We start from the raw sequence: 230,686 nt of genomic DNA, 5'->3' as shown, positions 1-230,686 counted from the left end.
TTGATGCGGCCGTCTTCCCCGTCGCCGGCTTCCGTAACGCCGAGGTGGAGCGGGTAGCAATGCCCGAGCTCCTGCTGCATGGTGCTCACGAGGAGGCGATAGGCCTGCACCATCACCTGCGGGTTGCTGGATTTCATGCTGAGCACGATGTTGCGGAAATGGAGGTCTTCGGCGATGCGGAGAAATTCCATGGCGCTTTCCACCATCCCGTTCGCGGTGTCGCCGTAACGGCTCATGATCCGGTCGCTGAGAGAACCGTGGTTAGTGCCGATGCGCATGGCGGTGCCGTGTTCCTTGCAGATGTTAACCAGCGGCGTAAACCGGTCGCGGATGCGGTCGATTTCTTCCTGGTATTCCGCGTCCGTATATTCGAGGAGCTCGAATTTCTTTTTATCGATGTAGTTGCCGGGGTTGATGCGGACCTTCTCCACGATACGCGCCGCTACTTCGGCGGCGTTGGGCGTGAAGTGGATGTCGGCCACCAGCGGCGTGGTGTACCCGCGTTTCCGCAGTTCGTTTTTAATGGGGAGCAGGTTATGCGCTTCCTTGATGCTGGGAGCGGTGATCCGCACCAGCTCCGCGCCTGCTTCGATGCAGCGGATCGATTGTTCAACGGTGCCCATGGTGTCCATCGTGTCGGTCGTGGTCATCGTTTGGATCCGGATCGGGTGGTAATTGCCGATGGTGAGGTCGCCCACTTTTACTTCCAAAGTGGCCAGTCTTTCGTATTTCGTCAGAGATGGACAATATAATTGCATGAATGCGGTATGTTGATCGTTTTGAGTTTATTTCAACGGATTGATAATAAACATTTTAATGTGTGAAATGTATATTGTAGGAGGTATCGCGGAAACGGTATCTTACCCAGTACATTTTTTCAAAATTAGCAAATAATTCCCCGTTCGCTGCTATCCTCCTATTTTGTTATATTATATGAACGGTAGGCTTCCCGCCCGATAATTTGCCTAGTTTTAGCAAGTTTTGTGTGCGTAATGTTTGTAACCAGCATCGCCAGTGTCAGCATTTAACCTGAGAATCAATAACCTATCATCGATTTTGAGTAAGATAGAGGATACCATACCCTACCAGCAGATTCCGCTAAACGGACAGTTCAGCGTTTTCGAGATGGAGCATTTCCAGACCGAATACGCTGGTGTTCCCCATCGCCATCATGTTTTCCAGATACTGTGGTTCACCAGGTCCGCCGGCGATCATATCGTCGATTTCGTGACCTACGAACTGGGCGATAACATCCTTTTCCTCCTCCGCCCCGGCCAGGTGCACCAGTTGCCCAAGTCGGGCTTCTACGGATACAGCATCACTTTCACCGAGCAGTTTTACTGGGAAAACAAGCACGAGCGGCAGACCCTGTACGATTTCACCACGCTGTTCGACGATTCGCAGGAATACGCGCCTATCCGCATCGGCGCCACGGCGGCGGAATCCCTGCAGAAGCTCATTGCCCTGATGCGCGAAGAGTTGCGGCAGGAAGGCGGAAGCAGCTTCGTGATCAAACATTACCTGAACGCATTTCTGTTGCTGGCGGAAAGGGAGAAGAAGAACAACCCGGTCAACAGTCCCGACGTCCACAACCACGATACCCGTATCATCCAGCTGCGGCGGCTGGTGGAGAAGCACTTCCGCCAGGAGCACCAGGCCGGCTTTTATGCCGCTCATTTCTCGTTGACGGCCAAGCGGTTGAACGAAATCGCGCGGGAAGCCATCAGCAAGACCGTGACCGATATGGTGCACGACCGCCTCGTCCTGGAAGCCAAAAGGCAGCTGGCGTTCAGCAACCGCAATGTGAAAGAGATTTGTTATGAACTGGGATTCGAGGACCCGGCGTATTTCAGCCGCTTTTTCCGGCATCATACCGGCATTTCTCCCCACGAATTCCGGGAAACGGTGTTCAAATAGTGCAATGGAATTGCCTTTTTGTCCAAACACCGGGGAGGAATTCGAAGCTATTTTTACATCTGTTTAAACGGAAACCATGCTTTATAACGCGTTTCAAGCGCGTTTTTTTACATTTTGGAAAGGAAAGTAAGCAAAAAGCCGTCCTACGACCAGGACGGTTTTTTTATTTCCCGATGGAGAACCCCCGGCCGAGGACTTCATGCACTTCATGGATGACCGTAAATGCTTCGGCATCCACTTCCGCCACTACTCTTTTCAGTTCCATCAGCTCCTGCTTGTTGATGATGACGTACAGCACTTCCTTGGGGTCTTTCGTATAGGCGCCGTGGCCGTGGAGCACGGTGGCGCCGCGGTTCATGCCGCGCGTGATCTTTTCCGCGATGATGGCGGCGAAAGGGGAGATGATGGTGACGGCGCGCTTGCTGTTGAAGCCTTCTACCACATAATCCACTACCCGCGCACCAATGTATACGGCAATAAAAGTGTACATCGTACGCTCGATGCCGATCATGAAAATACCTGCGGAAATGACGACCACATCGAACGTGAGGATGGCGTTGCCGAGGCTCCATCCGAAGTATTTATTCAGTACCCGCGCCACGATGGATGCGCCGCCCGTGGTGCCGCCGGAAAGGAAAACGAGCCCCAGCCCGATGCCTACGAGCAAACCCGCGAAGATGGCCGCCAGCAAGGGATCGTTGGTGGGCGGCTGCCGGTTGGCCTCCGTGATGTAGAGAAAAAAGGAACAAAAGAGAATGGAAAGTAAGGTGTAGATAACGGTCCGCCGGTTCAGCAGGCGCCAGCCCACGATCATGAGCACCGCATTGATGAGGAGGTTCACCAGGCCGGCAGACCATCCCAGCAGATAATGCGATAATATGGAAATGCCGATCACCCCGCCTTCGGAAAGTTGGCTGGGGATGGCGAGGAAATTAATACCGATGGCGAATATGAACGATCCGAGCAGGATCAGGAAAATGTTCCAGGCGTGCACTTTCATGCCGCAAAGGTACGGGAAGGCCTGAAATTACCAGTCCTTTTCCACGCTCACGGGCGAGCCCTTGGTTTTCTTCATCTTATCTTCCTGGAGCTTCTTTTCCTGTTGCGCCAATGCCTGGAGGAGGCGTTTCGCTTCTTCCTGCGAGAGCTTGCTGGGTTTAGGCTTTGGCTGCTGGTCTTGTTGATCTTTCTGATCTTTCTGGTCTTGCTGCTGGTCCTTTTTATCCTGCTGGTCTTTCTTGTCTTTGTTCTGCTGGTCTTGCTGGTCTTTCTGTTGCTTGTCTTTGTCTTTCTGCTCTTTGTTATCTTTCCCGCCGCCCTGGTTCTGCTGTTGCTTTTTCAGCATTTCCTGCGCGTAGGCGAGGTTGTATCGCGCCTGTTCGTCGGCCGGGTTGGCTTTGAGGGCTTTTTTATAAGTGGCGATGCTTTCTTCCCATTTTTTATCTTCCATGAAAGTATTGCCGATGTTGTACATGGCGTCGGCAGCGTTTTCTTTCCGGGTGGGGGCTTTCAGGGCGTTGGCGTATTGCTGGCGCGCGGCGTCGTAGCGTTTCTGTTCGTAGAGCGAATTGCCGAGGTTGAAGTTGCCTTCCATGGATTTTGCGTTCCGCTCCAGCGCCTTTTTGTAGCTGGCTTCCGCGTCGGCGTACTGCTGCTTTTTATACTGTTCGTTACCCTGGCGGATGTATTTGGACGTGCCTTGCTGCGCCGCCGCCGGCAGGGCGAAAGCGAGCAGGGATGCGGTCAGGATGCTGATGGTATGGAGGATGTTCTTTTTCATGCGGCCTCCGCTTTTTGTATCCCGGGCAATGCGTCGGTTTTCTTGCGGGAAGTGCCTTCGGGAATGAAGAATTCCAGCACGATCAGCACGAGGCAGATGCCAAGGAAATATTGGAAATAGCTATTGTAGTCGGTGAACACGTTCTCGCCGAACTCTTTCTGTTCCATTTTGTCGATCCGGTCGGAAAGGGCGTCTACCACTTCGTCCGTATTGTTCAGCAATTGCAGGTACATGCCTTTGCCGGCGGATGCGATCTTTTTGAGCTCTTCTTCGTTGAGTTTGGAGATAACGGTGTTGCCTTCGTTGTCTTTTTTCACGCCGCCGGATTCTGCGTCGGGGAGGGGCGATCCGGTGGGGGAGCCGATGCCCACGGTATAAATGACCACCCCGTTTTCCAGGGCTTTTTTGGCTTCGGCAACGGCGCCTTCCTGGTGGTCTTCACCGTCTGAAATAACGATGAGGGCTTTATGTTTGCGTTCTTTCTTGTTGAAGGCTTCGTCGCTCACGCGGATGGCTTCGCCGATTTCGGTGCCCTGTCGGGGGATGAGATCGGGCGTGATGCTGCCCAGGTACATGCGCGCGGCGGAATAATCGACCGTCAGCGGCATCTGGAGATAGGCGTTCCCCGCGAAAACGACCATCCCTATACGATCGTTGTCCATCTTTTCCATGAGCCGGGTCACGAGCTGCTTGGCCCGGGTAAGCCGGTCGGGCTTGGCGTCTGTGGCGAGCATGCTCTTGCTCACGTCCAGCGCGATGATCACGTCTACGCCTTTACGGGTGATCTTTTCCACGCGGCTCCCTTTCTGCAGGTTGGCCAGGCCGATCACGCCGAAGAAAAAGGCGAGGAAAACGAGGATGAACTTGAGGGTGAAGAGTTTGCGGGAATATCCGCTGAACAGTTTTTCCACCATAGCGGGGTCGCCGATGCGGCGGATAGACCGGCGCTTCCACCAGGAAACCCAGAAGAAAGCGAGCGCCAGTACGACCAGGAGCGCGAACGCCCACAAATACTCTGTATGTTGGAATCTAAGCATGTTGTAAAACGCCACTTCCCGGGCAAAGGCCGGGAAGTGATTCAAAAATAATTTTTTTGTAACGTATTACAAGGGTCAGGGGAAATGTTTTACCAGTTTTTTAACACCCTATCGTTCCCCTTTGTAAAATCCTTCGCTGGAAAGGATGTTGCGCGTCAGCTCCTGGCCCAGTGCTTTCATGTCGGCCGAAGGGTCTTCCGTCTCGAAATTGAGGACGAAGAAGGAGGGATGGAGGTTCTCCTCGATCCAGCCGGTTACCCAGCCGGTCCTTTTGGCGCCGGTGCGGGCTTCGCCGGCTTTCCAGGCGAAAACGTATTTAGGGGTCTTTTCCATGATCATGAGCCCGGCGGTGAGCTCCTGCGCGCGCTTCTGGTAGGGGAGTTGGGAGAAATAGAGTTGCTTGGTGAAGCCGAGCACTTCGTCTGGACTGATCTGCAGCGAGTTATCGAGCCAGAAGGTGTCTACCCGGCTGATTTTGCGGTTGCCGAAGCCGACGGAGTCCATCCACCGCTGGAGGGTGTCTTTCCCGATGGTGCGGGCCACTTCCTGGAAGGCGGGCAGCGATGCGTTGCGGAAGGCCTGGTTGAAAGGCTCCCCGGCAACGGTCACCACGGAGTCGCGGATGGCGCCCGTTTGCAGGCCGGTAAGGGCGAGGAACGGCTCAAAGATGCCGGCCGGTACCATGCGCTCTTTGGCGCGGTCGATATTATAGACCCGGAAGGTGCCCTGCCCGTTGTCGAACAGCATAAAACAGCCTTCCAGCTTGTGCTTCGCAAAGTATTGCTGCCACTCTTTCGCATCTTTCACGTTGTTGGGAGTGCAGGCACCGAGCCCGAGGGCCGCGGCGATCAGTAACAGGCCGAATCTTTTCATCAAGCGGTAAATTTTTTTGATCGAGACTGCAAAAGTAAGGCTTCCCCCGTAAAAGGAGGGATGATGCAGATCAGGTTTCGCCGCCGGGCATGAAAAAAGGCGGCCGGAGCCGCCTTCCCGGTTGATATGTATTTGAATATTATACGGTTTCGGCCGTTTTCAGCACGCCCAGTTCCTTGCCCACCTTCGTGAACGCTGCGATGGCCTTGTCCAGGTGCGCCTGTGTATGCGCCGCGCTCAGCTGCACGCGGATGCGCGCCTGGCCTTTGGGCACCACGGGGTAGAAGAACCCGATCACGTAAATGCCTTCCGCCAGCAGTTTGTCTGCAAAATCCTGGCTCAGCTTGGCATCGTACAGCATGACGGGAACGATGGGGTGATCGCCCGGCTTGATGTCGAACCCGGCGGCGGTCATTTTCTCGCGGAAATATTTCGTGTTGAACTCCAGCTGGTCGCGCAGCTCGGTGGTTTCGCTCAGCATATCGAGCACGGCGATGGACGCGCCTACGATGCTGGGGGCCACGGAGTTGGAGAACAGGTACGGACGGCTCCGCTGGCGGAGGATGTCGATCACTTCCTTCGGGCCGCTGGTGAAACCGCCGGAAGCGCCGCCGAGGGCTTTGCCGAGCGTGCCGGTGATAATGTCTACCCGGCCCATCACGCCACGGTATTCGTGGGTGCCACGGCCGGTTTTGCCGAGGAAGCCGCTGGAGTGGGATTCGTCGGTCATGACGATGGCGTCGTATTTATCGGCCAGGTCGCAGATCTTGTCGAGCTGGGCGATGGTGCCGTCCATGGAGAAGGAGCCGTCGGTCACGATAATGCGGCTGCGGGCGCCTTTGGCTTCCTGGAGCTTGGCTTCCAGGTCGGCCATGTTATTATGTTCGTAGCGGAAGCGCTGTGCTTTGCAGAGGCGGACGCCGTCGATAATGGAGGCATGGTTGAGGGCATCGGAGATGATGGCGTCCTGTTCGCCGAAGAGGGGCTCGAATACCCCGCCGTTGGCGTCGAAGGCGGCAACATAGAGGATGGTGTCTTCCGTGCCGAGGAATTTGGAGATTTTCTCTTCCAGTTCGCGGTGAATGTCCTGGGTGCCGCAGATGAACCTCACACTGCTCATACCGTAGCCATGGGTGTCGATCGCGTCTTTGGCGGCGGCGACAACTTTGGGGTGGGAGGAAAGCCCGAGGTAGTTGTTTGCGCAGAGGTTGATGACGGTTTTGCCGTTCACCGTGATTTCGGCGCCCTGCTCGGAAGTGATGATCCTTTCCCGCTTGTACAAGCCGGCGTTATCGATTTCCTCCAGCTCGGTTTGTAAACGTTTTACGAAGTTCTGATTCATGTTGCACCTTTTTTATAGCTCTTGTCTAACAAAGTTAGGGCAATAAATGTATTACGCTTCCTGCGGGCGGAAATGGGGAATCGGCCGCAAGGGAAAAAAATTGACGGAGGTGTAACATTTAATTCACGGTTTGCGTCATATAATTATCACAGACGGTTGGATTATGACGAGACGAACTGTTTGCTGGTGCATTCGGCAGGCTTGCTGACATTTTATCTTCCAAAAGGGCGTTTTGCGCCAACGGAAGCGTGTGCAGGCTCATCGGGCATCGTGCTTTCCGTACAATTGTCATGGCGCCGTGGCTGGACCGGGAAAACGGCACTATTCAACAATTTGTCGGAACTTAGCACGCTAAAGAACCTATCGCCGGATGACGGAAAAGGAGTATAACAAATGCGTAGATCTGTACAGCGATAATCTCTTCCGTTTCATCGTGAAGAACCTGGGGCACTCGGAAGATGCCCGGGACGTTGTCCAGAATGCGTTCGAGATATTATGGAAGCACGTTAGTGATGTGCCTTTTGAAAAGGCCAAGAGTTATCTCTTTACTGTGGCTTACCATAATATGATCGACCATGTCCGGAAGGTGAAGCGGGTAACGTTGGTGGAAGAGTTCCGGGAAGAAACGAAAATATCGGACCAGAAGATACATAACGCACGGAGTATCATAGAAAAAGCCCTCGACCGGCTGAGCGACGTACAGCGATCGCTCATCTTGCTGAAGGACTATGAAGGGTACAGTTACGATGAGATCGGCGAAATCATGCAGCTCAATGCCTCGCAGGTAAAAGTATATCTCCACCGGGCCAGGGCGCATCTCAAGGAATATCTCGTGAAAATGGAAAACGTGATTTAGTCAAGGTATTCAAAATCAGAATTTTATGTCAGTCGACATTCACATATCGAACTACGAGGAGTATCTCTACAGTTATGTAGACGGCGAGCTGAATCCCGAGGAAGCCGCTGCCCTGGAGGCTTTTGTGGCCGCCAACCCGCGGGTGCGCGCGGAGCTCGACCAGCTGCTGGCCACCAAACTGCCGGCGACCGGCCCCGTGTTCGACGGCAAAGCCGCCCTTTACCGGCAATCTGCCGCTCCCGAAAGGAATTACGAAACCGTTCTGCTCGAATATATCGACGGCGAACTTTCCCCCGCGGAAGTGAGCGCCCTGGAAGCTTTTATGGAAGAGCATCCCGCCCTGCGCGCGGAACTGGCCATTTGGCAAAAGACCCGCCTGCAGCCAGACCCCGCGGTATCCTTCGGCGACAGATCCACCCTCTACCGCCATGCCGAAAAGCAGCGCGTGGTACGGATGGACCGTCGCTACTGGTGGGCCGCCGCCGCCATGCTGGCCGGTTCCCTCTTCCTGCTGCGCAACTCCTTCCGCCAGGACGACGCGGCGCCCGCACCCCAGCCAATCGCCGTAATGCAGCCCGCCGCGCCTTCCGCGCAACCGGATGCGACGCCGGTAGTGCCGCAGGCCGCGGAAACACTTCCGGCTTCGCCGGAGAAAGCCGCTGCGCTGGCAGACGCCGGCATTCAGCCGCGTAACGCAGCGAATGCCACGAAGCAACGCCCGGTAACTACGGTGGTTCCGTCCGAAAAAGACGATTTGGTGCAAGAACCTGCCGACGCGACGCCCGCAGCTTCCAATACCCTGCTCGCGCTCAACACCATTGACCGCCCGGCCCCGCGGCCCGAAGCGGCTTCGGTGAACGCCAGCATTTCCCCTGCGGCAGCGGGAATCAAAGAGCCGGAAACCGCGCCCGTCAAAGCGTCGATCGACGTGCAGCATACCGCATCCCTGGCCACGGCGGCGCCCGAGCCGCCCGGTGAGCTGATCATGTCGGTAACGGGGAACGGGCTCGAAAGCAAGGTGTTGGACAAGGTGACGAACGTGGCCCGCATCTTCGCCAAAAAAAGGAATAACAGATAACATCCAACTAACCGGTTAAACGGTATAGATATATGAAGTGTAAAATTTTACTCAGTTGCTTACTGGTCTTCGTTTCTGCCGCCGCGCTCGCGCAAAGGCAGGCTGCGATCGATACCATTCAGATCAAGGGACTGGTGATCGTCAAAGGCAGGAATGCCGAAGGGAAGAACGTGTTCAGGGCTTACCAGGATACGGGATATGCCCGCCAGAAGCTGAAAAAGAACCTCCACACCCGCTGGCTCGTATTCGACGTGGGTTTCAATAACTATCGCGACGAGAGCGATTACAACGGCGCGGCCATCGTGTCTCTGCACCCGGCCAATAATTCCGGTTTCCTGGGATCGTCTTACGCCAGCCCTGTTTATTACGACAAAAGCTTCGATTATTCCGGCGCGGCGCTGAACAGCTTCGCTCCGCGGATGGCAAGCCAGCCGTTGACGCCTTCCGAGTTCAAACTGATCCCCGGGAAGTCGATGAACGTGAATATCTGGATCATCATGCAAAAGCTGAACCTGTACAAGCACAAGATCAACCTGATCTATGCGGCAGGCCTGGAGATGAACAATTACCGTTTTGCGCGGAACATCAGCTATGTGCCGGGTTACCCCACCACGATCATCCGCGATACGGTGAACTTTTCGAAGAACAAGTTGTTTGTAGAGTATCTGTCCGTTCCATTGATGCTGAACTATACAGCCAATCCCGCGCGCCCGAACCGGTCTTTCAAGATGAGCATGGGCGTACAAGGAGGGTATCTGTTGAAGGCACGCACCAAACAGATCAGTGAGGAGAGAGGCAAGGAAAGATTGACAGACGAATTCAGCCTGAACAAATGGCGTTTTGCGCTGACCGGCGAATTAGGTTACGGACCTGTTAAATTATACAGCAATTTCGCACTCACCCCCCTTCACGAGTATGGGCTCGAGCAGTATCCATTTTCAGTTGGTTTTAGGTTTAACGGATTCTAATTTGTACATTTAAGGCCGAGAAAACTGAAATCACGGAAACTTGGCGTTGTCGGGTAGATGGCAAAGCGACCCGGCAGACGTATCCTATAAAACTGACTAAAACTCCCAAAAAGTAGAGAAGTATGCGTTCTATCCTGATGTTTCTTGTAGTGGTTGGAGGTATCGTGACTATGCACGCAAGCAATCTGAAGTTACCGGATGCCCCAAATGCACCCACAACCGGAGGAAACTCGGACGTTTCTATTCCCGGCAGTGCCAAAACATTGCCCGCTCCCGATGCTTCCGAATCGGTGGTATACATGCCAGACAGCGTTTTTCATGTTTATCGCGATCACAATCTTTTCGTTACCGATCATTATCACGTACTGTACGTGAAGACCGACACGGTATTCCTCACTACCCAAAGCCCGGAAAACCATCGTAAGGTGATGGCCACGAACGTTTTGTTCCGGTAATCCTTTCGAGCGGAAATATTCCGGTTACGCCATGCTTGCTTGGCGCAGGGTTCATTATATTTGGCGGATAAAACACCAACCGCCTTATGAGAAAAATGTTTCTGCTCCTGGTATCGGCCACTATGCTGGTCCAGGCGGCCTTTTCGCAGAGCGCTCCACCGGTATGGAAAGAAGCCCAGTCCGGCGGCTACAAGTACCGCTATATTCCGGGAGACCCGATGCAGGCCCGGTTTTACACCCTCTCCAACGGCCTGACCGTTATTCTCAGCGTTAACAAGAAAGATCCCCGCATTCAGACGCTCATCGGCGTCAGGGCCGGGTCCAACAGCGACCCCGCCACCCACACCGGCCTCGCGCATTACCTGGAACACCTCCTGTTCAAAGGCACCTCCAAATTCGGCAGCCTCGATTGGGCAAAGGAAAAACCCCTGCTCGATAACATCGAAAAACTGTACGATACCTATAACCGCACCACCGACGAAGCCAAACGGAAAGCCATTTACCGGCAGATCGACAGCGTTTCCGGCGTCGCGGCCACCTTCGCCATCGCCAACGAGTACGATAAAATGATGACGAACATGGGCGCCCAGGGCACCAACGCCCACACCTGGGTCGAAGAAACCGTGTACCAGGAAGATATTCCCTCCACCGCCGTCGACAAGTTCCTCGCCGTTCAGGCAGAACGCTTCCGCGATCCCCAGTTCCGCATCTTCCACACCGAGCTCGAAGCCGTGTATGAAGAAAAGAACCGCGGGCTGGACAACGACGGCCGGAAGATGTACGAAACTTCCCTCACCGCCCTGTTCCCCACCCACAACTACGGCCAGCAATCCACCATCGGTACCATCGAGCACCTGAAGAACCCCTCGCTCATCGAGATCCGCAAGTTCTACAACAAGTACTACGTACCGAACAACATGGCCATCATTTTCGCCGGAGATTTTGATCCGGATTACGTGATCCGTAAGGTTGACGCGGCCTTCAGCTACATGAAGCCCAAGCCCGTTACCGAATACACCGGCCCGAAAGAGCAGCCCATCACCCGGCCCATCGTGAAAGAAGTGTTCGGGCCCGATGCCGAGAACATCAGCCTCGCATTCCGCATGCCGGGCGCAACAGACACCCGCAATACCGTGCTCCTCAATGTGGTGGCCTACGTCCTGTCTAACGGCAAAGCCGGTCTGCTCGATCTCAACCTCAACCAGCAACAGAAACTCCTCCGCGCATCCATCAGCCTCTATCCCTGGAAAGACTATGCCGTGTTTTCGCTCAACGGCCGCGCCAAACAGGACCAGTCGCTGGATGACGTGAAAGATCTCCTGCTGTCGCAGCTCACCGCGCTCCGCAACGGCGATTTCGACGAATCCCTCATCAAGGCGATCGTCAATAACATCAAGCTGGACGAAATACAGGGGCTCGAATCCAACGAAACCCGCGCCAACTCCCTCATGGACGCGTTCATCAAACACCGCGGCCAAAACTGGAATTACGACGTGGGCATGATCGATGCCATGAGCAAAGTGACCAAAAAAGACATCACCGACTTTGCCAACAAGTTCCTGAACAACAACTACGTGTTGCTCTACAAACGCAAAGGCGAAGACAAGAATATCGCGAAGGTAGACAAGCCGCCCATCACGCCCGTAGCCGTGAACCGCGATGCACAGTCCGACTTCCTGAAAAAAGTGGCCGCCATGCCCGAAACGCCCGTGCAGCCGCTCTGGCTCGATTTCCAGAAGGATATCCAGAAAGGGAAGGCCGGCCCTGCGGAACTGTTGTACGTGCAGAATAAGGACAACAGCCTTTTCCGCCTTCACTACCGTTTCGACATGGGCAACTTCTCCGACCGCCAGCTCGGCATGGCGCTGGAATACCTGAAGCTCGCCGGTACCGATAAATACACGTCGGAAGACATCAGCAAGCAATTCTACCAGATCGCCTGCAACTTTTCCGTGAACGTGGAAAACGAGGAAACAACCGTAACGCTTTCCGGCCTCCAGGAAAATTTCGACAAAGCCGTGGCCCTGTTCGATCACTTGCTGACGCAGTGCAAGGCAGACGAAAAAGTGCTCACCGGGCTGAAGAACCGCATGCTGAAATCGCGTGCTGACAATAAGCTGAACAAGGCGTCGATCCTCCGCGGGCTGCGCAGCTATGCAACGTATGGCGCAAAAAATCCCTTCAACCTGCAACTCAGCAACGAAGAGCTGAACGCGCTGACGGCCGAAGGGCTCGTACAGCAGCTGCACGACCTTTCCAACATCCGCCACTCCGTGATTTATTACGGTCCGGCTACGATGGCGAGCGTTTCCGGAGACGTGGCGCGCCTGCACAAACAACCGGCTGCCTTTAAGGAAGCGAAGCCGGCCGTGGCGTTTACCCGCACGGTGAATACCGGCAACAAAGTGTTGTTCGCCGATTACGATATGGTGCAGGCCGAAGTGAACTGGGTGCGCAATACCGATGGGTACGACGCTTCCCGCACCGCGGTGGTAGACCTGTACAACAACTATTTCGGTTACGGAATGGGCTCCATCGTCTTCCAGACCATCCGCGAATCGAAGGCGCTGGCGTATTCTACGTATGCGTTTTATGCTTCCCCCGTGAAGAAGGACGACAAATATTCCATGCTCGCGTATGTGGGCAGCCAGGCAGACAAGATCAACGAGGCGATCGTGGGGATGAACGAACTACTGACCACGCTTCCCGAATCCGACAAGGCGTTCGAGACGGCGCGGAGCAGCATGCGCAAAGGCATTGAAACCGAGCGTATCACGCAAGATGGTATCGTGTTCAATTACCTCGGCGCCCTCAAGCTGGGGCTCGATTCCGATATCCGCAAATCCGTTTACGAACGCGCCGGCCAGCTGAAATTCAGCGACCTGCAACAGCTGCATCAAACGGAAGTTTCGGGTAAACCGTACACTTATTGTATCGTGGCGTCGGAGAAAAGACTGGCGGCCGACGATCTGAAAAAATACGGCGACGTACAGAAACTTTCCCTCGAAGAAATTTTCGGTTACTGATCCGCATTGATAATAAATCACTTGAAAGAGCGCCCCCGGGCGCTCTTTTTCGTTTGCACAATATTGGAATCGTTCATGCGTTAAACGGAAAGACATAAACTGAATAACCGACTGTATATCCATGTGGCGAATTTGCTGTCTGATCCTCCTGTTGCCGCTTTTCGCGTTTGAGCACAACTACGCTGACCTTTACACCGTCCGGCTGGACCCTTCCCGCATCGATGCGGACAAAGTTTTCCTCCTGGTCGATAAAAGTGATTACCGCATGTATGTGTACGAAGATGTTACGCTGATCAAAATCTACAAAGTGGTTTTTGGCAGTAATGACCAGTCAGACAAGATGGTGGAGGGCGACAAGCGCACGCCCAACGGCACTTTCCGGATCCAGCAGAAGCGGGTAGACGGGCGCTGGAGCCGGTTTATGTTACTGGATTACCCGAACAGCGAGTCGTACGAAAAGCACGGGCGCCGTGTGAATGCGGGGCAGGTCCGGTCTGACGCGAGCCTTGGCGGCGGCATCGGGATTCATGGGGTGGAGAGCGCCTCGGGCATCCTGGATTATTATGTAGACCGGCGCATCAACTGGACGTTGGGTTGCGTCAGCCTGAAAAACGGGGACATCAACGAGATTTACAACGTCGTGAAGGTGGGAACGCCCGTCGTGATCCGCCCGTAAAATACGTAACCACGTTAACCATATAAAAAAAGAGGGATACGCATCGTATCCCTCTTTTCGTTTGCGTATCTGCGAATGAATTACAGTTTTCCGAGTTTGATTTCCTCCACTACGGCGGGGTCTAGCAGGGTAGACGTGTCGCCGAGATTATCGAGCTCGCCTTCGGCGATTTTGCGGAGGATGCGGCGCATGATTTTGCCCGAGCGCGTTTTCGGCAGGCCGCTCACGAACTGGATTTTGTCCGGTTTCGCGATGGGGCCGATGATGCGGGCAACGGTCTGCATGATATCTTTCTTCGTGAGCTCGGGATCTTTTACGTGCAGTTCGGAAATGACGTAAGCGTAGATGCCCTGGCCTTTGATATCGTGCGGATAGCCTACCACGGCGCTTTCCACTACGCCTGCGTGCATGTTGATGGCGTTTTCCACTTCAGCGGTGCCGATGCGGTGGCCGCTCACGTTGAGTACATCGTCTACACGGCCGGTGATGCGGTAAAATCCGTCTTCGTCGCGAAGGCAGCCGTCGCCGGTGAAATAGAGATTATCGTACGTAGAGAAGTACGTGGTGCGGCAGCGTTCGTGATCGCCGTAGGTGGTGCGGATCATGCCGGGCCAGGGGAACTTGATGCAGAGGTTGCCGTTCACGCCGTTGCCGGTGATTTCCTGGCCGTTTTCATCCACGAGCACGGGCTGGATGCCGGGCAGCGGGAGAGTGGCGTAGCCGGGTTTTTCCGGGGTGATGCCGGCGATGGGGGCGATCATGATGCCGCCCGTTTCGGTTTGCCACCAGGTGTCGGTGATGGGGCATCTGCCTTTGCCGATCTGGTCTTTGTACCAATGCCAGGCCTCCTCGTTGATGGGCTCGCCCACGGTGCCGAGGGTGGTGAGGGAGCTGAGGTCTTTATGGTTGACCGGCCCGAGCCCGAAGCCCATGAGGCTGCGAATGGCGGTGGGCGCGGTGTAGAGCACGTTTACGCGGTATTTGTCGACGATGTCCCAGAAACGGCCGGCGTCCGGGTAAGTGGGAACGCCTTCGAACATAAGCGTGGTGGCGCCTGCGCTGAGGGGGCCGTAGACGATGTAGGAATGACCGGTGATCCAGCCGATGTCTGCCGTGCAGAAAAATACCTGGCCGGGTTTATACTGGAACGAATTGATGAAGGTGTAATTGGCGTAAACCATGTAGCCGGCGCAGGTGTGCACCACGCCTTTGGGCTTGCCGGTGGAGCCGGAAGTGTAGAGGATGAAGAGCATGTCTTCAGCATCCATTTCCTCGGCGGGAACGGGCGGGTTGCCTTGTGTTTCCACGGCTTTGATCTCGTCTTCCCACCACACGTCGCGGCCTTTCAGCATGGAAACCGGGGTGCGGGTCCGGGTGCAGACGATCACTTTCTTAACGGACGGGCAAGCCATGAGGGCATCGTCTATCACGGATTTGAGCGGAATGTCTTTTGCGCCGCGGAAAGCCCCGTCGCAGGTGATCACCAGGGAGGCCTGGGCGTCCTGGATACGGTCGGCGATCGATTGTGCGGAGAAGCCGCCGAAAACCACCGAGTGGATGGCGCCGATGCGGGCGCAGGCCAGTACGGCGATGGCGAGCTCGGGGATCATCCCCATATAAATACAAACGCGGTCGCCTTTCTTCACGCCATTATTCTTCAGCACATTGGCGAACTGGCAAACCTTATTGTACAATTCACGGTAAGTAAGGATGCGATGGCGCTCCTCCGGATCGTTGGGCTCCCAGATGATGGCGGGCTGATTGCCCAGGGTGCCCAGGTGCCTGTCGAGACAGTTTTCGGTAATGTTCAGCTTCGCTCCGGTGAACCATTTTACGTCGGGTTGCTTGAAATCCCATTCCAGCACTTTATCCCATTTGCGGCGCCAGTAAAAATGGTCCGCCACATTGGCCCAGAATCCCTCCGGATCCGTAACACTGTGCTGCCAGGCCTGTTTATATTCGTCAAAACTCTTGAGTTGGTACGGGTACGACATGATACCAGATAGATTAAAATGTTTTTAACAGTTTTTTTAACGGGCCTTAAATTTAAACAATTAAGTTTGAACAATATCAAATAATGATCAAATAACATTGGAATTGGTTCAATAACGACGAACGCCCGGCTCATCGGCCGGGCGTTCTTATTTCGCTGAAACGCTTGTTACTGGAGGGTTTTGACCCGTTCCTTCACATACGTGTGGATGTCCGTTTCGTTTTTGGTTTCGGGCTTGGCGCTCTTCAGGTAAAGCTGGTAGTGCCTTTTGGCTTTCTGCGGGTCTTGCAGTTGCTGGTCGTAAATCCGCGCGATGCCGTATTGGCGCATGGGTTGTTTAAAGAGATAATACGCCGTATCATAATAACTGATCGCCGCGCGGTAGTTCTTCATCTTTTCGTAATTGCCTGCTATGGCCGCATAGTAACTGTCGAGGGATTTGGACTTCGCCATGTTGATGCATTCCAGCAACAGCGAATTACTTTTCTCGTACTGTTTTAATTCACCGTATGACATGGCTGCATAAAACTTCATGGTTTCCGGGGCATCGCCCACCAGCTCCGCGAAAAAGTCGTGCACCCGGATGCAGCTGTCGTATTGCTTCATGTTGTAATAGGTGGCCGACAGGTAAATATAAGCGAGCGGAGCCATGGCGCGCGATTCCATGATTTGTCTGCCGAAGCGCACCGCATCGTCGAAATTGTCCAGATTGAAGGAAGTTTTCACGAGCATGGCGTTGATGTTGACGTTCATGCTGTCTGTCAAATGATATTTTTTCAGCAGGCTGTCTGCCTTGCCAAATTCCTTCTTCCCCATATATTCATCCGCGATGAACGTTACCGTGCCGGGATCGAGCGGGTTGATGGCGTAGGCCCTTTCCATGTAAACAGATGCCGAATCCTGCAGCCCCACAACGTTGGAGGCGGCGCGGGCGAGCTGTTTCCAGCAGGCGGCGCTGTTCGGCCGCAATCCGGTCAGCCGCTGAAAATGGGGGATGGCCTGGGTGTACTGTTGCTGTTGTGCCGCCATGGCGCCCAGTTGCTGGTTAGCGGTGATGTGGTTGGAATCGATGTCAAGGATGCGTTTATAGTAATGCGCGGCTTCGGCGGGCTGTGCATTCTGGAAATACGCATTGGCCAGGATCACCAGGCCGTTGGGGTGCTTCGGCTGCACCGTTTTCTCCATGTACCGGATCACCTGTTCAAATTCCTGGTTCTGCAGGTAGCCCATCAGCAAATCATTGTCAACTTTATCCTGCGCGGAAACACCGCCGCAAATCACAAAGGAAAGGAGCGTAAATAGGAATCGCATAAGCGTGGATTTTTCCTAAAACTAAGAATTTAGTTGATAAGTAAAAGTTAAAATTTTCAGGGGTTGGATGGGGTGGAAGGTTCAGCCGGCGAATCGCCTCCGCTCCTGATATGCACATCCTGCTGCGGGAAGGGGATCTCTATGCCATGACTGTTCAACGATTCGTAAATTTCCCGCAGCAGCTCGGATTTGACCGTCAGTCCCACGGCGATGTCGGTCCAGAAAAGCAGCCTGAAATCCACCGAGCTGTCGTTCAGCAAATGGATCACGACCAGCGGCGCCGGCAATTGCTGGATGTCTTTCTGCGCCTTGATGGCTTCTTCCAGCAAAACCTGCACCTGTTTCAGGTCCGACCCGTACGCCACGCCCACGATCAGTTCGCTGCGCTTCAGCTGGGTGGTGAGCGTCCAGTTGGTGATGTGCTGGGAAAGAAGATCGCCGTTCGGGACGATCACCACCGACCCTTCCACCGTCGCGATTTTACTGGCCCTGATCCCGATTTCCTTTACCGTTCCGGATTGTGTCCCGATATCCACCACGTCCCCGATCTCTACCGGCTTTTCGAAAGCCAGGATCACCCCGGAAACGAGGTTGTTCACGATGTTCTGCAAACCGAAGCCGATGCCCACGCTCAGCGCGCCGATGATGATGGTAAGCTTGTCCATCGGTATCCCCGACGCCGTGAACGCCAGTAAAATGCCCGCGCCCAGGACGCCGAGCCGGATGAGCAGTACGGCGCTGTTCCAGCGGTTCTTCTTCACGGAGCCGGAGCCGTCCTGGTGCCCGAAGATGAACATCATCACTTTACTGATCTGGAACGCGACCCAGATCACCGCGATGAAAATGAAGATGCTGGAAAAGCTGAACGTGGTGTTGCCCAGCTTGCGGTCTGCTTCCAGGAAGGCGAGCACCGTGTCGCGGATGATACCGTAGATATTGAGGTTGCGCAGCAGGATGGCGAACCAGGCCACCGCCGCCAGGAGATACAGTGTAGACCGGAGGCTTTCGCGGATGCGGTTGAAATCCAGGAAGGCCGCGAACCGGCTGTTGGATTTGCTGGCTTCCAGGTGCAGGTAAAACGTTTCGAACAGCAGCTGCACGAGTACCACGAGCGCCTGTGCGGAAATGAGGCCGAACACGGCGCTGATGCCGAAGAATTTGGCCAGCATTACCCGCCCGAAAATATTGGCGAACATCGCGGCGATCATCATGGCCATGGCGAGGTATACCACCAGGCGGGTGTATTCCGGCCAGTTGTAGGCGGTTTCCTGTTCCTGCCTTTTCAAAAACCGCCAGCAAACGAACAGCATGGCCGCCTGCAGTCCGAATTGCGCCCACCGTTCCGTGAAAGAGCTTTGGAGCAGGAGGTTGAGCAATGCATAGCCCACGTACACGGCGAGCATCGTGCCCCACAGCCAGCGCATCCACACGGGCATGTCGCGCGTTTGCAGGAGGCCTACGCAAATGGCCAGCACGGTCCACAGCATCACCATGAAAATGATCGGCGGGTTGGTGTAGAGGAAAGGCCCGAGCGTGAGGATGAAGATGAGCGAGGTGAGCAGGGGCTGCCGCGCGGCGAAGCGAGTATTCCCGAAGATGCCTTTTTTATCGTGATGATATTTTTTGATGCGGTAAATACTGGCCAGCAGCCATCCGAAATAGGCGAGGAACAGGGCGAGGTTGATCAGGTGAACGTCCCAGTTGTAGCGGAGGTAAAACGTGAACACGCGGTGGGTGGCGAGGATGGAGCCTTCCATTACCTGCGGGAAACTGTTTTCGTAATCGGCCGGCCGTGCGTTCCAGAGGTCTTTTTCCTCGCGTTTCCAGATGTTGCGCTGGGCGGTTTTGAGCTTGAAATCGACTTCGTCGAGCATATCGGTGATGGCGATATAATTCATGGCCACGCGGTTTTGCAGGAGGCCGAGGCGGAGGAGGCTGTTGCGGTTGGCGGTGTCTGCCTGCAGCCATTTGCGGTTGAGTTGCGACAGCTGGTTGACGTAGAGCGATTGCAGGCCGGGGTCTTTGGGCAGGCGTTCGAGCACCGTGTCGTGGAGGATTTGGTCGATCTCGCCGCTCATATCGGTCACGGCGCGGCTATACGAAGAAAGCGATTGTTGCCAGCGGTTGTGGGTTTGTTCCATTTCGAGGAGGATGACCTGGAGGGCGTTGAGGCTCCTGATATTGAGGGCGCGGGGATTGGTGAGGATCCCGGAGTGGAGGATTTTGACGAGGCGTTCCGATTCCGGGAGCTGGGCGGAAATCTCGGTGGTGTCGAACCCGCGGCGAAGGGTGTTGTTGACGCGGTTGAGCATTTTGGTGATGTTTTCCACGCGCTGGACCGCGTCGGTCACCACCGTATCGGAGGTTTTCTGCTTTGCGTCGGGGGTGATGGGGACCTGTACCGACTGTGCGCCGGCAGCGGTGGAAAACAGGATAAGGCAAAGGAGCGCGTAAACTCGGATAATCATGCCAATGGGTTGTATTGGAAAGTTAACTGAAATGTTGACGCTTCGGTTCATTTCCGGGCATAAAAAAAGGGCCCGAAGGCCCGGTTAAGTTGTGTAAAAGTTAATAACGTGCGATCAGCGGGGCGCATCGGGCGCCATGGCGATCATCATCACCGTATTGTCTACCGGTGCTTCCAGGGTCATTTCCTGGTAGGTGAGGGTAGCGTACCCTTTCATACGGGTAACGTCCAGCCGGTGCACATCGTGCCCCGGGAGGAAATACGATTCCTGGCCGTGAACGGTGACGGTGACATGCGAGATGTTCCGCCCTTCCTGACGGTGGAGATCGTTCAGGAAGCGGGAGATCGTGGTGTAGATGGGCTGATCTTCAGGGCCGGATGGCGGCATGTGTAATGGCATGGCTCTCGGTTTTTGGGTGTTTGACAATGGTTCCGCCGGGCGGGCGGAGGGTTATTGCAATGACGGTTCAAATGGCCCAAAACGGCCTGCCGGGCATTAACGTTTCCGGAAGCGGTTGCTCACGCTGGCAACGTTTTTCAGGAGTTTGTCGCCCACGGAAATGATCTTGTCCCGCTCGGCGTTGCTGATCGGGTAGGCCCCTTTGGCTTTCCGGTAAAAAGTGGCATTGCTCCATCCGCATTCAGTGCAGACGTGGTCCCGGAACGATTTTGGCAGCTGTACGAGCTCACTGTGCAGGTATACCAAAAGGTTGTGGGATGAAATCGGCGTCGTTTCCATGCAAAAAATTTTATCATTTTGATTTATTCTGGCACAAAATGTCAATAAAAATGTTATATTGATATTGTCTGTATCACATTTTATATTGACAACGATTACAAGTATACCAAAATATCTTTACATTGGAGTCGGTTTCAAAAAATATAATTCACGAAGGTGCGCGGCTCAAGCAGATCGTGCGGGACCGGGGTATGAAGATCCTGGACTTCGCCAGGCAGGCCGGTTTCAGCAACCAGATCGCGCATTATTATTTCCGCAAGGAGGCCATCAAGCGGTCTACCCTGCTGGAGTTCTGCACAATGTTGGGCATCAGCCTGGATGAATTTTACGGGTGGACGCATCCGCGCCGCGCGCTTCCCCAGCCTTTGCAGGACCTTCACCATGGCCACCGGCTGGACGCCCTTATCGAAGAGAAAGGGTTGAACAAGACGCGCCTCGCCAACCGCATGGCACTCAGCAGGCGGGCGCTGTATAACCTGCTGGACAAGCCCGCTTTCACGGGCGATCAGCTCAAAAAAGTCTGCCAGGTCCTGGAAATCAGTCAGAAAGAATTCCTCGGCGGAGCGGTAGACGATGACGGGGCGGAACTGGCGGAAACGGAAACCTGGAAAGATAAATATTATAAACTCCTGGAAGACTATAACCAGGCACTGCTCGAAATTGCCCGGCTCCGGGAAGGCGCATCGGCCGCATCCTGATAAAAAAGATGCTGCCACCTCATGGGCAGCAGCATCTCCAGGGTTTCACAGGTCAGGAACTTGAGGGCTTGATGTTAACAAATCACAGACGATATTTATAGCTGATTACCCCACAAAAGTATTGGCGCAGTGTTACTTGAATATTGCGGATCGGGAAAATTTTCTCCGCGATGAGGAAAAAAAGAACAGATTTACATATATTAGCAATCCTATATCTGTAAAACGAATCTATCCCTCGAACTATGAAACACTGCCTATTCGCCATGGCCATGTGCCTCATCCTGCTGGTGGGGAAAGCTCAGCAGGCATCCGCTCCCGAAGTAAAGGAATTTGAAACGTTCTGGAGGAAGGTGCACGCCGCCATCATGAAAAAAGACTTCCCAGCCGTATCCGGTTACATCGAATTCCCCCTCGTTGTCCGCAAAAGCATCTCCGATACGGCCGTTTCCACCGTTTCCGCCAAAGATTTCGCGACTTTTTTCAACGGCTACCTCGAAATGCCCGCCCGCGATCAGTTCATCAACAAGTATGGGCTCCTCAAATCCCGCCGCGATCTGAACGAAGACGACAAGTCCATGATCTCCGAAGATTCCGCCACCATGGAAGATTTCGAGTTCCAGAAAGTAGACGGACAGTGGAAACTGGTATACGTTTACGCCACCGCCGGGGAATGATCTGATCGTATTTTCACATATAAATTAAATCGCTACCGAGAAATTTTACACGGCATCTTCTAATTTTTTGAAGGGAAAAACAATTATTCCCTTAATTTTGCACGATTTTTTATGCGCTGAATTCGCACGGGAAATCGGATGGTTTTTCATTAAAAAACAGCTAATAACGAAGATGCCCAAAGACACATCAATCAAATCGGTTCTCATTATAGGTTCCGGTCCCATTATTATCGGTCAGGCTTGCGAATTTGACTATTCCGGCTCCCAGGCGGCCCGCTCCCTGCGGGAAGAAGGGATCAAGGTAATACTCATCAACTCCAATCCGGCCACGATCATGACCGACCCCATGATGGCCGACAAGGTTTATCTGTTGCCGCTCACCGTCGAAAGTATCGAGCAGATCCTGGAAGAGAATGAAATCGACGCCGTGCTCCCCACCATGGGTGGCCAGACGGCGCTGAACCTTTGTAAGGAAGTGGACGAACTGGGCATCTGGGAAAAATTCAACGTCCGCCTCATCGGGGTGGATATCAAGGCGATCGATAAAGCAGAAGACCGCGAACAGTTCCGCCAATGGATGATCCAGATCGGGATCCCCGTTGCGGAAGCACGCACGGCCAATTCCCTCCTCGAAGGCAAGGAATTTGCCCAGGAAATCGGGTTCCCCCTCGTAATCCGCCCCAGCTTCACCCTCGGTGGTACCGGCGGCGGCTTCGTGCACGACAAGGACGAGCTCGACGAAAAGCTCGACCGCGGCCTCAAAGCTTCCCCCGTTCACGAAGTGCTCGTGGAAAAAGCAGTGCTCGGCTGGAAGGAATACGAACTGGAACTGCTGCGCGACAGCAACGACAACGTGGTGATCATCTGTACCGTGGAGAACCTCGACCCCATGGGCGTGCACACCGGAGACTCCATCACCGTGGCACCGGCCATGACGCTCTCCGACACCGCGTTCCAGGACATGCGCAACAAAGCCATCATGATGATGCGCGACCTCGGCAACTTCGCCGGCGGCTGTAACGTTCAGTTCGCCATGAACCCCGAGAACGAAGAACTCATCGCCATCGAGATCAACCCCCGCGTATCCCGCTCCTCCGCACTCGCGTCCAAAGCAACCGGGTACCCCATCGCCAAGATCGCTTCCAAACTCGCTATCGGCTACACGCTCGACGAACTGGAAAACCAGATCACCCGCACTACCTCCGCCTACTTCGAGCCCGCGCTCGACTACGTAATAGTAAAAATGCCGCGCTGGAACTTCGACAAGTTCAAAGGCGCAGACGATACCCTCGGCCTCCAGATGAAATCCGTGGGCGAGGTAATGTCTATCGGCAGAACTTTCACCGAAGCCATCCAGAAAGCCTGCCAGTCGCTCGAAAACGACGCCGTAGGCCTCGGGTACTACGGTAAGTCCCTCATGAAAAGCGACGCACTGCTGGAAAAACTGAAGCGCCCCACCTGGGACCGCATCTTCCGCATCAAAGACGCGCTCATGGAAGGCGTTTCCGTGAAATCCATCCACCAGGCCACACAGATCGACCGCTGGTTCCTGCACCAGATCAACGATATCGTGACCCTGGAGAAACAGCTCATGGAGCACGATCTCGATTCCGTGCCCCTGCACCTGCTTAAGGAAGCCAAGCAAATGGGCTTCTCCGACAAACAGCTCGCCATCATCTTCACCAACTGTGAAGAAGACGAAGTATACGAGAAACGCAAGGCCGCCGGCATCGTGCGCACCTACAAAATGGTAGACACCTGCGCCGCCGAGTTCGAAGCGAAAACACCTTATTTCTACTCCACTTTCGATACCGAAAACGAATCCATCCCTTCCAACAAGAAGAAAGTGATCGTGCTCGGCTCCGGCCCCAACCGCATCGGCCAGGGCATCGAATTCGACTATTGCTGCACCCACGGCCTCCAGGCCATCCAGGAATCCGGTTACGAAGCCATCATGGTGAACTGTAACCCGGAAACCGTTTCCACCGACTTCGACATGGCCGACAAGCTGTACTTCGAACCGGTATACTGGGAGCACCTCTGGGAGATCATCGAACTGGAAAAGCCCGAAGGCGTGATCGTTCAGCTGGGTGGCCAGACCGCCCTGAAACTGGCGAAACGCCTCACCGAAAAAGGCGTCCGCATCATCGGTACCTCTTTCGATAACATGGACATCGCCGAAGACCGCGGCCGGTTCTCCGACCTGCTGAAAGACCTCGGCATCCCGTACCCCAAGTATGGCACCGCTTACAATACGGACGATGCCATCGAAGTGGCGAAGGAAGTAGGATACCCCGTACTGGTGCGCCCCTCCTACGTTTTGGGCGGCCAGCGCATGCGGATCGTCATCAACGAAGAAGAACTGGAACATTCGGTACTCAGCCTGCTGAAACACCTGCCCGGCAATAAAATCCTCATCGACCACTTCCTCGACCGTTGCCAGGAAGCCGAGATCGACGCGATCTTCGACGGTGAGAATTTCCACGTGATGGGCGTGATGGAGCATATCGAGCCGGCAGGTATCCACTCTGGCGACTCTAACGCCGTGCTGCCTGCATTCAACCTCACCGGCCTCGTGGTGACCACCATGGAATATTACGCGGAAAAGATCGCCCGTGCGCTCGATATCCGCGGATTGATCAATATCCAGTTCGCCATCAAAGACGGTAACGTGTTCGTGATCGAAGCCAATCCGCGCGCTTCCCGTACCACGCCGTTCATCGCCAAGGCGTACCAGGTGCCTTACCTGAACATCGCCACCAAAGTGATGCTGGGCGCCAACAAGCTCACCGATTTCACCATCAAAAAGAACCTCAAGGGTTATGCGATCAAGGAACCGGTGTTCTCCTTCAACAAGTTCCCGGGCGTGAACAAGGAGCTCGGCCCCGAGATGAAATCTACCGGCGAAGCCATCCGTTTCATCAAAGACCTCCGCGATCCTTACTTCCGGACTTTGTACAAAGAAAGAAGCATGCACCTCAGTAAATAAGAGGTTACAAATCATACGAAGGACCGCACCAGGCAACTGGTGCGGTTTTTTTGTGCGCAAAATCTCCGAAAATCGGAGAAACCCGGTTTGGCCATTTGATGCCGCCATCCTACATTGCAGCCAACATTGTTTGTGACCGATGAAGAACCACTCTTGGAAAGTTGCGCCTTTCCTGCGCCTGTTGCCGTTTTTGGCGGCAGGAGCCATTACCGGGACGTTCGTCCCCTCCATTCCCTGGATGATCATGACGTGCTGCTTGCTTTGCTGGGCCCTGCCGCCGTTGCTGGGGCTTCGTGCCCGGTTTGCCCTGCGTTGGCTGCAGGGGGCGGGCGTGACGGGAATGGTATTTTGTGTCGGCATGATGTTGCCCGCCGTCACCGACATCCGCCGGAACCCGCAATGGATCGGGCATTTTGGGAAAGATACCTTGCAGATGGCGCTGACGCTGACCGAAGTGCCGCAGCAGAAAGCCCGCTCCTGGAAAGCGGAATGCAGGCTGGAAAGTGTATGGGAAAACGGGCGGGCGATACCGGCGGAAGGGGCCATCATCCTGTATTTCGCCGATGATCCGAAAGCTGCTCCCGGCGACCGGCTTTTTACCTGCGCGCGCGCTGAGCCCGTCCGGAATGCCGGGAACCCGGGTGGGTACGATTATGCGGCGTATTGCACACGCCGCGGGATTTTTCACCGGGCGTTCGTAACAAAGGCGCAGTGGTGGCGGCTTCCGGGGAACGGGTTTTCGGTGCCGGAGCGATGGCTCTATAACGCACATGCGTATACGCTACGGACGTTGCAGCGTTACGTGCCGGGGAAGGAGCGCGCCGGTATCGCAGAGGCCTTGCTGGTGGGGTATCGCGCCAACCTCGACGCAGATGTGGTGCGGGATTATACGAATACGGGCGTTGTGCATATCATTGCCATATCCGGACTGCACCTGGGGCTTATTTACCTGGGCGGTGTCGCACTGCTGCGATGGCTGCCGAAACGCAGATGGGGCAATGTTTTGCGGGCTTTATTGCTGATCGCGGTGTTGTGGTTTTTCTCGCTGCTCACGGGAGCTTCGGCATCGGTGTTGCGGTCTGCCGTTATGTTTACGGCCATCGCGGCGGGAAGTTTTCTCATCAGCAGGCATGTTTCGCCTTACAACAACCTGGCGGCGGCTGCTTTCCTGCTCATCGCGGCGAAGCCCTCGTTTTTGGGGGACGCCGGTTTTCAACTGTCTTTCCTCGCAGTGGCGGGTATACAAATTTGTTACCGTCCGCTGTACGGGGTTTGGCTTCCCCGGTGGTCGTGGCTCGACAAAATCTGGCAGCTGGCCGCGGTTTCGCTGGCGGCGCAGGTGTTCACTTTGCCGGTGTGCCTGTATTATTTCCGGCAGTTCCCGGTATATTTTCTGCCGGCCAACCTGGTGGCGGTGCCGTGGAGCACGATGTTGCTGTACGGAGAACTGCTGCTGATGGCCGTTTCGGGATGGGAATGGGCGGCGGAATGGGTAGGGTGGGCCGTGGGATGGGGGATCGAAGGGATGAACGTCATCATCGGCCGGCTCGGCGATCTTCCGGGCGCGGTGTGGAGCCAGATACGGATCACCCTGGCGGAAACGATGATTTTATATGCGGCGATCGCACTGTTTGTGGTGGCGGGAGCGGTGGGAAGGAAGCGCTGGATGTGGGGGGCGGGAATTCTGATGGTGGCCTGGTCTGCGATGCACGGATGGGAGAAAATCAGCGCCTCCGCGCAGCGGCGCCTTGTGGTGATGAACATCCCCAAATTGACGCTGGTGGCGTATGTGGAAGGGCATGAAGGTTGGTATATCGGGGATAGCTCGCTGCAGAGCGCGAACGCTTTGGGGGGAGCGGAGTGGTATTGGAATGTGCACGGATTTTCGTTTGTGCCGGGACGTAAGTGGGTGAGCTGTGGCGGGAAGCGCCTCCTGGTGCTCGACGGAAAACTGCCGGCTCGCCCACCTGCCGTAAAAATTAAGATCGATTATATTTTATTATCACATAAAGCAGATGTCAATATCAGTCGCTTGCACCAATATTTCATATATGAACTCCTGATTTTTGACGCTTCCGTGCCTTCATTCCGGCTGGGGGAATGGAAAAATGCGTGTAAGGAACTAACTTTGCGCTGCTTTTCGGTTCCGGACGAAGGAGCCTTAGTTGTAAATCTCTAATTATTACTGTGCATGCAGAAGCAAATCAAATCCGCTTTGATCTCCGTGTTCTATAAAGACAACCTGGAGAACATCGTCAAAGCATTGGGCCAGCAGGGCGTAACCATTTATTCCACTGGCGGAACGCAGAAATTCATCGAGGATCTCGGTGTGAAATGCGTGGCTGTGGAAGACCTGACCGCGTATCCGTCGATCCTCGGCGGCCGCGTGAAAACCCTCCACCCGAAAGTATTTGGTGGCATCCTCGCCCGCCGGGAAAACCCCCAGGACCTGGAGCAGCTCGCCCAGTACGAGATTCCCGAGATCGACCTTGTGATCGTGGACCTCTATCCCTTCGAAGAAACCGTTAAAAGCACGACCGAAGAACAAGCCATCATCGAGAAGATCGACATCGGCGGTGTTTCCCTCATCCGTGCAGCCGGCAAGAACTATAAAGACGTGGTGATCGTTGCTTCCAAAGACCAGTACGGTTCCCTGGAGCAGGTGCTGGCAGAAGGCAAAGGCGCCACCACCCTGGAGCAGCGCCGTTTCTTCGCCGCTAAAGCATTCGAAGTTTGCGCACATTACGATGTAGCCATCGCTTCCTGGTGGATGCGTAACGAAGAAGTGAAAGATTATTTCCAGCTTTCCGTTCCCCAGGGCCAGGTTTGCCGCTACGGCGAAAACCCCCACCAGAAAGGCGTTTTCTATGGCAACCTCACAGAAATGTTCGACAAGCTCCACGGCAAGGAGCTTTCCTATAACAACCTGGTAGACGTAGACGCGGCCGTTCAGCTGATCGCCGAATTCAGCGAAACCACTTTCGCCGTGATCAAACACACCAACGTATGCGGCATCGCCAGCCGTGCAACGCTTTCCGAAGCCTGGGAAGCCGCCCTCGCCGGCGATAAGGAATCCGCCTTCGGCGGCGTGCTCGCCTGCAATAAGGTGGTAGACGCGGCTACGGCGCAATCCATCAACGAGATTTTCTTCGAAATCCTCATCGCCCCCGGCTTTGAGCCCGCAGCACTGGAAATCCTCCAGGCCAAGAAGAACCGCATCCTTCTGCTGCAAAAACAGCCCCTGAAATCCCCCAGCATGTTCAAAAACGTGCTGAACGGCGTGCTGGTGCAGGATAACGACGAAGGCAGCTTCAAAGAGTGGAACGATACCGGTGCCCAACCCGCCACAGCTGCACAGCGTGCCGACCTGGAATTTGCCAACATCGTTTGCAAACACCTCAAATCCAACGCCATCGCGCTGGTGAAAGATCGCCAGCTCGTAGGTAAAGGCTGCGGCCAAACCTCCCGCATCGACGCGCTCCGCCATGCGATCGAGAAAGCCAAACAATTCAACTTCAGCCTGGAAGGCGCTGCCATGGCGTCTGACGCGTTTTTCCCCTTCGACGATTGCGTGCGCATCGCACATGCAGAAGGCATCAACGCCGTGATCCAGCCCGGCGGCTCCATCCGCGACGCCGATTCCATCAACTTCGCCAAAGAAAACGGCATGGTGATGATCGTAACGGGCATGCGTCACTTCCGTCACTAATTGTGCATTTTAAGTAGTCCAATAACGAAAAGGCCGCCAGTATTGGCGGCCTTTTCGTTATTGGACTATTCCGGGGCTTTTTTTCATGCGTCAGAATAACTAATTCAACAAAAACAATTGCAATTATTATTTGTTAATAGGGAGATAACAAAGTATTAGCGTGAGAATCAATTGTATGGCGTGTTTCATTAACAAAGCCGCAACGATTGAAAAAGTTGCACAACTTTACCTTTGTTTGCGTTAGCAAAGATGCGTTTTTTTAGTTGTCGTAAAAAAGGAACTGCCCCGGAGATAAAATAGTTGAGTACTTTGGAAGATATATATTTAAGTGGCCTTGCAATTATTGGAATCTGAATCTTTACGATTGTTATAACTGGAATGTTTCGTGCACAAGTGATGCTTGTGCAATAATTTCCCGCAATGCACATATTTACGATAAAAGCCCCCGATCGCAGTAACGATGGGGGCTGGAATCAGGTGAGGTGTTCGATAATTTTTATCGCAATCACCAGCCGGAAAAGCCAAAGCATTAATTGGTCATTTCCATCTGATTCTGACTTTGTGGGTGTGAATGTCACCCGCTCTTTTGTATTACCCATACAAAGAAAAAAGGGTCGCTTTTTGTAGCGGCCCTTCTTTATTTGAATGGGCAACGGCGAATTTGAGTAAATACGGCTGCGAACTAGGTTAGCAATTTGTTAATCGGCGTCTCACTGCCAATATTTTACCTTTTTACGATAGTATATTCGTATTGCGAACGATTGCATAGTGGCCTGATGTTATCTATTGGTCAAACTGGTCGTGACATTTGCTAAATGTCTTCACAGTTTTAGCAATAATGTCTTATCCAGATTTTAACATCACACGCGTTACCCAGCCCAATAATTTTGTACTATTGCCACACAGCAAATGCCCTTTATACAGCAACATACGAGGAAGGAAGCCGATGACGCCGCGCTGGTCCGGGAATACAAGGAATCCGGTCAGCTGGAGACTTTGGCTGCGCTCTACGAGCGGTATATGGACCTCGTATACGGTGTTTGCCTCAAATACCTGGACGAAGACAGCGCCAAAGATGCCGTCATGCAGATTTTCGAAGAGTTGATAGGAAAAGTAAAACAGCATGAAATTCAATCGTTTAGAGGATGGCTGCACGTCCTGTCCAGGAACCACTGCCTCATGAAAATCCGTGCCGCCGGCACCCGCGGCAGGATCGTGGAAATGGATGACGAGGGATTTGTGGAATCCGGGCCTTTTTTTCATCCGGATAGTGGAAATGGGCTGGAAGATAACCTCCAGGCCATGGAACGCTGTATGGAACACCTGCCCGAAGAACAGAAAAAGAGCGTAGACCTGTTTTACCTGCAGGAAAAAAGCTACCGCGAAGTAGCCGAAATCACCGGCTACGACATGAACAAAGTGAAAAGCTACATCCAGAACGGAAAGAGAAATCTGAAGATCTGCATGGAGAAAAAATAAATGGCAACGCCGAAAAAACATATCGAGCCCACTGCGGACGTTATCCGCCGGTACCTGGCAGGCGAGCTGGACGATAAAACCATGCACGCCCTGGAGCACCAGGCCCTGGAAGACCCCTTCCTGGCCGAAGCGATCCAGGGATATGGCAAAAAACCCCATGCCCAGGAGCCCGCGCTGAACGATCTCCGCGCCCGCCTGCAGCAACGCGTGGCCCAACCGCCCATCGTACCCACAGGTACGGTACGCCGCATCGACCGCCGCTGGCTGGCCGCCGCAAGCGTATTGCTCCTTATCGCCATTTCGGCCGTATTCCTCATCAACCGCGGCCCCTCCGTGAAAGATGTAGCCCAGGAACTCCCCGCGGCCCCGCAAGCCCAGGACTCCGCCACGCCGCAAACCTTGCCTGCCCCCGCCGCAGCACAACCGGAATCCGCCAAAACCATCATCGCCAATTCCGCGGAAGATCAGCGCCAACCGCAAGAGGAAAAGAAAGCCGTGACAGCGTCCCGAAAAGCAAAACCGGCCCGCCAACACGCTGCGGAAGAAAAAGATCGGGCTTTCCAAAAAGCACAACAGTCCCGCGTTGCCGAAGATAAAGCCGCGGAAGCAGCACCCGCACTGGCGGCAGCACCTGCCCCAGCGCTCGCGCCCCCGCCTCCGCCGCCCGTTTCCACTTATGGATCCGGATTTGCCAACAAGGCAAAAGTCACCGACACGATTTACATCGGCCGGAAACCGTCTGAGTTGATGCGGAAAAACCCGCAGTCAGACGATATCGCCAGCAAAATGCAAGGCAAAGTGGCGGGCGTGGAATCCAATTATTCGTCCTATCACGAAGCGCACGACCTCCGCCTCATCAGCGGCAAGGTGCTCGACGCGTCTACCGGTGAGCTCATGCGCGGTGCCATCGTGCACGAACGGTCTACCAATAAACGCGTGATGACAGACAGTGCCGGCCAGTTTGCCTTCACGGTAAAGTCAGCGGCCCGTACCAGCCTCGACGTATCGCTGCTCGGATATAAAAACACGGTCGTAAACGTCCCGGAAAACAATAATTCGCTCGATATCTATCTCCCGACAGACGAAAAGGCCCTGTCTGAATCGGTCATCACCGGAGGGACCAGAGGCCGCGCCACACCCCAGCCAGGATTGGGCCAGGCCGCTTACCGCCAATATCTTGCCCTTTTGCCGCCGGTGCCCGTAGCGGCCCTGCCCGACTCGCTTTCCGGCGAAGTACGTGTAACGTTCACCGTACATCCCGACGGTTCCCTGCACAATGTAAAAGCCGATCGTCCTTTCCATCCCGCCGCAGGCGAAGCCGCCGTGAAACGGGTGGAAGAAGGTCCCAAATGGGTGCCGGTAAGCGGGCGCAAGCGCAAAGCGGAAATCAATGTGCCGGTGAAGCTCATCCCCATGAAATAAAAAAGACCGGCAAAACGCCGGCCTTTCCACTAATATTCAAGCATTCGAATCAATTATTTCTTCCGTTCCTTCCAAAGCTGGTTGAAAGACTTCGCCGCGAAAATGGGGAGCCCGCGTTCATCGTCGCCCCAGGCGCTGCCGAACAGTTTGCCTATCACGAAATTCTTCGTCTTTCCACCCACCAGGTTCATCATCCTGCGGCTGAGGCAAGCCTGTTTCCAGCCGAACCATCCCAGTTTTTCGCCGCCCCCGGTATGATGCTCTTCCACCGCTTTATGACGGTTGTGGAGCAGCAGTTCGTGCAGGTTGATGCGCACGGGGCACACTTCCGTGCAGTTGCCACACAGCGACGATGCATAGCTGAGGTGCATATATTCGCCCACGCCTTTCAGATGCGGCGTGATCACGGAGCCGATGGGGCCGCTGTAAGTTGTTTTGTAAGTATGGCCGCCGATGTTTTTATATACCGGGCAGGCGTTGAGGCAGGAGCCGCAGCGGATGCAATACAGGGCTTCGCGGGCTTCCACGTCTTTGAGCAGGTTGGTGCGGCCGTTGTCGAGGAAGATGACGTACATCTCTTCGGGGCCGTCCGTTTCGCCCTCCTGGCGCGGGCCGGAGAAGACGGAGTTGTAGGAAGTGATCTGCTGGCCCGTGCCGTAGGTGGCGAGCAGTGGCCAGAAAAGCGCGAGATCGTTGATGGAAGGCAGTACTTTTTCGATCCCGATCAGCGCGATGTGCGTTTTGGGGAAGGAAGTCGTCAGCCTGGCGTTGCCTTCGTTCTCCGTAACGGCGATACCGCCGATGTCGGCGATAACGAAGTTGGCGCCGGTGATGCCCACTTCCGCTTCCAGGTACTTCTGGCGGAGCTTGTCGCGGGCAACGAGCGTGAGTTGTTCGGGCGTGAGTGTAGACGGGGTCCCCAGTTTATCGTGGAAGAGGTCGGCCACTTGCTGCGCGCTTTTGTGCATGGCCGGCGTTACGATGTGGTAGGGAGGCTCTTCGTCCAGCTGCTGGATGTATTCGCCCAGGTCCGTTTCTACGCTTTCGATATTATGTTCTTGCAGGAAGTCGTTGAGATGGATTTCTTCCGTGGCCATGGATTTACTTTTCACCACGGATTTGCAGTTCTTGGCCTTGCAGATGGCGAGAATTTCTTCCCGCGCCTGTTCCGCCGTTTCGGCCCAGATCACCTTTCCGCCCCTTTTGATGAAATTCATTTCGAATTCCTCCAGGTGCTTGTCGAGGTTCTCGATGGCGCGCCATTTCACGTTTTTCGCCCGTTCGCGGGCGGTGGTAAGGTCAGCAAACTGCATCTTGCCGTTCTTGACCGCGGCGTTGTATTTGCCGATGTTGAAGTTGATCGTATTGCGGTGGCCGAGGTCCGCCGCTTTTACTTCACTTTCATTGAGAAATGTGCTGGCCGTTTTATTCATGGCTGTAAATATAGTCAAAATGTCTACTGCTGGACCCGTTACGCAAAGATTGAGCCTATTGTACAGGTCCTTGCAAAGATGCTATCAAAGTTTCATTCTTCTGTGCTGTACTGTCCTGTTGCGATCTGGTCGAGGACGTTGTAAAAATCTTCACCGTACTTTCTGACGAGGGCTTCTTTCAGGAACTTGTAAACCGGTACCTGCAGCTGGTTTCCGAGTTTGCAGGCGGGTTTGCAGATGCTCCATTTGTCGTAATTGACGGCCTCGAAGGATTCGTATTTGGTGATGCGGATGGGGTAGAGGTGGCAGGAAATGGGTTTCCGGTAATCGGTGGCGCCGGCTTTCCAGGCTTTCTCGATACCGCATCCCACGTGGCCGTTTTCGTCGATATCGGCGTAGGCGCAGATGGCGCCGTTGACGATGGGCGTAACGTGGCCATGCTCATCGTCCCAGGTATGGAGGCCTGTGGCTTCGATTTCGCGTATGCCTTCTTCGCGAAGGTACGGTTTGATGGAAGGGTATATGCGGCGGAGGGTTTCGAGTTCCGCTTCCTCCAGCGGCGCACCGCAATCGCCCGCTACGCAGCAGGCGCCTTTGCATGCGTTCAGGTTGCATACAAAATTTTTCTCGACCACATCATCGCTGATGTATTTGTCATCGATCACTATCATCTTGCTCTCAGTTTGGTCTCCATTTCAAGGTGTTCACGAGGTGCCGCATATCTTCTTCCACGAACCGGGTTACCGGTGCCAGGGAGTCCGCATTCGGCTGGGCGTAAAAATACAACGCTCCGCGCAGAAAATGGTTGCTGGAATCCGTCACGAAAAACTGTTTCGCCGAAGCCGCGTTTCCCGCCACTTCGTAAAACAGGCCCGAAACGCCGTTTGGCGTTGTAATGGCTTCTTCTTCAATGGATTCCGCTTTGTAGGTATGCTTGTAGGTGAGTTTGAACGCGTCGTTCACCAGCTTGTCCAGCGAATTTTTTTGGCCTACCTGCTTGTAGCTGAGGTAGATTTTACCGTCGAATTGGGGGATTTCGATGTTGATCCACCATGGATTTTCCGCTTTTTCATCGAAAAACAGGGTGTCTTTCACGATCCGGGCATATGTCGGATATTCGAAAGTATATGGGTATCCGGGCTCGTTGAACAGCTGGTAGTGCTTTTCGGGAAGGTCGATCTGGAAATAGCCCCTCGGTTTGGGCGTATGGCCGCGTTGCTGGCAGGCTGCGAAAATAAAAGCGAAAGTCAGGAGCGGGAGGAGGCGTTTCATTCCGTTTCGATGTCTGATTTGATGCTGACCTGTACCTTCTGGATGCGCATTTTGGTGACTTCCAGGATGGTGAAATCGAAGTTGCCGTAGCTGATGACGCTGTTTTCTTCCGGGAATTTACCGGAAAGCTCCAGGATGAGGCCCCCGATGGAATCGCTTTCGCCTTTCACCTGTTCAAAGGTGTCGGGCGCGATGTTCAGGATGCGGCACACGTCGTTCAGCATGGTCTTGCCTTCGAACACATAGGTATGGTCGTTGACTTTATTGTAGTTGAATTCTTCTTCGTCGAACTCGTCTTTGATATCCCCGATCACTTCCTCCATAATATCTTCCAGGGTCACGATGCCGGAAGTGCCGCCGAATTCGTCTACCACCACGGCAAAATGCATGTGGCGGGTCTGGAATTCGTTGAGCAGGTCTTCGATCAGTTTATGCTCATGGACGAAAAACGGCTGGCGCATCACTTCGTGCCAGTCGAACGAGTCCCCTTTCCCCAGGTGCTGCAGCAGATCTTTGGTGTGGATCACGCCCACGATGGTGTCGAGGTTGTTTTTATACACGGGAAGCCGGGAATAATGGAGGTCTGCCACATGTTTGGTGACTTCGCTGAAGGGGAGGTCGAATTCGAGGCCGTTGACATCGAGCCGCGTGCGCATGATCTGTTTCACGGCGATGTTGCCGAATTTGAGGATGCCGCGCACGATGTTTTTCTCTTCCTGCGACGCGCCCGGTTCCACGCTCATCTCGATCACTTCGTCGATCTCGCGGTAGTTGATGGGTTTGGTGTTGCGGTGGAAGAGGCGCGCCTCGATGCTTTCGCTGAGGTTCACGAAGAAATTGCTCACCGGTTCGAGCGTGGCGTGGATGAGATGGACCAGCCAGGCGAAATAGGTGGCGAAGCGCATGTTGTTCTGGGTGGCCCACACGCGCGGGAGGATCTGTCCGAAGAAGAGGAGCACCAGGGTGATGATGGCGATGCGGACCACGAAGGAAACCACGGCCAGCTCCTGGAGCGACTCTACCTGGTAAATAAGGTAATTGGTGATGAAGATGAAGGCGATGTTGAAAAGGATGTTGGCGATCTGGAGGGATGCCAGCAGCGATTTCGGCTTTTCGAGCAGGCGCGTGATGGTGCGGCCGGCGTTGTTCTGCCTGGTTTTGAGGACGTTAAGGTCTTTGTAGTTCAGTGAAAAGAAGGCAACTTCTGCGCCAGACACGATGAAGGTGAGCAGGAGCAGAATGAAAATGACCAGCAGGAACACCAGGACATTCACATCGGGGGCGGCGGCCGGCGCCGGGTTTTGCAGGAAAACATTCAGTAACGGTAGCATGCTAGCCGAAAAATAAGCCAAGATGATGAGCTTTGGTCAAAAATAAGGGGAAAGTAATTCAGGTCTTGGAGAGGTGAATCGCTTTCCCGCGTGCAAATATAAAGAATGTCCCGATACGGCAAGGAAAAGGAGCGGGCCTTGCCCCGGGGTGGTTTTTCAAAACGGTAGATCGTCGGCAGCCTCGCCCATGGGCGGGATCTCGATGCCGGGGAAACCTTCTCCATGATGGCCGGGGCCGCTTTGCTGCCCGGAGGAGGAGCCGGAACCGTGGGAAATGGCATGGTCGCCATTGCCGACGTCCATCCGCTTGTCGAGCATCACGAGGTTATCGCCCACCACTTCGGTGGCGAATTTCTTGTTGCCCTCCTTGTCTTCCCAGCTGCGGGTGCGGAGGCGCCCCTCGATATAGACGAGGCTTCCTTTGTGGAGGTATTTCTGGGCCAGCTCTGCCAGGCCCCTCCAGAGCACGACTGTGTGCCATTCTGTCTGGGAAATCAGCTTGCCGGCGCGGTCTTTGAAAGTTTCCGTAGTGGCCAGTGAGAATTTTGCCACTGCTATGTTGCCTTCCAGGAACTGAACATCGGGGTCTCTGCCAAGATTGCCAATCAGGATTACTTTATTAACACCTCTCATAATTGTAGGTTTTAATTCTGTCCTATGTTTAAAAAATCATCTCACGGTCAACCTTACTAAAGTTAATGTTTTTTCTAATCGGGTACACAAAAAATTATCGGCCGAGGGCACGAATATTTTTTATAAGTCGTTATAAATGAATGGTACCGGAGTGCGGCCCGATCGTCATCCTTTCAGGAAATCGACGATGATCTTCGGAAAAGCGAGCAGTTCCAGTTCGGCTGCGCTCACGGCGCGGAAGCCTTCGGGCGGCAAAATGGCCTTTTCCGGCCCGATCCGCAGGAAGCGGGCGTGGATGGTTTGATGGGTGAGCTGCTGTTTCCTTTCCGGGAAAACCTGCTCCACTGTTACGGCGCCGGGGCCTACCAGGGCGCGGAAGGCCGGGGAGGCGAGCAGTTCGGCTTCGGAGACGGGCGCCGGGGTCTCGATCATGGGGAATTCGTGGAGGTTTTCCCAGATGTCTTTGCCGGTCCGCTTGCGGACGTACCGCAGCGAGCCTTTGCCTAGCAACAAATAATAGAAATATCTTTTTTTTATGCGTAATTTTTTGGATTTTACAGGAACGAGATCTGTTAATCCTTTTTGAAAAGCTACGCATTGGGAGGATAACCGGCAAGATTTGCAGTGTGGAGTCTGCGGTTTGCAGACTACGGCCCCGAAGTCCATGATCGCCTGATTATAAGTGCCGGCCTGTTGCACGGGAAGTACGTCCTGGGCAAGTTGAGTGAAAAGTTTTTTGCCCGCGGTGGTATCCGTGGGCGTGTCGATACCGAAGAACCGCGCCAGTACGCGGTATACGTTGCCGTCCAGCACGGCGTGGGGGAGGTTGTACGCGAAAGAAGCGATGGCGGCGGCGGTGTAAGGGCCAACGCCTTTCAGTGCGGAGATGCCTTCGTAGGTGCGGGGGAAGCGGCCGTTCCAATCGCGGGCCACGGTGCGGGCGGCGGCGAGCATGTTTTTGCAGCGGGCGTAGTAGCCGAGGCCCTGCCAGAGGCGGAAAACTTCTTCGTCGGGCGCGTCGGCGAGCTCGGTGATGGTGGGATAGGCGGAAATGAAGCGTTCGTAATAGGGGCGGCCCTGTTCCACGCGGGTTTGCTGGAGGATGATCTCGGAGAGCCAGATGCGGTAGGGGTCTTTTTCCTGCTTCCAGGGCATGGACCGGTCGTTCTGCAGCTCATTCCAGGCCAGGATACCCGCGGTAAAAAATTGCTTCATATCGGTCATTTGCACAAAATAATTTATATATGTCGATTGATTTCTATATATTCGCTGTCCCGAAACCTTTGATGGTATTGTGTTGCAATGATTTACGGGTTGGTTGAGAACGCAAATAAACGTATTTTTATAACCTGCTATCTATAACAAAAAATAATAAATTTTATTTGCTTGAAAATAGAGCGATTAAATTTTTTTATTTAACTTTGAAAACAAGTAATCCTCCGATTCATTATGAGAAAAGCTGATGTGATTAACAACATTGCTGAAAAAACCGGCATCCCGAAAGTAGACGTGTTAGTAACACTCGAAGCCCTGTTCAAGGAAGTGAAGGAGGCGTTGGCTAATGGCGAGCATATCTACATCCGCGGATTTGGCAGCTTTATTACGAAAAAAAGGGCCGCCAAGATCGGGCGCAACATCAAAAAGAATGTGGCCGTGGAAATCCCCGAGCACTACATTCCGGCGTTTAAACCGTCGAAAGAATTTGTTGCAGAGGTAAAGAAGCTTAAAAGTTCATAGATTTGCATCCTAATATTGGAATAGGGTGCAAAGAAATCAACTATTGCTGATTGGCCTCGGTGTTGCCGCAGTTATCGCTTTGTTCGCGTTCGGCCGAATTTCGCCGAAGGTGCATGATCACGACCATGCCGCCCCCGGCATGGCTATGCCACAAGGGAATACCGCTACTGCAGCGGATTTCAAGGACTTATTGCAGAAGGCCAAGGAACGAGTTCCTGCCGAAAGGCTGGGAGAGATCTCCCGGCTGGATAATGCTGTAGTGCGCGGAGACGTGCAGACGCAGCAAATCAATGCCTACCGCCAGCTTTACCTCCTCTGGGACGGCCTCAACGAGGCGCCCATCGCCGCACATTATGCCGGAGAAGCAGCCAAGTTGGAAAATTCCGGAAAAAACCTCACCTTTGCAGCCAATTTATTTTTGGAGCACCTTTCACACACCCAGGACCCTGCGGTGAAATTGTGGGAAGTTTCATCCGCGCTTGAATTGCTCGACCGGGCCATCGCCCTGGAACCCGGCAACGATACGCTGAAACTGAGAAAAGGAGCCCTCATCGTGGATTATACCGGCGAGCCCATGAAAGGCATCGGCATCCTCCGCGAAGTGGCAGAAAAGAACCCGGATTTCCTGGACGCCCAGCTCACCCTGGCAAATTTCTCCATTAAATCCGGCCAGTTCGACAAGGCGATCGAAAGAATGGACAAAGTCCTCGAACGCACGCCCAACGAGCCCAAAGCGCTTTTCCTCCAGGCTGTGGCCTACCAGAGCAAAGGGGAAAACGAAAAAGCGGTAGACCTGCTCCGGCAGTGCCGCAAAATGATCAAAGACCCCGCCTTGGCGGCCGAGATCGACGAATACATAAAAAGTATTAAATAGTATTTTATAAAACATTAAAAAAATTACAAGCGTATGCCCTGCGGAAAGAAAAGAAAGAGACATAAAATCGCAACCCACAAGCGTAAGAAAAGACTGAGAAAGAACCGCCACAAGAAAGGCAAGAAATAATTCTCCTGTTTCCCCGCCATTTATACTAAGCATATAGATAGCCGGAGGGGCTGCGCGATAAATTTTTTAATGCAATCCTGCATGATGTTAGCATTAATCATTAAATTGCTAGTGTCATGCAGGTTGTTTTCGTAGTCAGCCCCGCAGACACCACGGATACCTGTATATCACTGAACCCTTTGCAATCCCCTCTCGACGACGTGTAAGCCGCCAGACCACCGGCTACAACCGGGAATGCTGTACCCCCTTGTCAACCCACAGAGCACCGAGAGGGTCGCATAAAGTGAAAGTATTTATGGATAAAATTTTGACGCTTGAATAAGGAATTGATTATAAATGCAGCACCGTCCGGTGTTGAAATTGCATTGCTGGAAGATAAGAAGTTGGTAGAGCTGCATCACGAAAGCGGCAATCCTAATTTTGCAGTGGGGGACCTTTATTTAGGCAAAGTAAAAAAACTCATCCCAGGCCTGAACGCGGCTTTCGTGGACGTAGGGTTCGAAAAAGACGCCTTCCTCCATTACACCGACCTCAGCCCGTACATCCGCTCCATCCTGAAGTTCACCAACCAGGCTATCTCCGACAAATCCGGCGCTTTCGACTTCGGCAAATTCAAAAATGAGCCCGAAATCATCAAAACCGGTAAAATAACGGAAGTCCTCGGCGGAAAACCCAACATCCTCGTCCAGATCCTCAAGGAGCCCATTTCTTCGAAAGGCCCGCGCCTCAGCTGCGAAATCTCCCTCCCGGGAAGGTTCATCGTCATCACCCCGTTCAACAACATCGTGGCCGTCTCCAAAAAGATCCACTCCTCCGAAGAACGGAAAAGGCTCCAGAAGATCGTCGAAGCCATCAAACCGCCCAATTTCGGCGTCATCGTCCGCACCGCCGCCGAAGGAAAGAAAACCGCCGAGCTCCACGAAGACCTCACCACCCTGGTAAGCACCTGGCACACCATCCAGGAAAACCTCCGGAACGGCCAGGCCCCGCAGAAAATCCTCAGCGAACAAACCAAAACCACCAGCATCCTCCGCGATCTGCTGAACGAATCCTTCAACAGGATCGTCATCAACGATAAAAATATTTACACCGATACTAAAACGTATATCCAGAAGATAGCGCCCGAAAAGCAGGACATCGTCACCTACTACCACAACGGCGCCCCCATCTTCGACCACTTCGGCGTCACCCGGCAGGTAAAAGCCTCCTTCGGCAAAACCGTCAACCTCGACTCCGGCGTGTATCTCATCATCGAAGCCACGGAAGCCCTCCACGTCATCGACGTCAACTCGGGCTACAAAAGCTCCAGCAACAACCAGGAACAAAACGCCCTCGCGTCCAACCTGGAAGCCGCAGCGGAAATCGCCCGGCAGCTGCGCCTCCGCGACCTCGGCGGCATCATCATCATCGATTTCATCGATATGAAACTGCCGGAGAACAAAAAGAACGTATACGAAGCCATGGAGAAATTCATGGCGACAGACAGGGCCAAACACACCATTTTGCCCATCTCCAAGTTCGGGCTCATGCAAATCACCCGCCAGCGGGTAAAACCGGAAATCACCATTTCCGTTGCCGAAGATTGCCCCACCTGCAAAGGCACCGGCAAAATCGGCGCTTCCATGCTCATCGTGGAAGATATCGAGAAGAACCTCCAGTATCTCCTCAACCACCAGCACAAAGGGCTCACCATCCGCGTGCACCCCATCCTCTACGCCTACCTCACCAAAGGCTGGCTCCGCAGCCGCCAGTGGAAATGGTACTTCGCGTACAAGAAATGGATCAAGCTCCGTGCTGATTCCAACTACCATCTCACGGAATACCACTTCTTCGATAACAACGACGAAGAAATCAAGCTCTGATATTAGAAAAAGGGCGCACCCGGCCGGTTGCGCCCTTTTTTTCCTCCGCCCGCATTCCGGCCCCCGCTTTGCAACATACCCGGCGGAAGATTGTTATACCTCCTAAATGCTACTTCGATATGCTGAAAAAAACCGTACTGCCCATTTTGCTCGTGGCCCTCGCCGTGGCCTGCCAACAAGGCCAGAAAAGACCCAAAGGCGAAGGCATTAACCGCGACACCACGCACTACACCAAAGAAGAATACATCGCCGAAGCGATGGACAGCAACCTCGTTGTGGCGTTCCTTGACCATCATGCGGAATTTGCGCCCTATCGCGAATCCATCCTCGACTTCTATCGCAAACGCGATTTCCACTTCGCATGGATCGATAGCGCAGGCCTCACCGAACAAGCCGGCGGGTTCATGAACATGATGCGGCAAGACGAAGCCACCGGCATCCGCGATTCCTCGCTCGACAAATCCGCCGCCCTCCGCCTTTACGATTCGCTCAGCGCCGAAGGCAGCGAATTCAACCGTAAAGACTCACTGTACCGCATCACCGAAATTTCCCTCACTGGGCAATTCTTCGACTACGCCCAGAAAACGTGGGGCGGCATGACCAGCGACAATTCCAAAGACCTGGAGTGGTTCATCCCCCGCAAAAAAATAAATGTATCAAGCCTCCTCGATTCCGTTATCCGCTACCCCAAAACGGCCATCGCTACCAACGAGCCCGTCAACCGGCAATACAAACTGCTGCGCGATGAACTGCAACGCCTGGCCAAGCTCGCGAAAGACAATCCCGTGCTGGACTCTATCCGGATCGAGAAAAAGAAAACCTACAAATCGGGCGATTCTTCCAACGTCATCGCCGCCGTGAAAAAAAGGCTGCGGATGTATGGCGATTTCAAGGACAGCGATACCTCATCCCGCTTCACGCCGCAGCTCGACAGCGCCCTGCGCAACTTCCAGGCACGTTTCGGGCAGAAGGAAGACGGCATCATCCGCGAAAGCACCGTGGCGGCGCTGAACCGGCCGCTGGAGCACTACATGCAGCAGATCCTCCTCAACATGGAACGCATCCGCTGGGTGCCGGTGGAAGTGAATACCGATTACCTCCTCGTGAACATCCCCGAATTCCGGCTGCATGCCTATGAAGACGGCAAGCTGGCCTGGAGCTGCAACGTGGTGGTGGGCACTCAGGGCAACAGCACCGTGATCTTCAGCAAGGATTTGAAATACGTCGTGTTCAGCCCTTACTGGAACGTACCCCCTGGCATCCTGCGGAAAGAAGTGCTGCCGGGCATCCGGAAGAGTGGAAAAGCTTACCTGGCGCGGCATAATATGGAGATGTCGGGCAGCGGGAACAGTATTTCGGTAAGGCAGAAACCCGGGCCCAGCAACTCGCTCGGTAAAGTGAAATTCCTTTTCCCCAACGAATACAATATTTACCTGCACGACACGCCGTCGAAAGGATTGTTCAACGAAACGAAGCGCTCCTTCTCGCACGGCTGCATCCGCGTTTCCGAACCGAAGAAACTGGCGGAATGGGTGCTGCGGAAAGATTCCAGCTGGACGACCGCCAAGATCGACGCGGCCATGAACGCCAACAAGGAAAAATATGTAACGGTGAAAGAGAAGATCCCCGTGTTCATCGGGTATTTCACGGCGTGGGTCGACAGCCAGGGGCGTCTCAATTTCCGGGACGACGTGTATGGCCACGACAAGAAACTGGCGGCCTTGCTGTTCGGAAAATAATTCAGACGGAACGTTCCGTATGCAGAAGCGGTTTCCCGGGAAGGGGGGCCGCTTTTGCCGTTGATTTGGGAAGGGAAATGCGTTGCAGGAGGAAGTACCCGGCAATGAGGGCGCCTGTGCAGCCGGCTACCATCACATAATACATCACGGGCGAATGCTGCGTGAAATGATGGCTGCCCACGTTGAGCAGGAGCGCCGAAGCGCCGTTGTAAGCCACGTGTATGAGCATCGCCGGACAAAGATCGCGGAAGCGGAGGTAGAACGCGCCGGTTACCAGCCCCATCATGAACGCGCCGGGCATCTGCGAGGGGTCTGGATGCGCGAGCATGTACAGCAGCGCGCTCTGCACGAGCGCAACGCCGGAGGAATAGCGGTGGAGAAGGGCTTCCATGATGATGCCCCGGAACAGTATTTCTTCCATCATCGCCATGAGCATGACCGTGCAGATGATGGAATACGGCGAGCCGATGCGGATCGAAGTAAAACTCATGTCTGACCAAACCGGCAGCGGAAGAATATTGCCCAGCCCGTCTTTCACCATCACCAACGCAATGGCCATGGAAACGCAAAGCAGGAACAACTCGCCGGTCATGTACAACCGCGGCATGAACTGGAAATTATCGCGCTTGCGGACGAGCGCGCAAACGATGACGCTCACACCGCCCAGGGTGTATAACCAGGAAAGGAACTCGGGAAATTGCAGGAGGTTGATGCCAGATACCAGGAACACGATCGCGCAGGGAATGATCCATCCCGCAAACAGTGCGATCTGCATTTGCCATGCGCCATTCAATGACAGACCATGCCTTGTTTTGACATACATATTGGTGCAGCTAAATTTTCTTCGGGTAGATGACTAGTCTCGGCTGATACGTTCAGCTAATATAAGCATTTTTGCAGGCGCAAAACCTTATTTTTGCGGCATATGGAAAAACAAATCATCAACTCCACCAATGCGCCGGCACCGATCGGTCCGTACAACCAGGCCGTGCAGGCGGGCAATATGTTGTTCATCTCCGGCCAGATCGCGCTGAACCCGGAAAGCGGGCAGATGGAGCAGGACGATATCATCGCCGAAACCCATCGCGTGATGCAGAACCTCCGCAACATCCTTTCCGAGGCAGGCATGGATTTTTCCGATGTCGTGAAAAGTACCATTTTCATTATGAACATGGGCGATTTCGGGCAGATCAACGAAGTGTACGGGAAATACTTCACCGGTTATTTCCCCGCCCGCGAAACCGTGCAGGTGGCCGCATTGCCCAAAGGCGCCAATGTGGAGATTTCCATGATCGCCGTTAAATAACCGCTGATGGATATTCTCGTAACCGGCGACCGGCAGCGGTGGGAAGCGTTTCGCCAGTACAGAAACACCGGTGCGCACCACGTTTTGTACGAACCGGAATTGCAGCCGCTGAAAGGCGGGGCAGACCTGGTGATCGACCTTTCGCTCGACGAGCGGCCGGAAAACCTCCTGATCTACGCGCTGCGCCCCGAATTGCCCGTGCTGGGCTGCCTCGTGAAAACGCCGGCAGCGGCCTGGGAGGAGTACCGGCGCGTATATGCCGTGAACTGGCTGCCCGGTTTTTACGGGATGCCGCGGCTGGAAGTGGGCATCCCGGCAGAGGGGGACGCCGAAGCACTGCGATCGGTCATGGAGGAACTGGGATGGGAATACGACACCGTGAAAGCGGCAGCAGGCCTCGTTACGCCGCGCACCATCGCCATGATCGTCAACGAAGCCTATTTCACGGCGGAAGAGGGGACCGCTTCGCGGGACGACATAGACATATCCATGAAACTGGGCACCAATTATCCTTTCGGTCCGTTCGAATGGTGCCGGCGCATCGGCATCCGCAACGTTTACGAAGTGCTGCGCGCCGTGCACGCCGAAACGGGCAATGAGCGGTACCGTGTCTGCGATACGCTCGAACAGGAATACAATAAATTTATCCAACAACCCGACTAATTCCGGACATTGGCACAGATACTCCATATCGACACTGCAACATCCATCGGCTCCGTGTGCCTCGCGCGCAACGGTCAGGTGGTGGAAACGATCCATAATACCGACCAGCGCGAACATGCCGCTACCATTACCCGGAACATCGGGGAGCTGATGAAGCGCCATGGGGTAACCCCGCAAGACATCGACGCCATCGCGGTGAGCGCGGGGCCGGGGTCGTATACGGGGCTTCGTGTGGGGACGGCCACCGCGAAAGGATTGTGCTACACCTGGAAAAAGCCCCTCATCGCCATTTCGACGCTGCAGATGATGGCGGCGGGGATGCAGGCGCAGCGGCCTTCCGAAGATGTGTTGTATGCCCCGATGATCGATGCGCGGAGGATGGAGGTATTCACCGCCGTGTTCGATCAAAACCTCGAAGCGCTGTTGCCGCCCCAGGCGATGGTGCTGGAACCTCACTCGCTCGACAACTTTATTGCACAGAAAACCGTCATTTTCTTTGGCGACGGGGCCCCAAAATGGCAGCAATTGTTAGGTGAGCCAACCAATACGGTTTTTCCATCCTATGTGATATCAGCCGAACATATGGTCAGCCTTGCCGCGAAAGCTTTTACAGACAAGGATTTCCAGGATGTGGCTTACTTCGCTCCGCACTACCTCAAAGCCTTCTTCCATCCCGGCAAAAAATAACATCCGTTGATTTTTTAGCAGATTTTTAGCATTTCCCGGCATCATATTACGCATAGAATTACGTTTATATCTGAAAGGATGTCGACGGACGGCAAATAGCGCCCGGAAGTGTCATGAAAACGTCAAATTGTGGAAAAAACAGGGATATTCCGGGCTATATATTAAAAAAGAAGGTATAGAAATTTTTTTTATTGTGACAGATATTATAATTTTGTATAATCAATATCCGCGATTATTGTCTAATAGTCCCGTTTTACTGTCCGTTGATCCCTGTCATTTCATTATTTTTTAAAACTATTTTGCGATGGAAAAACAATTATTAACTACCTCTTCTAATACTCTTATTATTTCTAGAGGTAACAATGAAAAAGATCAGATCAAATTGGATTACATTGCCGTTAAGAAAGCCGCGATGGTGTTGAGAGCGATCAACCACAAGCTTCGCCAGCAGATGATCAAGCTGCTGGAGGACCATAAGCGCATGACTGTAACGGAGATTTATGTGAAACTGCGCCTGGAACAGTCGGTAGCCTCCCAGCATCTCGCCATCCTGCGCCGCGCCGGGATCGTGATTACCGAAAGAGACGGCAAGTTTATCCATTATACCATCAACAAGCAGCGTATTGCCGAAGTGGCAAAATTCGTGGAAGAACTGGTGGGATAAGCCACACATCTTTCTTTTTCATAACCGTGCCCTGCCCTGGGCCACCTACGATACTCAAAAGACCGCCCCTGAAGGCGGTCTTTTGTTTTTTCGTATTTTTGCTCAAATCAAAAACCACTATGTACATTAAGCAGTTGTATACCGGGTGCTTATCGGAAGCCGCCTATTATATCGAGTCGGAGGGTGAGGCAGCCATCATCGACCCCCTGCGCGACATTGAGCCCTATCTTGAACTGGCCCACGAAAGAAATGCCGCCATTAAATATATTTTCGAGACACACTTTCATGCCGATTTCGTTTCCGGTCACCTCGACCTGGCCGCTGCCACCCATGCGCCGATCGTTTATGGTCCTGAAACCAAAACCGGGTTCCCGGTGCATATCGCCAAAGACGGCGAAGAATTCCGCATCGGCAAATTGACCGTTCGCGCCCTTCACACCCCCGGCCACACGCTGGAAAGCACCTGCTATCTCTTGCTCGACGAAGCCGGCGAACCGAACGCTATTTTTACGGGAGACACCCTCTTTGTAGGGGACGTTGGCCGTCCGGACCTCTTCAGCGGCAACCTCACCAAGGAACAACTGGCCGGCATGCTGTTCGAGTCCCTCAACTCGAAAATCAAAACCCTGCCAGACGGCGTGATCGTGTATCCCGCGCATGGCCCGGGCTCGTCTTGCGGAAAGAACCTCGGTCCCAATACTTCCTCCACCATCGGCGAGCAAAAACGCGACAACTACGCGCTCCTCGCAGAAAACAAGGACGAATTCATCCGCCAGGTGACGGACGGCCTCAGCACCCCGCCGCAATATTTCCCCATCAACGCACAAATCAACAAGGAAGGTTACGACGCCATGAACAAAGTCATGGAGCGCAGCCTGCAACCTTTATCCATAGCCGCTTTCAAGGAGAAGTCGGAGCACGGCGCCGTTATCCTCGACACGCGCCACGCCACCACTTTCACCGAAGGTTTCGTGCCCGGCTCCATCAGCATCGGGCTGGAAGGCCGCTTCGCCGAATGGGCGGGCAGCCTCCTGCCGTTCGATAAAGCCATGGTACTTGTTACCGCGCCCGGCCAGGAAGAAGAAACGATCGTCCGCCTCGCGCGCGTAGGTTTCGACAAAGTGGAAGGTTACCTCGAAGGCGGGTTCGACGCCTGGAAGAATGCCGGCGAAAAGATCGATATGATCATTTCCGTAGACCCCGACGAGCTGGCGATGGACATCCCGCACGACGAAAACCTCCAGGTGATCGACGTCCGCAAACCGGCAGAATTCGCCGACGGCCATGTGAAAGACGCGGTGAACCTTACGCTCAGCGAGCTCACAGACCCTGGTACCATGGCCCATCTCGACGAGCACCTCAACCTTTACGTACATTGCCAGGGCGGCTACCGCAGCGTGATCGCCTGCTCGCTCATGAAGCGCGAAGGCATCCATAACCTGCGCAATGTAAACGGCGGATTTGCGAAAATGAAAGACGAGAAAGGGATCGAGATCGAGAAAGAAAAGAACGTTCTCAACTAAGTTTAACAGACTTTTGATAGGAGCCGGGGCCATATGGTCCCGGCTTTTTCATATCTGGCAGGAGTTTTGCGCTCCAGGCGTACAACGTCCCGTATGCCCGAAACATTCCAGATCCCCCGGGAAATCGTTTCCCTGTTTGACCATACGTACAGTCGCCCCGCCCGGCAACTGCTGGAAGATTTTTTTCAGAGTGGCGGACTTTCCCTTCAGCAGATCCTTGACCGGCAAGCGGTTTTGAAGACGTTTATCCGGCACTGGAAGCACCTCCAGCATTTTGCGTATTCCCGCTATGATTTCGAGGAAGTGCTGACATTCACCACCCAGGCCGATTATTTCGCTTACGAATTCCCGGGCGTGTGGGCGAGGATGTTCCCTTCCACCAACCGAAAGCTCGTGCGCGGCAAAAGCGTGCAGGTGATGTTCTTTTTCGAGCGGCTGGATGCGTTTTACTTCCCTTTGCCGGAAGGCATCGGATTCCCGGAGGCATTCCAGGAAAAGGTAGACCGGATCCAGCGGGTGCTGGCGCGTCTGAAGATCAAAAGGGGAGTGGAGGCGGTGCATAAAGACCGGTTTGGTGATTTTCATGCGTCCATGCTGTTGAAAGAGTTGCAGGACATGAAACAGCGCAAGTACCTCGATCCCTTCTGGGAGGCGTTGCACGAATTCGAGATGTATTGGTCGCTGGCGAAAGGGATCGTTGCCCATGGGCTGATTTTTCCGGAGTTCTATGAAGGGCCCCTACGGCTGGAGGGGTTTTATCATCCGCTGGTGAAGCATGCGGTGCGGAACGATTTTACGGGCGGCTCGAATATCGTATTGCTGACGGGCCCGAACATGGGCGGGAAGTCGACCGCCATGAAGGGGATCGGGCTCTGTGTGATGTTGGGGCACCTGGGCCTGGGTGTGCCCGCGGAGAAATGTGCCCTGCCGAAGTTCGACGCTTTCATGGCTGCCCTCAACGTTACCGACGATATTTCAACCGGCCTGAGCCACTACATGCAGGAAGTCATCTACCTCAAAAGCGTCGCTGAAGCCGCCGTAGCGGGGCAGCGCTGCTTCGCCATGTTCGATGAATTGTTCAGCGGCACCAACACGGAAGAGGCCGTGGCATTGCTGGTGCAAACGGTACGGGGTTTGCAGCGCTTTACATCCGGATTGTTCATCATTTCCACCCATTTGGTTGAAATCCGTCCCGCGCTGGAAAGTGTGCATTACGACGCCATGCAGATGGAAGCGCGGATCGATGACGGCGTTCCGGTGCAAACATACCGGTTGAAACCCGGTTGGTCGGAGCTGAAATTGGGCAACCTGCTTTTTGGCCTGGCAGGTTTGCATGAGCTGCTGGGTAAAAACCCATCAAATTAATTTCCCCAATCTAAACATCTCCGCTACGGCGTTGTTGTACTAAATACCCTGTTTATCCCCGTCGTCAGAGAGGAAAGCAGCAGTAGGGAAAATTCCGCCGGCCACAGGCGGTTTAAGAAGCGGCGAGATGCCTAACGAATTGAATTTTAAATTTTTAATCGGAGGATGGCTTGCAATCCGGCAAGTATTCCTCTCTATTTCTTTAAATTTTAATCGTATGAAAAAATCCAAATCCTGGTTACTCGCCTGCCTGCTTGGGTTCGGCGTATTCCTGTACGCTTGCAAACCGAGCGATGCCAAACTTCAGAAAGAAGTCAACGACAAGCTGGCCGCCACCACTCCCGGCGTGATCGCGGAAGTGAAAGGCGGTGTGGCCACATTAAGTGGCGAAGTCATGGACGATGCCACCAAATCCGCCGCCGAAGCTTCGGCCAAAGAAGTGAAAGGGATCAAGTCGGTCACCAACAACGTGATGATCACGCCGCCCCCGCCTCCTCCTCCGCCGGTAGTGATCAGCCCCGACGATCTGCTGAAAACGAGCGTAGATTCCGTTTTGAGCGCCAAAGGCATTTCGGGCGTTACGGCCACCATCGCCAACGGGGAAGTTACGTTGACGGGCACCATCAAGAAATCAGATCTGAAAACGGTAATGCAGGCCGCAGCCGAAGCGAAACCGAAAAAGATCAACAACAAGCTGACCCTTCAGTAAGCCCTGATCATCCATTCCATCACTCAAAAAAATTCGCATTATGGCATTACAGGAAAAATATGCGGAACTGATCCAGGCCGCCAATGGCGGCGGCGTTTCCGGACTGCAGGTGGCCGAACAGAACGGCGTGTTGTACGTGACCGGCACCGCACCTTCGGGCGCCGTGAAAGATCAGCTCTGGGGCATTTATGAAAAAATCGATCCCGAAATGCGCGCGGGCGACCTCGTGCTCAACATCTCCCTGGCCGAAGGCGCCGAACAGGAATACGAAGTGAAATCGGGCGATAACCTCAGCAAGATCGCGAAGAAATATCCGGGCCTTACCTGGCAGAAAATCTACGAAGCCAACAAAGACAAGATCAAGGACCCCGACGTCATACAACCGGGCTGGAAGCTGAAGATCCCTTCGGCATAACGACCCGCAACATAACGAAAGGGCGCCCCCGGCCGGGGGCGCCCTTTTTTAATTCGTTCTTTTCGGCTGCTCGTCTGCGTATTCCGGCTTCCACTCGTGCTTCCAGCGGCGGTGGCTCCAAACCCAGACTTCGGGCTGCTCGTAGATATTTTTTTCGAGGTAGCGGACGAACGCTTCCGTGATCTCGCCTTCTTTCGTTTGCATAGGATGTTCGAACGCGAGGGTGAGCCGGGCTTCGTAATGTCCGCGTTTCGTTTTGCGGATGTCTGCAAACACCACGGGGATATCGTTGCGGCGGGCGCTCATTTCCGGTCCTTTGTAAAACGCCGTCATCTTGTTGAGGAACGGGTACCAGTAGCAGCGGCGCGGATTGCCGGGGTTCTGGTCGGCCACCAGGGCCAGCAGGTACTGCTTTCCCATCCAGGGCGCCATGCCGTTGCGCATGTCGTTGGCGGGAATGAGCACCGTCCCGAACTTTTCACGGAAATGGCGGAACATCCGGTTGACGGCTTTCGTGGTAATGGGCATGAACACGACGAGGAAAGGAAACTGAACGCCCTGCATGCAAAACAGGTTGGCCCATTCCCAGTTGAAGTTATGACCCAGGTGCAACTGGCAGCTGCGCCCTTCGCTGTATAGTTTGTGCAGCGGGCTGAGGTCGCAAATGAAACGCTTTTGCAGGGAGGCTTTGCTCATGGTGAGCAGCTTGATGGTTTCCACCATCATATCCGTGAGGTTGCGGTAATACTTCCGCGCCATCCGCCGGATATCCGCCTCCGGTTTGTCCGGGAACGCCTGGCGGAGGTTGCCCAGCACCACTTTCCTGCGGTACCCGAGAATATGGTACACGAACACATACAACAGGTCGCTGATGCGGTACAAAACCCACAGGGGCAGGATGGAAACGCTGTAACAAAATGCCAGTAAAATATAATACATAACCTCGCTCTCTTTTCTCTACAGTATGATATTCTGAACCAGATCGCTTTTTGACGGGTAATCGGTGTTGTAATGTAATCCGCGGCTTTCTTTCCGGAAGGCGGCGCCTTTCACGATGAGGTAACCGGCGGTGATCAGGTTGCGCAGCTCGCAAAGCTGGGGCGAAACGGCGGTTTCCCGGTAAAGGGCTTCCGTTTCGAGATGCAGCATGTCTAACCGGCGCATGGCCCTTTCCAGGCGGACGTTAGTGCGGACGATGCCCACATAATCGCTCATGATCTGCTTCAGTTCCTTGAGGCTTTGCGTGATGAGGATCATTTCCTTCGGCGCGGTGGTGCCCAGGGTGTTCCAGTCCGGAACGTCGGACCGTATGGCGGTACGCTCCAGGGCCGTGATGGCGTCGAGGTAGCAGCGGTGGGCAAACACCATCGCTTCCAGCAGGGAGTTGGACGCGAGGCGGTTGGCGCCGTGAAGCCCCGTGCTGGCGCATTCTCCGCAGGCATAAAGGTTCCGGATCGACGTACGGCCGTGCTCGTCGGTTTTAATACCGCCGCAGCTGTAATGGGCCGCCGGGGCAACGGGGATCATGTCTTTCGACACGTCGATCCCGATCGACTTGCATTTCTGGTAGATATTCGGGAAGTGATGGATGAATTTCTCGATATCCATGTGCCGGCAATCGAGATAGACATGCTCGGTACCGGTGATCTTCATCTCACTGTCGATGGCGCGGGCCACAATGTCGCGCGGGGCGAGGGAAAGCCGCTGATCGTACTTATGCATGAAATCCTCGCCGGCCGCGTTCCGCAGAATACCGCCGTCGCCGCGCACGGCTTCGGTGATGAGGAACGATTGCCCGCTCACGCCCACCTGGTACAATGCCGTAGGATGGAATTGGATGAACTCCATGTTCTCGATCCTTCCCTTGGCGCGGTAAACCATCGCTACTCCGTCGCCCGTGGCGATGGCGGGATTGGTGGTGGTACGGTATACCTGTCCGTTACCGCCGGTAGCGAGGAGCGTGAGGCGCGACAGGATTTTTTCGATCCGGTTGGTTTTCTGGTTGAGGACGTAAATCCCGAAGCACTCGATGTCTTGTGTGGATTTGGTGACGAGGTAGCCGAGGTGGTGCTGGGTGATGAGGTCCAGTACGAAGCAATGCGTCACGACTTCGATGTTTTTCCGGCTGCGGACGGCGTCCAGCAGCGCGCGTTCGATTTCGCGGCCGGTCACGTCTTTGTGGTGGATGACGCGGAATTCGGAGTGCCCGCCTTCCTTGCCGAGCGCCAGGTCGCCATCGGGCGATTTGTCGAACTGCGCGCCCCAGGCGATCAGTTCGTTCACCCTGTCCGGCCCTTCCTTCACCACGATTTCGACGATCTTCTCGTTACAAAGCCCATCGCCGGCGATCAGCGTGTCTTCAATATGTTTCTCGAAGCTGTCGTTCTCCAGGTCGTTGACCACTGCTACGCCGCCCTGGGCGTACTTGGTATTGGTCTCGTCTTCCCGTGTCTTGGTAATGATGGTCACCTTTTTGTCCGGGAACTGGCCGGCCACTTTCAGCGCATATGTGAGCCCCGCGATGCCGGAACCCACCACCAGAAAATCTGTTTGATGCATAGGCACCAAAATTAGTCAATAATCGGATTACTTGGCCTTTGTAAATGGCACCTTCCGCGCCCGGCCAGACGTTACCTCGAGCCCGGTTACACGGTTATGCCCGTTGCGCAGGAAGCGCACCAGCCCGAATTCCGTCCCGAAAGCGTCTTTATACAGTGGTTTCATGGGAGAATGGTATCCAGGCCGGTCTGCCTGCCAGGTTTTTGACGCCCAGCCCGATCGTTCCGCTTCGTCGGAAAGGGATTCGCCGGGAAATTGGGAGCCGGTGCCGCGGTTTTCCGTCCGATTGAACACGAAGCAGGCGTTCTCTTTCGTCACGAGCGTCAGGTCCCCATTCCCGAAAACGTACTTCAGCCCGTCGCTGTTCCGGAACTGGTTAGCCCCGCAATTAAATCCTGTTTCTCAAATAGTATAAACTCCCCGACACAATGAGCCACTGCGCCAGTCCGTACGTCGCCATTACGATGACCCCGCTGAACGGGAAATCCGCATAAAAAAGCTGGAACGCCAGCACCGTGTCAGACACCACGAAAAAGAAAGCGCCCAGGATACAGCGCACCCCGTACCAGGGCGCTCCGAACCCGAACGCGCGGACCGACAATATCAGCATCGAGGTGATGACGATGGTATAAAACACAACGGGGATTTTCATTTCGCCCGCTTTCGGGTACAGCACGGAAAGTACGATGGCCGCATATCCCAGCACCGCTACCATGGCCATTTTTTCCACGATCCCCATTTTCGGCCGGGGTTTCGACCAGCCGAAGAACCCGATGTACATCAAATGCGCCGTGAGAAAGCTGACCAGCCCTGGCAGGAAATATTGCGGGAACAGTAAAAACACATCGCCCGACCAGGAAAAGATCACCGCGGCGAAAATGAAATTCCGGGAAGAAAATTGCAGCTTCCCCGCCAGCGTCCATCCGTACACCCCCAGCAGGATCATCAGCAGGGGCTTGGTGATAAAGCGGGCCTGCGGAACGTCGAAAACGATCATCCCGATATCGGCGAGCAACGCGAGGAAATATACTGTTATCCAATAGGCAGGTTTCATGTTGTGGAATTGTACCCTCAACTTACACCCTTTTTAATTGGTGAGCAATACATAAAAAGTGGTACCCTTTTCGGGGATGCTGCTCAGTTTTAATTGTCCGCCGTGCATCTGGATGATCTGCTGGCTGAGGCTCAGCCCGATCCCGGAGCCGGTTTTTTTAGTGGTGAAGAAGGGGATGAAGATCTTTTCCTGCGCGTCCGGGTCGATGCCGGGGCCGTTGTCGGTGATCTCGATGATCACCTGTTGCCCGTTGAACGAGCCTTTTACGGTAATCAGCGGCTCCTCGGTCTGGTCGAGCGCGTCCATGGCGTTTTTGATGAGGTTGATAAGCACCATCTGCAGCTGCGTTTCATCGGCGTGTATCTCGATATTGTCGGGCGACACATGCGCCCGGTACCGGATGCCCTTGGCCTTCATATCGGCCAGCAGGAGGTTGCTGACGGAGTTGATGAGCTGTTTCAGGTTGAGGGTGGTGAACTGCGGCTTGGGCAGCGTCGTGTAATCGCGGTAAGCGTTCACGAAGTTCATGATGCCTTTGCTGCGGCTTTCGATGGTTTCGAGGGCTTCGCGGAGGTCGCCCACGGCGTCGTTCTGCTCGTCGGTGGCCGCCAGGTCGTACTGCACGATGTCTTGCATGGTGCCGATGAGGCTCACGATGGGCGTTACGGAGTTCATGATCTCGTGGCGCAGGATCTTCGTGAGGTTTTGCCAGGCTTCCAGTTCTTTCTGCTGCAGCTCGGCATGGATGTTCTGGAGGGAGATCAGCTTCACGAGGCGCCCCTGCAGCCGCACGCTCGCCGCGTGGATCGAAAGCTGCTGGCCGTTTTGCGTGGCGTACAGCGTTTTCTGGCCGGCGGGCAATGCCAGCAGCAATTGTGCGAGATCGGGGTGGACGTTCTTCAGTTCATCGATATACCGCAGCCGGTAAATGCCCAGCAGCCGGAAAGCCGCGGGGTTGATCAGTTCTATCTTTCCATCTGCATCGAAAGAAAAAATGCCGATGCTGATGTGCTGGATGATGGTATCGATATACTTGAGATTGGCTTCCCTTTCCGCGCGCGTTTGCCGGAAGGCTTCGAGTACTTCGTTGAACTGGTGGTTCAGGGCGCTGAAGCTCTTGCCCAGCTTATTGTCTGCGCTGAAGCGGATGGAAAAGTCCTCGTACCGGATAGCTTCCAGGAACAGGGTGAGCTTCCGGTTCACGCGGTTCAGATAATGGTAAAGCGATACCACCTGCGCGATGAGGAACGGCACCACGAGCCAGATCAGCAGCGGGTAACCGGCCTGCCAAACCGCAAAACCCGCCGCCACGGTGAGGATCAGCACCACGAGGCGCAGCAGGATATTGACGCTGAAACGGTTCATGTCAGAGATTGTATTTTTCCATCCGGCGATACAGTGCTGCACGGCTCAAACCCAGTTCCCGCGCGGCATCGGTAATATTTCCGTTACATTGTTTCAACGCCTGTGCGATCATGTTCCGCTCCATATCTTCCAGGTTGAAACCGGTATCCAGTTTCTCGGAAGACGCGGCCGATTTCACGAACACATCTTTGGGCATGAGGGTTTTGCCCTGGCACAAAATCACCGCCCGCTCGATGGCATGCTGCAATTCGCGGATGTTGCCCGGCCACTCGTAATTTTCGAGCTGGGTGATGAGGGTTTCGTGAAGGAACGCCACCGGCCGGTTGTATTTCTTGCGGTACATGCCGAGGAAATATTCGGCCAGGGGCACGATGTCTTCCCGCCGCTCGCGCAGGGGCGGCAGGTGCACTTCGATGGTATTGATGCGGTATAGCAAATCCTGCCGGAACTGCCCGGAAGCGGCCAGCTGCTGGATGTTTTTGTTGGTAGCGGAAATCAACCTAACGTCGATGGGTATCTGTTTGTTGGAACCTACGCGGGTCACCAGCCGGTTTTGCAGCACGGTCAGCAGTTTCGCCTGGAAGGGAACGGAAATGTTGCCGATCTCGTCGAGGAAAATGGTGCCGCCGGCGGCTTCTTCGAACCGGCCGGCGCGGTCGTCGCGCGCGTCGGTGAAGGCGCCTTTTACATGGCCGAACAGTTCGCTTTCGAAGAGGGTTTCGCTGATGGCGCCGAGGTCTACGGGCACGATGGGCTTTTCTTTCCGCATGCTGAGGGCGTGGATGTGCCGGGCCAGCAAGTCTTTCCCCGTCCCGTTCTCACCGAGGATGAGGATGTTGGCGTCCGTTCCGGCCACGCGGCCCACGGTTTCGAGGACTTCCTGCATGGCAGGACTGTCGCCGATGAGCACATTCCCGGTATGCAGGGTGGCCCCGCCGGCCTTCTTTTCCTGTTTGGCCTGGTTGGTGGCCACGGCGGTTTGCATGGCGGCGAGGAGCTTATCGTTTTCCCAGGGCTTCAGCACGAAGTCGGCCGCGCCGGCCTTGATGGCGCGAACGGCCATTTCCACGTCGCCATAGGCGGTGAAGAGGACCACGGTGGCTTTGGGATTGATATCGAGGATTTTATCGAGCCATTCGAACCCTTCCTTTCCGCTGGAAAGGTCGCGGGTAAAGTTCATGTCCAGCAGGATGACGTCGTATTCGAAATTGGAAACGAGATAGGGGATCTTTTGCGGGTTTTTTTCGAAATCGACCTGTGCGAAATGTCTTTTAAGGAGAAGCCTGGCGGCGCGGAGCACGTCCACGTCGTCGTCCACGATCAAAATTTTACCTTGCTGGATGCTCATGAATATAGGATTAATGCGTTTGGGATGAAGACAGCAAAACGTATTCCGGGATGGCGGCCCCACCTGCGGCGGCGCCTTCTTTTTTCGCTGAAATAGCCCTGCCGTGGCAATATTAACAAACATTCGGGACGTGCGAAGGATATTTTAAGACAGCCGGAATGCGCGTCCGGATGTCCGGAATCGGACACTCCTTGTCCGCTTTGGAACAGCCCCCGCGGGGAGGGGTAGTTCGCCGTCCGCCATGGTAGCGGGTTTCGGGGTTTGGCATGGCTTGGCATGTGGATTGACTTCTCCTGTCCAGCAATTTTAGTCATGGACAGACAGATCAAAAAGAAATATTGGACCAAACAGCGTCTATTTCTGTACGGCGGCGGCGGAGCGGTGGTGCTCCTGTTGCTTTGGGGCTTCATCTTCGCCGATAAGCGCAGCAAGCTCAACGTCGAAAAGGAAAAAATCACCATTTCCAAGGTTACCCAGGGTACCTTCGACGAGTACATTTCCGTAACGGCGGTGGTGCACCCCCTCAAGACCATCCGGCTGGATGCCATTGAAGGCGGATACGTTGCCCGCAAGTTCCTCGAAGGCGGCAGCCTCGTGAAAGCCGGCGATTCCATCCTCCGGCTGGAGAACCAGCGGCTCATGATGGAATTCGTGAACCGGGAAACGGAAATGTACCGCCTTATCAACGAGCTCCAGAACACAAGGCTCCGCCTCAAACAGGACCGCTTCGCCCTGGAAAAGACCCTCAGCGATCTCGATTACCAGGTAGACCAGGCCAAAGACCTGTTCGAAAGGAATCATAAACTCTTCAAAGACAAAGTGGTAGCCGAGCAGGAATACCTCAAGACCAAACGGGAGTACGAACGCCTGAGCCGCCAGCGCCAGATCGAAGTACAGTCGCAGGAATACCAGCTCGATAACGCCAAAACCCAGATCGTTCAGCTCGAAGGCACCATCGCCCGCACCCAGCGCAACCTTTCGCTGATGAAAGACAACCTGGCCAACCTGGTGGTGCGCGCGCCGGTAGACGGGCAGCTGTCTTCCATTAACGTGGAAGTGGGCACCAGCATCCAGGCGGGCCAGAACATCGGGCAGATCGACGATATGGACGGTTTCAAGATGCGCGCGGAAGTAGACGAGCATTACATCAACCGCATCATGACCGGCCTGAAAGCCAATTTCGATTTCAACGGGAAAGCCAATGAAATGGTGATCTCCAAAATATATCCCGAAGTACGGAACGGCAGGTTTGAAGTAGACATGAACTTCGTACAGGCCGCTCCGGAAGGAATCCGCCGCGGGCAATCCTCTCCTATCCGCCTAGAACTGGGGAAATCCTCCGAAGCCTTACTTTTGCCTGCGGGCGGATTCTTCTCGGACACCGGCGGTTCCTGGGTGTATGTCGTGGAAAACGGCGGCAAGCGCGCCGTGAAGCGCAAAATCTCCCTGGGCCGCAAAAACCCGGTGTATTTCGAAGTGCTCGACGGCCTGCGGCCCGGAGAACAAGTCATAACATCCTCTTACGAAAACTTCGGGAACAAGGAAGTCCTGGAATTCTGACCTGACCCAAAACCATTATCATCAACTTCAATCCGAAACAATGATCAGAACAGTCAACCTGCAGAAATTATTCACCACCGAAGAAGTGGAAACCACCGCGCTCAACGGCATCAATATGGAAATCCAGGACGGAGAGTTCGTGGCCATCATGGGCCCTTCCGGCTGCGGGAAATCCACCCTCCTCAATATCATCGGCCTGCTCGACAACCCTTCCCACGGCGAATATCATTTCTGGGGGCAGGAGGTTGCGCGCATGAGCGAACGCCAGCGCGCTCAACTCCGCAAAGGCGCCATCGGGTTCGTGTTCCAGAGCTTTAACCTCATCGACGAACTGACTGTTTTCGAAAACGTGGAACTGCCGCTGCTGTACCTCAAAGTGCCCGCCAGCGAAAGAAAGGCAAGGGTAGAAGAAGTGCTCGAGCGCATGAACATCATGCATCGCCGCAACCACTTCCCGCAACAGCTTTCCGGCGGCCAGCAACAACGCGTGGCCATCGCCCGCGCGGTTGTGGCAAAACCGAAGCTCATCCTCGCGGATGAACCGACCGGTAACCTCGATTCCACCAACGGCGAAGAAGTAATGAAACTCCTCCAGGAGCTCAACGACGCGGGCACCACGCTCATCATGGTGACGCACTCGCCGTACGACGCCGGTTTCGCGCATCGCATCGTGAACCTGTTCGACGGTAAGGTAGTGACCGAAAACATCAAGGAACAATTCCACGTATAAACCCATCAATCCGCCACTATGATCCGCCGTATTCAAATCGCCTGCAGAACTTTGTTCAACCGCCCGCTGTACGCGCTGCTGAACATCGGCGGCCTCGCCATCGGGCTGGCCGTGAGCGCACTGCTGTTCCTTTGGGTGCAGGACGAATACGGCTATGATGGGTTCCATCAGCATGCAGACCAGATTTACAAAGTAAACACCTGGTTCGAGTCTGGCGGGAAGAAGGAATATTGGGAATCGACGCAGGGCTCCGTGGCCCCGCATGCCCTGGAATCCGTTCCGGGCGTGGAGGAAGCGGTGCGTGTGCTGAACGGCGAAAGGGAATTCAGGTACGACGTCGGCGGAAAAACGATTTTCGAACGGGAGAATTTCTACGTGGATCCCTCGTTCTTCAATATGTTCGATTTCCCCGTCGTGAAAGGAAGCGTTTTCCGCGACCTGCAATCCGTTGTCATCACGGAATCCGTCGCCGAAGCGTTTTTCGGGAAGGAAGAAGCCGTCGGGAAAACGGTTTTGGTCGATAAAAGCAAACAATTTACCGTAGCCGGCGTGATCCGCGATCTGCCGGCCAACAGCAATATCAGGGGCCGCATCTTTTACCCGATGGGCATCCGCAAAGCGGAATATTCTTCGAAATATTGGAAAGGGTTCGACGACGACTGGGGCAATTTTTACCTATTCACTTACCTGCGCCTGAAACCGGGAATGGACGTGAAGCAGGTGAACGCGGGCATAGACCGCAACTGGAAAACGGCCAACCCCGGGGCGGAGGGCTTCAAATTCGGATATCTCCTCATGCCCCTGCAACAGCAGCATCTTTACCGGCCCGACGGGCAGCCGGGGCAGGTGAAGATCGTGAAGAGCGTGGCGATGGTAGGGATCGTGATTTTGCTGATCGCCTGCATCAATTATGTGAACCTCGCCACGGCAAGGGCCCATCAGCGCACGGCTGAAATCAGCGTCCGCAAAATGATCGGGGCCAGCAAAGCGCAACTCTTCCGACAGGTGTTCGGCGAATCTGCCATCGTGTTCGGGACCGCACTGTTGGTAGCATTGCTCCTGATCTGGGTCATGACGCCGTTTTACGGACAGGTGACGGGAAAAGAATTGTCGCTGTCGTTGCAGGGCGCGGCACTGGCAAAGAGCCTGGGCGTTTCGATGCTGGCCATGATCGCCTTGTCTGCCATTTACCCCGCGCTGAAGCTCGCTGCGCTGGAGCCTTTGCGTAATCTGCGCAGCAAATCGGGCAAGGGCGGGGGATGGTTGCGGAAAGGATTGGTGGTGACGCAGTTTGCCGTGTCGATCGTATTGATCGGCAGCACCTTCGTCATCAGCAAACAACTGCAATACATGCAGACCGAATGGCCGGGATATGACCGGGAAAACGTGTTCGTGGCCGAAGCCGGCAAAATGAGCGAGCACAAGGAAGCCGTAACGCAGCAACTGCTGAACAGCCCCGGCGTCAAAGCCGTCGCGTTCGCCGGAACGAATATCACTTACATCGACAATTCTACCGGTGACCTGGATTGGGAAGGCAAATCCGCCGGACAAAACACCAATGTCAGATATCTGTTCGTCAATGAACAATTCATTCCCGCATTGCGGCTGGAAATGAAGGAAGGACGGAACTTCCGCGCCGGTAAGGCAGACAGCGCCGGGTTTGTCCTCAACGAAGAAGCGGTGCGCGTGCTCGGGCTGAAAAACCCCGTGGGCATGCGGTTTAAGATGTGGGAAACCCAGGGGCAGGTAATTGGCGTGGTGAAGGATTTCCATTTCGGTTCGTTCCGGGAAAAGATCATGCCGCTGGCGATGTATTACAGTTCCGCCGGCAGCAACCTCTTCGTCCGCACAGACGGGCGGAATGCCGAAGCGCTGGCCGCAGTGGAAGGGATCTGGAAGCAATACAATCCTGATTACGCGTTTCATTCGTCGTTCCTGACAGACACCAACGGGAATCTGTACCTCAACGAAAAACGGACTTCCGCACTGTTCAGTTCGTTTGCCGTGGTGGCGATATTCCTGTCGTGCCTCGGGCTGTTCGGCCTGGCCACGTTCGCCATCGGCCAGCGGACGAAGGAGATCGGGATCCGCAAGGTGCTGGGCGCCTCCATCCCCGGGATCCTCCGCCTGCTCACGAAAGATTTTCTCAAGCCCGTGCTGGTGGCCATTGCCGTGGCAACGCCCATCGGCCTGTACGCCATGAACGAATGGCTGGGCAACTTCGCCTACGGGATCGGGTTGCCCTGGTGGATATTCCTCGCCGCAGGCGGCATGGCAGTGGCCATCGCCCTTATCACCATCGGCGCACAATCGCTGAAAGCCGCGCTGGCGAACCCTGTTCAAACTTTAAAAACGGATTGACCATGATACCGCATTGCCTGGACCCGAACATCCTCCTGCCGCAACTGGGATTTGTGCTCCCCGGGAGCGCTTCCTGCGAAGCAGCTGCAGGAGACGGTTTCCAGGCGATGCTCCTGTTGCCGTCTATGCTGCTGCCGCTTTTGCTGGTACTGCTGGCCGGACTTTTCCTCCTGAACCGGTACCGCCGCCATCGGGGCGGCGAGCCCCAAACGCCAACGAACCTTTAACCGCTTAACGACATTCAACATGCACATGCTTAGCAACCATCTCAAGATCGCCTGGAGAAACCTTTGGAACAACAAGGTTTTCGGCGTCATCAACATTACCGGTCTCACCATCGGGATGACGGCCTGCATGTTCATTTTACTCTGGGTGGCTAACGAATACAGCTTTAACCGCTATCACGAAAAGCTGCCCAATATTTACCAGGTGTACGAGCATCAGTATTATTCGCATGGCGATATGCTCACCACCACGGCAACGCCCGGTCCGCTGCTGAACAAGCTCAAGACCGAAGTGCCGGGCGTCCGCACCGCGGCTTCCGTGAGCTGGAACGTCGAGAAACTGATTTCGGTAGGGGAGAGAAACCTCAAGTTTGCCGGCCACAACGTAGACAACGAATTTTTCTCGATATTTTCCTTCCCCTTCCAGGAAGGTAATCCCGCCCGCGCGCTCACGCAGCCGGGCAGCGTGGTGCTGACCGATAAAACGGCCGAAACCCTTTTCGGTGGCGAAAAGGCGCTTGGTAAAATCGTCCGGATTGATAACGCTAAAGACTATACGGTGACTGGCGTGGTGAAAGCTCCACCTGAGAACAGTTCCCTCAAGTTCGCGTTCCTGCTGCCCATGCAGGAGCTGAAGGCAGAAAATCCCTGGCTCGAAAGCTGGGGCAACAACGCGCCGCGGACGTACGTGCTGCTCGACGACAAGGCCGACATCAACAAAGTGAACGCCAGCGCGAAAGACATCATCAAACGCAATGCGGAAGGATCTTCCACTGAGGTTTTCCTCTATCCCTATTCCGATATTTACCTGAAAGGTTCGTTCAAAGACGGGAAACTGTTGCCGGGCCGGATGGAATATGTGCGGTTGTTCATCATCGTAGCGGTGTTCGTACTGCTGATCGCATGCATCAACTTCATGAATCTGTCTACGGCGCGGGCGGTACAGCGCAGTAAGGAAGTGGGCGTTCGCAAAAGCATCGGGGCAGGGCGGTTCTCGCTCGTGTCGCAATTTTTGGGCGAATCGTTCGCTCTGGTGATGATCGCTTCGGTATTGTCTGTTTTGTTGGTGTGGCTGTTGATGCCCGCATTCGAATCGATGGTGAATACCACGATCGGCGTGCCGCTGTTCACCTGGTACAATATGCTGGCGATCTTTGTACTGGGGCTTTTCACCGGGTTCGCGGCGGGCAGTTACCCTGCATTTTACCTGTCTTCCCTCAACCCCGTTTCCACGCTCAAGGGCGGGATGCTGCGGTTGAAATCATCTGCGGTTTGGCTGCGGAAGGGCCTGGTCGTTTTCCAGTTCGCGATTTCCACCGTGCTCATCGTGGCGGCGGCGCTCGTGTTCCTGCAGATCCAATTTATCAAAAACCGGAACCTGGGACTGAACAAAGACCAGGTGGTATACTTCACCCGCGAAGGCGGATTGTCCGAAAACCTGGAAACGTTCCGCCGTGCGCTGGAAGGCAAGCCTGGTATCATGGGGTCCACGGTCGCCAACCAGTTGCCCATCGATGTGGGGAACAGCGGGCATGGCGTGTCGTGGCCCGGGAAATCGGCTACGGAATCGGTGTTGTTCGATAAAATTACGGTGGGAGACAGCTTCGGGGAAACCATGCAGCTCGAAATGCTGGAGGGGCGCACCTTCTCGGCAGATCATCCTACGGACAAAGACGCCGTCGTGATCAACGAAACCGCCGCCAGGCTCATGAAGCTGCAAAAGCCCTGGGTAGGCCGCGTTATCACCGTCGGCGACCGGCAAACGCCCATCATCGGCGTGGTGCGCGATTTTGCGAGCTCGCACCTTTCCAAGAAATCGGCACCCATGATCCTGGAATCCTTCAATGAGCCGGGCGGCAAAGTGATGGTGCGCATCAAGCCCGGCCAGGCAGACGAAGCATTGGCCAGCATCGAATCCGTTTACAAGGAATTCAACCCGGAATACCCGCTGGAACTGAAGTTCATGGACGTTTTCTTCGAGAAAATGTACAAAAGCGAAGCGGTGATCGGCCGGCTGTCGACCGTATTCACCATCCTCGCCATCATGATCGCATGCCTCGGCCTCTTCGGGCTGGCGGCCTTCACGGCGCAGCAGCGGACCAAAGAGATCGGGATCCGGAAAGTGCTCGGCGCCACCGTGGGCCAGATCCTCGTGCTGCTCAGCAAAGACTTCCTGCGGCTGGTGCTCGTGGCCGTTGCCATCGCATTGCCGCTGGCCGCTTATTTCATGCAGGGCTGGCTGGAACAGTTCTCCATGCACATCGAGCTGAGCTGGTGGATTTTCGCGGGAACGGCGCTGTTATCGCTCGCCCTGGCCATGATGACCGTGAGCTACCAGTCGGTACGCACCGCAAGGATGAACCCGGTCAAATCGCTCCGGGCAGAATAACAACGAACCTTTAAACCACGATTTTTATGTGGAGAAATTATATCAAGATCGCTTTCCGCAACATCTGGAAAGCCAAACAGGTAACCTTCGTGAACATCGTCGGCCTCTCCGTGGCCATCGCCACCGCGCTGCTGCTGTGCATGACCGTGTACAAGGAGTTTTCATTCGACAGGTTCCATGAAAAAGGCGACAGGATATTCGGTATTTATAAGGACGTGCGCACCGCCGAAAAGGTAACGCCCATGAACAATACGCCGCATCCCCTGGCGCCCGCCATCAAGGCGGAAATCCCGGGAGTGAAGGAGGTAGTGCGCCTCGTGAAGAACGGGGTGGCCGTGCGCACCACCGGCGAACAACAGGCCATCAACGCCACTTATACCGATCCGTCTTTCTTCTCGATATTCACCTTCCCTCTCCTGAAAGGCGAAACCCGGCTGGGGCTCACCGATATCGTATTGTCCGAAACCACGGCCAAAAACCTTTTCGGGACGGCCGATGTGGTGGGGAAACAGCTGGAACTCAAGCTGGGAGACATCTGGAAACCCTTTACCGTTACGGGTGTGCTGGCCGACGCGCCGGAGAATTCCAGCGTAACGTTTTCTTCCATCGTGCGGCTGGAAAATCAACCCAGTTACGCGGGGAACAAAGACAACTGGTTCAGCTTCAGCCTGGAAACCTTTGTGGAATTGCAGCCCGGCGCTTCGCCCGAAGCGGTGGCGCGCTCGAGCAAGGCTTTGCTGGAAAAATATTATGCGGAAGACATTGCCCGGCAGAAAAATGCCGGCGCCGCCCCCGGTCCTTACGGAGAATACCAGCTGCTGGGGCTCATTCCCATGCAGGAAGTGCATTTTTCGCCGAATTCCAATCTTGGCGGCGAGAAGAAAGGGTTGGTGCTGATGTTGCTCTTCATCGCGGGGTTCCTGCTGTTCATAGCCAGCATCAACTTCGTCAACCTGACCCTCGCCCGCTCGTTCACCCGCGCGCGGGAAGTGGGCATGCGCAAGGTGATGGGCGCAGAGAAATGGCAGTTGAGCCTCCAGCTCTGGGGCGAAGCTTTCCTGCTGTTCGTTTTTGCGCTGCTGATCGGCGGGCTGGCCGCCTTTTTGCTCCTGCCGGCTTATAATTCGCTCTTCCGTTCGGGCGTGAGCTTTTCGCTGCTGCTGGAACCGAAGTTCATCGGCGGCATCATATTGACGCTACTGGTGGTGACGGCCTTCGCCGGCGGATATCCGGCTGCGCTCATGGCCCGCGCTAGCACGTTGCTCGTGTTGAAAGGGAAGATGACGACGGGACGGAAGAATTATTTCCGCAATTCGCTCATCGTTACCCAGTTCGTTTTTTCCTGCCTGCTGATCATCGCTACGCTGATCGCCTGGCGGCAGATGAATTACCTGCGGAATAAACCCCTCGGCTACAATACCTCCGAAGTCATCAGCGTGCCCGTAGGCGCCAAGGAAAACGGGACCGCCCTGCTGGAGCGCCTCCGGTCCGACCTGAAAGGCCAGCCTGGCATCCTGTCCGTAACTGGCGCCAACACGAACTTCGGCCGCGGGCTCGACGGCAGCATGAGCACTTCCATTATTTCCTGGGAAGACGGCGGGAAAGACATGCAGGCCCATTGGCAGGGCATTTCCACGGATTACGTCCAAACCATGAGCCTGCAGCTGACCGGCGGGCGCGATTTTTCCGCGGCCCTCGCGTCGGACTCCAACAGCCTGATCATCAACGAACAGATGGCACGGCAGTTCGGCCCGGGGAAAGGCCATGTGGGATACCGTTTCAGGATGGACGACCAGGATGCGGCCGCCACGGAATATACCATTATCGGCATCGTAAAAGATTACCATTACAAATCGCTGCATAACCCCATCGAACCGCTCATTCTGCATTTGCTGGGGCCAGACCAGCGGCCGGCTTATATTTTCGTACGGGTGACGCCGGAGGCGCTGTCTGTATCGATGGACAAGCTGGCGGCTTCCTGGAAGCGCGTGGCGCCGGAAACCCCTTTCATCGGTTCGTTCGTGAGCGAGAACACAGAAAGGCAATACCGTGCGGAAGCAACGCTGATGCGGGTTTTCATCAGCGGCGGGGTGTTGACCATCATCATTTCCTGCATGGGGCTGTTCGCCATGGCGATGCTCATCATCGGGCAGCGTACCCGCGAGATCGGGATACGGAAAGTACTGGGCGCTTCGGCGGCGGGCGTGGCCACGCTCATCTCGCGCGACTTCCTCGTGCTGGTGGGCATCGCGATCCTCATTGCATCTCCGCTGGCATGGGTGCTGATGCGGCAATGGCTGAAGGAGTTCGCTTACCGGACAGACATTCATTGGAGCATCTTCTTGCTGGCAGGCGGATTGGCCATGCTGGTGGCGGCGCTCACGGTGAGCTTCCAGAGCGTAAGGGCGGCGTTGATTAACCCCGTCAAATCATTGAGAACGGAATAGCATATTTCCAGAACATAATTTTTTTTACATTCAGATCATGATACAACTGCGTAACATTACAAAGCACTATCCGGTAGGTTTCGGGAAGCACGAGATTTTGAAAGACGTGAACCTGGACATCCAGCAGGGGGAATTTGTGTCGATCATGGGCCCGTCGGGCTCTGGAAAATCGACTTTGCTGCACATCCTGGGGATGTTGGAAGATGCTTCGGAAGGGGAGTACCTGTTCCAGGACGAGCCGGTGCACAAGATGAACGACAAGAAAAGAACGCAGCTGCACCGGGGATCGATCGGGTTCGTGTTCCAGGCCTATCATCTTATCGACGAGCTGACGGTGTACGAAAACATAGAAACGCCGCTGTTATACAAAAACGTGCCTTCCGGCGAACGGAAGAGCCGCGTGGCGGATATACTCGACAGGTTTAACATGGTGGCGAAGAAAGACCTTTTCCCCACGCAGCTTTCGGGCGGCCAGCAGCAGCTGGTAGGCATCGCGAGGGCCATTGTGGCGGAACCGGCGGTGATTTTCGCCGACGAGCCCACGGGCAACCTGCATTCCGACCAGGCCCGGCAGATCATGGAACTGTTCTCGGAGCTGAATAAGAAGGACGGCATCACGATCGTCCAGGTAACCCATTCCGACGTCAATGCCGGTTACGGCAACCGGGTCATTCAAATCATGGACGGAAGGATCCAATGACCGGTTGGATATTTTTCCGGAAGCTAAAAACTCATCATATGATGTTTTGCCTTAAATTCGTGGGGCCCCTTGCCGCACGCAGGAAGTTTGTGCCTATAAATCAGGAAACCGGCATGGTATCACAACATTTCAAATTTTTACGACCGGCTATGAAATTTTCGCCCGCTTTTACCGCCCTCATCGTGGCTTTGGTATTGTCTGTCCGCCCGGCAATGGCGCAGGAAGGGGAGTGGACGTACCAGCGTTGTTACGAGTATGCTCTCAGCCATAACCTGACGTTGCAGCAAAGCGTGCTGAACAAGCGGCTGGCGGAACTGACGCTGAAAGTTGACAGGATGTCCATGCTGCCGACGCTGTCGGGCAACGGGAGCGCGGGCTATATCTTCGGCCGGTCCATCAACATTACCACCAACCAGTTCGATAACAAGGCCACGTTCAACGCCAGCCTGGGCCTTTCGGCCGGGGCCGACCTGTTCGGCTGGTTCCAGAAACGGAATACGGTGGCTTCTTCCAAATACGAAGTGTATGCGCAGAATTACCTGCTGGAAAAAGCGCGGAACGATATGGGTGTGAACGTGGCGAACGCGTTCCTGCAGATACTCCTGGCCGGGGAACAAGTGAAGATCAGCCGTGCGCAGGTAGACCTGAGCAAGGCACAGCTGGAAAACACGAAGAAGCTCGTGCTGGCAGGGTCGGTGCCCGAAAGCAACCAGGCAGACCTGGAGGCGCAGCTGGCGCGGGACAGCTCCACGCTGGTAACCGCCGAGAATGCCGTCATTTTACGGACGCTCCAGATGAAAGCCTTGCTGAACCTGGGCTTTGAGGTGCCTTTCGATACCAAGATCCCCGACAACATCGCCGCCGTGCCCGTGATCAACCTCACGGAAACTTCGCCGGAAATGGTGTTCAGCTCCGCACTTTCGATCCAGCCGCAATACCGGTCAGACGAAATGCGCGTGAAATCGGCAAGCAAAACCCTTTCCGCCGCCAAAGGCGCCATGTATCCCCGTCTCCGGGCCAATGCCGGTGCAGATACGCGGCTCGCCGGCGGTATCCGCTACGAACAGTATGGTCCTGATAACTTCGTGACCTACGTTTCCAGCATCGGTTTCCCGAAATCGAACCCCCTCGATACCGTTTTCACTTACGATAAATTCAACAACCGCGCTACCCGGAAATATACCGTAGGCCGCCAGCTGTCGGACAACTTCGGTCAGAATATCGGTATTTCCCTCAGCTTCCCTATCTTCAACGGATGGCAGCTGCGCGGACAGGTGGAGCGCGCGAAGATCGACCTGGAAAACCGGAAACTGACGCAAGACATCAATCGCCTCCAGCTCCGCCAGGATGTTTATACCGCCCATGCAGACGCTGTTGGCGCCTATCAGAAATACCAGGCGGCCATCACCACGGAACGGGCTTCCCAGAAAGCGTTCGACTTCGCGACGAAGCGCTTCGAAGTGGGGCTCATGAACACGGTGGAATACGTCACCACGCAAACGAATCTTTTCAAGGCGCAGATCGAACGCGTCTCCGCCTTGTACGACTATATTTTCAAAGTTAAACTACTGGAATTCTATCGCGATCAGAAAATTACGCTGTAGGTGTTCCGGGACACAGTAATACAAAGCGTATATGAAGAAAAGAAAAAAGATTTTTTGGTGGATAGGGGCCCTGGTGGCCCTTATCGTCATTGTGGCCATCGTCCGCGGATCAGGGAAGGACGATGGGCTGAAAGTAGCTGTAGACAAGGCTTCCGATAAGGATATCATCGAAATCGTTTCCGCCTCCGGCAAAATTTATCCGGAAGTGGAAGTGAAAGTAAGCTCCGACGTTTCCGGTGAAATTACCAAGCTGCTCGTGAAGGAAGGGGATTCCGTGATGAAAGGACAGACGCTGGCGCACATATACGCAGACATCTACGCCTCCAACCGCGACCGCCAGGTGGCCGCCGTTTCCCAGACACAGGCGGAACTTGCCAACGCCACCGCGGCGCTCGCGGCTTTCAAAGCCCGGCTCGACCAGGCCAAGGCGTCTTACGACCGTAACAACCAGTTGTATAAGGAAAAAGTGATCAGCCGCCAGGAATTCGAAACGGCAGACGCTACCTACAAAGCCGCCCTGTCTGACTACAATGCAGCCAGCCAGCGCATCAACGCCAACAAATTCGCCGTGGCCAGTGCCGAAGCGAACCTGGCCGAAGCGAACAAAAACCTCAGCCGTACCACCATCGCCGCGCCCACAGGCGGCACCGTGAGCCTCCTTTCGGTGGAAGAAGGTGAGCGCGTGGTAGGAACGGGGCAGATGTCGGGTACAGAAATGCTGCGCATCGCCGATATGTCTACCATGGAAGTGCAGGTAGACGTTGGCGAAAACGATATCCCGAAAGTAAAGGTCGGCGATTCCGCGCTGATCGAAGTGGATGCTTATACCGGCCGCAAATTCAAAGGCCTGGTGACCCAGATCGCCAGCTCCTCCAAAGGCGCGGCAACGGCTTCCAACACCAGCACCTCCTCTGCCGAGCAGGTAACGAATTACGTGGTGCGCATCCGCATCCTGGTGTCGTCTTACAAAGACCTGCTCGATCCCAACAACCCGCGCCGGTTCCCGTTCCGCCCCGGCATGTCGGCCAACGTAGACATCCAGACGCGCACCGAGAAAAACGTGCTTTCCATCCCCATCAACGCCGTAACCACCCGCGATCTTTCCGATACTGCGAAGAAGGATAAGTCCGCGAAAAAGGCGCCGAAGGAAAACAACGGCAACACCGCCAATGCCGCCAACGCGGAAGGCGGCGGCACCCAGCGGCAAGACTTCCAGGAAGTGGTATTCGTGCTGCAGCCCGACAATACCGTGCTGCTCCGCAAAGTAACCACCGGCATCCAGGACGATAACAATATCCAGATCACCTCCGGCCTCAAAGCCGGCGAAAGCGTGGTGAGCGGTCCGTACACCGCCGTATCCCGCGAGCTGGAAAACGGGAAGAAAGTGAAAGTGGTTCCCCGTTCGGAACTGTTCGAAGCGAAGAAGTAATTATACCTGAAATATAATGCAGGGGCGGCTTTCACGAGCCGCCCCTTTTATTTTTACATACATCGCAATACAAGGCACCAGCCAGCCGTAACTTTATATTTTCGTACCTTTGCGCCCAACCAAACGGAACAGAAGCGCATGGCAAACCATATCGGGATCATTGGAAGCGGCAGCTGGTCGACCGCACTCGCCAAAATACTGACAGACAACAATAATCATATTCACTGGTGGATACGCAACGAAGAAACCATCAAACACATGCAGTTGCGCCATCATAACAAACATTATCTCACCTCCGTTTACTTCGACACGAGCCTGCTTTCACTGAACAGCCGCGCTGCGGAAGTGGTGGCTGCCAGCGATATCGTTATCCTGTCCGTACCGTCCGCATTTCTCCCCGCCGTGCTCGAACCGCTTCCGGCCGATGCGTTCGAAGGCAAGAAAGTGATCTCGGCCATCAAAGGCCTCGTGCCCGTCACCAATCAACTCATCAACGATTACCTCGCCGAGCGGTTCAACGTTCCGGCGGAAAAATACTTCACTATCACCGGGCCCTGCCATGCAGAGGAAGTGGCCAACGAAAAGCTGTCGTACCTGACGTTCTCCGGTACCGATCTCGAAGCGGCGGAATCGATCGCCGCACTTTTCACGAACAGTTATCTCCAGACCATCGCCAATACCGACCTCAACGGCGTGCAGTTCGCCGCCGTGCTGAAAAATATTTACGCGATGGGCGCCGGCATTGCGCATGGCCTCGAGTACGGCGATAATTTCCTCAGCGTGTTCATCACGAACTGCTTCCGCGAAATGCAGGAATTCCTGGAGAAATACGGACAGTACGAAGCCGGCAGCGGCCGCGAAGCCGTGACGCACAACTACAACGCCAGCGCCTATCTCGGCGATCTGCTGGTAACCTGCTACTCGCTCCACAGCCGCAACCGCACCTTCGGCAACATGATCGGCAAAGGCTACAGCGTTAAGGCCGTGCAGCTGGAACTGAACATGATCGCGGAGGGGTATTATGCGAGCCGTTGCATCGCGGAGATCAACGGGCGCATCGGCGCATACATGCCCATCGCACAGAAAATCTACGCGATCCTTTGGGAGCAGCTGCATCCCGAAGAAGCTTTCCTCGAGCTCGAAAAAGGGCTGATTTAAAAGAAAAGCGCGGCGGCAATACCGTCGGCAAAGAATTTTCCTTCGCGCGTGAGCGTGAGGCGGTCATCGTCTTGCCGCATCCAGCCTTTGCGGATGAACTCGCGGCTGGCGGCCAGGAGCGCCGATCTCTTGTCGGCCCCGAATCGCGCTGCCACGGTTTCCAGCTGGCATCCGGCTTCCGTGCGCAGGGAGATCATGATATGCTCATTGAGTGCCATACTGGGACTGAGCATTTCGATCTCGAACGGGACCGTTTCTTTTTTGATGCTCTGGATGTACAGCGGGTTGTTGGCGATGTTCCACTGCCGCGAAATGCCGTTGAACGAATGGGCGGAAGGGCCGAGGCCGAGGTAATGCTTCCCCTGCCAGTAACTGCTGTTGTGCTTCGAGCGCTTGCCGGGCAGGGCGAAATTGGAAATCTCGTAATGTTCGTACCCCGCAGTTTCCAGGGCTTCCATGAGGATGCCGAAATGTTTGGCGGCACGGTCGGGGTCGATGGGCGGGATTTTGTGGTGCTGGATGAAGTGATCGAGCGCGGTGCCGGGCTCCACGGTGAGGGCGTAGCAGGAGAGGTGGGGGATGTCCAGCGCCACGGCCTGGCGGATATTGGCCTGCCAGCGCTCGTCGGTAAGGGTGGGGCCGCCGTAAATGAGATCGATGCTGAAGTTATCGAACCCCGCTGCGCGGGCTTCTTTCAAACAGTCGATGGACTGTTCCGCATGGTGGGCGCGGTTCATCCATTTCAGGTCTTCTTCGAAAAACGACTGCACCCCGATGCTGAGGCGGTTGACGCCCGTGGCCCGGAAAGCGCGGAGGCTTTCGGGAGAAAGATCGTCCGGATTGGCTTCCAGGGTGATTTCCGCGTCGGGGAGGATGTCGTAATGCTGGCGGAGAACGTCCAGCAAACGTTGAATGGCTTCCGGCCCGATGAGGCTGGGGGTGCCGCCTCCGAAGTAGACGGTGCCCACGGGCTGGCCCTGGAGGTAGCTGCGCTGGAGGACCGCTTCGGCCGCGATGCATTCCACCATCTCGCCCCGCAGCTGCAAGGAAGTAGAGAAGTGAAAGTTGCAGTAATGGCAAGCCTTTTTGCAAAACGGTATGTGGAGATAGATTCCGGCCATGCGCGCTTAGAAAAGTTTTAGGGGATTAATTTGCAAACCTCGAAAATACATGTCAGTTTTGTTGATATTTTTGGAACTGGAAAAGTTAAGTTGCATTATAAAATTTTAGCCGTTGCGAACCTGGATGATGATATGGATGCTGATCGTATGTGCCCTCCAAACGATGGCGCAGGCCGACAGTTCCGCGAAAAAGAAGCCTGCAGCCCCCCGGCAAACCCCTGCTGCCGCCGCCACCAGGCCCGCCGCTGCGCACAAAGGTAAGCCAGATTCCGCTCAAACCGCGGCGCTTCATGCGGCAGACTCGCTGAAGGCCCGGGTAGCAGACTCGCTGCTGGCCGCTGCGCCCAAAGTGCATGCGTATGACACCATCATGCGGTCGCTCCTCGAAAAGAACACCTTTCTTTCCCGCAAAGGCAAGCCCGTACTGCTCGACGTCAATCCCCCCCGCAAAAGTCCCGGGCAAGACTGGCTGGTATACCTCGTGGCCGGCGTGGTACTGCTGTTAGGCATCATCCGCAGTTCCTACCTGAAATATTTCAATGATATGTTCCGCGCCTTCTTCAACCCCACGCTGAGCCAGCGGCAGTTGAAGGACCAGTTGTCGCAATCGCCCTTCCCGAACTTCCTCCTGAATTTCTTCTTCGTCATCAGCCTGGGCCTGTATTTATACCTGCTCATGTACCGGCTCGATTACCCGACGGGCGCCATCGCCTGGATGCTCATACCGGGGCTGATGCTGCTGGTGGGGATCATTTATCTCGTGAAATACGTGGTGCTGCGGTTCTGCGGATGGCTTTTCGGGAGTGAGGAACTGGTGGATGCGTACGTTTTCATCCTCTACCTGATCAACAAGGTGCTGGGGATCCTGCTGGCGCCTTTCCTGGTGGTTTTGGCGTTCTGTTCACCGGAAATTGCCAGTATTTGCCTCTATATATCGATATTTTTTATTGTATTACTGGTTGTGTACAGGTATGTAAGGTCCTATTCACTCGTGCGTCAATATCTCTCCTTCAGCAAATTGCATTTTTTTCTTTACCTTTGCGCATTCGAAGTAGTGCCGGTTTTAATAATCACAAAGGTACTTTTACTTTGGTTAACTGGTAACCCTTAAGGAAGCCACATTGTTAACACAAGAGCAAATTTCGTATGATCAAAGGCGGGCCAAAAAAAGAGGAAAAACAACTGACGATCCTAATTTCCCAACCTAAGCCAGAAACAGAGAAATCACCTTATTTCGACCTCGCTAAGAAATTCAACGTACGGTTGGACTTCTTTCCGTTCATCAGGGTAGAAGGTGTGCCTGGTAAGGAGTTCCGCAAGCAGAAGATTGATATTGTCAACCATTCCGCAGTGATTTTCACCAGCCGGAATGCCGTAGATCACTTCTTTCGTATTTGCGAGGAACTGAAAGTTAAGGTATCGCAGGAATGCAAATATTTTTGCATTACAGAAGCGGTTGCACTCTATCTCCAGAAATTCATCCTTTACCGCAAACGTAAAGTGTTTTACGGGGCAGACGGTTCTACCAAAAGCCTCCTGGAAGTCATGAACAAACACAGGGAAAACGAGAAATTCCTTTTCCCCAGTGCAGACAGCCAGAAAAAAGACATCGAAGAATGGCTGAAGGCAAACAAGTGTGACTATGCTGCAGCCACGCTGTACAAAACCGTTTCGAACGATGTGTCCGAAGTCCTGAAAACGGAATACGACCTCATCGTGTTTTTCAGCCCCTACGGCGTGAAATCCCTCTTCGAAAACGTCCCGAAATTCAAACAGAACGGCACCCGCATCGGCGCATTCGGTCCCACCACCTCCGCCGCCGTGGAAGAAGCCGGCCTGAAACTCGACATCAAAGCCCCCGCACCGCAAGCCCCCTCCATGGTGGCCGCGCTGGAACAATTCCTGCAGGGACTTCAAAAATAATATCGACCTTTACGAAAATTACCGGGGGAGCATCGAATGATGTTCCCCTTTTTTATTTTCGTAAAAAACAAGGCAAGATGGCAAACAGATTAGCGAAAGAAACCAGTCCATACCTCCTGCAACACGCGCACAACCCGGTAGACTGGTACCCCTGGGGCGAAGAAGCCTTCGAAAAAGCCAGGACGGAAAACAAGCCCGTCCTCGTCAGCATCGGTTACGCCGCCTGCCACTGGTGCCACGTCATGGAACGAGAAAGCTTCGAGAACGAAGCCACCGCCGCCATCATGAACGAGCATTTCGTCAACATCAAGATCGACCGCGAAGAGCGCCCCGATATCGACCATATTTACATGGACGCCCTCCAGGCCATGAGCGGCCAGGGCGGATGGCCGCTGAACGTGTTTCTCCTGCCCGACAGGCGCCCGTTTTACGGCGGCACCTACTTTCCGCCGCAGGCCGTCTACAACCGGCCTTCGTGGACGGAAGTGCTGAGGGCCGTTTCGGACGCTTTCAACACCAAGCGCGCCGACATCGAGCAGCAGGCCGCCAACCTCACCCAGCACCTCGAAAACAGCAACCAGTTCGGGATGGACGCCGTCAATGACCTGCTGCCGCGGGAAGAACAGTTCACCGCCGCCCAGTGCGATGCCATGGCGCTGGCCATTCTCGGCCAGGCGGATAAGGAATGGGGCGGGTTCGGCCGCGCGCCGAAATTCCCCGGCACTTTTTCCATCAGCTACCTGCTGCGCTATTACCGGATGAAAAAAGACGAAGCCGCCCTGCAACAGGCGCTCCTTTCGCTCGACAAGATGATCGACGGCGGGATCAACGACCAGCTGGGCGGAGGTTTCGCGAGATATTCGACAGACGAAAAGTGGCTCGCGCCGCATTTCGAAAAGATGCTGTACGACAACGCGCTGCTGACCGACGTGCTCTGCGAAGCCTGGCAACTCACCGGCGAAGCCCGGTACGCGGTGGCCGTGCAGGAAACGCTGGGCTTCCTGGAACGGGAGCTCACTTCGCCTGAAGGCGGCTTCTATTCCGCGCTGGACGCGGATTCGGAAGGCGTGGAAGGGAAATTCTATGTGTGGAGCGAAGAAGAGGTGATGGCGCTCCTCGGGGCCGACGGGCCCGCTTTCTGCGCGTATTTCGACGTGAGCCGGCATGGCAACTGGGAAGACGTGAACATCCTCTGGGTGCCGCGCCCCATCGCCACAGTGGCGGCGGAGCAGCAAATGAGCGTTGCGGAGCTGGACGCGCTCATCCGGCGGTGCAAGCCCAAACTCCTGGAAGCCCGCGCCAGGCGTGTGCGACCGGGGCTGGACGATAAAATCCTCCTGGGCTGGAACGCCCTCATGATCCACGCGCTGTGCAAAGCGGCCGGCGCGCTGGGCGAGGAGAAATACGCGGCGATGGCCGAACGCGCGATGAAGCTGGTGATGGAAAAAATGCGCAGGCCCGGGGAAACGCCGGCGTTCTGGCATACGTATAAGAACGGAGAGGCCCGCTATCCCGCGTTCCTCGACGATTACGCCGCGCTCATCCGCGCACTGATCGCATTGCAGGAAGTAACGGGCAACCTGGACTGGCTCCGCGAAGCAAAAGCGATCACAAACTATGTGACGGCACAATTCGGAGACGAAACCGGACGTTATTTCTATTACACCGAATCCGGGCAGGAAGATGTGATCGTACGTAAAAAGGAGGTGTACGACGGGGCGGTGCCGAGCGGCAATGCGCTGATGGCGCATAACCTTTGGCATCTTTCCATTGTTTATGACGAGAGGGCCTGGGCGGAAAGGGCGCTGGCCATGACGGCGAGCCTGGGGCAGACGGTGATGCGGTACCCCACTTCGTTCGGGGTGTGGGCGGCGATGGTGATGCGCCTGGTGCAGGGGGAACCGGAGCTGGCAGTGGCCGGGCCGGACTACCTGGAGCGGATGAAGGAGCTGAACGCGAGGTACCTGCCTTTCAAGGTGCTGCTGGGGGCGGATAACGATGTGGAAGACATGCCGTTGCTGCAAAACAGGAGGGTGGAAGGGAAGACGTTGATATATGTTTGCCGGGAATACCGCTGCGAGCGGCCGGTAGAATATATATCGGAAATCAATAATTTAATATGAGAATTGTTGTAAATTGCATTCCCTTTGATAAATTAGCATTTCGGAGGAAAATCCTGCGTTGATTATTTTCAAATAAATATTATATTTATTGTAAATGCGTATTTGGACTTGATGGACAGACCTTTATGGAAAGGCGTTATCCCCGGAGCGTGCCGCTAAATTGCCGGCGATCGGTGTTGCGACATAATAAAATGTTAAAACCTTCGTTTTACTATATTGCGTAGCCGGGAAATGCGCGGTTGAAAAAGTTGGAAGAAAACATACTACGGATTAAAAAAAAATAATACATTTGCTATCTTTCTGTGATACAACCAGGTGAAAAGCGTGACTGTAGTGTTGTCTTGTCGTTTGGCAGAAGCATCTGGCAGGTTAAAGAAAAAACGTATTCTAATGAAAGTCACCCTTATGAAGCTTAATTATTGTAGTGGGCTATTGGTCGTGCTGCTGGCGGTATTGCTGGCCAGTTGCGGTGGCGGGGGCAAATCCGCCAAGAACGCGCAGGGTCAGTTGATAGGCGTTAGTCCCAGGCCGAAGTACACTCCCCCCGTACCTTATGGAATGGTTTATGTTCCTTCCGGGACTTTTCACATGGGGCCGAACGACGAGGATGTGAATTATTCCTTCACGGCAAGGAATAAGTCGATCTCGATCTCCGGTTTTTACATGGATGCCACCGAAATCACGAACAACGAGTACCGTCAGTTCGTGAACTGGGTGATCGATTCCATGGCGCACGTGCTCATGGGGCATGTGAAGAATGACAACGGGGTAGACTATGTTGATTGGAAGCAGAAGATCAACTGGAAAGACAAATCGACTTACGAAAAGCTCGACGCGATGATGTATTCACCGGAAGACCGGTTGTACGGCCGCGTGGAGATCGACGTTCGTAAATTGAAATACCACGAGGAGCGTTTCAACTGGGACAAGGCGAAGCTGCGTGAGAACAAAGACAAACCGCGTTCCCAGTTCATCGACCGGAAAGACGTGCCCATTTACCCGGACACCCTTTGCTGGATCCGCGACTTCTCGTACGCCTACAACGAGCCTATGACGCGTATGTATTTCTGGCACCCTGCGTTCGACAACTATCCGGTTGTGGGCGTAAACTGGCACCAGGCCAATACCTTCTGCGAATGGCGCTCCAAGTTCTGGGACGACTACCGTTCTTCCAAGAAGCTTTTCACGGAAGACAAATTCCAGCTGCCGTCCGAAGCGCAGTGGGAATATGCCGCACGCGGCGGTCGTGAACAGGCACCGTACCCCTGGGGCGGTTATTATATCCGTAACAAGAAAGGCTGTCTGCTCGCCAACTTCAAGCCCGGCCGCGGTAACTATCCGGAAGACGGTGGTTTCTATACCGTGCGCGCCGACGCTTACTGGCCCAACGATTACGGCCTGTACAACATGGCCGGCAACGTAGCCGAGTGGACGCAGGACATTTATTATCAGAACGCCTATTCCTTCACCTCCGATATGAACCCTTATCTGCGGATGGACATTGCCGACAATGCGCCGCCGAAGATGAAGCGGAAAACCATCCGCGGAGGCAGCTGGAAGGATATCGGGCACTTCCTGCAAAACGGGACGCGTGCCTACGAGTACCAGGACAGTGCGAAGTCTTACATCGGCTTCCGTTGCACCATCGCGTTCCTGAGCCGGTCCAAAAACGATTTCAACAAAAGGAAATAGGAATAAATAGCTGAAATCTTGGTGATAAAACCTCACGTTTAAAATCTATCATTATGAGCACAGCAAGCATGCATCGAGCTTTTTACCTTTTAATCACCCATAAAATTAAATTTTAACCTATGGCTATGAATCCTAACACAGCGAAATGGCTTAATTTCTTTGTATGTATCGCCGCATCGGTGGTGATCATCGGGGCGCTTTTCAAACTGCAGCACTGGCCTGGCGCAGACATTGCACTGATCCTGGGTCTGAGCGTAGAAGCCCTTATCTTCTTTGTTTATGCATTCGTTCCCGATAGCAGCCCTGCACCCGCAGCTGGTGGCGTGGTAGTTGCCGGCAGCCCCACCCTTGCCAAAATGGACAAGATGCTGGAAGAAGCCGACATCACGCCCGCTAACCTCAGCCGCCTGAGCGACAACTTCTCCAAACTGGGTACCACTGTCGACAAAATGCGCGACATTTCCGATGTAGTAGCCGCCACCGGCGATTACACCGCCAAAACCCGCGAAGCTGCCAACGCTATCGGTTCCGTGACACAGGCTTACACCAATGCAGCCGCAGCCGTATCTACCTTCAACAACGCTTCCGAATCTACCCGCAACTTCCACGAGCAGGTTCAGTCCATGACCAAAAACCTGGCCTCCCTGAACGCTATCTACGAACTGGAACTGCAGGATACCAATAACCACCTGAAAGCGATGAACAGCTTCTACAGCAACCTGCTTACGGCTTCCAAAGCCATGAGCGGCAGCGTAGACGATGCCAAGAAAACGCAGGAACAAATCACGCTGCTGGCCCGCAACCTCAGCAACCTGAACACCGTTTACGGCAACATGCTCACAGCCATGCAAGGCAGATAAGGTAACGCAATAGTGAATTAACAAGAGACATTCAATTCTAAAACTTGTAGACTACTATGGCATTACCAAAAGATCCCAGGCAGAAGATGATCAACTTCATGTACCTGGTACTTACTGCAATGTTAGCGTTGAACGTATCCGCCGAGATCCTGAACGCATTCGATATCGTAAACAATTCCATCACCAACTCCAACAGCTCGATCGCCAACAAAAACGATAAAACGTACAGACAATTCGAAAAATTGATGGCGAACGACGAAGGGAAAGTGAAACCGAGGAAAGAAAAAGCTGACCAGGTCCGCCAACTGTCCAACGACACCTATACCTACCTTGACTCTCTCAAGGAACAAATTATCGCAGCCGCCGGCGGTCGCAACGATGAAGGTGAGATCAAGAGCAAAGACAATCTTGATGCACCGACTCGAATCATGGAAAATCAGAAAAAAGGCCCCGCTCTTGAAAAACAACTGAGTGCCTACCGCAATCAGGTCTTGGCGCTGATCAATCCGAAAGACAGGCCTGCTTTTGATACCACGCTTCCGCTCCACGTAGAGCTGCCGGCCCAGAAAGGCCCGGTAAAAAAAGACTGGACGGCGTACCACTTCAACATGGTACCAACCATCGCAGCGGTAACGCTGCTCAGCAAATTCCAGAACGATATCAGGAATTCCGAGGCCATGATCATCGACAAATTGATGAAGGAAGTTTCGGAAGACGACCTTTCGTTCGACAAGATGGCGGCTTTCGTGTCGCTCAACTCCAAATCCTTTACCCCTGGCCAGAAGCTGAAAGCAACCGTAGTAATGGGCGCGTACAGCAGCACCGTAAATCCTACGATCGTGATCAACGGCCAGCCGGTAGTTGCCAGCGAAGGTAAAGGCGTATACGAACTGGAAGTAAAATCTGTCGGCGAATTCAAAATCGCTGGTATCATCGAACTGATGAAACCCAATGGACAACTGATTAAAGAGCCATTTGAAGAAACTTATAAAGTGAGCTCCGCAGCCACTTCCATTTCGGCCGATAAAATGAACGTGATGTATGTGGCCCTCCAGAACCCGATCTCCATCACCGCCGCAGGCGTACCGTCTGACAAGGTGAATGCTTCGATCAGCGGTTGCGGTGGCCAGATCACCAAAAAAGGCCCGGGCGAATTCGTGGTGACCGTCAGCTCAACCGGTAAAGCCGTAATTACGGTTACCGCAGAAATTGATGGAAAAATGACCACACTTGATTCTAAAGAATTCCGCGTGAAGAACGTACCCGACCCGTCTATCAAGGTAGGCCTCACCAAAGGCCCCACCATGAAAGCCGCCGAATTCAAAGTGCAGCAAGGCCTCCGTGCCGACCTGGAAGACTTCGTGTTCGATGGTGTCCGCTACGCTGTAGTAGGCTACCGTATGGGTATCGAATCGCGCAACCGCCCGTATGCCGAAGGCGACGCCACGTCCGAATTGTGGCCCGCCAACCCCGAGTTGCAGGGTGCCATCCGCGGCATCAAACCCGGCGACCAGGTGTATTTCGACAACATCAAGGTGAAAGGTCCGGACGGAAGGGTTCGTTCCATGCCCAACGTAAACTTCAAGATCAATTAACGTAAAAAAACCGTTACTGGCTATGCAAGCAGTAATATTGAAAAGGATCAGCCTGAGCGCATTGTTGCTGGTGTTTATCGCTTCTTCCGCCGACGCACAGTCGCGCCGCAGAAGAGGTAATACCGATCCGCAACCCGAGCCGCAGCAGCAGCAACCCGCACCCGTGACCAACCCGGCCACCGGCAACCCGGTAAACGTGCCCGCCGCTCCGGCAGGCACCGCACCTGCATCGCTCCGGCAAGACGGGGTCGGCACTCCGGTGGATACGCCGCGTAAATCGCTGCGGGTAGACGGGGTTTCCGAAAAGAGCCCTATCCGCGACCGCGTGCCCATCGCTTACGATCACATCCGTGAAGACGACAAGTTCTGGGAAAAACAGATCTGGCAGATCATCGATGTGCGCGAAAAGATGAACCTCCCCTTCCAGTACAACGTGGAAGATGAGACCGGCGTCAACCAGCTCCTCATCAATATCCTGCTTGCAGCGATCAAAAACAAGGAAGTTGAAGCTTTCAGCCCGATCGACGACCGTTTCAGCACCCTCATGAACTACGACGAGATCATGACCAAGCTCTCGGGCGAGGAAAGGACCGTTCGCAGCATCGACCCGGTTACCGGCGAGGAAAAGAACGTCACGATCCGCGACGAGTTCAACCCCGAAACGATCAAACAGTACAAGATCAAGGAAGTTTGGGTGTTTGACCAGGAAGCCTCCGCGCTGAAGGTCCGCATCCTCGGCATCGCCCCCATGGTATCCCGTATCAACGACGACGGTACCGTGCGCGCCACCATCCCCCTGTTCTGGCTCTATTATCCCGATCTGCGCCCCGTTCTGGCCAAATACGACGTATATAACCAGAATAACGACGCGTCTACCATGACCTGGGAAGACCTCTTCGAAATGCGCTTCTTCTCCAGCTTCGTTGTGAAGGAAAAGAACGCGTTCAACCGCGAGATCAGCAACTACATCAAAGACGGTGTAATGCGCCTCCTGGAAGGCCAGGCCATCAAAGACAAGATCTTTAACAAAGAGCAGGACCTGTGGGAATACTAATCTCCCATTCGCTCAAATCCTGCGAACAATAATGAGAAGCCGCTCCGGGTAATCCGGGGCGGTTTTTTTTATATCTTACAGCCATGCAGCAACTCCGTTCCGCCATAGATGCCGTTGTCCCGCTTCCGGAAGATGCCTGGGAAGACCTTTCCGGCTGCTTCCACCCGCTGGCCTGCAAACGGAAAACGGTGCTTACCGCCGCGGGAGACACCGAGCGGTATTGCTATTACGTGACCGAAGGGCTCCAGCGGGCGTTCGCCCTCGCGGAAGGACAAAAGGAAGCCACGCTGATGTTCTCCTATCCCGGTTCCTTTTCCGGCATCATCGATTCGTTTTTCCTGCAGCAACCCTCGCGATATTACCTGGAAACCCTTACCCAGAGCGCCTTTTTACGGATTTCGTACAACGATATCCAGCGGCTCATGCAGCAACATCCCACGATTGCCCGGTGGGTGCACATCGGCACCATGGCCGCCATGGCGGGTGTGATGGAACGGCTGATCGAAATACAGACGCTAGGCGCGGAGCAGAAATTCAGGCGCCTCCTGGCCAGGAGCCCGCATGTCCTCCAGCTCATCCCCCACAAATACCTCGCCTCCTACCTCGGCATCGATCCTGCTACGTTCAGCAAGCTATTAGGCGGCGTCCGGTTGTAAATCTTGGCGCAGACAAAGATTTCATGTAAATAGCCGGATTACCTTTGCATCGGATCATTAAATCTCTTCACATGCCTACCTTCCACGCAGTAACCCTGCTCAGCGAGCTGCAGCAAGACGTGAACAACCTTCGCGCAGCGGCAGAGCGTTACCTCGCCTCCCAACCCCACGACCTTCTCCTGCAACCGCCGGCGCCCGGCAAATGGTCTGCCATCCAGTGCCTGGAGCATCTCAACGGCTACGGCCGTTTCTACCTGCCGGCTTTCGACGAGGCATTCCGCAAATTCCTTTCCCAGAAACGCCCCGTGCCGGAGCAATTCCGCAGCGGGTGGCTGGGCAATTATTTTACGCAAACGATGTTGCCGAAAGACGACGGCAGCCTGAAAATGAAAATGTCCGCCCCCAAAAATCATAATCCCACTCCCCGGTTAGACGCGGCGCAAACGCTCGACGAATTCCAGGCGCAACAGGAATGGATGTTGTCGCTCCTGCAAGCCGCGAAGAAGATCGACATCGGCGGCATCCGGCTGCCGACCACGCTGTCGAAACTCGTGGCGCTGAAGGCCGGAGATACGTTCCGCTTCCTCATCGCCCACGCGCAAAGGCACATGCTGCAGGCTATCCGCAGTGTGGAAAAGGCACGTGGCGCAGACGTGGCTGCGGTCAATTTGCAGTACCTCTCCGAGACCGCCCGCTAACAATTTCCCGATCCCGCAAAATCGTTTGAAACTCAATGCTGTTGCAGGTTACAGCTAACGGCTATTTCGTGCTGATAACAAATACTTAACAACGGCACAGCCTCATACGCATTACTTTAGTAATGTGATAAAACACGCTTGCATGAACGTGTAATTGTCATGTTTCAACAACGAAGATCCACCGGCTGTCTGCCGGTCATCAAAAATAAATCTGTGTCTTTTAATGGTTAACTTGGGGAATAGAGCCTGGTTCTCAAACCGGGCTCTCTCTTTTGTAGGAAAGCGTGATTTTTTTGATGAGGTTTCGCTGCACCTTTTTTCCTGATCACAATCTTGTAGTATGATTTTTATGCTGATTTGATCGGTATTGTAGATGGCATTCCTGTTTCCAATAAGCATTGGTACGGACCAACGTGTTTGCATGTAGTTTGATGAAAGGAGATGGCGAGCCGGTTCCTTACACTGATCCTTCCTGCTTTTCTTTCCCGTTCGCGCCCTCCTGGCCATGAAAGTGCTCCCAGATCAGCGTCGCTTTTTTCAAGCCCACTTCCTTCACCAGTTCTTCTTTACTTAACGCTTTCACCTTATTGACCGACCGGTAGCTCTGCAACAGCTGCGTTGCCGTGTTTTCGCCAATCCCCTTGATCGATTCCAGCTCGTTCTTGAACGTGCCCTTGCTGCGCTTCTGCCGGTGGAATGTAATGCCGAATCGGTGCACCTCGTCGCGGACGCGCCGGATGAGCTTCAGGCTCTCACTGTCGTACGGGAGCTTGATGGAATCCTTGTCGCCCGGGAAGAAAATTTCCTCCTCGTTCTTCGCCAAACCCACCACCGTCATGCTGCCGATGAGATCGAGCTTGCGGATGCTTTCCATCGCTGCGCCCAACTGGCCTTTACCGCCGTCGATGATAACGAGTTGCGGCAACGGCTGTTCTTCTTCCAGCAGGCGCTTGTAGCGGCGGTACACCACTTCCGTCATAGACGCGAAGTCGTTGATGCCTTCCACCGTTTTGATATTGAAATGGCGGTAATCCTTCTTCGACGCCACACCGTCTTTGAACACGACGCAGGCCGAAACGGGATAGCTCCCCTGGAAGTTGGAGTTATCGAAACACTCGATATGAACGGGCAGTTCCTGCAGCTCCAGGTCGGCCTGCAGCTGGTACAGGACTTTCTTCACTTCCATATCGCTCTTGCCTTCGAGATGCAGGATCTTTTTCTTGCGCAGCTCTTCGCGGAAATAGTCGACGTTTTTGGTGGAAAGGTCGAGCAGTTTCTTTTTGTCGCCGCCTTTCGGGACGGTCACTTCCACATTCTCTTCCGGAAAATCGACGTGGAAAGGCAGCACGATCTCGCGTGCCAGGCTCTGGAACGCTTCGCGGAGGTACCCGATGGCGTATTCCAACACTTCCTCGTCCGTTTCCTCCAGCTTTTTTTCCAGCGTCACGGTTTTTGTATCGGCAATGGTGCCGTTGAGCACGCGCAGGTAGTTCACATAGGCGAAATTGCCTTCAGACAGGATGGTGAACACGTCTACGTTCCCGACGCGGCTGCTCACGATGGTAGACCTGGCCTGGTAATCCTGCAGACTGGCGATTTTCTTCCGTTCGATTTCCGCTTTCTCGAATTCCATGTTCATCGCATGCTCCTGCATTTTCGACTTGAACACGTTGAGCACGGGCGAGAGGTTGCCGCGGAGGATTTCCTTCACGGACTGGAGCCCTTCCCGGTAATCTTCGGCCGATTGCAGCCCTTCGCAGGGGCCTTTGCAGTTGCCGAGATGGTATTCCAGGCACACCTTGAACTTCCCTTTTTTGATGTTTTGTTCGGAAAGGTTGAGGTTGCAGGTGCGCAGGGGGATGTTGTACCGGATCACTTCCAGGAGCTCGCGCACGCGGCCCACGGAGGTGAAGGGGCCGAGGTATTCCGACCCGTCTTTGATCACGCGGCGGGTGAGGAAAACCCGGGGGAAGGGTTCGTGCTTGATGACGATGAACGGATACGTTTTATCGTCTTTCAGATCGATGTTGTATTTCGGGCGGAACTGCTTGATGAGGGCGTTTTCCAGCAGGAACGCGTCTTTTTCGTTGTCTACGATCGTGAACTCGATGTGGTGGATGTTGTCTACCAGCTTCCGGGTTTTGTAGTTGTCGTGGTGCTTGACGAAATAGGAGGAAACGCGCTTGCGGAGGCTTTTGGCTTTGCCGATGTACAGCAGTTCCCCGCCGGCGTCGAAATATTTGTAGATGCCGGCCTGGGTGGGAATGGTATGCGATATCCGGGAAAATTCCGCTGACGTCATTGCTGCGCTGTTAATGGGCGGAACTGGGCGATGGTTTCCATGTTTTCCGCTTTCATGAAGATGATTTTCTGATGGGAGCTGATGGAGAGCTGGCGATCGCGCTCGTAGACGATTTCCTGGCGGTATTCGTACACAGGGTTCTTTGTGTGGGAAGAGGCCTGGACGGATTTGATGCGCCGGCTGCTGTCGATCTCCACGATCAGTTGTGCAGGCCAGGTCTGTTTGCCGCGGGTGCGGTGGATGAAGGTCGTATCTCCCGAAAAATGATTGGGAATGGTATCGATGTCGTACGCATCCGCCAGCGAGGGACGGCTGATATCGGCGTCCATCAGCGGGCGGAAGAGCGCCTCCAGTCCTGCGCTGTCTTTCACCGGCGAAGAGACCGTTTGCCCGTTGAGGCGGATGGTTTTGGTGATCTGGAAGGGCGATTTCCGCATCCTGGCGATCTCGTCCCAGCAATAGTTCCCCAGCGCCCTGTAGCTATGGTCCCTCACGGCAACGGGCGCGCCGCCTTTGGGCTCGGGCAGCCGGCATCCGGTCATCAACAACGCAAAAAGCCCAGCAAATACGATTCTCATACCCACAAATTTAATGGTGTAGCCGTTATCGGCCTATAAAAAAAATGCACCGTGAATACGGCGCATCTGATGCATGAGCAAATCTGTCGAGAGCACTAAAAAACTTATGGTAATAGTAGAATATTCAGTTCCGGGGGAAGCCTTCCGGCTTCATCAGGTGTTAAACGGTAAGCGACACCGGAAAGTTACAGGCGGCGGAAAATAAAAAAGGGGCCGCCGGAGCAGCCCCTTTCGATGTATCCTGTTGAGGATTATACAAGTACGTTGCCGGTCATCTCCTTCGGGATGGGCAGGCCCATGAAGTGAAGGATGGTAGGGGCGAGGTCGCCCAGTTTGCCGTTTTTGATCTCACCCTTGAAATCGTTGCTGATGATGAAGAAAGGCACGGGATTGAGGGTGTGTGCCGTATTGGGCGTACCGTCTTCGTTGATCATGAAGTCCGCGTTGCCGTGGTCTGCCGTGAGGAAGATGGTGTAATCGTTCAGCAATGCGGTAGAAACTACTTTGGACACGCAGGCGTCTACGGTTTCCACGGCTTTGATGGCGGCCGGCCAAACGCCGGTGTGGCCCACCATATCGGCGTTCGCGAAATTGAGGACCACGAAATCGGCCGTGCGCTGCTCCAGCTCGGGGAGGATGGCGTCTGCCAGTTCAGGTGCGCTCATCTCGGGCTGCAGGTCGTAGGTAGCTACCTTGGGCGAGGGCACGAGAATGCGTTTCTCGCCTTCGAAGGGCGTTTCACGACCGCCGGAGAAGAAGAAGCTCACGTGCGGGTATTTCTCCGTTTCCGCGATGCGGATCTGCGTTTTGCCGTTCTTTTCCAGGACTTCGCCGAGGGTCATGGAAAGATTATCGTTTTCGAATATGACATGAACGCCCTTGAAGGCTTTGTCGTATTCGGTCATGGTCGTATAATTCAATGCCAGGGGCTGCATGCCGAAGTCGGGGAACGCTTGCTGGGTGAGCACTTCCGTGATCTCACGGCAACGGTCCGTGCGGAAGTTGAAGCAGATCACCGCGTCGCCCGGCTGGATGTTGCCGATAGGCTGCTGCTGCGCGTCGGTAACGATGATGGGCTTGATGAACTCGTCGGTCACGCCTTCCGCATAAGAGGCTTTCACGGCGGTCAGCACGTCTTGCGTAGGCGTACCGGTGCCGTTCACGAGCGCGTCGTAGGCGAGTTTCACCCTTTCCCAGCGCTTGTCGCGGTCCATGGCGTAATAGCGCCCGGTAACGGAAGCGATGCGGCCGGTGGTGGCGCCCAGGTGCTGCTGGAGATCTTCGAGGTAGCCGAGGCCGCCTTTGGGATCGGTGTCGCGCCCGTCGGTGAAGGCATGCACAAACACGTTTGTGAGGCCGCGTTCTTTCGCGATGGAGGCGAGGGCTTTGAGGTGGGAGATATGGGAATGCACGCCACCGTCGCTCACCAGGCCGATGAAGTGGAGGGCTTTATTGTTATTGCGGGCGTAGTCCATGGAGTCCTGCAAAACCTTGCTGGCGGCGAGCTCGCCATCCCTTACGGCTACGTTGATGCGCTGGAGTTCCTGGTAAACGATCCTTCCGGCCCCGATATTGAGGTGCCCTACTTCGGAATTGCCCATTTGCCCGTCAGGGAGCCCAACGTCTTCGCCGCAGGTGATGAGGGTGCTATGGGGATATTGTTCATAGAGGCCGTCTACGAAGGGGGTGTTTGCGTGTGCGATGGCGTCTGCGGCGGGCACCTGGCCCTGGCCCCAGCCATCCATGATGATCAGGATCGCTCTTTTAGTTTCCATACTTTAAATCCGGTTGTGCGTTGTGAATGAATCGGCCCGTGAAATTAATAATACTATCTTTCCCGGTGTTTAAAATTTTTGGAGAGGGGTTATATTTCAAGGGATTTTTGTATATTAAATTATTGTAATGCGCAATCTTGGGAAGTATAGCACAATAATGGTATATTTATTGAAAGTCAGCAAATTGGCATAGTTTTCGTGTCTTCTACGGTTGATAAATGTATTGCGATCAAAATAACGGATAATGAAAAAGTTAATCGTAGTGTTGGGGGTGTTCCTGCTCGGAGGGATGCTGACGGCTTTTACGCTGCTGGCGGGTCCTTTCGATGATGTGGTCAACGCCCTGAAAAAGGGAGACTCCGGTAACCTGAGCAAACTCCTGGACAACACGGTCGAGATCAACATGGCTGGCAGATCCAACTCCTACAGCAAAGCCCAGGCGGAAATCATCCTGAAAGACTTCTTCGGGAAAAATACCGTCAAAACCTTCGAACTGCTCCACAAAGGCGGCCCCGAAGGCGGCTCCCAGTTCGGTGTGGGCAACCTCAGCACCTCCGGCGGCAATTTCCGCACCTCATTTTTTCTCCAGAAAAAAGGGAACGCATTCGTCCTCAACGAACTGCGCTTCGAAAATAAATAGCACATTAGCAAGACGAACGCATTGAAAGGCTATCCGCTCCTAGGCGGATGGCCTTTTTGTTTGTAACTTGCCCTTTCATTCCCGATTGCGTTATGTTACAGAAAGAAGCATTGGAACAATTCATCAAAGCCGCACTGGCGGAAGATATCGGCTCGGGCGACCATTCCACCCTCGCCTCCATCCCCGCCGAAACCACCGGCACCGCCAGGCTCAAGATCAAGGAAGACGGCGTGCTCGCCGGCATGGAAGTGGCCGAAGCCATCTTCCGGCTGCTCGACGATTCCACCCGTTTCGTCCCCTTCAAAAAGGACGGCGAAACCATGCAGGCCGGAGAAGTCGCCTTTGAGGTCTCCGCCCGCGTGCGCACCCTGCTGAGCGCAGAAAGGCTCGTCCTCAACTGCATGCAGCGCATGAGCGGCATCGCCACGCTCACCCGCAAATACACCGACCGCCTCAAAGGATATCACACCCGCGTGCTCGACACCCGCAAAACCACCCCCAACTTCCGCATGCTCGAAAAAGAAGCCGTGCGCATCGGGGGCGGCGTCAATCACCGGATCGGACTGTACGATATGGTCATGCTCAAAGACAATCACATCGATTTCTCCGGCGGCATCACCCCGGCAGTTGAGCGCGTGGTGGCTTATCTGAAGGAAAAACAGCTCGATCTGAAGATCGAAGTGGAAGCGCGGAATATCGACGATGTGAAGGAGATTTTGCAGGTGGGACAGGTGCATCGCATCATGCTCGACAATTTCCCGCCGGAGCAGATCCCCCCGGCGCTCGACCTCATCAAAGGCCAGTACGAAACCGAAGCATCCGGCGGCATCACGATCGAAAATGTGGAGGCATATGCCAAAACAGGGGTCGATTTCGTGTCTGTCGGCGCCATCATACACCATGCCGTGAGCCTGGACCTCAGTCTCAAGGCCGTTATCCATTCCTGAGTCAATCTTCTTACCATTGCGGAAAATACTGATCATCATCAACCGGAAAGCCGGCACCGACCGCGAGAAATCCCTCGGCGCCGCCATCGCACGGCAGTTGCCGGAAGACCGCTTCCAGGTTGAGACCACTTATCTCCAATACCTCGGCCACGGTACCGACCTGGCCATTTCAGCCGTAGACCGCGGCGTAGATACCGTTGTGGCCGTGGGAGGCGACGGTTCCATCAATGAGATCGCCCAGGGCCTCGTGGGCTCGAAAACGGCGCTGGCCATCGTGCCCCTCGGCAGCGGGAACGGCCTGGCACGGGCGCTCAACATCCCGCTCGACGTGGACCAGGCGCTCGCCATCGTAGCCGGAGGCAATAAAAGGCCCATGGATGCGGGTTACGCCAACGAGCACCTCTTTCTCAGCAACGCGGGCGTGGGTTTCGATGCGGTGATCGCAGACCGTTTCCGGCACAGCAAAAAGCGCGGGCTCATCAATTACGCGCGGCTCGTGGTGGGCGGATTTTCGACTTACAAACCCGCGGTTTACAAGATCCGGATGGACGGGAAAGAGACCGAAGCGCCGGCGTTCCTCATGACCGTCGCCAACGGCAACCAGTTCGGGTACGATTTCAAACTGGCGCCGCAGGCCAGCCTGTTCGACGGGCGGCTGGACGTCTGCATGGTGCGCCCGCTCCGTTTCTGGGACCTGCTGCCGCTGAGCATCAGTTCGCTGCGGGGCAATATCGGCGAGAGCCGCTACATGCAACATTTTACCGGACAAGAAATAACAGTGGCCAGCCCCGATCTGTCCTGCCTGCAGGTGGATGGCGATGCGGTGCCGCTGACGCAGGGAAAAACCGTTCATTTTAACGTGGTGCCGGGCGCGCTCCAGATCCTGGTGCCCAACGGCTACTAAAAAACGCAAGTTATGAGCAAGAAAAAATCCGCCTCCAACGGGATCGTTTATTCTACTGATCCCAACTTTTCGTACCCGCAGGAACCCACTGAAGAAGCCGCTACGCTGGCGCCTGCGGAGCAGCGCCTCCGCGTGAAGCTGGACACGAAGCAGCGCGCCGGTAAAACGGTGACCGTGGTGGAAGGGTTCGTGGGCACGGAAGCCGATCTCGAAAAACTCGGCAAGGAACTGAAAACGAAATGTGGCACCGGCGGCTCGGTAAAAGAAGGGCTGGTGCTCATCCAGGGCGATTACCGCGACAAAGTCCTCCAGTGGCTGAAAGGCTGGGGGTATAATGTGAAATAAATCATGTTCATCGAACGAAAAAGGGAGCGCACCGGCAGGAGCGCTCCCTTTTTATTTGGCGTTACCGTAGCCTTACAGTACTCGTTCAGTACAGATATAGTAGGGATACCGTACTGTAACCGTATTGGCACCGTAGTGGCACGAATTTGAGCAATTGCGTCAGGTTACCGGTTCACCAGTTTCATGGCCCCTTCGCTGTAGCGCTCGCCTTCGATCTGGTAACCTGAAAGCGTGGCTTCAATACGGGCAACATCGTCGGCCGTCAGCGCGATATCGGCCGCTGCGGCGTTTTCCTGCAGGTATTTGCGCCGTTTGGTGCCGGGGATGGGGGTGATGTTGTCGCCTTTGGCGAGCAGCCATGCCAGGGCCAGCTGCGGCAGGGTGATGTGGCGTTCGGCCGCGATGTCTTCCAGGGCGCTCACGATACGGAGGTTCTTTTCGAACGCTTCCTGCTGGAACCGGGGGAGGTTGCGGCGGAAGTCGGTCGGGTCGAGGTCTTTGACGTCGCGCAGGTCGGAAGTGAGGGCCCCGCGGCCGAGGGGGCTGTAAGGCACGATGCCGATGCCCAGTTCGCGGCAGGTGGGAATGATGTCGGATTCGATGTCGCGGACGAAGAGGGAATATTCGCTTTGCAGCGCGGCGATGGGATGCACGGCGGCGGCTTTGCGGATCGATCGCGCGGAGGCTTCCGACAGGCCGAGGTAGCGGACTTTCCCTTCCTTCACCAGTTCGGCCATGGCGCCAACGGTTTCTTCGATGGGCACCTGATCGTCTACGCGGTGGGCGTAATACAGATCGATCACGTCCACGCCGAGCCTTTTGAGCGATGCTTCGCAAGCCTGTTTGAGATACGCGGGCGATCCGTCGAAGTAGGTGGAATTATCTTCGCGGTAGCGGAAGCCGAATTTGGTGGCGAGGAAAACGTCTTTCCTGCGGGTGGCGAGCACTTCGGAGAGTTGTTTTTCGTTGAGGCCCTGGCCGTACATGTCTGCCGTGTCCCAGAAATTAACGCCGAGGTCGAGTGCGAGCTCAAGCGTAGCGCGGGATTCGGCATCGTCGCGCTGGCCGTAGGCGAAAGCCATGCCCATGCAGCCGAGGCCGATCGCTGAAACTTTTTCGCCGGTGTTTCCCAGAGTTCTGTAATGCATGTCTGAATAGGATTTTAAGTGGATAACAAAGCTACGCTGCGGATGCGGGAGCGAAATTGCAATCTTCAAGCGTTTCGTTGCAAATATCCAATAATTTGTTGCAACGGGCAACAGCGGGCGTTTGCAGCGAATTGCAGCAGAGGTTGCAAAATTTTATTTGGATAAGCGAAAAAGAAGTTCCATCTTGTAAACCTCCATTTATCGACCAAAATCATGGGCTCAGACCCGTGGCTGGCATTTTTGGAGAAGCTTCAGATGTTTGTCTTTACAAATTCCACTTCTCCAAAAAGCCAGTTTTTACTGGCTTTTTCCAGTTTTACCGGGCGAAGATGAATTCCACTTCGCCGAATCCCAGTTCCAGTATTTCCTTGTTCTTTTCCAGGCATAACCTTCCGTCGGGCAATACGTCGCGGATAACACCCTGGAAGATTTCGCCGTCGATGCGGTAAAGCGCGGGCTCGTGGAGGCGGTAGAGATGGTCTTTGTACTCGGCGAGCATGGCGGGGTAGGTGTCTACGCTGAGCCTGCTGTAACGGTTTTCGAGATGGGTGCAAAGGTCTTTGGCCAGTTCGAGCGTATCCCATTCCCGGCCGGTGATCTGGCGGAGGGATACGGGGTTCTGGAGATGGTCGGGGAAATGGGGGGTGTTGATATTGATGCCCATCCCCGCTATGGCATATTGCCAGACGCTTCCGCGCAGAACGTTCTCGATAAGAATGCCGCCTGCCTTTCTGTCACGCCAGTAAATATCATTGCTCCATTTGATGCGGGTTTCGTCTCCGGCGTATTTCCGGAAGAAATCGAACGCGCCGAGGGCGACGGCTACGCTGAGCATGAACTGCTGATGCAGGCCCAGTGCGGGTTGGAGAACGGTGGTGAGCATGATGTTCTCTCCTGGCGCGGAGAGCCACTGTTTGCCGCGTTGTCCTTTCCCTGCGGTCTGCTCCATGGCGAACCACGTGTACCCGGGCGCCACGGGGCCTTCTGCGACCCTTGCCATGGCATAGTTATTGGTGCTGTCTACCGTGCTGAGCACGTGAAACGGATGGCCTATCACAAATCCTGATTTAGCTGTAAAATGAGCAAATTTTCATCATTTTAACAATATTTTACCGCCCCATCCGTCTTCCAGCATATAAGCCGGCGTTATATTTTGGCCCCGGTTTAGTAATTTTGGAGATTAAAGACTATTTTTAACAAAAACAGCACTTATTGGCACCCTTAACCATACTGAACAGCAGGAAAAAGGCGGTAACACGCATCAATAGGAACAGCAAGATTTTTACTTCCATCATAAAGGCCATACAGGAGAAAAAAGGGGAGAATATCGTTTCCCTTGATCTGCGCAAGATCCCTGAAGCGGTAGCTGATTTCTTCATCATTTGTGAGGCCAATTCCAGTAACCAAGTTAAGGCTATAGCGGATTTTGTGGAGGAGGAAGTGAAGAACAACACGGACGAATCCGCGTACAAACACGAAGGGTTCACGGCTCAGCAGTGGATCCTGGTGGATTACGTGAACGTAGTAGTGCATATTTTCATTCCCGAAACCCGAAAATTCTATAACCTGGAAGAGATGTGGAGCGATGCGGAACGCATGGAACACCTCGATCACTGAACAAAACCCCGGGTTTTGTATTAATTACTTATAAAAGACAACTCTCATTCGTAAAGGAGCGAACGATCATGGAAAAAGGAGGCAATAACTATAGCAAGGGACCTGATAAATCATCACCGAAGAAAGGACCGAAATTCAATATCTACTGGGTATACGCCTTTATCGGCATTGCCCTGCTGGCTATGAATTTCGTACTGCCGATCTCCAGCCAGCCCAAAGAGCTGTCCGGCTTCAAGGAGTTCCAGCAAAGGCTGCTCCGGACCGGCGACGTAGACAAGCTGGTGGTGGTGAACAAGGCACTTGTAGAAGTTTATATCAAAAAAGAACGGCTGAACCAGCCCCAATACTCGGAAGTGGCCAAAGGCCGCCTCGGCGCCCAGAACTCAGGTCCGCATTACCAGTTCACCATCGGAAGCGTGGAAAGCTTCCAGAAAGAACTGGACCGCGCCCAGGAAGGGATGCCGCTGGCAGACCAGATGAACGTATCCTACGTTCCGCGCCAGAACTGGTTCGAGCCACTCATGCAAATACTGCTGCCCATCCTGCTGCTTATCGGTATGTGGGTACTGCTCATGCGTAAAATGGGCGGCCCCTCCGGCGGAAGCGGCGGCCCCGGCGGCATCTTCAACATCGGCAAATCCAAAGCCACCCTCTTCGATAAAGGCACCCGCGTCAACATCACCTTCAACGATGTTGCGGGCCTCGACGAAGCCAAAGTGGAAGTGATGGAAATCGTGGATTTCCTCAAAAACCCGAAGAAATACACCGCGCTCGGTGGTAAAATCCCGAAAGGAGCCCTCCTCGTAGGCCCTCCCGGTACCGGTAAAACCCTCCTCGCCAAAGCTATGGCAGGCGAAGCGCAGGTCCCCTTCTTCTCCATGTCCGGCTCCGATTTCGTGGAACTGTTCGTAGGCGTAGGCGCTTCCCGCGTTCGTGACCTCTTCAAACAAGCCCGCGAAAAAGCCCCCTGTATCATCTTCATCGACGAAATCGACGCCATCGGCCGCGCCCGTGGCAAAAACGTCATGATGTCCAACGACGAACGGGAGAACACCCTCAACCAGCTCCTCGTGGAAATGGACGGCTTCGGAACCGACAGCGGGATCATCATCCTCGCCGCCACCAACCGGCCAGACGTGCTCGACAGCGCCCTGCTGCGCCCCGGCCGTTTCGACCGCCAGATCTCCATCGACAAGCCCGACCTCGGAGGCCGTGAACATATCTTCAACGTACACCTGAAGCCCATCAAGACGTCGCCCAACCTCGACATCAAGAAACTCGCTTCCATGACGCCCGGTTTCGCCGGTGCGGACATCGCCAACGTATGTAACGAAGCCGCGCTCATCGCCGCCCGTAAAGGCAAGAACGAAGTGGAAATGGAAGACTTCAACGACGCCATCGACCGCGTGATCGGCGGCCTCGAGAAGAAAAACAAGATCATCTCCCCCGAAGAGAAGGAAGTGATCGCCTACCACGAAGCCGGCCACGCCATCTGCGGCTGGTACCTCGAACACGCCAACCCGCTCGTGAAAGTCACCATCGTTCCCCGTGGCGTGGCTGCACTCGGGTACGCACAGTATCTCCCGAAAGAACAATACCTCTACAATACCGAACAACTGGAAGACGACATCTGCATGACCCTCGGCGGCCGCGCAGTGGAAGATATCGTGTTCGGCAAGATCTCCACCGGCGCGCAAAACGACCTGCAGGTGATCACCCGCATGGCCTACGCCATGGTAACCGTGTACGGTATGAACGACAAAGTGGGCAACATCTCCTTCTACGATCCGAACAACGAACAATCGTTCACCAAACCGTATTCCGAAGAAACGGCGAAGATGATCGACGATGAAGTGCGGCTCCTGATCGACAAGGCCTACCAGCGGACGAAGAAACTGCTGACCGACAAACTGCCCCAGGTGAAACTGCTGGCGGAAGAACTGCTGAAAAAAGAAGTGCTGTATAAAGACGACCTCGAACGCCTCATCGGCAAACGCCCGTACGATACGCACAAAGAACATATCCCGACAAAGGCAGGCATCGGTGTGGAAGGCGTTCACCCGTCAGACATCATCAATCCTTCCCCGGCTAACGTAACAACCGAACAGGAATAAGGCACTATGAAAGTATCTCCGGCCAAAGAAAACATCCTTAAAAGGGTCCGCAACGCGCTCAGCCAGCCGGTGCAGCTCCCGTTCCCCCATGCGGAAGGTAACAACTCCGTATTCGTCACCGAAAATGAAGGCCTCGAACTGAAGTTCGCGGAAGAGTTTTCGAAACTGCAGGGCAAATTCATCTTCTGCTCCTCCCGCGAAGAACTGGCGGAAAACCTCCAGACACTCGTGGAGAACAAGGAATGGGCGCACGTGCATTGCAAAACACCGTCGCTGGAGAAAATCCTCCAGCCGTTCAATCCCGCTTACCTCAACGTGGGCGACATGAACCAGATGGATGCCGCGATCACCGATTGCGAAATGCTCGTTGCCCGAACCGGGTCTATCGTCATGAGCGCAGCGCAGCCCTCCGGCCGCGCACTGCCCGTGTTCGCGCCCGTCCACCTCGTTGTGGCGTTCACCCACCAGCTCGTGTTCGACGTGAAAGACGGCATCCAGCGGCTGAAAGAGAAATACCAGGGAAACCTTCCCTCCATGATCTCCTTCGCCACCGGCCCCAGCCGCACCGCCGATATCGAAAAAACGCTCGTGGTCGGCGTTCACGGCCCGAAAGAAGTGTATGTTTTCCTGCTGGATGAATAACTACTTCACATACAATAGATAACGATACGTGTAAAATGCAAAAGGAATTCATCACTTTTGCATTTTACATTTCATAACGAACCATGAACATTCATCTGCCGCCCGGCAAACGTGTATATTTCGCTTCCGACTTTCACCTCGGCGCCCCCGATATGGCCCGCAGCCGCCAGCGCGAAAAACTCATCGTACAGTGGCTCGACGAAGCCTCGAAAGACGCACAGCACATTTTCCTCGTCGGCGACATCTTCGATTTCTGGTTCGAATACAAACACGTCATCCCCAAAGGATACACCCGCCTGCTGGGCAAGCTCGCCGAACTGCGCGACAAAGGCATCGGCATCACCGTTTTCATCGGCAATCACGACATGTGGATGGACGGCTATTTCGAAGAAGAACTCGAAATTCCCGTGTACTTCGAGCCGCAGCAGTACGTGATCGGCGGAAAGAAATTCTATATCGGCCATGGAGACGGGCTCGGCCCGGGGGACCACGGGTATAAATTCCTCAAGAAAATCTTCCGCAATCCTGTTTGCCGCTTCCTGTTTTCGTGCATCCCGCCGAACTGGGGGATTTCCATGGCGAACTTCTGGAGCCGCAAAAGCCGCGCCGCCACCGGCGAAAAGCTGGAAACCTTCCTTGGCGATAATGAGGAATGGCTGGCGATCTACTCCCGCGAAATTCTCCAGAAAGAACATTTCGATTACTTCATCTACGGCCACCGCCACCTTCCGCTCGATCTGAAATTGGGAGACGCATCGCGCTACATCAACCTGGGCGACTGGCTGAACTATCATTCCTACGCCGTGTTCGACGGCCAGACTACCGAACTGAAATATTACAAAACCGGCACCCCGATTTAACCGAGGATCTCGTGTAAGATAGGCGGGCTGTGCAATTCCTTGAAATCGGGGAGGTGCAGCTTGTAGAAATCGAGGTATGCGTACAGGAGGTTGCGCCGGCGCTCCTTGTTCATCAACACCTGCTCCAGGTCGGGGATGTACTGGATATTCTGCAGCTTGTCCGTCAGCTCGCTGTTGGTTTCGTCGAGATAATTGGTGTGGTGCGGCGGGAGGTCGACGTACGTGCCTTCGGCCAGATCGAGGTAGGGCGTGAATTCCGAATAGTGCCCTGCGAAATGGAACCCGAGGTGCGCGGCGAAGCGCAGGGTGAAGAACAGCGGGAGATTGGCCGCCACGGCGGTGTTTTCGGTATCGAGGGCGCGGAAAACCTTTTCTGTGAAATGATACAGTTCGGGATCGGGCTCCGGTTGTTTGAGGGATTTTTGCAGCAGCTCGATGAGGTACAGCGCCACCGTGTTCTTCACGATATTCACGTGCATGGTGGTGTAGATATGCCCCGGTTTGAATTCGGAAATCCGCTGGATATTTTTCTGTTCGTGATGGTATACCACGAGGTCGAGGATGTTCCCGGGCTGGAGGATATTGCCCTTTGCCGCTTTGGGGCGCGACGAGCGCACGCCGTTCACGATGTACGACTGTATCCCGAAAAGCTCCGTGAAGATGCTCAGGATAACGCTGGTGTCCCCGTATTTGACGGTGCGGAGTACGATGCCCGGAGTTTTGTGCAGCATATCACGCAAAAATCGGTTATCAGCGGATAAATACCAGCTTCGACACGATTTTTTCCTTCCCTGCCGCATCGCTGGCCAATACGAGATAAACCCCGCTTTGCGGACGGAACCCCGTGTAATCCCGGCCATTCCAAACCGCCTGGCCGCCCTGGGCGCGGGTTTGAAAGACCAATTTCCCTGAAACGTCCGTGATCTTGACATATGCGTCGCGCACGAGCCCGCGCACGGCGATCGTGCCGGTATAGCCGGATGGTACGGGGTTCGGGAAGACGAGCACTTCGGCCCCCTGCGTTTCGCTGCCTTCGGTGGCTTCTCCGCGCCAGGATACCAATCCGTTCCCCGTTCCGAAAAATACCTCGCCCGTTACGGGATCGATGGCGATGCGCTGGACGGTGTTGTCGGGCAGGGGACTGTTTCCCGTATGGAAATGCTGCAGGATACGGCTTCCGTCGGCACTGGTGAGCCATGCGCCGTTGCGGGTGCCTACCCATTTGCGGTTGGCGCCGTCCACAGCAATGGAAAGCACCTGTTCGTTCTGGAATAAATACCCTGCGAAAGCGTCTGTTCGAACCACCGGGAGCCAGGTTTCACACGCGTTGGCGGCAAAAACGTCCTGCGCGCATTGGTAAACGCCGATGCCCCGCGCCGTGCCGATCCAGATCCAGCCATCGCGGTCTTTGGCGAGGCAATAGACTTGCGACGAAGGGAGATTCCCGCGCCCGGCGCCCGATTGCAGCTGTTTCCAGCGATCGTCGCGCGGGTCGTCGGCGTTGGCGCCATGGTCCATGACGATCACGCCGCCGCCCAGCGGGGCTGCCATCCATTTCCGGTCGTAATCGTCGATAAGGATTTGGGAAACGGCGTTATACGGGAGGAAATACGGAACGGTGAACCCGTTCCAGTTGCCGGATTTGTTTTTGACGAGGAGTTGCTGCTGCGTGGCGCCGAAGGCGGTGGCCCAAAGGTGCCCGTTCTGATCGGCCGCTACGCCGCCGATGCGGTCCCGGCCCAGGGGTTTCTCCTGTAAAACCGGTGCGCCTTCGCGGAAGGTGAAGACTCCTCCGCCGAAGGAGCCCGCATACACCTGCCCGTTCCCCGCCGAAAGGGAAATCACGTCGGGCACAACCTTGCCCTGCTGTACCCATTCGCCTTCCCGGAAAACCGAGACGGGAAAAGTAGCGCCGGATGGCTGCCAGCTGTCGCTGACAAACCCGGAAGCGGCCCACAGCGCGCCGCCGGCCGGAAGCAGCGCTCCCGAAGCCGGGCCAGCCGGGGCATCGGGCGTGAGCGCGGTGAAAGTATTATTATGGTAAAAAATGAGCCCGTTTTGCTGGTCGGCGATCCAGATCCCGCTTGCGGTCGGTACAGCGCCGGAAGGCGAGGGCAGGAGGGCATTGGTCAAAGTGGTTTCTTCATCCGAAATCCGGACCACCTTACCCGGGAGCCCCATGAACAGCGCATTCCCGGACGATTGCAGGAACGTGATCGCGCCGCGGCCGAACACCCACTTTTGCCAGGCGTTGCCGGTGAAGCGGAAAAGGGTGTCTTTTACCCGGGCAACGAGGTAATCCGAAGCTACCAGTTGCTCCGCGGTTGCGGACAGGGGCGGGAGTATTTTCCAGGAGCCGGGGTCGGCCAGGTTGGGGGCCGATATCGATGCACGGTAGATGCCCTGGGGGGTGGAGGCGAAGATTTCCGTGCCGTAAATGGTGGCAGACAGCACGGGGTGCCCCGGCGTCCAGGTGTCGGCGATTTCGCGGCGGCGAAGGTCTGCCACGATGATGCCGGTGGGCAGGGGCAGGAGGGCCCTGTCGCCCGAAATGAGGATGGATGTTGCGGCTTTGTCGGGGTTCCCCGGCCGTTGGAGCACGTCGGGGATGTTGGTGACGCGGCCGTTGGCGACGAGGTCGATATTGCCGTTGCGGTATGCGAGCACGAGGGTTTGAAGCCCTTCGTGCCAGGCCATCGCGGAAATGCCGGCGTCGTGCAGGCCGGTGGATTTACCGTACCGGGTTACCGCGTGCTCGTCGGCCGACAGCGAAAAGAGCCCCTGTGCGGTGGCGCAAAAGATTTCATTCCCGCTGGCCGCCACGGCCACGGCCTGGCGGGTGGGGAAATGCTCGCGCCATTGGCCAATCGGGATGCTTTGCGAGCGTAAGTCGTTGGAAACGAATATCAAAAAGAAAATCAAGCAGGGGCGAAACATACCTCAAAAGTAACAATTATGAATTATCTCTTATGCATTAATCGACATGAATAGTTACCTTTATGGCCTTTAAACAAAATTAGTCTAAATCTATGTGGCAGCGCCTTGCAGCTTTCGTGTTGAAATTCCGTTTGTGGCTATTGGCTTTGTTGTTCCTGGGAACGGGCGTCATGGCTTATTTCGCGAGCAAAGTGGAGCTCTCTTACGAGTTCACCGGCGCTATCCCCCGCGATAACCCCAAATGGCTGGTTTACCAGGATTTCAAGCAGAAATTCGGTGAAGACGGGAACATGATGGTGATCGGGCTGGAATCCGATAAACTCTTCCAGCTGGATTTCTTCCGTGATTACGTGGCCATGAACGACGCGCTGCGCAAGGTGGAAGCCGTGGAAAACACCCTCAGCATCCCCGTTGCCGTAAACCTCGTGAAAGACGCGGAAACGCAGAAACTGAAGGCCGTTCCCCTGTTCCAGCCCCTGCCACAGACCCAGGCCGAGCTCGACAGCCTGAAAAACGTCTTCTATTCCCTGCCTTTCTACAAAGGACTGCTCTATAGCGCCAACGCAAACGCCTATATGATGGCCGTAAGCATCAACAAACAGATCCTCAATTCGAAAAGAAGGATCGAAGTGGTGCAGGCCATCCAGAAAATAGCGGAAGAGTTCGGCGAAAAACATAAGGTGGACGTGAAGCTGAGCGGCCTGCCCATGATCCGGACCATCATGGCCACCAAGGTGGCAGACGAGCTGAAGATGTTCCTCTACATCTCTTTCGTGCTCACGGCCCTTATCCTGCTGCTGTTTTTCCGCTCGTTCAGCGCCGTACTCATGAGCATGATCGTGGTAGCGATCGGGGTGATTTGGAGCGTTGGCACCATCGTTATCTGCGGCTACAAGATCACGCTGCTCACCGGCCTGATACCGCCGCTGATCGTGGTGATCGGCATTCCCAACTGCGTTTACTTCCTCAATAAATACCATACGGAATATGCCGTTCACGGCGATAAGATGAAATCGCTCGTGCGGATGGTACAACGGATGGGCATCGTGACGCTGTTCACCAACCTCACCGCGGCCATCGGTTTCGGGGTGTTCTATTTCACCAATTCCGCGATCCTGAAGCAGTTCGGGGTAGTGGCCGGGGTGAACATCATGCTCATTTTCCTCATCTCGTTCATTTTCCTTCCGTCGGTACTGAGCTACCTGCCGCCGCCGAAAACGAAGCATACGAGCTATCTCGACAACAAAGCCTGCCGCTGGGTGCTGGAGTTCCTGAACCGCCTCGTGTTCAACTACCGGCCATGGGTATACGCATTTACCGTGATCATGGTGGTGCTGGCCGTAATCGGTATGATGCGCCTTCGCCCGGTGGGTTTCATCGTCGACGATATTCCGAAAAACGATAAGCTATACACCGATCTCAAATTCTTCGAGCATCGCTTTAAAGGCGTAATGCCGCTGGAAATTGCGGTGGATACGAAAAAGAAGAACGGCGTGGTGAACCTCCGTACGCTCGAAAAACTCGACGAGCTGGGCAAGATCATCGCCGAACAGCCTGCGTTTGCGCGGCCGTTGAGCGTGGCCGAAGGGATCAAATTCGCGAAACAGGCGTATTACAATGGCGACAGCCTGAACTATACCGTGCCCAACCAGTTCGATATCGGGTTCCTGGCGCCGTACCTGCGTATGAAAGGCGGGGGCGACAAATCCGTGTTTTCGCAGCTGGTGGCCTCTTTCATGGACAGCACGCGCCAGGTGGCGCGCATGAGCGTGAACATGGCGGATGTGGGATCGGTGGAACTGCCGCGGCTGCTGGATTCGCTGCGCCCGCAGGCAGACCGGATCTTCGATACCGCGCAATATAAAGTGACGTTTACCGGTACGAGCATTATCTTCCTGGAAGGGAGCCGGTTCATCATCAACGGCCTGGCGGAAAGCATTCTGCTGGCATTCGTGCTGATCATTTTCTGCATGCTGTACCTGTTCCGCAGCTGGCGGATGCTCATCATTTCGCTGGTGCCGAACATTATTCCGCTGCTGGTGACGGCCGGGGTAATGGGTTGGCTGGACATTGCCATCAAGCCCTCCACGGTGCTCGTTTTCAGCATTGCGCTGGGCATCGCGATAGACGTAACGATCCGTTTTCTCGTGAACTTCAAGCAGGAGTTGCCGCTGAACAATTACGATATTTCCGCGACTGTGCGGCATACGATCAACGACACGGGTTTGAGCATCATTTACACATCGCTGATCCTGTTTGCGGGCTTTATGATCTTCAGTTTTTCGGAGTTCCAGGGCACGAAGGCGCTGGGCTGGCTCACGAGCTTGACGCTGGTGATGGCGATGATCACGAACCTGACGATTTTGCCGGCGATGTTGTTGTGGATGGAGAAGGCGTTGCAGAAGAAGGCGAAGAAGAAGGAATTGTGGAAGGCGCTGGATGAGGAGGCAGACCTGGAAATGGACCAGATCGGGCTGGATGAGCACAAGGACTGATGCGTTCATCCTGTTTTATGACCGTTCAAAAAATTTTACGATCGCCGCACTAGATAATTATCTCATATCTGTAAGGTGTTAAATTTTAAACCCGTGGCCGCTTGCCACGGGTTTTTCAGTGCCTTCCGGTCAAATAATCTAGTAGGGGGCGTTCGACACGGGGAATTCGCCGTTTATAATAAAGCATTATATATAGTAGAGAAAAAGTAAGAGGTTTAGGATGCCATTTCTAATCCTCTTAGTCCATGAAAAATAAGTTCCTAAAGGGCGCTCATTTATCTGAGCGTAAATTTAAGGAGATACTTAAGCTGTTCTCCGAAGATTTAACCGCCACGCAGATAGCCAATATCAGTGGTGTGAGCAGGGTAACGATCAACAGTTACCTGAAGAAAATCAGGATGCAGATTGTGAAGTACTGTGAGTCTTTACAGCCTGAAAAAGCAGCGGGGTCCGTATCTCTGGGGCACCGCGCTCACGCACTCCATCAGCCGCAAGACATAGCCGTTGCCGTTAAAACCGATGTAGACCGGATCGTGAAGCCGGTGATTTTCGGTATTTACAAGAGCGACAACAAGGTGTTTACGGAAATTCTCCCCGATGTAAGCCGTTCTATGATCCAGGCGATCGCCCGCGGGCGGTCTGTACTGGAAACGGTGGGCAGCGCGGAGCGGATCCGCCGGTTCAACGGGGTGGTAGACCTGAGTCAATATCGTTTGTATCACCTGGGCCACGGGCATCACGAGGCGGAGAGCAAGACGGTGCTCGACGATGTGGACGGTTTTTGGGGTTTGACGAAGCACCGGTTGGCGAAGTTCAAGGGCCTGAACCGGAATACGGCTTATTTACATTTGAAAGAATGCGAGTTTCGCTATAACTATAGACATGAGGAATTATACGCAGTACTACTTAATCTTCTCAAGACTTATCCATTAAACTTATCTTGACCATAATTTGTTTCTAGCGACAGTAGGCGTGAATTACGGGAAAACCAGTAATTTTACGTTACCAAAGTCTGTCGCTTATGAAAAAAGTAAACGAAAAACGCTTGCCGTTCGGGTGGCCGGGCGTGCCAGTGCAAACAAGATCTGGTCGGGGTACTGCATATAAACCTTTACCGTACAGCGTTTCAGCAATAAAAAATATTGTGCTCCGCAGCAATGCGGCGCATGCAACTAATTCTAAAGATCTCGATTTAGATTTTGGTTGATGATAAGCGGGTGATAATCTTGTCGCCTGCTTTTTCTTTTTGTACCTGGTTTAACCCGGCTCAAGGCAAAGCAACAGGGCGGCATCCCAATATAACTTCTTTCTATACCACACATTCAACTTATCAAGAAAAAAAAGTATTCACCAAAAAAAAATGTATGTCCCCTCCAAAAAATTTACAAATCAATTGCGTTAAAAAAGAGTTAAGTAATTTATATTTGTCTGTTAAAATTCTGTTAAACAACTAAATTATGCTTATGAGGAAAGGTCTAACCGCACTTTTCCTGATCCTGGTATGTATATCAGGACAGGTATTGGCGCAGAGCCGAACCATTAAAGGAAAGGTTACAGCGGCAGATGACGGTACCCCTATCATTGGTGCCACGGTTATTGCTAAAGGCACGAACGTAGGAACCGTTACAAATGCTGAGGGTGTGTATTCCCTGAACGTTCCGGATGGTGTAGACGTACTGGTGGTTAAATTCATCGGTATGCGTGACCAGGAGGCGAAGATCTCCGGTACAAACGTAAACGTGGTATTGTCTACCGACGTTACGAATCTTACAGAAACAGTTGTAACGGCCCAGGCTATCCGCAGGGAGAAACGTTCGCTGGGTTTTGCTGCGCCTACGGTGAAAGCCGAGGAGCTGACCAAAGGCCAGAGCGTGAGCGCCCTGAACGGCCTGACCGGTAAAGTTCCCGGTCTGAACATCTCCGGTACGGCATCTGCTCCCGGCAGCTCTACCCGTATCGTACTCCGTGGTGGTTCTTCCATCTCCGGTAACAACCAGGCACTGCTGGTAGTAGACGGTGTTCCCATCGATAACAGCGGTCTGATGGGTGGCGGCGACAGCCGTTCTTCCGTAGACTTCGGTAACCGTGGTAACGACATCTCCCCGGACGACATCGAGTCCATCAACATCCTGAAAGGCCCTGCAGCCGCTGCGCTGTACGGTTCCCGCGCATCCAACGGCGCCTTGATCATCACCACCAAATCCGGCAAGAAAGGACAGTCCAAAATGAACGTTTCGTTCAATACGGCCAACACTTTCTCCAACGTCCTGAAAATCCCCGAGTACCAGAACGAATTCGGCCAGGGTTACCCTGACGATCCCGATGTTTATCCCGGTGGTTATCACAATGACCCGAAGGAAAACTTTAGCTGGGGCGCACCCTTCACTGGTAAAATGCAGCCCTGGGGTCAGGAAATTAACGGCGTTCGCCAACAGAAGCCCTACTCCGCAGTTAAAGACAACGTGAAAGACTTCTTTGACTTGGGTAAGGCTACCAACAACAACCTGGCACTTTCCGGTGCTGGCGACAAAACCACTTACTTCCTGTCGCTCAACGCCTTGAATTCAGACGGTGTAATGCCCGGCCATTCCGACACGTACAACAGGTACAACGTGCGTTTCAACGGATCTGCCGAGCTCGCGCACAACCTGACCACGAGCGTAAACTTCAACTACGCCAAAATCAAATCGAACATGGTGCAGGGCGGCCAGGGCGACGGTTCCGTATGGAACTCCGTTATCCAGATGCCGCGCGATATTCCGCTGACCCAGTTGGCAGACATGAACAACCCCTACAACAGCTTCGGTAACATCTCCGATGCTGCTGGCAACCCGCTGTACGGCTACTACGGTGCTTACACCGTGAATCCTTACTGGCAGCTGGCGAACTACCGTAACGAAAACGCGGTAGATCGTATTACCGGTAACTTCCAGGTGGGTTGGAAACCCTTGTCATGGTTGAACGTTGTTGAACGCCTTGGCGTCGACGTTTATGCTGACAGACGTAAATACAAATACCCGAAATTCAGCTTCGCTCCTGCCGATAATACTTCCGGCGAGTACAGCAGAGCTGCGAACACCCAGGTGGGCGCAGGTAAATACCAGGAGGAAATTTACAACCTGGCGGAAATCGTGAACGACTTCATGATCTCGGCTGAGCATCAATTCAGCTCCGACTTCAAAGGCAGCATCCTGCTCGGGCACAACATCCGTCAACGCCAGTTCGACGTTTCCGATGTGGAAACCAACCCTTCCGGCGGTCTCGTAGTACCCGGATGGTATAACTTCGGCAACTCCAATGGTCCGATCGACGCGGTGAATACTTTCTCCCGTCGTCGCCTGATTGGTGTATATGCAGACATTAACATGTCTTACCGCAACCTGATCTTCCTGGGTCTTACCGCGCGTAACGACTGGTCTTCTACCTTGCCGAAGAACAACCGTTCTTTCTTCTATCCCAGTGTGAACGCTTCGTTCGTATTTTCCGAGCTGATGAAAGATGGTGCGATCTCCGATTGGTTTGAATACGGTAAGATCCGTGCCAGCTGGGCGCAAGTGGGTAATGATGCGGACCCCTATCTGCTCAATACCTTCTACGACCGTACCAACATCCTTGGTCCTTTCGGCGGCACACGCTTCCCGCTCAATGGCATTCCCGGTCTGGCACAGTCCAACAGGATCGGAAACCCCGAACTGAAACCGGAAATCACCACTGCATTCGAGGTGGGTACCGAAATGAGCTTCTTCAAGAACAGGCTGAGTGTAGACTTCTCCTATTATCAGAACAAGTCTAAAGACCAGATCCTGAGCATCCCGATCTCTGCCGCCAGCGGATTTACTTCCAAAGTGGTGAATGCGGGCACTATTCAGAATAAAGGTGTGGAACTTTCCCTGCGCGGTACGCCTATTCAGACATCTTATGGCTTGAGCGTTGAACTGTATGGTACCTACACCAAAAACAAGAGCGAAGTGATCTCGCTGCTGCCTGGAGTAGACCAGATCGTTCTGGGCGGATTCGGCGGTATGTCTATCGTTGCAGCTGTTGGTAAACCTTACGGTACATTCTATTCCCAGGATATTCAAAAGACCCCTGACGGAAAAGTTATCGTAAGTCCTACTACAGGTGAACCGCTTTTGACACCTGCATCCGTTTACCTCGGAAACTACAACCCGGATTATATGGCATCTCTGGGTACCAACATCAAGCTTAAAAACTGGAGCCTGGGCGTACTGTTTGATACCAAACAAGGCGGTATGTTTTATTCCAGAACGAAAGATCTGATGGACTTTGTGGGCGTATCGAAAGAATCCGCTGCAAATGGACGCAATCCCCATCCGTTCCCGAATTCTGTAATCAAAGACCCGAACGATGCCAACAAGTACATCGCGAACACGAAACCCTACGATATGTTGAACTACTGGACCAATGCGATCCCTGCTGGCCAGCACGTACTGGATGGTTCTTTCGTTAAACTGCGCGAAGCAAACCTGAGCTACCGCTTCCCGAAAAACATGCTGAATAAAGGTATCTTCAGTGATGTTACCGTAGGGGTGTTTGGCAACAACCTGTTCATGTGGACACCGAAAGAAAACGAATACGTAGATCCTGAAGTGAACTCCGGCGGCTCTTCCAACGAACAGGGCCTGGACTTCTCTGCACAGCCTTCTCTGCGGAACTTTGGCTTTAACGTGAAAGTTACTTTTTAACGGTTACTAAAAATTTGAAGAATGAGAAAATTGAATATAAAGAATGTAGCGTTATCTGTTGCGATCGCCGTGACAGTTGTGGGCTGCGGTAAGTTCCTGGATGTGAACGAAAGTCCCAACCAGCCATTGGTGGCGGATGTGAAACTCCTGCTGCCTTCCGGACAGGCGGCAACGGCACACGTGCTCTCTAACCAATTCGGTATCACAGGTGGTATTTGGGCACAGTATTGGACGCAGAACCCGTTCTCGAGCCAATACCGTAATAACGATCGTTATAACCTCCAGCCATCTACTTCCAACAACTCCTGGGCTATTTTGTATGCAGGCGCCCTGCAGGATTACAAACGGGTGATCGAGAATGCAGGCAGCCTTACCCAGCACGCGGCAATTGCCTACGTGATGAAGGCTTACACCTACCAGATGATCACCGACGCCTGGGGAGACGTACCTGTAAAGGATGCGCTTAACGAAGGCGTTAGCCTGAATATCCCGTATCAGTCGCAGAAAGTTGTTTACGACAGCATTCAATTGTGGCTCGATCGTGGTCTTGCTATGCTGAACCCTGCCAGTCCCAACAAGGTAGGAAGCGAAGACGTAGTCTTCCAGGGTAATATCAACCAGTGGATCCGTTTCGCCAACACCTTGAAGCTGCGTGCTTATCTCCGCATCAGCGCGATAGACGCACAGCGCGCAGAGGCTGGTGTAAGAGCTTTGGCAGGCAAACCCCTGCTGGCCTCTTCCGCTGCGATCCAGTACTCCACCTCCGGTGGTAACGAGAACCCCCTGTTCTCCGAAATCCTCGGTCTTGGCAGAACCCAGAACCTCGTAGCCAGCAATACTTTCCTGGATGCCATGAAGGAGAATAATGACCCCCGCCTGGAACAACTCTATACCAAGGTAACCTGGGACGGGGTTGAGGACACAATCGTGGGTGGCCCTCAGGGCGACTTCGGTAGCTCTCCGGATTTCGATTATTCTTATCCCAGCGCCGCTACCGGTGGCCTCGGTGCCGATAACAATTCCGCGCTTGCTCCGGTAGTCCTGATCTCCGAAGCAGAAAGCTATTTCCTGCAAGCGGAAGCCCGCGCCCGCGGCTGGTTCACTACCGGCAGCGCACAAGCGCTCTTCAATGAAGGTATCACCGCCAGCTTTGAAGCCAATAAAATCGGTTCAGAAGCCGCAGCTTACATCGCAAGCGCGCCAGATGCCCAATGGCCTGCTACACTGGCCGACCAGGTAAAGGCGATCATCACCCAGAAATACTATGCCATGAATGGATGGCAGACGTTCGAAGCCTGGACTGAATGGCGCCGTACTGGTTATCCCGACTTCTTCACGCTGTCGGTTAACCAGCGCCTGGGCGGAAAGTTCCCCGTTCGCTTGCCTTATCCTGAAACGGAAGCCAATACAAACGGTTCTTTCAAAGACGTAAAACACAGACCGAACAGCGAACGCCTCTGGTGGGATATCGCCGACTAAGTCTTGCAGTTTATTCAACTATAAAAAGCCGTTCCGTTCACCCGGAACGGCTTTTTTTATCCCCCGCCCATAAAATATCCCCCCAAATTTCCAATCACATTTAAGTGTACTATCATATCTGTTGAAATTCAGTATCTTGTGGTTCATTCTGTTACACCTTCGGGGCATTAGACAAAAACGCAATCACATGAACAAAACGCTACCGCTATGGCTATTGACCGCCATCAGCATTCCCGGCGTTGCACAGACACCAGGTAGTAGACCAGATTCTGTTATCCCTTCGAAACGGCTTCTGGACGAAGTCGTTATTTCGGGCTATAACACCGCCACCCGCAAGCAATACACGGGAGCGGCCACCATCGTAGCGGGAGACAAATTCCGTATGGCGCCCACCGCATCTTTCGACCAGATGCTGCAGGGCCGTGTACCTGGCCTTTACGTGGCTACGGGAAGCGGCCAGCCCGGCGCCGCCGCGCGCATGGTGATCAGGGGCACCGGTACCAATAACGACATTAACAACTTCCGCGCCTCCGCACCGCTCTATATCGTAGACGGAATTGCGGTAGAAAGTGGTGATTTCATGGGTTTGAACCCCGCCGATTTCGAATCCGTCAGTATACTCAAAGATGCCAACGCAACGGCGCTCTATGGTTCCCGCGGCGCCAACGGCGTGGTGATCGTCACCACCCGGCGCGGGCAGCAGGGCGATGTCCGTTTTACCTTCAACACCCGCCACGGTATTTCCCAGCTATCCCGCCGCCATTTCGATATGATGAATACGAAAGAAAGGCTACAGTTCGAGGAAGAAGTGGGCAAGGAGAACGGCCGCACTATCGGCGCAGGATGGATATTTTCCATGAACAACCCCGCCAACGCCAATCTTCCCGCCGATGTGAAAGCCCGCTACCAGGGCATTCTCGACAGTCTTGGCAACATCCAGGCCGATTGGATGGATTACCTCACGCGCGACGCAGCGCCTTTCCACGAATACGAACTTTCCGCCAGCGGCGGTTCTGATAAAGTGCGGTTCTACTCCTCCGCCAGTTATCTGTCCCAACAAGGCATCGCCTACCGCTCCGGCCTCGACCGGTATACCTTCCGCACCAACGTAGACGCCACCGGCAAAAAGCTGCGCCTCTCCGTGAATACGGCCATCGGCTACACCGGCAGCGACCTGATCGAAGATGAAGCCACGCAAGCCGTCGGCAATCCCTTCGCCTCCATTTACTACGCACTGCCGTACGAGCAGCCCTACATTAACGGCGTGCTCGTGCATAGCGGAAATAAAGCCAGTTTCGGCGGCGTGTACGACACCCGTGAAGGCTCGGACGCCATCGAGCGGATGCAGACCACCACCAACCGCCTGAACCAGCTGAAAGGGCTCCTTAGCTCATCGCTGCGGTACCAGGTGAACGACTGGCTGTACGCTACCTTCAATATGGGGATGGATTTCCGCGAAAACAACGAGATCCGCAGTGCGGCACCTGGCTCCGTGGCCAGTAAATCGGCGCCCGGCGGACAAGGATATCATGAAGAAAAAGTCAATCGTTTCTTCCAGTTCACTTCTTCCGCGGGCGTTACGTACGACAAGCTGCTGGCCGAACGCCACCGGCTCGTAGTAGCAGGGTTTTATGAATTCAACCGGTTGAAGTACCAGAGCTTGCAGGCGAAAGGTTTCGGTTTGACGCCAGGCCTCGGCGGCACGCTTTCCGGTACCACGCCGGGTTCCGCCGTGAACGGGTTCATCCCGCAAGTGGGCGGAGAGCGGACGGGAATGGCGCTGGCATCGTGGGTAGGGCTCGTGCGCTACCTGCTCGACGAGCGCTTCAGCCTCAACTTCAGTTACCGGTACGACGGCTCGTCGACCCTTCCGAAAAAGAACCGCTGGCAGCCGTTTTACTCCATCGGCGCGGGGTACGATCTTCCCTGGCTGGAAAACGTAGCGTGGATCAATACCCTGCGCGTTCGCGCCAGCTACGGCACGTCGGCAGCGCCGCCGAACCAGTATTTCGCCTATGCAGCGGGGTACGGGGCAACGCGGTACGACGGTCAGCCGGCCATCGCGCCGGTCGCCATCGGCAATCCCGATTACGAATGGGAGAAAACGCACATGACCAACCTCGGCCTCGATCTCGCATTCTTCGACCATCGCCTGCGCCTCGTGGCGGATTGGTATAACCGCGAAACGAAAGGGTTTTTCCTGAGCGAACAGCTGTCGATGACGAGCGGTTTCAATTCCCGGAACATCAATGCCGGCAATGTGCGCAACCGCGGCGTGGAGCTGGATTTGAATGGGGACATCATCCGGAAGAAAGACCTGACCTGGTCGGCCGGCGTTAACTTCACGTATAACCGCAACCTGGTGACGAGCCTCGGCAACGCCAACCAATACCAGGTGAGCACGTTCCTCATCAAGGAAGGATTGCCCGTCAATTCCCACTACATCGTAAAATATGCGGGCGTTGATCCCCAAACCGGTGAAGACCTGTATTACGACCGCAACGGCAATATCAATCCGAATTATAGTTTTAACGCCAGCGTGGCCGAATTCGGCGCTAACGACCCTACCATCTACGGTGGCTTCAACACCGGCGTTCGCTGGAAAAACTGGTCGGCCGATGTGCTGTTTTCGTACGTGACGGACATTTCCCGGTACAACGCGATGGACTGGTATACGCTGAACGACAATTCAAATGTGTACAGCAACCAGTCGCGCCGCTGGCTCAACCGCTGGCGCAAGGCCGGCGATGTAGCAGAAGAAGCAGCCTTCGGCAGCGTGCGGACGTTCTCGTCCCGCCACATCCAGGACGCATCGTTCCTGCGTTTGCGCACCGCGCAGATCACTTACAACCTGCCGGAAAGCCTGCTGGCGCGCACGCAGGTGATCAAGGGCGTGACGGTGTACCTGCAGGGCCAGAACCTGCTGACGTTCACTAAATGGAACGGTTTCGATCCGGAAGATTACAATGCCAACGCGTTTTTTGAATATCCCGCTCCGCGCACGATGGTGGCGGGCGTTCGTGTCCAGTTCTAAAATCAATCAGGAATGAAATCAATGTTTAAATATAGTTTGATAGCGGTGTGGATGATGGCGGCTTCCTGCCTGGGAGACCTCGACGTCAAGCCCACCAACATCAAAGACCAGACGGTAGCGTTCAACTCGGTAGACGATGTGAATGCGGGCGTATTGGGAGCGTATGCTTCGCTCAACGGTCAGTCCATCAAAATCAGCTCGCTGATCGCGGATGAAAATATGATGCCGCTGGAAAACACCACGAATGCCGGCGCAATGGTGTTCAGGTGGCAGCACAACGAATCTACGCCCGACGTGCTGCCCGTTTGGCAAAGCAACTATCAGGCCATCGACCGGGCGAACCGGATCCTTGCCGTGATCGACGGCGTGCATGCCGAAGCGCATGAATTGGAGCGGAGAAACCAGTTGAAAGGGGAGCTGCTGGCATTGCGGGCATATTGCCACCTGGAACTGCTGCGCAATTATGCGGTGTCTTACGATGGGAACGATGACGGTGTTCCCGTGATGACGACCTCCCAGGTTTCGCAACCCGGCCGGAGCAAGGTGAGCGCGGTTTTCGCGCAGATCCGCAAAGACCTCGGCGACGCGAAGCTGCTCATCCCCGCCAGCTGGACAAGTGCCACGCGCATTACCCGGCTGGCCGTATTCGCCATTGAAGCGCGTACCGCGCTGTACCAGCAGGATTGGGCGGCCGCCATCGCCGCTGCGGATGAAGTGATCGATGCGGTGCCATTGGCTACGGAGCAGCAATTCCCCGGCATCTGGACCGACCAGGCTACGCATGAAGTGATCTGGAAACTGAAAAGGGAACCTTCGGACGAGCGTTTCGGCGCGTTCTACCGTACGAGCGCAGGCATGGTGCTCTATGCGCCGTCATTCAAACTGCTGGCGGCTTTCGATGCTGCGCACGACGTCCGCTTCCGCAGTTGGATCGCCGATCTCGATGCCGCGCCGGCCAGCACCCGCTGGACGGTCACGAAATATACCGGCAATTCCGCCAACCTGAACCTGACCGACATCAAGCTGTTCCGTGTTTCGGAAATGTATCTCATCCGGGCGGAAGCGCAGGCGCGCAAAACCGGCGCCAACATCGCCGCAGCCAATACCGACCTGGAAACGCTGCGCACCCGCAGGATCGATAACTACGTGCATTCCAGCTACGGGACCGCCGCGCAGGTAATCTCCGCCGTTGAAGCCGAACGTTTCCGCGAGCTGGCTTTCGAAGGGCACCGGTATTATGACCTCCGCCGCTGGAAGAAAGATATCGTAAGGCTGCCGCAGGACATCGTCAGCGTTGGCGGGAATGTGCTGACGTTGCCGGTTACGAAAAAACAGTATTTCATGCCTATCCCGTTCCAGGAGATGCAGGCGAACCGGAATCTCGGGCAGCATCCGCTGTATCAATAGGCATATCGCAACATCTATACCTGCAAAAGCCCGGAAGCCGCCGCTTCCGGGCTTTTTAATGCCGGGCATAAAAAAAGGAGCCTCCGCGCGGAGGCTCCTTTCTGTTTACAGCCGGATGGCAATTATTTCAACACTTCAGCCAGTTTCTTTTCCAGTTGGCTACCGCGCAGGTTGGCAGCGATGATCTTGCCGGTGGGGTCTACAAGGATGTTGGTCGGGATGGCGTTGATGCCGTACAGCGGCACTACGGAAGATTCCCAGAATTTGAGGTCGCTCACGTGCGTCCAGGCGAGCTGGTCGTCGGAGATGGCCTTCATCCAGGCGCCTTTTTCCTTGTCGAGCGATACGCCGAGGATGGTGAAGTTTTTGTTTTTATACTGATTGAAAGCCGCTACCACGTTGGGGTTTTCCTGGCGGCAGGGGCCGCACCAGCTGGCCCAGAAATCGACCAGTACGAATTTCCCTTTGAAGGAGCTGAGTTTGATCTGTTTGCCTGCGGGATCGGGAAGCACGAAGTCGGGCGCTACTTGTCCTACCATGGCAGCCGGGCCTTCTTTGGCTTCTTCGGCGCCGCCTTTTTCGAGGGTTTCGAGGCCGGCGAGGGTGTTTTTCACGAAGCTGTTTTCAGGGAATCGTTTGGCGATGTCCTGGAAATCTTTTTTATGGGCAACGCGGTCGGCGGCGTCTTCAAAACCGGCCAGTTCCATGGCGAAAACCGCGGGAACGGGGTTTTTGGAAGCGCGGGCGGCGGCGAGGAAATGTTCCCGGAAGTTTTTGGTTTCCTGGTCCATGGCGGCGCGGCGCGCGCTGAGGACGCTATCGGGCGTTTTGGCGATGCGCATGCTGTCTACCGCCTGCATTTCCTTGCTCAGCGTCTGCGATTTCTCGCTATAATATTTCAGCAACTGCTGGATCTCGGTGGTGGCTTCGGAGCCTTTTACCTGGATTTTTTCCAGTTCGTTATAATCGCCGGTGATGCTCATATCGCCCGCATCGAGGGCGAGGAAGATGTATTTTCCGCTTTCGAACCGGATGGCGTAGAGGCCTTGTTCGGGCACCATGCCTTCGAGGGTGATCTTTCCGGACGCGTCTTTAACGGCCGCCGTATCCACGATTTTGGTGGAGTTTTCCATCACTTCTTCGAGGTACACCTTTTCCAGGGGGGTGTTCGCCAGTTGCACATCGATCTTGAACGCACCTTTCTCCGGGTGACTGTTACAGCTTGCCAGCAAGGCGGCCGCTCCTGTCAGCCAAATCGCAAATTGTTTCATGGGCTTTTCGTTTAGTTGGATTTTCATTCAAAAATAGTCCTAAATCCCCGGAAGGGTCCTCCGGAAATGTTAAAATTATGTAGTCGGTTAATTAAACAAATCACCTGAAATGGTCATTTCCCTGCGGTATCGGCTCCAGCGGGGGGCGTAAGCGCGGAATGGGCCTGTGGCGGCGCTTTTTCGGGAGATGTGATCCGGGATGAGCGGCAGTTGTTAACCGTTGAGGCGCTTGAGCAGCAACTCGTTAGTTAATTTCGGGTCTGCCTTTCCGCCGCTCATTTTCATCACTTCGCCCACGAACATCCCGATCAGGCCTTTCTTCCCGGAGCGGAATTCCGCCACTTTTGCCGGGAATCTGGCCAGCACTTCATCGATGACCGGGAGGATGCTGCCGGCATCGGTTTCCTGGATAAGATTGAGGGCGGTGGCCACTTCCAGCGGTGTTTTGCCGGGTTGTTCGATCATGGCGGGCAGGATGCGGGAGGAAGCGATGGAGAAGTTCACCTTGCCGTCGTGGATCAGCGCGATGAGCGCGGCGAGGGCGGAAGGGGTGAGGGGGAAGTCGGAAATAGCGGCGTTGCGCTCGTTGAGCCACGATTTCACGGGGCCGAGCATCCAGTTGGAGGCGGCCTGTGCGTGGGGCGTTTCGGCCATGAGGGCTTCGAAATACACGGTGGTTTCGCGGTCGTCGCAGATCACGCGGGCATCGTATTCGCGAAGGCCCAGCTGGCTGGTATAACGGGTCACTTTTTCTTCGGGAAGCTCAGGCAGCGAGCGGCGCACCTGGTCGAGGAAGGCTTCCGTCAGGCGGAAAGGCGCCAGGTCCGGCTCCGGGAAATACCGGTAGTCGTTGGCTTCTTCCTTGGAGCGCAGGGAAAACGAGCTGCCGTTGGAAGCGTCGAAGCTGCGGGTTTCCTGGACAATGGAGCCCCCGGTTTCCACGAGCTCGATCTGCCGTTTGATCTCGTTCTCGATTGCGCGCTTCACGTTGCGGATGGAGTTCATGTTCTTCACTTCCACCTTGGTGCCCAGCGTGGTTTCGCCTTTGAGGCGGATGGAAATGTTGGCGTCGCAGCGCATGGAGCCTTCTTCCATGTTGCCGTCGCACACATCGAGCCAGCGAACGAGCCGGCGGAGCTCGGTGAGGTAAGCGTAGGCCTCGTCTGCCGAGCTGAGGTCGGGCTCCGTAACGATCTCCACGAGGGGAACGCCGGCGCGGTTATAGTCGATGAGCGTGTTATGAGGGTCCTGGTCGTGGATGGATTTCCCGGCGTCTTCTTCGAGATGGATGCGGTTGAGCTGGACGTTCCGGGCAGTCCCGTCCACGAAAATCGGCACATAGCCGCCTACGCAGATGGGGGCGGTGTGTTGGCTGATCTGGTATCCTTTCGGGAGATCGGGGTAGAAATAATTCTTCCTGGCGAAGAAGTTTTCCTGCTCGATGCGGCAATGACAGGCAAAGCCGAGCCTGATGGCCAGTTCTACCGCTTTTTTGTTCATGAAGGGCAGGGTGCCGGGGTGGCCCAGTGTAACGGGACTGATATGCGTGTTGGGCTGCCCGCCGAAAGCGGCGGAGTCGCTGGCGAATAATTTGCTGACAGTCAGCAGTTGGGCATGCACTTCCAGGCCTATTACCGCTTCATATTTGTTATAATCGATGCTCGCACTCATAATATTGATATCACTGCTGATTCGCACAAAGATATTCAAACTGTAAAAAAGCAGGGAATTTTCACGAAATTGTATCATCAACGTTCCATCCTATGGCTGCTATCCAAGATATTCACCAGGCCCAGCGCCGCTTTTTCGACTCCGGGGCCACCCGTTCCCTGCAATTCCGAAAATCCGCTCTCAAGCAACTGAAAAAATCCCTCAAACGGCATGAAGAAGCCATCCTGGCGGCACTCCGGGCCGATCTCCGGAAAGCGCCGGTAGAGGCTTTTGGCAGCGAAGTAGGCCTTTTGTACGACGAAATCGATCATACCCTTACCAATCTCCGCCAGTGGATGCGCCCCCAACCGGTCAGTTCCCCGCTCATGCATTACCCTTCATCCAGCACGGTGTACCGCGAGCCGAAAGGACTGACGCTCCTCATCGGCCCCTGGAATTATCCTTTCCAGCTGGTGGTGAATCCGCTCATCGGGGCGGTGGCGGCGGGCAATTGCGCCATCGTGAAGCCCTCCGAGCTGGCGCCCGCCACGGAAGCCGTGGTGGCTAAAGTGATCGCGGACGCGTTTGCGCCGGAACACGTGACCACTGTTTTGGGAGATGGCGCCAAAGTGGTGCCCGAGATCATGGCCTACCGGTTCGATCACGTCTTTTTTACCGGCAGCATCCCCGTGGGCCGGAAAATCCTGGAAATGGCCGCGCCCCATCTCACACCCGTAACGCTGGAGCTGGGCGGTAAAAGCCCCTGCGTGGTAGACGCCGGCGCCGATATAAAAACCGCTGCAAAAAGGATCGTGTGGGGGAAATGCTGGAACGCCGGACAAACATGCATCGCGCCGGATTATGTGCTGGCCGATAAGAAAATATTGCCGCAATTGCTCGAAGCACTGCGCGACGCCGTCACGAAATTTTATGGCGACGATCCCGCCAAAAGCCCCGATTATCCGCGCATCATCAACGAACGACAGTTCGACAGGCTGGCCGGGTACCTGGGCGAAGGTACCGTGTTTTCCGGCGGACAAACCGACCGGTCCGACAAGTACATTGCCCCTACGATCCTGACCGACATACAGCCCGATGCGAAGGTGATGAAAGAAGAGATCTTCGGGCCCATACTGCCGGTGATCCCATACAGCGGCACCGACGAAGCGGTGAAGATCATCGCTGCCAATCCATATCCGCTGTCGCTGTATATTTTCACCAAAAGTTCGCGAACTGCGAAAACGCTTGTGGAGAAAGTGGCATTCGGCGGTGGTTGCATTAACAATACGCTGGTGCATTTCACGAACCTGGAGATGCCGTTCGGCGGGATCGGCCCAAGCGGGATGGGGCGTTACCACGGGAAGTACAGTTTCGAGGAGTTCACGCATGTGAAGGGCGTGATGAAAACGGGTACCTGGCTGGATGTTCCGGTGAAATATCCGCCGTTCGGGAATAAACTGAAAATGCTGAAGATGCTGCAGAAATAAACAGAAAAAATCGTCCAAAAAAGTTTCGCGTTTCGTGAATCGTTATCATTGAATTGATCGGTTTGCGAAACGTTTTTTTATGGTGTAAGTGAAGAAAAATTTTTCGCTTGAAGTGTAATGAAATGAAGAGAAATCGCAACTAACTATTTATGGGGATTTGAGAGAATTGGTTGCAAAATTTTTTATGGGATGATGCCGAAAAAGTTTTGTGTTTCGCAAGTTATTATTATTGGGATGAACATTTTAAAACCTGAAATCTTATGACACCAAATCAAATCTTAAACACCATTTTCGTATTAATGTTTTTGTCACCGGTACTTATCCCATTGATTAAGTACCTGGTTTTTCGGATTTTTCCTCCGAGGAAGTATACAATCATCAGCAAGAAGACCGGGAAAACTGTATCCTTCAATATGAGAGGTGAAAACGACCCGAAGGAAATGATAGAATTCGGAAAAGTATTTTTTGGGCAGGAATAAAATTATGGAAAACACAAACCGTGCGGCCAATGCCACTGGAAGAATCGTCATCACTGCAGACAGTATTGCCGCCGCGGGAGGCGGAATGTTTCTGGCACAAATGGCGCTGAGTTTACCAGATAGTTTCAGCGAAAAGAGCCTTTTGATAGACCTCGTTCCGGTAGTAACGTTAATAATAAAGCAAAGCTGGAATTTTTTGGAATTGGAGGTCGTGTTTGCATTGAGGAATGGTAAAGCCAACTATGCCAGAAATCGCTATCTGAAATTTTTAGATAGCTTACTGGCAGATTCAAGGATCGACGAGGAAACTAAAGAGGATTTGAAGCAAGTAGTTGTGTATTCTCAATTAGCTGCTTTTTTCGTTCTTTATAAACATTGGAAGGAAAATTACCAGCAGAAAGGGTAACGTTCCAATCAATAAAAACGGCCCGGGAAACCCCGGGCCGCCTCTCTTTGCTTTACACTAAACTATATATCTGCCTTACTGTTTACAAATTTTCCGACCGCAGTTTGCGCGGCACTTTTACCGTCAGCGTTTCGGTTTTACCGTTGCGGCGGATGTTGAAAGTGATGCTGGATTTATCTTTCGCTCCGCGATAACCGGCCACCACTTCGCGGGCGTTTTTTACGGCCTGTCCGTCGATGGAAAGGATGACGTCTCCGGTTTTGAACCCGGCTTTTTCGGCGGCGGATTCTTTATCGATGGATTGAACGGTAGCGCCATCGTTTTCTTCACGGTCCTGGACCTGGAGGCCCAATTTGGGTTGGGCGTTGGGGTTGAACAGGTCGTCGAAGCCACGGGGCATCTGGAACACGCGGGGCTCGTCGTCGAGCATGCGCGGATTACGGAAACGGCGGCCACGCATCGTGTCTTCTGCGCTATCCCGCGGTTGTAATTTGGCTTTCGCTTTTTGTTCTTTCTTATCGCGGAGATAGAGAACGGTCACCTCGTCGCCGGGCTGGAGTTTTCCGATGGTTTCGAAAAGGTCCTGGGGCTCTGAGATCTTAACGTCGTTGACTTTCGTGATCACATCCCCGGCTTTGAGCCCTGCTTTGGCCGCGGCGCTGTTTTCCGCTACTTCGGTAACGGTGGCGCCTGCTGCGGTGGATTTTTCGGTGATCACGCCCAGCACTGCCGGACCCGGCCTGATGGCGTCTTCCAGGAGGTTGTCGGGCATCTCCTGGTCGGGGAAATTGCCGTTGCGTGGTATGATGGCGCGGCGTTTGACGGAAAGTTGGTCGCCTTCGTATTCCCGGATGGGTTTGCCATCCACGAACACTTCGCCGTCTTTGATCTCTACGGTTACTTTGGCGTTTTGCGTTTCGCCTTTGCGTTTGATGATGATCTCATCATATTCTCCCAGTTTATGGCCGCGCCCGTCTTGTGCGGATACCGCGGTCGATGCCAGGGTACAAGCGAGGAGTAAGGTACTGCCGGAAAAAAGGAGTTTGCGCATATCAACTGTTTTTTAGTGACAGGGCAAATTTACAGGCCGGGGAGGGTAAAAAAATGTTAAAAAAGCGATGAAGGCGATAAGGGAATGTTAAAATAAAAAAGGCTCCCGGAGGAGCCTTTCTATCAGAGGATACTTTTCACTTTTTCTATGACCGTCGGGAACTGGCTGACGTCTTGTCCGCCGGCATTCGCCATGGAGGGCTGTCCGCCGCCGCCGCCTTTGATGAGGCCGGCAACCTGTTCTTTGATGATCTTCTGCGCGTTGAGGCCTTTGACTTTCACGAGGTCGTCAGAAAGGAGGACGGCCACCTGCGCTTTGCCGCCGACGTTGGCGCAGAGCACTGCCGCGAAGGGGGCGGTCAGCAGGTCTTTCAGGACGTTGGCGTATAGCCTTACCGCATCCGCGCTGGAAGCGTCTACCACGGTGCCGACGAACTGCACGCCGTTCACGGTTTCCGCTTTTTGCGGGAGGCTGGCTGCGGCCTGCTGCACCTGTTTCAGTTCGAGGGCAGCGAGCTGCTTTTCGAGGGCTGATTTTTCGGCAACGAGCGTTTCCACGGCTTTGGCGGGCTCTTTCGGGTTTTTGACCGCCGCTTTGATTTCCTTCAACTGCGCGATCTGTTCATTCACGTATGCTTCCGCTTTGGCGCCGGTTACGGCTTCCACCCTTCTCACGCCGGCTGCAACGGCGCCTTCGGAAAGGAATTTGAAGAGGCCAAGCTCGCCCGTATGGCCAACGTGCGTGCCGCCGCAAAGTTCGAGGGAATAGGCAGGATCGATGGTCACCACGCGCACGGTGTCTCCGTATTTCTCGCCGAAAAGCGCCATGGCGCCCAGTTTCATGGCTTCGTCGCGGGGCATTTCGCGGATGATCACGGGGATGTTTTCCCGGATTTTTTCGTTCACGATCGCTTCGATGGAGGCCAGCTCTTCGTCGGTCACTTTAGCGAAATGGGAGAAGTCGAAGCGGAGATATTCCGCGTTCACCAGCGACCCTTTCTGGGCCACATGCGTACCGAGCACCTGGCGAAGGGCTGCGTGCAATAAGTGGGTGGCGGAGTGGTGACGGGCGATGTCCCGGCGCTTGAGCGCGTCCACTTCAGCTTTTACCGCTGCTTCCGGATGGGCCGGCAACTGGTCGGTGAAATGAACGATAAGGTCGTTTTCCTTTTTGGTATCGGTAACGGCAATGGCTTCGTCCCCGAAGTACAAGGTGCCGGTATCGCCCACCTGGCCGCCGGATTCGGCGTAGAAGGGGGTTTTGTCGAGCACGATCTGGTACTGTTCTTTGCCTTTCGCCGTGATTTGGCGGTATTTCAGCACTTTGGCGTCCGTCGCCAGTTCGGTATAACCCACGAAAATGCCGGTGGGTTGTTCGTCCAGCACGCTCCAATCGCCCGTATCCAGTTTGGTAGCGGCGCGGGAGCGCTCTTTTTGTTGTTTCAATTCCCTTTCAAATCCTTCTTCATCGACTACCAAGCCTTTTTCAGCAGCCAGCAATTTTATTAAGTCTAATGGAAGTCCGTATGTATCAGATAATTCAAAAGCCGCAACGCCATCAATTTTTTTAGTGGTTGTCGTTGTTGTTGTTGTACTGGTGGTTTCGAACCTTTCAAGGCCGTTTCCTAGTGTACGCAAGAAACTGGTTTCTTCCTCAAAAACGACTTTTTTTACAAAATCGAGTTGATTTATTAACTCAGGGAAGACGGTTCGGAACTCTTCTGCCAGTATGGGCACCAGTTCATGTAAAAGCGGTTGCTTTACGTCGAGGAAGGAGAAGTAATAGCGAACGGCCCTGCGCAGGATGCGGCGGATCACATAACCGGCACCCGTATTGGCAGGCAGCTGCCCGTCGGCGATGGTAAAGGATATGGCGCGGATGTGATCGGCGATCACGCGGAAAGCGATGTCGGTTTTTTCGGTCTGGCCGTATTTTTTGCCGCAAAGTTGCTCTGTGGCGCGGATGAGCGGGGTGAAAACATCGGTATCGTAATTGGACTGTTTGCCCTGGATCACGCGCACCAGCCGCTCGAAGCCCATGCCGGTGTCTACGTGCTGGGCGGGGAGGGGCACGAGGGAACGGTCTTTCATGCGGTTGAACTGCATAAATACGTTATTCCAGATCTCGATCACCTGCGGATGGTCGTTGTTCACGAGGTCTTTCCCGGGTACGGCGGCCCTTTCGGCGTCTGTCCGGCAATCCACATGGATTTCGGTGCAGGGGCCGCAGGGGCCTGTTTCGCCCATCTCCCAGAAATTATCCTTTTTATTACCCAGCAGGATGCGGTCTTCCGCGATGTGGCGCTTCCAGAAATCGAAAGCTTCGGAGTCCATAGGCAGGTTTTCTGCTTCGCTGCCTTCGAAAACGGTAACGTACAGGCGGTCTTTCGGGAGTTTGTACACTTCCGTCAGCAATTCCCAGCTCCAGGCGATGGCTTCTTCCTTGAAATAATCCCCGAAGCTCCAGTTCCCCAGCATCTCGAACATGGTATGGTGATAGGTGTCTATCCCCACTTCTTCCAGGTCGTTATGCTTGCCGCTCACGCGGAGGCACTTCTGGGTGTCGGCCACACGCGTCCACTGCGGCTGCTTGTTTCCAAGAAAAATGTCTTTGAACTGGTTCATCCCCGCGTTGGTGAACATCAGCGTGGGGTCGTTTTTCAGTACGATCGGTGCGGAAGGGACGATGTGGTGCCCCTTGGACACGAAAAAATCCAGGAACTGTTGCCTGATCTGGGCTGCGGTCATAAAATATTAGTCGGTATTAATATCTAATTTTAGTATTATAATTGCATCCGTCCTGAAATTGGCGTTATTTTGTGATTGTCGCAAATAGGCCCGCCGAGAAAATTGAGATGCAAAAGGTTGACGTTTTAGCCTAATTCTCTTAGGTTTGCGGACCCCGGTTACAACCGTTCAATTTTTTAGCGCAAGGTGGAATGCGGTGCAAAAATATCGAAATAATCATAACTAGCTAACCGCCATTTTCCGGGGCCAATCCGCCCGGGAACCGGGTTTATAATAAATTTTAACGGGGGGCGTGCTATCGTACGCTGCTATCAACCGCTAATGGTTCATGAAGAAAGTCAAATATTTTTATAATACTCAAACGCTTAAATACGAAAAGCTCGTAGTCTCCGTCAAGGTAAAAGTCCTCCGGATCCTCGGCTTCCTGTCTGCCGCCATCGTCACCGGCATGCTCTTCCTCACTGTCTCTTACCGGTTCCTCGATTCCCCCAAGGAAACGATGCTCCGCCGCGACCTCGATAATATGCAGGAGGAATATAACACCCTGCAAGACCAGGTAAAGGAACTGAAAGGTCAGCTGGGCGAGCTCCAGCACCGCGACAACGAGATTTACCGCGTCATCTTCGAAGCCGCTCCCATCCCGGATAGCGTTCGGGCGGGGCAAGACGAGAAATCCAAAGAAAACCTCGCCCTGTCCACCAAACCCGAAAGCGAGATCATCGCCGCTACCAAAAAAATGCTCGCGGAAATCGGGAACCGCGTCCAGCTCCAGGAAAAATCCTACCTCCAGATCGAAGATCTTATCAAGAACAAACAAAAGATGCTCGCCTCCATCCCGGCCATCCAGCCCGTGGCCAACAAAGACCTCGACAGGATCGCGTCCGGGTTCGGCTATCGCATCGACCCTATCTATAAAACCGTAAAATTCCACTCCGGCCTCGATTTCACCGCTCCCTCCGGCACACCCATTTACGCCACGGGCGATGGTACCATCGAAGAATCCAGCCTCAGCGACGTTGGCTACGGCAACCACGTGGTGGTGAACCACGGCTATGGCTATAAATCGCTCTACGGCCACATGGTGCGCATCAAGGCCAAGCGCGGCCAGGCCGTGAAACGGGGCGACATCCTCGGGTGGGTGGGCAGCACCGGTAAATCCACCGGTCCGCACTGCCATTACGAAGTGATGAAAAACGGGGTGAAAGTAGACCCTGTGTACTTCTTTTATAATGATCTTACTCCCGAGCAATTCGACCGTATGTTGAAGATCGCCCGGTCCGGCAACCAGTCTTTCGATTAATGGAATGATTATTGAAGGAAATGGCGGTTCAGTTCATGGGATGGATTCCGTAATATTGTATCCGTAATCTTTTTCATTATCAATTAGTTTCGGTTATGATGCAGCAACTGGACTTATTCGGCCTCCCGACGCCGCCCCCGACCGCAAAGCAACCTGTGCCCGGCGTTCCCGGGGAGGAAAACGGCGCCCCTCCGGCCCCGGACGCCCCGCTTGCCGCAGGTGAAACGCCGGTAAAGGGCAAAAAAAGGGGCCGGAAAAGTCTTAAAGAGCTGTCTGGCGATCCGCACGTGATCCAGGAACTGGAAAAATTAACGCTCGACAAACAGTACTATTCCATCAGCGAAGTTGCCGGCATGTTCCGCGTCAATACTTCCCTGATCCGCTACTGGGAAAATGAGTTCGATATCCTCCAACCCAAAAAGAACCGGAAGGGCGACCGCCTTTTCCGCCAGGAAGATATCCAGCACCTCAAACTCATCTATCACCTGCTGCGCGAAAGAAAGTACACCATCGAAGGCGCCAAACAGAAACTCCGGGAAGACAAGCGCATCGCCTCCCGCAATTTCGAAATGGTAAAATCCCTCGAGAAAGTCAGAACGTTCCTGACGGAGTTAAAAGATCAATTATAAAACATAGGACATTATGCGTTTACACACAGTATTACTGGGATGCGGATTGTTGCTGTCTTCCGTGACCATGGGCCAGAGCCAGCCGCTCAAAGGCAAATTCGATATGAAACAGCTCCTTTCCGACTCCTCCTACGCCTGGTTCCATAACGGTGTCAACCGCTATAACGCCAACACGACCATGGTCAACTATATCAAGACCAATAAAGATAAAATTCAGCTGGTGGCTCTGGTAAACCCGGCAGACGAGGCCAGCCGCACGCTCCTCCCCGAATTCTATAAAGTAATGATCCTCTCCAGCGTGCCCGAAGAATCCATCCACATGTATGCCGTGGATAATTCCGGGAACAGCGGAGACACGAAGGCCGACAGCTACAAAGTGAAAAAATATCCCACCATCATCGTGGTGCGCGACGGGAAAGAGGAAGGCCGCATCAGCGGCGCCGCTTCTTCTACCGTGGAAGACGATTTGGCCAAGATCATCATGAAGATGAACGCGAAATAATTATCGTTATATACAGCGAAAAAAAATCCCCTCGGGCATGGCCGGAGGGGATTTTTTTGTTTTGCAGGGAAGCCGCTTTACGCGCTTTCCTTCATGGCCAGGCGCGCGCCATGCTTTTCCAGGATGCGCAACGCTTCCAGGTTCACGCGCTCGCGCAGCTCCAGGTACGGCGTGCCGTCGAGGATATTGGTCATGTAAATGAGTTGCAGGAGGATGGAATCTTTGCCGAAATCGTGTAGGTTCACATTGAAACCAGGCTCCACGTCGGGCTGCGCCTTCAGGAAAGCCTGGAGGTCTTTCACCACGGCCAGCACGGCGGCAGGAGGCGTATCGCCGGCGAGCTCCAGCTTCATGGCCACGCGCTGCTGCGTGCGCAGCGACAGGTTGTCGAGCACGCTGTCTACCATCTTTTTATTCGGAACGGTCACGAAAGTCTTTTCCAGCGTGCGGATACGGGTGCTGCGCAATCCGATCTTTTCCACCGTTCCCTGGAAATTGTCGACCTTAACGCTGTCGCCCACACGGAATGGCTTGTCCGAGAAGATGATGAACGAGCCGATGAGGTTCTCGATACTTTCCTTGGCGGCGAGGGCGAGAGCTGCAGCACCGATGCCAAGGCCCGCCACCAGCTTGTCTACCAGCTCTTTCCCGAAAAGTATGTTGATGAGGATCATCGCCCCGATAATGTAAACGATCGCTTTGAAGAAATCGCGGAAGAAGATGACGAACTGGTCGTCGGTTTTATCGTGCGTAAGTCCGGCTTTCTTTTCTAGGATGAGCGCGAAGAAGTCGATGAGGCGCAGCAGGATCATGATGAACGTCATGCTCAGCACGATTTTCAGCACGAGCGCCAGGAGCATTTTCAGCGTGAAAGGTTCGGCGCGGTTGAACACGACGACGTTCAGCGCTTCGGGGAACACGAGGTGGTTACTGGCCATGATCACGGCCACCATCACCAGGAAATATTCGATCGGCTTGAGCAGCAGCTCCACGAATTCTTTTTGCCCGATCGCGGGAGACCAGTGGCGGATGAGCTTGTACAATCCGGCGGCGAGGCTTTTGGACAAATATCGCCGGATGAGGACAACGAAAAGGATGATGCCCGCAACGATGAGATAGTTGCGGACGGAGTTTTCGAAAAACTGTTGGTTCAGGAATTCATTCATAGCGGTGCAAATCTACGCAAATAGCGATTTCAGGTCGAGGATGCGGGAGGTATTTCCGGTGATCTGGACAACGCCCGGTGTTTTTCCTTTTTCGAAGCTGCCGAGCCGGTCGGCGATCCCCAGGGCCATCGCGCCATTGAGGGTAGCCCATTGCAGCATGGTTTCCAGCGGGATGTGCGGGAATTTTTTGCGGAGGGTTTCGATTTCGCGCCAGATGGAAAGCTGGTGGTTGGATGCGAGACTGTCTGTCCCCAGCGTAATATTGACGCCGGGTGTTTCCAGGAGCATGTCCACATCCGGCAGCATGCCTTCGATGTACAGGTTGGCGTTGGGACAGATGCACCAGTAGGTTTCGCCTTCCCGCGCCAGCGCGGCTTCCACGTCTTGCCGGGTGGTGAAGGTATTATGGACGAGGAGCATCGTTTGCCCCTGGTCGAAATACGGGATATAGGCGGGCAGGCTGTTTGACCCGGTTCCCCCGATGGAGGAAGCGTCCATATTGAAATGACGGTAAAATTGCAGGAATGGGCCGGTTTTGTGACGGAATAATTCGTTTTCGGCGGCGGATTCCTGGTTGTGGATGCTGATGGTGCCGTTGCTTTTGAGCCCGTTGATGAGGCGGAACAGGGTGGGCGACACGGAATAGGGTGCATGGGGGACGAGGGCCGCGGGCAGTTGCGCCTGGCGGAACTGGGCCAGTACGGCCATGGAGTGTTCCAGGCGCTGGGGGGCGAACGCGTCGGCAACGCCCATGCATTCCACGAAAGTATGCCACTCGGTCTGGTGGGCCGTCCGCCGTTTGACGGGCACGGTGGCGGCGGTGTTGGCGATGTCTCCCACGGCTACGGTCCCTTCCTGGCGCATGGCCTCGGCGGCGGCGTCTATGGCGGAATGGAGGACGTCGGCGGCGGGAGGGGTGCGGTTTTCCATGACGGCGGTGAGGAAAGCGGGGAGACCGGTGCCCTCGGGCACGGAACCTTTCATGTGCGACAGTTCAAGATGACAATGGGTGTTAATGAACCCCGGGCAAAGTATCCCATCCACTTTCACGAAATCTTCCCCCACCCAGGAACGCGGAACGAGCGCCGAAACGGTGGCGTGCTCGTCCAGCACCAGCGCCCGGTCGGGGCCATGAAACTTTCTCCCGTCGAATATATCATCTGCTGTAATCTTGATCATAAGGGTGAATTTAGGGAATGTTGGCCGGAAGCATCGCCTTCCGGCGCTTAAAATAACCGGCAAAAACGTAATTTTGCAACCCGAACCGGCAAGGCAGGCAGGGACCAGCGGCGTAATAACGCTGGATCAAGCCCCAAATTGCTGAATTTTAATCCGGATAACCGATTTATGATAGATAAACTGGAAGCCATCAAAGGCCGATACGAACAAGTTTCCATGGCGCTTACCAACCCCGAGGTAGTGAGCGATAACAAACAATTCAGCAAGCTGAGCAAGGAATACCGCCAGCTGGAAAAGATCGTAAAGGCCTACGACGCTTATCGCAAGCTCCTGGAAGCCATCGCCTTCAACCGCGAAGTGCTCGAAAGCGGCGACGAGGAAATGCGCGAGCTGGCCAAGGAAGAAACCGAAGGCCTGGCGGAACAGAAAGACCAGATGGAGGCCGATATCCGGAACCTCCTCATCCCGAAAGACCCGCAAGACGAGAAAAACGCCATCCTCGAGATCCGCGGCGGCACCGGGGGCGACGAAGCCGCCCTTTTCGCCGGCGACCTCCTGCGCATGTACCTCCGTTACTGCGAGAACAAAGGCTGGAAAACGTCTATCATGAACGAAAACGCCGGCGGCGCCGGCGGCTACAAGGAAGTAGTGGTCGAAGTTTCCGGTGATGATGTATACGGGACCCTCAAATTCGAATCCGGCGTCCACCGCGTACAGCGCGTGCCCGCTACCGAGGCCTCCGGCCGGGTGCACACCTCCGCCGCTACCGTAGCAGTGCTCCCAGAAGCGGAAGAAGTGGACGTAGACGTTCGCGAAGCCGATATCAAAATGGACACCTTCCGGTCTTCCGGCGCGGGTGGCCAGCACGTAAACAAAACCGAATCGGCCGTGCGCCTCACCCACATCCCCACCGGCGTGGTGGTGGAATGCCAGGAAGGCCGCAGCCAGCACTCCAACCGCGACATCGCCATGCGCATGCTCCGGACCCGTATTTACGAAGCGGCCGTCCGCAAGCACGAAGACGCCATCGCTTCGCAACGTAAATCACTGGTTTCCACGGGCGACCGCTCCGCGAAAATCCGTACGTACAATTATCCCCAGGGCCGCGTGACCGATCACCGGATCGGTATGACCGTCTATAACCTCGACGCTTTCATGAACGGCGAGGTCGATGAAATGATCCAGGCCCTCCAGTTCGCAGAAAACGCAGAGAAAATGAAGACCGGCGACCAGATGGGTGTATAAGCCCGTCGCGTCGCGCTTCCCCCGATAGACAATTCCCTTTTGCAACAATTTGCGGAAGGGAAATGTTATTAATCCTGCGCGTATGCAGAAATTGTCGAGCTTCATAATTTATCCACCCTAAACTTTCACAAATGTTAGATCAATTAGTGCAACTGGTCCGCGAAAATGCGCAGGAAACAGTGGTAGCCAACCCTGCCATCCCCAACGAACAAAACGATGCCGTGATCGGCGAAGCGTCTCATTCCATCGCAGAAGGCCTGCAGTCTGCCCTTGCCAACGGTAATGTGAACGAAGTGATGGGCCTTTTCAACGGGAACAGCGCGCCCGATAGCGCAAACCCCTTGGTAAACGGCATCCAGGGGAACTTTGTAAAGAACCTCATGGAAAAATTCGGTCTCAACAGCGGCGCTGCCGCCTCCATCGCCGGGTCGCTCATTCCCTCCGTTCTGGGCAGCCTCGTGAAGAAAACCAATGATCCCGGAGACAGCTCCTTTTCGCTGGACAGCATCATCGGTTCCCTTACCGGCGGTTCTACCGGCGGCTTCAACCTCGGCGGCCTGCTGGGCAAGTTCGGCCTGGATAAGGACGGCGATGGCGACGTAGATATGCAAGACCTTTCCGCCATGATCACCAACGGCGCCAAACAACAGCAAAGCAGCGGCGGGCTGGGCGGACTTCTTGGTGGCCTTTTCGGGAAATAAGGCATCGGGGAATAACTCCATATCTTTTAAACCGTTATCCCTTACACATTGATAAACATAAATTTATCTGCCGTAAAAAATTGTTGGCAAAGAATTTGTTTAGGCTAGCGTACTCAAACCAATAAAAATATTTTAAGATGAAAAGATTGAATGCATTTGTGGCGATGGCGATGGCAGGTATTCTTGTTTTTAGCTCCTGCAGCACGTGGCAGAGCATGGACAATACGAAGAAAGGCGCCGTGATCGGCACCGGCGGCGGAGCTGCTGCCGGCGCGGTGATCGGGAAGGCCGCAGGTAACACCGCCCTGGGCGCCATCATCGGTGCAGCGGTAGGCGGAACTGCCGGCGTGCTCATCGGTAAGAAGATGGACAAACAGGCCGAAGAAATCAAGAACGAAGTGCCCAACGCCACCGTAGAACGCGTAGGCGAAGGTATCAACGTTACCTTCAACTCCGGCGTACTGTTCGGTTTCGACAAATCCGATCTTACCGCTACCGCCAAATCCAACATCCAGGAACTGGCGCAAGTGCTGAACAAATACCCGGACACCCACGTGCGTGTGGAAGGCCATACGGACGACACTGGTTCCGATTCCTACAACTACGGCCTGTCCGAACGCCGGGCAAAATCCGTAGCGAATTACCTCGTTGGCCAGGGCGTTTCCGCTGCACGCGTGCAGACTTTCTGGTACGGCGAAACCCAGCCTAAATTCCCCAACGACAGCGAAGCCAATCGCACCAAAAACCGTCGTGTGGAATTCTCCATCTACGCTAACGACAAAATGAAGTCAGATGCGAAGAACGAAGCTGGTCAGAAATAAGCTTTTTAGTTGAATTTTCTCATAAGCAGTTTGAAACGGTCCTCCCGGCTTTCCGGGAGGATTTTTTTTTGCCATGCCGTCCATGGAAAAAGCCGCCAGAGACCTTGTCCATGGCGGCTTTTTGTATTGTAAAACTTAATTTATAAAGTATCGAGCGCTGCGAGCAGGATGGCGCAGGCCTGGCGGATTTCTTCTTCCGAAATGATCAGCGGCGGTACGAACCGTATGGCGTTGGACGCGAAGAGGAACCAGTCTGTAATGACGCCGTTGGCGATGCAATGATCGATGGCTTTCTTGGCGGAAGGGAAATCTTCCACTTCCACGGCCAGCATAAGCCCGCGGCTCCGCACGGCTTTGATCTTCGGATGATGCAGCAGGCTGAGGAACAGTTTTTCCTTTTCGAAAACACCGCCGATCATGTTTTCGGAAAGCAGCGCCTTCATGCCCGCGAGCCCCGCGGCGCAGGCCACGGGGTGGCCGCCGAAGGTGGTGATATGGCCGAGGACGGGCTGGTTCGTCAGGCTCCACATGATATCGCGGCCGGCGATGAATGCGCCCAGGGGCATCCCGCCGCCGAGGGCTTTGCCCAGCAGCAGCACGTCGGGCACGATGCCGTATTGTTCGAAAGCCCACAGTGTTCCGTTCCGGCCGAGCCCGCACTGGATCTCGTCGAGGATGAGCAGCGTGCCGGTTTCGGTGCAGCGGCGGCGGAGGGCTTGCATCCATTCCACGGAAGGCGCCAGCACGCCCGCTTCGGCCTGAACGGTTTCCGCGATCACACAGGCCGTGCGGTGGGTGATCTGGTCGAGCATCCCCATATCGTTATGCTGCAAATGGAGCACATCGGGCAGGAGGGGGCGGTAGGCATTGCGCCAGTATTCGTCGCCGATGATGCTCAGCGAGCCCTGTGTGGAGCCATGGTAGCTGTTTTTAAATGCGATCACGCCGGTGCGGCCGGTGTGGCGCTTGGCCAGTTTCATGGCGCCTTCGGTGGCTTCGCTGCCGGAATTCGTGAAGTATACGGAGTTGAGGGAACCCGGGAGGTGTTGGGTGAGGAAAGTGGCGTACTGCACCTGCGGCGATTGCACGAACTCGCCGTACACGATGAGGTGCATGTAAGCGGCCGCCTGTTCCTGGATGGCTTTCACGACGGCGGGGTGGCAATGGCCGACGTTGCAGACGCTGATGCCCGCGATCATGTCGAGGTATTGCTTGCCCGAAGCGTCCCACATGTGCATTCCCTGCGCTTTTACCATCTCGAGCGCCAGCGGGGCGTCGGAGGTTTGCGCCACGTGTTGTAAAAAAAGCTGCCTGTTATTCATTGGGGCGAAGTTAGTGAAGTTCTATATTTGTATCATGCCAGTAATATTACCAGTAAAGGGTGTACACCCGCAAATGGGCGACAATTGCTTCATTGCGCCGAATGCCACCATCGTGGGCGATGTGGTGATGGGAAAGGATTGCAGCGTTTGGTTCAATGCCGTTGTCAGGGGAGATGTGAACAGCATCCGGATGGGCGATAAAGTCAATATCCAGGACGGCGCCGTGATCCATGCCACCTATCAGAAAACGAAGACCCTTATCGGCAACAACGTTTCCATCGGCCACAATGCGATCGTGCATGGCTGTACGGTGGAAGACAATGTGCTCATCGGGATGGGCGCCATCGTGATGGACAATGCCCATATCGGTTCCAATACCATCATTGCCGCGGGGGCCGTGGTGCTCGAAAATACGCAGGTGGAAGCAGGATGTATTTATGCCGGGGTGCCCGCCAAAAAGGTGAAAACCATCTCCCAGGAACTCATTTCCGGGGAAATCGACCGCATCGCCAATAACTACATCATGTACGCCGACTGGTTCCGCGACCAGGTATAGTCATGTTATGAATAATCATTATATTGCAGGTCTAATCCCGGACCTATGAAATCAAAATGGATGATTGGGCTATGGGCGGCATTCCTGTTGGTGGGATGCGCCTCCCAGAAGCAAGGCTGCCCTGGCAGCACTTTCTACAATTCCGGCAATATGAAACAGAACGCCAAAGCCGGCAAACAAATGAAACTTTTCTAAAACCCCCGTTCATGCGGCATCTTATCATTTGCCTGATCGTGATATCCGCACTGGGAGCGGGCTGCAGGTCTCAAAAAACCGGCTGTCCCACGCCAAAGCGCAACCTCGGTGCCGAAAAAGTGTTCGATGAAATGAACGCCCCGAAGAAGAAGGGGCTTTTCCGAAGAAGGTGATCCTGTCTGCAACGACCCTCATCAGTCGTTTCCGGTTATGCGCAGGCGGTCATGCCAATCACCGCCGGCCCCGGTTTGTCTGGTGATCTGTTCACTGTAATCAATCGTAATCATTCTCATTGATCGTAGCCAGTACGGTAGCGTAGCTGACATACCGGTCGAGATCGATGTCTCCCTTTTCCACGGCGGCTTTCACGGCGCAACCGGGCTCGTCGAGGTGAAGGCAGTTGTTGAACTGGCATTGGGGAATGTATTCCTGCATCTCGAGGTAATAATGCGAAAGCTCCGCTTTCGGGATATCCACGATCCCGAATTCCCGGACGCCTGGCGTATCGATGAGCCGGCCGCCATTGGGCAGGTCGAACATCTCGGCGAAAGTAGTGGTATGTAAACCTTTCCCGCTCCAACCGCTCACCTGCTTCGTTTTCAGTTGCAGGCCGGGCATCAATCCATTGATAATGGTGCTCTTTCCCACGCCGGAATGCCCGGAAATGAGCGTGGTCTTATCTTTCAGCAATTCTCCCAATTCGTTGATCCCGATCCCTTTCGCCGCGCCCGTCAGCAAAACGGTATACCCGATCTGCTCGTACACTTCCTTCCAGTGTTCGAACTGCTCCATTTCCTTTTCGCGGTACACGTCCATTTTGTTGAACACGAGTATAACGGGAATATGGTATGCGGCCGCGGTAACGAGGAAGCGGTCGATGAACCCCTGAGAAGTGCGCGGCTCCCGTACGGTGGCCACGAGCACCGCCTGGTCGAGGTTGGCGGCTACGATATGTTTTTTGTGCTTGCCCTGCGGCGAACTGCGAACGATGTAATTATGCCGTTTTTCGATGCCGGTGATGATGGCCGTACCATCCTCACCATCCGTCTCCAGCTGGATTTCGACATGGTCGCCCACGGCGATGGGGTTGGTAGACGTGATGTCTTCATCGATTTTGAAAATGCCTTTGATACGCGCCTGGTAAATGGCGCCCTCGTCCGTTTTCACGGAATACCAACTGCCGGTGGATTTATAGATCGTTGCTTGCACGGTGTAAAGATAAAGCAAATCCGGACTAGGGCAGCCGCTTGAAAAGCGTATACCGCAGCACGGCTTCCAGCAGCAACGCCGCCAGGGCGATCATGGCCAGGGGGAAGAAATGCTCTTTGAAGCGCCGGTAAGACGTGATTTCCACTTTGGTGCGCTCCATTTTATCGATTTCGTGGTAGATGTCTTGCAGGGAAGCGTTGTTGGTGGCCCTGAAATACCGCCCGCCGGTTTCGGTGGCGATTTTTTTCATGAGGGGCTCGTCGATTTGCACGTCCACCATCTGCATCTGCACGCTGCCGTCGGGCATGGTGGCGGGCGATGGTGCTTTGCCGATGGTGCCTACGCCGATGGTGTAGACTTTCACTTTATACGCTTTGGCGATTTCGAGCGCGGTGAGCGGGTCTACGAGGCCGGTGTTGTTCACCCCGTCCGTCAGTAAAATCACCACTTTGCTTTTGGCTTTGCTTTCGCGGAGGCGGTCGACCGACGTGGCGAGCCCCATCCCGATGGCCGTCCCGTCCTGCAACATCCCGCTGCGGATGGCCATGAGCTGCTGTTTGAGCACGCCGTGGTCGGAGGTGATGGGGCATTGCGTGAAGCTTTCGCCGGAGAAGATCACCAGGCCGATGCGGTCGCTGATGCGGCTGTCCACGAAATCCATCGCTGTTTTCTTGGCGGCTTCCATCCGGTTGGGCCGGAGGTCTTCGGCGAGCATGGAGCCGGAAATGTCGATGCCCAGCACGATGTCGATGCCTTCGCTGTCGATGTTTTCAGAAGTGTTGGACGTTTGCGGCCTGGCCAATGCGGTAACCAGCGCGGCGAACGCGATGATGCGCAGGGCGGGGAGGATGGGCCGGAAACGGATTTTCCAGGAAACGGGGATGCCTTTGAGGCCTTGCAGCGACGAGACTTTCACCGATCCCTGGAACTTGCGGCCGGCGCTCACGCTCCACCAGATAAAGACGGGGATGAGCAGCAGCAGCCAGAAAAAGGCCGGGTGTGCGAATTCAATATTTTTCCAGAGTTCCGCGTTCATGAGTCGTTTTACGAATTTGTGCCGATGGCCGGCTGTTCGGTTTTGGGCTGGGCGGAGGCGCGCGTCCATTCCACCACGGCCCTGGCCTTGCGCAGCGAGTCTTCATGCTCCTGCGGTGTAGGCTGGAGCTTGGCGAACTTGGCGAGATCGGCCAGGCTGAGGATGGCGTAGATCTCGTTGCGCTGCTGATTGAGGATGGTGACCGGCTTGATGTCGTCCATCAGCTCCGCTGTGGTCTGTTCCATGGCCGGTATGTTGAACTGCTGCTCGAAGTAATTGCGCAGCACGTCTGTCAGCGAAGTATAATACCCTTTGACGTCCGTTTGCCAGGGCTGTTCCTTTTCCAGCTTGTCCAACGCTTCCAACGCGCGTTCGAACGGCGATTTGGAAGGCACTACGGGCAAGGGTTTGGGCGCTTTCTTCCGGTTGCGCCACATGGTGAAGTACAGGATGATGGCCGTGATGAGCAGGAACCCGCCCAAAATAAGGAACCAGTAATCCAGCCAGTTGATCGCCACCGCGCGCAAGGGCTTGATGGGCTTGAAGGCTTTGGTGGTGTCTACGGCCACGGTGCCCACGTCGATGAAAATGGGATCGGTGAACACGGAGTCGTAAGACCCGTCGGTCACCGAATACACTTCGAATTTCATGGGCGGCAGTTCCCACCGGCCGGAATCGAAACTGGTGAAAGTGACGGTTTGCCGCCAGATCCGCTGGTTTTCGTTGGAGCCGGTCGTATCCAGCTGTGTGCGTTCCACGAGCTCGATGTGGTTGCTGGAATCGGGGATGTTGGGGAAGATCACTTTGATGTTGGCGCCTTTGAGGGCGTACAGCATCACCTTGGCGGTGAGGTCCACCTTAACGGGTTCGCCGATGCGGATGCGCGTAGTGTCGGCTTTGGCGGTTACCTTGAAGTAGTCTTCGTATTGGACCGGCGCTTCCTTGTCTTGCGCCCGGGCGCCGGCAAAGATGCAACAAAGGAGGACGGTGGTGAATATGTTCTTGATGGATTTCATCCGGTCTTGATCGTGCTTCGTTTATCGGTTATACCCTGTTCAGGAAAAATGTCTGTAATGCTTTTACGTAATCTTCGTCGGTGCGGATACTGATCAGTTCGGCGCCGCTTTTCAGGAAAGCGTTGCGGCAATATTGCGCATGTTGCTGGAACTGGCGGTCGTAATACTCCCGCACTTTCCGGTCGCTGGAGTCCACCCACTGCGAAGTGCCGGTTTCGGCGTCTGTCATGCGGATGAGCCCTGCGTCGGGGAGCTCTTTGTCGCGGCGGTCGTACACCTGTACGCCCACTACATCGTGCCGTTTGGAGGCGATGTTGAGGGCATCCTGGTAATTCCCGGAAAAGAAATCGCTCAGCAGGAACACGATGCTTTTCTTTTTGGTGGCGTTGTTGAAGAACCGGAGGGTTTCGGCGATATTGGTGCCTTTTTTCTTCGGCTCGAACGAGAGCAGTTCGCGGATGATGAAAAGGATGTGCGATTTCCCTTTCTTCGGCGGGATGTATTTTTCCATGCCGTCGCTGAAAAAGATGACGCCTACCTTGTCGTTATTTTTGATGGCGGAAAACGCGAGCACGGCGCACAGCTCGGTAACGAGGCTGCGCTTGGTCTGGCGCGTGGTGCCGAAGGTTTCGCTTTCGCTCACGTCTACCAGCAGCAGCACGGTCAGTTCGCGTTCCTCTTCGAATATCTTGATATAGGGGCTGTTGAAGCGCGCGGTCACGTTCCAGTCGATAGCCCTTACGTCGTCGCCGAAATGGTAATCGCGCACTTCGCTGAAAGACATACCGCGGCCTTTGAAGGCCGAGTGGTATTCTCCGGCGAAGATGTGGTTGGTCAGCCCTTTGGTCTTTATTTCCAGCTGGCGGACCTTTTTGAGTATTTCTGCAGTGTCCATCTGATGGCGGGTTTAAAGGGATCAGGGCACTTCCACGGCGTTGAGTATCTCGCTGAGGATGTTTTCGCTGGTCACGTTTTCGGCTTCGGCTTCGTAGGTGAGGCCAACGCGGTGGCGCATCACGTCGAAGCAAACGCTGCGGACGTCTTCGGGGATCACGTATCCGCGGCGCTTCGTGAAGGCGTACGCTTTGGAAGCGAGGGCCAGGTTGATGGAGGCGCGGGGCGATCCGCCGTAGGCGATGAGCGGTTTCAGTTTGCCGAGTTTATAATCTTCCGGATTGCGGGTGGCGAACACGACGTCGAGGATATATTGTTCGATCTTTTCGTCCATATATACCTGGCGAACGAGTTTGCGGGCTTCGAGAATGTCTTCGGGGCGCACCACGGGGTTGATCTTCGCCTGCCCTTCGGGCGCGAGGTTCTGCCGGATGATGTGGCGTTCTTCTTCCTTGGTGGGGTATCCGATCACGACTTTCAGCATGAAACGGTCTACCTGTGCTTCCGGGAGGGTATAAGTACCTTCCTGCTCGATGGGGTTCTGCGTGGCGAGCACGAGGAACGGTTCTTCGAGTTTGAAGGTGGTGTCTCCGATGGTCACCTGTTTTTCCTGCATGGCTTCGAGGAGGGCGCTCTGCACTTTGGCGGGGGCGCGGTTGATCTCGTCTGCCAGGATGAAATTGGCGAAGATGGGCCCTTTGCGGACCATGAACTCGTTGCGCTGCTGGTTATAGATCATGGTGCCCACCACGTCTGCCGGCAACAGGTCGGGCGTGAACTGGATACGGGAGAATTTGGCGTCGATGGCGGAAGACAGGGATTTGATGGAGAGCGTTTTGGCGAGGCCGGGCACGCCTTCGAGCAACACGTGGCCCTGGGCGAGCAGGCCGATCATGAGGCGCTCCACCATGTATTTCTGGCCTACGATCACTTTGTTGATCTCCAGATTGAGGAGGTCTACGAAGGAGCTGGCCTGGTGGATCTTTTCGTTTATCTGTCGGATGTCGTACGAGGTATTTTCCATGAATTGTTATTTCAAGGTTGCTAAAATAAGGATTCTGCCATTTAAACCTACTCCCATAGCGGGATCCCGCAGTTAAAAACCTGTTAAATCGGGCGCCGGAGGGATTTCCTGTTAAAGCAGATATGGTTTATAAAAAATTCCAATTTAAGAATACGGATCGATATTTACATTGATTTTTTGCGTAAACCGTACATTTGTCGTCCGTTAGCCCTGCAATACAGATGCCAGACAGGGCGGCGCATCATAAACCCATTGAAAATGAACAACGACGATTTCAATATACGCTGGAAAAAAGTAGAAGACTTGCTGACGGCCCGGTTCGGCAAAATGCCCAATTTCGAGGGAATGCTCATGATGATCGGGGTGCAGGAGGTGAACCTCCCGAAGAAGAAATTCACGAAAGAGCAGAAGCAGGACCTCATGCACGTGGCGGTTTGCGTGCTACTTTCCCGCAGTGGCTATTTTGAGCCGGAAGGGCGGGATAAGGACGGATGGCCGCATTTCAAGGAAATCCAGCCGGTGCCCAAAATGGGGCTGGAAGAGCAGGAGCGGTTCCTGAAAGAGCATATTATCGACTATTTCGAAGAAGGGGAGGAATAAGCCCGGCCCTGCATCGGGGCCGAAGTGTGCGACGCAACGGCGGCCCAGCCCTGCAAGAAAGACGAATACACGAACATGCCCATGAATAAAAAGTTACCCTTTTTACTGCTGTTGCTGCTCGCCACCATGGCCGCGCATGCGCAGCGCAACCGGAAAGTGAAGGTGTATACGCCTTACGGAAAAATGGTGGTCAGGCTGTACGACCAGACGCCGAAGCACCGCGACAACTTCATCCGGCTCACGAAGCAGCATTATTTCGACAGCCTTTTGTTCCACCGCGTGATCAAAAATTTCATGATCCAGGGCGGCGATCCGGACAGCCGGCGCGCCAGGCCCGGGGAAACCGTCGGCAACGGCGGGCCGGGATATACGGTGCCGGCGGAGTTCCAGCTGGACCTGTATCACCGGAAAGGCGCACTGGGCGCGGCGCGGGACGATAATCCCACGAAAGCCTCGTCTGGCAGCCAGTTTTACATCGTGCAGGGGAAGAAATGGACGGACGGCGGCCTGGATACGCTGGAGCAGACGCGGCTGGGCGGCCGGAAACTGCCGGTAGACCAGCGCGAGGTGTACAAAACCTGGGGCGGATCGCCCCACCTGGACCAGAGCTATACCGTGTTTGGCCAGGTGGTGAAAGGGTTTCATGTGATCGACAGCATCGCCGCGGTGCAGACGAACAAGGCGGACAACCGGCCTTTGCAGGACGTGCGCATGAAAATCCGCCTGAAAAAGAAGTTCTTTTTCTTCTAGGTCTGTCATTTTAACGTTTTGAAAATGACAAACTTTTTATAATTCTGGACGTAATCTTTATTTTTACCGCTCAAAATCAAACTTGACATGAATTTTCCGTCGAATCTGCGTTACACCAAAGACCACGAGTGGCTTTTATTAGAAGGGAACACTGCGAAAATCGGAATTACCGAATTCGCGCAGCGCGAATTGGGCGATATCGTGTTCGTGGACATTCCCACGACCGGTAAATCGCTGGCCGCTGAAGACGTATTTGGTACCGTTGAAGCGGTGAAGACCGTTTCCGACCTGTTTCTGCCCGTTGCCGGTACGATCGGATCGGTGAACGAAGAGCTGGAAGGCAGCCCCGAACTGGTGAATACCGACCCTTATGGTGATGGCTGGATGGTGACGATCACCGTAAACAACCCTGCCGATGTGGAAGGCCTGCTGACGGCCGACCAATATAAAGCGCTGGTAGGCGAATAATGAATTATGCCCGATACATCGAGTAGAAACCATAAAGACACATTTAGTATGAGGATGATCCGCTATTATCTGCCCGCTATGGGATGGATCATCCTCATTCTTTTTTTGTGCACCCTTCCGGGAAAGGCGATCCCAACGACCGGTTTCCTGGAGATGCTGCATTTCGACAAGGTGGTGCATTTTTTCCTTTTCGGGGGAATGGTGTTGCTGCTGGCGTACGGATATTACCGGCATCATGGGCGCATCGGCGCGGGCATGCTCACGCTGATCGTTACCTGCGTGTCTGCCTACGGCCTGGCGATCGAGTTCATCCAGAAATACCTGGTGGCCAACCGTAGTTTCGACCTGTGGGATTTTGCCGCGGATACGGCGGGCGCCATTGCGGGCGCGCTGATTTTCCGGTTCGTGGGGATGCGGTTTCTGAAATGATCGTTGTTGAAAAGACATACTTTACATGAAAAGCGCCTTCAAAAAGGCGCTTTTTTTATGCCTGCAATCTTCGATTTTCGGAGATATTCTCCGAGTTAGAAGAGAACTTCTTGCATTTTCGGAGATTTTTTGGAACGTGTTGCCGGGCGCGTTAATATTGCGGGCGCGACCGTTAACCCAGGTACGATTTTCAAATACCTTCATTATGAATGTAGGCAACACGATCCGGCGATTGCGGGAGTACCGCAACCTGACGCAGGAGTACATGGCGGACCGGCTCTGCATCGGTTCTACGGCTTATGGGAACATTGAGCGGAATGAGGTGAAGCGGCTGACGGTGGAGCGGCTGATGCAGATCGCCGAAGTGCTCGATGTCCATTTCACGGAACTGTTCAACGATCAGCCGCCGCAACAGCGGCAGCTGAAACCGGTGTTGCAGGAAAAGGACCTGCAGGATCTGCTGGCGTATTTCCGGCAAGACAAATTGCTTATGAAGGAAATGATGACGACGATGCGCGACTCCATGCAGAAGATGGACCAGATGATGCGCGAGCACATTCGGATCATGCAGGCGCTGCTGCATCCCATCCGGGAAATTTCCACGCAGAAAGCGAAGCCGCAGAAGCCCTAGAACTGGAGCCGGAAGCTGCCGAACACGCCGAACTTTTTGTTGTTGACCTCAGCCGGCAGCGGCTTCGGCGCCACTCTCCAAACGAAATCCACCCGAATGAATTTGAGAATGTTTTCAACACCCGTGCCTACTTCCACGTAGGGACTGCCCTGCAGCGTCTTGAACGGAAAGTTAGTTTGCAGGTTGAGGGCGCGGTTCTTGTCGCTGAGGCTGCCGATCACGCCTTTGGCCGTCCAGAACTGGCGGAATTTCAGTTTGCGGACGAGCGGGATGTAATTGAAGATCCCGCTGCCGAGGGTGTGCTCGAGGTTGAAACCGGCGTATTGGTCGCTGATGAACTCGTAGCGGTTCATCATGTTGAACGCGTATTTGTTGTAGTAGTAAATCTCGTTGCCGGGATGGATTTCCAGCAGCGGGTAAGGCAGGGTGGTATTGAAGATCTTACCACCGAAGAAGTTGTAGTACAACTGCCCGAACGGCGCCACTTTCAGGTAGTCAGACACCGTGAACGTCGCTTTGTGGTAGCTGTAATTGCTCTTCCAGATGCCTTTTACGCCCAACGCGTATTTCAGTTCCACGATGGGGTATTTGCTGCCGAGGCTGAAGCGGTAGTAATTGCCTTCGAGGAACTCTTCGCGGAATGCGTACCGCAGTTTCACGGCCACTTCCAGGTTCGTGTAGGGGTCCGTTTTGCCGCCGCTGTGCGGGAATACGGCGCTGCCCGGCAAAGGATCGTAGGGCATGAACTGTTTGTGCACCACCGAGAAGTGATGCGAGAACCCGCTGTAATATTCCTTGTAGAACTCCGCACGCTTCTCTTCGATCTGCATGAATTTCTGCGGAACGCCGGGCTTGCGGATCGCCAGGGTGAAAATGTTGTCTGTGCCCACTTCATCGTAATAGCTCGCGCCATTGTCGAGATCGCGGATGAATGAACCGTATACGTACATGCGCGGATGGCGCTGCAGGAGGTACAGCGCGGAAACTTTCCCCTTGAAGCGGTCGTCCCCGAACCCGTAGGCCAGGTACCCATTGAGGTACAGGTCTTTATGGAACTGCGGCGTAGTCCCCAAATCCAGCCGCACCCGGAAACCTTCCAGGCGGTTCTGGGAAAAGAGGTACCAGTACGGCCCCCATTCCAGCGGCCCGAACGGTTTATATCCCGTTGCCAGGAAGCGGATGGTATTGGAATATTTCTGGAACAGCGGCATCTTTTGCAGCGTGTCCACCATTTTGTAAATCGACTGTTCGTTATGGCTCAGCGATTCGTGGCGGTGGCTGTCCCAGAAGGAATCCGTCCGCGTCCGCGCGCTGTCGGCCACCACGATATTCTGAGGATACCGTTTTTCGGAGAACAGGTTGGTGACGGCGGTATCATTGAGGACGAAACCCTCGTACGTCGTCGTTTTCCGGCCGATGAACTCGATGGTTTTTGTCGGTTTGGGGCTCGGCGTCCAGAAGTCGACCACGAATTTATCTTTCGCGAGGAACCATCCGCTGCTGTCTGCCAGCTGTTTGAACTCCTGGACGAGGGAGATTTTGCGGACGAAGTTGATGTTGGCATCGTTGGGGACAGACATGCTCATCTTCTGGATGGCGAAGGTGGAGTCCATCACCCAAAGGTCGCCGATGAACGCGTTCTCGCCTTTGCGCCGGGGCTCGAAGTTCATCCGGATGAACCGGTTATTGGCGATGTATTGCGTATCGGTAATGCGGTAATTATAGAAAAGCGTGCCGTTGCTGCTGATGGGGCTCACGAAGCTTTTGTCGAACACCGGGATGAAGTTGTCGTACACATTGATGTTCTGGTACATGCCGCCGAGGAACTTGGTGACGCTTTCGTTGTCGAGGCCCGAGGTGCGGGAGGCTTTGATGATCTCTTTCGTTTTCTTCGGGTTGCGCTGGAAGTAGTAATCGGAAATGCTTTCGGTGAGGAACACCGGGAGGAACGGCTGGTTTTCCGTGGTGCTGTCGATATTCTTCAGGATGAACGAAAACGGTTTGGTGAAGCGGTTCTTCGCGAGCTTGACGGTGTTGAGGTTCTTGATGTCGAGCTCCAGTTTGTTATAGATCTCGTATTTATAGCTGTCGAGCCGGTCGTAATTGTTGAACGGTTTGCGGCGGACGATGTTCCGGAGCAGGATGATGGCGAAATTGACGTTGGCTTTGACTTCGTAGGTTTTGAGGGAAACGTCGCCGCGGGAAATCTCGAAAACGAGCGTTTGTTCGGGCAGTTTCCGGTCTACGAACAACACGGTGCGGGCGTATCCCATGACGCGGACGAGGAGGGAATCCGAGGGGATGGACGGCAGCTCGAAAACGAATGCGCCTTCCGCATCGGTGACCATACCGGTGTTGGTGCCCACGAATTGGAGTGTGGCAAATGGGATCAGTTCCTGGGTGTGCGCGTCTTTGACAATGCCTTTTACTTTATGCTGCGCATGTAGGGGTAAGAAGCTGATGAGCGTTATTATTGAAGCTATGGTTCGTTTCCAGCCGTTCATTTCAGGAGGCAAATTAGATATTTTCGGACGAATTACTTTGACTGTTGTTAAATGGGACGGATTTATGGCAATTGCCAGCTGCCAGGGTAAGCTGAACCGCGGAAACCCGGGAAACCCGTGCTGTCAGGCCCGCATCGCGCCCATCATCCATCCATCTCCACTCACGCATCAGCCTACACTTTTCGGGCAACATGGTAATTTTACGGGGACCGGAACCGGCCGTCGTAACCCACCCTAAACGAACACCCCCTTCCCAAGGTTACTCCGCCCCACCCGCAACGCCCTATGACAAAACGCGCGTCCCGGCCCTTCACCCCTATAACAACACAAAAACATGCCGGATTTCTTTCCCGGCGTCTCAATGACCTATTTTCCGGAAATATGCCTAGCTTTGATAGACAAAGTGCTTTCTCTATGAACGAGCAACAACATCTCGATACCCTTAAAGACATCAAGCGGATCATGGAACGCAGCACGCGGTTCATGTCGCTCAGCGGCCTTGGCGGCGTGGGTGCAGGCCTCAGCGGGCTCATCGGCGCATGGTTCGCGTACGGCATCCTGCAAGATTACCGCGCCGGGAACGGTACGCCGGCACTTTACGAAGCCGGTGCTTACAGCTCCGGACCGGAACTTAACACCGTCATACTCAAACTGATGCTCGTGGCAGCGGCGGTGCTCGCGGGCGCCCTCACTACCGGGAGCTACTTCACCTGGCGGAAAGCCCGGCAGCAGGGCCTCCCCATCTGGGACGCCACCGCCCGCAAAGTGGTCATCAACCTCGCCGTGCCGCTCGTGGCCGGAGGGCTCTTCATCCTCGGCATGATCTATAACGGATTTTTCGGTTTCGTGGCCCCGGCCTGCCTCGTGTTTTACGGCCTGGCGCTCATCAACGCCAGCAAATTCACCATGCCGGAGTTGCGCTACGTGGGTTTCACCGAATGCCTCCTCGGCGTTATCGCCACCTTCTGGCTGGGATACGGCCTCTTTTTCTGGGCGCTCGGCTTCGGGCTGGTACATATCCTGTACGGCGTCATCATGTGGTGGAAATACGAACGCGCCCCCCAGGCGGCATAAACCCCGGTTTGCATGAATCCAATCGAGAATCTGAATAAACTGTTCGAAAGCAGAATACGGCTTGGCGTGATGAGCGTGCTCATGGTGAGCGAGGAAGTGAGCTTCAACGATCTCAAGGCGATGCTCGACGTAACCGACGGTAACCTGGCTTCGCATCTCTCCACGCTGGAGGAAAATGCGTACATCAAGGTGCACAAGGGTTTCGTGGGCCGCAAAACCAATACCACCTATTCCATCACCAAAGCCGGCGAAAAAGCATTCAAGGGCCACCTCGCCGCGCTGGAAGCCATGATCAAATTTACGCAGTGATGAGCAGGCTGACCGGCAGTTTCCGCAACGCCTTCCGCGGTATCGGCACCGCGCTCCGCAGCGAGCCCAACGCCCGTATCCACCTCGTGGCTACCGGCGCCGTTATCGCAGCAGGGACCTTCTTCCGCTGCTCCGCCGGCGAATGGGCCGTGCTCGCCGTAGCCACCACCGCCGTATGGACGGCCGAGCTCCTCAATACTTCCATCGAAAAATCGATGGACCTTCTCCATCCGGACCAGCATCCCCTCGTCAAAAACATCAAAGACATGGCAGCCGGCGCCGTGCTCATAGCGGCCATCGGCGCGGTGATCGCAGCGGGGTGCATCTTCCTTCCAAAAATCCTTTAACGGAATGATCCGCACAGCCATCGCGGCTTCCCAATATTTTTCAGCAGATTTTAACAAAAAAAAGCCGGCTGACGTAGCCGGCTTTTTCGTGTATCTGTAATTGCGATTCGTTTAGAAGTCTACCCCCAAACCGAAGGTGAGCTGCGGTTTGCCACGGAAGAACCCGGTCATGGGCCAGCCGGCGTCGAAGCGGGCGAAATAGCCCAGCACGGTGGTGCGGGCACCGAATCCGTAACCGCCGACGAAGGGCCCGAGGAAGCCTTCCTTGATGCGGATCACCACACCTTCTTCGGTCACGTATTCCGTATAATTCGCGTCTTTGAACTTCAGTTTTTCATTCCAGGCCGTACCGATGTCGATAAACGAAATCAGCTGGAAGTTGCGGAGGAACGCGCTGTTGATGGGCTTGTCGATGAAAGTGGTGAACACCGGCAGGCGGAGTTCCGTATTCATCAACATCACGTTGTTACCGTTACGGATATTCTGTTTGTAGCCGCGCATGTTCACCGCCAGCGTCTGGTAAGCGTAGTTCTCATTGGCGTTCGGCGCGCGGTTGGTGTAGATGTCGGGTTTGATCATCCAGTTGTCTACCCCGCCGAGGAAGTAGATCAGCTTGCGCGAGCCCCAGGAAAGGTCGGCGGCGAAGCGGGTTGCCCAGATGAAGTTCCGGGTGATTTCCACGTAGTGGCGCGCATCGATGCCCATGTTGTAGGTGAACTTGCCTTTCGGCGTCACTTGTCCGAACAGGGTGTTGCGGTTCCCGGAAATCTGCGCCACCATGTCGCCATAAATCTTGTAGCGGGTGCCTTTGAAGATATTGATGGCGGGGTTGATCACGTTGTCGTGCACATATTCCAGGCGCGCCAGCACGGCGGTTTCCTTGTAGTTGGGCTCTTTCAGCGATCCCTGGTCGTTGGCGAGCACTACCAGCTCATCCGTCCGCAGGCCTGCCGCGATGCGCATGCTGCGCACCTGGTCGAACGGATAGCGGACTTCTCCCTGGTAGATGTTCGTTTTATTCTTGATGGGATAGTTGGTGAACTGGTTGCTGCCGTCCCCAACGGTCAGCGCGGCTTTTTCCACCTTGCGGTAATACGTCAGTTTGTAATCGAAACGCTTCTTGAGGTAAGCGAACGAAAACATATACTCGGTACCGTCGAGGGCGAGGGGGATACGGAATGCGCCGGAGAATTTATAATCTTCCATGAGGTCGCTGATGCCGAGGCGGATGAGGCCGTTCACAGGATCTGCCAGGCGGATGGGGCCCTGCGGCCAGCCGTAGTAGGGCTGGTAGCGGTTCATGAGCACCGAGTTGTCTATCTGCGTTACCAGGTAGTCGGAGCTGAACTTGAGCCTGTAATTGCTGAGGCGCGCGCTTTTCAGGATGGGCGGCTCTTTCTTTTCGGACAGCGCGGGCTCATTGGCGGTATGCGCGGCGGTATCTGCCGGTTCGTTGCCGAATTCGTTCTGGAAGAAGTTGGGCTGCTTGGGGGCGGTGTCTGGCCGTGCATAATAGCTCGGCAGGCCCATGCGCAGGGAGTCGTCGCGCATTTGCTGGCGCATGTAGTTAGTGGGCCGTGCCGATACGTTGCGTTTTTTCAGCGTATTGGTGTCCACTTTCAATTTATACAACCGTTTCCAGTCGCCGATCTGCACTACTTCCGACACCATGCCCTGGTCTCCCGCGATCCGGGATTCCTTGATGCCGAACTGGTAGTTGGTAACGGGGAAAACGTACGTTGAGTCGTTGGTGATGGTAATGGCCTGCACGGAATCCGGAGCCGTGGCGCCGTAATCCATCAATGCGGAATCCAGTTCTTCCTTATCGGGGTTGTGGAGGATCTCCGCGCCCACGAAGTACAGGGAATCCACCCCGGCCCTTTCCGCGCGGAAGAAACCGGCGTACCGGTTATTGATGCCATTGGCATCGCTCACGAAGGTAAAGTGGGTGGTATTGTACTGAACGGGCAGGCGGGCATTGCCGTAGGGCAGGTCCGTCAACTGTGAGATCTGTTTTTCGGAAGATTTGTTCCAGTTGTCGACCATGAAAATGTTATACCGGTTATGCGGCAGCGAAGTGTCCGAAGTACGGGCTTTCGCATTGGGACGGTTGGAGGAATAGATGATCCCGCTTTTGCCGGGGAACGCCGCGAAGGAAGGATCGAGATCGTCCCACACGTCGTTGGTGATCTGGTCTACCTTGCTGTTGGTCATGCTGTAGGTGAAGATATCGGTATGACCGTTGCGCACGGCAGACAGCAGGAGGGAGTTGTCGAATTCGAAGAAGAACTTCATATCGATGATCCTTTCGAACATGGGCAGGTCTTGCTTGATGGTGATCTTGGAGATCAGGTCGTAGACCATGAGGCGGGTTTTGCCTTCGTGTTCGTATACCACGGCGAGCCGGTTGCCTTTATGGTTCCAGGCCAGCAGTGGATAGTTGGGATCGAGTTTGGACGTGAGCTGTTTGACGCCGCTTTTCAGCAGTACCTTGTTGGTGCTCCATCCCAGGTTGATCTTCACTTTGTAGGTGCCTTTGCTGTATTCCACCACGGCGTACATGGCGTTTTTGGGATTGGGGGCGTAGCGGTAATAGTCTTTTTTGCCGATCTCGTTGGAAATCACGCCGGTACCGCGCGTCACCTGGCGGCGGCGGCGGCCGTCTTCCTGGAAGCGTTTGCGCCACCACATCATGAAATCGGCCTGTGCGGCTTTGGGTTTCATGTGCAATACCTGCTCGAAGCCTTTCTTGAGGCCGCGGTTGATGCGGGTAATGTACATGAGGTAAGGCACGGCGTCTTTACCGTACTTGCTTTCCACGTAATACCAGAACGCCTGGCCGGCCAGCAGGGGCTTGTCGAACGTAAGCTGGTTGAAGGTGTTGTATTTTCCGGAGTTGAGGGCGGCTTTCAGCTGATCGTCGAGCTGGGGGTTCCAGTTTTCGGCGGCGTAAGCGATGAACCCGTCGGTGAACCAGTTGGGGAAATCGATGAGCACGGCGTTGCCGGCGAATTCGCCGATATCTTCACCGAAGAGGAGGGTTTCGAGCATGACCCGGGCGATGCCCTGGCGGATCTGGCGGCGCAGGTTGGCATGGTCGCCGTCGAAGTAAACGAGGAGCTTGTTGCCGACGAGCTTCGTCACCCCGCCTGTATTCTGCCATTCTACCCCGATCCCGACGTTGGATTGCTTGAATTCGGAGAAGTTGTTGTACACAATAATGTTGACTTTCTGCCGGAAGGTGAATTCCATGAACTCCTCCAGCTGGGGCAATTCCCTTTCCGCGCACTGGGCCACGTACTTGCCGAGCTCGAGGCCGTTCTGGGCAAAGTACGTATTGAAGTGCCGGGTCGTATAGAACCGCCACTTGAAGTTCTTGTACTGTACCCGGTTCTGGCCAAATTCCACGGTATTCGTCTGCGCCTGGGCGTTAACAACAAATCCGATCAATAGGCATAAGCATGGAATAATTGACCTGGTAATAAATCGGTTCATACGGAAAGTATTGATAATATTGTGTTGCGAATTAAAATTAGTAAAAAACGTCAACAATGTTCGAAATCAGGTGCTTCACGGTGAATCCTTTTCAGGAGAATACATACGTACTAATTAACGAAAAAAAGCAGTGTATCATTATAGACCCCGGATTTTATTATCAGGAAGAGCGGGACGGGTTCCTCCGGTTTATGTCCGAAAATGAGCTGACAGTGGCCCGGTTACTCAATACCCACTGCCATCTCGATCATATCTTCAGCAACAGGCTGGTCCAGAAAATGTTTGGGAAAGGGCCGGAAATACACCGGTTAGACCAGGTGGTGCTCGACCGTTCCCCCCAATCCGGGATGATGTACAACATCCCTTTCGAGCCCAGTCCCGAGCCGGTGGGTTACCTGGAAGAGGGTGATAAAGTGACGTTGGGAGACGATGAGCTGGAAGTGATCCTCACCCCCGGCCATTCCCCGGGAAGCATTTCGTTCTATTCCGCGAAGCAACATTTCGTGATCGCCGGAGATGTGTTATTTAAACAGAGTGTTGGTCGTTCCGACTTCCCCGGAGGTAATTTTGAAACACTGGCCAGCAGCATCCGGGAAAAACTGTACAAGTTGCCCGACGAAACGGTGGTGTATTCCGGGCACGGTCCCGAAACTACGATCGGCTTCGAGAAGGTGCATAATCCCTTCGTTCCGGAAGACCCCTCAACCCGCCTTGCGTGACAATAGCCGGGCGATGTCTTTCCTTTCCGACCAGGCGATAACGGCCAGGTATACACCCAATTCCACCACGGCGGCGATATGAACGGGCCAGAACCCCAGCCCCTGCGCCTTGATATAATCATGCAGCACATACAGCGCCGCCGCCAGGCCCAGGTACCCCAGCACCTTCGGCACCTCGTACGGCACCGGGTAATATTTCTGCCCGAGCAGGTACGAAGCCGTCATCATCGACGCATAACAAACAAATGTAGCCCAGGCCGAGCCCGTATAGCTGAACTGCGGGATCCACCAGATGTTGAGGACGATCGTCACCAAAGCCCCGCCCATCGTGATCCACACACCCATCAGGTTGCGGTTCGTCAGTTTATACCAGATCGTGAGGTTGTAGTAAATCCCCAGGAATACCGTGGCCATGGCCAGCACCGGCACCACATGGAGCCCTTCCGCATACGATTTGTCGGCCCCCCGGGTAATGAGCCACGACCAGATGTCGAGGAACAGCGCCACCACGAGGAAAGCCGCCCCCATGAACATCGTGAAGTATTTCATGACGCGGGCATAAGTCTGCGGCGCGTCTTTGCGGTCGCTCTGGTTGAAGAAAAACGGCTCCGCGCCCATCCGGAACGCGGTGATGCTGATGGTAATAAGCACCGCCAGCTTGTAGTTGGCCGAAAAAATACCCAGCAGGCTCATGGAAACCTCGCGGCTGGCGGGGTAGACCTGCGGAAAGATAAGCCGGCTCAGCATTTCGTTGATCATGCCGCCGAGCCCGATGGCGATGAGGGGCCAGCTGTACAGGATCACCTCCTTCCAGAGGGTTTTATCGAATTTCCAGCGGAAAGTGCTGAATTCTTTGGACAGGAACAGCAGCGAACAGGCGCTGGCGATCATGTTGGCGATCACGAAATACTCCACGCCACGGTCGGGGTTGTACCACGACAGGTACCCCTGGGCATGGAGCTTCGGCGCGTACTTGAGGATAAAAACGGTCAGCACGATCTGCACCAGGATGGTCGCCAGTTTCACGGCGGCGAACTTGCGCGGCCGGCCTTCCTGGCGCAACCTGGCGAAAGGGATCGTGGTGAGGGTGTCGAAGAACAGCACGCCCGTGGCCAGCATCACGAGGTCTGCCCGGCCGGGGAAGCCCAAACCGTCTGCCAATACCGGCGAGCCGATGAGCAATATCCCCGAAAACAGGATGGTGCTCACGATCATGGAAACGTTCAGGGTGTTGAAAAGCCGGTCTTTCTCCACCGACTGTGTAAACCGGAAATAGCTGGTTTCCAGGCCGTAGGTGAAAATAATATTGCAGAACGGGATGAACGCGTACAATTGCCCCACTTCCCCGAACTTCTCCGCGGGGAACACGCTCGTGAGGAAGAGCTGGAGAATGAACCCTAAAAATCGGTGTACAATGGTAGGAACGCCGTACCAGATCGTTGCGCCGGCCAGTTTCTTGATATTTCCCAAAGCGTCGGTTTTAATCCAAAAATAAGAATCGTATTAATAGTCGCGCCCCGTTCCCGGGCGGCGGTTCTGTTTTTTTTCGCTGAGCCGTTTCTTGAACTGGAGGCGTTTTTCCTTCATGGCTTTCGTCGGCTTCACTTTTTTGCGGGCTTTCGGGACAAAGAGCCCTTTTTCCAGCAGGGCGTTCATTTTGCGGACCACTTCCCCTTTGTTGCCCAGCTGCGAGCGCTCGGTCTGCGATTTTACCTGCAGCAGGCCGTCGGCGTTCAGTTTGCCGCCGAGGTTTTGCAGCAGGAGGGCTTTCTGCTCTTCTGAAAGCAAAGCGGATCCGGCGATGTCGAAGTACCCTTCCACCATCGTTTCCACCTTGTTTACGTTCTGGCCGCCCTTGCCGCCGCTGCGGGCCGTTTTGAATTTTATCTCCGGAGTCACGTCAAGCATAACACATTCCTTATCTTTAACGCAAATGTAAACGCTTCGAAGAATATTTTATGAGAGCTGTGATCCAAAGGGTGTCCCGGGCGGACGTTTCCATCGGCGGCGAAGTGAAATCCGCCATCGGCGGAGGACTCCTCGTGCTGCTGGGTATAGAAGACGCCGACGGGCCGGAAGATATTGCGTGGCTGAGCGCCAAAATCGTCAACCTCCGCGTTTTTAACGACGAAAACGGCGTCATGAACCGCAGTGCCCTCGAAACCGGGGGCGACGTCCTCCTCGTTTCCCAATTCACCCTCCACGCATCCACCAAAAAAGGCAACCGGCCCAGCTACCTCAAAGCCAGCAAGCCAGACACTGCCATCCCGCTCTACGAAAGCATGATCGCCCGCATGGAAGCCGACCTCGGAAAACCCATCGGCACCGGCAGCTTCGGGGCCGATATGCAGGTTTCCCTGGTGAACGACGGGCCCGTCACCATCATCATCGACACTAAAAACCGAGAATAAATGACCATCCAGGAAGCCCAGCAGCGCGTAGACCAATGGATCAACACCACCGGCGTCCGCTACTTTTCCGAACTCACCAACATGGCCATCCTCACCGAAGAGGTCGGCGAAGTGGCCCGGATCATCAGCCGCCAGTACGGCGACCAATCGTTCAAGCCCTCCGACCGCGATAAAAACCTGGCAGACGAGCTGGCGGATGTGTTGTGGGTGGTGATGTGTCTGGCCAACCAGACCGGTGTAGACCTCACCGCCGCGCTGGAACAGAATTTCGAAAAGAAAACCACGCGAGACGCCACCCGGCATCAAGACAATGAAAAGCTGAAAGGCTAACGAATAGTGAATTAATATAATACGTTGTTTCAAAATTGGATTTTATCTTTGCGCGACTATGGCAACAGATCAGAACAAGTTCCAGGCGATCATTTCGCACTGTAAAGAATACGGTTTCATTTTCCCGTCGAGCGAAATTTACGACGGCCTGAGCGCGGTGTACGACTACGGTCAGTACGGCGCGGAGCTCAAGAAAAACGTGCGCGACTATTGGTGGCGTTCCATGACCCAGATGCATGAAAACATCGTGGGCATCGACGCGGCAATCTTCATGCACCCCACAGTTTGGAAAGCTTCCGGGCACGTAGATAACTTCTCCGACCCGATGATCGATAATAAAGACAGCAAGAAGCGCTACCGGGTAGACCACCTGATCGAAGGGTTCGCCGAAACGCTGGACGCGGATGCGGGCAAAGCCCTGATCGCCGAAATGGAGGGCCTCATTTCCAAAGACGATTTCGCCGGCCTGAAAAAGCTGATCGAGGATAACAAGATCAAATGCTCCGTGAGCGGGACCGTTAACTGGACAGACGTTCGCCAGTTCAACCTCATGTTCTCCACCGAGTTCGGCGCTGTTGCGTCCGACAACGAAGACGATAATAAAGTGTATCTCCGCCCGGAAACGGCGCAGGGTATTTTCGTGAACTTCCTGAACGTGCAGAAAACGGGCCGGATGAAAATCCCGTTCGGTATCGCGCAGGTGGGTAAGGCTTTCCGTAACGAGATCGTGGCCCGCCAGTTCGTGTTCCGCATGCGCGAGTTCGAGCAGATGGAGATGCAGTTCTTCATCCGCCCTGGCACCCAGCAGGAATGGTACGCATACTGGAAAGAAGAGCGGTTGAAATGGCACAAGAGCCTGGGCCTGAAACCCGAAAACCTCCAGTTCCACGACCACGCCAAACTGGCCCACTATGCAGACGCTGCGGTGGACATCGAGTATAATTTCCCGATCGGTTTCAAAGAAGTGGAAGGCATTCACAGCCGTACCGATTTCGACCTGTCGCAACACCAGAAATTCTCCGGCAAGAAGCTCCAGTACTTCGATCCGGAGATCAACCAGAACTACGTTCCGTACGTGATCGAAACTTCGATCGGTCTGGACCGCTGCTGCTTCATGGTGCTGTCCGAAGCATACGAAGAGCAGGAAGTGGGTACTCCTGAAAAACCGGATACCCGCGTGGTACTGAAGTTCCCCGCGAAACTGGCGCCCATCAAACTGGCCGTGTTCCCGCTGACCAAAAAAGATGGTCTGCCTGAAATCGCGAAGAGCCTGATCGCAGATTGCAAAAAGAATTTCTACTGCTACTACGAAGAGAAAGACTCCATCGGTAAGCGCTACCGCCGCCAGGACGCGATCGGTACGCCGTTCTGCGTGACCGTAGATCACCAGACGCTCGAAGACGGAACGGTAACCATCCGTCACCGCGACTCCATGGAGCAGGAACGCATCCCGCTCACCGCAGTGAAAGAAATGGTCATGAAAGCGATGATGGATTAAAAGATCCGTCCGAAAATAACGAGGCGCCTCCGACCGGAGGCGCCTTTTTTTATGCGATAAATCAACCGTTCCCTGCGATATGGAAACCGTCTTGCGATAAACGGATGTTGGTGTAGCGAAAATTCAAACCGTCTTGCGATAATCAACCCGCTCGCGATAAAAACTAACTGGTACAAAAATAATCCGAATCCCGGTAAAATCAACCGTACAGTTCCAGGTGGATATCGTGCCGGTCGTACCCCATGGCCTGGATCCGCTGCCGCGCCTCGTCGATCATCGCTTTCCATCCGCAAAGGAAGAAATGCGCCGGTCGGCGGTCGGCCAGCAGCTCCTCGTACACCTGGTGCACATAGCCGCGGTGGCCCGTCCATTCCGGATTGTCTTCCCGCGAAAGGGTAGGGTGGTAGTGGAAACCGGGCATTTCTGCGGCCAGGGCGCGCATCTCGTCTTTGTACAAAATATCCTTCTCGAACCGCGATCCGTAAATAAGATGGATATCCGGATGCGCGATGCCGTTCTTGTGAAGGAATTTCGCCATCGACCGGAACGGCGCAATGCCGGTTCCTGTACAAATGAGGAAAATGTCGCGGTCGAGCGTTTCGGGCAGCACGAAATTGCCCAGCGGCCCGCGGAGCGTCAGCTCGCTGCCTTCCCTGATCTCATTGAAAATGTAAGTGGTGCCGGCGCCGCCTTCCAGTAACACGATGACCAGTTCTATTTCAGCGGAACCGTTGGGGTGGGAGGCGATGGAATAACTCCGCCAGCGCTTGTTTTTCTTTTCGTGGATGGGCAAATCCAGCGTCACGAACTGCCCGGCCTTAAAGTGGAATGCTTCCTTTTCGGGGATGTGGATCCAATATCTACGCGTGTTATACGTCTCGTTCACAATCTTCGTTACCACGCCGGTATACCATTGTTCGAGCATGTATGAAGGTTTTTTGCAAGATGAGTAAAGCCATTTCACATAAATTACGCTTTTTTTCCGGTTTACGGGGGAATGCGGGAATGTTCGCTCCGCGGCCCCGGCCATATCCCTGACCCAAGGGAAGCGGAAAACTTGAAAATGCCTTATCTTTGCATCCTTCATGAATTTGCAGGGAGTATTACAATTATTTGAGCGCGATCCCCGCCTGAAATCACTGGCGGACGGGACCCTCATGCCCGCGCCCCGCTATTTTCACCTCACGGGCCTCACCGGCAGCGCCGCCGCCTTCGTGGCAACGGCCCACCGCAACAGCTCCGACGCCAATCACCTCATCATCCTGAACGACAAGGAAGAAGCCGCCTATTTCCATAACGACCTGGAACATCTTTCCCAGGCGCTGGATATCTTCTACTTCCCCGATTCGTTCAAGAAAACCGGCGTCTTCTCCGACTTCAACAGCAGCCACAGCATGCTGCGCACCGAAGCCCTCATGAAGCTCACCGGGCCCCAGCCCCACAAGAAAGTGCTCGTCACCTACCCCGAAGCCATCTTCGAAAAGGTAGCCGGCAACACGTCGTACAACACCAACATGGTGTCTGTCAAAGTCGGCGAAAACCTCAAGGTAGACGAGCTCCTCGCCAAACTCGTGGAATGGGGCTTCGAAAGCACCGATTTCGTTTACGAGCCCGGGCAATATGCCGTTCGCGGCGGTATCCTGGACATATATTCCTTCGGGAACGACAAGCCCTACCGCATGGAGCTCTTCGGAGACGAGGTAGACTCCATCCGCCTGTTCGACCCCGAATCCCAGCTTTCCGAGCGCAAGCTCATGCAGGTGACCCTCATCGCCAATATGGACACACGGGCCACCACGCACCAGAAAATGTCGCTCACGGAATTCCTCCCGGAAAACACCACCGTCTGGATCAAAGATCCCGCTTACGTACAGGGCGTACTGAACCAGATGGAACAGCGGCTCGACGACTGGCTGCAGTCCGGCCGCGCAACAGACGTGACCGACGACGAAGCCATTCAGCTGTATGAAGCGGATTTTTCGAAGGCGGAGGTGCTCATGAATGGTCTGCTGCAACGCCATTGCGTAGTGTTCGGGGCGCACTTCAATTTCGAAAAGGTACCGGCCGGCGTGCAGGAAATCGCGTTCAGGACGATGGAACAGCCCGTTTTCAACCGCCAGTTCGATCTCCTCATCAAAGACCTTTCCGCCCAGAACGCCGCCAAAACCGCGCTGTTCATCTTCGCGGAAAACCCGCGGCAGCTCGAAAGGCTCCGCAGCATTTTCGAAGACCTCAAAGCCGATTTTCTTTTCTATCCCATCCCGGTGCCCATCAGCGCAGGGTTCGTGGACCCCGGACTGAAAATCGCTTGCTATACCGATCACCAGATCTTCCAGCGCTTCCATAAATACAAAGTGAAGCAGGCCTATAATAAAAACAAGGCCATCACGCTGAAAACTTTACAGGAACTGCAGTCCGGCGATTTCGTGACCCACATCGATCACGGCGTGGGCGTGTATTCCGGCCTGCAGAAAATCGAAGTGGGCGGGAAGATGCAGGAAGCGATCCGCATCATCTACAAAAACAACGATCTGCTGTATGTGAACATCAACTCACTGCACAAGATCAGCAAATACACCGGGAAGGAAGGCGTTACGCCCAAAGTCAATAAACTCGGCAGCGACGCGTGGGAGAAACTGAAGGAAAAAGCGAAAACCGAAGTAAAGGACATCGCCAAAGACCTCATCAAGCTCTACGCCGCCCGCAAAGCGCAGCAAGGGTTCCAGCATACGCCGGATACCTATCTGCAAACCGAACTGGAAGCCTCGTTCATTTACGAAGACACGCCAGACCAGTCCAAAGCCACGGCCGACGTGAAGCGCGACATGGAATCCCCCTCGCCGATGGACCGCCTCGTTTGCGGCGACGTGGGCTTCGGCAAAACAGAAGTAGCCGTGCGCGCCGCGTTCAAAACCGTGGTAGACGGTAAACAGGCCGCCGTGCTCGTGCCCACCACCATCCTCGCGTTCCAGCACTGGAAAACGTTCTCCGAGCGGTTGAAGGATTTCCCCTGCACGGTGGATTACATCAACCGTTTCAAATCCGCCAAAGAGAAGAAGGAAACGCTGAAAAGACTGGAAGAAGGAAAGGTAGACATCATCATCGGTACGCATTCGCTGCTCGGCAAGGAAGTAAAGTTCAAGGACCTCGGCGTCATGATCGTGGACGAAGAACAGAAATTCGGCGTTACGGCGAAAGAAAAGCTGAAAACGATGAAAGTGAACGTGGACACGCTCACGCTAACGGCCACGCCTATACCGAGAACGTTGCAATTCTCGCTCATGGGCGCGCGCGACCTTTCCATCATCAATACCCCGCCGCCCAACCGCCAGTCCATCGAAACGGAAGTGCTCGTGTTCGACAAAGAGCAGATCCGCGATGCCATTTATTATGAAACGGAGCGCGGTGGCCAGGTGTATTTCATCCACAACCGGGTGAACGGCCTGCGCGAAATGGCCGGCCTCATCCAGGAGCTTTGCCCGGACCTGAGCATCGCCACGGCGCACGGGCAGATGGAAGGGCATAAGCTGGAAGAAGTGATCCTCGATTTCATCGACCGTAAATACGACGTGCTGGTTTGTACCAATATCGTGGAAAGCGGGGTGGATATTTCCAATGCCAATACCATTATCATCAACAACGCCCATCATTTCGGCCTGAGCGATCTGCACCAGCTGCGCGGCCGTGTGGGCAGAAGCAATAAGAAAGCGTTCTGTTACCTGATGGCACCGCCGATGAGCACGTTGCCGGCAGACAGCCGCAAACGCCTCCAGACGCTGGAGCAACACAGCGAGCTGGGCTCCGGCTTCCAGATCGCGATGCGCGACCTCGATATCCGCGGCGCCGGGAACCTCCTGGGCGGCGAACAAAGCGGCTTCATCGCGGAGATCGGGTTCGATATGTACCAGAAAATCCTCGACGAAGCCATCCGCGAGCTCAAGCAAACCGATTTCAAAGACCTGTTCAAAGACCAGCTGGAAGAAAAGAAAGACTACGTTTCCGATACGACCATCGATACCGACCTCGAAATCCTCATCCCCGACACGTATGTCGAAAGCATCCAGGAAAGACTGAACCTTTACCAGGAGCTCGACAATATCACGCAGGAGTCCAAACTACAGGAATTCGCCGCCGGGCTGGAAGACCGGTTCGGGCCCGCACCGGAACCCGTTCACGATCTGTATACCACCATCCGCTGCCGCTGGATGGCCATTGCACTGGGCTTCGAGAAAATGATCCTCAAGGAAGAAACCCTCCGCTGTTATTTCATCAATAACCCGGACAGCCCCTACTTCGAATCGCCCACGTTCCAGCATATCCTGCATTACATCCAGACGCGCACCAACAACGCACGCCTGAAACAGGTAGGCAAGAATTTCATGCTCATCGTAGACAGGATAGACTCCATGACCAAGCTGCACGACTTCCTCCGCAAAATGACCGACGCACGGAGTTAAGAACTTTTGTAACATATCTTTGTTTTATACGTTACACCGGCACACAAAAACATTTTACCTGACTAAAACTTAAAGAAAAGTTAAAGCCGGCACAAGCATATGGAAACACATCCATGCCCCGCATCCTGCTGGTGAATTTAAAACTGAAAGCAATGAAAAGATTAACCGTACTTTTAATGGCCCTTGTTATGACAGCAACTTCCTTTGCACAGACTACCGACAACAAGCCCCCGGTAAAAAAGATCGAAGTGAACGGCAGCGCCGAAATCGAGATCACGCCCGACGAGATCTATTTCAACATCACCTTGCGTGAGTACATGAAGAACAAAACGCAGAAGGTATCTATCACCGAACTGGAACAAAAGCTCCAGAAAGCCGTGGAAGCCGCCGGTATCGCGAAAGGTGATTTCACCATCGCCAACGTATTCGGATATAACTACGACCAGTGGTGGAAAAAGAAAAAAGATGCGCCCGATTTCATGGCCCGCAAACAGTATCGCCTGAAACTGACCCGCCTCGACAAAATCAACGGCATCCTCGCCGCTGTGGATGAAGAAGGCATCGAAAGCGCGAACGTAGCTTCTTTCAGCAGCAGCAAAATGGAAGAATACCGCAAACAGGTGAAGATCGAAGCGCTGAAAGCCGCCAAGGCTAAAGCGGAATACCTGGTGGCCGCTATCGGTGAAAACCTCGCCGGTGTGATCGAGATCCAGGAGTTCAATACCGATCAGTACAGCGACGTTCGTCCTGAAATGGCGAATATGATGGTCCGCAAAGCCGCCGCTTACGATGCTGCCGGCAGTGCGCCCGATTCCAACATCGATTTCAAAACCATCAAGATCCGTGCGGAAGTGCGTGCCGTATGGGGGATCAAATAATAACGCGAAACGAAGACAACGCAAAAGAAAAAGGGCTCCTGGTCGTCACCGGGAGCCCTTTTCATGTCTTGATGGTGTGGTCACTGACGCCGGATGACGTATGACGCGGTCTACATTCTACTGTCGTTTTTAACTGTCTTTTCAGTCTATTTTGCTACTAACGGCCTCTTGCCGAAGTCAGGTAAGTTGGGATAAATAGGACACGTATGCTGCGATGGTTTTTCAGAAAATTACTTCGTGTATTTGATGAGCGAAACCTCGAATCTGCCTTCGGAAACCACTTTCTTTTTGGTTTCGTCCACATCGTGGACCAATACGCCGCTGAAAGTGCCTTTCGCTTTGGTTTCGCTGATGGATTCGATCTTGATGGTGGCGCTGGCGCCATACTCCAGGTCCACGGCGGAATAGCCGATGGCGTCGCTGAGGCGCTGCATCCAGCCGATGGTATTGTATCGGAAAGTGTTCAGTTCGTAGGTCCCGGTTTTCAGTTGTTTGTTGGGAAACGCGACGTTAACGGTCAGGAGCTGGTTGTCTTCCGTCATACCGCTCACGATGAGATGGCTCATCACGTCGTTGGCCGTATCGTACAGGCTGCCGGTGAGTTGTTTGGAAACGGTGAGCACCTGCCCGTCGAGCTTCATCGACATGGTGCCCTGGCTGTGGTTGTCCTCGAAAATATCTTTTTTCTTGCAGGCGGTGAGGCAAAGGGCCACCGCTATGCCAAGGGCCGGCAGCGTGCTTGCGATTTTCATAGGTATGCGTTTCTTTGGTACAGGTGATGCTAGCGGCTGCAATATACACCGGAAAAACACATTATCAAAATTAATTATAAATAAAAATTTGCATTGATGGGAAGAATGGGAGAAAAACGAAGCGGCCGTTCCCTTTGAGAGGAACGGCCGCTTTTTGCAAGATATTCTTACCGAGCGGGTTACGCGTCGATTTTTGCGTATTTGGCGTGCGATTCGATGAATTCGCGGCGCGGGGGCACCTCGTCGCCCATCAGCATGGTAAAGATGCGGTCGGCCTCTGGGAGGTTGTCGATCGTTACCTGCTTCAGCGTACGAACGTCCGGGTCCATCGTAGTGTCCCACAGCTGTTCGGCGTTCATCTCACCCAGACCTTTATATCGCTGGATGGTCACGCTGTCTTCCTTGCCGCCGCCGGCCAGCCGCGTAACGGCCGCCTTGCGCTGTTCTTCGTTCCAGGCGTACTGGAATTCCTTGCCTTTTTTCACGAGGTACAGCGGGGGCTGAGCCAGGTATACATACCCTTGCTCCACCATTTCGCGCATGTAACGGAATACGAAGGTGAGGATGAGGGTGGCAATGTGGCTTCCGTCCACATCGGCATCCGTCATGATGATCAGCTTGTGATAACGGAGCTTGCTGAGGTTGAGGGCTTTATCGTCGTCGGGTGTACCGATGGTCACGCCGAGCGCCGTAAAGATATTCTTGATCTCTTCGTTCTCGTAGATTTTGTGCTCGAGGGCTTTTTCCACGTTCAGGATCTTACCGCGCAGCGGCAGGATGGCCTGGAAGTTACGGTTACGGCCCTGTTTGGCCGTACCGCCCGCCGAGTCCCCTTCGACGAGGAAGAGCTCGCATTTATTGGGATCGTTGTCGGAGCAATCGGCCAGTTTGCCGGGGAGGCCGCTTCCGGTCATCACGCTCTTGCGCTGTACCATCTGGCGGGCTTTCCGGGCGGCTTCGCGGGCCTGGGCGGCCAGTACCACCTTATTGATGATCTGCTTGGCTTCCTTGGGATGTTCTTCCAGGTAGGCGTCCAGTACGTTGGCGACCGCGGAGTCCACGATACCCATTACGTCGGAGTTGCCGAGCTTGGTCTTGGTCTGGCCCTCGAACTGCGGTTCGGGAACTTTCACGCTCACGATGCAGGACAGCCCTTCGCGGAAGTCGTCTCCCGTCACCTCCACCTTCGATTTCTCGAACAGCTTGTTCTTATCGCCGTACGACTTGAACACGCGGGTGATGGCCCTGCGGAAACCGGCTACGTGGGTACCGCCTTCGATGGTATTGATATTATTAACGTAGGAGAAAATATGCTCGTTGAACGAATCGTTGTAGAGCATCGCCACTTCCACCGCCACATTGGCGTTGGCGTCGTGGGTTTCGATATAGATCGGGTTGGGCAGCAGCGCGTTGCGGCGGCCGTTCTTGTCGATCAGTTCCACGAATTCGACGATACCGCCTTCGCTGTAGAAGGTTTCGCTGAAATTATTGCCGTTGTCATCTTTCTCCCGCTCGTCGCTGAGGGTGATGCGGATGCCGCGGTTCAGGAACGCCAGTTCGCGCAGGCGGCCGGCGAGGGTTTCGCGGTTGTAAACGGTTTCGGTGAAAATGGTGGCGTCCGGTTTGAAATGTACGATCGTACCGGTGATATCGCTCTGGCCGATCTCGCGCACGGAGAACTGGGGAATGCCCATCCTGTATTCCTGCTCGAAAATCTTGCCTTCGCGGTGAACCGTCACGTGCAGGGGATCGCTCAGTGCGTTCACGCAGGACACGCCCACGCCGTGCAGACCGCCAGACACCTTATAGGTATTTTTATCGAATTTACCACCGGCGTGCAGTACGGTCATCACCACCTCCAGCGCGGAACGCTGTTCTTTCTGGTGCATGCCCGTGGGGATGCCACGGCCGTCGTCCTTTACACGGATGGAATTGTCTTCACAAATGGTTACTTCAATGTTCTTGCAATATCCGGCCAGGGCTTCGTCGATGGAGTTGTCTACCACCTCATAAACAAGATGGTGTAAACCCTTGACACCGATGTCGCCAATATACATGGCGGGGCGTTTGCGCACGGCTTCCAGCCCTTCCAATACCTGGATATTATCGGCGCCGTAATTGCTGGTAGCAGGCGGTGCTTGCACTAATTCTTCACTCATATTTTTAGCTGAAAATCTTTTTTGAACAAATCCGTTGAATATCCAGCAAAAATACGGAAAATCAGGCTAATTTCCATGAAAAACAAGGCTAATTTGAGGGGTGTGGATAGTCGGTGGAAACCGCAGTCTTACAGCCCGGCTGCCATATCGGTCAGTACCGTTTCCTTGATGCCGGTGAAAATGGTCTTCCAGACGAGGTTGAAGAACGACTTCTTCGGGTCCCTCGTGAATTTGGGTTTAGCTGTCCGCAAAGGCTGCCCCGGCGAAGGGTTTTCGTTCTGGATCACCATCAGGTTCGCGATGAGGCTCACCAGCCCTTTTTTCCGTTTTTTCCCTTTCGCCACGATATCTTTCAGGAAATCGATCTTCAGATCGTCGTATTGCAGGGTGAGCGTGCCCGCGGCCGAACGCTCGTTGCCCCGGATCTGCCATTCCAGTTCCCGGATCTTTGCGGACCGGATAGACACTTCGCCCAGCGGCCTGGTAGCCGCGTTCATCTCCCTGCCGTCCATATCGTTCAGCTTCCCGCTTACGGCAAATGCGCCTGCATCGCTGCCCAGCGCGAAATCGAAATGCGCTTTCAGCTTGCCTGTCCGCATCAGGATGGCATGAAGGTCTACCGTGGCGTGGGGATTTTTCTGCACCATGGAATCCACGTTCGTGATATTACGGAAAGTGCCCCCCGCCTGGTGGAACTCTACCACGCCGGTTTGCCCGTTGCCCGGGTTTACCTCCGAATAGCTCACCTGCACGCCCTGCGCCGTGAGCGTATCGATCCGCAGCGGCAGCTCCAGCTTCATGAGCAGCTGGTTGGGAAACTTGCCGTACAGATCGCCCGGCGGCATGGGAAGCCCCCGGTTACGGTACACATGCAGCTCCCCGCCGTCGATGCTCGCTTTCCGGATAACCGCCTCCTGCTGAAGGATGTGGCGGAGCAATACGCCATCTGCTACTATGTTGTTGAAAGTCAATTGAAAACGGTCCTTTTGCGTGCCGATCCGCTTGTCGAACTCGGATTTGCTGTACCGGGGATCCAGCTGGAAACTGGCCACGGTCAGCTGCTTGGCCACGGCATTGAAGGAAATATTGGAAAGCCGCACCCAGTACAGGCTATCGGCCGTCCGGTACTCCCATTTCCGGAGCCCCACGGTAAAATCCTGCGCATACAGCACCCGCGTCAGGTCGTTTTGACTGATGGAGTCGATGGCGAGATTTCGTAATACCACGTCGAGATTGCCGAGTTTCGTGATCTTGCGGCTGCTGTCTTTCCGGATTTGCGTGAATTGCAGGCTGGTATTGGCCAATTCGATCTCCCCGATACGGAAGTTCCGGATGGAGCGCGACACGGATTCATAAAAGCTCCGCCGCGGCGTGGTATCGTTGCTGCGCATGTCGTGTACGATGGTCAGTTCCGGATCGCGGAGCCGGAACGATCTGGCATCCACCTCTTTATGCAGGAAATACCGCCAGATTTTCAGTCCCGTCACCTGTACCCGCCCCAGTTTGGCATTGTACAGCACTTCCGGGGCGCGCTGTTCATGCACGAGCCTGTCGTATACAGCGGAATCGGGAAGGAGCACCACATGGTCGATGGCCACGCTGCCCGTGAGCACATTCAGGTAGATCTTGCCATAGGCGAGGGTGTAGAGGCTGTCCGACCCTTCGGCCACATATCTCCGCAATTCCGCATCGAGCAGTTTCTTCCAATGCGTGCCGAGGTACCATCCGCCGGCGAGCAGTGCTACGGCCAGGGCGCCGGCCACGAATAGAATGATTTTCCAGGATTTTTTCATGCGTAATCTACTGTTGCTAAAGTTATACCAATTCCCCCGGTAAGGTCTTCTGATTGTAAGGACTTTGTCAGCCTGATGCGATAATAACAATCATTCGTTACTTTTGTCCGGCTTAACATGAAAGAAATACAGGAAATATTACAATTGGCGATGGCGCAGCCTGCCATGAGTGACCAGCTGGAGCTGGCGGTGTCCGAATCGGTCGCCGTTCCTGATTGTCTTGATTACACCTTGCAACGGTATGTATACGATCGTCCGCTTCCTGTGGAAGATGTGGCGATGGTGGTGTACCAGCCCGCCAAGCGCGGGAAGAGCGCGGCGATCGAACTGCGGTACTGTGTGGCAGGGAATAAGTATTGCCAGCGGCCGAACTGTAACGACCGGGTTTGTGCCGAAGGGCATAAAGCGGCGGATTGCGCGAGCGATAAACTGCCTTCGATCGATCTGATCACGGTGCGTTTCCATCCCGGGTTCATCCAGTCTTTACAGAAGAGCAATACGAGCAGTACGCTGTTCGAACTGCAATCGCGCAAGCCTTTCATGAAAACCATCCAGCCCTGCACGAAGTCGAAAAACGTGCTGGAGCAGATGGTGCACCATAATTATGAAGGGGTGTTGAAGAACATCTTCCTTCAAAGCAAATCCCTGGAGCTGTTGCTTTTCAGTTCCGACCAGTTCATCCAGAACGATACGGAAGAGCGTTACGGCTGCCGTTTCCTGACGCAGATGGAAGACCGCTCCAAGATCGAAAAGGCGCGCACCATCCTCCTCGAGCAACTGGATGCCCCCATTACCATCCGCGAACTGGCGCGCAAGGTGGCGATGAACGAATGTTACCTCAAAAAAGGCTTCAAAGCCATGTACGGCACCACCATCTACGATTATTTCCAGAAGGAAAGAATGGAAAAGGCCCGCGGTCTCCTGTACGAAAAAGGGATGTCCGTTTCGGAAGTGGCCATGATGATGGGATATTCCTGCATTTCACATTTCTCTACCGCTTTCAAGAAGCATACAGGCCTGAAACCCTGTGAGTTATTGCTTCGTTAACCCGTTTTTCCCGGTACGATCATTTCTTTTCCCGATCCGATAATTCGTTTGACGAAGTTCGATGCATCTTTGTATCACGTTACTGGATATCGATCCGGTTACCTCATAAGCTTCCTTATCAGATTTGACCTAAATCGGGAAGGCTTGCGGTTAGTAAAGCCATTTATGCGGCTCCTTATCAAACACCACTCACGACAAAGAGCGGGGGCCGCCTTCCGTAAGTTTTTCCAACTTAATTTGCATAAAGCCGTTACTTTTCTGTAGCGGCTTTTTTCTTTTTTAGCGCCCACTGTAGAACGGCTGTAGCATTTTGCCTACTACCGTGAAATTTGTCTACAGTTGTTTGCTTCCATGTCATTTTTGCCCGAGGCCGATTTGCTGCATGAAGGCCTGGTTGTCCCAGAAAAGATATTCTTCGGTCATTTTCCCGTCTTTCCATTTGCCGATCGTGGCCATGGACAATTTGAATTTTTTGCCGGTGGGCGGGATGGATTTTCCATTGCCGATGGGCATGGGCGCGGAAAAAGTGCCTTCCATTTCACCGATGACGGCGGTCCATTCGCCGCTGCCGAAGCGGACGGGATGTTGTTTGATTTTGGTGTCGGGCGCGAACACGAACATGGGTTTCAGCATGTCGATATGTTGGGGCGCGAGGCCGGTGGTTTTACTGCCGTCGGGGTAATGCGCCACGATGTCGTGTGCATGGCTGATGGCGAAACCGGGCCATTGCTGGTTGCTGTAGAAGACGAAGTCGAGCGAGTCGAACCGGGTGAGGTGTTGATCGACCAGGGCTTTTTCTGCGCGGTAGGATTGAAGTTCATTCTCGAGGGAGTCGATTTTGGCCTGGAGGTTTGAGGGGGCGTTGCAGGCGGCTGCCAGGATAACCAGGACGCAGGCTGGGAGGAGGTTACGCATATGTTTCGTTTTGGAGGAATAACAGTTGGGGGATGGGAAGGTTGTAGGTTTGGAGGAAAGGAGGGTGGTTGATTTGCTTACTCCGATTTACATCAGCTTCATTTACTTACGTTGCTGCCATATCAGCGTGAAGAAGGATGATGTCATGACAGGGCCAATTCCTTTGCGGGCTTACTTGTTGGAGGGGAAGCATTGCGTTGAAAAGTTAATCCGATTAACAACTGCGTTATTTACTTGCGCTGCTGTCATATCAGCCTGAAAGATTAACATGACAGCGCCAATTCCTTCGGGCTTACTTGCTGGAAGTTTTTGCAAATCAGCTGGAAATTAAATCCTTGCGCTGCGCATTTTTTCTGTGATCGATTTTGTTGGATGGATTATTAACACCGTTAGGAATCTGTATCCGCTGAACGCGAGCATCTTATTATGAGGGCTGTCAAACGGCCTTTGGAGTGAGAGCCCCAATCCCTGTACAGGCTTGGCTGGGGAAGAAAAACAATGTTTCGTTTGCAGGAAAAGAAAAACCCCGCCCAAAAGAGCAGGGTCTGTCCTATTTATCCCTATACCTATGAAATACTTAATTATGTGTTGTAAGTAGTACTAATCAACAATAGTGCCAGCATCGTTCATCAGTACCGTTTTGGCAGCACCATTTTCTTCGATGCTCACTTTGTAATAAGATGCAACATCCGCTCTTTCGATTTTCCACCCTTCTTTAACAACGGCGGACGGATATTTGTTCTTCAAAGTTCCCAAAACTGTTTCGGGCACAGCTCCGTTCAGGTATTCGCTGCGGGTAGCCACCCAGGCTCCTTCTGCGTTATACTCAACTGCGGTTTTAACGCTGTCCCTGCTAAAGGATGCGATCCAGTTGCCGCCCGATGTTTTCACCCAGGCCGCGTCTGTAGTGCCTGCATACTGAGCATTTTGCTCAAATGCCGATTTTACGGCCGCAGGTGCCTCTACTTTCTTAGCTGTGGTCTTGGATTTTTTGGTGGATTTCTGTTGCGAAAACGCTATGCTGGAAGTGAAGATAGCAGCGCAAAGAAGTAACGTTACTCTTTTCATAAAAGATATGGTTTTTCTCTGTTATACGGTCTTCTCTTTCAGTACCAAAACCTTGCCAAAAACGCAAAGTAAGTACAGTTTATTGTAAATTACCCAATTTTGCCGTCATTTTTTTCAAAATTCCATTATTTTTTATGAGCGGCAGGCCCACAGGGAATCCTCCGCCTATTTTCGTAACTTCGCAGAATTTTAAAATCCATTCATTAACAACCAGGTGGGGTATTGAATATGGCCAGCAAATATCAGGAATATAACCAGCTGAATTTACCGCAAATAGAACAGGAAATCCGGAAGGAATGGGAACAGCACCAGATCTTCGAAAAAAGCGTGTCCAACCGCGACGGCGCCATCCCTTTCGTTTTTTATGAAGGCCCCCCGAGCGCCAACGGCCTCCCTGGTATCCATCACGTGATTTCCCGCTCCCTTAAAGACCTCGTTTGCCGCTACAAAACCATGAAGGGCTACCAGGTAAAACGCAAAAGCGGCTGGGACACCCACGGCCTCCCCGTAGAGCTCGGCGTCGAAAAAATGCTGGGCATCACGAAAGTCGACATCGGGAAAAAAATCTCCATCGAAGAATATAACGAAACCTGCCGCAAGGAAGTACTTAAATATAAAGACGTCTGGGAAGAGCTCACCCGCAAAATGGGATATTGGGTTGATCTTCAGCACCCTTACATCACTTTCGAGAACGATTATATCGAAACCCTCTGGTGGTGCCTCCAGCAGCTCTATAAAAAAGGACTGCTCTATAAAAGCGTCTCCATCCAGCCGTATTCCCCCGCCGCCGGCACGGGCCTTAGCTCCGCGGAGCTGAACATGCCCGGCACTTATAAAGACGTAAAAGACACTACGGTAGTGGCCATGTTCAAAGCCCTGCCCTCCGATAAGTCGCAATTCCTCTTCGACGCCGCCGGCGCCGGGGAAGAAGTGTTTTTCCTCGCCTGGACCACCACGCCCTGGACCCTCCCGTCCAACCTCGGGCTCACGGTCGGCGAAAGCATTGACTATCAACTCATCAAATCCTTCAACCCCTACACCCACCTTCCCATCAACGTTGTGGTGGCCAAAGACCTCGCCGGCAAATATTTCAAAGCCGAAGGACTGAACGGCGACTTCAACGCCTGGAAACCGGAAGATAAAATCATCCCCTGGCAGGTAATCGCCGAATTCAAAGGCCGCCAGCTCGAAAACATCCGTTACGAGCAACTGCTGCCGTTCGCTCAGCCCGAAGAAGGCGACCCCTTCCGCGTGCTGCTGGGCGATTTCGTGACCACCGAAGACGGTACCGGCATCGTGCATACCGCGCCCGCGTTCGGTGCAGACGATAATCGCGTCGGTAAAAAATACGGCATCGGCATCCTCACGCTGGTAGACCGCCAGGGCAAATTCACCGATAATGTCGGCGAATTCTCCGGCCGTTACGTGAAAAACTACATCAACGAAGCCGATTATAAGGACGTAGACGTAGATATCGCCGTAAAACTGAAGAAAGAAAACCGCGCTTTCCGCGTAGAAAAATACGAACACACCTATCCCCACTGCTGGAGAACGGACAAACCTGTCCTCTATTACCCCCTGGACGCGTGGTTCATCCGCACCACGGCCATGAAAGACCGGATGGTGGAGCTGAACAAAACCATCAAGTGGAAACCGGCGGCCACCGGCACCGGCCGTTTCGGCCAATGGCTGGAAAATATGGTGGACTGGAACCTCAGCCGTAGCCGCTACTGGGGCACACCATTGCCGATCTGGCGTTCGGAAGACGGTACCGAGGAAATCTGCATCGGATCGATCGCCGAACTGAACGAAGGGATCCGGAAAGCCAATGAAGTGCTAGGCGGAGATGTGAACAAAAAATACCTGCACGACGGTATCCTCGATCTGCATAAGCCTTATGTGGACGACATCGTGCTGGTGAGCCCCACGGGCAAGCCCATGTACCGGGAACCGGACCTGGTAGACGTGTGGTTCGATTCGGGCGCCATGCCGTATGCGCAATGGCATTACCCGTTCGAGAACAAGGATAATATAGATAAAGGGCTCGCCTTCCCGGCGGATTTCATCGCCGAAGGCGTGGACCAGACGCGGGGATGGTTCTATACCCTGCATACGCTGGGTGTGATGCTGTTTGATAGCGTGGCTTATAAGACCGTGGTTTCCAATGGTTTGGTGCTGGATAAAGACGGCAATAAGATGAGCAAGCGCCTCGGCAACGTGGTGGACCCGTTCCAGACGATCGACCAATATGGCGCAGATGCCACCCGTTGGTACATGATTACCAATGCGTCGCCCTGGGATAACATGAAATTCAATGTAGAGGGTATCAAGGAAGTACAGCGCAAACTGTATGGTACCCTGTACAACACCTATAACTTCTTTGCGATGTACGCGAACCTGGACGGTTTCCGTTTCCAGGAGCAGTACATTCCGCTGGCAGACCGCCCCGAGATCGACCGCTGGATCATTTCCGTGCTGAATTCGCTCGTGAATCGGGTGACGGAGAGCCTCGACGATTTCGAGCCCACGCAGGCGGGCCGCGCAGTGCAGGAATTCGTGGACGAGCACCTCAGCAACTGGTACGTAAGGCTTTGCCGCCGCCGGTTCTGGAAAGGGGAATATGAACATGATAAGATCTGTGCGTTCCAGACGCTGTACGAATGCCTGGAGAAGGTGTCGCAGCTGATGGCGCCGGTTTCACCGTTCTTCTCCGACTGGATGTATCGTAACCTGAACAGTGTCAGTGGTTTACGTCCGGAGGCATCGGTGCATCTGTCCAATTTCCCTTCGGTAGACGAATCTGCGGTGGATGCGGAACTGGAGGAAAGGATGCAGTTGGCGCAGGATATTTCTTCGCTGGCGCTCAGCCTTCGGAAGAAGACCAATATTAAGGTAAGGCAGCCTTTGCAGAAGATCCTGATCCCGGTTACGGATGCCCATATGAAAGACCAGATCGCGCTGGTGGAGCACTTGATAAAAAGTGAAGTGAATGTAAAAACTATTGAGTATCTTACAGAAACGGAAGGGTTTATCAAGAAAAAGATTAAGCCGAACTTCAAATCCCTCGGTACCCGGATGGGGGCCAGGATGAAGGCGGTGGCAAATGCGATCGGTGAAATGACGCAGCACGACATTGCCTCGCTGGAGAAGTCCGGTGAATTTGGCTTGAGTATTGATAATGAGCACATTCCGATCGGTTTGACGGATGTTGACATCATTTCCGAAGATATTCCAGGCTGGACAGTAGCGAACAAGGGTATGTTAACCGTGGCCCTGGATATCACCATTTCACCTGAATTAATGGACGAGGGCAATGCGCGAGAGCTGGTGAACCGCATTCAGAAGATACGGAAGGATAGTGGTTTTGAATTAACCGACCGTATCAGTGTCAAAGTACCAGACGTTCCGTCCTTGAAATCGGCGTTAATGAACTTTAATGACTATATTTGCACGGAAATTTTGGCAGATAGCTTGGAAATAGTGCCGCAATTACAGGAAGGTACGGAGGTAGAAGTTAACGAATTTAAATTCAACGTATTAGTTAACAAAAAAAGCTAATCCCATGGCAACAAAGAAGAAGGTTGCTGGTAAGACTATCAAGAAGGCGGCTCCTGCGAAGAAAGCGGTAGCGAAGAAAGCGGCGGCACCTAAGAAGGCTGCAGCCAAAGCGGCGCCTGCCAAAAAGAAGCCGGCTGCTGCGCCGAAGAAGGCGGCAGCGAAGAAACCCGCGGCGAAAGTTGTGAAGCCCGCTCCGAAGAAAGCTGCTGCCAAGAAACCGGCTGTGAAGGTAACTACTTCAAAAGCAACCTCTTCCAAGAAAGCAGTGCCGGCTAAAAAGCCTGCTGCTGTTGCCAAGAAAGCTGCGGCCCCGGTGAAGAAGACGGCAGTTAAGCCTGCTCCTGTTGCCAAAAAGCCCGCTGTTGTGGCGAAAGCTCCCGTTAAAAAATCAGTGAAGGCCGTAACCGTGAAAGCGGTGCCGGTACCTGCACCCAAAACCAAGAAAGCACCGGCGGCCAAGACCCCGGTTGCGCAGACTGGGCCGATTATTGCTAAACCCGTAGAAAAAGTAGATATAATGGCAAAGAGCAAACAGGAAAAATCAGAAAAAGAGCCGGTTAAAAAGGCCAAAGCAGAAGAACCTGCGAAACGGGTTGCTGAGAAACCTGCTGGAAAAACGACTTCCCGCTCCGCCGGAAGCACCCGTTCTTCCTCCGCCAAAGCGGTGACATACGTGCCGGAGTTCACTAAATCCGTGCTCGATCAACCCGAAGCGCCCACAGGTCCGATATATCGTTATAGCGATCCCGAGTTGCAGGAGTTCAAAGAAATCATCCTCAAAAAACTGGAAGCCGCCAAGAAAGAACTGGTGTTCCTCCAGGGCCTGATCACCCGCAAAGACGAAGCAGGCACCGATGATACCGAAAACAAATACATGAGCATGGAAGACGGCTCCGGTTCCCAGGAACGCGAGCAGCTCAACCAGATGGCAAGCCGCCAGATCCAGTTCATCGACCACCTCGAGAAAGCCCTCGTGCGTATCGAAAACAAAACCTACGGCATCTGCCGCGAAACCGGCAAGCTTATCGAAAAAGCACGCCTGAAAGCAGTTCCGCACGCAACGCTCAGCATCGAAGCGAAACTCGCCAAAAGCAAATAACCGTCAAGCAAAAAATAATGGAAGGCCGTCCGTTCAGGACGGCCTTTTTGTTTGCCCCTGCTGAATAGTGACAGTAACTTCTGCAATTTTGAACTATTAAGGAATCTTTAATCGTTCGGATTTCACAAAGAAGTACAACATTGGCCGAACGTAACTTATTTAGTTACAACCATTGATCAGACTAACTACCACCTGGATAAACAAATCCTTATCCTGCGGATCGCTTTCTGCGATCATCAATGTCAGCGCAACCAAAGCATTTTCAGCGATCCGTTTGCTACCATCCGATTTGTACAGGCAGTTGTTTTTATCCATGTACCAGGCAAACATAAACGCAGCAATTCGCTTGTTGCCATCTGTGAATGAGTGGTTTTTGATGATAAAATATAACAGGTGCGCAGCTTTCTCCTCAATACTGGGATATAAATGAATACCATCAAAAGTCGCGTTGATAGCAGCAATCGAGCTTCGGAACGACTCGTCTTTTTCATTGCCGAACATGACGTTCGACTTGTACCTCGTTTTCAAGGTATCGATTACTTTCTTCGCTTCTTCGTAGCTCGGGTGGAATGTCAGGGAAGCAGTCGTATGCTCAGCAGGCATTGCCCTGTGATCATATTTATCCAGGACATCCAGCGCATACGAGTAATCTTTCAGCAGCGCTAAAAGAGAAGTTGCATCTTCCGAAGTCAGCCGATGGGTTTCCATCAGCTTTCCCATCATTTGAATCGTACTTTTTAAAGTGATGAAATCCTGTGTTCGCCGGTTGAGCCGCTGTTCGTTCAGCGCATATCCCTGCAACAAATATTCCTTCAGGATTTTGTTGGCCCAAATGCGGAAATCCGTGCCACGTTTGGATTTTACCCGGTAACCGACCGATATGATCATGTCGAGTGAGTATAAGTCTGTGGCCCTCTGAATCGTCCGTTTGCCTTCATTTTGAACTAACAAGGATTTCTTGTGAGTTGATTTCTTTTCGAGCTCCCTGGTTTTGTAGATGTTGTTAATGTGTTGACTGATGTTTTGCTGTGTACTGTCAAATAATGTTGTCATTTGAAGTTGCGTCAGCCATACGGTATCCTCTTCAACAGTAACGTCGATAGTGAGTTTCCCATCCTCTGTCTGATATAAAATAACTTGATCTTTTTGTTCCACACTGAATAGTTTTAAGTTTATGAAATAGGTTGCCTTACCGACGAATACATCGGTTCAGTTGCTGTACTTCGATTCATTTTGTGTTGGATGGGAATGTCTGCTACATATTGCCCGAAATCACGACGATCGTTGCTGTCAATTCAAAAATCAGAAAGACCTCTGAAAGAATGGCCCCACTTCATGCTGCTGTAACCCCGACTCATTCTATGTCCTGGCCCGGACAGGCAGTTGAATGGAAAAGGATCCGGGGCCGCGAGATCACGGCCCCCACTGATAAAATAATCCCATGTTATGATGATAAGCGTCATCAAAATCAACAACACGAAACTAATGATCAACAAAACCATAACCTGAGAAAAAGGGCGAGGAAATCTCAGTGTGGGAAGAGAATATCTCCGAAAATCGGAGGATAAAAAAAGCTCCTCCGAATGAACGGAGGAGCTCGTGGTTTATATACCTTTTGCTTTTTACTATGCAGGCTTCAACACCTTCTCATCACAATCGTCCGTCCGCCGAAACGCTTTCCCCACCTGCTTTGCAGCCAGGTACACCAATCCCGCCGTAGCCAGCGCCGCCAAACCTCCCAATCCAATGTTCAACGCCTGGCTCTTCGTCGGCCAACGCTTATTCACCTTGTCCGGGCTCGCCTGCGCAATGTCCAGCAACGGCGCCATACAATTGTCTTCGATCACCTTATCGGCCATCGTCGCGGTTTCTACATATTGTGGATGGTACGCCACACCAATACCCGCATCCTGCAACAGATCGCCATCGGTCTCGCCGTTGCCGACGTAAATAATGTTCTGCGACTGGATGTGGTATTTGTCGGAAATGTACCGCAGGATATTGCTCTTGCAATACTGCGCACTGCCGTTCTTCCCGGAGATGAAATAATCCGGCACCGTGATCTCGCCGGTGGCCACGCTATGCACCAGGTGCAGCCTGTTGGCAAATGCGAAATCAGCGCCCAGCTTGTTTTTCATGTGGTTGGCCACACATTCGAACCCGTCCGTGATCAAGCCACAGATATACCCGCGGCGCTTCAGTTCGCGGATGACATGGCGGATGTCCGGCGTTACCGGAATACTGTCCGCCACCTCCAGCAGTTCCGCCAGGTTCCTGCCCTGGAAGAGCGCCGCGCTGCGCGTGAGCACCGATAACGGATCGGTATAATGTTGCAGCACCTGCACGAGCGACTCCTCCTGCTCAAAGGCCACTGCGGCGGAATACAGGTAGTTTTCGCGGAAGATCGTTTCGTCGAGATTGAAGATCACCATCTTCTGCAGCTTGTCGATGGACTCGAGGATCGAATATTCCATCTGCTCGCGGATAATGTTGATGTTGCCCAGCGTTTCGAGGTTCTGCTGGGGAATGCTTTCCGCTTTCTTCAGAATGGTACGGCTCACTTCACGGCTCATTTTACTCAGCTGTTCCCAGGTCTGCATCGCATTCTCGAGCCTGCCGATGTTCACTTCGCGGATGCGCGCGCCCATCAGGTGCATGTCTATCAGCAACCCGATGTCCACGCCATAGTCGTTCTCGAAATGGACCTGCTGCAGCATCTCTTTCCGCGCGGCGATCATCCCGCTCAGCGGCTGGTTGAAATGCGCGAGCTCGGGGAAGAGGATGCTCAACAGTGGCTTGGCCACCAGCTGCGTTACGCGGCCTGCCTGCCGTTCGAAATACGATTTGGTGAAATCTGCTTCGTCGTTCACGATTGCGTCGGTCAACATCTCCACCAGGCCGTCCGGATAGGTGAGAATGTCGCCGTCCACATACATGATGATATCATGTTTCGCGGCCATCATGCCTTCGCGCATGGAAATCCCTTTCCCGCGCTGGCTGCTGGTAATGACGCGCACCCGTTCCTTCAGGGCTTCGTCTACGGTATTATCGGTGGAGTTGTCGTCAACTACGATAATGTCGATAGGTCGGGATGTTTTTTTGATGGTCTTGATGACCTGTCTGATCGTTGCGCCCTCGTTGAGCACAGGAATGACTACGGAGATCATAGGCGTCAATAATGGTTTTTGTGAACAATTACAGTGCCTTTTGGCAGCCTCTTGCCCCAAAAATGATACCACAATGGCGCTACGTATGGCGCGGGAACCGCCAAAAAAGGCTAATTTTACGTTACTTCACGCTTTAGGAGCCTGGATGGTTCAGCTTAAACGGTGTATATATGCAAGAAACTAAAAGACAAAAGCAGGTAGGACAGCTGGTGCAGGAAGAGCTCAGCGATATTTTCAATCGCATGGGCTTCAACGTGACGGAAGGCGGCATGATCTCCATTTCTTCTGTTAAGATGACGCCGGATTTGCTGGAAGCGCGCGTCTACCTGAGCATGTTCCAGATCAAAGCACCGGTTGAAATGCTGGCGCGGATGAACGAGCGCATGGGCGAGATCCGCCGCGACCTTGGCAACCGCGTCGCGAAGCAATTGCGCCGCGTGCCGGAACTGACTTTCTTCCTGGACGATACGCTCGATCATGTTTTCAAAATGGAAGAACTGTTCAAAAAGATCAACGAAGACGATAAAAAGCAGAAACCCTAATCCCGCCCATCTTTTCGCATGATCTGGCAATTCGCTGCACGATATTTCCGCGCCCGAAAATCCACCACGGCGATCAATATCATCGCATGGGTGAGCGTGGGCGCCATCGCCGTCGGCACCGCCGCGCTCATCACCGTCCTCAGCGTGTTCAACGGCTTTACGGGGCTCGTCAAATCATTGTACTCATCTTTTTATCCCGATTTCCGCATTGTCCCTGACAGCGGCAAAACCTTCGTGCTCACCGCAGACCAGCTGAAACAGATCGCCGCCGTGCCCGGTGTGGCAAGCATTTCGTCTACCGTCGAAGAAAAAGCGGTCGTACGCAACGGCACCAAGCAAACCATTGCGGTGGTGAAAGGTGTGGACGATGATTTTACCAAAGTGGCGCATGTGCAAGACAAACTGGTGAGCGGTGAATACAGCCTCAAAGATGAAACGGGGCCGCAGGCCGTATTGGGCCTTGGCGTGGAAATGTCGCTCGGGCTCGATGTGGAGAAAAGCCGTGTGCCCATCACCGTTTACATGCCGCGGCGCGACGATGCCGCGTTCAACCCGCTGATGCCCGACCAGTCGGTCGTTTCCGGTACCGCGTACCCGGCGGGCTCATTCGCGATACAACAGGAATTCGACAGTAAATACGTGTTGGTGGACATCGGGTTCCTCCGCCGGATGCTCGATATGCAACCGGGCGAGGTCTCGGCCATCGAAGTGGCCATGGCGCCGGGTGCGGGAGAGCGAAAGGTCAAGCGGGCGCTGCAGGCGCTCCTGGGCGAAGGGGTGCAGATCCAGACGCGCATGGAGCAGCACGCTACCATATATAATGTAATGATGGTGGAAAAATGGCTGACGTACGTGTTCCTCAGTTTCATCCTCGTTATCGCCGCGTTCAATATGATCGGTTCGCTGTCGATGCTCGTGATAGAAAAGCAGAAAGACATTACGATCCTCAAAGCCATGGGCGCCAGGACCGCCACCATCCGGAGGATATTTCTGGCCGAGGGGCTGATGATCGCGGGCTCGGGTACGGTAGTCGGGTTCGGGCTGGCCATTATCATTTGCCTGGTGCAGCAATACTTCGGCCTGGTGAAGCTCGGCGGCGGTACTTTCCTCATAGACGCCTATCCGGTTGAAATGCACCTGAACGATTTCCTGCTGGTGGCGGTAACGATCGTGGTGATCGGAACCCTGGCGAGCTGGTACCCGGCCCACCGTGCGGCACGGCAGGTGATTTCATTGAAAGCGACCTGATTTGTCACTTTAACATACTTTCATACGATATTGCGCCAACGCAAGCCCATAAAAAAAGCGTACCCGAAGGGTACGCTTTCCTATTTTTCGGATGGTAAAAAACTATTAGTAGTCGCCGAGGGTCTCGGGCAACTGGGCGAGTGCTTTGGCCAGCTGCTCGTCGTTCGGAGCGATGCCATGCCATTCGTGCGAGCCCATCATAAAGTCGACGCCGGCGCCCATAACGGTGGTCATGAGGATGACGATGGGTTGCGCTTTTCCGGTGAGGCTTTTGGCTTTCTGGAGGGTAGCTACCACGTCGTCCATATCGTTGCCGTTCATGGAGAGGACCCTCCAGCCGAAGGCGTGGAATTTGGCTTCGAGGTCGCCGAGGCTCATTACTTTATCGGTGGGGCCGTCGATCTGCTGGCCGTTATAGTCAACGGTGGCGATGAGGTTATCGATTTTGTGGTGGGCGGCGAACATGATGGCTTCCCAGTTCTGGCCTTCCTGGAGCTCGCCGTCGCCATGGAGTGAATAAACGACTTTATGGTCGTTGTTCAGTTTTTTGGTGAGGGCGGCGCCGCAGGCAACGCTGAGGCCCTGGCCGAGGGAACCGGACGCTACGCGGATACCGGGGAGGTGTTCGTGGGTAGTGGGGTGGCCCTGGAGGCGGCTGTCCAGCTTGCGGAAAGTAGCCAGTTCGGGCACCGGGAAGTACCCGGAGCGGGCGAGGGCGCTGTAGAAGACGGGCGAAATGTGACCGTTGGAAAGGAAAAACAGGTCCTGGTTTTTACCGTCCATCTCGAAGGGCACGGGCTGATGTTCCATGACCTTGAAATACAGGGCCGTGAAAAAGTCGGTGCAACCGAGCGAACCGCCGGGGTGGCCGCTTTGTACGGCGTGCACCATCCTTACGATGTCCCGCCTGATCTGTGTGGCTATATCTTTCAGTTCTGGCATGATAATTGGCGTTTTTAGCTTCGCAAAAGTAATAAGAAATTCCCCGCTTTTTCAGTGATTATCTGAATTTTTAAAAAAGGGGGGAAGTCGGGCCTCAAAATTTCTTGATACACATTTCACTGAATTCAATATCTTTGCACCACAACCCCCCGTATGGAGAATGTAATTATCGCAACTATCCTGAGTTTCGTTATAACCTACTTTGCGATCCCGGTGTTGATCCGGGTAGCAGAACTGAAGCATCTATATGACGAACCGGACGAGCGCAAATCGCATAAAGTACGAATCCCCACATTAGGTGGCCTGGGATTCTTTGCCGGGTTCATACTGGCTTCTGCCGTATGTGTACCGGCCAAGGAGAATTTCCCCTTGCAATACTTGCTGGCCGCTTTCTTCGTAATTTTTTTCGTGGGCATGAAGGACGACCTGGTCGGCCTGTCTCCCGTTAAGAAACTGGTAGGCCAGCTTGTGGCGGCTTTTGCCATCATTTACCTGGGCAACCTGCATATTTCCAATATGTACGGCTTCCTGGGGATCGGCGAGCTTCCTTTCCACTTCAGCCTTCTCCTTACGTATTTCACCTTTATAGTAGTCATCAACGCCTTTAACCTGATCGACGGGATCGACGGGCTGGCGGGCAGCATCGGGCTGGTTGTGTCTGCCGTGCTGGGCGCTTACTTCCTTTTCGCGCACGAAATGCTGTATGCCGTGATGGGCTTCTCCCTGGCTGCAGGCCTCGCCGCGTTCCTCATCTACAATGTATCTCCCGCGCGCATCTTCATGGGCGACACCGGCTCCCTGCTGGTCGGCCTCGTGAACGCGACGCTCATCGTTAAATTCATCGACGTGGCCGGCAACCCCGCCAGTGCAGTTCCCCTGCAGGCAGTTCCGGCTATCGCTTTCGCCGTGCTGATCATTCCCCTGTTCGACACGCTCCGGGTATTCACCATCCGTATGGCCCGCGGCCGTAGCCCCTTCACGGCCGACCGCCACCACATCCACCACTACATGCTGGCCCTGGGGCTGAACCATCGCCAGGCTACCGGTATCGCCGTGGTGTCCAACATCGGTTTCATTCTCCTCGCCTATAACCTGCAAAGCCTCGGCACCACGGTGCTGCTGTTCCTCGTCGGGAGCCTGGCACTGGGGGGCACCTCCGTCCTCTTCTACCTGAAACGCCGCAAAGAGATCGCCGCCTCGGAAGCCGCCGCCGCCATCGCCTTCGCCGCCGCCGCAGAAGCCGCGCCCGCAGAGCCGCAGCCCGCTACCACCAAATCCAAAATTTTGCGGGTGCCTACAGAGTCCGTCATGCAAGACAAATAGCCGGCGCACTCCGCTTGCCAACTGCCAACGCATCGTCTTTCCCTTTGACGATTAAAAGATTTCATGTAGGTTTGCAAGCACTTTAAGTAAATATTCTTATGCAAGACGAACTTAATTTAATCCTGGACGACGCGAAAGATTCCATGGTGAAGGCAATTGCCCACCTGGAAGCAGAGCTCACGAGAATACGTGCCGGTAAAGCCAATCCTGTGATCCTCGAAGGTATCACGGTAGACTATTACGGCGCACCCACCCCCCTCAACCAGGTTGCCAACGTATCCGTTGCGGATGCCCGCACCCTCACCGTTCAACCCTGGGAGAAAAACATGCTGCAAGCCATCGAAAGAGCGATCATCGCTTCCAATATCGGTCTCAACCCGCAGAACGACGGATTGATCATCCGCCTCTTCCTGCCCCCGCTGACCGAAGAACGCCGTAAAGAACTGGTGAAAAAAGTGAACGGGGAGGGCGAACACGCCAAAGTTGCCGTGCGCAACATCCGCCGCGACGCCATCGAAGCCATCAAAAAACTGCAGAAAGACGGTCTCAGCGAAGACACCGCCAAAGATGCGGAAGCCAGCGTTCAGGATTTGACGGACAAGCACATCGTGCTGGTAGACAAGCATTGCGCACAGAAAGACAAAGAAATCATGGCCATCTGACCGCCATGCTTCAGATATTTGAAAAGAGACAGGTTCCGGCCTGTCTCTTTTTTTATGCCTGCCGGGAAGGATTTATTTCCGGTTGACGAGGTACACCCCGCCCATGATCACGCCCAGGCAGAGCACCTGCCATCCGCTGATAGCTTCTCCGGCCACGAACCCCCATCCAATGGCCACTACCGGCAACCCATACGTTACCATACTGGCGAAAATGGCACCCGCGGAACGGATCAGCTGGTAAAACAGGAGAGACGCCACGCCCGTACCGATCAAACCCAGGGTACAGCTGGCCGCAAGGCTCATCCATGGCCGCTCTGCCGCCTGGAAAGTGGCGCTGAAATCGCTCAGGAGCAATACCGGCAACGCGAAAAGCCCCATGAAAAACAGGGAAATCGAAACCAGCTGCAGGCTCTGGAACTCTTTCAGATAGTGATGCACCAGTGCGATGTTGAGCCCGTAACACGCCGTGGCCAGGATCACCAGGAAGCCGTAATACCAGTAAGCATTGGCGTCTACACCCTTCACGAGAAAGAGGAGGATCACGCCCACGAACCCGATCATCAGCCCCAGTATCTGCCGCTTCAAAACCGGCGAATGGAAGAGGACGAGCGAGAAGATGAGGGCGAACACAGGCGTGAAGGAATTCAGCATGCCGGCCAGCGAACTGTCTATCCGCGTTTCCGCGATACAGAACAAATACGCCGGAATTCCGTTACCTAATAAACCGGACATAATGATCACGGGTATTTTGGATGCGGGCGTTTGCCGGATGAACCGGAAGAAAAACGGTAACAGGGCCACCCCGGCCGATATCAGCCGGATGCTGGCCACCTGGTAGGGGGAAAACGAGGCCAGTCCCAGTTTCATGAGGATGAACGAGCTGCCCCAGGTCAGCGATAGCAGGAGGAAGATCCCCCAGTTCAATACGCGTTGGTCCATAGTGCAGCAAAGGTACCGATTCCGAATTGTGCCGATGTTAAAGTATATTAAGAAAAAACAGAGATATGCCATCCATCAAACTAGCCGACATCCCAACTACCGCTCCGAAAAAATTTGTCAAGGAGCAAATCAAGGAGGAAATGCCAACCATCCTCAAAGACCTCGACGAATTGCAAAACCTCCTGTACGCCGAGCACAAGCACAGCCTGCTCGTGGTGCTCCAGGGAATGGACGCCAGCGGGAAAGACGGCGTGGTCCGCGACGTTTTCGGCACCATGAACCCCATGGGCGTGGTAGTTACGCCTTTCAAGGCGCCCACGGCGCAGGAGATGGACCACGACTTCCTCTGGCGCATCCACCAGCACGCGCCGGGAAAGGGAACGATCCAAGTGTTCAACAGGTCGCATTATGAAGATGTGCTCGTGCAGCGCGTACATAAATGGGTGGACGATGACGTGATCGCCAAACGATACACCGCCATCAACGATTTCGAAAAACTCCTCCGCGACCATAACAGCACGCACATCCTCAAATTCTACCTCCACGTTTCATCGGAAGCGCAGATGGCCCGGCTCGAAGAGCGGACGCAGGACCCGCGGAAGATGTGGAAGTACAACGAGAAGGACTTCGCCGAAGCGAAACTGTTCAAAAAGTACCAGAAAGCATATGAAGACGTGTTCAGGTATTGCAATAAAATCCCCTGGCACATCGTGCCCGCCGATCATAACTGGTACAAGGAATACTACATCGCCAAAACGGTGAGGGATACACTGAAGTCCCTCAAAATGAAGTTCCCGAAGTTGCCGAAAGTCAAAAATAATGAGGATGTCAAACCATAATTCTGTAAAATTGCACTGGATTTCAACCCTTTCTTAACCTTCAAAAACCTTGTGTATGTCTTTTTTAGGTGAATTCAAAGCCTTCGCCATGAAGGGGAACGTAATCGATCTGGCTGTCGGTGTTGTTATCGGCGCCGCATTTAACAAGATCGTTGGCGCCATTGTGGATTCGATCATTATGCCCATTGTAGGTGTACTTATCGGTGGTTTCGATTTCAAATCGCTCGCGATAGAAGTTGGATCGGCCAAAATCATGTATGGCTTATGTATCCAGGCTATCGTAGAATTCATTGTGGTGGCGTTCGTTCTCTTCCTCGTCATCAAAGCGATCAACCGCATGAAGAAACCCGAAGAAGCCCCCGCTCCCGCAGGCCCTACGCCTACCGAACAGCTCCTCATGGAAATCCGCGACGAGCTCAAAAAACAATAATCTTATTTCAGTAAAATAGACGGTTGACCGGTACTTTCCGGTCAACCGTTCCTGTAATTGTATTCAACCGACAGTAACCATGAAGCATTTTTCCTGTTTCCTCCTGGCCCTGATCCTCTGTGGCGGCGCCCTCCATGCGCAAGACCAATCATTCAAGAAATTGCGGGAAGAATCCGCCAAAGGCATCAAAACCGCCGAAAAAGACACCACCGGCCGGCTTTGGTTCAAGGGCGGATCTTTCGGGCTCACCTTCAACCAGGGCTCGCTTTCCAACTGGGCAGCGGGCGGCGACAAGCTTTCGCTCTCCCTCCTGGGTACTTTCAATGTTTTCGCGAACTATAAAAAAGGCCGCCACTCCTGGGATAACAACCTCGACCTTGCCTACGGCTATGTAAACACCACCAGCCTCGGCAACCGGAAGAGCGACGACCGGTTCGACCTCACCTCCAAATACGGATACGATATCGGCCGGAACTGGTACCTGAGCGGGCTCTTCAACCTCCGCACCCAGCTGACCGACGGTTACATCTACCCGACGGATTCCACCCGGGAATTCACGTCTACCTTCTTCGCGCCGGCTTACATCGTGCTGTCGCCCGGTATAGACTGGATGCCCAACAAGGATTTTTCGCTGTTCATGTCGCCGTTCACCGGCAGATGGATCGTGGTGAGAGACCAGTTTCTGGCAGATAAAGGGGCTTACGGCGTAGATACCGGCAAACACGTGAAAAGCGAGTTCGGCGCCTATGTTACCGCCAATTATAATAAGGAGTTCGCCAAGAACATGACGTATAAGTCGAAACTGGAGCTGTTTTCCAACTACAAACACAATCCCGGTAACATCGACGTGTTCTGGACGAACGTTATCGCATTGAAAGTCAATAAGTTGATTAGCGCCAATATTTCCTGGGACATGATTTACGACGATGATGTGCGGGTTTTCGAGAACAAGGAAACCGGCGTCATGGGCCCCAGGCTGCAGATAAAGCAGACATTGGGGGTGGGGCTGACGGCCAAGTTCTGATCTCCCGGATTTTTGTTATTTTTGATAAACCTGTCGGTACTTCCCGGCAGGTTTTATTGTTTAATTATGAGTGACCAGAATATTTACAAAATCAGTCTCCCCGAGTTCGAAGGCCCCTTCGACCTGTTGCTGTTTTTCATCGAACGCGACGAGCTGGACATATACAATATTCCGATTACGAAGCTGACGAACGACTTCCTGGACTATATCCACCATATGGAGCAGCTCAACATCGAGCTGGCGAGCGAATTCATCCTGTTCATTTCCACGCTGATGCGGATCAAGGCGAAAATGCTGTTGCCGCGCAAGGAGGTGGATGCGGCAGGTAATGAAATTGACCCGCGGCAGGAGCTGGTAGACAAGATCCTCGAATACAAGCGTTACAAAGCCGCGGCGGTGGAGCTGGCCGAGAAGGAGGCAGACCGTATGCTGGCGATGAAGCGCGGCAACATCCAGAAAGAGCTGGCGGAAATCGGGGAACTGACGAGCGAAGGCTCCGAAGTGCAGACGCTCACGCTTTTCAAGCTGACCAAAACCTTCGAGAAGGTGATGCAACGCGTCAAAGAGCGCAGCAACAAGCCGCAGCACGTGGTATACAAATACGACTATACCATGGAAGGCAGCCGCGAATACATGTTGGACCTGGCGCGCGGGGAAAGGACGATGGCTTTCGAAAAGATGTTCGACCATTGCAAAGACCGCGTCCATGCCATCTTCCTGTTCCTCGGCATGCTGGAACTGGTGCAGGCCAAATACCTTTCCATCATGGTGGGCGAAGGCCGTAATAATTTTATCATCGAATACGTAGACCCGGCCGACCGCCCGGAAGAAGAAACCGTGGTTTTTGAAGATTAGCGAATTATGGCAAGCAAGAAAGAACATATCGAAGTGGTGAACCTGGGCGAATACGCCCGCGCGTCCGACGATCCGCAGGAATTCAGCGTATCGCACCTGTGCAGCCTCGGGCCCGTGTTCTTCGAGCACCAGGAAGCCCCGCACCGCCATGATTTCTATACGATCTACTGGATCAAGAAAGGAGAGCTGACCCATACCATCGACACCGTGACCCACACCGTGAAAAAGAACACCCTGTTCTTCCTCGCGCCCGGGCAGGTGCATCAGCTTAAATCTTCGGAAAAGATCGACGGCTACATGATCGCTTTCCATAACTGTATGATGTGCCCGGCCGGCTCTTCGGACATGGATCCCGTTAAGAACGGGCTTTTCGTGAACGATGCGTTCAGTTCCGTGGTGCCCATCACCGATCCCGAAGTGGAAAAGGAAATCGACTGGATGATCCAGCGGATGGAAGAAGAAGTGACTTCCCGCCGTGCCAATTTCCATTCCGCATTCCGCAACCTGCTGCAATACTTTCTCATCATCGCCAGCAGGAACGCGCCCAAACCCGTTTCCCTCACGCCGGAATACCAATCGAAACACAACAGCGCCCTGTTCATGACGTTCAAAGGGCTCATCGAACAACGGTACAAAGAGCTGAAGAACGTGAGCGACTATGCCGCGCAACTCCATATCAAACCCGTGCTGCTCAACGAGATCAGCAAACAACTTTCTGGCATCACCGCCGGCGAGCACATCCGCAACCGCGTCATCCTCGAAGCGCAGCGGTATCTTTATAATACCGATCTGACCGCCAAAGAGATCGCCTACGCCCTGGGGTTCGAAGATCCCCACTATTTCTCCCGCTTTTTCAAGAAATACACCAACCAAACTCCGTCGGAATTCAAGGAACTTGCAAAAGCGTAGTTCTTTTTCGTAAAGCATTGATTTTTAGATAGATATGATTTGGTCGAAAAAAGTCCACCGATTACATCATTCTATCCATTTCAAATAGATGTTGCAACATGTAATTTTGTGTTGTCTTTTAAAGGAGGCAATATGACACACACCACCAAGCAAGTAGCACATGTTTATCAAGGCGCGCAGCCGCACATGGTTGGCGACGGGTTTAGGGTCCAGAACCTTTTCCCCGGCGGCAACAAGATGATCGGCAAGCAGTTGAGCCCGTTTTTCCTGCTGGATTATGCGGCCCCTCACTACTTCGCGCCTTCGGAAACGCCGCGCGGTGTGGAAGAGCACCCGCACAGGGGGTTCGAAACCGTGACCATCGCCTACCAGGGCGCCCTCGAGCACCGGGACTCCGGCGGCAACAGCGGCAAAATCGGCCCCGGCGATGTGCAATGGATGACCGCCGCTTCGGGCGTCGTCCACGAAGAAAAACACGAAAGCGAGTTCACCCGCAACGGCGGCATCCTCGAAATGGCGCAGCTCTGGGTAAACCTGCCCAAAGCCCATAAAATGGACAAACCCGGGTACCAGTCGATCGTAAACGCCGACATCCCCGTGGCAGACCTCGGCAACGGCAGCTACGCCCGCGTTATCGCAGGGAATTTAGACAGCGTTAACGGTCCCGCAAAAACCTTTACGCCCATCAACTTGTTCGATATAAGGCTGACCGCCGGAACGGAAACCACCCTCACACTGCCCGACGGTTTTAATACCGGCATCGTCGTCCTGAAAGGTGCCGTAACCATCAACGGAACGCATGCCGCCAAAGCAGTAGAGATCGCGGTATTCGAACAAGCCGGGGAAACGATCACGTTAAAAGCGGAAGAAGACACAACGTTGCTCGTGTTGAACGGCGAGCCCATCCGCGAATCCATCTTCGCTTACGGTCCGTTCGTCATGAACAACAAAGAAGAGATCATCACTGCGATCGACGATTATAACAACGGTAAAATGGGCCGGCTGAACTAACAACAATTGCTGAACCTGAACTTATCATTCATCAACAACTTAAAAATTTAAACACAATGGCAACCTGGAAAATTGACCCCGCGCACAGCGAAGTTGAATTCAAAGTAAAACACCTCATGATCACCAACGTAACCGGCCACTTCGCACAGTTCGACGGTACGGTGACCGCTACCAAAGACGACTTTACCGATGCTGTCATCAGCTTCGAAGCCGATGTGAACAGCATCAGCACCAAGAACTCGCAGCGCGACGAGCACCTGAAGAGCCCCGACTTCTTCGATGCGCCCAATCACCCGAAACTGACCTTCACGTCTACCGGCGTTGAAAAAATCGATGCGGACTCCTTCGTCCTGAAAGGCGACCTGAGCATCCGTGGCGTTACCAAACCGGTGGCCCTGAACGTAGAATATTCCGGTATCACGATCGACCCGTATGGCCAGACCAAAGCAGGTTTCGAGCTGACCGGCAAAATCAACCGTAAAGATTTCGGTCTGTCCTGGTCGGCTACTACAGAGGCCGGCGGACTGGTGGTGAGCGACGAAGTTCGCCTGATCGCTGCGGTGCAAATCATCAAACAAGCATAATTAAAATATAAAGGAACTGACGATGGATATCCTCGAGAAACTGAACTGGCGTTATGCCGTTAAAAAGTTCGATCCTACGAAGAAATTGAATGCAGCGCAGTTGGAAAGGGTCCTTGAGGCTACCCGGCTGTCTGCATCCAGCTACGGCCTGCAACCTTACAAGGTGATCGTGGTGAAAGACCCCGCGGTGCGGGAAGCGCTGAAAGCCGTATCCTGGAACCAGCCGCAGATAACGGACGCGTCGCATCTTGTGATCTTTGCCAGGTACGACGAATTGAAAGACGATCATGTGAATAATTACATCGATCGCATTGCGGGCGCCCGGAATCTGCAGCGGAACGAACTGGAAGGATTTGAGAATGTCATGAAGGGCACGGTGAGCCGCCTCAGTGAAGATGCCGCCGCGGTGTGGACGTCCAAACAGGCCTACCTGGCCCTGGGCACCCTGCTGACGGCCAGTGCGGTAGAAGGTATAGACGCCTGCCCCATGGAAGGGTTCGATGCGGCTGCATACGATGAGATTTTAGGACTGAAAGGAAAGAACCTGCGCACGGTAGTAGTAGCGGCGATTGGATTCCGCGCGGAAGAAGACGGTATGCAGCATGCGAAGAAAGTGAGAAAGCCCCTGGAAGATTTCGTGGAATTAGTGTAACATACAGGTTGTTTGGGGGTTTAGGTAAACCGGGCGGAGCAATTCGCCCGGTTTTTTTAATCTGGATTCCTTAATTTTAGTCCCTGGCGAAACATTTCACCCTAAATAAACTCATCAAAATGAAAAGATCCGCAACCGCAAACTGGAAAGGCACTGGTAAAGAAGGCAATGGCACCGTAACTACCGACTCCGGCGTGCTGAAAGATACCCAATATTCCTACCTCAGCCGTTTTGAATCCGGTATCGGTACCAACCCCGAAGAGCTGATCGCCGCCGCGCATGCAGGCTGCTTCACCATGAAGCTCAGCTTCGTGATCTCCGGCGCAGGTTTCACTCCCGGCAACATCGACACCAAAGCGGCCGTAACCTTCGAAGGCGGCGCCATCCCCGGCATCCACCTCACCGTAACGGCGAGCGTGCCCGGCCTGGACGAAGCCAAGTTCCAGGAATTCGCGGAAGACGCAAAAGCGAACTGCCCGATTTCCAAACTGCTCAACACCAACATCACGATGGAAGCGAAACTCGTATAAGCGTTTCCGTTACATCTTGCCGAATAGCCGGGCGTGGTTGTGAAAACTGCGCCCGGCTTTCTTTTCCGGGGAAAAATAGTCCACCTTTTGCGCCATCGCGTCCATTGCCGCGGGGCGTGTTTTTTCGGAAATTTGCAGAAAGAAAAAGGAGAATGAAGATATGAAAACGACCATCCACCGTGCAGATTCCCGCGGCTTCGCCAATCACGGCTGGCTGCAATCCAGCCACACTTTCAGTTTCGCCGGGTACTACAATCCCGGGCGCATCCATTTCGGCGCGTTGCGCGTGCTGAACGACGATACCGTGAAAGGCGGCATGGGCTTCGGGGCGCATCCGCACGATAATATGGAGATCGTGAGCATCCCGCTGAGCGGCGCCCTCGAGCACCGCGACACCACGGGCCGCCACGAGATCATCAATCTTAACGACGTCCAGATCATGAGCGCGGGCACCGGCGTGGAGCACTCCGAGTTCAACGCCAGCAAAACCGATCCTGTGAAATTCCTCCAGATCTGGCTTTTCCCGAAAAAACGCGACGTTGCCCCGCGCTACGGCCAGCAAACCTTCGACCCCGCAGACCGGCACAACCGCCTGCAGGTAGTGGTTTCGCCCGAGGGAACGGGAGAAGGCCTCCCCATGAACCAGGATGCCTGGTTCTCGCTGGGGAACTTCGATAAAGGGCAGACTTTCAGCTATTCCCCCAAAAAAGAAGGAAACGGCCTTTACTTGTTCGTCATCAGCGGCACCGTTTCGGCCGGCGGCGAAACCCTGTCCCCGCGCGACGCCATTGCGGTGGAAGACTACGCCCAACTCGATGTTACAACATCCGAAGATGCGCAGCTGCTGCTGATGGACGTGCCCATGCTCGCATGATCCGTATCCACATAAAATACCCGCCCGGTGGAAAAAATCCACCGGGTTTTTCATTCCCCGAACCCAAATTCTCCGTAAATTAGACTTGAGCGTAAGATTGATCTGAATGGGATATTGAACGAAAGCAGGGCTTATGATGCGCACAATCGTCATCCTGTCACTTTAATCAATATATCATGGAAGTACCAGCACAGTCAACAGACATCCAGGCACAGTTCTCGGCCTGGAAAGAAGAAGTAGATAACGTACGTTCCAGCTTACGTACCATGCGCGGCAAACTACAGGAAATCGCCACCTCGCCGCAAGCAAATAACGAAAGGTCCATGGCGATCGAACATTTCCAGAACCAGTTTATCCGTCAGCTCGAAGTAGCCGACGAAATGTACCACGACCTGAAGCAGTCCGCCAAGCACATGGGTTACGGCAACCCCGCCATCGTGCATCACGACAGGCCTGTAGACGACATGAACAGCCTGCAAGACCGCATGCAGGTATTCCATAAACTCCACAATGAATTGGCCGGTGAGTTCCACCGGTTCGAATCGTACGATTAATCCCCGTCATATTACCGGTGATTTGTCTGGCGCAGCTTGTCCTGTATCTTATGCAGCGTTGCGTCCAGCTCCGTGCTGCATTCCCGCAACATGGCCAGCAGCCTGTTGTTCAGGCCCGGCTCATTTTTCTCGAGATCGAACATCGACATGATGCCCAGGATAGACGATACGGGCTTGCGGATTTCGTGTGAATTGATCCGCGCGATTTCGTGCAATGTATCGTTGTTTTCCTGCAGGCGCTGCATGAACGTGCGCCGTTCCGTAATATCCGTCTGGATGAGGATGTATTGCTGTAACTCGCCGTGGGCGTTGAGTATGGGCGTTACATCCGATTTCACCCAGTAATGCGCGCCGTTCTTTTTGTAGTTGAGGATTTCGATGCTGAAGGAGACTGCGCGCGCCATTTGATCTTCGATCTGCAAAACGGTGGCGGGGTCAGTGTCTGGGCCGGAGAGGAGCTCTTTCACCAGTTTGCCGTTCGCTTCGTCTTGCAGGTAACCGGTCATGGTGCGGAAACCTTCATTCACCCATTCTATACGGCCCCGCGCGTCGAGGATGATAACGCTGTTGGCGGTGCGGCTCGCCACGAGGCTCAGCAGCTCGATCTCCTGTTTCTGCCGCGTGCTCTCGTCTACGTCCTGCATCACGCCGATGACGCGGATGGGCTGGCGCTGTTCGTTGTAGATGATATACCCGCGGTCATATACGTATTTGTAATGGCCGTCGGCGCAGCGGAAGCGGTAATTCGCTTCCAGCCTGTCTTTGCAGAGCGTGCAGGTAATATCGAATTGTTGCATGACGGAGGGAAGGTCTTCCGGATGTACCCTTTCCTGCCACCATTCCACCGTGTCGCCGACCTCTGCGTCGCGGTAGCCGAAAAGCGTGACGGGACCGTGGTTCCGGGCGATGCGGTTCTGTTTGATATCGTAGTAATAGACGTAATCCGGCGTTACCTGGGCAAGGAGGTCGTACCGCGAGCTGATATCCCTCGCTTCGATCATTTGCCGCACTTCGGCGTCGATGTCCAGCGCCATAACGATGCGCGCCTGTTTACCCTGGAAAAGCGTGGGGCGGGAGTGGAGCTCCACGTAAAACGTTTCCCCGTTCCTGCGCCGGTGCTGCCAGATGCCGCGGTAGGAAATGGTGGTATCCGTCCGCTTTACATCTTCCATCAATTCCGGGATAGTGGCGGGATCGCGGATGTCGTGCAAGGTCATGGACGCAAATTCCTCCTGCGAATAACCATACTTTTTTACCGCCGCTTCGTTGACCGCGAGGAACCGCAGGCTTCCCCATTCATACACCCACATCGGCACCGGATGCTCGCTGAAAAACTGGCGATAGGGCGCATGCAGGGATGCTTCGGAATGGAACATCCATCGCGCGGCCACGAAAACGATCGAACAGGAAATAACGAGGAAAACGAAGAACAAAATGATACCTGCATCGCTGCCCGGAAACCAATCCGCCAGCAACATGCGGAGCGGCCGGTATGCAATTCCCCAGAGAAGGCCGGCTGCCGCCAGTATGCCCGTGATTTTCAGGGCAGGTAAGCGCATCACATGAATTTAACGGAAGTTAGCCATTTTACAGTTACCGGCCAAGATTCAATCCCGGCGCGGATTGTACGCAAACTTGCTTGTCACCATTCGAGGGTAACTTCGTCGCTTTGGGCGTAGCCGGTGCAGGTGAGGACCATTCCTTTGGAGAGCTCTTTTTCCGTCAGCACTTCGTTGACAGACATCCAGACCTTTCCACTGGTGCAGGTAGCGATGCACGATCCGCAAACGCCGCCTTTGCAGCTGTATGGCAGCGCCACATGCTGGCGGAGCGCCGCATGGAGGATGGTCTCGTTCCCCGGCACGGGCAACGTCTGCTCCACGCCGCTGTGCAGGAGCCGCACCTGTTTGATGGAAGTATCGTCCGGCACGGCCACCCGCGCGATCTTCGCGTCGGTATTCACCACGAAGTTTTCCTTGTGGAGCTGATCGGGCCGGAAGCCCATGAAAGTGAGGGTGAACTGGGCCATGCGCATGTATTCGGCCGGCCCGCAGATATAGAAAAGCGCCGATCCGCGGGGATGCCGCAAATGTTTGGGCGCGATGGATTCGAGAATGAGGTTGTTCATCCGCCGGATGCCGGGCGCCGCGTCTACCGGGTCGCTGAAGATCCAGACAACGGTCAGCCGGTCGGGGAAGCGGCTTTCCAGCGCCAGGATGCGATCGCGGAAGATGGTGCTTTCCTCGTTCCGGTTGCTGTAGATCAGCGTAACGTGCGATGCCTTTTCTTCGTGCAGCGCCTGCTGCAGGAGGGAAAACAGGGGCGTGATGCCGCTGCCGGCCCCCAGCAAAAGGATGTCGCGCGCGGAGCCGGGCTCGCTGTCGAGCACGAACCGGCCGGAAGGCTGGAGCGAAGTCACGACGTCGCCCACCTGCCAGTGGCGGATGATATGGCGGGAAATGGCGCCGTTGGCCACGCGTTTCACCGTTACGGCCAGGTGGTCGTCGATCCCGGGCGTGGTGCTGAGGGAGTAAGACCGCCTGTATTCCGTGCCGTGGAGCTCCACGAGGAAGGTGAGGAATTGTCCGGCGCGGTATTTCACGGGTTTCCCGTCCGCGCTTTCGAAGCGGTAAGTGTACGTGTCCGGCGTTTCGCGGATGATGTGCGTAATGCGAAGTGATATGTAGAGGTCGCGCATGGTGCAATGCGACGCCCGGGGCTCCGGGCGCCAGACGGCCTTTATCAGCTGGTTTGAACGGAAATTTTGCTGCCTACCATGGTGCGGACGGCCGATGCGATGGCGGCTGCATCGTAGCCGCATTCGCGTTGCAGTTCGGCGGGTTTGCCATGCTCCACGAGGCGGTCGGGGATGCCGAGGCGCTTCACGTCTGCCTTGTATTCGTTATCCACCATGAATTCGAGCACTGCGCTGCCGAAGCCGCCTTGCAGGGCGCCGTCTTCCACGGTGATCACCCGGTCGAAGCGTTGGAAGATCTCGTGGAGCATCTCCGTATCGAGGGGTTTCACGAACCGCATATCGTAATGTGCGGGCTGCAGGCCGTCTGTCATCAGTTCCTTCATGGCCTCGGTCACATAGTTACCGGGGTGGCCGAAGGAAAGGATGGCTACGTCGCGGCCGTCCTGTATTTTTCTGCCGGTGCCGATCTTAACGGGAGCGAAAGGCCTCCGCCAGTCGGGCATCACGCCTTCGCCGCGCGGGTAGCGGATCACGAAGGGATTGACGGTGGTCGGCAGCTGGGCGGTGTACATGAGGTTGCGCAGTTCTTCCTCGTTCATGGGCGCGCTCACGATGAGGTTCGGGATGCAGCGCATGTAGGGAATATCGTACGCGCCATGGTGCGTGTAGCCGTCTTCCCCCACGAGCCCTGCCCTGTCGAGGCAGAACACTACGGGCAGGTTCTGGATGGCCACATCGTGGATCACCTGGTCGTACGCGCGTTGCATGAACGACGAGTAGATGTTGCAATACACTTTCATGCCCTGGGTGGCCAGGCCGGCGGAGAGCGTAACGGCGTGCTGTTCGCAGATGCCTACGTCTATGGCGCGGTGTGGCATTTTCTCCATCATCCATTTCAGGGAGGAGCCGGAAGGCATGGCGGGCGTAATGCCCATGATGGTATCGTTCTTTTCGGCCAGTTCGATGATGGTGTGGCCGAATACGTCCTGGTACTTGGGAGGTTGCGGCGTTTCGATCGCTTTTTTGAAGATCTCGCCGGTGATTTTGTCGAACAGTCCGGGCGCATGCCACTTGGTCTGGTCTTTTTCCGCCAGCGCGTAGCCTTTCCCTTTCACGGTGCGCACATGCAGCAGCTTGGGGCCGGGGATGTTGCGCAGGTCTTGCAGGGTGTCGACCAGTTTGGTGATGTTATGTCCGTCGATCGGCCCGAAATACCGGAGATTGAGGCTTTCGAACAGGTTGCTGGATTTGGTCACCATGCCTTTGACGCTGGCTTCGAGCTTGGAGGCCATGTCGCGGGTAAATCTTTTGCCGATGGGCAGTTTCCCGAGGAGGTTCCAGACATCGTCGCGGAGCTTGTTGTAAGTCTGGGAAGTGGTGATGTCGGTCAGGTATTCTTTCAGCGCGCCCACGTTCGGGTCGATGGACATGCAGTTATCGTTGAGGATAATGAGCACATTGGCATTGGATACGCCGGCGTGGTTGAGGGCTTCGAAAGCCATGCCGGCCGTCATGGCGCCGTCGCCGATCACGGCGATGTGCTGGCGGTCGTGCTCGCCTTTATTGGCGGAGGCGATGGCCATGCCGAGCGCGGCGCCGATGGAGGTGGAGGAGTGTCCCACGCCGAAGGTGTCGTATTCGCTTTCTCCGCGGTTCGGGAACCCGGCGATGCCTTTGTATTTGCGGTTGGTATGGAAAACGCTTTTACGGCCGGTGAGGATCTTGTGGCCATAGGCCTGGTGCCCCACGTCCCACACGAGCTGGTCGTACGGCGTATTGTAAGCATAATGGAGCGCAACGGTGAGTTCCACCACGCCCAGGCTGGCACCGAAATGGCCGCCGTGAACGCTCACGACGTCAATGATGAACTGGCGCAGCTCGTCGCACACCTGGTGCAGTTGCTCCTTGTTCAGTTTCCGCAGATCGGACGGGTATTCGATCTGGCTCAGTAATTGACCTGCCGTAATTTCCATATCACCTTTTGGGTTTAATGCCCAAAAATACATGTTCTGCCGCATTTTTCGGCCCATCCGCCGCACAAATCCATTCACCGTCAGCACTTTTTTGATGCCATCCGAAGCTTTTTGGAGCCGGAGAGGGCTTATGATATTGAAAATCAATTTTATATGTAAATTTTTGTCTTGACGGGATTGTCATTTCGGTCAGGAGCGCCGCCGGTGGAGGGGATTGGCGCTTTGGCCCATTTAACCGCTTAAACCGCCATTGGTAATAATTGGGTTTCGCTGCGCGGTGCTGCTTGGTATTTTTGGAAGAAGCAGGTTTTATCGCAGGACTTTGCTAACTTTTGCTGAATGTTAAAACGCTTGTCTAAATATTGGTGGTGCCAGATACTCGGGTGGGGAGCGTGTGCCTTTCTTTACTTTTTCGTGGCCGTTTCGATGGACAAAATGGAGTGGTGGATGCCGCCTTACATGCTCGCCACCGCGCTCCTGGGCATTGCCATCACGCATGGTTTCCGGGCAATTATCGTCAAATACAAATGGATCGAAAAGCCGTTCGAAAGCGTGGCCATTTACTTCTTTTTCGGAAGTGTGGTGTGCGCCACGATCGACTCCTTCATCCTCAGCGGCTTCTATTACGCCATGAACCACTCCCATTTCGAGGTGGATTTCTATGACAACTGGCTGCGGACCTTCCTGCAGCAGACCACCTTTATTACGCTTTGGGCCGTGATCTATTTCCTCTGGCATTATGTGGAGGAAAGCCGTAATTCCCAGCTGAACCAGCTCCGGCTGGAAACTACCGTGCGCACGCTCGAACTGAAGACGATCAAGAGCCAGCTCAATCCGCACTTCATTTTCAATGCGTTGAACAGTATCCGTGCGCTGGTGGACGAGAATCCGCGCCGCGCCAGAACGGCTATAACCGAGCTAAGCAACATCCTCCGCAACTCGATGCAGGCGGACAAGGCCGAAACCGTGAGCCTGGAAAATGAACTGAGCATCGTAAAAGATTATCTTGCATTGGAAAATATCCGGTTCGAGGAGCGGTTGAAGGTGCAGTACGACATTGATCCGGAAACCCTCGAGCTCCCGGTGCCCCCGCTGATGCTGCAAACCCTCGTGGAAAACGCCATCAAGCACGGGATCTCCCGGGAAGTAAACGGCGGCCTGATCCTCATCGGCTCCCATGTCCACGACATGTGCCACGAGATCACCATCCGCAACACCGGGCAAATCGTCGAAAAACAGCAGAACGGCGGAGGCTTCGGCCTCGCTTCCACCCGCCAGCGGCTGGGGATCCTCTTCGGGAAAAGGGCTTCCTTCGACATCAAAAACATCGATCACGCAACGGTAGAAGCCAAAGTGCTCATGCCGCTATTATAAAATCGTCAACCAATTTTGACAGTATGAAAAAAGCTTTGATCATAGACGACGAACGACTGGCCAGGAGCGAACTCAAGAAGCTGCTGGCAGACCATCCCGAGATCGTGGTGGTAGGTGAAGCGGTTAATGCGAAAGACGGGATGGAAAAGATCGAATCGCTGAGGCCCGATCTGCTTTTCCTCGACATCCAGATGCCGGACAAGACCGGCTTTGATCTGCTGGCCGAACTGGAAAGAACGCCCCAGGTGATCTTCACCACCGCGTACGACGAATACGCGCTTAAAGCGTTCGAATACAATGCGCTGGATTACCTACTGAAGCCCATCGAGCCGAAGCGGCTGGCCGATGCCATCCACAAGCTCCACCAGGCGGATGAAAAGGAAAGGATCGCCTCCGCCTCCGGGATCCGCAATATCCTCGGCGAAGCCGACCAGGTGTTCGTGAAAGACGGCGACCGCTGCTGGTTCGTCAAATTGCAGGAAATCCGGCTGTTCGAAAGTGTGGGTAACTATGCCCGCGTGTATTTTGAAACCAATAAACCTTTGATCCTCAAGTCGTTGAATGCACTGGAAGAACGTTTGGACGAGCGCGTGTTCTTTCGCGCCAACCGTAAACATATCGTGAACCTGCGCATGATCGAGCGGATAGACACGTATTTCAACGGCGGACTGTTGCTGGAAATGCGCGGTGGGGAGAAGATCGAAGTGAGCCGCAGGCAGGCGGTGAAATTCAAGGAAATGATGAGCCTGTAGGGCTTTTGGATAAACCTTTCGGGAAGGGCGATGGAAATTTTTTTCCTTCGCCCTTTTTCCGTTAAACCCGGGAACGTTTTGCCGGTCTAAAGCTTTGGACAATTGGACGGAGTATTTAAAGGAAAGGGCTGCCCTGGAGAAGGCAGCCCGCTTTTATTTAAATTATGCTTATGAAAAAAGGCCTTACGGCCGAAAAAACCATAGTAATGCCATAGCCGAACCATGACCTGGACAGATTACGTTACGCGTACTGTAATAAATTCTCTGGATATGCTTGTGTTAGGTATAAATACACACAAACAGGGCGGATGAAAAGCGTCGGCCTTGAATTGATTTAATAAACATTGCTCACGTCCACATCGCCTCTTATTCAGGGCCGAAATAATCTAAAAAAATGGTCTGGTTGGTTTCGGGATGCAAGATATTAAACCTCTGCAAGTTTTTTACACAAATCTTGCGGGGATCAATAAAAATTTTGATAGAGGGATAATTTGAGCGGCTGAAACGTATCGGCTTGATAAGCCTGGGGGTTAACGGGCGGCGTTTACGGGTGCGCTGTGAACGGCATCTGCGATTTCCCGGATGAGGGACGCGTCTTTTTCGATGGCGTTTCCGACAACAATGATATCGGCGCCGGCTTTACAATTCAGATATGCTTTCTCTGCGGTGCGGATGCCTCCGCCCACGATCACCGGAACTTCCACCTGGCTGCTTACCCGCTGGATCATGCTTTCCGTGATAGGCTTGCGGGCGCCGGAACCGGCGTCCATATAAATCACTTTCATGCCGAGCATATCGCCCGCCATGGCCGTGCACATCGCGATATCGTCCTTGTCCGCCGGAATGGGCGTGGCATTGCTGATGTAAGACACCGTTGTGGGGGCGCCGCCGTCGATCACCATATACCCGGTGGAAATAACTTCCAGCCCGCTTTTCTTCACAGCCGCGGCAGATACCACGTGCTGGCCGATCAGCAGTTCCGGATTGCGGCCCGAGATCATGGAAAGGTACAGCAGGGCGTCTGCATAGCGAGACACCTGGGAGGGGCTTCCGGGGAACAGGATCACCGGAATATCGCAGCTGGCCTTGATCTGCTGGACAACATCGTCGAGATGGTCCGTGATCACCAGGCTGCCGCCCAGGAAGATGTAATCTACCTTCGATTCCGTGCATTTGCCCGCCAGATCTGCGATCCCTTCAGGCGTAACCTTATCCGGATCGATCAGAACAGCGAATGACTTTGTACCCTTTGCCTTTCTCTCGATAAAGGAATTGTATATTTTTCTGTACATTAATAATGCATTGTTCCGGTTGTCGCAAATGTATACAATTTTTCGTAATAAGGACAGGGTGAAATAAATATGCATGGTATTGATTTTGCAATTGATTTCGCCCAAAAACCGGTGAAATATCAACACCCTTGCTGCCGTTTTTGTTAATGGAGGCTTTTCCACAAGCTGTGCAAAACAAAAACTCGTTTGTGTACCATAGAAAGGTAACTTAGTTATCCCACACAAAGAGTCGAAAAACCAGTTTTGTTTAATCCTGTTAAAAATTTTCTAGGGCATGAAAAATCAAGTAAAAAAGACCGGCGGTCTTGCGTTTTCACGGCATTTTACCCGCGAAGGCGTGAGCCCCTTCGATCAGTTCGAGTATGATTTGCGCTCTTCCGTGATCCGCAACCCGGGAGGCGATGTAGTTTTTGAAATGAATAATGTGGAAGTTCCGAAGGGCTGGTCGCAGATCGCTACCGACATCCTCGCCCAGAAATACTTCCGGAAAGCCGGTGTTCCCCAGCCCGATGGCTCCACCGGCCGGGAAACCTCCGTTCGCCAGGTGATCCACCGCATGGCCAACTGCTGGCGCGCCTGGGGCGAAAAGTACGATTACTTCGCCTCGCCCGCCGATGCACAGATTTTCTACGAAGAACTGGCGTATTGCATGCTCAACCAGGCCTGCGTGCCCAATTCCCCCCAATGGTTCAACACCGGCCTCTACGAAAGCTACGGCATCAAAGGCAAGCCGCAAGGCCACTATTTCGTGGACCCCAAAACCGAAAAACTCCAGAAATCCACCTCCGCATACGAACGGCCGCAACCGCATGCCTGTTTTATTCTGAGTGTGGACGACGACCTGGTGAACGACGGCGGCATCATGGACCTCTGGGTCCGGGAAGCGCGCATCTTTAAATACGGCTCCGGTGTAGGCACCAACTTCTCCCGCATCCGCGGAGAAGGCGAGAAACTCGGCGGCGGGGGCACCTCCTCCGGCCTCATGAGCTTCCTCAAAATCGGCGACCGCGCCGCCGGCGCCATCAAATCGGGCGGCACCACCCGCCGCGCCGCGAAAATGGTCTGCCTCGACCTCGACCATCCCGAAATCCTCAATTTCATCAACTGGAAAGTGGAAGAGGAAAAGAAAGTCGGCGCCCTCATCAACGCCGGCTATGCCTCCGATTACGAAGGCGAAGCCTACAAAACCGTTTCCGGCCAAAACTCCAATAACTCCGTCCGCATCCCCAACAGCTTCTTCCATGCCCTGGAAGCCGATGGCGACTGGAACCTCACGGCACGGACCAACGGGAAAGTAATGAAAACGGTGAAAGCCAGCGACTTATGGAACCAGATCGCCTACGCGGCCTGGCGCTGCGCCGACCCCGGAACGCAATACGACACCACGATCAACGAATGGCACACCTGTCCGCAGGGCGGCCGCATCAACGCGTCGAACCCCTGTTCGGAATACATGTTCCTCGACAATACCGCCTGCAACCTGGCTTCGGTGAACCTTCGCCGGTTCTTCGATGAAGACACCAGCCGGTTCGATGTGAAAGGTTTTGAATACACGGTGCGGCTGTGGACCGTAGTGCTGGAAGTTTCCGTGCTCATGGCACAATTCCCTTCCAAAGAAGTAGCGGAACTGAGCTACCAGTACCGCACCCTGGGGCTGGGGTACGCCAACCTCGGCAGCATGCTCATGGTAAGTGGCATCGCGTACGACAGCGAGGAGGCCCGCGGGATCGCGGGGGCGATCACGGCGATCATGACCGGCGTATCTTATAAAACGTCCGCCGAAATGGCCGGGCACCTCGGCGCTTTCCCGAAATACGAAGAGAATAAACAGGACATGCTCCGCGTGATGCGCAACCACCGCGCCGCGGCTTACGATGCCATCGAGGCGTACGAAGGGATCGAGATCCGGCCGCAGGGGATCAATGCGCGATTCTGCCCGGATTACCTGCTCACGGCGGCCACCAAAGCGTGGGACGATGCCGTTCAGCTGGGCGAACAATACGGTTACCGCAACGCGCAGGCCACCGTGATCGCGCCCACCGGTACGATCGGCCTGGTGATGGATTGCGATACCACCGGTGTGGAGCCCGATTTCGCGCTGGTGAAATTCAAAAAACTGTCGGGCGGCGGATATTTCAAGATCATCAATCAATCGATCCCCACGGCGCTCAGAAACCTCGGTTACAAAGACAATGAAGTGAAGGCGATCGTGGATTATGCGAAAGGGACGGGCAGCTTCGGCGGCGCGCCTTACATCAATCCGCAAAGCCTCAGCGAAAAGGGTTTCATCGGCGACGAGCTGAAAAAACTCGACACCGCAGTAGCCTCATCCTTCGATATCGCATTCGTTTTCAACGTCTACACACTAGGCGAGGAATGCCTGCAAAGACTGGGCTTCACGCCGGAGCAGTATTTCAATATGGAATTCAGCCTGCTGCACGAGCTCGGGTTTACCGACGAACAGATCGAAGCGGCGAACGATTACGTGTGTGGCACGATGACGGTGGAAGGCGCGCCCTACCTGAAAGAAGCGCATCTGCCGATTTTCGATTGCGCCAATAAGTGCGGTAAGAAAGGCGAACGCTACATCCATCCCCACGGGCATATCCGGATGATGGCCGCGGCGCAGCCGTTCATTTCCGGCGCTATCTCCAAAACCATCAACCTGCCCAACGAGGCCGTGGTGGAGGAAATCGCGGATGCCTACAAACTGAGCTGGGAACTGGGCCTGAAAGCCTGCGCGCTTTACCGCGACGGTTCCAAACTGAGCCAGCCGCTGAGCAACAAGAGCGACAAAAAGAAAAAATCCACCGAAACGGAAGCGCCTGCAGCGGAAACCGCGCAGATCATCGATATGAACCAGCTCACGATCGACGAGCTGCTGGAAGAACTGAACAAGCGCATGACCGCGAGCACGGACACTTCGCTGAAACGCGCGCTGTCGCGGATCGTGGAGCGCAAAACGCTGCCGGCCAAGCGCCGCGGGTTTACGCAGAAAGCGAAAGTGGGCGGCCAGCCGATTTTCGTGCGCACCGGCGAATATAGCGATGGTACGCTGGGCGAGATTTTCGTGGACCTGGCGAAAGAGGGGTCCACATTGCGCAGCCTCATGAACTGCTTCGCCATCGCGGTGAGCGTGGGATTGCAGTACGGCGTGCCGCTGGAAGAGTTTGTCGACAAGTTCGTATTTACACGGTTTGAGCCCGCCGGCATGGTGGACCATCCGAATATCCGTTCGGCCACTTCGCTGATCGATTATATTTTCCGCGTGTTGGGATACGAATACCTCGGCCGTACAGACCTCGTCCACATCCTCGATGCACCGGGCAATACGGGCGAAGACGAGTGGGACGAAGCGCCCGCCGCGCCGGCCGCAAAACCTGCGCTGTCGAACGTACGGATCGTTGGCAACAAGCCGGAAGTAACTGCCCCGAAATCGGCCAAAGCCCAGCCTGTGGCGGCTGCGGGGAGCGAAGGCGGTACCCAGGAATACATGCGCAGCATGCAAAGCGATGCACCGGCATGTAACACCTGCGGGCACATAACGGTTCGTTCCGGCACATGCTACAAATGCCTGAATTGCGGAAATAGCATGGGTTGTAGCTGATTTATTCAGGACTTTTTAACAAGTATCGGCGTTCCGCTGAAATGTGGCCGCATGATGAGAGCAGCCATGGTATTGGGTTTGACAAGTATAAATAATGCGGATGCTTTGTTAATTATTTGTTATTCACCGCTGAAAATTTCAAATAAAGTTAACATCGATATACCTTTGTATACAAATAGGGTTTTCATAGGATAGTAACAAATTGAGGGCGCTTTTCTAAGTGCCCTTTTTCTTTTCAAACCCTTGAAGGCTGCGGGTTTCGCAGTTCAACACTTTCTCTTTTCGTTTTCACATTTCTTTAAGATTTCTAGCGCAAAAATGCGGTTTCGCCGCGTGCCGGATTTTTTCGTCGCGCCTTTTTTCGAAAATAGATGCATTCAATTTACCGTCATTTGCTTTCGCCGGAATTTCTGCTGCAGTCCCGCCGCAGTGATTTGAAAGCAGTGCCCGTTAACCAGGAACATTACAACAACGGATGTTGGGAATGAAAGCTTTGTACTTGATAATTTGAAGTCGGCGGATATGAAGTGCCGAAGGCGGGATGCACGCGTTACATATGTAAGAATTTTCCGGACGAATTGATACTGGTCAATTTACCTTCAGGCACCGTTTCATTAACATTTGACTAGGGGCTGCAAAACCGTTTTTGTCCAGCGGGTTATTTTTTCTTGAATATCGTTTAAAAAAACGACCCCCAATTTCAAAATATTCATTTTTCTGGCCGTTTTTTGCGGAAATCGAATATTAAATGGAAACCGATTGTAGTTATTTAATTTATTTTATATTTGTTAAAGTATTAATTTTTTATATGGTTACTGTCCTATGAAAAACCAAATATTCCTACACCGCGAGAATCTTCTTGCACAGTAAATGACTCTCGAAAGCAATGGATTTTTCCATTGCTTTTGTTTTTTTATGCGGTGGTAAAAGTTAACCCACAGGATGCAGCTCGCGGAAATGAAAGCGGGTATCCCAGGCAGGAGGCGCCTCATCCTTATCCAGGTCCTCTTTTTTATAACAATCGTCGTTATTCCGTGCAGGCGCATATGTCCGCGTCACCGTTTCCCCCATTTGGAAAGGCACGGGCTCATGGAATATGGGGCCGTCGTACACAAAACTGTGGAATTCCCCGTTTTCCCCGCAAGGGTCCACGTTCTCCGGCAAATCTTCCAGGAAAGCCGCATCGAACTCCCGCCCGGCAAACGACGCCGGCAAATACCGGTCGTTCACACAAACGATCACCGCCCTGAACCCCGACGCAATGAAATCCTTCGCCAGCTCCAGGCTGTTGCGCTTCCAAAGCGGGAAAATCCCTTCCATCCCGGCTTTCGCCAGCTGCGATTCCCGGTATGCCCGCAAATCTTCCAGGAAAATATCCCCGAACACCGCCCGGCTGATCCCCGCCAACCGGTAACTTTCCAGCGCTTCGGTCATGATCCCGTTATAATCTTCCATCGATGCGTTTTCGGGCAGATACGCCTTTTTCAGCGGGATGCCCGTCCGCAGCGCCTGCTCGTCCAGCAACCGTTCCTGCACCCCGTGCATCGAAACACGGCGATAGGCGGCGCTGAGGGTGGTGAACAGCCCGCGGACCTGAATATTACCCTGTTTTTGCAGTTGCCAGAGGGCGAAAGACGCGTCTTTCCCCCCGCTCCAGTTGAGATATGCTTCCATTTCACGTAAAATTATTCTAATTCCAAATCATTAACGGGGTGGGAAGATTATATTTGATAACCTAAACCTGCTTCCCATGCGCGCTATCCCCTGCATCCTCTTGGCCCTTTTCCTGTCTTTTCCCGGCATCGCCCAACATAAAGGTCTCGTGGCCGGCCCTATGACCGGTTCCGTGGAACTGCGCGACGCCATCGTTTGGGTAGAAGTGGCGCCTACGGTGAAGCAGGTGGCCGTCCGGTTCTGGCCGAAAGGGCAGGAGGGCCGCGCCCGCACCCAAAACTGGTCGGGCAAATCCGATAAGACGTATCTCCCCGTCAAACTGCAGCTCGTCAACCTCGATCCCGCCACGGAATACGAATACGAGGTCGTAATAGATAAAGTCCCGGCCAAAAGGTCTTCCTTTAAAACCCAAACCCTCTGGCAATACCGCATGCCCGCGCCCGATTTTACGTTCCTCACGGGCTCCTGCGCGTATTTCAACGAAGAGGGGTTCGACCGGCCGGGAAAGCCCTACGGCAAGGATTCCTCCATCTTCCTCACCATGGCCAAAGAGAAAGCCGATTTCATGCTCTGGCTGGGCGATAACTGGTACACCCGCGAAGTGGATTACCGTTCCGCGCCCGGGCTGGCCTACCGCGCGCACCGCGATCGCTCCCTGCCCGTGCTCCAGCCTTTCCTGTCGGCCATGCCGCATTACGCCACCTGGGACGATCACGATTTCGGGCCGAACGATGCCAGCAAGGCCTACATTTTCCGCGATGAAAGCCGCGCCGTGTTCATGGATTACTGGCCCAATCCCACCTTTGGCCGGGATGGGAAAGGCATTTATACCCAGTTCAGTTTCAATGACGTAGACTTTTTCCTGCTGGACGGGCGCTACTTTTCCAGCGGCTCCCGGATGCCCGACAGCATCGGCGGCAAACCGAACGCGGAAAAGAAAATGTACGGCGACGAGCAGATGGAATGGCTCCGCAACGCCCTGCTGCAAAGCAACGCCCGCTTCAAGGTGGTGGCTACGGGGAGCCAGGCGCTGAACGTATATTCCCGTTGGGACAGTTTTCATCATTTTCCGATTGAATACCAGTCTTTTATGGACTGGCTGAACGAGGTGGACATCCCCGGGATCGTGTTCCTCACCGGCGACCGGCACCATTCCGAGGTCGTAAAAATGGATCGCCCGGGCAATTATCCCCTGTACGACATCACGAATTCTCCCCTCACATCCGGCGAAGCCGCCCCTTCGGGCATCGAAGTGAACAGCCCCATCCGCGTGGCGGGAACGCTGGTGGTGACGCAGAACTACAGCAGGATCAAGGTGTTAGGGCCGCAGAACGACCGTAAGATGCAGGTGGAGTTCGTGGACCGGAACGGCCAGGTGCTGGGGAAATTTGAAGTGGCGGCCAAAGACCTGAAAAAATAATTCGGGGAATGCTGCAACTTTTCTTGCAGCGGTTCGTCTTTTTGATGAAAGGCCCAAAAGGATGTTGGTAGCTTGACAAGTGCTGTTTGTACCGTAAAACCCGGGATTCGTCAAAAGGGCTTTTATTTCACCAGTTATTTTGTATTTTTAGGTCATTAAACTATTACCCTTATGAAAAAGCTGTTGTTTATGTTGGCAATCGGAACGGTGGTTTCATCCGCCGCGTTCGCCCACAACGGCGATAAGACTACCAATAACGGCGACAAGTCTGCCAACAATGGCGACAAGACCGAAAAGGGCGCTACCGTAACCGCTGCCACCGCCAAAGCCAAATCGAGCAACAGGCTGGAGGAGATCCTGTGGACCGTTCCGCAGTCGAAAGTGGAGAAAGTAGACGAGCTGGAAATGAACAAGGCCATGGTAGACCTTTATAAGTGGTATTTACAGAACGAGACCCGCATTCAGAACGATCCTTCCCTCAAGCTGGATCCGAAAGACCAGATCGTTGCGCCTTTCAAGGTTGACCCGAAGGTCCTGCAACAATACATGCAATTCATCAAGAAAAACTTCCCCGGTCTCAACGAAGATGACCTGAGCGACAAGCGCACGGCCAGCAAAACCCGCAAAACCGCGCCTGTATCCACTTGCGACGATCTCGACAGTCCGATGCCTTTGACGGCTTCGAAATAATTTCGTAAGTTCGTTTAATGCATCTGCTCCAGTTTACCTACAACAGGGAAGAAGTTATCAATGCATTACGGTTCCATTTTTTACGCAGGGGCGAAATCAAGGTTTTTCGCAATGCCCTGATCATATTGCTGTTGGCAACCGTGATCGGATACGTGTTTCGTTTGGTGAATTTCAACGCCATGCTGGGGATCGTGCTCATGATGTTGGTCCTGGGCTGGGCGTTCTGGTACCTGCTCCCCATTTCCACTTACAATAAAGCCGCCACTTTCAGGGATAACATCCGCCTGCATTATAATGATGAAGGGATGGCCATCCAGACCGGCGTGGGAGAACGCCAGCTGTCGTGGCGCAACTTCAACCAGATCGTGGAAACGGATTCATTTTTCTATCTCTACCGCGACAAGCGGAGTTTCTTCCTCATTCCCACGAGTGCTTTCCAGAGCAGCGAAGCGCACCTGCAATTCCGGGAACTGATGCAGCGCGCGATCCCTGATTATCGCCGGAAAGACAAATCCTGATCAGAGTTTTTTGAACATTTCGATGTGGTCGATGCCGACTTCGGTGAAAATTTCGCCGCGGGTGGAATAGCCGTTTTTTTCGTAGAACGGCCGTGCGACGTCGCGGGCGTGCATCATCAATTCCTCGAACCCTTCTTTCCGCGCCTGTTCTTCGGCGAAGCGGAGCACAAGGCTGCCGGTGCCTTTGCCCTGCTGATCGTCGTCTACCGCCATTTGCCGCAATTGCACGGTGGTTGCGGTGGCCGGCGTGAGGATGCAACAGCCCACGATGCGTTCGCCATCGAAGCAGCCGATGAGGATGTCGTGCATTTCCTGTTGCAGGTATTCCTCCGAAAATGTGAGGCCCAGCGGGCGGCGGAGGATTTTGTCGCGCAGCGCGATCATGCTGTGATGGTCGCAACTGCCGTATTCGATGAGGCGGATATCGGGCATGACGTGAAGGTACGGAGGTTTACCAAATGACGTTTTCGGTGTAGGGCTGATGGGCGTAATCGGGGAATGGGCGGACTTTTTCCAACAAAGCCGTTCGCACATTGAATTCCCAGATGGCGGCGTCTTCCATCCACGGATCTTCGAGGATCAGCAGCGATTCCGGGCCGGATTGGCGCATGTCGTAAACGCCGACGCCATGGTAACGGTTAACGATGCCGTTCCTGCTGACGGCCAGCCCGTCATTTCCACCAACGGCGGCCCAGTGGCCGTTTTCGGCCAGTACGCCACAGGTAGGATTGCCATAAAACGAGTCGATCAATATCGCTTTCCTGGAGTTGAAATCGAGCAGATAAGCTGCTTCGGAAATGCTGACCAGGCCGAATGATTCATTTTCTGCATGAATAACGAGATTCGGTTCCCTGGTTTCCTTCATACTTCGATACAACCGCTCAAACAATTCGGTTTCCGTAATCATGCAATGAATTTATACTGGATTACTGTTAAAATATTCAAGTATCACCGGCGCCACAGATCTCACTTCCAGCATGGGATCGTTGATCTGGAGGGCGTTGGGGTGCGTATCCGTGCAAATGAGCCGCGTGATGATGCCGCTGTCGCGGATACGGTCGAAGCCGTTGCCGGCGAAAATGCCGTGGGTGGTGATCACCGCGATGGAAGAGGCGCCTGCCTGTTGGTACGCCTGTGCGGCGTTGAGGAGCGAACCGCCGGTGCGGATCATATCGTCGTAAATGATGACGGGCGTATCCTGCACATTGGCGCTGATGGCGGTGACATGCGTTTCTTCCCCCGAAACCCGCTTTTTGAACACGAACGCCGCGGGAACGCCGAGGTCGTTGGCAAGGGATTCTACCCATTTGGCGCGGCCGGAATCGGTGCTGGCCAATACGAATGGCTGGCCGCCGGCAATGTCCAATGCCGCTTGTTGCACGATGTGTTTAGCGTACAGGTGTACCGGCCTCACATTGCTTTCAAAGTAATACGATATTCCGTCTACATGTAAATCGATCATGATCACCTTGATACCGTTGGCAGCGGCGGGCAGGGCGGAGAACAGCGTGGCACGGGTTTTGGCTTTTACGATCTCCCCGTACTGCACGGCCCTTTCCATGGTGGAATAGCCGAAATAGGGGATGACGAGGTTGACGCAGAGGGCGCCGTACTGGATACAGCCGTTGGCGATGTCGAACAGTTCGAGGGTTTCCTTATCGTCTATCGTTCCGCCGATCAAAACCACTTCCTTCCCGCTAACGTTGGAGGTTATACGGTGATAGTGTTCGCCGTCGGGGAAATCGCGGATGGAAAGGAGCCCCGGTTCCCAGGTGTCTGGCGCGATGGCGAGCAGCCGCTCCCTGAGATATTGGTACCTTTGCGTGGAAAAGACGATTTTACGGGCCATGGCTTGAATTTCAGGAGTTTCCCGAAATTATGCCAAAAGCGTCAGGCTTATAAATTATTTTTAACGTTTCATTTGAGCCCGGAACGTTAAATTTGAGAGCATAGTATGAAGCAATTTCTGTTAAGATACGCTGTGGCGGCGGGTGTTTTATGCCTGATCGGACTGCAGGAAGCCAGCGCGCAGGCTGTCCGGTTGATGGGTATGATCACCGATGCGGACACGCGCACGGGGCTCCCCGGCGTTACCGTCTGGAACAAACGCAGCAACATGGGCGCGATCTCCGGTGAAACGGGCCGCTATTACATCGAGGCGCTGCCTGGAGACACCATCGAATTTTCCAGTATCAGCTATGTGCGCACCGCCTACGTGGCGCCCGGCATTTCCGCCACCCGTAACGTGGAAATGAAGCGCCATATCATGGGGCTCCAGGGCATCAACATCCGTGGCCGCATCTATAAACAGGACTCCCTCGCCATCCGCGAAGAATACGAACGCTATTTCGGGTACAAGCGCCCCGGCGCGCTGGACGTGCTGAAAACACTGCCGTCCAACCCCATCACCGCGCTCACCTACCTCGTTCCCAGCAAAGCCCGCAAGCGCCGCGAGAAATTCGGCGAACAGCTCAAATACTGGGAAGAGGAAAAACATATCGACTACCGTTACAATCCCGACCTGGTGGCCAAAATCACCAAACTGGAAAGCCCCGAGCTGGATTCGTTCATGCTCGCCTACCGCCCGCCTTACAACTTCCTGCTGAACGCCACGGAATACGATCTGCTGCTGTTCATCAAACAATCGTACGAGCGCTGGCAAAAACAGCGCGGCGAATTGAGGAAGGATTCTTCCAACTAAGATTTTTCAACATAAGCAAACGCCCGTCCAGCCGCAAGCCGACGGGCGTTTGCCGTTAAGAAAAATCCCGTCCGGCGGTAGCTGGACGGGATTTTTCGTTCATATCTGTTTTGGAGATTATTTCAGTAATCCGCCTTTGAGCCGCATGAGCTCCGTTTCGGCCACTTTCGTGTTGTAGCGCGCCTGGATGAGGCGGTAAGCGGCGAGTTCGAGGCTTTGCTGGGCTTCTTTCACTTCCAGCGTGGTGGAAACCCCTTGCCGGAAGCGCTCCAGCGCCACCATGGTGTTTTCGCGGGCGAGGTCTACGCTTTCCTGTTCCAGTTCCAGCGCCATTTTGTAGTACTCGTAATCGCGATAGGCGTTGCGCAGTTGCAATTGCACCAGCGAGGCCTGGTTATCGAGGGCGAGTTGCTGGTATTCGATATCGAGCTTCGCGGCTTTGTATTGGCGATGTGCGTTAAGGCCGTTGAAAATGGGCACCGTGGCGGAAAAGCCGTAGTTGAAGCCGCGGTTCTGGTTGAACACGGGGCTGAACTGGTTGATGGCGGCACTCGCGCGCGACTGGTTGAAATTATACGCGGAGTTGAAAGACAGCACCGGGAAAAAATCCCCTTTTCTTTCCTTCAGCGTCAGCCGTGAAATTTCCAGGTTCTGGCGGGAGATCTGCAGCTGGGGGTTCGTCTGGTTGACGTTTTCCAGGATCTGTCCGTAGGTGTATTGGAGGTTCAGCGGAATGGTGTCGAGCACATCGTAGTTCACGCTTTCGTCGGCGATGGCAAGCAGTTGATTGAGCGCGGCTTTGCTTTGCTCGATGACGGTTTGCTGGCGGAGCCAGTTGGCGCGTTGGGCGTTGTAGTCCACTTTCGCCTGGAGCCAATCCGTTTTCGGCGCAAGCCCGGTCTGGAACTTGGCGTCGGAAAGTTTCACGCGTTCGTCGGAAATGGACATCTGCTCGGCCAGGGCGCGCAATTGCTGTTTTTGCTGCGCGATGTTGTAATAGCTGTTGATAATATTGGCGATCGTATTCTCGACCTGGTTGCGGACAGCCAGTTCGCCCAGGATCTCGATGGCCTGAACGCGCTGGCGCGTAGCGAACATCTTGAGGCCGTCGAACAGCGTCCAGTTGAGGTTGACGGCCGCCTGCAGCTGTTTGTTCTTAATGCCGGAAGTATCGCGTTTGGTGCCGTTGCCGAATTCCTGTTTGGTGGCGGTGTTGGTCCATGTTTGGGCGGCGGTGCCGTTGATGCGCGGCGCGAAGGCGAAGTTGGCGTAGGCGTTGTCGTTGGCCGACACTTCCGCATCGTTGCGCGCCATGCGGATATCGAAGTTGTTTTTCAGCCCCAGGTCGATCGCCTGTTCCAGCGTGAGCACCTGCTGCGCGCGGGTGGCGGTGCAGGCGAAGATCAGGGAGATGAAGAAGAATATCTGTTTCAGTTTCATTGTTAGCATGATTTTAGGCGTGCGCGGCGGATGCTGCCTCTTCGGGTACTTTCGAATCGGTTACCGCGTCTTCGAATTCCGTGTTCTTCTTCCGGCGGCTGAGGAAGGTATACACGGCGGGGATCACGTACAGCGTGAGCACGAGCGAGAACATGATCCCGCCCACGATCACGATCCCCAGCGGGATACGGCTGGTAGACGCAGCCCCGAGGCTCATCGCGATGGGAAGCGCGCCCAGCGCCATGGCGAGCGAAGTCATGAGGATCGGCCGCAGGCGCATCACCGCGCCTTCGATCGCCGCGTCTGATTTCTCCCGGCCGGCGTCGCGCATGTGGTTGGCGAATTCCACGATGAGGATCCCGTTTTTCGTCACCAGGCCGATCAGCATAATTACCCCGATCTGCGAGAAGATGTTCCAGGTCTGGTTGAAGAGCTTCAACGACAGGAACGCGCCCGCAAACGCCATGGGCACCGTCAGCATGATGATCAGCGGATCGATCCAGCTTTCGAACTGTGCGGCTAGCACGAGGTAAATGAGGATGAGTGCCAGCAGCAACGCGAACATCGTGTTGGAGCCGGATTCGGCATAGTCGCGCGAGGAGCCGCTCAGCGCCGTGTCGAACGAATTGTCGATCACTTTTTCCTTTTCCAGCTTGGCGTAAATGGCGTGCATGGCGTCGATACCGTCGCCGATGGTTTTGCCGGGGGCAAGTCCTGCGGAGATGGTGGCCGATTTCATACGGTTGTAGTGATAGATGACCGGCGGGCTCGTTTCCTCTTCGATGGTCACGAGGTTATCGAGCTGGATGGCTTCGCCGCGTGCGTTGCGGACGTAGATGCTTTGCAGGTCTACGGGGTCGTCGCGGTCGGCGCGGAACACCTGGCCCATTACCTGGTATTGTTTACCGTTGCGGATGAAGTAACCGAAGCGGCGGTTGGAAAGGGCGAGTTGGAGGGTGGAGGAGATATCTTCCACCGAAACGCCGAGCTCGCTGGCTTTTGCCCGGTTGATGTGGATGCGGAGCTCGGGTTTGTTGAACTTGAGGTCTACGTCAACGCCCTGGAAAACCGGGTTGGCGGAAGCTTCTTCCACGAACCGGGGGATGACGGCGGAGAGTTTCTCGAAGTTCACGTTCTGCAGCACGAAAGCTACGGGCAAACCGCCGCGGCGGCCTACCTGGATGGTTTGCTGCTCGATGGCGAACACCTTGCCCTGGGGGAACCGGTACATATTCCGGTTCACCATATTCACGATGTCTTTCTGCGAGCGGAGGCGCTCGTTCGGCTCGGGGAGCGTCACGAACGAGAAGGCGGTGTTCACGGAGCCCGCACCGGAGAAGCCCGGCGCCGTCACGGAAAGGATCACTTTCTTTTCGGGGATGGAATCTTTCATGAATTCCACCAGGTCTACCACGTATTGGTCCATGGCATCATAGGCGGTGCCTTCGGGCGTGGTGATGGAAAGGCGGAACGTGCTGCGGTCTTCCACCGGCGCCAGTTCGGACTGGATATTGGAGAACAGCACGTAAATCATCCCGATACAGGCCGCAATGATCACCCAGGCGAACCAGCGGATCTGGATGAAGGAAGCGAGCGTATTCTTGTAGCTTCGCTCCATCCACTGGAAGAACGGCTCCGTTTTTTCGTAGAACCAGGAATGCTTGTGCGTTTTACGGGCGAGCTTTACGTTGAGCACGGGCGTGAGCGTGAGCGATACGAACGCCGAGATCAATACGGCGCCGGCCACCACGATCCCGAATTCCCGGAACAGACTGCCCACGAACCCTTGCAGGAAGATGATGGGGAGGAACACGAACGCCAGCGTTACCGACGTGGCGATCACCGCAAAGAATATCTCTTCGGAACCTTCCTTGGCAGCGCGCATACGCGGCATGCCCAGCTCGATCTTTTTATAAATGTTTTCCGTGACCACGATACCGTCGTCCACCACGAGCCCCGTAGCCAGTACGATGGCCAGCAGCGTGAGGATGTTGATGGTGAACCCGCAGATGTACATGATGAAGAACGCGCCGATGAGCGACACGGGAATGTCCACGATGGGGCGGAGGGCCATGAGCCAGTCGCGGAAGAACAGGTACACGATGAGGATTACCAGTACCAGTGCGATGATGAGCGTTTCCTGCACCTCATGGATACTCTTCTTGATGAAGGCGGTATTGTCCATGGCGATGTTGAGGGAAATGTCTTCCGGCACCTCCTGTTGCAGCTGGTCGTATCTTTTATAGAACTCTTCGGCGATGGCCACGTAGTTGGAGCCAGGCTGCGGAATGAGCGCCAGCGCGATCTGCGGGATGCCCGATTCCTTCAGCTGCGTTTCCTCGTTTTCCGGGCCGAGGACGGCCTGGCCTACATCGCGGAGCCGGATTTCGGCGCCGTTGACGTTCTTGATGATCAGTTCATTGAATTCCTCTTCCGTATCCAGCCGTCCGAAAGTGCGCACGGTCAGCTCGGTGGCGTTGCCCGCGATCTTGCCGGAAGGCAGTTCCACGTTCTCGCGCTGGAGGGCCAGCTGTACGTCGCCCGGCGTGAGGGAGTAGGCGGAAAGGCGCGCGGGGTCCATCCAGATGCGCATGGCGTATTTCTTCTCGCCCCAGATCTGGATGGCGGAAACGCCGGGGATGGTCTGCAGCCGTTCGAGGAGCACGTTGGTGGCGTACTCGGTGACTTCGAGCTGGTTGCGGGTGTTAGACTGGACGGTCATGGAAATGATGGCGTCCGAGTTGGCGTCGGCTTTGGATACCACGGGCGGGGCTTCCAGGTCGTTGGGCAGGTTGCGCTGTGCCTGGGAAACTTTGTCGCGCACGTCGTTGGCCGCGGCTTCGAGGTCTTCACTCAGCTCGAATTCCACCGTGATGTTGGAGGAGCCCTGAGAGCTGAGGGAGGAGATATTTTTGATACCGGCCACACCGTTGATCGCTTTTTCGAGCGGTTCGGTGATCTGGGTTTCGATGATGTCGGAGTTGGCGCCGGGGTAGGATGTGCGGACGTTCACCACCGGCGGGTCGATGGCGGGGAAGTCGCGCACCCCGAGGAAGGTGAACCCGACCAGGCCGAAGATCACGATGATGATGTTCATCACGATGGCGAGTACGGGCCTTTTAAGCGATATGGAGGGTAAGCTCATGCGTTTCGTTGTTAAGTTCTGGGAACCGCTGCTGTTTCGGGCAGCGCACTATTGCACCTTATTATATTGAAAGGGCATTCCGGGTTTCAGCTGGAGGATACCGGTGGTGATGACGGTGTCGCCGATCTGGAGGCCGCTGGTGATCTGCACGTTGTTTTCGTTGCGGATACCGGTTTCCACGTTTACGAACCTGGCTTTGCCGCTATCTGCCACGATCACCTGTTTGAACCGGGTCCCGGGGATCACGGCCTGTGAGGGGATCATAATGGCGTTGGGATTGTCTTTCAGCTGGATGGAAGTGCGGGCGAACGATCCGGGGAACAGGGTACCGTTGGGATTGGGCACGATGGCGCGGATCTTCACGCTGCGGGTGGCCAGGTCGATCTTGGGATCGATGGCGTAGATGGAGCCGCGGTAGCGGACGGTGTCTCCGGCCACGGAAAAGGTAACCGGGTCGCCTTTACGGATGGCGTTGCGGTATTTTTCGGGTGAAGCGAAGTCGATCTTGAGGGGATCGAGCTGCTGGAGGGTGGTCATAATAGTGGTGGGGCCTACGATGGCGCCTTCAGACACGTTGCGGAGGCCGATGGTGCCGCTGAAGGGGGCGCGGATCTCCGTTTTCTGGAGCTGTGCCTTGTTATATTCGATGTCTGCGCCGTAGGCGGCTACCTGGTTGGTGGTCACGTCTACGTCCTGCCGGGAGATACCGTTGATCTTGAGGAGGGATTCCTGGCGGGAGAGGGTGGTTTTGGCGAGCTCGCGCTGGAGCTCGAGCTTGCGGAGCTGGGCGAGGATATCGCCGTCGTACAGCTTGATGAGCAGGGTGCCTTTGGCGACTTTGGCGCCTTCTTTAAAATATATATTAGTGATACGGCCGGTGATCTCGGGTTTGAGCTCTACTTCTTCGTTGCTTTGGAGGGTGCCGGATGCTTCGATGATTTCGTCGAGTTTTACGGGTTTTACTACATAGGCATCGGCCATGATGGGTTTGCCGGCAGGGCGGGCGCCGGCGGAAGGCGCGCCGGGTTTGGCGTCGGTTTTTGCGGTCAGCTTGTAAATAAAGAAGCCGGCTGCAGCCAGAACCAGGAATAGAATAATAATTCGTAAGGTCTTATTTCGCATGTTTCAGTCTATATAAAGTTTAGTAACCGCTATCGGTTTTTCGGTCCGGGGATCGGGACGTGGAATCCATCCCCCGCAAGTTAAGGGATTTCGAAGCCGGACAAATTTAATAATTGGACGTTATCGCGTTCCCGTTCCGGTTTTAATTATGGTTAAGTGGCTGAAATCGGGGGCTGAATGGTCAACTTGTATGTCGTAACAGCTAATTATGGGGGAATTGGGGGATGAGGGAAGCGTTATCGAGGTAAGGGGTGAAATAAAGGGGAGGGGATGGGAAGCGCGGCTTCGGGGAACCGACAAAAGGGCAGTTGGCGGGGTAGGCGGGGTGTGGCGAGGGGAGGATGGGGATGGGAGAAAAAAGGGGAGAAAAGCGGGCGAAAGCGGGGTTTTCAAGGATGAAAAAGGGAAGTCATATGTTTGGCCGCGTGTATGCGGTGAAAGCTGTAATCCAGTGCTGTGGCTTATCTTGGAGTTCATTGTTGTTAAGCAAATGGAAAATCTGGGTTAAAATTCTACCGAATCCTTGGCAATTGAATAAAAATTATATTTTTGCAGTCAAGTTTTAAACCAAAAACACTTAAAATTATGTCAGACATTGCATCAAGAGTTAAAAAGATCATTATTGACAAATTAGGCGTTGACGAAGCCGAGGTAACTCCTGAAGCCTCTTTCACCAACGACCTGGGCGCTGACTCTTTGGATACGGTAGAACTGATCATGGAATTCGAAAAAGAATTCAACATCTCCATTCCTGACGAACAAGCAGAAACTATCACCACTGTTGGCCAGGCAGTAGCTTACCTGGAAGAACACGTAAAATAATCCAACAATCAGAACTGTTTTAATGCAACCAAGACGAGTAGTCGTTACAGGTTTAGGCGCGCTGACACCGCTCGGCAATTCCGTGGAATCTTTCTGGCAGGGATTGGCGAACGGTGTATCGGGCGCTGATTATATCAAGCAGTTTGATGCTTCCAAATTCAAGACCCGTTTTGCCTGTGAGCTGAAAGACTTCGATCCTACCCAATTCATGGATAAGAAGGACGCGCGCAAAATGGACCCGTTCACGCAAACCGCCGTCATAGCAGCCGATCAGGCAGTTGCGGACGCGAAAATCGACCGCAACTCCGTGGATGTTGACAGGGTTGGCGTGATCTGGGGTACGGGTGTAGGCGGGATGATCAACTTCTCGAATGAGTTAAAGGAATTCCATTCCGGGGACGGAACGCCGCGTTTCAGTCCTTTCCTGATCACCCGGCTGATCCTGGATATTGCCGCAGGGCATATATCCATGCGTCATGGTTTCAGGGGGCCTAATTTTTCGGTGGTATCTGCCTGTGCATCCGCCACCAATGCCCTCATCGAAGCTATGTACACCATCCGCTACGGAAAAGCGGACGTTGTCATTTCAGGTGGTTCCGAAAACATCATCAATGAGCCCTGCGTAGGCGGTTTCAACGCCATGAAGGCGCTCAGCGAAAGGAACGACGATCCCAAAACGGCCTCCAGGCCATTCGATCTCGACCGCGACGGTTTTGTAATGGGCGAAGGCGCCGGCGCACTGGTGCTGGAAAGCTACGAACATGCCATGGCCCGCGGGGCGAAAATCTACGTCGAGCTCGCCGGCGGCGGCGCATCTGCAGACGCACACCACATCACCGCTCCCCATCCCGAAGGGCTCGGGGCCATGAATGTGATGACACAGGCGCTCAAAGATGCCGGCCTCAAACCGGAAGAAATCGACTACATCAATGTACACGGTACTTCTACTCCGCTGGGCGACATTGCGGAAGTAAAGGCCATTCAACAGGTATTTGGAGAAGCTGCCTACGATCTCAACATCAGCTCCACCAAATCCATGACCGGGCACCTGCTCGGGGCTGCCGGAGCCGTGGAATCCATTACGATCATCAAGAGCATTCTGGAAGGTCTCGTACCTCCCACCATCAACCACTTCACCGACGATCCCCAGCTCGACGCCAAGCTGAATTTCACCTTTAACGTTGCACAAAAAAGAGAAGTGAGAGCGGCGCTCAGCAATACCTTCGGGTTTGGCGGGCACAACGCCTCCGTTATTTTCAAAAAATTTGTTCCTTGATTGTGTGAGACTACTTCCAGGATTCCTATATAAAATTTTATACGGGAAAAAGAAACTGTACAAAGACCTCTACAACCTCCTCGGGTTCCACCCGGGCAACCTGGCTTTGTACGAAGTTGCTTTGAGCCACCGTTCCAGCAAGGAGAAATTCCTTGAGAGCAACGAGCGCCTGGAATATCTTGGTGACGCCATCCTCGGCGCCATTATCGGCGACTATCTCTTCAAAAAATACCCCTACAAAACCGAAGGCTACCTCACCGAAATGCGGTCAAAAATCGTGAACCGCCAGCAGCTCAACGATATCGCCATTAAAATGGGCCTCCGCAAGCTCACGATCTACGACAAATACAACTCGTTCCTCAAAATCTCCCAGATCTTCGGCAATACGCTCGAAGCCCTCGTAGGCGCCGTTTACCTCGATCGCGGATATAACCAGACCAAACAGTTCGTCCACAAACGCATCCTCGTTCCCTACATCGACCTCGAAGCCCTCGAAATCGTGGAGATGAACCACAAGAACAAACTCTACGGCTGGGCCAATAAAAACGGTAAAACCCTCGAGTTCGAGCTCATCGAAGAACAGATGGACAATGGCCGCCGCATCTTCACCGTTGGCGCCATGCTCGACGGCGAGCTCATCTGCACCGGCAAAGCCTTCAATAAAAAAGATGCCAGCCAGATAGCTGCATCCCAAGCCATCGAGCTACTCGGCATCGGCGGTGACGAAAAATAATCACCCCGCCTTCACATTCAGCCGCAATATCGTTTTCAGTTTATCCGGCGGCGTTTTTCCCGGATCGTTCAGATAGATTTCATGATGCACGCCGTTCACTTCCAGGTGGTGCTGGCGGATGTATTGATGCAACCTGGCCACGGAAGCTTCCTCTTCGAAATAGGAGCCGGTATGCAGCAGCTGCACCGCCAGCGCAGGGGGCATCGCTTCGAAACGTAGCGCGTCGAGGAAAGGGAGCTTCTTGTTGCCCGCCAATGCCGCCGCCTGCCGGCAATCGCCCCGGCTCACGAAGGCCGGCATCTGGATCGCCAGTTTCCAGTTCCATTCGGAAGCCATTACGTTCGGAAAAGGCTCGCCGTTGCTCGCCCACCAATAACCTTCCAGCGCGGGTATCCGGAAATCGTTGCCCTGTAATTTGGAAATCTTGCGGACATTGGCCGCCGTCGCCAAAAGCGTTTTGATCTTGGAACGGAATTCCCCGGCATGGCAATCGCCCGTACCTTCCACGGTCAGGAACTGACCGGGCGCGATGCTGACCAGTTCCGGGGTAGACCGCGCCCGGTAATATTGTCGAAGTTCTTTGTTGAGATCTGTTTTCTGCATGACTGTCGTTTATGCAAAGGAAACAGGCCGGTGTGACAACGGTATGTCAGGAGTAATGTTCGCTTAATTCGGAAATCTGCTGGCGGATGATGATCTTCAGATCGTCCGGTTCCACGATTTCCGCATGTTTCCCCAACATCAGCAGCCACCGCGCAAAGTAGGAAAGACTGCGGTACAGGAAATCCATCTCCACATAATTCTCTTCCATCTTTTCCTGTACAAATCCGTAATGGTATTTCTGTTGCCCCAGCCAGCGCGCCACATCGTGCGAAATACGCACTTTGATCAGGCTCGGTTGGTCGGGATCGGCCTCAAATTCCTTTGTGATGTATTGTTGTAAAGTGATCCGTTTCGATTTGTCGAACCCCTGGTTCGTGAGGTGCAGGGTCTTGATACGATCTGCCCGGAAATCGCGGTAATCGTTGCGGAGTCGGCACCAGCCGATGAGATGCCAGCTGCTGTTCATATGGAAAATGCCGATGGGCTCGATCTCGCGGTGACTGGTGCTGTCGCTGTAAAAGGAGTAATATTCCACGGCCAGCACTTTCTGGTTGGCCAGCCCTGCCTGGATGTCGCTCAGGAAGCGGTTGGGAAACTCTTGTTCGTCGTTGCTCCGCCGGTCGTGCAGCACGGCGATGTTTTCGTCGAGCGATTCGAGGAAATCCTTATCGCTGCCCCGCAGCACGGCCCTGATCTTTTGCATGGCGGAGCTGAACTGCTGGTGGTTGGAGCGGTCGCTATGTTTTTCCATGAGTTTTTCGCCGGTGAGCAGGGCGGCGGCCTCGCTCCGGTCGAACATCACGGGCGGCAGATGGTACCCGTCCACGATATAATATCCCGTTCCCGCCTCGGCCCCGATGGGCACGCCGGCTTCCATGAGGGCTTTAACGTCGCGGTAAACGGTGCGCAGGCTGATGTCAAACCTGTCTGCGATCTCCTGCGCTTTCACGATTTTCTTCCCCTGCAGCTGTACAAGAATAGCAGTTAAACGGTCGATACGGTTCATGCTTCAAATGTAAAGACAAATTTTTCCCGGGAAATAGTCCCCGATTAAACTTTTCACCCTTTTTAGGCATCTTATTGCCATAAAGACTAAGAATCTGGTGTTTCGCAGCTTTTCTAAAAAAAAGATGTTTTAACACGCATGTATTTTTATAGTTCGACGTCTAACTAATAAACGGCGCAAGTTATCCCCTCAAAATATTCAAGGAACTAGTTGCTGTTACAGCATATAGTTAGGTTAAATGGTAAAGCCCTGGCAATTCCTTGCCGGGGCTTCTTTTTGCCCGAAACCCCCGTCAGTAGCTCATTTCATTGAGTTTTACCTTGCCACGGAAGGTCCAGAACACGAAAATGGTGTAGGAGATCACGAGCGGGGTGCCGATCGCGGCCATCAATAACATGATTTTCAATGATTTAGCGGAAGATGCGGCTTCGTAGATGCTGATGCTGTACGCCGGGTTGGTGGTGCTGATGACGATGTTGGGATAGAGCCCGATGGCGAAGAGGATCAATAAAATAGCCGTGATGCAGCTGGAGAAGACGAAGGCGGTGAAATATTTCCGCGCATCGATGTTCCGCTTGATGTTGAGCACGGTGAGCACGGCCAGCAAAGGCAGGGCAAACAGCCAGGGGTTCTTCTTGAACTCGTCGGTCATATGCGGAATGTAGATCAGCGTTACCATCGAGGAAAGGATGAAGCAGAGGATGAAGAATTTACTGCAGTTGTTGACCAGCACCGTCAGCTTGGCGTAGAGCCGGTTTTCGGTTTTCATGACGAGGTAAATGGCGCCGTGGAGCATGAAAAGCGACAGGGTCGTAATGGCGATGAGGAGGGCGTATGGATTGAAGAACGTCAGCAGGTCGCCGGTGAACTCATGTTTTTCGTTGATGGGCAGCCCGTGGATGAGGTTCCCCAGTACCAGGCCCAACAGCAGCGTGATCAGCGTGCTCGACGCCATATAGCTCACATCCCACATCTTCCGCCACCAGGCCATGGGCTCCTTGCTGCGGAACTCGATCGAGATGGCGCGGAAGATCAATGCCACGAGGAACAGCATAAACGGTACGTAGAAGATCGACAGGATGGTGCCGTAAACAAGGGGGAACCCCGCGAACAGGGCGCCTCCCGCAATCACGAGCCACACCTCGTTGCCGTCCCACACCGGGCCGATGGCGTTCAGCGCGATACGCCGGCTTTCTTCCTTATTGAAAAAAAGATGGAGCGCCCCGGCGCCGAGGTCGAACCCGTCGAGCACGCCGTAGCCGGTGATCAGCCCCCCGATCACGAGGAACCAAAGTGTGGGCAGGTCCAGTCCTAAGATCGTTTCCATGTCTTGCGTTTTGAGGTGTTTAGTGTTCGGGATTTTGCAGTTGCTTGATATTGCGCTTCGAGAATTCGTCGCTTTCCTCTTCTTCGTTGTGCGTCATGGCCGGGCCGTGCTGGATTTTCTTATTGAGCAGATAAATGAACAAAATGAACAACAGCGTATACACGAGGGTGAAGAGTACGAGGCTGAACACGACCTGGTTGGCTTTTACGTCTTTGCTCAGCGCGTCCGACGTGCGGAGGAGGCCATATACCACCCAGGGCTGCCTGCCCACTTCGGCCGCGTACCAGCCGGCCTGGTTGGCGATCTGCGGCAGCAGCACGGCCCAGATGAAGAGGGTCATAAGCCATTTTTTGTTGAACAGCCGTTTTCGCCACAGGTAATACACGGCCAGTAACGTCATGGCAATCAATATCATACCGATGGCGATCATGATATGGTAACTCTGGAACACGAAGTTCACCGCCGTGGGCCGTTCCGTTTTCGGGAAGGCGCCCAGCCCGGTTACGGGGGCGCTGAAGGAGCCGTGGGTGAGGAAGGACAGGCCCCCGGGCAGACCGAGCCCCGTCGTTTTCCCCCGTTCATTGTCGACCCAGCCGAAAAGGTACATGGGCGCAACGGCCGAGCTGTCCCAATGCCCTTCCATGGCCGCAAGTTTGGCGGGTTGGTATTCGCTTACGTAATGGGCGGAGCGGTGGCCGGTGAACAACTGTGCCAGCGCGGCGATCACGGCTACGGAAAGGCCTACCTTGAACATGGCCTTCGCCGCTTCCACGAACCGGTTGCGGACGATGTAATAAGCGCCAACGCTCATGACGAGGAACGATCCGGCGAGGAAAGCGCCGATGATCACGTGGGAGAGGCGGTCCATGGAAGAAGGGTTGAATACCATTTCCCAGAAGTCCGTGATCACAGCGCGGGCCATGAGCCCTTCGCCTTCGATGACGTAGCCGGCGGGCGTTTGCTGCCAGGAATTGGCGATCACGATCCATACGGCGGAGAACATGGAGCCGAGAGCGACCATGATGGTGGAAAAGAAGTGGACGCCTTTGGAGACGCGGTTCCAGCCGAAAATAAGGATACCGAGGAAGCCGGATTCCAGGGCGAAGGCGAAAATGCCTTCGGCGGCGAGGGCGCTTCCGAAAATATCGCCGACATACCGCGAATAAGTGGCCCAGTTGGTGCCGAACTCGAACTCCATAACGATACCCGTGGCCACGCCGATCCCGAAAATCAGGGCAAAGATCTTGATCCAGAAACGGGTGATGTCTTCATACATTTTGATCCCCGTGCGCAGGTACATGCCTTCCATGATAACGAGGCAAACGCCCAACCCTATGCTGAGCGGGGGATAGATATAATGGAAAGCGATGGTGAAGGCGAACTGAATGCGGCTGAGTATTTCGACGGACGGCATGCCAAGGGTTGTTTTAGTTGCACAAAATTAGGATGGCGGAACGGGGGCTGTCCTGATGCGGGTCAGGCGCAGTTCCTGATCTTCATCAATTTAATAAAATGCAAACACGTTAGTCTTCCTTACGATATCAATAACAATCATTTAACACCTGTTGGCATTGTCCGATCCTAATTTTGGTGGACCATGGACGGGGTGTTCCGAAAGGGGCATTCTTCCATGTAGTTAAATTGGAGCGTATTTAGCAGGTCTGGGGGTCTCCCCGGACTTGTTATTTTAAGCCCCTTCCGTTAACGATATTTTAACAAAACCTACCGATGTGTGTCCTTAATTTCCCGTTGCATCCATGACCGCCGATACCAGTAAGTTCAATATAAATTTTGGAGAGTTATCAGCCCTGGCCCGATGTTTATCGGGCTAATTTTTTGCCGGACCGCGATTTGTTAATGGCTTGTTGCTGTTTACCGGGGGCAAACAGGGCTGTACCGCAAAAGATTTAACTCGGCCTGTCGGGAAAATTCCGTAAATTATAGTAGAGCGTTTTTTGAATGTTAACGGAGTGGTTCAATAAAATTAAACGTGTTGGCCTTCAACCCGACCATCGGGAGGGAGATGTGAAGCGCTTGATGGTGGTAAACTCATTCAGTTTTATCACCGCCCTGCTTTGCACCTTCTGTGGCGTGAGCCTCGCATGGATCTCCGGCGACTGGTCCATTCTCTACACCGCGCTCGGCTTCGTAGGCGGCTTTTTGTCGGTACTCGCGTTCAACCGCATCGGCCGGTACGCAACGGCCAAGTTCACCCTCATGCTCGTGTTTTGCCTCGTGATGCTGTATTATGGCGCCACGTTCGGCGAAAGTACGCAGGTACATTTCCTGGGGCTTTTCCTCATCGGGGTACCCCTGCTCATCTGCACCCCGCACGAAAAAGAATTGCGCTGGTACTGCCTCTGCCTTATCCTCACCTGCCTCATCCTCCTCGAAACCAATTATTACTTCCAGGTGGTGACGCCCATGGCCATGACGCGGGACGAACTCTATATTTTCCGGTGGATGATCATGTCGGTTGTGCTGGCGCTGAATTATATGGTGATCAGTTTCTACCAGATCAATATCTCCGGCCTCGTAAAACGCCTGCACAAACGCAATGAAACGCTCCTCGAGAAGAATAAACTGGTGAACGACAAGGAAGCCGAACTGAAAGCGGCGAACGTGAAACTATCAGCTTACAACGAACATCTGGAACAGGAGGTGAGCGACCGTACCAAAGATCTCCTGGCCAGCAACATCGCCATGGACGACGCCATCCAGCACCTCAAGCGCAGCAACCGCCAGCTCCGCGAACAGGATAAAATGCTCACCGCGCAATTGAAACTGTTGGAAGAAGCGCGGGAAGAGCTCACCAAAGCCCGCGACGCCGCGGAAAAAGCCAATACCGCCAAATCCGCCTTCCTCCGGGAAATCAGCCACGAAATCCGCAACCCGCTCAACGCGGTCATCGGGATGACGTACCTCCTCCTCAACGAACCCGACAACCGCAACCGCATCCCGCAGAGCGTGCTGGCCTATATCGAAAGCATCAGCACCAGCGGCCACAGCCTGCTCGAAATCGTCAACAACGTACTCGAGCTCGCCCGCATCGAAGCCGGAAAGATCGACCAGGTGCAGCCCGAGCCCTTCGACCTCCGCGAATGGCTCCGCGGCATTTCGACCATCTACCAGAACGCGGCGCAGGTCAAAGGCGTGGCCATCCAGTTGCAGATCGACAATCGCCTGCCCGGCATCGTTTGCGGCGACCGCATCCATCTCACCCAAATCGCCAATAACCTCCTCGGCAACGCCATTAAATTCTCACCCGAGAATAAAAAGGTAACGCTCCACGTTTTCCGCCGCGAACCGGCGCACTGGTGCATCCGCGTGTCCGACGAAGGGATCGGTATCCCGGAAGACAAACAGCGCGTCATCTTCCAGCCGTTCGAGCAGGCCGATGCCACCATCCATGAAACTTACGGCGGCACGGGGCTGGGCCTCACCATCACCCGGCGCATCGTCGAAATGATGGGCGGCACCATCTCCGTTCGCAGCACACCCGGTATGGGCACCGCGTTCACCGTTACCCTTCCGCTCGTGGAAGAAGCCGCCATGGCCGGCATGGAAGTAGCTCCCAACCCGCTGGAAACGCAGGCGGAATACCAATCGTTCCCCTCCGAAACCCGCGTGCTGCTTATGGAAGACAGTGAGATCAACCAGCTCATCATGGAGCGCTTTTTCTCGCACGTGGGCATCAACCTGCATATCGCCGGAAATGGGGAAGACGGGCTTCGCCTCGCCCGCGCCGTGCATCCGGACATCATTATCCTCGACATGCACATGCCGCGCATGAGCGGCCGCGAAGTGATCGTACAGATCCGGAAAGATCCCGACCTGAAGCATATTCCCGTCATCGCCATTTCGGCGGATGCGTTCCGCGAACAGCAGAACGAAGCCAAAGCCGCGGGCGTGAACGAATATCTTATTAAGCCCATCGAATTCGACCGGCTGTATAACGTTATCGATCAATACATCCGCCAGGCGCGGCAGCAGACGCCCTTCCCGTTGCGTATTATCCGGGCGAGCTAGTTTCCCAATGAAAATTATAATGCGGGCAGATCGGCCCAGGAGGTTTCGGCGATCACGGATTCGTCGTCGGGCTTCGCTTTGCGGACGGAGTTGACGGTCCAGTACGCCAGCTCGTCTGAGGGGATGGCGTAAGCGAGGATGGATTTGATGCCTTCGTCTGTCAGGTCGGGGCGCAGCCATTCCTTTTCCAGTTCGCGCGGGAGGATGAGCGGCATGCGGCCGGCGTTGTCGCCGCCGTTGTGGATGCGTTTCATGACATCGTTGGCTTCGCGGGTGATGAGCGTGAACGTGCCGGGGATTTCACCGGTTTCCGGATCGGGGAGGTGCGACCAGGCGTAGAGCCCGGCGATGAAGAAGATATCGCGGTCTTTGACGTGGATGTAATAGGGGACTTTATTTTTCCATCCGGGCACTTCGCGGTGCTCGAAGAATCCGGTGGCAGGAACGAGGCACCGGTTTTTGCGGATGCGGTTCCAGTAGGCTTTGGTGTCGAGCACTTTTTCGGAACGGGCGTTTACCATCCATTTCCTTCCTTTCTTCACTTCTTCCGGTGTTTTCATGTAGTTGGGGATCACGCCCCATTCGAACCTTTTGAGCTTGAATTCCCCATTATCCTGCAGTACTACCGGCCATTTGGGGTACGCTTGCGCCACTTTGTGGAAAGTGGGCTCGAAGTGAAGGTCCAGCTGTCCCATGTCTTTGAGCTCGGGCAGATAGTCGAACACGGAGGCGATGCTGGCGGAGAAGGAAAGGTCGTAACACATGGGATCAGCTTTTTTCGATGTCGGAAAAGGGTATTTTGATTTCTTCCTGTTTCGTTTTCAAATTAAGGAAAAGTTCGCCAAACTGGATGAACAGCGACACGTGGAGGTCTTCCTTGCGGTCGGGCTTCCAGTTGGTATGTGCGCGGACGTACTGTTTGATCGCCGCTCCCGTTGCGGGATCGGGGCTCCATTTCCGTTTGGCGAGCAGGCTCACGTAGATGGCATATCCGTCGGGTTGTGCGGCTGCGGTGAATAGGCGCTCCCGGTCGGCCGCATCGTTCCCGTCGTAGACGCGCCGCTGCGGATCGGCGGCGATGGCTTCCAGGTGCGCGCGCGCTTCCCCGATATTCCGGTATGCCGACATGAGGAATGCCGCCTTCAGCGAAGGGTGCATGCCGCGGGGATATTGCTGCCGGACGAACCAGCGGTGCCCCGCTGCCAGGAGCCCTTCCAGCACGGCGGGCCGTAATATGGCGAGCGGGTTGTGCATCAGGTGGCGCTATGTTGGGTGATTGCTTTCATCATCGGTCGTATGCCGTCATTTATTCCGCTTTCGCTTTGATGATTTCTTCCAGGCGCGTGGTGTAGCACGGCGAAAGCCGTTCCTGCCGCAGCGCCCATTTCTTGTCGCCGCCCTGCACCGCGAAGCGCAGCACGGGTTTGCCGGCAAAGTGCCGCGTGATTCCGTCGAGCGCCTGCATGAGCTTGCGTTCCTTTTCGTGGTCGGTGGATTCGAAGAGGTTTTCCTGCACCTGCGAATCCGGCACCAGGTCCATCGCTACGATACCGGTTTTCTTGTAATTGTACCCTGGTTTGAAGATGCGGTCGAGCGCCAGGAGCGCCTGGCGGATGAGTTCCCGCGTGCTGCTGGCGGGCACGGGCAGCCGGACGTTCACGGAGCGGTGATATTGCGCATCCTGTCCGCGGAAATTATTCGTTTGTACGAACACCTGGATGATGGAGGCCCGCGAGCCCTGTGCCCGCAGCTTCTGCGCGGCCACGGCGGCGTAATTGGCGAGGGCTTCGCGGATATCGTCCTTTTCGGTGAGCAACTGCCCGAACGAGCGCGCCACGCACACCGCTTTTTTCGCCGGCGCCGATTCCTCCATCCCGATGCTCGGAATGCCGCGCAGCTCATGCACCAGCCGCAGACCCTGAACGGTCAGTTCCCGCCGCGCGAAATCATCGGGCACGCGGGATAGGTCGAGCGCCGTGTGGACCCCTTTCTGGTGAAGCATGGCGGCGTATTGCGACCCGATGCCCCAGATGTCTTCCACTTGCGTGGCGGCGAGTACGGCCGTGGTTTTTCCGGGGTAGTCGAGCACGAGGAAGCCTTCGGGCAGCCTGGATTTTTTGACGGCGCGGTTGGCCATCTTGGCGAGGGTTTTGGTGGGCGCCACGCCTACGGAAACGGGCATTCCGACGTTGTGCAGCACGCCTGTGCGGATGGCCGCTGCCAGCGTAGCGGGGGACGCATGGCCCGTGATATCGAGGAAGGCTTCGTCGATACTGTAGACCTCCATTTCCGGCACGAAGCCGGCGAGCACCTGCATCACGCGCTGCGACAGGCTGCCGTATAAGGTGTAATTCGAGGAAAAGACCGCGACCTGGTTCCGCTCCAGCAGGTCTTCCATGAAGAAGGCCGGCGCTCCCATGCGGATGCCGAGGGCTTTCGCTTCTTCGGAGCGGGAGATCACGCAGCCATCGTTATTGCTGAGCACCACCACGGGGCGGTGAAGGACGGCGGGGTGGAAGAGCCTTTCGCAGCTCACGTAAAAATTATTGCAGTCAACCAGGGCGATCATGATGCTAATTTCATTAGCAAATATAGCTAAAAATATTGGCAAATCATCCGAAGTGCGCCACGATCGCATCGGCGATGCGGCCTACCAGTGCGGAATCCGGCGGGGTAGGGCCCTGAGAGATGGCGCGGAGGCTGTCTTCCTCGTCCAGCTCGAAGATCACCAGCCCGTCGCCCGTATCGACATGAAACGCCATGCCATAGCCTTTCACGAAAGGCTTCACTTCGAAGCGGCGCTCGTCCACCGAAATGGTAAAAATATCCATGGGGCAAATATCCGCCTTTCCGGGTATAAATACCTTATGCCAGGTGGTACGGGGTTGATGATACAAATGAATTGGTGTATGAAGATGGAGCGGGGGATTTCCTGACCGGCGCCGGTCACCTGCTGGGGGGAGCCGTGACCGGAGGGCCGGGTGAGGAAAGAAGAGGCGCGTCAGTTCACTAGCGCCTGGATTTTTGTGGTCAACTCGAGTGGACTGAAAGGCCTTATAATGATTTCTTCCGCTTCCATGCCGAACCAGGAAGAAATACTGTCCATAACGAAATAGGCGGGCAGTATCATGATAACAGGCAAACTACGCCGCCCGCGCTGGGCGCGCAATTGCGCTGAAAGTTCTTCTAAATGGGGGAAAGGCAGCTTCAGATCGGCGATCACCAGGTCGTAATCATACGTCCCCAATAACATGGCCGCTTCTTTTCCGTTGTATGCCAGATCTGCATGGTGTCCTTCCTTCTTAATGATCAGCTCTACTACATGGATCATTAATAAATCGTCTTCAATTACCAATATCCTTTTCATATACGAGTCGCTGTTGCCCACTGCAGCACAGGCATACGAAGGCCTGCCGCAAATAAAGCGGTACGTTAGGTACATGCTGCTAAAGTGGAAGTTTCAATAAAAATAGAGGCGAGTATACAGGTATACGTCTGAATCTTTTATATGGCTTTCCGGTAATATTCAATCTACTAGGTATAAGCCGGTCAGACCCAACTTTGCATATACTGTGCCAAAGTTTTTATTGGTTAATGCGCATTAACAAGCCCGGCGGATAGGTTTTGAATGCGGACATTCCTATCTTTGGTCCCGAGTTCTTTACCCAATTCATATTTTCCATAGCGTGGTAGCCGGCGAAAGCCGGATTTAAAAAGGAACCGTGTGCAAATCACGGGCTGTCGCGCAACTGTAAGTAACTGCCAGAGTTACCGCCCCAGGCGTTCATTGTCCTGACCTGAACAGGATGAGAAGAACGGCGGTAATGTTACAAGCCAGGATACTTGCCCGCTATGAAAGATCTTGCTTTCGCGATTTGAAGCAATGGTCGGGACCGTCATGGGCAACGTATGCCCCGCCGTTCCATGCCTACTCACATTTCCTGAAAGCATACGAAAACCGTAAGGAGCATTAATCCACATTAATGTCTTAAAAACGTTTTTGCTATGCTGAAACACACCCTCGGCTACCCGCGCATGGGAGCCCAACGCCAGCTCAAAAAAGCTTGCGAAGCGTACTGGCAAGGCCGCATCGGCCGCCAGGAACTGACCGTTGCCGCACAACGTCTCCAGGAAGAACAATGGCGCCTGCAACAGGCCGCAGGGATGGACCTCATCCCCTGCAACGATTTCAGTTACTACGACCATGTGCTCGACATGTCGCTCCTCGTTGGCGCCATTCCCGACCGGTACGCGCCCGTGGTCACAGACGTGCCGCAGAACACCGAAACCGATCTCGCATTCGCCATGGCACGCGGATGCCAGGAACATGGCCTCGATCTCACCGCCATGGAAATGACCAAGTGGTTCGACACGAACTATCATTACATCGTGCCGGAATTCCGCAAAGACCAGTCTTTCCGGCTCTTCTCCAACAAAGTCTTCAACGCCTTCGACGCAGCGAAGCACCAGCTTGCCGCTACGCCGAAACCCGTGCTGATCGGCCCCGTTTCCTACCTGCTGCTCGGCAAGGAAAAAGAACCCGGGTTCCACCGCCTCAGCCTGCTGCCCCGGCTGCTCCCCGTTTACATCGAAGCCCTCCAACGCCTGCGCGACCGCGGTGCCGCCTGGGTGCAGCTCGATGAGCCCTTCCTCGCCACCGACCTCCCCGAAGGCGCGGCGGAAGCTTACTGTTACGCCTACACGGAGATAGCGAAACATTGCAAAGGCCTCCGCACCATGGTGACGACCTATTTCGAAGGGCTCCGCGACAATGCGGGACTGGCCGCCTCCCTGCCCGTGTGCTGCCTGCATATCGACCTGGTGCGCGACCCCGCGCAGCTGGAACAACTCCTGCCGCTGCTGCCGCCGAAAATGTCGCTGTCGCTGGGCCTGATCGATGGAAGGAACATCTGGAAAAACGATTACCGCCGTTCGCTGCCGTTCATTCAAAAAGCGGTCAGCCAGTTGGGGGAAGACCGGGTGATGATAGCCCCGTCGTGCTCCCTGCTGCACACGCCGGCCGACCTGGAGCTGGAAACGCAGCTCGATGAAGAACTGAAATCCTGGATGGCGTTCGCCCGGCAGAAGCTGCAGGAAGTGGCGGAGCTGGACAGGATATTCCATGGCGAAACATCCTTGCTGGCGGCCAACGAAACGGCCATCGCCGCGAGGGGGGCATCCACCCGCATCCACAAGCCCGCCGTGAAAGCGCGCGTGGCGGCCATTTCGGAGCGCGATGCGCAACGGGCTTCCGGTTTCGTGCACCGGCAAACATTGCAGCAGCGCAGGTTCCGGCTGCCGATGTACCCCACCACCACGATCGGTTCTTTCCCGCAAACGGCGGATATCCGCGCGCTGAGGGCCGCATTCAGAAAAGGCGATCTTACACAGGCGCAATACGACGATTCGCTGGAATCCGCTACGCGGGAAACGGTCCGGCTGCAGGAAGATATCGGGCTGGATGTGCTCGTGCACGGCGAATTCGAGCGGAACGACATGGTGGAATATTTCGGGGAAAAACTCGAAGGGTTCGCATTCACGCAACACGGCTGGGTACAGAGCTACGGCAGCCGCTGCGTAAAGCCGCCGGTTATTTTCGGGGACGTGAGCCGCGAACAGGATATGACCGTTCGCTGGTCGGTGTTCGCACAATCGTGTACGGCGCTGCCGATGAAAGGAATGCTGACCGGGCCCGTCACTATTTTGCAATGGTCTTTCGTCCGCGACGATCAGCCCCGTTCCGAAACCACGGCACAAATCGCCCTGGCAATCCGCGACGAAGTGGTGGCGCTGGAGCGGGCGGGGATCGGCATCATTCAGATCGACGAGCCCGCCATCCGGGAAGGCTTGCCGATCCGCAAGGCTGACCGGGAACGGTATCTCGACTGGGCCGTGCGCGCCTTCCGCGTTTCCGCATCGGGCGTGCAGGACGGGACACAGATCCATACGCACATGTGCTACAGCGATTTCAACGACATCATCCGCCATATCGCGGAGATGGACGCAGACGTGATCACGATCGAGACGTCGCGGTCGCAAATGGAATTGCTGGAGGCTTTCGCGGATTTCAAATACCCGAACGAGATCGGGCCCGGAGTGTACGACATCCATTCGCCGCGGGTGCCGTCTGTAGCCGAAATGGAATCCCTCCTCCGCAAAGCCGCCGAATATCTGCCGGCGCGCAACATCTGGGTGAACCCGGATTGTGGACTGAAAACCCGGAAGTGGCCCGAAACGGAAGCCGCGCTCCGCAATATGGTCGAAGCTGCGAAAGCGGTAAGGGCCGGCGTGAAGGAAACGATTGGACGATGATAAAAAAGAGCCGCGCTGGAAACAGCGCGGCCTTGTTTCGGCTTCATTGATAAGACCGGATCACGTTCCAGCCATACCATCTCTTCATAGAAGCGTCTTTAATAACTTATCGTGCGACGTAAAACAGGTTGCATCATAATCCCCCCACCCCGCGATACTTGTGGAATGGCCGGTACCCCAGCCATTTCGCCAATACGGCCAGCATCCGGAATGCCCATTTCTGCAATGTGACCGGTACGCCAGCCATGTAGCAATGGTCCGGATAGCGGTGCAAAGTGGCCGCCAGCTGCAGGAAGCAGGGAATGCCCCTGCGATTGAACGCGCCTTTCTGCGACAGCGACCATAATGTTTCGAGGATACTTTCCCACTGCATGGCCGGTGCGATCTCGTACGTGAAATGCAGCGGTTCCGTATGGCTGCCGTTGCGCCATGCGTGCGCGGTGCCGGGCGGTATCACTACCTGGTCGCCCGCGTGGTACAACCGTGCCGTGTTGCCGGATTGCATCCACAGGCTGCCGGAATGAACGATGAACTTTTCTTCCTGCAGCGGGTGGCGGTGGCGATGGGCACCGCAGGCCGTTTCGCCGCCGGGGCCTACCACTGCTGCGATCTGGAGGTAAGCGCCGCCGGTACTGGCGTGCGTCTGGAGAAAAGTGAACTGCTCCTGGTTGTAAGGGTTGTAAATAACGGATCCCTGCCGTACCATGATCGCGCGGTTTTGAGGTCTTTGTACGGCAGCAAAAATAAGTGCGGCAAGAACCTTGCCGCACCGGTAGTAGTACTTAATTATATGGGTAATGATGCTTAGGATTTGTCCATCGCGCGCCAAACGAGCGCCGCGGCGATGCCGCCAACGATGGGGGCTACGATGAATAGCCAGAGCTGCGATAAAGCGTTGCCGCCGGCGAAAATGGCGGGGCCGAGGCTGCGGGCGGGGTTAACGGAAGTGCCCGTGATGGGAATGCAGAAAAGATGGATGCAGGTGAGGGTAAGGCCGATGGCTACGCCGGCGGTGGTGCCGTTGCCCCATTTGCCGGTGGCGCCGAAGATCACGAAAAGGAAGAGGAAGGTGAGCACTGCTTCCGCCACGAACGCCGAAGCGGTGTTATATCCTGCGCCGTACCCTTCTCCCCAGCCGTTGGAGCCCAGGCCCCATTCGCCGAGTTGCCAGCCGGGAAGCCCTTTCTGGATGGTCCACAACACCCATGCGGCGATCACTGCGCCGATGCATTGGGCGATGATGTACCCCAGCGCGTCGGCCGCCTTGATCTTGCCGGCGGTCAGCATGGCGATGGTAATGGCGGGATTGATATGGCAGCCCGAAATGCCGCCGATCGCGTAGCACATCACCAGCACCGCCAGCCCGAAAGCGAAAGCGATCCCCAGCAACCCGATGCCCGCAGGCCCGGAGGCGCTTACCCCCGATACCACGGCCGCGCCGCACCCAAAAAATACCAGGGCGAACGTGCCGATCATTTCCGCAAAGTACTTGGTGGAAGACTTGATTTCCATGTGGGTTTGAATTTTGGTTACCATTAATACAAACCAACCCACGAGATTGTTCTGCCCCTAAAACACCGGCTTGCTCCCGCCCGTAGCCTCGATGGCGAACCGCAACAGGCTGTTTTTCCCGGAAAGCGACAACTTCCGCGTAATATTCATCCTGTGGTTGCTCACCGTTTTTTCGCTGATGCCCAGCTCTTCGGCGATCTCCCGGCTCGACTTGTAAGCCGCCACCAGGTGGATGATCCGGTACTCCGATGGCGTGAGCGTGGCCATCATCTCCGCCGCGCCCGTCGGCGATTTGTGCTTTTGCCGCAGCAGGAAAGTAGACATCTCCGGACTGATGTACGCGTTGCCCGCCGTTACCGAATGAATGGCGTGGATCACGTCCACCACCGCGTTTTCTTTCAGCACGTACCCCATGATGCCGATCTCCAGGGCTTTCATGAATGCGTCTTTCACTTTGTGCATGGTGAGCAGCACGATGGGCAGTTCCGGCTGGTGAAGCAGGGCTTCCTCCGCCACCTGGAGCCCGTTCAGCTCCGGCATGTCGATGTCGAGAATGGCGACGTCTGGCCGTTTGGATCGGATGCCTTCTATCGCATCGCGCCCGTTGGCGGCCTGGTAGATGATGCGGAAATCGCCGCCGGATTCGATCACTTCCCGAAGGCCCTTGAGGAAGATCGGATGGTCGTCAGCAATGAGGATATCAAGTGTTTTCATGATACGAGATGGGAATGTTGACGGAGAGCGCCGCGCCTTTGCCCTCGCCGGGATGAATGATGAACTGGCCGCCCATGATCTGCACGCGCTCACGGATGCTCAGCAGGCCGAAGCCGTTTTCGTTCGCGTTCCCGAAACCGACCCCATCGTCGGTCACCACGATTTTTATCAGCCAAACGGCCCGGTGCACGCGCAGGGTGCACCTCGTGGCGCCGGAATGCTTCACCATATTGTTCAGCAATTCCTGGACGATGCGGTAGATATTGATTTCGTTTTCGGGGGAAAAAAGATGGTCGATATTGTCGATCCCCGCGTCCATCAAAACGTTGGCGCCGTCGCCGGTTTCTTCTGCCAGGCTCTGGATGCTTTGGGTAAGGCCCATCATATCCATCTGGTAAGGCCGCAGGGAGTAGGATATATTCCGGATTTCCTGGATGGTATCCGCCACGTTCCCGGCAATGTCCCCGGAAATGGACTGCGCGTCGTTTTCGGTTTTGTTGCGCAGGAGGAGCAGCCGGTTTTTGATGAGGATAAGCTGCTGGCCCACACTGTCGTGCAGCTCCGACGCGATGCGCTTGCGCTCGTGTTCCTGCATGCGGATCATTTCTTTGGAGAACGCGCTGCTTTGTTCCATCGCCTGGAGCTGAAGGGTTTCTTTCGCGCGCTTGTAAAAATTTACCTTGCTGGTGAGCGCCCAGGAAAGGATGATCGCTTCCAGCGCCGTGCCGATTTGCGCCGCATGCCGCGTGAATGCGTTGTCGGGCAGCAATCCGTTGTCCCGCAGGTTATATACCACACCGAATGCGATGAGCAATCCGAATCCCGCCAGGAAATACACGGCCGGCCTGAACCCTTTCACATACACCGAAATGCCCGCCGCCAGCCAATATGCGAAGGTGATATAAATCGCGGCTTCCAATACGATGTACATCACCGGCCAGGATACGAATAAAGCCATTAACGGGATGGCGATGAGGAAAACCATCAGCGGAACGCGCAGTTTGTGCACCAGCGGTGCATGTTCCTTCACCCGTAAAAAAGTATTGGTAAACAGCACGCCGAACAGCATCCCGCCAGGCAGCACGGTCGTCATTTCGTTGAGCCAGCGCGCGCTGGGAAAAAAGACGGCGATGTAGTTGTTGAGGACGAGCGTGGACAACCCGGAAAAAAGGATGTAGAGCACGTATAGCAGGTAGGATACGTCGCGGAGGGTGATGAACGCAAAGAGGTTGTAGATCATCAGCGCCACCAGGATGCCGTAAAAGATGCCGTG

The 230,686-nt window shown here is 54.5% G+C and carries 195 protein-coding genes, 1 pseudogene and 1 riboswitch (2 of these 197 cut by a window edge); of the genes and pseudogenes, 114 read left to right on the top strand and 82 right to left on the bottom strand.

Annotation, left to right across the window (positions count from 1 at the left end; all coding sequences use genetic code 11):
* Positions 1 to 758, bottom strand: the 5' end (the start) of a protein-coding gene (gene ispG / locus ACQKLP_RS24970; protein WP_427325802.1) for a (E)-4-hydroxy-3-methylbut-2-enyl-diphosphate synthase. The gene continues 1,180 nt to the left of window position 1, outside the view; only the first 758 of its 1,938 coding nucleotides appear in the window; its start codon is at positions 756 to 758; its stop codon lies off the left edge, out of view.
* A gap of 298 nt (positions 759 to 1,056) precedes the next feature.
* Here ispG and ACQKLP_RS24965 point away from each other — a divergent pair, with 298 nt between their 5' ends.
* The gene (locus tag ACQKLP_RS24965; protein WP_427325801.1) at positions 1,057 to 1,917 is read left to right on the top strand and encodes a helix-turn-helix domain-containing protein; all 861 of its coding nucleotides are present in this window, start codon (positions 1,057 to 1,059) and stop codon (positions 1,915 to 1,917) included.
* A gap of 163 nt (positions 1,918 to 2,080) precedes the next feature.
* On the opposite strand, the gene ACQKLP_RS24960 is transcribed toward ACQKLP_RS24965, so the two are convergent.
* The 5 genes from ACQKLP_RS24960 to kbl all read right to left on the bottom strand — a co-directional run bounded on the left by ACQKLP_RS24960 (position 2,081) and on the right by kbl (position 6,949).
* Entirely contained in the window at positions 2,081 to 2,917 is an 837-nt protein-coding gene (locus ACQKLP_RS24960; RefSeq protein WP_341841949.1) for a YitT family protein, read from the bottom strand.
* 27 nt (positions 2,918 to 2,944) lie between these two features.
* Positions 2,945 to 3,697, bottom strand: a complete 753-nt coding sequence (locus tag ACQKLP_RS24955; protein ID WP_427325799.1) for a tetratricopeptide repeat protein — start codon at positions 3,695 to 3,697, stop codon at positions 2,945 to 2,947.
* Positions 3,694 to 4,734, bottom strand: coding sequence for a VWA domain-containing protein (locus tag ACQKLP_RS24950; RefSeq protein WP_427325798.1), 1,041 nt, complete (start codon positions 4,732 to 4,734; stop codon positions 3,694 to 3,696). The genes ACQKLP_RS24955 and ACQKLP_RS24950 overlap by 4 nt, the downstream gene beginning before the upstream one ends.
* A 108-nt stretch (positions 4,735 to 4,842) precedes the next feature.
* Positions 4,843 to 5,607: a penicillin-binding transpeptidase domain-containing protein gene (locus tag ACQKLP_RS24945; protein WP_427325797.1), complete on the bottom strand. Its 765-nt coding sequence runs from the start codon at positions 5,605 to 5,607 to the stop codon at positions 4,843 to 4,845.
* A gap of 139 nt (positions 5,608 to 5,746) precedes the next feature.
* On the bottom strand, positions 5,747 to 6,949 hold the full coding sequence (gene kbl, locus ACQKLP_RS24940) for a glycine C-acetyltransferase (RefSeq protein WP_427325796.1): 1,203 nt from the start codon (positions 6,947 to 6,949) through the stop codon (positions 5,747 to 5,749).
* Positions 6,950 to 7,319: 370 nt separating this feature from the next.
* Here kbl and ACQKLP_RS24935 point away from each other — a divergent pair, with 370 nt between their 5' ends.
* From ACQKLP_RS24935 to ACQKLP_RS24910, 6 genes are all read left to right on the top strand, one after another.
* Positions 7,320 to 7,805, top strand: a complete 486-nt coding sequence (locus tag ACQKLP_RS24935; protein WP_341841945.1) for an RNA polymerase sigma factor — start codon at positions 7,320 to 7,322, stop codon at positions 7,803 to 7,805.
* 25 nt (positions 7,806 to 7,830) lie between these two features.
* Positions 7,831 to 8,883: a hypothetical protein gene (locus ACQKLP_RS24930; RefSeq protein ID WP_427325794.1), complete on the top strand. Its 1,053-nt coding sequence runs from the start codon at positions 7,831 to 7,833 to the stop codon at positions 8,881 to 8,883.
* A 32-nt stretch (positions 8,884 to 8,915) separates the two neighbouring features.
* Positions 8,916 to 9,851: an outer membrane beta-barrel protein gene (locus ACQKLP_RS24925; RefSeq protein ID WP_427325792.1), complete on the top strand. Its 936-nt coding sequence runs from the start codon at positions 8,916 to 8,918 to the stop codon at positions 9,849 to 9,851.
* A 122-nt stretch (positions 9,852 to 9,973) separates the two neighbouring features.
* Positions 9,974 to 10,306 (top strand): hypothetical protein, encoded by a 333-nt coding sequence (locus ACQKLP_RS24920; RefSeq protein ID WP_427325791.1) that lies wholly within the window; start codon positions 9,974 to 9,976, stop codon positions 10,304 to 10,306.
* 86 nt (positions 10,307 to 10,392) lie between these two features.
* A complete protein-coding gene (locus ACQKLP_RS24915; protein WP_427325790.1) occupies positions 10,393 to 13,332 on the top strand; it encodes a M16 family metallopeptidase in 2,940 nt (979 codons plus the stop codon).
* A 121-nt stretch (positions 13,333 to 13,453) separates the two neighbouring features.
* A complete protein-coding gene (locus tag ACQKLP_RS24910) occupies positions 13,454 to 14,008 on the top strand; it encodes a L,D-transpeptidase family protein (protein ID WP_427325789.1) in 555 nt (184 codons plus the stop codon).
* Between the two features lie 80 nt (positions 14,009 to 14,088).
* Here ACQKLP_RS24910 and acs read toward each other — a convergent pair whose 3' ends face one another.
* The 5 genes from acs to ACQKLP_RS24885 form a co-directional block, all read right to left on the bottom strand.
* Positions 14,089 to 16,002 (bottom strand): acetate--CoA ligase, encoded by a 1,914-nt coding sequence (gene acs, locus ACQKLP_RS24905; protein WP_427325787.1) that lies wholly within the window; start codon positions 16,000 to 16,002, stop codon positions 14,089 to 14,091.
* 167 nt (positions 16,003 to 16,169) lie between these two features.
* The gene (locus ACQKLP_RS24900) at positions 16,170 to 17,312 is read right to left on the bottom strand and encodes a tetratricopeptide repeat protein (RefSeq protein WP_427325786.1); all 1,143 of its coding nucleotides are present in this window, start codon (positions 17,310 to 17,312) and stop codon (positions 16,170 to 16,172) included.
* Between the two features lie 56 nt (positions 17,313 to 17,368).
* Positions 17,369 to 19,780, bottom strand: a complete 2,412-nt coding sequence (locus ACQKLP_RS24895) for a mechanosensitive ion channel family protein (protein WP_427325785.1) — start codon at positions 19,778 to 19,780, stop codon at positions 17,369 to 17,371.
* Between the two features lie 114 nt (positions 19,781 to 19,894).
* Complete coding sequence (locus ACQKLP_RS24890; protein WP_427325783.1) at positions 19,895 to 20,179, bottom strand: hypothetical protein; 285 nt, start codon at positions 20,177 to 20,179, stop codon at positions 19,895 to 19,897.
* A 96-nt stretch (positions 20,180 to 20,275) separates the two neighbouring features.
* Positions 20,276 to 20,518 carry a hypothetical protein gene (locus ACQKLP_RS24885; protein ID WP_427325782.1) on the bottom strand — a complete coding sequence of 81 codons (243 nt, stop codon included), beginning with the start codon at positions 20,516 to 20,518 and terminating at the stop codon, positions 20,276 to 20,278.
* A gap of 122 nt (positions 20,519 to 20,640) precedes the next feature.
* On the opposite strand from ACQKLP_RS24885, the gene ACQKLP_RS24880 reads away from it, so the two are divergent.
* From ACQKLP_RS24880 to ACQKLP_RS24850, 7 genes are all read left to right on the top strand, one after another.
* Positions 20,641 to 21,216 carry a helix-turn-helix domain-containing protein gene (locus ACQKLP_RS24880; RefSeq protein WP_427325780.1) on the top strand — a complete coding sequence of 192 codons (576 nt, stop codon included), beginning with the start codon at positions 20,641 to 20,643 and terminating at the stop codon, positions 21,214 to 21,216.
* Between the two features lie 242 nt (positions 21,217 to 21,458).
* Positions 21,459 to 21,890 carry a hypothetical protein gene (locus tag ACQKLP_RS24875; protein ID WP_427325779.1) on the top strand — a complete coding sequence of 144 codons (432 nt, stop codon included), beginning with the start codon at positions 21,459 to 21,461 and terminating at the stop codon, positions 21,888 to 21,890.
* 172 nt (positions 21,891 to 22,062) lie between these two features.
* On the top strand, positions 22,063 to 24,879 hold the full coding sequence (gene carB / locus ACQKLP_RS24870) for a carbamoyl-phosphate synthase large subunit (protein WP_427325778.1): 2,817 nt from the start codon (positions 22,063 to 22,065) through the stop codon (positions 24,877 to 24,879).
* Positions 24,880 to 25,018: 139 nt separating this feature from the next.
* Positions 25,019 to 27,058, top strand: a complete 2,040-nt coding sequence (locus ACQKLP_RS24865) for a ComEC/Rec2 family competence protein (RefSeq protein WP_427325777.1) — start codon at positions 25,019 to 25,021, stop codon at positions 27,056 to 27,058.
* A gap of 12 nt (positions 27,059 to 27,070) precedes the next feature.
* Positions 27,071 to 28,588: a bifunctional phosphoribosylaminoimidazolecarboxamide formyltransferase/IMP cyclohydrolase gene (gene purH / locus ACQKLP_RS24860; protein ID WP_427325776.1), complete on the top strand. Its 1,518-nt coding sequence runs from the start codon at positions 27,071 to 27,073 to the stop codon at positions 28,586 to 28,588.
* A 909-nt stretch (positions 28,589 to 29,497) separates the two neighbouring features.
* Positions 29,498 to 30,067, top strand: coding sequence for an RNA polymerase sigma factor (locus ACQKLP_RS24855; protein ID WP_427325775.1), 570 nt, complete (start codon positions 29,498 to 29,500; stop codon positions 30,065 to 30,067).
* Positions 30,068 to 31,489 (top strand): carboxypeptidase-like regulatory domain-containing protein, encoded by a 1,422-nt coding sequence (locus tag ACQKLP_RS24850; RefSeq protein WP_427325774.1) that lies wholly within the window; start codon positions 30,068 to 30,070, stop codon positions 31,487 to 31,489.
* 53 nt (positions 31,490 to 31,542) lie between these two features.
* Here the strand turns inward: ACQKLP_RS24850 and ACQKLP_RS24845 are convergent, their stop codons facing one another.
* From ACQKLP_RS24845 to mutY, 6 genes are all read right to left on the bottom strand, one after another.
* Positions 31,543 to 32,922, bottom strand: coding sequence for a LutB/LldF family L-lactate oxidation iron-sulfur protein (locus tag ACQKLP_RS24845; protein WP_427325773.1), 1,380 nt, complete (start codon positions 32,920 to 32,922; stop codon positions 31,543 to 31,545).
* Between the two features lie 92 nt (positions 32,923 to 33,014).
* Positions 33,015 to 33,593 carry a DUF3109 family protein gene (locus ACQKLP_RS24840; RefSeq protein WP_427325772.1) on the bottom strand — a complete coding sequence of 193 codons (579 nt, stop codon included), beginning with the start codon at positions 33,591 to 33,593 and terminating at the stop codon, positions 33,015 to 33,017.
* Positions 33,594 to 33,600: 7 nt separating this feature from the next.
* Positions 33,601 to 34,194 (bottom strand): gliding motility lipoprotein GldD, encoded by a 594-nt coding sequence (gldD, locus tag ACQKLP_RS24835; protein WP_427325771.1) that lies wholly within the window; start codon positions 34,192 to 34,194, stop codon positions 33,601 to 33,603.
* Positions 34,191 to 35,525, bottom strand: a complete 1,335-nt coding sequence (gene gldE, locus ACQKLP_RS24830; protein WP_341841927.1) for a gliding motility-associated protein GldE — start codon at positions 35,523 to 35,525, stop codon at positions 34,191 to 34,193. The genes gldD and gldE overlap by 4 nt, the downstream gene beginning before the upstream one ends.
* Before the next feature lie 156 nt (positions 35,526 to 35,681).
* Positions 35,682 to 36,158 (bottom strand): single-stranded DNA-binding protein, encoded by a 477-nt coding sequence (locus tag ACQKLP_RS24825; RefSeq protein ID WP_427325769.1) that lies wholly within the window; start codon positions 36,156 to 36,158, stop codon positions 35,682 to 35,684.
* Positions 36,159 to 36,323: 165 nt separating this feature from the next.
* Positions 36,324 to 37,373 carry an A/G-specific adenine glycosylase gene (mutY, locus tag ACQKLP_RS24820; protein WP_427325768.1) on the bottom strand — a complete coding sequence of 350 codons (1,050 nt, stop codon included), beginning with the start codon at positions 37,371 to 37,373 and terminating at the stop codon, positions 36,324 to 36,326.
* A 234-nt stretch (positions 37,374 to 37,607) separates the two neighbouring features.
* Between mutY and ACQKLP_RS24815 the strand changes: the two genes are divergently transcribed.
* The 4 genes from ACQKLP_RS24815 (at position 37,608) to ACQKLP_RS24800 (ending at position 42,499) form a co-directional block, all read left to right on the top strand.
* Positions 37,608 to 37,895: an HU family DNA-binding protein gene (locus ACQKLP_RS24815; RefSeq protein WP_427325767.1), complete on the top strand. Its 288-nt coding sequence runs from the start codon at positions 37,608 to 37,610 to the stop codon at positions 37,893 to 37,895.
* Between the two features lie 25 nt (positions 37,896 to 37,920).
* Positions 37,921 to 38,769: a tetratricopeptide repeat protein gene (locus ACQKLP_RS24810; protein ID WP_427325766.1), complete on the top strand. Its 849-nt coding sequence runs from the start codon at positions 37,921 to 37,923 to the stop codon at positions 38,767 to 38,769.
* A 443-nt stretch (positions 38,770 to 39,212) separates the two neighbouring features.
* Positions 39,213 to 40,760: an Rne/Rng family ribonuclease gene (locus tag ACQKLP_RS24805; RefSeq protein WP_427325765.1), complete on the top strand. Its 1,548-nt coding sequence runs from the start codon at positions 39,213 to 39,215 to the stop codon at positions 40,758 to 40,760.
* Between the two features lie 119 nt (positions 40,761 to 40,879).
* Positions 40,880 to 42,499 carry a L,D-transpeptidase family protein gene (locus ACQKLP_RS24800; protein ID WP_427325764.1) on the top strand — a complete coding sequence of 540 codons (1,620 nt, stop codon included), beginning with the start codon at positions 40,880 to 40,882 and terminating at the stop codon, positions 42,497 to 42,499.
* 1 nt (position 42,500) lies between these two features.
* Here the strand turns inward: ACQKLP_RS24800 and ACQKLP_RS24795 are convergent, their stop codons facing one another.
* Positions 42,501 to 43,274, bottom strand: a complete 774-nt coding sequence (locus ACQKLP_RS24795; protein ID WP_427325763.1) for a CPBP family intramembrane glutamic endopeptidase — start codon at positions 43,272 to 43,274, stop codon at positions 42,501 to 42,503.
* A gap of 150 nt (positions 43,275 to 43,424) precedes the next feature.
* On the opposite strand from ACQKLP_RS24795, the gene ACQKLP_RS24790 reads away from it, so the two are divergent.
* The 8 genes from ACQKLP_RS24790 to ACQKLP_RS24755 all read left to right on the top strand — a co-directional run bounded on the left by ACQKLP_RS24790 (position 43,425) and on the right by ACQKLP_RS24755 (position 49,831).
* Positions 43,425 to 43,805, top strand: a complete 381-nt coding sequence (locus tag ACQKLP_RS24790; protein ID WP_341841919.1) for a RidA family protein — start codon at positions 43,425 to 43,427, stop codon at positions 43,803 to 43,805.
* Positions 43,806 to 43,811: 6 nt separating this feature from the next.
* Positions 43,812 to 44,468 carry a 3-hydroxyacyl-CoA dehydrogenase family protein gene (locus ACQKLP_RS24785; protein ID WP_427325761.1) on the top strand — a complete coding sequence of 219 codons (657 nt, stop codon included), beginning with the start codon at positions 43,812 to 43,814 and terminating at the stop codon, positions 44,466 to 44,468.
* Positions 44,469 to 44,477: 9 nt separating this feature from the next.
* Positions 44,478 to 45,155, top strand: a complete 678-nt coding sequence (gene tsaB / locus ACQKLP_RS24780) for a tRNA (adenosine(37)-N6)-threonylcarbamoyltransferase complex dimerization subunit type 1 TsaB (protein ID WP_427325760.1) — start codon at positions 44,478 to 44,480, stop codon at positions 45,153 to 45,155.
* A 304-nt stretch (positions 45,156 to 45,459) separates the two neighbouring features.
* Positions 45,460 to 45,819 carry an ArsR/SmtB family transcription factor gene (locus tag ACQKLP_RS24775; RefSeq protein ID WP_074241384.1) on the top strand — a complete coding sequence of 120 codons (360 nt, stop codon included), beginning with the start codon at positions 45,460 to 45,462 and terminating at the stop codon, positions 45,817 to 45,819.
* Positions 45,820 to 45,938: 119 nt separating this feature from the next.
* Positions 45,939 to 47,342, top strand: a complete 1,404-nt coding sequence (locus ACQKLP_RS24770; RefSeq protein ID WP_427325759.1) for an MBL fold metallo-hydrolase — start codon at positions 45,939 to 45,941, stop codon at positions 47,340 to 47,342.
* A 93-nt stretch (positions 47,343 to 47,435) separates the two neighbouring features.
* Positions 47,436 to 48,707, top strand: coding sequence for a MutS-related protein (locus ACQKLP_RS24765; protein ID WP_427325758.1), 1,272 nt, complete (start codon positions 47,436 to 47,438; stop codon positions 48,705 to 48,707).
* A 217-nt stretch (positions 48,708 to 48,924) separates the two neighbouring features.
* Positions 48,925 to 49,416 (top strand): BON domain-containing protein, encoded by a 492-nt coding sequence (locus ACQKLP_RS24760; RefSeq protein WP_427325757.1) that lies wholly within the window; start codon positions 48,925 to 48,927, stop codon positions 49,414 to 49,416.
* Between the two features lie 40 nt (positions 49,417 to 49,456).
* Positions 49,457 to 49,831 (top strand): LysM peptidoglycan-binding domain-containing protein, encoded by a 375-nt coding sequence (locus ACQKLP_RS24755; protein ID WP_427325755.1) that lies wholly within the window; start codon positions 49,457 to 49,459, stop codon positions 49,829 to 49,831.
* A gap of 48 nt (positions 49,832 to 49,879) precedes the next feature.
* On the opposite strand, the gene ACQKLP_RS24750 is transcribed toward ACQKLP_RS24755, so the two are convergent.
* The 6 genes from ACQKLP_RS24750 to ACQKLP_RS24725 all read right to left on the bottom strand — a co-directional run bounded on the left by ACQKLP_RS24750 (position 49,880) and on the right by ACQKLP_RS24725 (position 56,157).
* Complete coding sequence (locus ACQKLP_RS24750) at positions 49,880 to 50,770, bottom strand: lysophospholipid acyltransferase family protein (RefSeq protein WP_427325754.1); 891 nt, start codon at positions 50,768 to 50,770, stop codon at positions 49,880 to 49,882.
* 18 nt (positions 50,771 to 50,788) lie between these two features.
* Positions 50,789 to 52,390, bottom strand: coding sequence for an L-aspartate oxidase (gene nadB, locus ACQKLP_RS24745; RefSeq protein ID WP_427325753.1), 1,602 nt, complete (start codon positions 52,388 to 52,390; stop codon positions 50,789 to 50,791).
* A 27-nt stretch (positions 52,391 to 52,417) separates the two neighbouring features.
* Complete coding sequence (locus tag ACQKLP_RS24740) at positions 52,418 to 52,708, bottom strand: hypothetical protein (RefSeq protein WP_427325752.1); 291 nt, start codon at positions 52,706 to 52,708, stop codon at positions 52,418 to 52,420.
* A 70-nt stretch (positions 52,709 to 52,778) separates the two neighbouring features.
* A complete protein-coding gene (locus ACQKLP_RS24735) occupies positions 52,779 to 53,444 on the bottom strand; it encodes a lysoplasmalogenase (protein ID WP_427325751.1) in 666 nt (221 codons plus the stop codon).
* Between the two features lie 33 nt (positions 53,445 to 53,477).
* A complete protein-coding gene (locus tag ACQKLP_RS24730; RefSeq protein WP_341841909.1) occupies positions 53,478 to 54,809 on the bottom strand; it encodes a sensor histidine kinase in 1,332 nt (443 codons plus the stop codon).
* Between the two features lies 1 nt (position 54,810).
* Positions 54,811 to 56,157 (bottom strand): sigma-54-dependent transcriptional regulator, encoded by a 1,347-nt coding sequence (locus ACQKLP_RS24725; RefSeq protein ID WP_427325750.1) that lies wholly within the window; start codon positions 56,155 to 56,157, stop codon positions 54,811 to 54,813.
* Between the two features lie 312 nt (positions 56,158 to 56,469).
* Between ACQKLP_RS24725 and ACQKLP_RS24720 the strand changes: the two genes are divergently transcribed.
* The 10 genes from ACQKLP_RS24720 to ACQKLP_RS24675 all read left to right on the top strand — a co-directional run bounded on the left by ACQKLP_RS24720 (position 56,470) and on the right by ACQKLP_RS24675 (position 70,759).
* On the top strand, positions 56,470 to 57,717 hold the full coding sequence (locus tag ACQKLP_RS24720) for an efflux RND transporter periplasmic adaptor subunit (RefSeq protein WP_427325749.1): 1,248 nt from the start codon (positions 56,470 to 56,472) through the stop codon (positions 57,715 to 57,717).
* 40 nt (positions 57,718 to 57,757) lie between these two features.
* Entirely contained in the window at positions 57,758 to 58,447 is a 690-nt protein-coding gene (locus ACQKLP_RS24715; protein ID WP_126244569.1) for an ABC transporter ATP-binding protein, read from the top strand.
* An 18-nt stretch (positions 58,448 to 58,465) separates the two neighbouring features.
* Entirely contained in the window at positions 58,466 to 60,808 is a 2,343-nt protein-coding gene (locus tag ACQKLP_RS24710) for an ABC transporter permease (RefSeq protein WP_427325748.1), read from the top strand.
* Between the two features lie 2 nt (positions 60,809 to 60,810).
* Complete coding sequence (locus ACQKLP_RS24705; protein ID WP_423737091.1) at positions 60,811 to 61,035, top strand: hypothetical protein; 225 nt, start codon at positions 60,811 to 60,813, stop codon at positions 61,033 to 61,035.
* A gap of 19 nt (positions 61,036 to 61,054) precedes the next feature.
* The gene (locus tag ACQKLP_RS24700) at positions 61,055 to 63,421 is read left to right on the top strand and encodes an ABC transporter permease (protein WP_427325747.1); all 2,367 of its coding nucleotides are present in this window, start codon (positions 61,055 to 61,057) and stop codon (positions 63,419 to 63,421) included.
* Positions 63,422 to 63,447: 26 nt separating this feature from the next.
* On the top strand, positions 63,448 to 65,868 hold the full coding sequence (locus tag ACQKLP_RS24695; protein ID WP_427325746.1) for an ABC transporter permease: 2,421 nt from the start codon (positions 63,448 to 63,450) through the stop codon (positions 65,866 to 65,868).
* A gap of 37 nt (positions 65,869 to 65,905) precedes the next feature.
* A complete protein-coding gene (locus ACQKLP_RS24690) occupies positions 65,906 to 66,568 on the top strand; it encodes an ABC transporter ATP-binding protein (protein ID WP_427325744.1) in 663 nt (220 codons plus the stop codon).
* Positions 66,569 to 66,717: 149 nt separating this feature from the next.
* Positions 66,718 to 68,172 (top strand): TolC family protein, encoded by a 1,455-nt coding sequence (locus ACQKLP_RS24685; protein WP_427325743.1) that lies wholly within the window; start codon positions 66,718 to 66,720, stop codon positions 68,170 to 68,172.
* Between the two features lie 31 nt (positions 68,173 to 68,203).
* Positions 68,204 to 69,601, top strand: coding sequence for an efflux RND transporter periplasmic adaptor subunit (locus ACQKLP_RS24680; RefSeq protein WP_427325742.1), 1,398 nt, complete (start codon positions 68,204 to 68,206; stop codon positions 69,599 to 69,601).
* Between the two features lie 138 nt (positions 69,602 to 69,739).
* Positions 69,740 to 70,759 carry an NAD(P)H-dependent glycerol-3-phosphate dehydrogenase gene (locus ACQKLP_RS24675; protein ID WP_427325741.1) on the top strand — a complete coding sequence of 340 codons (1,020 nt, stop codon included), beginning with the start codon at positions 69,740 to 69,742 and terminating at the stop codon, positions 70,757 to 70,759.
* On the opposite strand, the gene hemW is transcribed toward ACQKLP_RS24675, so the two are convergent.
* Entirely contained in the window at positions 70,756 to 71,880 is a 1,125-nt protein-coding gene (hemW, locus tag ACQKLP_RS24670) for a radical SAM family heme chaperone HemW (RefSeq protein WP_427325740.1), read from the bottom strand. The genes ACQKLP_RS24675 and hemW overlap by 4 nt on opposite strands.
* Positions 71,881 to 71,992: 112 nt before the next feature.
* Here hemW and ACQKLP_RS24665 point away from each other — a divergent pair, with 112 nt between their 5' ends.
* From ACQKLP_RS24665 to ACQKLP_RS24625, 9 genes are all read left to right on the top strand, one after another.
* Positions 71,993 to 72,991, top strand: a complete 999-nt coding sequence (locus tag ACQKLP_RS24665) for a DUF4271 domain-containing protein (protein ID WP_427325739.1) — start codon at positions 71,993 to 71,995, stop codon at positions 72,989 to 72,991.
* A 152-nt stretch (positions 72,992 to 73,143) separates the two neighbouring features.
* Positions 73,144 to 73,803 carry a uroporphyrinogen-III synthase gene (locus ACQKLP_RS24660; protein ID WP_240646561.1) on the top strand — a complete coding sequence of 220 codons (660 nt, stop codon included), beginning with the start codon at positions 73,144 to 73,146 and terminating at the stop codon, positions 73,801 to 73,803.
* A 77-nt stretch (positions 73,804 to 73,880) separates the two neighbouring features.
* Complete coding sequence (locus ACQKLP_RS24655) at positions 73,881 to 75,926, top strand: thioredoxin domain-containing protein (RefSeq protein WP_427325738.1); 2,046 nt, start codon at positions 73,881 to 73,883, stop codon at positions 75,924 to 75,926.
* A gap of 390 nt (positions 75,927 to 76,316) precedes the next feature.
* On the top strand, positions 76,317 to 77,618 hold the full coding sequence (locus tag ACQKLP_RS24650) for an SUMF1/EgtB/PvdO family nonheme iron enzyme (RefSeq protein WP_427325737.1): 1,302 nt from the start codon (positions 76,317 to 76,319) through the stop codon (positions 77,616 to 77,618).
* 125 nt (positions 77,619 to 77,743) lie between these two features.
* A complete protein-coding gene (gene gldL, locus ACQKLP_RS24645; protein WP_240646559.1) occupies positions 77,744 to 78,478 on the top strand; it encodes a gliding motility protein GldL in 735 nt (244 codons plus the stop codon).
* Between the two features lie 56 nt (positions 78,479 to 78,534).
* A complete protein-coding gene (gene gldM / locus ACQKLP_RS24640; RefSeq protein ID WP_427325736.1) occupies positions 78,535 to 80,073 on the top strand; it encodes a gliding motility protein GldM in 1,539 nt (512 codons plus the stop codon).
* A gap of 22 nt (positions 80,074 to 80,095) precedes the next feature.
* The gene (gldN, locus tag ACQKLP_RS24635; RefSeq protein WP_427325735.1) at positions 80,096 to 81,127 is read left to right on the top strand and encodes a gliding motility protein GldN; all 1,032 of its coding nucleotides are present in this window, start codon (positions 80,096 to 80,098) and stop codon (positions 81,125 to 81,127) included.
* A gap of 83 nt (positions 81,128 to 81,210) precedes the next feature.
* Positions 81,211 to 81,783, top strand: coding sequence for a Crp/Fnr family transcriptional regulator (locus ACQKLP_RS24630; RefSeq protein ID WP_427325734.1), 573 nt, complete (start codon positions 81,211 to 81,213; stop codon positions 81,781 to 81,783).
* A 71-nt stretch (positions 81,784 to 81,854) separates the two neighbouring features.
* Positions 81,855 to 82,481, top strand: coding sequence for a DinB family protein (locus ACQKLP_RS24625; RefSeq protein WP_427325733.1), 627 nt, complete (start codon positions 81,855 to 81,857; stop codon positions 82,479 to 82,481).
* 457 nt (positions 82,482 to 82,938) lie between these two features.
* On the opposite strand, the gene uvrC is transcribed toward ACQKLP_RS24625, so the two are convergent.
* The 3 genes from uvrC to gpmI all read right to left on the bottom strand — a co-directional run bounded on the left by uvrC (position 82,939) and on the right by gpmI (position 87,136).
* On the bottom strand, positions 82,939 to 84,783 hold the full coding sequence (gene uvrC / locus ACQKLP_RS24620; protein WP_427325732.1) for an excinuclease ABC subunit UvrC: 1,845 nt from the start codon (positions 84,781 to 84,783) through the stop codon (positions 82,939 to 82,941).
* Entirely contained in the window at positions 84,780 to 85,361 is a 582-nt protein-coding gene (locus ACQKLP_RS24615; RefSeq protein WP_427325730.1) for a hypothetical protein, read from the bottom strand. The genes uvrC and ACQKLP_RS24615 overlap by 4 nt, the downstream gene beginning before the upstream one ends.
* A 251-nt stretch (positions 85,362 to 85,612) precedes the next feature.
* Positions 85,613 to 87,136 (bottom strand): 2,3-bisphosphoglycerate-independent phosphoglycerate mutase, encoded by a 1,524-nt coding sequence (gpmI, locus tag ACQKLP_RS24610; protein ID WP_427325729.1) that lies wholly within the window; start codon positions 87,134 to 87,136, stop codon positions 85,613 to 85,615.
* 244 nt (positions 87,137 to 87,380) lie between these two features.
* Here gpmI and ACQKLP_RS24605 point away from each other — a divergent pair, with 244 nt between their 5' ends.
* From ACQKLP_RS24605 to ACQKLP_RS24590, 4 genes are all read left to right on the top strand, one after another.
* Positions 87,381 to 87,776 (top strand): DUF4783 domain-containing protein, encoded by a 396-nt coding sequence (locus ACQKLP_RS24605; protein WP_427325728.1) that lies wholly within the window; start codon positions 87,381 to 87,383, stop codon positions 87,774 to 87,776.
* 92 nt (positions 87,777 to 87,868) lie between these two features.
* Positions 87,869 to 88,723, top strand: coding sequence for a carboxylating nicotinate-nucleotide diphosphorylase (gene nadC / locus ACQKLP_RS24600; protein ID WP_427325727.1), 855 nt, complete (start codon positions 87,869 to 87,871; stop codon positions 88,721 to 88,723).
* 16 nt (positions 88,724 to 88,739) lie between these two features.
* Complete coding sequence (locus ACQKLP_RS24595; RefSeq protein ID WP_427325726.1) at positions 88,740 to 89,627, top strand: diacylglycerol/lipid kinase family protein; 888 nt, start codon at positions 88,740 to 88,742, stop codon at positions 89,625 to 89,627.
* 12 nt (positions 89,628 to 89,639) lie between these two features.
* The gene (locus ACQKLP_RS24590) at positions 89,640 to 89,972 is read left to right on the top strand and encodes a translation initiation factor (RefSeq protein ID WP_427325725.1); all 333 of its coding nucleotides are present in this window, start codon (positions 89,640 to 89,642) and stop codon (positions 89,970 to 89,972) included.
* A 164-nt stretch (positions 89,973 to 90,136) separates the two neighbouring features.
* Here ACQKLP_RS24590 and ACQKLP_RS24585 read toward each other — a convergent pair whose 3' ends face one another.
* Both ACQKLP_RS24585 and ACQKLP_RS24580 read right to left on the bottom strand, forming a co-directional pair.
* On the bottom strand, positions 90,137 to 91,120 hold the full coding sequence (locus tag ACQKLP_RS24585) for an aldo/keto reductase (RefSeq protein ID WP_427325724.1): 984 nt from the start codon (positions 91,118 to 91,120) through the stop codon (positions 90,137 to 90,139).
* 316 nt (positions 91,121 to 91,436) lie between these two features.
* A complete protein-coding gene (locus ACQKLP_RS24580) occupies positions 91,437 to 92,177 on the bottom strand; it encodes a biotin--[acetyl-CoA-carboxylase] ligase (RefSeq protein WP_427325723.1) in 741 nt (246 codons plus the stop codon).
* Between the two features lie 155 nt (positions 92,178 to 92,332).
* Here ACQKLP_RS24580 and rsfS point away from each other — a divergent pair, with 155 nt between their 5' ends.
* The 4 genes from rsfS (at position 92,333) to ACQKLP_RS24560 (ending at position 96,353) form a co-directional block, all read left to right on the top strand.
* Entirely contained in the window at positions 92,333 to 92,737 is a 405-nt protein-coding gene (gene rsfS, locus ACQKLP_RS24575; protein WP_126244543.1) for a ribosome silencing factor, read from the top strand.
* A gap of 68 nt (positions 92,738 to 92,805) precedes the next feature.
* On the top strand, positions 92,806 to 94,851 hold the full coding sequence (gene ftsH / locus ACQKLP_RS24570; RefSeq protein ID WP_427325721.1) for an ATP-dependent zinc metalloprotease FtsH: 2,046 nt from the start codon (positions 92,806 to 92,808) through the stop codon (positions 94,849 to 94,851).
* 6 nt (positions 94,852 to 94,857) lie between these two features.
* Positions 94,858 to 95,493, top strand: coding sequence for a LutC/YkgG family protein (locus ACQKLP_RS24565; RefSeq protein ID WP_423737107.1), 636 nt, complete (start codon positions 94,858 to 94,860; stop codon positions 95,491 to 95,493).
* Positions 95,494 to 95,576: 83 nt separating this feature from the next.
* Positions 95,577 to 96,353: a UDP-2,3-diacylglucosamine diphosphatase gene (locus tag ACQKLP_RS24560; protein ID WP_427325720.1), complete on the top strand. Its 777-nt coding sequence runs from the start codon at positions 95,577 to 95,579 to the stop codon at positions 96,351 to 96,353.
* Here the strand turns inward: ACQKLP_RS24560 and recO are convergent.
* Both recO and ACQKLP_RS24550 read right to left on the bottom strand, forming a co-directional pair.
* A complete protein-coding gene (gene recO / locus ACQKLP_RS24555; RefSeq protein WP_427325719.1) occupies positions 96,350 to 97,084 on the bottom strand; it encodes a DNA repair protein RecO in 735 nt (244 codons plus the stop codon). The two genes, ACQKLP_RS24560 and recO, sit on opposite strands and share 4 nt — an antisense overlap.
* Positions 97,085 to 97,103: 19 nt before the next feature.
* A complete protein-coding gene (locus ACQKLP_RS24550; protein WP_427325718.1) occupies positions 97,104 to 99,263 on the bottom strand; it encodes a two-component regulator propeller domain-containing protein in 2,160 nt (719 codons plus the stop codon).
* Positions 99,264 to 99,382: 119 nt separating this feature from the next.
* Here ACQKLP_RS24550 and ACQKLP_RS24545 point away from each other — a divergent pair, with 119 nt between their 5' ends.
* The 7 genes from ACQKLP_RS24545 (at position 99,383) to ACQKLP_RS24515 (ending at position 112,411) form a co-directional block, all read left to right on the top strand.
* Positions 99,383 to 101,785 carry an efflux RND transporter permease subunit gene (locus ACQKLP_RS24545; protein ID WP_427325717.1) on the top strand — a complete coding sequence of 801 codons (2,403 nt, stop codon included), beginning with the start codon at positions 99,383 to 99,385 and terminating at the stop codon, positions 101,783 to 101,785.
* A 245-nt stretch (positions 101,786 to 102,030) separates the two neighbouring features.
* Positions 102,031 to 102,729, top strand: a complete 699-nt coding sequence (locus ACQKLP_RS24540; RefSeq protein ID WP_427325715.1) for an IS1595 family transposase — start codon at positions 102,031 to 102,033, stop codon at positions 102,727 to 102,729.
* A 77-nt stretch (positions 102,730 to 102,806) separates the two neighbouring features.
* On the top strand, positions 102,807 to 102,992 hold the full coding sequence (locus tag ACQKLP_RS24535; protein ID WP_427325714.1) for a hypothetical protein: 186 nt from the start codon (positions 102,807 to 102,809) through the stop codon (positions 102,990 to 102,992).
* A gap of 250 nt (positions 102,993 to 103,242) precedes the next feature.
* On the top strand, positions 103,243 to 106,491 hold the full coding sequence (locus tag ACQKLP_RS24530; protein WP_427325713.1) for a SusC/RagA family TonB-linked outer membrane protein: 3,249 nt from the start codon (positions 103,243 to 103,245) through the stop codon (positions 106,489 to 106,491).
* A gap of 21 nt (positions 106,492 to 106,512) precedes the next feature.
* A complete protein-coding gene (locus ACQKLP_RS24525; RefSeq protein WP_427325712.1) occupies positions 106,513 to 107,970 on the top strand; it encodes a SusD/RagB family nutrient-binding outer membrane lipoprotein in 1,458 nt (485 codons plus the stop codon).
* Between the two features lie 187 nt (positions 107,971 to 108,157).
* Positions 108,158 to 111,004 (top strand): SusC/RagA family TonB-linked outer membrane protein, encoded by a 2,847-nt coding sequence (locus tag ACQKLP_RS24520; RefSeq protein WP_427325711.1) that lies wholly within the window; start codon positions 108,158 to 108,160, stop codon positions 111,002 to 111,004.
* Positions 111,005 to 111,016: 12 nt separating this feature from the next.
* Positions 111,017 to 112,411: a RagB/SusD family nutrient uptake outer membrane protein gene (locus ACQKLP_RS24515; protein WP_427325709.1), complete on the top strand. Its 1,395-nt coding sequence runs from the start codon at positions 111,017 to 111,019 to the stop codon at positions 112,409 to 112,411.
* Positions 112,412 to 112,533: 122 nt separating this feature from the next.
* Here the strand turns inward: ACQKLP_RS24515 and ACQKLP_RS24510 are convergent, their stop codons facing one another.
* Together ACQKLP_RS24510 and gatB are read right to left on the bottom strand one after the other, a co-directional pair.
* Positions 112,534 to 113,682: a redoxin domain-containing protein gene (locus ACQKLP_RS24510; RefSeq protein ID WP_427325707.1), complete on the bottom strand. Its 1,149-nt coding sequence runs from the start codon at positions 113,680 to 113,682 to the stop codon at positions 112,534 to 112,536.
* A 213-nt stretch (positions 113,683 to 113,895) separates the two neighbouring features.
* On the bottom strand, positions 113,896 to 115,353 hold the full coding sequence (gene gatB, locus ACQKLP_RS24505) for an Asp-tRNA(Asn)/Glu-tRNA(Gln) amidotransferase subunit GatB (RefSeq protein ID WP_427325706.1): 1,458 nt from the start codon (positions 115,351 to 115,353) through the stop codon (positions 113,896 to 113,898).
* Positions 115,354 to 115,445: 92 nt separating this feature from the next.
* On the opposite strand from gatB, the gene ACQKLP_RS24500 reads away from it, so the two are divergent.
* Positions 115,446 to 116,819: an aldehyde dehydrogenase gene (locus tag ACQKLP_RS24500; protein WP_427325705.1), complete on the top strand. Its 1,374-nt coding sequence runs from the start codon at positions 115,446 to 115,448 to the stop codon at positions 116,817 to 116,819.
* A 483-nt stretch (positions 116,820 to 117,302) separates the two neighbouring features.
* A complete protein-coding gene (locus ACQKLP_RS24495; protein ID WP_427325704.1) occupies positions 117,303 to 117,704 on the top strand; it encodes a hypothetical protein in 402 nt (133 codons plus the stop codon).
* Between the two features lie 82 nt (positions 117,705 to 117,786).
* On the opposite strand, the gene ACQKLP_RS24490 is transcribed toward ACQKLP_RS24495, so the two are convergent.
* Positions 117,787 to 118,755, bottom strand: a complete 969-nt coding sequence (locus tag ACQKLP_RS24490; RefSeq protein ID WP_427325702.1) for a PDZ domain-containing protein — start codon at positions 118,753 to 118,755, stop codon at positions 117,787 to 117,789.
* A gap of 122 nt (positions 118,756 to 118,877) precedes the next feature.
* Positions 118,878 to 121,502: an alanine--tRNA ligase gene (gene alaS, locus ACQKLP_RS24485; protein ID WP_427325701.1), complete on the bottom strand. Its 2,625-nt coding sequence runs from the start codon at positions 121,500 to 121,502 to the stop codon at positions 118,878 to 118,880.
* A 328-nt stretch (positions 121,503 to 121,830) separates the two neighbouring features.
* On the opposite strand from alaS, the gene ACQKLP_RS24480 reads away from it, so the two are divergent.
* The 3 genes from ACQKLP_RS24480 to ACQKLP_RS24470 all read left to right on the top strand — a co-directional run bounded on the left by ACQKLP_RS24480 (position 121,831) and on the right by ACQKLP_RS24470 (position 123,933).
* Positions 121,831 to 122,802, top strand: coding sequence for a M23 family metallopeptidase (locus ACQKLP_RS24480; protein ID WP_341841863.1), 972 nt, complete (start codon positions 121,831 to 121,833; stop codon positions 122,800 to 122,802).
* 95 nt (positions 122,803 to 122,897) lie between these two features.
* Complete coding sequence (locus ACQKLP_RS24475; RefSeq protein WP_240646558.1) at positions 122,898 to 123,431, top strand: MerR family transcriptional regulator; 534 nt, start codon at positions 122,898 to 122,900, stop codon at positions 123,429 to 123,431.
* Between the two features lie 13 nt (positions 123,432 to 123,444).
* Positions 123,445 to 123,933, top strand: coding sequence for a hypothetical protein (locus ACQKLP_RS24470; RefSeq protein WP_427325700.1), 489 nt, complete (start codon positions 123,445 to 123,447; stop codon positions 123,931 to 123,933).
* A gap of 77 nt (positions 123,934 to 124,010) precedes the next feature.
* On the opposite strand, the gene ACQKLP_RS24465 is transcribed toward ACQKLP_RS24470, so the two are convergent.
* Entirely contained in the window at positions 124,011 to 125,099 is a 1,089-nt protein-coding gene (locus tag ACQKLP_RS24465; RefSeq protein WP_427325699.1) for a mechanosensitive ion channel family protein, read from the bottom strand.
* A gap of 12 nt (positions 125,100 to 125,111) precedes the next feature.
* Positions 125,112 to 126,278: an amidohydrolase family protein gene (locus ACQKLP_RS24460; RefSeq protein ID WP_427325698.1), complete on the bottom strand. Its 1,167-nt coding sequence runs from the start codon at positions 126,276 to 126,278 to the stop codon at positions 125,112 to 125,114.
* A gap of 168 nt (positions 126,279 to 126,446) precedes the next feature.
* On the opposite strand from ACQKLP_RS24460, the gene prfA reads away from it, so the two are divergent.
* The 3 genes from prfA (at position 126,447) to ACQKLP_RS24445 (ending at position 129,045) form a co-directional block, all read left to right on the top strand.
* The gene (prfA, locus tag ACQKLP_RS24455; RefSeq protein ID WP_427325697.1) at positions 126,447 to 127,523 is read left to right on the top strand and encodes a peptide chain release factor 1; all 1,077 of its coding nucleotides are present in this window, start codon (positions 126,447 to 126,449) and stop codon (positions 127,521 to 127,523) included.
* Between the two features lie 131 nt (positions 127,524 to 127,654).
* On the top strand, positions 127,655 to 128,224 hold the full coding sequence (locus tag ACQKLP_RS24450; RefSeq protein ID WP_427325696.1) for a hypothetical protein: 570 nt from the start codon (positions 127,655 to 127,657) through the stop codon (positions 128,222 to 128,224).
* Between the two features lie 137 nt (positions 128,225 to 128,361).
* The gene (locus ACQKLP_RS24445; protein WP_427325695.1) at positions 128,362 to 129,045 is read left to right on the top strand and encodes an OmpA family protein; all 684 of its coding nucleotides are present in this window, start codon (positions 128,362 to 128,364) and stop codon (positions 129,043 to 129,045) included.
* Positions 129,046 to 129,185: 140 nt separating this feature from the next.
* Here ACQKLP_RS24445 and ACQKLP_RS24440 read toward each other — a convergent pair whose 3' ends face one another.
* Complete coding sequence (locus tag ACQKLP_RS24440) at positions 129,186 to 130,367, bottom strand: aspartate aminotransferase family protein (RefSeq protein ID WP_427325694.1); 1,182 nt, start codon at positions 130,365 to 130,367, stop codon at positions 129,186 to 129,188.
* A 34-nt stretch (positions 130,368 to 130,401) separates the two neighbouring features.
* On the opposite strand from ACQKLP_RS24440, the gene ACQKLP_RS24435 reads away from it, so the two are divergent.
* Together ACQKLP_RS24435 and ACQKLP_RS24430 are read left to right on the top strand one after the other, a co-directional pair.
* Positions 130,402 to 130,923, top strand: a complete 522-nt coding sequence (locus tag ACQKLP_RS24435; RefSeq protein ID WP_341841855.1) for a gamma carbonic anhydrase family protein — start codon at positions 130,402 to 130,404, stop codon at positions 130,921 to 130,923.
* 45 nt (positions 130,924 to 130,968) lie between these two features.
* On the top strand, positions 130,969 to 131,118 hold the full coding sequence (locus ACQKLP_RS24430; protein ID WP_341841854.1) for a hypothetical protein: 150 nt from the start codon (positions 130,969 to 130,971) through the stop codon (positions 131,116 to 131,118).
* A 273-nt stretch (positions 131,119 to 131,391) separates the two neighbouring features.
* On the opposite strand, the gene rsgA is transcribed toward ACQKLP_RS24430, so the two are convergent.
* Genes rsgA through ACQKLP_RS24405 form a run of 5 tightly spaced genes read right to left on the bottom strand, consistent with a single transcriptional unit; the run spans position 131,392 to position 136,297 of the window.
* Positions 131,392 to 132,327 (bottom strand): ribosome small subunit-dependent GTPase A, encoded by a 936-nt coding sequence (gene rsgA, locus ACQKLP_RS24425; RefSeq protein ID WP_427325693.1) that lies wholly within the window; start codon positions 132,325 to 132,327, stop codon positions 131,392 to 131,394.
* A gap of 25 nt (positions 132,328 to 132,352) precedes the next feature.
* Positions 132,353 to 133,363 (bottom strand): vWA domain-containing protein, encoded by a 1,011-nt coding sequence (locus ACQKLP_RS24420; RefSeq protein WP_423737126.1) that lies wholly within the window; start codon positions 133,361 to 133,363, stop codon positions 132,353 to 132,355.
* Between the two features lie 8 nt (positions 133,364 to 133,371).
* The gene (locus ACQKLP_RS24415; protein ID WP_427325691.1) at positions 133,372 to 134,379 is read right to left on the bottom strand and encodes a hypothetical protein; all 1,008 of its coding nucleotides are present in this window, start codon (positions 134,377 to 134,379) and stop codon (positions 133,372 to 133,374) included.
* 28 nt (positions 134,380 to 134,407) lie between these two features.
* Entirely contained in the window at positions 134,408 to 135,274 is an 867-nt protein-coding gene (locus tag ACQKLP_RS24410) for a DUF58 domain-containing protein (protein WP_427325690.1), read from the bottom strand.
* 21 nt (positions 135,275 to 135,295) lie between these two features.
* Entirely contained in the window at positions 135,296 to 136,297 is a 1,002-nt protein-coding gene (locus ACQKLP_RS24405) for an AAA family ATPase (protein ID WP_427325689.1), read from the bottom strand.
* A gap of 258 nt (positions 136,298 to 136,555) precedes the next feature.
* Between ACQKLP_RS24405 and ACQKLP_RS24400 the strand changes: the two genes are divergently transcribed.
* The 5 genes from ACQKLP_RS24400 to ACQKLP_RS24380 all read left to right on the top strand — a co-directional run bounded on the left by ACQKLP_RS24400 (position 136,556) and on the right by ACQKLP_RS24380 (position 139,175).
* The gene (locus ACQKLP_RS24400) at positions 136,556 to 136,897 is read left to right on the top strand and encodes a hypothetical protein (RefSeq protein WP_427325687.1); all 342 of its coding nucleotides are present in this window, start codon (positions 136,556 to 136,558) and stop codon (positions 136,895 to 136,897) included.
* An 81-nt stretch (positions 136,898 to 136,978) separates the two neighbouring features.
* A complete protein-coding gene (locus ACQKLP_RS24395) occupies positions 136,979 to 137,647 on the top strand; it encodes a peptidylprolyl isomerase (protein WP_427325686.1) in 669 nt (222 codons plus the stop codon).
* Positions 137,648 to 137,734: 87 nt separating this feature from the next.
* Complete coding sequence (gene gcvH, locus ACQKLP_RS24390; RefSeq protein ID WP_427325684.1) at positions 137,735 to 138,115, top strand: glycine cleavage system protein GcvH; 381 nt, start codon at positions 137,735 to 137,737, stop codon at positions 138,113 to 138,115.
* A gap of 48 nt (positions 138,116 to 138,163) precedes the next feature.
* A complete protein-coding gene (locus ACQKLP_RS24385) occupies positions 138,164 to 138,544 on the top strand; it encodes a VanZ family protein (protein ID WP_427325683.1) in 381 nt (126 codons plus the stop codon).
* 205 nt (positions 138,545 to 138,749) lie between these two features.
* Positions 138,750 to 139,175, top strand: a complete 426-nt coding sequence (locus tag ACQKLP_RS24380) for a helix-turn-helix domain-containing protein (protein ID WP_427325682.1) — start codon at positions 138,750 to 138,752, stop codon at positions 139,173 to 139,175.
* Here ACQKLP_RS24380 and ACQKLP_RS24375 read toward each other — a convergent pair.
* Positions 139,172 to 141,691: a DUF5686 family protein gene (locus ACQKLP_RS24375; protein ID WP_427325681.1), complete on the bottom strand. Its 2,520-nt coding sequence runs from the start codon at positions 141,689 to 141,691 to the stop codon at positions 139,172 to 139,174. The two genes, ACQKLP_RS24380 and ACQKLP_RS24375, sit on opposite strands and share 4 nt — an antisense overlap.
* A gap of 402 nt (positions 141,692 to 142,093) precedes the next feature.
* Here ACQKLP_RS24375 and ACQKLP_RS24370 point away from each other — a divergent pair, with 402 nt between their 5' ends.
* From ACQKLP_RS24370 to ACQKLP_RS24360, 3 genes are read left to right on the top strand one after another with little or no spacing between them, the layout of a single operon-like run.
* Positions 142,094 to 142,753 (top strand): hypothetical protein, encoded by a 660-nt coding sequence (locus tag ACQKLP_RS24370; RefSeq protein WP_427325680.1) that lies wholly within the window; start codon positions 142,094 to 142,096, stop codon positions 142,751 to 142,753.
* 12 nt (positions 142,754 to 142,765) lie between these two features.
* Positions 142,766 to 143,062, top strand: coding sequence for a winged helix-turn-helix domain-containing protein (locus tag ACQKLP_RS24365; RefSeq protein WP_126244505.1), 297 nt, complete (start codon positions 142,766 to 142,768; stop codon positions 143,060 to 143,062).
* On the top strand, positions 143,062 to 143,409 hold the full coding sequence (locus tag ACQKLP_RS24360) for a diacylglycerol kinase family protein (RefSeq protein WP_427325679.1): 348 nt from the start codon (positions 143,062 to 143,064) through the stop codon (positions 143,407 to 143,409). Before ACQKLP_RS24365 ends, ACQKLP_RS24360 begins: the two co-directional genes overlap by 1 nt.
* Positions 143,410 to 143,520: 111 nt before the next feature.
* Here ACQKLP_RS24360 and ACQKLP_RS24355 read toward each other — a convergent pair whose 3' ends face one another.
* The gene (locus ACQKLP_RS24355) at positions 143,521 to 146,859 is read right to left on the bottom strand and encodes a hypothetical protein (protein ID WP_427325678.1); all 3,339 of its coding nucleotides are present in this window, start codon (positions 146,857 to 146,859) and stop codon (positions 143,521 to 143,523) included.
* A gap of 101 nt (positions 146,860 to 146,960) precedes the next feature.
* Between ACQKLP_RS24355 and ACQKLP_RS24350 the strand changes: the two genes are divergently transcribed.
* Positions 146,961 to 147,623 carry an MBL fold metallo-hydrolase gene (locus tag ACQKLP_RS24350; RefSeq protein ID WP_427325677.1) on the top strand — a complete coding sequence of 221 codons (663 nt, stop codon included), beginning with the start codon at positions 146,961 to 146,963 and terminating at the stop codon, positions 147,621 to 147,623.
* On the opposite strand, the gene ACQKLP_RS24345 is transcribed toward ACQKLP_RS24350, so the two are convergent.
* Both ACQKLP_RS24345 and arfB read right to left on the bottom strand, forming a co-directional pair.
* Entirely contained in the window at positions 147,606 to 149,093 is a 1,488-nt protein-coding gene (locus tag ACQKLP_RS24345) for a lipopolysaccharide biosynthesis protein (protein ID WP_427325676.1), read from the bottom strand. The two genes, ACQKLP_RS24350 and ACQKLP_RS24345, sit on opposite strands and share 18 nt — an antisense overlap.
* Before the next feature lie 33 nt (positions 149,094 to 149,126).
* Positions 149,127 to 149,525 (bottom strand): annotated as a pseudogene (gene arfB / locus ACQKLP_RS24340) (alternative ribosome rescue aminoacyl-tRNA hydrolase ArfB); the annotation flags it as partial.
* A 56-nt stretch (positions 149,526 to 149,581) separates the two neighbouring features.
* On the opposite strand from arfB, the gene dtd reads away from it, so the two are divergent.
* From dtd to ACQKLP_RS24325, 3 genes are read left to right on the top strand one after another with little or no spacing between them, the layout of a single operon-like run.
* Positions 149,582 to 150,034 carry a D-aminoacyl-tRNA deacylase gene (gene dtd / locus ACQKLP_RS24335; RefSeq protein ID WP_427325675.1) on the top strand — a complete coding sequence of 151 codons (453 nt, stop codon included), beginning with the start codon at positions 149,582 to 149,584 and terminating at the stop codon, positions 150,032 to 150,034.
* The gene (locus ACQKLP_RS24330; RefSeq protein WP_427325674.1) at positions 150,035 to 150,364 is read left to right on the top strand and encodes a nucleotide pyrophosphohydrolase; all 330 of its coding nucleotides are present in this window, start codon (positions 150,035 to 150,037) and stop codon (positions 150,362 to 150,364) included.
* Positions 150,365 to 150,422: 58 nt separating this feature from the next.
* Positions 150,423 to 151,862, top strand: a complete 1,440-nt coding sequence (locus ACQKLP_RS24325) for a glycine--tRNA ligase (protein ID WP_427325673.1) — start codon at positions 150,423 to 150,425, stop codon at positions 151,860 to 151,862.
* Positions 151,863 to 152,061: 199 nt separating this feature from the next.
* On the opposite strand, the gene ACQKLP_RS24320 is transcribed toward ACQKLP_RS24325, so the two are convergent.
* Entirely contained in the window at positions 152,062 to 152,787 is a 726-nt protein-coding gene (locus ACQKLP_RS24320) for a ferredoxin--NADP reductase (RefSeq protein ID WP_427325672.1), read from the bottom strand.
* A 160-nt stretch (positions 152,788 to 152,947) separates the two neighbouring features.
* Between ACQKLP_RS24320 and mfd the strand changes: the two genes are divergently transcribed.
* Together mfd and ACQKLP_RS24310 are read left to right on the top strand one after the other, a co-directional pair.
* Positions 152,948 to 156,319 (top strand): transcription-repair coupling factor, encoded by a 3,372-nt coding sequence (gene mfd, locus ACQKLP_RS24315; protein WP_427325671.1) that lies wholly within the window; start codon positions 152,948 to 152,950, stop codon positions 156,317 to 156,319.
* Between the two features lie 188 nt (positions 156,320 to 156,507).
* Positions 156,508 to 157,197 carry an SIMPL domain-containing protein gene (locus ACQKLP_RS24310; RefSeq protein WP_427325669.1) on the top strand — a complete coding sequence of 230 codons (690 nt, stop codon included), beginning with the start codon at positions 156,508 to 156,510 and terminating at the stop codon, positions 157,195 to 157,197.
* Positions 157,198 to 157,427: 230 nt separating this feature from the next.
* Here the strand turns inward: ACQKLP_RS24310 and ACQKLP_RS24305 are convergent, their stop codons facing one another.
* The 3 genes from ACQKLP_RS24305 to ACQKLP_RS24295 all read right to left on the bottom strand — a co-directional run bounded on the left by ACQKLP_RS24305 (position 157,428) and on the right by ACQKLP_RS24295 (position 161,901).
* Entirely contained in the window at positions 157,428 to 157,949 is a 522-nt protein-coding gene (locus tag ACQKLP_RS24305) for a hypothetical protein (RefSeq protein WP_427325668.1), read from the bottom strand.
* Between the two features lie 179 nt (positions 157,950 to 158,128).
* Entirely contained in the window at positions 158,129 to 160,108 is a 1,980-nt protein-coding gene (gene gyrB, locus ACQKLP_RS24300; RefSeq protein ID WP_427325667.1) for a DNA topoisomerase (ATP-hydrolyzing) subunit B, read from the bottom strand.
* A gap of 128 nt (positions 160,109 to 160,236) precedes the next feature.
* Positions 160,237 to 161,901, bottom strand: a complete 1,665-nt coding sequence (locus ACQKLP_RS24295) for a hypothetical protein (RefSeq protein WP_427325666.1) — start codon at positions 161,899 to 161,901, stop codon at positions 160,237 to 160,239.
* Between the two features lie 117 nt (positions 161,902 to 162,018).
* Between ACQKLP_RS24295 and ACQKLP_RS24290 the strand changes: the two genes are divergently transcribed.
* Positions 162,019 to 162,948: a helix-turn-helix domain-containing protein gene (locus ACQKLP_RS24290; RefSeq protein ID WP_427325664.1), complete on the top strand. Its 930-nt coding sequence runs from the start codon at positions 162,019 to 162,021 to the stop codon at positions 162,946 to 162,948.
* Positions 162,949 to 163,302: 354 nt separating this feature from the next.
* Here ACQKLP_RS24290 and ACQKLP_RS24285 read toward each other — a convergent pair whose 3' ends face one another.
* Both ACQKLP_RS24285 and ACQKLP_RS24280 read right to left on the bottom strand, forming a co-directional pair.
* A complete protein-coding gene (locus tag ACQKLP_RS24285; RefSeq protein ID WP_427325663.1) occupies positions 163,303 to 163,863 on the bottom strand; it encodes an ester cyclase in 561 nt (186 codons plus the stop codon).
* A gap of 600 nt (positions 163,864 to 164,463) precedes the next feature.
* Positions 164,464 to 164,931, bottom strand: coding sequence for a hypothetical protein (locus ACQKLP_RS24280; RefSeq protein ID WP_427325661.1), 468 nt, complete (start codon positions 164,929 to 164,931; stop codon positions 164,464 to 164,466).
* A gap of 228 nt (positions 164,932 to 165,159) precedes the next feature.
* On the opposite strand from ACQKLP_RS24280, the gene ileS reads away from it, so the two are divergent.
* Together ileS and ACQKLP_RS24270 are read left to right on the top strand one after the other, a co-directional pair.
* Entirely contained in the window at positions 165,160 to 168,489 is a 3,330-nt protein-coding gene (gene ileS / locus ACQKLP_RS24275) for an isoleucine--tRNA ligase (RefSeq protein ID WP_427325659.1), read from the top strand.
* A 4-nt stretch (positions 168,490 to 168,493) separates the two neighbouring features.
* Positions 168,494 to 169,588 (top strand): TraR/DksA C4-type zinc finger protein, encoded by a 1,095-nt coding sequence (locus ACQKLP_RS24270; RefSeq protein WP_427325657.1) that lies wholly within the window; start codon positions 168,494 to 168,496, stop codon positions 169,586 to 169,588.
* Positions 169,589 to 169,747: 159 nt separating this feature from the next.
* Here ACQKLP_RS24270 and rhuM read toward each other — a convergent pair whose 3' ends face one another.
* Both rhuM and ACQKLP_RS24260 read right to left on the bottom strand, forming a co-directional pair.
* Complete coding sequence (gene rhuM / locus ACQKLP_RS24265) at positions 169,748 to 170,743, bottom strand: RhuM family protein (protein WP_427325655.1); 996 nt, start codon at positions 170,741 to 170,743, stop codon at positions 169,748 to 169,750.
* Between the two features lie 470 nt (positions 170,744 to 171,213).
* On the bottom strand, positions 171,214 to 172,755 hold the full coding sequence (locus tag ACQKLP_RS24260; RefSeq protein ID WP_427325653.1) for a glycosyltransferase: 1,542 nt from the start codon (positions 172,753 to 172,755) through the stop codon (positions 171,214 to 171,216).
* A 170-nt stretch (positions 172,756 to 172,925) separates the two neighbouring features.
* Between ACQKLP_RS24260 and rbfA the strand changes: the two genes are divergently transcribed.
* Positions 172,926 to 173,297, top strand: coding sequence for a 30S ribosome-binding factor RbfA (gene rbfA / locus ACQKLP_RS24255; protein ID WP_341841821.1), 372 nt, complete (start codon positions 172,926 to 172,928; stop codon positions 173,295 to 173,297).
* An 18-nt stretch (positions 173,298 to 173,315) separates the two neighbouring features.
* Positions 173,316 to 174,545, top strand: a complete 1,230-nt coding sequence (locus ACQKLP_RS24250) for an FtsX-like permease family protein (protein WP_341841820.1) — start codon at positions 173,316 to 173,318, stop codon at positions 174,543 to 174,545.
* Between the two features lie 105 nt (positions 174,546 to 174,650).
* Here the strand turns inward: ACQKLP_RS24250 and ACQKLP_RS24245 are convergent, their stop codons facing one another.
* Positions 174,651 to 175,487 carry a transketolase gene (locus ACQKLP_RS24245; protein ID WP_341841819.1) on the bottom strand — a complete coding sequence of 279 codons (837 nt, stop codon included), beginning with the start codon at positions 175,485 to 175,487 and terminating at the stop codon, positions 174,651 to 174,653.
* Between the two features lie 153 nt (positions 175,488 to 175,640).
* Here ACQKLP_RS24245 and ACQKLP_RS24240 point away from each other — a divergent pair, with 153 nt between their 5' ends.
* Together ACQKLP_RS24240 and frr are read left to right on the top strand one after the other, a co-directional pair.
* A complete protein-coding gene (locus ACQKLP_RS24240; RefSeq protein ID WP_427325650.1) occupies positions 175,641 to 176,810 on the top strand; it encodes a glycosyltransferase family 4 protein in 1,170 nt (389 codons plus the stop codon).
* 98 nt (positions 176,811 to 176,908) lie between these two features.
* Positions 176,909 to 177,472, top strand: a complete 564-nt coding sequence (gene frr / locus ACQKLP_RS24235; RefSeq protein WP_427325649.1) for a ribosome recycling factor — start codon at positions 176,909 to 176,911, stop codon at positions 177,470 to 177,472.
* A gap of 72 nt (positions 177,473 to 177,544) precedes the next feature.
* On the opposite strand, the gene ACQKLP_RS24230 is transcribed toward frr, so the two are convergent.
* A complete protein-coding gene (locus ACQKLP_RS24230) occupies positions 177,545 to 178,411 on the bottom strand; it encodes a DMT family transporter (protein ID WP_427325647.1) in 867 nt (288 codons plus the stop codon).
* Between the two features lie 65 nt (positions 178,412 to 178,476).
* On the opposite strand from ACQKLP_RS24230, the gene ACQKLP_RS24225 reads away from it, so the two are divergent.
* The 11 genes from ACQKLP_RS24225 to ACQKLP_RS24175 all read left to right on the top strand — a co-directional run bounded on the left by ACQKLP_RS24225 (position 178,477) and on the right by ACQKLP_RS24175 (position 186,673).
* Positions 178,477 to 179,250, top strand: a complete 774-nt coding sequence (locus ACQKLP_RS24225) for a PPK2 family polyphosphate kinase (protein ID WP_427325645.1) — start codon at positions 178,477 to 178,479, stop codon at positions 179,248 to 179,250.
* Between the two features lie 55 nt (positions 179,251 to 179,305).
* Positions 179,306 to 179,680 carry a large-conductance mechanosensitive channel protein MscL gene (gene mscL, locus ACQKLP_RS24220; protein ID WP_427325644.1) on the top strand — a complete coding sequence of 125 codons (375 nt, stop codon included), beginning with the start codon at positions 179,306 to 179,308 and terminating at the stop codon, positions 179,678 to 179,680.
* Between the two features lie 79 nt (positions 179,681 to 179,759).
* Positions 179,760 to 180,704, top strand: a complete 945-nt coding sequence (locus ACQKLP_RS24215) for a DUF3078 domain-containing protein (RefSeq protein WP_427325642.1) — start codon at positions 179,760 to 179,762, stop codon at positions 180,702 to 180,704.
* A 66-nt stretch (positions 180,705 to 180,770) separates the two neighbouring features.
* A complete protein-coding gene (locus ACQKLP_RS24210) occupies positions 180,771 to 181,559 on the top strand; it encodes a segregation and condensation protein A (RefSeq protein WP_427325640.1) in 789 nt (262 codons plus the stop codon).
* Positions 181,560 to 181,565: 6 nt separating this feature from the next.
* Positions 181,566 to 182,468 (top strand): helix-turn-helix domain-containing protein, encoded by a 903-nt coding sequence (locus tag ACQKLP_RS24205; protein ID WP_427325639.1) that lies wholly within the window; start codon positions 181,566 to 181,568, stop codon positions 182,466 to 182,468.
* Positions 182,469 to 182,600: 132 nt separating this feature from the next.
* Positions 182,601 to 183,479 (top strand): pirin family protein, encoded by an 879-nt coding sequence (locus ACQKLP_RS24200; protein ID WP_427325638.1) that lies wholly within the window; start codon positions 182,601 to 182,603, stop codon positions 183,477 to 183,479.
* Between the two features lie 56 nt (positions 183,480 to 183,535).
* On the top strand, positions 183,536 to 184,063 hold the full coding sequence (locus ACQKLP_RS24195) for a YceI family protein (RefSeq protein WP_427325637.1): 528 nt from the start codon (positions 183,536 to 183,538) through the stop codon (positions 184,061 to 184,063).
* 22 nt (positions 184,064 to 184,085) lie between these two features.
* Positions 184,086 to 184,715: an NAD(P)H-dependent oxidoreductase gene (locus ACQKLP_RS24190; RefSeq protein ID WP_427325635.1), complete on the top strand. Its 630-nt coding sequence runs from the start codon at positions 184,086 to 184,088 to the stop codon at positions 184,713 to 184,715.
* A gap of 119 nt (positions 184,716 to 184,834) precedes the next feature.
* Complete coding sequence (locus ACQKLP_RS24185; RefSeq protein WP_427325634.1) at positions 184,835 to 185,245, top strand: OsmC family protein; 411 nt, start codon at positions 184,835 to 184,837, stop codon at positions 185,243 to 185,245.
* A 160-nt stretch (positions 185,246 to 185,405) separates the two neighbouring features.
* On the top strand, positions 185,406 to 186,119 hold the full coding sequence (locus ACQKLP_RS24180) for a pirin family protein (protein WP_427325633.1): 714 nt from the start codon (positions 185,406 to 185,408) through the stop codon (positions 186,117 to 186,119).
* A gap of 176 nt (positions 186,120 to 186,295) precedes the next feature.
* On the top strand, positions 186,296 to 186,673 hold the full coding sequence (locus ACQKLP_RS24175) for a hypothetical protein (protein ID WP_427325631.1): 378 nt from the start codon (positions 186,296 to 186,298) through the stop codon (positions 186,671 to 186,673).
* 11 nt (positions 186,674 to 186,684) lie between these two features.
* On the opposite strand, the gene ACQKLP_RS24170 is transcribed toward ACQKLP_RS24175, so the two are convergent.
* The 3 genes from ACQKLP_RS24170 to dxs all read right to left on the bottom strand — a co-directional run bounded on the left by ACQKLP_RS24170 (position 186,685) and on the right by dxs (position 191,344).
* Entirely contained in the window at positions 186,685 to 188,232 is a 1,548-nt protein-coding gene (locus tag ACQKLP_RS24170) for a PAS domain-containing protein (protein ID WP_427325629.1), read from the bottom strand.
* A gap of 83 nt (positions 188,233 to 188,315) precedes the next feature.
* Positions 188,316 to 189,371 (bottom strand): 2Fe-2S iron-sulfur cluster-binding protein, encoded by a 1,056-nt coding sequence (locus ACQKLP_RS24165; protein ID WP_427325627.1) that lies wholly within the window; start codon positions 189,369 to 189,371, stop codon positions 188,316 to 188,318.
* 44 nt (positions 189,372 to 189,415) lie between these two features.
* Positions 189,416 to 191,344 carry a 1-deoxy-D-xylulose-5-phosphate synthase gene (gene dxs / locus ACQKLP_RS24160; RefSeq protein WP_427325625.1) on the bottom strand — a complete coding sequence of 643 codons (1,929 nt, stop codon included), beginning with the start codon at positions 191,342 to 191,344 and terminating at the stop codon, positions 189,416 to 189,418.
* A gap of 351 nt (positions 191,345 to 191,695) precedes the next feature.
* Between dxs and ACQKLP_RS24155 the strand changes: the two genes are divergently transcribed.
* Together ACQKLP_RS24155 and ACQKLP_RS24150 are read left to right on the top strand one after the other, a co-directional pair.
* On the top strand, positions 191,696 to 192,718 hold the full coding sequence (locus ACQKLP_RS24155; RefSeq protein WP_341841802.1) for a sensor histidine kinase: 1,023 nt from the start codon (positions 191,696 to 191,698) through the stop codon (positions 192,716 to 192,718).
* A gap of 23 nt (positions 192,719 to 192,741) precedes the next feature.
* Entirely contained in the window at positions 192,742 to 193,470 is a 729-nt protein-coding gene (locus ACQKLP_RS24150) for a LytR/AlgR family response regulator transcription factor (RefSeq protein WP_126244464.1), read from the top strand.
* A 530-nt stretch (positions 193,471 to 194,000) separates the two neighbouring features.
* Here the strand turns inward: ACQKLP_RS24150 and ACQKLP_RS24145 are convergent.
* Positions 194,001 to 194,762, bottom strand: coding sequence for a geranylgeranylglyceryl/heptaprenylglyceryl phosphate synthase (locus ACQKLP_RS24145; RefSeq protein ID WP_341841801.1), 762 nt, complete (start codon positions 194,760 to 194,762; stop codon positions 194,001 to 194,003).
* Between the two features lie 274 nt (positions 194,763 to 195,036).
* Here ACQKLP_RS24145 and ACQKLP_RS24140 point away from each other — a divergent pair, with 274 nt between their 5' ends.
* Positions 195,037 to 198,369, top strand: a complete 3,333-nt coding sequence (locus ACQKLP_RS24140) for a vitamin B12-dependent ribonucleotide reductase (RefSeq protein ID WP_427325623.1) — start codon at positions 195,037 to 195,039, stop codon at positions 198,367 to 198,369.
* Between the two features lie 930 nt (positions 198,370 to 199,299).
* Here ACQKLP_RS24140 and ACQKLP_RS24135 read toward each other — a convergent pair.
* On the bottom strand, positions 199,300 to 200,043 hold the full coding sequence (locus ACQKLP_RS24135; protein WP_427325622.1) for an ATP-binding protein: 744 nt from the start codon (positions 200,041 to 200,043) through the stop codon (positions 199,300 to 199,302).
* A gap of 76 nt (positions 200,044 to 200,119) precedes the next feature.
* On the opposite strand from ACQKLP_RS24135, the gene ACQKLP_RS24130 reads away from it, so the two are divergent.
* The 3 genes from ACQKLP_RS24130 to ACQKLP_RS24120 all read left to right on the top strand — a co-directional run bounded on the left by ACQKLP_RS24130 (position 200,120) and on the right by ACQKLP_RS24120 (position 202,671).
* Positions 200,120 to 201,463 (top strand): alkaline phosphatase D family protein, encoded by a 1,344-nt coding sequence (locus tag ACQKLP_RS24130; protein WP_427325621.1) that lies wholly within the window; start codon positions 200,120 to 200,122, stop codon positions 201,461 to 201,463.
* Positions 201,464 to 201,634: 171 nt separating this feature from the next.
* Positions 201,635 to 202,153, top strand: coding sequence for a hypothetical protein (locus ACQKLP_RS24125; RefSeq protein ID WP_427325620.1), 519 nt, complete (start codon positions 201,635 to 201,637; stop codon positions 202,151 to 202,153).
* Positions 202,154 to 202,170: 17 nt separating this feature from the next.
* Entirely contained in the window at positions 202,171 to 202,671 is a 501-nt protein-coding gene (locus ACQKLP_RS24120) for a YcxB family protein (RefSeq protein ID WP_427325618.1), read from the top strand.
* Here ACQKLP_RS24120 and ACQKLP_RS24115 read toward each other — a convergent pair whose 3' ends face one another.
* Genes ACQKLP_RS24115 through prs form a run of 3 tightly spaced genes read right to left on the bottom strand, consistent with a single transcriptional unit; the run spans position 202,672 to position 204,520 of the window.
* Positions 202,672 to 203,103 (bottom strand): GNAT family N-acetyltransferase, encoded by a 432-nt coding sequence (locus ACQKLP_RS24115; protein WP_427325617.1) that lies wholly within the window; start codon positions 203,101 to 203,103, stop codon positions 202,672 to 202,674. It lies immediately after the preceding gene.
* A 19-nt stretch (positions 203,104 to 203,122) separates the two neighbouring features.
* Positions 203,123 to 203,578, bottom strand: coding sequence for a hypothetical protein (locus ACQKLP_RS24110; protein ID WP_427325615.1), 456 nt, complete (start codon positions 203,576 to 203,578; stop codon positions 203,123 to 203,125).
* 9 nt (positions 203,579 to 203,587) lie between these two features.
* Positions 203,588 to 204,520: a ribose-phosphate diphosphokinase gene (gene prs, locus ACQKLP_RS24105; RefSeq protein ID WP_427325613.1), complete on the bottom strand. Its 933-nt coding sequence runs from the start codon at positions 204,518 to 204,520 to the stop codon at positions 203,588 to 203,590.
* Positions 204,521 to 204,625: 105 nt separating this feature from the next.
* Here prs and ACQKLP_RS24100 point away from each other — a divergent pair, with 105 nt between their 5' ends.
* Positions 204,626 to 205,372, top strand: coding sequence for a carboxypeptidase-like regulatory domain-containing protein (locus ACQKLP_RS24100; protein WP_427325611.1), 747 nt, complete (start codon positions 204,626 to 204,628; stop codon positions 205,370 to 205,372).
* Between the two features lie 117 nt (positions 205,373 to 205,489).
* Here ACQKLP_RS24100 and ACQKLP_RS24095 read toward each other — a convergent pair whose 3' ends face one another.
* Genes ACQKLP_RS24095 through ACQKLP_RS24085 form a run of 3 tightly spaced genes read right to left on the bottom strand, consistent with a single transcriptional unit; the run spans position 205,490 to position 211,079 of the window.
* On the bottom strand, positions 205,490 to 206,812 hold the full coding sequence (locus tag ACQKLP_RS24095; protein ID WP_427325609.1) for a TolC family protein: 1,323 nt from the start codon (positions 206,810 to 206,812) through the stop codon (positions 205,490 to 205,492).
* Positions 206,813 to 206,825: 13 nt separating this feature from the next.
* Complete coding sequence (locus tag ACQKLP_RS24090) at positions 206,826 to 209,957, bottom strand: efflux RND transporter permease subunit (RefSeq protein WP_427325607.1); 3,132 nt, start codon at positions 209,955 to 209,957, stop codon at positions 206,826 to 206,828.
* Between the two features lie 48 nt (positions 209,958 to 210,005).
* Positions 210,006 to 211,079: an efflux RND transporter periplasmic adaptor subunit gene (locus tag ACQKLP_RS24085; protein WP_427325606.1), complete on the bottom strand. Its 1,074-nt coding sequence runs from the start codon at positions 211,077 to 211,079 to the stop codon at positions 210,006 to 210,008.
* A 585-nt stretch (positions 211,080 to 211,664) separates the two neighbouring features.
* On the opposite strand from ACQKLP_RS24085, the gene ACQKLP_RS24080 reads away from it, so the two are divergent.
* Genes ACQKLP_RS24080 through rnc form a run of 3 tightly spaced genes read left to right on the top strand, consistent with a single transcriptional unit; the run spans position 211,665 to position 213,910 of the window.
* Positions 211,665 to 211,901, top strand: coding sequence for an acyl carrier protein (locus tag ACQKLP_RS24080; RefSeq protein ID WP_012788038.1), 237 nt, complete (start codon positions 211,665 to 211,667; stop codon positions 211,899 to 211,901).
* 22 nt (positions 211,902 to 211,923) lie between these two features.
* Positions 211,924 to 213,177 carry a beta-ketoacyl-ACP synthase II gene (gene fabF / locus ACQKLP_RS24075; RefSeq protein WP_427325604.1) on the top strand — a complete coding sequence of 418 codons (1,254 nt, stop codon included), beginning with the start codon at positions 211,924 to 211,926 and terminating at the stop codon, positions 213,175 to 213,177.
* A 4-nt stretch (positions 213,178 to 213,181) separates the two neighbouring features.
* The gene (rnc, locus tag ACQKLP_RS24070; RefSeq protein WP_341841787.1) at positions 213,182 to 213,910 is read left to right on the top strand and encodes a ribonuclease III; all 729 of its coding nucleotides are present in this window, start codon (positions 213,182 to 213,184) and stop codon (positions 213,908 to 213,910) included.
* Here the strand turns inward: rnc and ACQKLP_RS24065 are convergent, their stop codons facing one another.
* The 4 genes from ACQKLP_RS24065 to ACQKLP_RS24050 form a co-directional block, all read right to left on the bottom strand.
* Positions 213,911 to 214,513 (bottom strand): GyrI-like domain-containing protein, encoded by a 603-nt coding sequence (locus tag ACQKLP_RS24065; RefSeq protein WP_427325602.1) that lies wholly within the window; start codon positions 214,511 to 214,513, stop codon positions 213,911 to 213,913. It abuts the gene before it with no gap.
* A 46-nt stretch (positions 214,514 to 214,559) separates the two neighbouring features.
* On the bottom strand, positions 214,560 to 215,519 hold the full coding sequence (locus tag ACQKLP_RS24060) for a helix-turn-helix transcriptional regulator (protein WP_427325601.1): 960 nt from the start codon (positions 215,517 to 215,519) through the stop codon (positions 214,560 to 214,562).
* Positions 215,520 to 215,811: 292 nt separating this feature from the next.
* Positions 215,812 to 216,846 carry a cytochrome d ubiquinol oxidase subunit II gene (gene cydB, locus ACQKLP_RS24055; protein WP_427325599.1) on the bottom strand — a complete coding sequence of 345 codons (1,035 nt, stop codon included), beginning with the start codon at positions 216,844 to 216,846 and terminating at the stop codon, positions 215,812 to 215,814.
* Between the two features lie 19 nt (positions 216,847 to 216,865).
* Positions 216,866 to 218,260: a cytochrome ubiquinol oxidase subunit I gene (locus ACQKLP_RS24050; RefSeq protein ID WP_427325597.1), complete on the bottom strand. Its 1,395-nt coding sequence runs from the start codon at positions 218,258 to 218,260 to the stop codon at positions 216,866 to 216,868.
* Between the two features lie 611 nt (positions 218,261 to 218,871).
* Here ACQKLP_RS24050 and ACQKLP_RS24045 point away from each other — a divergent pair.
* Entirely contained in the window at positions 218,872 to 220,875 is a 2,004-nt protein-coding gene (locus ACQKLP_RS24045; protein WP_427325595.1) for an ATP-binding protein, read from the top strand.
* A gap of 14 nt (positions 220,876 to 220,889) precedes the next feature.
* On the opposite strand, the gene ACQKLP_RS24040 is transcribed toward ACQKLP_RS24045, so the two are convergent.
* From ACQKLP_RS24040 to ACQKLP_RS24020, 5 genes are all read right to left on the bottom strand, one after another.
* Entirely contained in the window at positions 220,890 to 221,639 is a 750-nt protein-coding gene (locus ACQKLP_RS24040; protein ID WP_427325593.1) for an SOS response-associated peptidase, read from the bottom strand.
* 4 nt (positions 221,640 to 221,643) lie between these two features.
* Entirely contained in the window at positions 221,644 to 222,129 is a 486-nt protein-coding gene (locus ACQKLP_RS24035; RefSeq protein ID WP_427325591.1) for a hypothetical protein, read from the bottom strand.
* Between the two features lie 52 nt (positions 222,130 to 222,181).
* Positions 222,182 to 223,444, bottom strand: a complete 1,263-nt coding sequence (locus ACQKLP_RS24030; RefSeq protein ID WP_427325589.1) for a Y-family DNA polymerase — start codon at positions 223,442 to 223,444, stop codon at positions 222,182 to 222,184.
* Positions 223,445 to 223,487: 43 nt separating this feature from the next.
* Complete coding sequence (locus ACQKLP_RS24025) at positions 223,488 to 223,706, bottom strand: hypothetical protein (protein WP_341841776.1); 219 nt, start codon at positions 223,704 to 223,706, stop codon at positions 223,488 to 223,490.
* Positions 223,707 to 223,876: 170 nt separating this feature from the next.
* Positions 223,877 to 224,242: a response regulator transcription factor gene (locus tag ACQKLP_RS24020; RefSeq protein ID WP_427325587.1), complete on the bottom strand. Its 366-nt coding sequence runs from the start codon at positions 224,240 to 224,242 to the stop codon at positions 223,877 to 223,879.
* 302 nt (positions 224,243 to 224,544) lie between these two features.
* Positions 224,545 to 224,740: riboswitch (cobalamin riboswitch) on the top strand.
* A gap of 140 nt (positions 224,741 to 224,880) precedes the next feature.
* Here ACQKLP_RS24020 and metE point away from each other — a divergent pair.
* Positions 224,881 to 227,187, top strand: coding sequence for a 5-methyltetrahydropteroyltriglutamate--homocysteine S-methyltransferase (gene metE, locus ACQKLP_RS24015; RefSeq protein WP_427325585.1), 2,307 nt, complete (start codon positions 224,881 to 224,883; stop codon positions 227,185 to 227,187).
* Between the two features lie 133 nt (positions 227,188 to 227,320).
* On the opposite strand, the gene ACQKLP_RS24010 is transcribed toward metE, so the two are convergent.
* The 4 genes from ACQKLP_RS24010 to ACQKLP_RS23995 all read right to left on the bottom strand — a co-directional run.
* A complete protein-coding gene (locus ACQKLP_RS24010; protein WP_427325584.1) occupies positions 227,321 to 227,893 on the bottom strand; it encodes a cupin domain-containing protein in 573 nt (190 codons plus the stop codon).
* 98 nt (positions 227,894 to 227,991) lie between these two features.
* The gene (gene aqpZ, locus ACQKLP_RS24005) at positions 227,992 to 228,699 is read right to left on the bottom strand and encodes an aquaporin Z (RefSeq protein WP_427325582.1); all 708 of its coding nucleotides are present in this window, start codon (positions 228,697 to 228,699) and stop codon (positions 227,992 to 227,994) included.
* Between the two features lie 57 nt (positions 228,700 to 228,756).
* On the bottom strand, positions 228,757 to 229,413 hold the full coding sequence (locus ACQKLP_RS24000) for a response regulator transcription factor (protein ID WP_427325580.1): 657 nt from the start codon (positions 229,411 to 229,413) through the stop codon (positions 228,757 to 228,759).
* A protein-coding gene (locus ACQKLP_RS23995; protein WP_427325579.1) for a sensor histidine kinase crosses the window boundary here: on the bottom strand, positions 229,400 to 230,686 show its 3' portion. It continues 534 nt past the right edge of the window; the window shows 1,287 of its 1,821 coding nt (coding positions 535-1,821); the start codon falls outside the window, past its right edge; it ends in the stop codon at positions 229,400 to 229,402. Before ACQKLP_RS23995 ends, ACQKLP_RS24000 begins: the two co-directional genes overlap by 14 nt.

Origin of the sequence: Chitinophaga sp. NPDC101104, assembly GCF_050277495.1 — a bacterium.
In the GTDB taxonomy this organism is placed as follows: Bacteria; Bacteroidota; Bacteroidia; order Chitinophagales; family Chitinophagaceae; genus Chitinophaga.
This window is presented reverse-complemented; position numbering and strand designations above follow the sequence as displayed.

Coding starts and splice junctions, on each gene's coding strand:
- ACQKLP_RS24545 (WP_427325717.1), top strand. CDS start 99,383: ATGTGGCAGCGCCTTGCAGCTTTCGTGTTGAAATTCCGTTTGTGGCTA.
- cydB (WP_427325599.1), bottom strand. CDS start 216,846: ATGGAAACGATCTTAGGACTGGACCTGCCCACACTTTGGTTCCTCGTG.
- ACQKLP_RS24720 (WP_427325749.1), top strand. CDS start 56,470: ATGGACAGACAGATCAAAAAGAAATATTGGACCAAACAGCGTCTATTT.
- ACQKLP_RS24085 (WP_427325606.1), bottom strand. CDS start 211,079: ATGCGAAATAAGACCTTACGAATTATTATTCTATTCCTGGTTCTGGCT.
- ACQKLP_RS24260 (WP_427325653.1), bottom strand. CDS start 172,755: ATGATCTCCGTAGTCATTCCTGTGCTCAACGAGGGCGCAACGATCAGA.
- ACQKLP_RS24540 (WP_427325715.1), top strand. CDS start 102,031: ATGAAAAATAAGTTCCTAAAGGGCGCTCATTTATCTGAGCGTAAATTT.
- ACQKLP_RS24365 (WP_126244505.1), top strand. CDS start 142,766: ATGAATCCAATCGAGAATCTGAATAAACTGTTCGAAAGCAGAATACGG.
- ACQKLP_RS24850 (WP_427325774.1), top strand. CDS start 30,068: ATGGCAACGCCGAAAAAACATATCGAGCCCACTGCGGACGTTATCCGC.
- ACQKLP_RS24950 (WP_427325798.1), bottom strand. CDS start 4,734: ATGCTTAGATTCCAACATACAGAGTATTTGTGGGCGTTCGCGCTCCTG.
- ACQKLP_RS24945 (WP_427325797.1), bottom strand. CDS start 5,607: ATGAAAAGATTCGGCCTGTTACTGATCGCCGCGGCCCTCGGGCTCGGT.
- ACQKLP_RS24785 (WP_427325761.1), top strand. CDS start 43,812: ATGGATATTCTCGTAACCGGCGACCGGCAGCGGTGGGAAGCGTTTCGC.
- ACQKLP_RS24000 (WP_427325580.1), bottom strand. CDS start 229,413: ATGAAAACACTTGATATCCTCATTGCTGACGACCATCCGATCTTCCTC.
- gldD (WP_427325771.1), bottom strand. CDS start 34,194: ATGAAACGCCTCCTCCCGCTCCTGACTTTCGCTTTTATTTTCGCAGCC.
- gyrB (WP_427325667.1), bottom strand. CDS start 160,108: ATGAGTGAAGAATTAGTGCAAGCACCGCCTGCTACCAGCAATTACGGC.
- ACQKLP_RS24395 (WP_427325686.1), top strand. CDS start 136,979: ATGAATAAAAAGTTACCCTTTTTACTGCTGTTGCTGCTCGCCACCATG.
- prfA (WP_427325697.1), top strand. CDS start 126,447: ATGATAGATAAACTGGAAGCCATCAAAGGCCGATACGAACAAGTTTCC.
- ACQKLP_RS24680 (WP_427325742.1), top strand. CDS start 68,204: ATGAAGAAAAGAAAAAAGATTTTTTGGTGGATAGGGGCCCTGGTGGCC.
- ACQKLP_RS24695 (WP_427325746.1), top strand. CDS start 63,448: ATGTGGAGAAATTATATCAAGATCGCTTTCCGCAACATCTGGAAAGCC.
- ACQKLP_RS24630 (WP_427325734.1), top strand. CDS start 81,211: ATGCAGCAACTCCGTTCCGCCATAGATGCCGTTGTCCCGCTTCCGGAA.
- ACQKLP_RS24245 (WP_341841819.1), bottom strand. CDS start 175,487: ATGCCAGAACTGAAAGATATAGCCACACAGATCAGGCGGGACATCGTA.
- ACQKLP_RS24675 (WP_427325741.1), top strand. CDS start 69,740: ATGGCAAACCATATCGGGATCATTGGAAGCGGCAGCTGGTCGACCGCA.
- ACQKLP_RS24440 (WP_427325694.1), bottom strand. CDS start 130,367: ATGAATAACAGGCAGCTTTTTTTACAACACGTGGCGCAAACCTCCGAC.
- ACQKLP_RS24400 (WP_427325687.1), top strand. CDS start 136,556: ATGAACAACGACGATTTCAATATACGCTGGAAAAAAGTAGAAGACTTG.
- alaS (WP_427325701.1), bottom strand. CDS start 121,502: ATGACCGCAGCCCAGATCAGGCAACAGTTCCTGGATTTTTTCGTGTCC.
- ACQKLP_RS24775 (WP_074241384.1), top strand. CDS start 45,460: ATGGAAAAACAATTATTAACTACCTCTTCTAATACTCTTATTATTTCT.
- ACQKLP_RS24760 (WP_427325757.1), top strand. CDS start 48,925: ATGAAAAAATCCAAATCCTGGTTACTCGCCTGCCTGCTTGGGTTCGGC.
- ACQKLP_RS24025 (WP_341841776.1), bottom strand. CDS start 223,706: ATGGATATTTTTACCATTTCGGTGGACGAGCGCCGCTTCGAAGTGAAG.
- ACQKLP_RS24465 (WP_427325699.1), bottom strand. CDS start 125,099: ATGAATGAATTCCTGAACCAACAGTTTTTCGAAAACTCCGTCCGCAAC.
- ACQKLP_RS24535 (WP_427325714.1), top strand. CDS start 102,807: ATGAAAAAAGTAAACGAAAAACGCTTGCCGTTCGGGTGGCCGGGCGTG.
- mfd (WP_427325671.1), top strand. CDS start 152,948: ATGAATTTGCAGGGAGTATTACAATTATTTGAGCGCGATCCCCGCCTG.
- ACQKLP_RS24910 (WP_427325789.1), top strand. CDS start 13,454: ATGTGGCGAATTTGCTGTCTGATCCTCCTGTTGCCGCTTTTCGCGTTT.
- gldE (WP_341841927.1), bottom strand. CDS start 35,525: ATGCTACCGTTACTGAATGTTTTCCTGCAAAACCCGGCGCCGGCCGCC.
- ACQKLP_RS24080 (WP_012788038.1), top strand. CDS start 211,665: ATGTCAGACATTGCATCAAGAGTTAAAAAGATCATTATTGACAAATTA.
- ACQKLP_RS24435 (WP_341841855.1), top strand. CDS start 130,402: ATGCCAGTAATATTACCAGTAAAGGGTGTACACCCGCAAATGGGCGAC.
- ACQKLP_RS24230 (WP_427325647.1), bottom strand. CDS start 178,411: ATGGACCAACGCGTATTGAACTGGGGGATCTTCCTCCTGCTATCGCTG.
- ACQKLP_RS24705 (WP_423737091.1), top strand. CDS start 60,811: ATGATACCGCATTGCCTGGACCCGAACATCCTCCTGCCGCAACTGGGA.
- frr (WP_427325649.1), top strand. CDS start 176,909: ATGCAAGACGAACTTAATTTAATCCTGGACGACGCGAAAGATTCCATG.
- ACQKLP_RS24615 (WP_427325730.1), bottom strand. CDS start 85,361: ATGAGAATCGTATTTGCTGGGCTTTTTGCGTTGTTGATGACCGGATGC.
- ACQKLP_RS24125 (WP_427325620.1), top strand. CDS start 201,635: ATGAAAAAGCTGTTGTTTATGTTGGCAATCGGAACGGTGGTTTCATCC.
- ACQKLP_RS24210 (WP_427325640.1), top strand. CDS start 180,771: ATGAGTGACCAGAATATTTACAAAATCAGTCTCCCCGAGTTCGAAGGC.
- ACQKLP_RS24250 (WP_341841820.1), top strand. CDS start 173,316: ATGATCTGGCAATTCGCTGCACGATATTTCCGCGCCCGAAAATCCACC.
- ACQKLP_RS24685 (WP_427325743.1), top strand. CDS start 66,718: ATGAAATTTTCGCCCGCTTTTACCGCCCTCATCGTGGCTTTGGTATTG.
- ACQKLP_RS24525 (WP_427325712.1), top strand. CDS start 106,513: ATGAGAAAATTGAATATAAAGAATGTAGCGTTATCTGTTGCGATCGCC.
- ACQKLP_RS24215 (WP_427325642.1), top strand. CDS start 179,760: ATGAAGCATTTTTCCTGTTTCCTCCTGGCCCTGATCCTCTGTGGCGGC.
- gcvH (WP_427325684.1), top strand. CDS start 137,735: ATGAATTTTCCGTCGAATCTGCGTTACACCAAAGACCACGAGTGGCTT.
- metE (WP_427325585.1), top strand. CDS start 224,881: ATGCTGAAACACACCCTCGGCTACCCGCGCATGGGAGCCCAACGCCAG.
- ACQKLP_RS24385 (WP_427325683.1), top strand. CDS start 138,164: ATGAGGATGATCCGCTATTATCTGCCCGCTATGGGATGGATCATCCTC.
- ACQKLP_RS24875 (WP_427325779.1), top strand. CDS start 21,459: ATGAAACACTGCCTATTCGCCATGGCCATGTGCCTCATCCTGCTGGTG.
- ACQKLP_RS24825 (WP_427325769.1), bottom strand. CDS start 36,158: ATGAGAGGTGTTAATAAAGTAATCCTGATTGGCAATCTTGGCAGAGAC.
- ACQKLP_RS24145 (WP_341841801.1), bottom strand. CDS start 194,762: ATGTACAGAAAAATATACAATTCCTTTATCGAGAGAAAGGCAAAGGGT.
- ACQKLP_RS24800 (WP_427325764.1), top strand. CDS start 40,880: ATGCTGAAAAAAACCGTACTGCCCATTTTGCTCGTGGCCCTCGCCGTG.
- ACQKLP_RS24920 (WP_427325791.1), top strand. CDS start 9,974: ATGCGTTCTATCCTGATGTTTCTTGTAGTGGTTGGAGGTATCGTGACT.
- ACQKLP_RS24410 (WP_427325690.1), bottom strand. CDS start 135,274: ATGGACACTGCAGAAATACTCAAAAAGGTCCGCCAGCTGGAAATAAAG.
- ACQKLP_RS24750 (WP_427325754.1), bottom strand. CDS start 50,770: ATGTATTATATTTTACTGGCATTTTGTTACAGCGTTTCCATCCTGCCC.
- ACQKLP_RS24700 (WP_427325747.1), top strand. CDS start 61,055: ATGCACATGCTTAGCAACCATCTCAAGATCGCCTGGAGAAACCTTTGG.
- ACQKLP_RS24325 (WP_427325673.1), top strand. CDS start 150,423: ATGGCAACAGATCAGAACAAGTTCCAGGCGATCATTTCGCACTGTAAA.
- ACQKLP_RS24225 (WP_427325645.1), top strand. CDS start 178,477: ATGCCATCCATCAAACTAGCCGACATCCCAACTACCGCTCCGAAAAAA.
- ACQKLP_RS24270 (WP_427325657.1), top strand. CDS start 168,494: ATGGCAACAAAGAAGAAGGTTGCTGGTAAGACTATCAAGAAGGCGGCT.
- ACQKLP_RS24040 (WP_427325593.1), bottom strand. CDS start 221,639: ATGTGTTACGACCTTTCCTTCTCCGCCAGCATCGCCTCCGTGTTCGAC.
- ACQKLP_RS24855 (WP_427325775.1), top strand. CDS start 29,498: ATGCCCTTTATACAGCAACATACGAGGAAGGAAGCCGATGACGCCGCG.
- ACQKLP_RS24035 (WP_427325591.1), bottom strand. CDS start 222,129: ATGCACAACCCGCTCGCCATATTACGGCCCGCCGTGCTGGAAGGGCTC.
- ACQKLP_RS24450 (WP_427325696.1), top strand. CDS start 127,655: ATGTTAGATCAATTAGTGCAACTGGTCCGCGAAAATGCGCAGGAAACA.
- ACQKLP_RS24530 (WP_427325713.1), top strand. CDS start 103,243: ATGCTTATGAGGAAAGGTCTAACCGCACTTTTCCTGATCCTGGTATGT.
- ACQKLP_RS24895 (WP_427325785.1), bottom strand. CDS start 19,780: ATGATTATCCGAGTTTACGCGCTCCTTTGCCTTATCCTGTTTTCCACC.
- ACQKLP_RS24885 (WP_427325782.1), bottom strand. CDS start 20,518: ATGGAAACGACGCCGATTTCATCCCACAACCTTTTGGTATACCTGCAC.
- ACQKLP_RS24195 (WP_427325637.1), top strand. CDS start 183,536: ATGGCAACCTGGAAAATTGACCCCGCGCACAGCGAAGTTGAATTCAAA.
- ACQKLP_RS24290 (WP_427325664.1), top strand. CDS start 162,019: ATGAAAGAAATACAGGAAATATTACAATTGGCGATGGCGCAGCCTGCC.
- ACQKLP_RS24900 (WP_427325786.1), bottom strand. CDS start 17,312: ATGCGATTCCTATTTACGCTCCTTTCCTTTGTGATTTGCGGCGGTGTT.
- dtd (WP_427325675.1), top strand. CDS start 149,582: ATGAGAGCTGTGATCCAAAGGGTGTCCCGGGCGGACGTTTCCATCGGC.
- ACQKLP_RS24845 (WP_427325773.1), bottom strand. CDS start 32,922: ATGAATAAAACGGCCAGCACATTTCTCAATGAAAGTGAAGTAAAAGCG.
- ACQKLP_RS24065 (WP_427325602.1), bottom strand. CDS start 214,513: ATGCAGAAAACAGATCTCAACAAAGAACTTCGACAATATTACCGGGCG.
- ACQKLP_RS24755 (WP_427325755.1), top strand. CDS start 49,457: ATGGCATTACAGGAAAAATATGCGGAACTGATCCAGGCCGCCAATGGC.
- ACQKLP_RS24625 (WP_427325733.1), top strand. CDS start 81,855: ATGCCTACCTTCCACGCAGTAACCCTGCTCAGCGAGCTGCAGCAAGAC.
- carB (WP_427325778.1), top strand. CDS start 22,063: ATGCCCAAAGACACATCAATCAAATCGGTTCTCATTATAGGTTCCGGT.
- ACQKLP_RS24460 (WP_427325698.1), bottom strand. CDS start 126,278: ATGATCAAGATTACAGCAGATGATATATTCGACGGGAGAAAGTTTCAT.
- nadB (WP_427325753.1), bottom strand. CDS start 52,390: ATGCATCAAACAGATTTTCTGGTGGTGGGTTCCGGCATCGCGGGGCTC.
- dxs (WP_427325625.1), bottom strand. CDS start 191,344: ATGGAAATTACGGCAGGTCAATTACTGAGCCAGATCGAATACCCGTCC.
- ACQKLP_RS24190 (WP_427325635.1), top strand. CDS start 184,086: ATGGATATCCTCGAGAAACTGAACTGGCGTTATGCCGTTAAAAAGTTC.
- ACQKLP_RS24890 (WP_427325783.1), bottom strand. CDS start 20,179: ATGCCATTACACATGCCGCCATCCGGCCCTGAAGATCAGCCCATCTAC.
- ACQKLP_RS24130 (WP_427325621.1), top strand. CDS start 200,120: ATGCGCGCTATCCCCTGCATCCTCTTGGCCCTTTTCCTGTCTTTTCCC.
- purH (WP_427325776.1), top strand. CDS start 27,071: ATGCAGAAGCAAATCAAATCCGCTTTGATCTCCGTGTTCTATAAAGAC.
- ACQKLP_RS24120 (WP_427325618.1), top strand. CDS start 202,171: ATGCATCTGCTCCAGTTTACCTACAACAGGGAAGAAGTTATCAATGCA.
- ACQKLP_RS24320 (WP_427325672.1), bottom strand. CDS start 152,787: ATGCTCGAACAATGGTATACCGGCGTGGTAACGAAGATTGTGAACGAG.
- ACQKLP_RS24495 (WP_427325704.1), top strand. CDS start 117,303: ATGGAAAACACAAACCGTGCGGCCAATGCCACTGGAAGAATCGTCATC.
- gldN (WP_427325735.1), top strand. CDS start 80,096: ATGCAAGCAGTAATATTGAAAAGGATCAGCCTGAGCGCATTGTTGCTG.
- ACQKLP_RS24135 (WP_427325622.1), bottom strand. CDS start 200,043: ATGGAAGCATATCTCAACTGGAGCGGGGGGAAAGACGCGTCTTTCGCC.
- ACQKLP_RS24930 (WP_427325794.1), top strand. CDS start 7,831: ATGTCAGTCGACATTCACATATCGAACTACGAGGAGTATCTCTACAGT.
- ACQKLP_RS24520 (WP_427325711.1), top strand. CDS start 108,158: ATGAACAAAACGCTACCGCTATGGCTATTGACCGCCATCAGCATTCCC.
- ACQKLP_RS24205 (WP_427325639.1), top strand. CDS start 181,566: ATGGCAAGCAAGAAAGAACATATCGAAGTGGTGAACCTGGGCGAATAC.
- gldM (WP_427325736.1), top strand. CDS start 78,535: ATGGCATTACCAAAAGATCCCAGGCAGAAGATGATCAACTTCATGTAC.
- ACQKLP_RS24515 (WP_427325709.1), top strand. CDS start 111,017: ATGAAATCAATGTTTAAATATAGTTTGATAGCGGTGTGGATGATGGCG.
- ACQKLP_RS24470 (WP_427325700.1), top strand. CDS start 123,445: ATGCGTTTACACACAGTATTACTGGGATGCGGATTGTTGCTGTCTTCC.
- ACQKLP_RS24865 (WP_427325777.1), top strand. CDS start 25,019: ATGAAGAACCACTCTTGGAAAGTTGCGCCTTTCCTGCGCCTGTTGCCG.
- ACQKLP_RS24565 (WP_423737107.1), top strand. CDS start 94,858: ATGAAAGTATCTCCGGCCAAAGAAAACATCCTTAAAAGGGTCCGCAAC.
- ACQKLP_RS24115 (WP_427325617.1), bottom strand. CDS start 203,103: ATGCCCGATATCCGCCTCATCGAATACGGCAGTTGCGACCATCACAGC.
- uvrC (WP_427325732.1), bottom strand. CDS start 84,783: ATGACGTCAGCGGAATTTTCCCGGATATCGCATACCATTCCCACCCAG.
- ACQKLP_RS24915 (WP_427325790.1), top strand. CDS start 10,393: ATGAGAAAAATGTTTCTGCTCCTGGTATCGGCCACTATGCTGGTCCAG.
- ACQKLP_RS24655 (WP_427325738.1), top strand. CDS start 73,881: ATGGCAAACAGATTAGCGAAAGAAACCAGTCCATACCTCCTGCAACAC.
- ACQKLP_RS24310 (WP_427325669.1), top strand. CDS start 156,508: ATGACAGCAACTTCCTTTGCACAGACTACCGACAACAAGCCCCCGGTA.
- ACQKLP_RS24650 (WP_427325737.1), top strand. CDS start 76,317: ATGAAAGTCACCCTTATGAAGCTTAATTATTGTAGTGGGCTATTGGTC.
- prs (WP_427325613.1), bottom strand. CDS start 204,520: ATGGCCCGTAAAATCGTCTTTTCCACGCAAAGGTACCAATATCTCAGG.
- kbl (WP_427325796.1), bottom strand. CDS start 6,949: ATGAATCAGAACTTCGTAAAACGTTTACAAACCGAGCTGGAGGAAATC.
- ACQKLP_RS24380 (WP_427325682.1), top strand. CDS start 138,750: ATGAATGTAGGCAACACGATCCGGCGATTGCGGGAGTACCGCAACCTG.
- ACQKLP_RS24295 (WP_427325666.1), bottom strand. CDS start 161,901: ATGAAAAAATCCTGGAAAATCATTCTATTCGTGGCCGGCGCCCTGGCC.
- ACQKLP_RS24305 (WP_427325668.1), bottom strand. CDS start 157,949: ATGAAAATCGCAAGCACGCTGCCGGCCCTTGGCATAGCGGTGGCCCTT.
- ACQKLP_RS24445 (WP_427325695.1), top strand. CDS start 128,362: ATGAAAAGATTGAATGCATTTGTGGCGATGGCGATGGCAGGTATTCTT.
- mutY (WP_427325768.1), bottom strand. CDS start 37,373: ATGAAGCAATTTTTTACCGCGGGTATCCTGGCCTGGAATGAGCTGCAG.
- ACQKLP_RS24480 (WP_341841863.1), top strand. CDS start 121,831: ATGAAGAAAGTCAAATATTTTTATAATACTCAAACGCTTAAATACGAA.
- ACQKLP_RS24430 (WP_341841854.1), top strand. CDS start 130,969: ATGAAATCAAAATGGATGATTGGGCTATGGGCGGCATTCCTGTTGGTG.
- ACQKLP_RS24715 (WP_126244569.1), top strand. CDS start 57,758: ATGATCAGAACAGTCAACCTGCAGAAATTATTCACCACCGAAGAAGTG.
- ACQKLP_RS24420 (WP_423737126.1), bottom strand. CDS start 133,363: ATGAACGCGGAACTCTGGAAAAATATTGAATTCGCACACCCGGCCTTT.
- ACQKLP_RS24170 (WP_427325629.1), bottom strand. CDS start 188,232: ATGCGCTTACCTGCCCTGAAAATCACGGGCATACTGGCGGCAGCCGGC.
- ACQKLP_RS24165 (WP_427325627.1), bottom strand. CDS start 189,371: ATGCGCGACCTCTACATATCACTTCGCATTACGCACATCATCCGCGAA.
- ACQKLP_RS24370 (WP_427325680.1), top strand. CDS start 142,094: ATGAACGAGCAACAACATCTCGATACCCTTAAAGACATCAAGCGGATC.
- fabF (WP_427325604.1), top strand. CDS start 211,924: ATGCAACCAAGACGAGTAGTCGTTACAGGTTTAGGCGCGCTGACACCG.
- ACQKLP_RS24730 (WP_341841909.1), bottom strand. CDS start 54,809: ATGAACCGTTTCAGCGTCAATATCCTGCTGCGCCTCGTGGTGCTGATC.
- ACQKLP_RS24935 (WP_341841945.1), top strand. CDS start 7,320: ATGACGGAAAAGGAGTATAACAAATGCGTAGATCTGTACAGCGATAAT.
- ACQKLP_RS24095 (WP_427325609.1), bottom strand. CDS start 206,812: ATGAAACTGAAACAGATATTCTTCTTCATCTCCCTGATCTTCGCCTGC.
- ACQKLP_RS24605 (WP_427325728.1), top strand. CDS start 87,381: ATGAAAAAGTTAATCGTAGTGTTGGGGGTGTTCCTGCTCGGAGGGATG.
- ACQKLP_RS24790 (WP_341841919.1), top strand. CDS start 43,425: ATGGAAAAACAAATCATCAACTCCACCAATGCGCCGGCACCGATCGGT.
- ACQKLP_RS24180 (WP_427325633.1), top strand. CDS start 185,406: ATGAAAACGACCATCCACCGTGCAGATTCCCGCGGCTTCGCCAATCAC.
- gpmI (WP_427325729.1), bottom strand. CDS start 87,136: ATGGAAACTAAAAGAGCGATCCTGATCATCATGGATGGCTGGGGCCAG.
- nadC (WP_427325727.1), top strand. CDS start 87,869: ATGTTACAGAAAGAAGCATTGGAACAATTCATCAAAGCCGCACTGGCG.
- recO (WP_427325719.1), bottom strand. CDS start 97,084: ATGCTGCACAAAACTCCGGGCATCGTACTCCGCACCGTCAAATACGGG.
- ACQKLP_RS24185 (WP_427325634.1), top strand. CDS start 184,835: ATGAAAAGATCCGCAACCGCAAACTGGAAAGGCACTGGTAAAGAAGGC.
- ACQKLP_RS24060 (WP_427325601.1), bottom strand. CDS start 215,519: ATGAACCGTATCGACCGTTTAACTGCTATTCTTGTACAGCTGCAGGGG.
- ACQKLP_RS24020 (WP_427325587.1), bottom strand. CDS start 224,242: ATGAAAAGGATATTGGTAATTGAAGACGATTTATTAATGATCCATGTA.
- ACQKLP_RS24840 (WP_427325772.1), bottom strand. CDS start 33,593: ATGATAGTGATCGATGACAAATACATCAGCGATGATGTGGTCGAGAAA.
- ACQKLP_RS24010 (WP_427325584.1), bottom strand. CDS start 227,893: ATGGTACGGCAGGGATCCGTTATTTACAACCCTTACAACCAGGAGCAG.
- hemW (WP_427325740.1), bottom strand. CDS start 71,880: ATGGCCGGAATCTATCTCCACATACCGTTTTGCAAAAAGGCTTGCCAT.
- ACQKLP_RS24050 (WP_427325597.1), bottom strand. CDS start 218,260: ATGCCGTCCGTCGAAATACTCAGCCGCATTCAGTTCGCCTTCACCATC.
- ACQKLP_RS24510 (WP_427325707.1), bottom strand. CDS start 113,682: ATGAAACAATTTGCGATTTGGCTGACAGGAGCGGCCGCCTTGCTGGCA.
- ACQKLP_RS24590 (WP_427325725.1), top strand. CDS start 89,640: ATGAGCAAGAAAAAATCCGCCTCCAACGGGATCGTTTATTCTACTGAT.
- ACQKLP_RS24330 (WP_427325674.1), top strand. CDS start 150,035: ATGACCATCCAGGAAGCCCAGCAGCGCGTAGACCAATGGATCAACACC.
- ACQKLP_RS24490 (WP_427325702.1), bottom strand. CDS start 118,755: ATGCGCAAACTCCTTTTTTCCGGCAGTACCTTACTCCTCGCTTGTACC.
- ACQKLP_RS24725 (WP_427325750.1), bottom strand. CDS start 56,157: ATGAGCATCCAGCAAGGTAAAATTTTGATCGTGGACGACGACGTGGAC.
- ACQKLP_RS24030 (WP_427325589.1), bottom strand. CDS start 223,444: ATGATCGCCCTGGTTGACTGCAATAATTTTTACGTGAGCTGCGAAAGG.
- ACQKLP_RS24350 (WP_427325677.1), top strand. CDS start 146,961: ATGTTCGAAATCAGGTGCTTCACGGTGAATCCTTTTCAGGAGAATACA.
- ACQKLP_RS24710 (WP_427325748.1), top strand. CDS start 58,466: ATGATCCGCCGTATTCAAATCGCCTGCAGAACTTTGTTCAACCGCCCG.
- ACQKLP_RS24735 (WP_427325751.1), bottom strand. CDS start 53,444: ATGAAACCTGCCTATTGGATAACAGTATATTTCCTCGCGTTGCTCGCC.
- ACQKLP_RS24770 (WP_427325759.1), top strand. CDS start 45,939: ATGTACATTAAGCAGTTGTATACCGGGTGCTTATCGGAAGCCGCCTAT.
- acs (WP_427325787.1), bottom strand. CDS start 16,002: ATGTCGTACCCGTACCAACTCAAGAGTTTTGACGAATATAAACAGGCC.
- gldL (WP_240646559.1), top strand. CDS start 77,744: ATGAATCCTAACACAGCGAAATGGCTTAATTTCTTTGTATGTATCGCC.
- ACQKLP_RS24175 (WP_427325631.1), top strand. CDS start 186,296: ATGGAAGTACCAGCACAGTCAACAGACATCCAGGCACAGTTCTCGGCC.
- ileS (WP_427325659.1), top strand. CDS start 165,160: ATGGCCAGCAAATATCAGGAATATAACCAGCTGAATTTACCGCAAATA.
- ACQKLP_RS24415 (WP_427325691.1), bottom strand. CDS start 134,379: ATGAAATCCATCAAGAACATATTCACCACCGTCCTCCTTTGTTGCATC.
- rbfA (WP_341841821.1), top strand. CDS start 172,926: ATGCAAGAAACTAAAAGACAAAAGCAGGTAGGACAGCTGGTGCAGGAA.
- ACQKLP_RS24500 (WP_427325705.1), top strand. CDS start 115,446: ATGGCTGCTATCCAAGATATTCACCAGGCCCAGCGCCGCTTTTTCGAC.
- ACQKLP_RS24110 (WP_427325615.1), bottom strand. CDS start 203,578: ATGATTACGGAAACCGAATTGTTTGAGCGGTTGTATCGAAGTATGAAG.
- ACQKLP_RS24560 (WP_427325720.1), top strand. CDS start 95,577: ATGAACATTCATCTGCCGCCCGGCAAACGTGTATATTTCGCTTCCGAC.
- ACQKLP_RS24280 (WP_427325661.1), bottom strand. CDS start 164,931: ATGAAAAGAGTAACGTTACTTCTTTGCGCTGCTATCTTCACTTCCAGC.
- gatB (WP_427325706.1), bottom strand. CDS start 115,353: ATGAGTGCGAGCATCGATTATAACAAATATGAAGCGGTAATAGGCCTG.
- ACQKLP_RS24100 (WP_427325611.1), top strand. CDS start 204,626: ATGAAGCAATTTCTGTTAAGATACGCTGTGGCGGCGGGTGTTTTATGC.
- ACQKLP_RS24150 (WP_126244464.1), top strand. CDS start 192,742: ATGAAAAAAGCTTTGATCATAGACGACGAACGACTGGCCAGGAGCGAA.
- ACQKLP_RS24955 (WP_427325799.1), bottom strand. CDS start 3,697: ATGAAAAAGAACATCCTCCATACCATCAGCATCCTGACCGCATCCCTG.
- ACQKLP_RS24405 (WP_427325689.1), bottom strand. CDS start 136,297: ATGGAAAATACCTCGTACGACATCCGACAGATAAACGAAAAGATCCAC.
- ACQKLP_RS24585 (WP_427325724.1), bottom strand. CDS start 91,120: ATGCATTACAGAACTCTGGGAAACACCGGCGAAAAAGTTTCAGCGATC.
- ACQKLP_RS24140 (WP_427325623.1), top strand. CDS start 195,037: ATGAAAAATCAAGTAAAAAAGACCGGCGGTCTTGCGTTTTCACGGCAT.
- ACQKLP_RS24815 (WP_427325767.1), top strand. CDS start 37,608: ATGAGAAAAGCTGATGTGATTAACAACATTGCTGAAAAAACCGGCATC.
- ACQKLP_RS24285 (WP_427325663.1), bottom strand. CDS start 163,863: ATGCGTAACCTCCTCCCAGCCTGCGTCCTGGTTATCCTGGCAGCCGCC.
- ACQKLP_RS24690 (WP_427325744.1), top strand. CDS start 65,906: ATGATACAACTGCGTAACATTACAAAGCACTATCCGGTAGGTTTCGGG.
- ACQKLP_RS24795 (WP_427325763.1), bottom strand. CDS start 43,274: ATGCAGATCGCACTGTTTGCGGGATGGATCATTCCCTGCGCGATCGTG.
- ACQKLP_RS24360 (WP_427325679.1), top strand. CDS start 143,062: ATGAGCAGGCTGACCGGCAGTTTCCGCAACGCCTTCCGCGGTATCGGC.
- ftsH (WP_427325721.1), top strand. CDS start 92,806: ATGGAAAAAGGAGGCAATAACTATAGCAAGGGACCTGATAAATCATCA.
- ACQKLP_RS24960 (WP_341841949.1), bottom strand. CDS start 2,917: ATGAAAGTGCACGCCTGGAACATTTTCCTGATCCTGCTCGGATCGTTC.
- ACQKLP_RS24475 (WP_240646558.1), top strand. CDS start 122,898: ATGATGCAGCAACTGGACTTATTCGGCCTCCCGACGCCGCCCCCGACC.
- ACQKLP_RS24765 (WP_427325758.1), top strand. CDS start 47,436: ATGCCCGAAACATTCCAGATCCCCCGGGAAATCGTTTCCCTGTTTGAC.
- ACQKLP_RS24090 (WP_427325607.1), bottom strand. CDS start 209,957: ATGAGCTTACCCTCCATATCGCTTAAAAGGCCCGTACTCGCCATCGTG.
- ACQKLP_RS24200 (WP_427325638.1), top strand. CDS start 182,601: ATGACACACACCACCAAGCAAGTAGCACATGTTTATCAAGGCGCGCAG.
- aqpZ (WP_427325582.1), bottom strand. CDS start 228,699: ATGGAAATCAAGTCTTCCACCAAGTACTTTGCGGAAATGATCGGCACG.
- mscL (WP_427325644.1), top strand. CDS start 179,306: ATGTCTTTTTTAGGTGAATTCAAAGCCTTCGCCATGAAGGGGAACGTA.
- ACQKLP_RS24240 (WP_427325650.1), top strand. CDS start 175,641: ATGGAGAATGTAATTATCGCAACTATCCTGAGTTTCGTTATAACCTAC.
- ACQKLP_RS24925 (WP_427325792.1), top strand. CDS start 8,916: ATGAAGTGTAAAATTTTACTCAGTTGCTTACTGGTCTTCGTTTCTGCC.